The sequence below is a fragment of the Nocardioides sp. Soil805 genome (genome assembly GCF_001429625.1).
Classification (GTDB): Bacteria; Actinomycetota; Actinomycetes; order Propionibacteriales; family Nocardioidaceae; genus Nocardioides.
Map to the genome: position 1 here is coordinate 563,718 of NZ_LMSU01000002.1, position 225,767 is coordinate 789,484.

General features: G+C 72.6%; 215 protein-coding genes, 1 tRNA gene, 1 pseudogene and 1 riboswitch (2 of these 218 cut by a window edge). Of the genes and pseudogenes, 136 read left to right on the forward strand and 81 right to left on the reverse strand.

What is annotated here, in order from left to right; genetic code table 11:
• A protein-coding gene (locus ASG94_RS13220) for an ABC transporter permease (protein WP_056926908.1) crosses the window boundary here: on the forward strand, positions 1-520 show its 3' portion. Its footprint begins 242 nt before the window's first position; 520 of the gene's 762 nt are visible here — the last part of the coding sequence; the start codon falls outside the window, past its left edge; it ends in the stop codon at positions 518-520.
• Positions 521-539: 19 nt separating this feature from the next.
• Positions 540-1,307, forward strand: coding sequence for a MerR family transcriptional regulator (locus ASG94_RS13225; protein ID WP_056926909.1), 768 nt, complete (start codon positions 540-542; stop codon positions 1,305-1,307).
• 10 nt (positions 1,308-1,317) lie between these two features.
• Here the strand turns inward: ASG94_RS13225 and ASG94_RS13230 are convergent, their stop codons facing one another.
• Both ASG94_RS13230 and typA read right to left on the reverse strand, forming a co-directional pair.
• On the reverse strand, positions 1,318-1,980 hold the full coding sequence (locus ASG94_RS13230) for a hypothetical protein (RefSeq protein ID WP_056926910.1): 663 nt from the start codon (positions 1,978-1,980) through the stop codon (positions 1,318-1,320).
• Between the two features lie 7 nt (positions 1,981-1,987).
• On the reverse strand, positions 1,988-3,877 hold the full coding sequence (gene typA, locus ASG94_RS13235; RefSeq protein WP_056926911.1) for a translational GTPase TypA: 1,890 nt from the start codon (positions 3,875-3,877) through the stop codon (positions 1,988-1,990).
• Between the two features lie 170 nt (positions 3,878-4,047).
• On the opposite strand from typA, the gene ASG94_RS13240 reads away from it, so the two are divergent.
• Positions 4,048-5,364 carry a M4 family metallopeptidase gene (locus tag ASG94_RS13240; RefSeq protein ID WP_056926912.1) on the forward strand — a complete coding sequence of 439 codons (1,317 nt, stop codon included), beginning with the start codon at positions 4,048-4,050 and terminating at the stop codon, positions 5,362-5,364.
• Positions 5,365-5,697: 333 nt separating this feature from the next.
• On the opposite strand, the gene ASG94_RS13245 is transcribed toward ASG94_RS13240, so the two are convergent.
• Both ASG94_RS13245 and ASG94_RS13250 read right to left on the reverse strand, forming a co-directional pair.
• Positions 5,698-6,387, reverse strand: coding sequence for an aspartate/glutamate racemase family protein (locus ASG94_RS13245; protein WP_056926913.1), 690 nt, complete (start codon positions 6,385-6,387; stop codon positions 5,698-5,700).
• A 65-nt stretch (positions 6,388-6,452) separates the two neighbouring features.
• The gene (locus ASG94_RS13250) at positions 6,453-7,223 is read right to left on the reverse strand and encodes an SDR family NAD(P)-dependent oxidoreductase (protein WP_056926914.1); all 771 of its coding nucleotides are present in this window, start codon (positions 7,221-7,223) and stop codon (positions 6,453-6,455) included.
• Positions 7,224-7,248: 25 nt separating this feature from the next.
• Here ASG94_RS13250 and ASG94_RS13255 point away from each other — a divergent pair, with 25 nt between their 5' ends.
• From ASG94_RS13255 to ASG94_RS13270, 4 genes are all read left to right on the forward strand, one after another.
• The gene (locus ASG94_RS13255) at positions 7,249-8,145 is read left to right on the forward strand and encodes a ribonuclease HI family protein (protein WP_200958112.1); all 897 of its coding nucleotides are present in this window, start codon (positions 7,249-7,251) and stop codon (positions 8,143-8,145) included.
• A gap of 70 nt (positions 8,146-8,215) precedes the next feature.
• Complete coding sequence (locus tag ASG94_RS13260; RefSeq protein WP_056926916.1) at positions 8,216-10,780, forward strand: AMP-binding protein; 2,565 nt, start codon at positions 8,216-8,218, stop codon at positions 10,778-10,780.
• 78 nt (positions 10,781-10,858) lie between these two features.
• Positions 10,859-12,121, forward strand: a complete 1,263-nt coding sequence (mshA, locus tag ASG94_RS13265; RefSeq protein WP_442938493.1) for a D-inositol-3-phosphate glycosyltransferase — start codon at positions 10,859-10,861, stop codon at positions 12,119-12,121.
• Positions 12,118-12,630 (forward strand): YbjN domain-containing protein, encoded by a 513-nt coding sequence (locus tag ASG94_RS13270; RefSeq protein WP_200958113.1) that lies wholly within the window; start codon positions 12,118-12,120, stop codon positions 12,628-12,630. Before mshA ends, ASG94_RS13270 begins: the two co-directional genes overlap by 4 nt.
• On the opposite strand, the gene ASG94_RS13275 is transcribed toward ASG94_RS13270, so the two are convergent.
• The 3 genes from ASG94_RS13275 to ASG94_RS13285 form a co-directional block, all read right to left on the reverse strand.
• Entirely contained in the window at positions 12,627-13,532 is a 906-nt protein-coding gene (locus ASG94_RS13275; RefSeq protein WP_056926917.1) for a DMT family transporter, read from the reverse strand. The two genes, ASG94_RS13270 and ASG94_RS13275, sit on opposite strands and share 4 nt — an antisense overlap.
• A gap of 103 nt (positions 13,533-13,635) precedes the next feature.
• A complete protein-coding gene (locus ASG94_RS13280) occupies positions 13,636-14,313 on the reverse strand; it encodes a response regulator transcription factor (protein ID WP_056927271.1) in 678 nt (225 codons plus the stop codon).
• 67 nt (positions 14,314-14,380) lie between these two features.
• Positions 14,381-15,649 (reverse strand): sensor histidine kinase, encoded by a 1,269-nt coding sequence (locus ASG94_RS13285; RefSeq protein ID WP_082624171.1) that lies wholly within the window; start codon positions 15,647-15,649, stop codon positions 14,381-14,383.
• Positions 15,650-15,782: 133 nt separating this feature from the next.
• On the opposite strand from ASG94_RS13285, the gene phoU reads away from it, so the two are divergent.
• Positions 15,783-16,439, forward strand: coding sequence for a phosphate signaling complex protein PhoU (phoU, locus tag ASG94_RS13290; RefSeq protein WP_056926918.1), 657 nt, complete (start codon positions 15,783-15,785; stop codon positions 16,437-16,439).
• Between the two features lie 115 nt (positions 16,440-16,554).
• On the opposite strand, the gene ASG94_RS13295 is transcribed toward phoU, so the two are convergent.
• From ASG94_RS13295 to ASG94_RS13305, 3 genes are read right to left on the reverse strand one after another with little or no spacing between them, the layout of a single operon-like run.
• Positions 16,555-17,298 carry a phosphoglyceromutase gene (locus ASG94_RS13295; protein ID WP_056926919.1) on the reverse strand — a complete coding sequence of 248 codons (744 nt, stop codon included), beginning with the start codon at positions 17,296-17,298 and terminating at the stop codon, positions 16,555-16,557.
• 28 nt (positions 17,299-17,326) lie between these two features.
• The gene (locus ASG94_RS13300; protein ID WP_056926920.1) at positions 17,327-17,848 is read right to left on the reverse strand and encodes a hypothetical protein; all 522 of its coding nucleotides are present in this window, start codon (positions 17,846-17,848) and stop codon (positions 17,327-17,329) included.
• Positions 17,849-17,869: 21 nt separating this feature from the next.
• Positions 17,870-18,610 carry a UbiA family prenyltransferase gene (locus ASG94_RS13305; RefSeq protein WP_056926921.1) on the reverse strand — a complete coding sequence of 247 codons (741 nt, stop codon included), beginning with the start codon at positions 18,608-18,610 and terminating at the stop codon, positions 17,870-17,872.
• A gap of 215 nt (positions 18,611-18,825) precedes the next feature.
• On the opposite strand from ASG94_RS13305, the gene ASG94_RS13310 reads away from it, so the two are divergent.
• Entirely contained in the window at positions 18,826-19,311 is a 486-nt protein-coding gene (locus ASG94_RS13310) for a CarD family transcriptional regulator (protein ID WP_056926922.1), read from the forward strand.
• A 115-nt stretch (positions 19,312-19,426) separates the two neighbouring features.
• Positions 19,427-20,011 carry a 2-C-methyl-D-erythritol 4-phosphate cytidylyltransferase gene (locus tag ASG94_RS13315; RefSeq protein ID WP_235537264.1) on the forward strand — a complete coding sequence of 195 codons (585 nt, stop codon included), beginning with the start codon at positions 19,427-19,429 and terminating at the stop codon, positions 20,009-20,011.
• Between the two features lie 6 nt (positions 20,012-20,017).
• Here the strand turns inward: ASG94_RS13315 and ASG94_RS13320 are convergent, their stop codons facing one another.
• Positions 20,018-20,701, reverse strand: a complete 684-nt coding sequence (locus ASG94_RS13320) for an IspD/TarI family cytidylyltransferase (RefSeq protein ID WP_056926924.1) — start codon at positions 20,699-20,701, stop codon at positions 20,018-20,020.
• A 144-nt stretch (positions 20,702-20,845) separates the two neighbouring features.
• On the opposite strand from ASG94_RS13320, the gene ASG94_RS13325 reads away from it, so the two are divergent.
• From ASG94_RS13325 to ASG94_RS13335, 3 genes are read left to right on the forward strand one after another with little or no spacing between them, the layout of a single operon-like run.
• Entirely contained in the window at positions 20,846-22,399 is a 1,554-nt protein-coding gene (locus tag ASG94_RS13325) for an MFS transporter (protein WP_056926925.1), read from the forward strand.
• 6 nt (positions 22,400-22,405) lie between these two features.
• Positions 22,406-24,448 carry a molybdopterin oxidoreductase family protein gene (locus ASG94_RS13330; protein ID WP_056926926.1) on the forward strand — a complete coding sequence of 681 codons (2,043 nt, stop codon included), beginning with the start codon at positions 22,406-22,408 and terminating at the stop codon, positions 24,446-24,448.
• Complete coding sequence (locus ASG94_RS13335) at positions 24,445-25,863, forward strand: FAD-dependent oxidoreductase (protein WP_056927272.1); 1,419 nt, start codon at positions 24,445-24,447, stop codon at positions 25,861-25,863. Before ASG94_RS13330 ends, ASG94_RS13335 begins: the two co-directional genes overlap by 4 nt.
• Before the next feature lie 155 nt (positions 25,864-26,018).
• Here the strand turns inward: ASG94_RS13335 and ASG94_RS13340 are convergent, their stop codons facing one another.
• Both ASG94_RS13340 and soxR read right to left on the reverse strand, forming a co-directional pair.
• Complete coding sequence (locus ASG94_RS13340) at positions 26,019-27,023, reverse strand: cation diffusion facilitator family transporter (protein WP_056926927.1); 1,005 nt, start codon at positions 27,021-27,023, stop codon at positions 26,019-26,021.
• Between the two features lie 34 nt (positions 27,024-27,057).
• A complete protein-coding gene (gene soxR / locus ASG94_RS13345; protein WP_056926928.1) occupies positions 27,058-27,528 on the reverse strand; it encodes a redox-sensitive transcriptional activator SoxR in 471 nt (156 codons plus the stop codon).
• Between the two features lie 49 nt (positions 27,529-27,577).
• Between soxR and ASG94_RS13350 the strand changes: the two genes are divergently transcribed.
• The 5 genes from ASG94_RS13350 (at position 27,578) to ASG94_RS13370 (ending at position 33,534) form a co-directional block, all read left to right on the forward strand.
• Entirely contained in the window at positions 27,578-28,276 is a 699-nt protein-coding gene (locus ASG94_RS13350; RefSeq protein ID WP_056926929.1) for an SDR family NAD(P)-dependent oxidoreductase, read from the forward strand.
• Positions 28,273-29,340, forward strand: coding sequence for an S-adenosylmethionine:tRNA ribosyltransferase-isomerase (locus tag ASG94_RS13355; RefSeq protein ID WP_056926930.1), 1,068 nt, complete (start codon positions 28,273-28,275; stop codon positions 29,338-29,340). The genes ASG94_RS13350 and ASG94_RS13355 overlap by 4 nt, the downstream gene beginning before the upstream one ends.
• A 77-nt stretch (positions 29,341-29,417) precedes the next feature.
• On the forward strand, positions 29,418-32,057 hold the full coding sequence (nirB, locus tag ASG94_RS13360) for a nitrite reductase large subunit NirB (protein ID WP_056926931.1): 2,640 nt from the start codon (positions 29,418-29,420) through the stop codon (positions 32,055-32,057).
• Entirely contained in the window at positions 32,054-32,398 is a 345-nt protein-coding gene (nirD, locus tag ASG94_RS13365) for a nitrite reductase small subunit NirD (protein ID WP_056926932.1), read from the forward strand. Before nirB ends, nirD begins: the two co-directional genes overlap by 4 nt.
• Positions 32,395-33,534 (forward strand): uroporphyrinogen-III synthase, encoded by a 1,140-nt coding sequence (locus tag ASG94_RS13370; RefSeq protein WP_235537265.1) that lies wholly within the window; start codon positions 32,395-32,397, stop codon positions 33,532-33,534. The genes nirD and ASG94_RS13370 overlap by 4 nt, the downstream gene beginning before the upstream one ends.
• Before the next feature lie 200 nt (positions 33,535-33,734).
• On the opposite strand, the gene ispF is transcribed toward ASG94_RS13370, so the two are convergent.
• Positions 33,735-34,223: a 2-C-methyl-D-erythritol 2,4-cyclodiphosphate synthase gene (gene ispF / locus ASG94_RS13375; protein WP_235537288.1), complete on the reverse strand. Its 489-nt coding sequence runs from the start codon at positions 34,221-34,223 to the stop codon at positions 33,735-33,737.
• 57 nt (positions 34,224-34,280) lie between these two features.
• Between ispF and ASG94_RS13380 the strand changes: the two genes are divergently transcribed.
• Positions 34,281-35,807 carry a molybdopterin-dependent oxidoreductase gene (locus ASG94_RS13380; RefSeq protein WP_056926934.1) on the forward strand — a complete coding sequence of 509 codons (1,527 nt, stop codon included), beginning with the start codon at positions 34,281-34,283 and terminating at the stop codon, positions 35,805-35,807.
• A 48-nt stretch (positions 35,808-35,855) separates the two neighbouring features.
• On the opposite strand, the gene ASG94_RS13385 is transcribed toward ASG94_RS13380, so the two are convergent.
• Together ASG94_RS13385 and ASG94_RS13390 are read right to left on the reverse strand one after the other, a co-directional pair.
• Positions 35,856-37,091: a C39 family peptidase gene (locus ASG94_RS13385; protein WP_235537266.1), complete on the reverse strand. Its 1,236-nt coding sequence runs from the start codon at positions 37,089-37,091 to the stop codon at positions 35,856-35,858.
• Positions 37,092-37,164: 73 nt separating this feature from the next.
• Positions 37,165-38,319, reverse strand: a complete 1,155-nt coding sequence (locus tag ASG94_RS13390; protein WP_056926935.1) for a hypothetical protein — start codon at positions 38,317-38,319, stop codon at positions 37,165-37,167.
• 47 nt (positions 38,320-38,366) lie between these two features.
• On the opposite strand from ASG94_RS13390, the gene cysS reads away from it, so the two are divergent.
• The 4 genes from cysS to ASG94_RS13410 all read left to right on the forward strand — a co-directional run bounded on the left by cysS (position 38,367) and on the right by ASG94_RS13410 (position 43,818).
• Positions 38,367-39,809, forward strand: coding sequence for a cysteine--tRNA ligase (cysS, locus tag ASG94_RS13395; protein WP_056926936.1), 1,443 nt, complete (start codon positions 38,367-38,369; stop codon positions 39,807-39,809).
• Between the two features lie 2 nt (positions 39,810-39,811).
• Positions 39,812-40,765 (forward strand): 23S rRNA (guanosine(2251)-2'-O)-methyltransferase RlmB, encoded by a 954-nt coding sequence (rlmB, locus tag ASG94_RS13400; protein ID WP_056926937.1) that lies wholly within the window; start codon positions 39,812-39,814, stop codon positions 40,763-40,765.
• Positions 40,762-42,258, forward strand: a complete 1,497-nt coding sequence (locus tag ASG94_RS13405; RefSeq protein WP_235537267.1) for a metallophosphoesterase — start codon at positions 40,762-40,764, stop codon at positions 42,256-42,258. The genes rlmB and ASG94_RS13405 overlap by 4 nt, the downstream gene beginning before the upstream one ends.
• 66 nt (positions 42,259-42,324) lie before the next feature.
• Positions 42,325-43,818 (forward strand): helix-turn-helix domain-containing protein, encoded by a 1,494-nt coding sequence (locus tag ASG94_RS13410; RefSeq protein WP_156411575.1) that lies wholly within the window; start codon positions 42,325-42,327, stop codon positions 43,816-43,818.
• 4 nt (positions 43,819-43,822) lie between these two features.
• On the opposite strand, the gene ASG94_RS13415 is transcribed toward ASG94_RS13410, so the two are convergent.
• From ASG94_RS13415 to ASG94_RS13425, 3 genes are all read right to left on the reverse strand, one after another.
• The gene (locus ASG94_RS13415) at positions 43,823-45,079 is read right to left on the reverse strand and encodes a GNAT family N-acetyltransferase (protein WP_056926939.1); all 1,257 of its coding nucleotides are present in this window, start codon (positions 45,077-45,079) and stop codon (positions 43,823-43,825) included.
• Positions 45,080-45,150: 71 nt separating this feature from the next.
• A complete protein-coding gene (locus ASG94_RS13420) occupies positions 45,151-46,386 on the reverse strand; it encodes a DUF4032 domain-containing protein (RefSeq protein ID WP_056926940.1) in 1,236 nt (411 codons plus the stop codon).
• Between the two features lie 41 nt (positions 46,387-46,427).
• A complete protein-coding gene (locus tag ASG94_RS13425) occupies positions 46,428-48,269 on the reverse strand; it encodes a glycoside hydrolase family 13 protein (protein ID WP_056926941.1) in 1,842 nt (613 codons plus the stop codon).
• A gap of 56 nt (positions 48,270-48,325) precedes the next feature.
• Between ASG94_RS13425 and ASG94_RS13430 the strand changes: the two genes are divergently transcribed.
• Positions 48,326-48,398: transfer RNA gene (locus ASG94_RS13430), tRNA-Thr, on the forward strand.
• A gap of 97 nt (positions 48,399-48,495) precedes the next feature.
• On the opposite strand, the gene pdxY is transcribed toward ASG94_RS13430, so the two are convergent.
• From pdxY to ASG94_RS13460, 6 genes are all read right to left on the reverse strand, one after another.
• A complete protein-coding gene (pdxY, locus tag ASG94_RS13435; protein WP_056926942.1) occupies positions 48,496-49,347 on the reverse strand; it encodes a pyridoxal kinase PdxY in 852 nt (283 codons plus the stop codon).
• Between the two features lie 46 nt (positions 49,348-49,393).
• The gene (locus tag ASG94_RS13440) at positions 49,394-50,167 is read right to left on the reverse strand and encodes a dioxygenase family protein (RefSeq protein WP_235537268.1); all 774 of its coding nucleotides are present in this window, start codon (positions 50,165-50,167) and stop codon (positions 49,394-49,396) included.
• A gap of 103 nt (positions 50,168-50,270) precedes the next feature.
• Positions 50,271-50,960 (reverse strand): uracil-DNA glycosylase, encoded by a 690-nt coding sequence (locus tag ASG94_RS13445; RefSeq protein WP_056926943.1) that lies wholly within the window; start codon positions 50,958-50,960, stop codon positions 50,271-50,273.
• A 36-nt stretch (positions 50,961-50,996) separates the two neighbouring features.
• Positions 50,997-52,418 (reverse strand): pyridoxal phosphate-dependent decarboxylase family protein, encoded by a 1,422-nt coding sequence (locus ASG94_RS13450; RefSeq protein ID WP_056926944.1) that lies wholly within the window; start codon positions 52,416-52,418, stop codon positions 50,997-50,999.
• A complete protein-coding gene (locus tag ASG94_RS13455) occupies positions 52,415-53,761 on the reverse strand; it encodes an MFS transporter (protein ID WP_056926945.1) in 1,347 nt (448 codons plus the stop codon). The genes ASG94_RS13450 and ASG94_RS13455 overlap by 4 nt, the downstream gene beginning before the upstream one ends.
• A 32-nt stretch (positions 53,762-53,793) precedes the next feature.
• On the reverse strand, positions 53,794-55,065 hold the full coding sequence (locus tag ASG94_RS13460; protein ID WP_056926946.1) for an alpha/beta fold hydrolase: 1,272 nt from the start codon (positions 55,063-55,065) through the stop codon (positions 53,794-53,796).
• Between the two features lie 75 nt (positions 55,066-55,140).
• Between ASG94_RS13460 and ASG94_RS13465 the strand changes: the two genes are divergently transcribed.
• A complete protein-coding gene (locus ASG94_RS13465) occupies positions 55,141-56,697 on the forward strand; it encodes an FMN-binding glutamate synthase family protein (RefSeq protein ID WP_056926947.1) in 1,557 nt (518 codons plus the stop codon).
• A 53-nt stretch (positions 56,698-56,750) separates the two neighbouring features.
• On the opposite strand, the gene ASG94_RS13470 is transcribed toward ASG94_RS13465, so the two are convergent.
• Positions 56,751-58,190 (reverse strand): alpha,alpha-trehalose-phosphate synthase (UDP-forming), encoded by a 1,440-nt coding sequence (locus tag ASG94_RS13470; protein ID WP_056926948.1) that lies wholly within the window; start codon positions 58,188-58,190, stop codon positions 56,751-56,753.
• Positions 58,191-58,343: 153 nt separating this feature from the next.
• On the opposite strand from ASG94_RS13470, the gene ASG94_RS13475 reads away from it, so the two are divergent.
• From ASG94_RS13475 to ASG94_RS13500, 6 genes are all read left to right on the forward strand, one after another.
• Positions 58,344-58,652, forward strand: coding sequence for a DUF3263 domain-containing protein (locus ASG94_RS13475; RefSeq protein WP_056926949.1), 309 nt, complete (start codon positions 58,344-58,346; stop codon positions 58,650-58,652).
• An 81-nt stretch (positions 58,653-58,733) separates the two neighbouring features.
• Positions 58,734-59,210 (forward strand): LytR C-terminal domain-containing protein, encoded by a 477-nt coding sequence (locus ASG94_RS13480; RefSeq protein WP_235537269.1) that lies wholly within the window; start codon positions 58,734-58,736, stop codon positions 59,208-59,210.
• Between the two features lie 64 nt (positions 59,211-59,274).
• Positions 59,275-60,120, forward strand: coding sequence for a trehalose-phosphatase (otsB, locus tag ASG94_RS13485; protein WP_056926951.1), 846 nt, complete (start codon positions 59,275-59,277; stop codon positions 60,118-60,120).
• A 71-nt stretch (positions 60,121-60,191) separates the two neighbouring features.
• Positions 60,192-60,324, forward strand: a riboswitch (SAM riboswitch).
• Between the two features lie 10 nt (positions 60,325-60,334).
• Positions 60,335-61,624, forward strand: coding sequence for a threonine synthase (thrC, locus tag ASG94_RS13490; protein WP_056926952.1), 1,290 nt, complete (start codon positions 60,335-60,337; stop codon positions 61,622-61,624).
• 21 nt (positions 61,625-61,645) lie between these two features.
• Positions 61,646-61,921: a MoaD/ThiS family protein gene (locus ASG94_RS13495; protein WP_056926953.1), complete on the forward strand. Its 276-nt coding sequence runs from the start codon at positions 61,646-61,648 to the stop codon at positions 61,919-61,921.
• A gap of 43 nt (positions 61,922-61,964) precedes the next feature.
• The gene (locus ASG94_RS13500) at positions 61,965-62,459 is read left to right on the forward strand and encodes a DUF6174 domain-containing protein (RefSeq protein WP_156411576.1); all 495 of its coding nucleotides are present in this window, start codon (positions 61,965-61,967) and stop codon (positions 62,457-62,459) included.
• Positions 62,460-62,475: 16 nt separating this feature from the next.
• Here the strand turns inward: ASG94_RS13500 and ASG94_RS13505 are convergent, their stop codons facing one another.
• From ASG94_RS13505 to ASG94_RS13525, 5 genes are all read right to left on the reverse strand, one after another.
• Positions 62,476-62,982 carry a GDYXXLXY domain-containing protein gene (locus ASG94_RS13505; protein WP_056926955.1) on the reverse strand — a complete coding sequence of 169 codons (507 nt, stop codon included), beginning with the start codon at positions 62,980-62,982 and terminating at the stop codon, positions 62,476-62,478.
• A 3-nt stretch (positions 62,983-62,985) separates the two neighbouring features.
• A complete protein-coding gene (locus tag ASG94_RS13510) occupies positions 62,986-64,188 on the reverse strand; it encodes a DUF2157 domain-containing protein (protein WP_056926956.1) in 1,203 nt (400 codons plus the stop codon).
• A gap of 104 nt (positions 64,189-64,292) precedes the next feature.
• Positions 64,293-64,826 carry a DUF5994 family protein gene (locus ASG94_RS13515; RefSeq protein ID WP_056926957.1) on the reverse strand — a complete coding sequence of 178 codons (534 nt, stop codon included), beginning with the start codon at positions 64,824-64,826 and terminating at the stop codon, positions 64,293-64,295.
• Between the two features lie 95 nt (positions 64,827-64,921).
• Positions 64,922-66,286, reverse strand: coding sequence for a rhodanese-like domain-containing protein (locus tag ASG94_RS13520; protein WP_056926958.1), 1,365 nt, complete (start codon positions 66,284-66,286; stop codon positions 64,922-64,924).
• An 88-nt stretch (positions 66,287-66,374) separates the two neighbouring features.
• A complete protein-coding gene (locus tag ASG94_RS13525; protein ID WP_056926959.1) occupies positions 66,375-67,250 on the reverse strand; it encodes an ArgP/LysG family DNA-binding transcriptional regulator in 876 nt (291 codons plus the stop codon).
• Between the two features lie 70 nt (positions 67,251-67,320).
• Between ASG94_RS13525 and ASG94_RS13530 the strand changes: the two genes are divergently transcribed.
• From ASG94_RS13530 to ASG94_RS13595, 14 genes are all read left to right on the forward strand, one after another.
• The gene (locus ASG94_RS13530) at positions 67,321-67,929 is read left to right on the forward strand and encodes a LysE/ArgO family amino acid transporter (protein ID WP_056926960.1); all 609 of its coding nucleotides are present in this window, start codon (positions 67,321-67,323) and stop codon (positions 67,927-67,929) included.
• 38 nt (positions 67,930-67,967) lie between these two features.
• Positions 67,968-68,849 (forward strand): hypothetical protein, encoded by an 882-nt coding sequence (locus ASG94_RS13535; RefSeq protein ID WP_056926961.1) that lies wholly within the window; start codon positions 67,968-67,970, stop codon positions 68,847-68,849.
• Positions 68,846-69,706 carry an ATP-grasp domain-containing protein gene (locus tag ASG94_RS13540; RefSeq protein WP_056926962.1) on the forward strand — a complete coding sequence of 287 codons (861 nt, stop codon included), beginning with the start codon at positions 68,846-68,848 and terminating at the stop codon, positions 69,704-69,706. The genes ASG94_RS13535 and ASG94_RS13540 overlap by 4 nt, the downstream gene beginning before the upstream one ends.
• A gap of 31 nt (positions 69,707-69,737) precedes the next feature.
• Positions 69,738-70,202 (forward strand): OsmC family protein, encoded by a 465-nt coding sequence (locus ASG94_RS13545; protein WP_056926963.1) that lies wholly within the window; start codon positions 69,738-69,740, stop codon positions 70,200-70,202.
• Positions 70,203-70,396: 194 nt separating this feature from the next.
• Positions 70,397-72,031: a chaperonin GroEL gene (gene groL / locus ASG94_RS13550; RefSeq protein WP_056926964.1), complete on the forward strand. Its 1,635-nt coding sequence runs from the start codon at positions 70,397-70,399 to the stop codon at positions 72,029-72,031.
• Positions 72,032-72,189: 158 nt separating this feature from the next.
• Positions 72,190-72,582 carry a RidA family protein gene (locus ASG94_RS13555; RefSeq protein ID WP_056926965.1) on the forward strand — a complete coding sequence of 131 codons (393 nt, stop codon included), beginning with the start codon at positions 72,190-72,192 and terminating at the stop codon, positions 72,580-72,582.
• Positions 72,583-72,709: 127 nt separating this feature from the next.
• A complete protein-coding gene (locus tag ASG94_RS13560; protein ID WP_056926966.1) occupies positions 72,710-73,939 on the forward strand; it encodes an MFS transporter in 1,230 nt (409 codons plus the stop codon).
• Entirely contained in the window at positions 73,936-77,646 is a 3,711-nt protein-coding gene (locus ASG94_RS13565; protein WP_056926967.1) for a nitrate reductase subunit alpha, read from the forward strand. Before ASG94_RS13560 ends, ASG94_RS13565 begins: the two co-directional genes overlap by 4 nt.
• Positions 77,646-79,292, forward strand: a complete 1,647-nt coding sequence (gene narH, locus ASG94_RS13570; protein ID WP_056926968.1) for a nitrate reductase subunit beta — start codon at positions 77,646-77,648, stop codon at positions 79,290-79,292. Before ASG94_RS13565 ends, narH begins: the two co-directional genes overlap by 1 nt.
• Positions 79,292-79,996, forward strand: a complete 705-nt coding sequence (narJ, locus tag ASG94_RS13575; RefSeq protein ID WP_082624175.1) for a nitrate reductase molybdenum cofactor assembly chaperone — start codon at positions 79,292-79,294, stop codon at positions 79,994-79,996. The genes narH and narJ overlap by 1 nt, the downstream gene beginning before the upstream one ends.
• A gap of 49 nt (positions 79,997-80,045) precedes the next feature.
• Positions 80,046-80,777, forward strand: a complete 732-nt coding sequence (gene narI, locus ASG94_RS13580) for a respiratory nitrate reductase subunit gamma (RefSeq protein WP_056926970.1) — start codon at positions 80,046-80,048, stop codon at positions 80,775-80,777.
• A gap of 17 nt (positions 80,778-80,794) precedes the next feature.
• Positions 80,795-81,127: a cupin domain-containing protein gene (locus ASG94_RS13585; RefSeq protein ID WP_056927277.1), complete on the forward strand. Its 333-nt coding sequence runs from the start codon at positions 80,795-80,797 to the stop codon at positions 81,125-81,127.
• Positions 81,128-81,211: 84 nt separating this feature from the next.
• A complete protein-coding gene (locus ASG94_RS13590; protein ID WP_056926971.1) occupies positions 81,212-81,775 on the forward strand; it encodes a nucleotidyltransferase family protein in 564 nt (187 codons plus the stop codon).
• Positions 81,776-81,793: 18 nt separating this feature from the next.
• A complete protein-coding gene (locus tag ASG94_RS13595) occupies positions 81,794-82,717 on the forward strand; it encodes an aminoglycoside phosphotransferase family protein (protein ID WP_056926972.1) in 924 nt (307 codons plus the stop codon).
• 25 nt (positions 82,718-82,742) lie between these two features.
• Here ASG94_RS13595 and ASG94_RS13600 read toward each other — a convergent pair whose 3' ends face one another.
• On the reverse strand, positions 82,743-83,111 hold the full coding sequence (locus ASG94_RS13600) for a DUF2256 and DUF3253 domain-containing protein (RefSeq protein ID WP_082624225.1): 369 nt from the start codon (positions 83,109-83,111) through the stop codon (positions 82,743-82,745).
• A 103-nt stretch (positions 83,112-83,214) separates the two neighbouring features.
• Here ASG94_RS13600 and ASG94_RS13605 point away from each other — a divergent pair, with 103 nt between their 5' ends.
• The 5 genes from ASG94_RS13605 (at position 83,215) to ASG94_RS13625 (ending at position 88,291) form a co-directional block, all read left to right on the forward strand.
• Positions 83,215-84,096: an AAA family ATPase gene (locus ASG94_RS13605; RefSeq protein ID WP_056926973.1), complete on the forward strand. Its 882-nt coding sequence runs from the start codon at positions 83,215-83,217 to the stop codon at positions 84,094-84,096.
• Positions 84,093-85,220: a vWA domain-containing protein gene (locus ASG94_RS13610; protein ID WP_056926974.1), complete on the forward strand. Its 1,128-nt coding sequence runs from the start codon at positions 84,093-84,095 to the stop codon at positions 85,218-85,220. Before ASG94_RS13605 ends, ASG94_RS13610 begins: the two co-directional genes overlap by 4 nt.
• A complete protein-coding gene (locus ASG94_RS13615) occupies positions 85,213-86,349 on the forward strand; it encodes an XdhC family protein (protein ID WP_056926975.1) in 1,137 nt (378 codons plus the stop codon). Before ASG94_RS13610 ends, ASG94_RS13615 begins: the two co-directional genes overlap by 8 nt.
• A 95-nt stretch (positions 86,350-86,444) precedes the next feature.
• Entirely contained in the window at positions 86,445-87,677 is a 1,233-nt protein-coding gene (locus tag ASG94_RS13620; protein ID WP_056926976.1) for a hypothetical protein, read from the forward strand.
• A gap of 50 nt (positions 87,678-87,727) precedes the next feature.
• Positions 87,728-88,291 carry a hypothetical protein gene (locus ASG94_RS13625; RefSeq protein ID WP_156411577.1) on the forward strand — a complete coding sequence of 188 codons (564 nt, stop codon included), beginning with the start codon at positions 87,728-87,730 and terminating at the stop codon, positions 88,289-88,291.
• Between the two features lie 39 nt (positions 88,292-88,330).
• Here the strand turns inward: ASG94_RS13625 and ASG94_RS13630 are convergent, their stop codons facing one another.
• Positions 88,331-91,144, reverse strand: a complete 2,814-nt coding sequence (locus tag ASG94_RS13630; protein WP_082624176.1) for a LuxR family transcriptional regulator — start codon at positions 91,142-91,144, stop codon at positions 88,331-88,333.
• On the opposite strand from ASG94_RS13630, the gene ASG94_RS22000 reads away from it, so the two are divergent.
• Together ASG94_RS22000 and ASG94_RS13635 are read left to right on the forward strand one after the other, a co-directional pair.
• A complete protein-coding gene (locus ASG94_RS22000; RefSeq protein ID WP_162260819.1) occupies positions 91,135-91,308 on the forward strand; it encodes a hypothetical protein in 174 nt (57 codons plus the stop codon). The two genes, ASG94_RS13630 and ASG94_RS22000, sit on opposite strands and share 10 nt — an antisense overlap.
• Positions 91,301-91,816: a VOC family protein gene (locus tag ASG94_RS13635; protein WP_056926979.1), complete on the forward strand. Its 516-nt coding sequence runs from the start codon at positions 91,301-91,303 to the stop codon at positions 91,814-91,816. The genes ASG94_RS22000 and ASG94_RS13635 overlap by 8 nt, the downstream gene beginning before the upstream one ends.
• A 15-nt stretch (positions 91,817-91,831) precedes the next feature.
• Here ASG94_RS13635 and ASG94_RS13640 read toward each other — a convergent pair whose 3' ends face one another.
• From ASG94_RS13640 to sigK, 3 genes are all read right to left on the reverse strand, one after another.
• Complete coding sequence (locus ASG94_RS13640) at positions 91,832-92,473, reverse strand: GNAT family N-acetyltransferase (protein WP_056927279.1); 642 nt, start codon at positions 92,471-92,473, stop codon at positions 91,832-91,834.
• An 81-nt stretch (positions 92,474-92,554) separates the two neighbouring features.
• The gene (locus tag ASG94_RS13645; protein WP_056926980.1) at positions 92,555-93,805 is read right to left on the reverse strand and encodes an HNH endonuclease signature motif containing protein; all 1,251 of its coding nucleotides are present in this window, start codon (positions 93,803-93,805) and stop codon (positions 92,555-92,557) included.
• Positions 93,806-94,243: 438 nt separating this feature from the next.
• Positions 94,244-94,831 (reverse strand): ECF RNA polymerase sigma factor SigK, encoded by a 588-nt coding sequence (gene sigK / locus ASG94_RS13650; RefSeq protein WP_056926981.1) that lies wholly within the window; start codon positions 94,829-94,831, stop codon positions 94,244-94,246.
• Positions 94,832-94,933: 102 nt separating this feature from the next.
• On the opposite strand from sigK, the gene ASG94_RS13655 reads away from it, so the two are divergent.
• From ASG94_RS13655 to ASG94_RS13680, 6 genes are all read left to right on the forward strand, one after another.
• Positions 94,934-95,368 (forward strand): MarR family winged helix-turn-helix transcriptional regulator, encoded by a 435-nt coding sequence (locus ASG94_RS13655; protein WP_156411578.1) that lies wholly within the window; start codon positions 94,934-94,936, stop codon positions 95,366-95,368.
• A 109-nt stretch (positions 95,369-95,477) separates the two neighbouring features.
• Positions 95,478-95,963, forward strand: coding sequence for a (2Fe-2S)-binding protein (locus ASG94_RS13660; RefSeq protein ID WP_056926983.1), 486 nt, complete (start codon positions 95,478-95,480; stop codon positions 95,961-95,963).
• Entirely contained in the window at positions 95,960-98,455 is a 2,496-nt protein-coding gene (locus ASG94_RS13665; protein WP_056926984.1) for a xanthine dehydrogenase family protein molybdopterin-binding subunit, read from the forward strand. The genes ASG94_RS13660 and ASG94_RS13665 overlap by 4 nt, the downstream gene beginning before the upstream one ends.
• On the forward strand, positions 98,452-99,306 hold the full coding sequence (locus tag ASG94_RS13670) for an FAD binding domain-containing protein (RefSeq protein WP_056926985.1): 855 nt from the start codon (positions 98,452-98,454) through the stop codon (positions 99,304-99,306). The genes ASG94_RS13665 and ASG94_RS13670 overlap by 4 nt, the downstream gene beginning before the upstream one ends.
• Before the next feature lie 4 nt (positions 99,307-99,310).
• Complete coding sequence (locus ASG94_RS13675; protein ID WP_056927280.1) at positions 99,311-100,024, forward strand: SRPBCC family protein; 714 nt, start codon at positions 99,311-99,313, stop codon at positions 100,022-100,024.
• Between the two features lie 27 nt (positions 100,025-100,051).
• Positions 100,052-100,537, forward strand: coding sequence for a hypothetical protein (locus ASG94_RS13680; RefSeq protein ID WP_056926986.1), 486 nt, complete (start codon positions 100,052-100,054; stop codon positions 100,535-100,537).
• A gap of 18 nt (positions 100,538-100,555) precedes the next feature.
• Here the strand turns inward: ASG94_RS13680 and ASG94_RS13685 are convergent, their stop codons facing one another.
• Positions 100,556-101,170 carry an alpha-ketoglutarate-dependent dioxygenase AlkB gene (locus ASG94_RS13685; protein WP_056926987.1) on the reverse strand — a complete coding sequence of 205 codons (615 nt, stop codon included), beginning with the start codon at positions 101,168-101,170 and terminating at the stop codon, positions 100,556-100,558.
• Positions 101,171-101,307: 137 nt separating this feature from the next.
• Between ASG94_RS13685 and ASG94_RS13690 the strand changes: the two genes are divergently transcribed.
• The 3 genes from ASG94_RS13690 to ASG94_RS13700 all read left to right on the forward strand — a co-directional run bounded on the left by ASG94_RS13690 (position 101,308) and on the right by ASG94_RS13700 (position 105,382).
• A complete protein-coding gene (locus tag ASG94_RS13690) occupies positions 101,308-102,063 on the forward strand; it encodes an ABC transporter ATP-binding protein (protein WP_056926988.1) in 756 nt (251 codons plus the stop codon).
• Positions 102,063-104,597, forward strand: coding sequence for an ABC transporter permease (locus tag ASG94_RS13695; RefSeq protein ID WP_056926989.1), 2,535 nt, complete (start codon positions 102,063-102,065; stop codon positions 104,595-104,597). The genes ASG94_RS13690 and ASG94_RS13695 overlap by 1 nt, the downstream gene beginning before the upstream one ends.
• Positions 104,598-104,659: 62 nt before the next feature.
• Entirely contained in the window at positions 104,660-105,382 is a 723-nt protein-coding gene (locus tag ASG94_RS13700) for a GntR family transcriptional regulator (RefSeq protein WP_235537270.1), read from the forward strand.
• Here the strand turns inward: ASG94_RS13700 and ASG94_RS13705 are convergent.
• Positions 105,379-105,990, reverse strand: a complete 612-nt coding sequence (locus tag ASG94_RS13705) for an HD domain-containing protein (RefSeq protein WP_235537271.1) — start codon at positions 105,988-105,990, stop codon at positions 105,379-105,381. The two genes, ASG94_RS13700 and ASG94_RS13705, sit on opposite strands and share 4 nt — an antisense overlap.
• Positions 105,991-106,451: 461 nt before the next feature.
• On the opposite strand from ASG94_RS13705, the gene ASG94_RS22005 reads away from it, so the two are divergent.
• Both ASG94_RS22005 and ASG94_RS13715 read left to right on the forward strand, forming a co-directional pair.
• Positions 106,452-107,006: a GNAT family N-acetyltransferase gene (locus tag ASG94_RS22005; protein ID WP_056926990.1), complete on the forward strand. Its 555-nt coding sequence runs from the start codon at positions 106,452-106,454 to the stop codon at positions 107,004-107,006.
• Positions 107,007-107,011: 5 nt separating this feature from the next.
• Positions 107,012-107,761 (forward strand): PIG-L deacetylase family protein, encoded by a 750-nt coding sequence (locus tag ASG94_RS13715; protein WP_056926991.1) that lies wholly within the window; start codon positions 107,012-107,014, stop codon positions 107,759-107,761.
• Here ASG94_RS13715 and ASG94_RS13720 read toward each other — a convergent pair.
• Genes ASG94_RS13720 through ASG94_RS13730 form a run of 3 tightly spaced genes read right to left on the reverse strand, consistent with a single transcriptional unit; the run spans position 107,758 to position 112,271 of the window.
• Entirely contained in the window at positions 107,758-109,398 is a 1,641-nt protein-coding gene (locus tag ASG94_RS13720; protein ID WP_056926992.1) for a DNA repair helicase XPB, read from the reverse strand. The two genes, ASG94_RS13715 and ASG94_RS13720, sit on opposite strands and share 4 nt — an antisense overlap.
• A 53-nt stretch (positions 109,399-109,451) precedes the next feature.
• Positions 109,452-109,976: a CGNR zinc finger domain-containing protein gene (locus tag ASG94_RS22410; protein ID WP_056926993.1), complete on the reverse strand. Its 525-nt coding sequence runs from the start codon at positions 109,974-109,976 to the stop codon at positions 109,452-109,454.
• A 9-nt stretch (positions 109,977-109,985) separates the two neighbouring features.
• Positions 109,986-112,271: a helicase C-terminal domain-containing protein gene (locus tag ASG94_RS13730; protein ID WP_082624179.1), complete on the reverse strand. Its 2,286-nt coding sequence runs from the start codon at positions 112,269-112,271 to the stop codon at positions 109,986-109,988.
• Between the two features lie 63 nt (positions 112,272-112,334).
• Between ASG94_RS13730 and ASG94_RS13735 the strand changes: the two genes are divergently transcribed.
• Genes ASG94_RS13735 through ASG94_RS13745 form a run of 3 tightly spaced genes read left to right on the forward strand, consistent with a single transcriptional unit; the run spans position 112,335 to position 115,700 of the window.
• Positions 112,335-113,153 carry a PP2C family protein-serine/threonine phosphatase gene (locus ASG94_RS13735; protein WP_056926995.1) on the forward strand — a complete coding sequence of 273 codons (819 nt, stop codon included), beginning with the start codon at positions 112,335-112,337 and terminating at the stop codon, positions 113,151-113,153.
• On the forward strand, positions 113,150-114,457 hold the full coding sequence (locus ASG94_RS13740; protein WP_156411579.1) for an FHA domain-containing protein: 1,308 nt from the start codon (positions 113,150-113,152) through the stop codon (positions 114,455-114,457). The genes ASG94_RS13735 and ASG94_RS13740 overlap by 4 nt, the downstream gene beginning before the upstream one ends.
• A 16-nt stretch (positions 114,458-114,473) precedes the next feature.
• On the forward strand, positions 114,474-115,700 hold the full coding sequence (locus ASG94_RS13745; protein ID WP_056926997.1) for an RDD family protein: 1,227 nt from the start codon (positions 114,474-114,476) through the stop codon (positions 115,698-115,700).
• Between the two features lie 12 nt (positions 115,701-115,712).
• Here ASG94_RS13745 and ASG94_RS13750 read toward each other — a convergent pair whose 3' ends face one another.
• Complete coding sequence (locus ASG94_RS13750) at positions 115,713-117,842, reverse strand: S8 family serine peptidase (protein WP_056926998.1); 2,130 nt, start codon at positions 117,840-117,842, stop codon at positions 115,713-115,715.
• A gap of 139 nt (positions 117,843-117,981) precedes the next feature.
• Between ASG94_RS13750 and ASG94_RS13755 the strand changes: the two genes are divergently transcribed.
• A complete protein-coding gene (locus ASG94_RS13755) occupies positions 117,982-119,445 on the forward strand; it encodes an HAD hydrolase-like protein (protein WP_200958115.1) in 1,464 nt (487 codons plus the stop codon).
• Positions 119,446-119,577: 132 nt separating this feature from the next.
• Positions 119,578-119,973 (forward strand): cold-shock protein, encoded by a 396-nt coding sequence (locus tag ASG94_RS13760; RefSeq protein WP_056926999.1) that lies wholly within the window; start codon positions 119,578-119,580, stop codon positions 119,971-119,973.
• Between the two features lie 23 nt (positions 119,974-119,996).
• Here the strand turns inward: ASG94_RS13760 and ASG94_RS13765 are convergent, their stop codons facing one another.
• On the reverse strand, positions 119,997-121,397 hold the full coding sequence (locus ASG94_RS13765) for an MFS transporter (protein WP_082624180.1): 1,401 nt from the start codon (positions 121,395-121,397) through the stop codon (positions 119,997-119,999).
• Between the two features lie 101 nt (positions 121,398-121,498).
• Here ASG94_RS13765 and ASG94_RS13770 point away from each other — a divergent pair, with 101 nt between their 5' ends.
• A complete protein-coding gene (locus ASG94_RS13770) occupies positions 121,499-122,275 on the forward strand; it encodes a DUF3027 domain-containing protein (RefSeq protein WP_156411580.1) in 777 nt (258 codons plus the stop codon).
• 10 nt (positions 122,276-122,285) lie between these two features.
• Here the strand turns inward: ASG94_RS13770 and ASG94_RS13775 are convergent, their stop codons facing one another.
• Together ASG94_RS13775 and ASG94_RS13780 are read right to left on the reverse strand one after the other, a co-directional pair.
• A complete protein-coding gene (locus ASG94_RS13775) occupies positions 122,286-122,921 on the reverse strand; it encodes a class I SAM-dependent methyltransferase (RefSeq protein WP_056927000.1) in 636 nt (211 codons plus the stop codon).
• Complete coding sequence (locus ASG94_RS13780) at positions 122,918-123,202, reverse strand: DUF2530 domain-containing protein (protein WP_235537272.1); 285 nt, start codon at positions 123,200-123,202, stop codon at positions 122,918-122,920. Before ASG94_RS13780 ends, ASG94_RS13775 begins: the two co-directional genes overlap by 4 nt.
• Positions 123,203-123,272: 70 nt before the next feature.
• On the opposite strand from ASG94_RS13780, the gene ASG94_RS13785 reads away from it, so the two are divergent.
• The 9 genes and pseudogenes from ASG94_RS13785 to ASG94_RS13825 all read left to right on the forward strand — a co-directional run bounded on the left by ASG94_RS13785 (position 123,273) and on the right by ASG94_RS13825 (position 133,448).
• A complete protein-coding gene (locus ASG94_RS13785; protein WP_056927001.1) occupies positions 123,273-124,760 on the forward strand; it encodes an NCS2 family permease in 1,488 nt (495 codons plus the stop codon).
• A gap of 167 nt (positions 124,761-124,927) precedes the next feature.
• Positions 124,928-125,377 carry a MarR family winged helix-turn-helix transcriptional regulator gene (locus tag ASG94_RS13790; protein ID WP_235537273.1) on the forward strand — a complete coding sequence of 150 codons (450 nt, stop codon included), beginning with the start codon at positions 124,928-124,930 and terminating at the stop codon, positions 125,375-125,377.
• A gap of 48 nt (positions 125,378-125,425) precedes the next feature.
• Positions 125,426-126,670 (forward strand): annotated as a pseudogene (locus tag ASG94_RS13795) (MFS transporter); the annotation flags it as partial.
• 237 nt (positions 126,671-126,907) lie between these two features.
• On the forward strand, positions 126,908-127,279 hold the full coding sequence (gene rpsL / locus ASG94_RS13800) for a 30S ribosomal protein S12 (RefSeq protein ID WP_056599611.1): 372 nt from the start codon (positions 126,908-126,910) through the stop codon (positions 127,277-127,279).
• The gene (rpsG, locus tag ASG94_RS13805) at positions 127,279-127,749 is read left to right on the forward strand and encodes a 30S ribosomal protein S7 (protein ID WP_056927004.1); all 471 of its coding nucleotides are present in this window, start codon (positions 127,279-127,281) and stop codon (positions 127,747-127,749) included. The genes rpsL and rpsG overlap by 1 nt, the downstream gene beginning before the upstream one ends.
• Positions 127,750-127,829: 80 nt before the next feature.
• Positions 127,830-129,944, forward strand: coding sequence for an elongation factor G (gene fusA, locus ASG94_RS13810; RefSeq protein ID WP_056927005.1), 2,115 nt, complete (start codon positions 127,830-127,832; stop codon positions 129,942-129,944).
• A gap of 75 nt (positions 129,945-130,019) precedes the next feature.
• A complete protein-coding gene (gene tuf / locus ASG94_RS13815; protein ID WP_056927006.1) occupies positions 130,020-131,213 on the forward strand; it encodes an elongation factor Tu in 1,194 nt (397 codons plus the stop codon).
• Positions 131,214-131,333: 120 nt separating this feature from the next.
• Entirely contained in the window at positions 131,334-132,071 is a 738-nt protein-coding gene (trmB, locus tag ASG94_RS13820) for a tRNA (guanine(46)-N(7))-methyltransferase TrmB (RefSeq protein ID WP_056927007.1), read from the forward strand.
• Positions 132,072-132,143: 72 nt separating this feature from the next.
• Complete coding sequence (locus ASG94_RS13825; RefSeq protein WP_235537274.1) at positions 132,144-133,448, forward strand: MFS transporter; 1,305 nt, start codon at positions 132,144-132,146, stop codon at positions 133,446-133,448.
• Here ASG94_RS13825 and ASG94_RS13830 read toward each other — a convergent pair.
• Together ASG94_RS13830 and ASG94_RS13835 are read right to left on the reverse strand one after the other, a co-directional pair.
• Positions 133,437-133,829, reverse strand: a complete 393-nt coding sequence (locus tag ASG94_RS13830) for a hypothetical protein (RefSeq protein WP_056927008.1) — start codon at positions 133,827-133,829, stop codon at positions 133,437-133,439. The two genes, ASG94_RS13825 and ASG94_RS13830, sit on opposite strands and share 12 nt — an antisense overlap.
• A gap of 32 nt (positions 133,830-133,861) precedes the next feature.
• The gene (locus tag ASG94_RS13835) at positions 133,862-134,671 is read right to left on the reverse strand and encodes an RDD family protein (protein WP_056927288.1); all 810 of its coding nucleotides are present in this window, start codon (positions 134,669-134,671) and stop codon (positions 133,862-133,864) included.
• Between the two features lie 23 nt (positions 134,672-134,694).
• Between ASG94_RS13835 and ASG94_RS13840 the strand changes: the two genes are divergently transcribed.
• The gene (locus ASG94_RS13840) at positions 134,695-135,690 is read left to right on the forward strand and encodes a stage II sporulation protein M (RefSeq protein WP_056927009.1); all 996 of its coding nucleotides are present in this window, start codon (positions 134,695-134,697) and stop codon (positions 135,688-135,690) included.
• Positions 135,691-135,705: 15 nt separating this feature from the next.
• Here ASG94_RS13840 and ASG94_RS13845 read toward each other — a convergent pair whose 3' ends face one another.
• From ASG94_RS13845 to ASG94_RS13865, 5 genes are read right to left on the reverse strand one after another with little or no spacing between them, the layout of a single operon-like run.
• The gene (locus tag ASG94_RS13845) at positions 135,706-136,998 is read right to left on the reverse strand and encodes a DUF58 domain-containing protein (protein ID WP_056927010.1); all 1,293 of its coding nucleotides are present in this window, start codon (positions 136,996-136,998) and stop codon (positions 135,706-135,708) included.
• A 36-nt stretch (positions 136,999-137,034) separates the two neighbouring features.
• On the reverse strand, positions 137,035-138,006 hold the full coding sequence (locus ASG94_RS13850) for an AAA family ATPase (RefSeq protein ID WP_056927011.1): 972 nt from the start codon (positions 138,004-138,006) through the stop codon (positions 137,035-137,037).
• The gene (locus tag ASG94_RS13855; RefSeq protein ID WP_056927012.1) at positions 138,003-139,124 is read right to left on the reverse strand and encodes a DUF4350 domain-containing protein; all 1,122 of its coding nucleotides are present in this window, start codon (positions 139,122-139,124) and stop codon (positions 138,003-138,005) included. Before ASG94_RS13855 ends, ASG94_RS13850 begins: the two co-directional genes overlap by 4 nt.
• A complete protein-coding gene (locus ASG94_RS22010) occupies positions 139,121-139,735 on the reverse strand; it encodes a DUF4129 domain-containing protein (protein ID WP_056927013.1) in 615 nt (204 codons plus the stop codon). The genes ASG94_RS13855 and ASG94_RS22010 overlap by 4 nt, the downstream gene beginning before the upstream one ends.
• Positions 139,732-140,820, reverse strand: a complete 1,089-nt coding sequence (locus tag ASG94_RS13865) for a hypothetical protein (RefSeq protein WP_056927014.1) — start codon at positions 140,818-140,820, stop codon at positions 139,732-139,734. Before ASG94_RS13865 ends, ASG94_RS22010 begins: the two co-directional genes overlap by 4 nt.
• A gap of 71 nt (positions 140,821-140,891) precedes the next feature.
• On the opposite strand from ASG94_RS13865, the gene ASG94_RS13870 reads away from it, so the two are divergent.
• The 26 genes from ASG94_RS13870 to ASG94_RS13995 all read left to right on the forward strand — a co-directional run bounded on the left by ASG94_RS13870 (position 140,892) and on the right by ASG94_RS13995 (position 155,953).
• Complete coding sequence (locus tag ASG94_RS13870; RefSeq protein WP_056927015.1) at positions 140,892-141,704, forward strand: alpha/beta fold hydrolase; 813 nt, start codon at positions 140,892-140,894, stop codon at positions 141,702-141,704.
• A gap of 430 nt (positions 141,705-142,134) precedes the next feature.
• Positions 142,135-142,443 carry a 30S ribosomal protein S10 gene (gene rpsJ, locus ASG94_RS13875; RefSeq protein ID WP_007078637.1) on the forward strand — a complete coding sequence of 103 codons (309 nt, stop codon included), beginning with the start codon at positions 142,135-142,137 and terminating at the stop codon, positions 142,441-142,443.
• A gap of 10 nt (positions 142,444-142,453) precedes the next feature.
• Complete coding sequence (rplC, locus tag ASG94_RS13880) at positions 142,454-143,131, forward strand: 50S ribosomal protein L3 (RefSeq protein ID WP_056927016.1); 678 nt, start codon at positions 142,454-142,456, stop codon at positions 143,129-143,131.
• A gap of 2 nt (positions 143,132-143,133) precedes the next feature.
• A complete protein-coding gene (gene rplD, locus ASG94_RS13885; protein ID WP_056927017.1) occupies positions 143,134-143,766 on the forward strand; it encodes a 50S ribosomal protein L4 in 633 nt (210 codons plus the stop codon).
• Positions 143,763-144,065 (forward strand): 50S ribosomal protein L23, encoded by a 303-nt coding sequence (rplW, locus tag ASG94_RS13890; protein WP_056887115.1) that lies wholly within the window; start codon positions 143,763-143,765, stop codon positions 144,063-144,065. The genes rplD and rplW overlap by 4 nt, the downstream gene beginning before the upstream one ends.
• Positions 144,066-144,089: 24 nt before the next feature.
• The gene (gene rplB / locus ASG94_RS13895; protein WP_056927018.1) at positions 144,090-144,926 is read left to right on the forward strand and encodes a 50S ribosomal protein L2; all 837 of its coding nucleotides are present in this window, start codon (positions 144,090-144,092) and stop codon (positions 144,924-144,926) included.
• Positions 144,927-144,931: 5 nt separating this feature from the next.
• Entirely contained in the window at positions 144,932-145,213 is a 282-nt protein-coding gene (gene rpsS / locus ASG94_RS13900; RefSeq protein ID WP_056887117.1) for a 30S ribosomal protein S19, read from the forward strand.
• Positions 145,210-145,647, forward strand: a complete 438-nt coding sequence (gene rplV, locus ASG94_RS13905; RefSeq protein WP_056927019.1) for a 50S ribosomal protein L22 — start codon at positions 145,210-145,212, stop codon at positions 145,645-145,647. Before rpsS ends, rplV begins: the two co-directional genes overlap by 4 nt.
• On the forward strand, positions 145,647-146,486 hold the full coding sequence (rpsC, locus tag ASG94_RS13910; RefSeq protein WP_056927020.1) for a 30S ribosomal protein S3: 840 nt from the start codon (positions 145,647-145,649) through the stop codon (positions 146,484-146,486). Before rplV ends, rpsC begins: the two co-directional genes overlap by 1 nt.
• 5 nt (positions 146,487-146,491) lie before the next feature.
• Complete coding sequence (gene rplP, locus ASG94_RS13915; RefSeq protein WP_056927021.1) at positions 146,492-146,911, forward strand: 50S ribosomal protein L16; 420 nt, start codon at positions 146,492-146,494, stop codon at positions 146,909-146,911.
• Positions 146,911-147,159 (forward strand): 50S ribosomal protein L29, encoded by a 249-nt coding sequence (gene rpmC, locus ASG94_RS13920; protein WP_056927022.1) that lies wholly within the window; start codon positions 146,911-146,913, stop codon positions 147,157-147,159. Before rplP ends, rpmC begins: the two co-directional genes overlap by 1 nt.
• Positions 147,156-147,431, forward strand: a complete 276-nt coding sequence (gene rpsQ, locus ASG94_RS13925; protein ID WP_056927023.1) for a 30S ribosomal protein S17 — start codon at positions 147,156-147,158, stop codon at positions 147,429-147,431. The genes rpmC and rpsQ overlap by 4 nt, the downstream gene beginning before the upstream one ends.
• Before the next feature lie 118 nt (positions 147,432-147,549).
• The gene (gene rplN / locus ASG94_RS13930) at positions 147,550-147,918 is read left to right on the forward strand and encodes a 50S ribosomal protein L14 (RefSeq protein WP_056599693.1); all 369 of its coding nucleotides are present in this window, start codon (positions 147,550-147,552) and stop codon (positions 147,916-147,918) included.
• A gap of 3 nt (positions 147,919-147,921) precedes the next feature.
• Positions 147,922-148,275 (forward strand): 50S ribosomal protein L24, encoded by a 354-nt coding sequence (gene rplX / locus ASG94_RS13935; protein WP_056927024.1) that lies wholly within the window; start codon positions 147,922-147,924, stop codon positions 148,273-148,275.
• Between the two features lies 1 nt (position 148,276).
• Positions 148,277-148,846, forward strand: coding sequence for a 50S ribosomal protein L5 (gene rplE, locus ASG94_RS13940; RefSeq protein WP_056927025.1), 570 nt, complete (start codon positions 148,277-148,279; stop codon positions 148,844-148,846).
• A gap of 1 nt (position 148,847) precedes the next feature.
• Positions 148,848-149,033, forward strand: a complete 186-nt coding sequence (locus ASG94_RS13945; RefSeq protein ID WP_011757321.1) for a type Z 30S ribosomal protein S14 — start codon at positions 148,848-148,850, stop codon at positions 149,031-149,033.
• Between the two features lie 94 nt (positions 149,034-149,127).
• On the forward strand, positions 149,128-149,535 hold the full coding sequence (gene rpsH / locus ASG94_RS13950; protein WP_056927026.1) for a 30S ribosomal protein S8: 408 nt from the start codon (positions 149,128-149,130) through the stop codon (positions 149,533-149,535).
• 37 nt (positions 149,536-149,572) lie between these two features.
• A complete protein-coding gene (gene rplF, locus ASG94_RS13955) occupies positions 149,573-150,112 on the forward strand; it encodes a 50S ribosomal protein L6 (protein WP_056927027.1) in 540 nt (179 codons plus the stop codon).
• A gap of 2 nt (positions 150,113-150,114) precedes the next feature.
• On the forward strand, positions 150,115-150,498 hold the full coding sequence (gene rplR, locus ASG94_RS13960; RefSeq protein WP_056927028.1) for a 50S ribosomal protein L18: 384 nt from the start codon (positions 150,115-150,117) through the stop codon (positions 150,496-150,498).
• Between the two features lie 34 nt (positions 150,499-150,532).
• On the forward strand, positions 150,533-151,174 hold the full coding sequence (rpsE, locus tag ASG94_RS13965; protein WP_056927029.1) for a 30S ribosomal protein S5: 642 nt from the start codon (positions 150,533-150,535) through the stop codon (positions 151,172-151,174).
• A complete protein-coding gene (rpmD, locus tag ASG94_RS13970; protein ID WP_056887130.1) occupies positions 151,174-151,356 on the forward strand; it encodes a 50S ribosomal protein L30 in 183 nt (60 codons plus the stop codon). Before rpsE ends, rpmD begins: the two co-directional genes overlap by 1 nt.
• A gap of 1 nt (position 151,357) precedes the next feature.
• A complete protein-coding gene (rplO, locus tag ASG94_RS13975) occupies positions 151,358-151,798 on the forward strand; it encodes a 50S ribosomal protein L15 (protein ID WP_056927030.1) in 441 nt (146 codons plus the stop codon).
• A 201-nt stretch (positions 151,799-151,999) separates the two neighbouring features.
• On the forward strand, positions 152,000-153,295 hold the full coding sequence (gene secY / locus ASG94_RS13980; RefSeq protein WP_056927031.1) for a preprotein translocase subunit SecY: 1,296 nt from the start codon (positions 152,000-152,002) through the stop codon (positions 153,293-153,295).
• A complete protein-coding gene (locus tag ASG94_RS13985) occupies positions 153,295-153,870 on the forward strand; it encodes an adenylate kinase (protein ID WP_056927032.1) in 576 nt (191 codons plus the stop codon). Before secY ends, ASG94_RS13985 begins: the two co-directional genes overlap by 1 nt.
• Before the next feature lie 13 nt (positions 153,871-153,883).
• The gene (gene map, locus ASG94_RS13990; RefSeq protein WP_082624181.1) at positions 153,884-154,705 is read left to right on the forward strand and encodes a type I methionyl aminopeptidase; all 822 of its coding nucleotides are present in this window, start codon (positions 153,884-153,886) and stop codon (positions 154,703-154,705) included.
• Between the two features lie 222 nt (positions 154,706-154,927).
• Positions 154,928-155,953, forward strand: a complete 1,026-nt coding sequence (locus ASG94_RS13995; protein WP_056927033.1) for a TerC family protein — start codon at positions 154,928-154,930, stop codon at positions 155,951-155,953.
• Between the two features lie 42 nt (positions 155,954-155,995).
• Here the strand turns inward: ASG94_RS13995 and ASG94_RS14000 are convergent, their stop codons facing one another.
• Both ASG94_RS14000 and ASG94_RS21725 read right to left on the reverse strand, forming a co-directional pair.
• On the reverse strand, positions 155,996-157,411 hold the full coding sequence (locus ASG94_RS14000) for a serine/threonine-protein kinase (protein WP_056927034.1): 1,416 nt from the start codon (positions 157,409-157,411) through the stop codon (positions 155,996-155,998).
• Positions 157,408-158,625, reverse strand: coding sequence for an FHA domain-containing protein (locus ASG94_RS21725; RefSeq protein ID WP_156411582.1), 1,218 nt, complete (start codon positions 158,623-158,625; stop codon positions 157,408-157,410). The genes ASG94_RS14000 and ASG94_RS21725 overlap by 4 nt, the downstream gene beginning before the upstream one ends.
• Before the next feature lie 170 nt (positions 158,626-158,795).
• On the opposite strand from ASG94_RS21725, the gene ASG94_RS14010 reads away from it, so the two are divergent.
• The 11 genes from ASG94_RS14010 (at position 158,796) to rplQ (ending at position 173,814) form a co-directional block, all read left to right on the forward strand.
• Positions 158,796-165,029 (forward strand): Ig-like domain-containing protein, encoded by a 6,234-nt coding sequence (locus tag ASG94_RS14010; protein WP_056927036.1) that lies wholly within the window; start codon positions 158,796-158,798, stop codon positions 165,027-165,029.
• Positions 165,030-165,075: 46 nt separating this feature from the next.
• Entirely contained in the window at positions 165,076-166,044 is a 969-nt protein-coding gene (locus ASG94_RS14015) for an AAA family ATPase (protein ID WP_056927037.1), read from the forward strand.
• A gap of 7 nt (positions 166,045-166,051) precedes the next feature.
• Positions 166,052-167,230 (forward strand): DUF58 domain-containing protein, encoded by a 1,179-nt coding sequence (locus ASG94_RS14020; RefSeq protein WP_056927038.1) that lies wholly within the window; start codon positions 166,052-166,054, stop codon positions 167,228-167,230.
• Positions 167,227-169,584, forward strand: a complete 2,358-nt coding sequence (locus ASG94_RS14025) for a DUF3488 and transglutaminase-like domain-containing protein (protein ID WP_056927039.1) — start codon at positions 167,227-167,229, stop codon at positions 169,582-169,584. Before ASG94_RS14020 ends, ASG94_RS14025 begins: the two co-directional genes overlap by 4 nt.
• Before the next feature lie 254 nt (positions 169,585-169,838).
• On the forward strand, positions 169,839-170,060 hold the full coding sequence (infA, locus tag ASG94_RS14030) for a translation initiation factor IF-1 (RefSeq protein ID WP_056927040.1): 222 nt from the start codon (positions 169,839-169,841) through the stop codon (positions 170,058-170,060).
• A 25-nt stretch (positions 170,061-170,085) separates the two neighbouring features.
• The gene (gene rpmJ, locus ASG94_RS14035) at positions 170,086-170,199 is read left to right on the forward strand and encodes a 50S ribosomal protein L36 (protein ID WP_056927041.1); all 114 of its coding nucleotides are present in this window, start codon (positions 170,086-170,088) and stop codon (positions 170,197-170,199) included.
• 167 nt (positions 170,200-170,366) lie between these two features.
• Positions 170,367-170,741: a 30S ribosomal protein S13 gene (gene rpsM / locus ASG94_RS14040; RefSeq protein ID WP_056599771.1), complete on the forward strand. Its 375-nt coding sequence runs from the start codon at positions 170,367-170,369 to the stop codon at positions 170,739-170,741.
• Positions 170,742-170,814: 73 nt separating this feature from the next.
• The gene (rpsK, locus tag ASG94_RS14045; protein WP_056887144.1) at positions 170,815-171,210 is read left to right on the forward strand and encodes a 30S ribosomal protein S11; all 396 of its coding nucleotides are present in this window, start codon (positions 170,815-170,817) and stop codon (positions 171,208-171,210) included.
• Between the two features lie 31 nt (positions 171,211-171,241).
• The gene (gene rpsD, locus ASG94_RS14050) at positions 171,242-171,850 is read left to right on the forward strand and encodes a 30S ribosomal protein S4 (protein WP_056927042.1); all 609 of its coding nucleotides are present in this window, start codon (positions 171,242-171,244) and stop codon (positions 171,848-171,850) included.
• Between the two features lie 128 nt (positions 171,851-171,978).
• The gene (locus ASG94_RS14055) at positions 171,979-172,995 is read left to right on the forward strand and encodes a DNA-directed RNA polymerase subunit alpha (protein ID WP_056927043.1); all 1,017 of its coding nucleotides are present in this window, start codon (positions 171,979-171,981) and stop codon (positions 172,993-172,995) included.
• Between the two features lie 255 nt (positions 172,996-173,250).
• Positions 173,251-173,814, forward strand: a complete 564-nt coding sequence (gene rplQ, locus ASG94_RS14060) for a 50S ribosomal protein L17 (RefSeq protein WP_056927044.1) — start codon at positions 173,251-173,253, stop codon at positions 173,812-173,814.
• Positions 173,815-173,877: 63 nt separating this feature from the next.
• Here rplQ and ASG94_RS14065 read toward each other — a convergent pair whose 3' ends face one another.
• From ASG94_RS14065 to ASG94_RS14075, 3 genes are all read right to left on the reverse strand, one after another.
• Complete coding sequence (locus ASG94_RS14065) at positions 173,878-174,624, reverse strand: DUF2786 domain-containing protein (RefSeq protein WP_200958116.1); 747 nt, start codon at positions 174,622-174,624, stop codon at positions 173,878-173,880.
• A gap of 82 nt (positions 174,625-174,706) precedes the next feature.
• Positions 174,707-175,666 (reverse strand): ketopantoate reductase family protein, encoded by a 960-nt coding sequence (locus tag ASG94_RS14070; RefSeq protein WP_056927045.1) that lies wholly within the window; start codon positions 175,664-175,666, stop codon positions 174,707-174,709.
• Positions 175,663-176,034 (reverse strand): GntR family transcriptional regulator, encoded by a 372-nt coding sequence (locus tag ASG94_RS14075; protein ID WP_056927046.1) that lies wholly within the window; start codon positions 176,032-176,034, stop codon positions 175,663-175,665. The genes ASG94_RS14070 and ASG94_RS14075 overlap by 4 nt, the downstream gene beginning before the upstream one ends.
• A gap of 39 nt (positions 176,035-176,073) precedes the next feature.
• Here ASG94_RS14075 and ASG94_RS14080 point away from each other — a divergent pair, with 39 nt between their 5' ends.
• Positions 176,074-176,991, forward strand: coding sequence for a PfkB family carbohydrate kinase (locus ASG94_RS14080; RefSeq protein WP_056927047.1), 918 nt, complete (start codon positions 176,074-176,076; stop codon positions 176,989-176,991).
• 6 nt (positions 176,992-176,997) lie between these two features.
• On the opposite strand, the gene ASG94_RS14085 is transcribed toward ASG94_RS14080, so the two are convergent.
• From ASG94_RS14085 to ASG94_RS14100, 4 genes are all read right to left on the reverse strand, one after another.
• The gene (locus ASG94_RS14085; protein ID WP_056927048.1) at positions 176,998-177,567 is read right to left on the reverse strand and encodes a TIGR03086 family metal-binding protein; all 570 of its coding nucleotides are present in this window, start codon (positions 177,565-177,567) and stop codon (positions 176,998-177,000) included.
• A 1-nt stretch (position 177,568) separates the two neighbouring features.
• A complete protein-coding gene (locus tag ASG94_RS14090; RefSeq protein WP_056927049.1) occupies positions 177,569-178,066 on the reverse strand; it encodes an SRPBCC domain-containing protein in 498 nt (165 codons plus the stop codon).
• Positions 178,063-178,419, reverse strand: coding sequence for an ArsR/SmtB family transcription factor (locus ASG94_RS14095; RefSeq protein ID WP_056927050.1), 357 nt, complete (start codon positions 178,417-178,419; stop codon positions 178,063-178,065). The genes ASG94_RS14090 and ASG94_RS14095 overlap by 4 nt, the downstream gene beginning before the upstream one ends.
• An 86-nt stretch (positions 178,420-178,505) precedes the next feature.
• Positions 178,506-180,161, reverse strand: coding sequence for an FAD-dependent oxidoreductase (locus tag ASG94_RS14100; RefSeq protein WP_056927051.1), 1,656 nt, complete (start codon positions 180,159-180,161; stop codon positions 178,506-178,508).
• 64 nt (positions 180,162-180,225) lie between these two features.
• Between ASG94_RS14100 and truA the strand changes: the two genes are divergently transcribed.
• On the forward strand, positions 180,226-181,062 hold the full coding sequence (gene truA / locus ASG94_RS14105) for a tRNA pseudouridine(38-40) synthase TruA (RefSeq protein WP_056927052.1): 837 nt from the start codon (positions 180,226-180,228) through the stop codon (positions 181,060-181,062).
• Positions 181,055-181,654, forward strand: a complete 600-nt coding sequence (locus tag ASG94_RS14110; protein ID WP_056927053.1) for a class I SAM-dependent methyltransferase — start codon at positions 181,055-181,057, stop codon at positions 181,652-181,654. The genes truA and ASG94_RS14110 overlap by 8 nt, the downstream gene beginning before the upstream one ends.
• Positions 181,655-181,708: 54 nt before the next feature.
• Here ASG94_RS14110 and ASG94_RS14115 read toward each other — a convergent pair whose 3' ends face one another.
• Entirely contained in the window at positions 181,709-181,990 is a 282-nt protein-coding gene (locus tag ASG94_RS14115; RefSeq protein WP_056927054.1) for a hypothetical protein, read from the reverse strand.
• Positions 181,991-182,177: 187 nt separating this feature from the next.
• Between ASG94_RS14115 and ASG94_RS21730 the strand changes: the two genes are divergently transcribed.
• Together ASG94_RS21730 and ASG94_RS14120 are read left to right on the forward strand one after the other, a co-directional pair.
• A complete protein-coding gene (locus tag ASG94_RS21730; protein ID WP_156411583.1) occupies positions 182,178-182,816 on the forward strand; it encodes a hypothetical protein in 639 nt (212 codons plus the stop codon).
• Positions 182,817-183,151: 335 nt separating this feature from the next.
• Positions 183,152-183,955, forward strand: a complete 804-nt coding sequence (locus tag ASG94_RS14120) for a sensor histidine kinase (RefSeq protein WP_056927055.1) — start codon at positions 183,152-183,154, stop codon at positions 183,953-183,955.
• Between the two features lie 159 nt (positions 183,956-184,114).
• On the opposite strand, the gene ASG94_RS22415 is transcribed toward ASG94_RS14120, so the two are convergent.
• The 3 genes from ASG94_RS22415 to ASG94_RS14135 form a co-directional block, all read right to left on the reverse strand.
• Complete coding sequence (locus ASG94_RS22415) at positions 184,115-185,482, reverse strand: HNH endonuclease signature motif containing protein (protein ID WP_056927056.1); 1,368 nt, start codon at positions 185,480-185,482, stop codon at positions 184,115-184,117.
• 107 nt (positions 185,483-185,589) lie between these two features.
• Positions 185,590-186,270 (reverse strand): isochorismatase family cysteine hydrolase, encoded by a 681-nt coding sequence (locus ASG94_RS14130; protein WP_056927057.1) that lies wholly within the window; start codon positions 186,268-186,270, stop codon positions 185,590-185,592.
• A 16-nt stretch (positions 186,271-186,286) separates the two neighbouring features.
• A complete protein-coding gene (locus ASG94_RS14135; protein ID WP_082624182.1) occupies positions 186,287-187,030 on the reverse strand; it encodes a sortase domain-containing protein in 744 nt (247 codons plus the stop codon).
• Between the two features lie 62 nt (positions 187,031-187,092).
• Here ASG94_RS14135 and mgrA point away from each other — a divergent pair, with 62 nt between their 5' ends.
• Both mgrA and ASG94_RS14145 read left to right on the forward strand, forming a co-directional pair.
• Entirely contained in the window at positions 187,093-188,136 is a 1,044-nt protein-coding gene (mgrA, locus tag ASG94_RS14140) for an L-glyceraldehyde 3-phosphate reductase (protein ID WP_056927058.1), read from the forward strand.
• The gene (locus ASG94_RS14145; protein ID WP_235537275.1) at positions 188,133-189,524 is read left to right on the forward strand and encodes an FAD-dependent oxidoreductase; all 1,392 of its coding nucleotides are present in this window, start codon (positions 188,133-188,135) and stop codon (positions 189,522-189,524) included. The genes mgrA and ASG94_RS14145 overlap by 4 nt, the downstream gene beginning before the upstream one ends.
• Before the next feature lie 3 nt (positions 189,525-189,527).
• On the opposite strand, the gene ASG94_RS14150 is transcribed toward ASG94_RS14145, so the two are convergent.
• Positions 189,528-190,787, reverse strand: a complete 1,260-nt coding sequence (locus ASG94_RS14150) for an Nramp family divalent metal transporter (protein ID WP_056927059.1) — start codon at positions 190,785-190,787, stop codon at positions 189,528-189,530.
• 95 nt (positions 190,788-190,882) lie between these two features.
• Between ASG94_RS14150 and ASG94_RS14155 the strand changes: the two genes are divergently transcribed.
• Both ASG94_RS14155 and ASG94_RS14160 read left to right on the forward strand, forming a co-directional pair.
• The gene (locus tag ASG94_RS14155) at positions 190,883-192,577 is read left to right on the forward strand and encodes an ABC-F family ATP-binding cassette domain-containing protein (RefSeq protein WP_056927293.1); all 1,695 of its coding nucleotides are present in this window, start codon (positions 190,883-190,885) and stop codon (positions 192,575-192,577) included.
• A complete protein-coding gene (locus ASG94_RS14160; RefSeq protein WP_056927060.1) occupies positions 192,574-193,599 on the forward strand; it encodes a GNAT family N-acetyltransferase in 1,026 nt (341 codons plus the stop codon). Before ASG94_RS14155 ends, ASG94_RS14160 begins: the two co-directional genes overlap by 4 nt.
• Positions 193,600-193,629: 30 nt before the next feature.
• Here the strand turns inward: ASG94_RS14160 and ASG94_RS14165 are convergent, their stop codons facing one another.
• Genes ASG94_RS14165 through ASG94_RS14185 form a run of 5 tightly spaced genes read right to left on the reverse strand, consistent with a single transcriptional unit; the run spans position 193,630 to position 198,402 of the window.
• Positions 193,630-194,958 (reverse strand): ABC transporter substrate-binding protein, encoded by a 1,329-nt coding sequence (locus ASG94_RS14165; RefSeq protein WP_056927061.1) that lies wholly within the window; start codon positions 194,956-194,958, stop codon positions 193,630-193,632.
• The gene (locus tag ASG94_RS14170; protein WP_056927062.1) at positions 194,955-196,037 is read right to left on the reverse strand and encodes a branched-chain amino acid ABC transporter permease; all 1,083 of its coding nucleotides are present in this window, start codon (positions 196,035-196,037) and stop codon (positions 194,955-194,957) included. The genes ASG94_RS14165 and ASG94_RS14170 overlap by 4 nt, the downstream gene beginning before the upstream one ends.
• Entirely contained in the window at positions 196,037-196,915 is an 879-nt protein-coding gene (locus ASG94_RS14175) for a branched-chain amino acid ABC transporter permease (protein WP_056927063.1), read from the reverse strand. Before ASG94_RS14175 ends, ASG94_RS14170 begins: the two co-directional genes overlap by 1 nt.
• 21 nt (positions 196,916-196,936) lie before the next feature.
• A complete protein-coding gene (locus ASG94_RS14180; protein ID WP_056927064.1) occupies positions 196,937-197,641 on the reverse strand; it encodes an ABC transporter ATP-binding protein in 705 nt (234 codons plus the stop codon).
• The gene (locus ASG94_RS14185; RefSeq protein WP_235537276.1) at positions 197,641-198,402 is read right to left on the reverse strand and encodes an ABC transporter ATP-binding protein; all 762 of its coding nucleotides are present in this window, start codon (positions 198,400-198,402) and stop codon (positions 197,641-197,643) included. Before ASG94_RS14185 ends, ASG94_RS14180 begins: the two co-directional genes overlap by 1 nt.
• A 186-nt stretch (positions 198,403-198,588) precedes the next feature.
• Between ASG94_RS14185 and ASG94_RS14190 the strand changes: the two genes are divergently transcribed.
• Entirely contained in the window at positions 198,589-199,785 is a 1,197-nt protein-coding gene (locus tag ASG94_RS14190) for a PucR family transcriptional regulator (protein ID WP_056927066.1), read from the forward strand.
• Between the two features lie 47 nt (positions 199,786-199,832).
• On the opposite strand, the gene ASG94_RS14195 is transcribed toward ASG94_RS14190, so the two are convergent.
• The 8 genes from ASG94_RS14195 to ASG94_RS22560 form a co-directional block, all read right to left on the reverse strand.
• The gene (locus tag ASG94_RS14195) at positions 199,833-201,005 is read right to left on the reverse strand and encodes an acyl-CoA dehydrogenase family protein (protein WP_056927067.1); all 1,173 of its coding nucleotides are present in this window, start codon (positions 201,003-201,005) and stop codon (positions 199,833-199,835) included.
• Complete coding sequence (locus ASG94_RS14200; protein WP_056927068.1) at positions 201,005-202,159, reverse strand: acyl-CoA dehydrogenase family protein; 1,155 nt, start codon at positions 202,157-202,159, stop codon at positions 201,005-201,007. Before ASG94_RS14200 ends, ASG94_RS14195 begins: the two co-directional genes overlap by 1 nt.
• Position 202,160: 1 nt before the next feature.
• Positions 202,161-203,312 carry an acyl-CoA dehydrogenase family protein gene (locus ASG94_RS14205; protein WP_056927069.1) on the reverse strand — a complete coding sequence of 384 codons (1,152 nt, stop codon included), beginning with the start codon at positions 203,310-203,312 and terminating at the stop codon, positions 202,161-202,163.
• Between the two features lie 125 nt (positions 203,313-203,437).
• A complete protein-coding gene (locus ASG94_RS14210; RefSeq protein WP_082624184.1) occupies positions 203,438-204,664 on the reverse strand; it encodes a S1C family serine protease in 1,227 nt (408 codons plus the stop codon).
• A gap of 63 nt (positions 204,665-204,727) precedes the next feature.
• Positions 204,728-205,267, reverse strand: coding sequence for a GNAT family N-acetyltransferase (locus tag ASG94_RS14215; RefSeq protein ID WP_056927070.1), 540 nt, complete (start codon positions 205,265-205,267; stop codon positions 204,728-204,730).
• A gap of 44 nt (positions 205,268-205,311) precedes the next feature.
• Entirely contained in the window at positions 205,312-205,833 is a 522-nt protein-coding gene (locus ASG94_RS14220) for a SigE family RNA polymerase sigma factor (RefSeq protein ID WP_056927071.1), read from the reverse strand.
• A gap of 7 nt (positions 205,834-205,840) precedes the next feature.
• Positions 205,841-206,518, reverse strand: coding sequence for a hypothetical protein (locus tag ASG94_RS14225; RefSeq protein WP_056927072.1), 678 nt, complete (start codon positions 206,516-206,518; stop codon positions 205,841-205,843).
• Between the two features lie 126 nt (positions 206,519-206,644).
• Positions 206,645-208,966, reverse strand: coding sequence for an ATP-binding protein (locus tag ASG94_RS22560; RefSeq protein ID WP_056927073.1), 2,322 nt, complete (start codon positions 208,964-208,966; stop codon positions 206,645-206,647).
• 201 nt (positions 208,967-209,167) lie between these two features.
• Between ASG94_RS22560 and pulA the strand changes: the two genes are divergently transcribed.
• Complete coding sequence (gene pulA / locus ASG94_RS14235) at positions 209,168-214,855, forward strand: pullulanase-type alpha-1,6-glucosidase (RefSeq protein ID WP_056927074.1); 5,688 nt, start codon at positions 209,168-209,170, stop codon at positions 214,853-214,855.
• A gap of 92 nt (positions 214,856-214,947) precedes the next feature.
• Here the strand turns inward: pulA and ASG94_RS14240 are convergent, their stop codons facing one another.
• Positions 214,948-216,255, reverse strand: coding sequence for a citrate synthase (locus ASG94_RS14240; RefSeq protein WP_056927075.1), 1,308 nt, complete (start codon positions 216,253-216,255; stop codon positions 214,948-214,950).
• Positions 216,256-216,547: 292 nt separating this feature from the next.
• Here ASG94_RS14240 and rplM point away from each other — a divergent pair, with 292 nt between their 5' ends.
• The 4 genes from rplM to ASG94_RS14260 all read left to right on the forward strand — a co-directional run bounded on the left by rplM (position 216,548) and on the right by ASG94_RS14260 (position 220,080).
• Positions 216,548-216,991: a 50S ribosomal protein L13 gene (rplM, locus tag ASG94_RS14245; RefSeq protein WP_056927076.1), complete on the forward strand. Its 444-nt coding sequence runs from the start codon at positions 216,548-216,550 to the stop codon at positions 216,989-216,991.
• Positions 216,992-217,012: 21 nt separating this feature from the next.
• A complete protein-coding gene (gene rpsI, locus ASG94_RS14250; protein WP_056927077.1) occupies positions 217,013-217,519 on the forward strand; it encodes a 30S ribosomal protein S9 in 507 nt (168 codons plus the stop codon).
• A 19-nt stretch (positions 217,520-217,538) separates the two neighbouring features.
• Positions 217,539-218,888 carry a phosphoglucosamine mutase gene (gene glmM / locus ASG94_RS14255; RefSeq protein WP_056927078.1) on the forward strand — a complete coding sequence of 450 codons (1,350 nt, stop codon included), beginning with the start codon at positions 217,539-217,541 and terminating at the stop codon, positions 218,886-218,888.
• A 181-nt stretch (positions 218,889-219,069) separates the two neighbouring features.
• Complete coding sequence (locus ASG94_RS14260; protein ID WP_056927079.1) at positions 219,070-220,080, forward strand: GNAT family N-acetyltransferase; 1,011 nt, start codon at positions 219,070-219,072, stop codon at positions 220,078-220,080.
• A 13-nt stretch (positions 220,081-220,093) separates the two neighbouring features.
• Here ASG94_RS14260 and coaA read toward each other — a convergent pair whose 3' ends face one another.
• Positions 220,094-221,077, reverse strand: a complete 984-nt coding sequence (gene coaA, locus ASG94_RS14265; RefSeq protein WP_056927080.1) for a type I pantothenate kinase — start codon at positions 221,075-221,077, stop codon at positions 220,094-220,096.
• Between the two features lie 65 nt (positions 221,078-221,142).
• On the opposite strand from coaA, the gene glmS reads away from it, so the two are divergent.
• The 5 genes in view from glmS to alr are tightly spaced (at most 39 nt apart) and all read left to right on the forward strand, a layout consistent with a single transcriptional unit that may run on beyond the window.
• Complete coding sequence (gene glmS / locus ASG94_RS14270; protein WP_056927081.1) at positions 221,143-222,999, forward strand: glutamine--fructose-6-phosphate transaminase (isomerizing); 1,857 nt, start codon at positions 221,143-221,145, stop codon at positions 222,997-222,999.
• A 7-nt stretch (positions 223,000-223,006) separates the two neighbouring features.
• Positions 223,007-223,357, forward strand: coding sequence for a holo-ACP synthase (locus ASG94_RS14275; protein ID WP_056927082.1), 351 nt, complete (start codon positions 223,007-223,009; stop codon positions 223,355-223,357).
• A 34-nt stretch (positions 223,358-223,391) separates the two neighbouring features.
• On the forward strand, positions 223,392-223,688 hold the full coding sequence (locus ASG94_RS14280; protein WP_056927083.1) for a LysM peptidoglycan-binding domain-containing protein: 297 nt from the start codon (positions 223,392-223,394) through the stop codon (positions 223,686-223,688).
• Positions 223,689-223,727: 39 nt separating this feature from the next.
• The gene (locus ASG94_RS14285; RefSeq protein WP_056927084.1) at positions 223,728-225,095 is read left to right on the forward strand and encodes a bifunctional ADP-dependent NAD(P)H-hydrate dehydratase/NAD(P)H-hydrate epimerase; all 1,368 of its coding nucleotides are present in this window, start codon (positions 223,728-223,730) and stop codon (positions 225,093-225,095) included.
• A 34-nt stretch (positions 225,096-225,129) separates the two neighbouring features.
• Positions 225,130-225,767, forward strand: partial view of an alanine racemase gene (alr, locus tag ASG94_RS14290; RefSeq protein ID WP_056927085.1) — the 5' portion only. The gene runs 481 nt beyond the window's last position; only the first 638 of its 1,119 coding nucleotides appear in the window; the start codon lies at positions 225,130-225,132; the stop codon falls past the right edge of the window.

A 225,767-nucleotide genomic window follows, 5' to 3' on the forward strand; every position in this document is an offset into this window, starting at 1 on the left:
CACCGACGTCTCGGGCGGACTCTTCGAGCGCTTCCAGTCGATGCCGATCGCCCGGTCGGCGGTGCTGTGGGGCCACGTGCTGACCTCGCTGGTGGCCAACCTGGTGTCGGTCGCCCTCGTCGTGCTGGTCGCCGTGGCGATGGGCTTCCGCTCCGGTGCCGGGGTGCTCGCCTGGCTCGCGGTCCTCGGCCTCGTCGTGCTGTTCACCCTCGCACTGACCTGGCTGGCCGTCATCCCGGGACTGACGGCGCGCTCGGTCGACGGGGTGAGCGGGTTCTCCTACCCGCTGATCTTCCTGCCGTTCATCAGCTCGGCCTTCGTGCCGACGGAGGGCATGCCGGCACCCGTGGAGTGGTTCGCCGAGCACCAGCCGGTCACGTCGATCGTGGACACCATCCGCAACCTGTTCGCCGCCCAACCGGTCGGTGCCACGGGGTGGGTCGCGCTCGCCTGGTGCGTCGGCCTGCTCGTGGTCGCCCACACCCTCGCGATGGCGACCTACCGTCGCCGGACCACGTGATCGCGCGCAGACTGTGGCCATGCTGACCATCAGCCAGCTCGCGTCGTACGCCGACGTCACGGTGCGCGCGGTCCGGCACTACCACGCCAAGGGATTGCTGCCCGAGCCCGGACGGGACCATTCCGGCTACCGACGCTACGACGCCGCCGCTGTCGTGGAGCTCATCCGGATCCGCACCCTGGCCGAGGCCGGCGTGCCGCTGTCCCGGGTGCGGGAGCTCCTGGCGGCCGACGAGCAGGAGTTCGCGACGGCGGTCGAGGACATCGACCGCCGACTGCGTGCGGAGATCCGCGAACGGCAGCACCACCGGGCGCGGATCGCCCGGCTCGCGGCCGGCGACAGCCTGGCCCTCCCGCCCGAGGCGGTCGCCTACCTGGACCGGCTCCGCGGCGTCGGCGTGCCCGAGGTGATGGTGGAGGCGGAGCGCGACGCCTGGATCCTGGTGGGCGCCCAGCTGCCGGACCGGATGCCGTTCTACATGGAGATGAAGGGCCAGCAGCTCGACGACCCCTCCGTCCGGGAGCTCTACAGCGACCTCGCCGAGGTCATCGAGTGGTGCGCGGACGATCCCCGCCTGGCCGGGGTCGCCGACCGCCTGGCAGGCCAGTTCGCGCAGGTGCCGGACGAGGCCTGGGACCAGGGGGCGCTGCCGGACGACCTCGCGGCCCTGCTCGACGCGGTGTTCCTCACGTCCGTCCCGTGCGCGGCGGGGCTGCTCGCGCTCCTCGAGGAGCGCGGCTACACCGGCTGGACGAACATCCGGCGTACCAGCGCGCCGCGCGGGTGAGGCGCGGACGTCAGCTCGACGTGGCTCTCGCCCGCTCGGCCAGACGCAGCGCCGCGTGCTGCACGAGGGGCAGCTCCTCGGGGTCGCGCGCGGCCTCGTGCGGCACGGCGCCGCCCAGGAGCGCGGCCGGGGTGGTGAGCCAGGCCCACGTGCGCCACGGGTCGGCTCCCGACGCCAGCAGCGGCTCGAGGACCGCGACGAGCTCCATCCGCACCTGGCCGTGCTCGTCGAGCTGGAAGGCGGGGACGAGCGTGCGTCCCTCGTGCTGGACGAGCAGGACGCTGCGACGCTCGGCGGCCTTGTGCAGCGCGAACCGGGCAGCGTTCTCCGAGACCCCGCGCAGGCGACCGACCTCGGCGTAGTCCACCCAGCCGCCGTCGAGGAGCGCGGCCCGGACCCGGCTCTCCCGCCGCAGCCGGACCAGGGCGATCGGCACGGCATGGGCGGGGTCGTCGCCCTCCGAGCGCAGCAGCTCGTCCAGCTGCTCGAGGCGCTCCGCGGTGAGCGGCTCGCCGGTGGCGGGATCGTGCCAGCGCACCGCGCCGTCGCCGTCGCGCTCGTACGTCGGCAGCCCGGCCTCGGCCAGCTGTCCGGCGAGGCCGAGCTCCTCCAGCCACGCGGCCAGGCGTCCGGCGAGGTCGCCGGAGCCCGGGGCGGGGCTGGAGTCGCTCATCGGGTGGCTACTTCGAGGCCTTGCGGGCGCGCGAGGCGATCTTGGCGCGCTCGTTCTGGTCGAGGATGACCTTGCGGATGCGCACCGACTCCGGGGTGACCTCGACGCACTCGTCCTCGCGGCAGAACTCCAGGCACTGCTCGAGGGAGAGCTTCTTCGGCGGGATCAGCTTCTCGAAGTTGTCGGAGGTGGCGGACCGGATGTTGGTCTGCTGCTTCTCCTTGGTGATGTTGACGTCCATGTCGTCGGCGCGGGAGTTCTCGCCGACGATCATGCCCTCGTAGACCTCGGTGGTGGGGTCGACGAACATCACGCCGCGCTCCTGCAGCGACGTCATGGCGTACGCCGTGGCGGCACCCTTGCGGTCGGCCACCAGCGAGCCGTTGTTGCGGGAGCGGATCTCGCCGGCCCAGGGCTCGTAGCCCTCGGAGATGTGGTGGGCGATGCCGGTGCCGCGGGTGTCGGTGAGGAACTCGGTGCGGAAGCCGATGAGGCCGCGCGCCGGCACGAGGAACTCCATGCGGACCCAGCCGGTGCCGTGGTTGGTCATCTGCTCCATGCGGCCCTTGCGGGTGGCGAGCAGCTCGGTGATCGTGCCGAGGTACTCCTCGGGGGCGTCGATGGTCAGGCGCTCGACCGGCTCGTGCACCTTGCCGTCGACCTCCTTGGTGACCACCTGCGGCTTGCCGACGGTCAGCTCGTAGCCCTCGCGACGCATCTGCTCGACCAGGATGGCCAGCGCCAGCTCGCCGCGGCCCTGGACCTCCCACGCGTCGGGGCGCTCGGTCGGCAGGATGCGCAGCGACACGTTGCCGACGAGCTCCGAGTCGAGGCGGTCCTTGACCAGGCGTGCAGTCACCTTGCCGCCCTTGGTCCGACCGACGAGCGGCGAGGTGTTGGTGCCGATCGTCATCGAGATGGCGGGCTCGTCGACGTGGATCAGCGGCAGGGCGATCGGGTTCTCCGCGTCGGCCAGCGTCTCGCCGATGGTGATCTCCGGGATGCCGGCGACCGCGACGATGTCGCCGGGGCCCGCGGACTCGCCGGGCTTGCGCTCGAGGCCCTCGGTGACGAGCAGCTCGGTGATCTTGACGTTCTTGGACGACCCGTCGCGGCGCATCCAGGCCACGGTCTGGCCCTTCCTCAGGTTGCCCTGGCGGATGCGGAGCAGCGCGAGGCGGCCGAGGAACGGCGAGGCGTCGAGGTTGGTGACGTGCGCCTGCAGCGGCGCGCCCTCGTCGTACTCGGGGGCGGGGATGGTCTCGAGGATCGTCTTGAAGAGCGGCTCGAGGTCGGTGCCGTCGGGGATCTCGCCGTTGGCGGGCTGCTCGAGGCTGGCGATGCCGGCCTTGCCGGAGGCGTAGACGACCGGGAAGTCGAGCGCGTCCTGGCTGTGCGAGTCGTCGAGCAGGTCCATGAAGAGCTCGTAGGTCTCGTCGACGACCTCGGCGATGCGGGCGTCGCCACGGTCGGTCTTGTTGACGACCAGGATCACCGGCATGTCGGCGTTGAGCGCCTTGCGGAGCACGAAGCGGGTCTGGGGGAGCGGGCCCTCGGAGGCGTCGACGAGGAGCACGATGCCGTCGACCATGGACAGGCCGCGCTCGACCTCGCCACCGAAGTCGGCGTGGCCGGGGGTGTCGATGATGTTGATGACCATCGGCTCGCCGCCACCGGCCGGACCCGCGTAGTGGATCGCGGTGTTCTTCGCGAGGATGGTGATGCCCTTCTCGCGCTCGAGGTCGCCGGAGTCCATGACCCGATCGGCCACGCCCTCGGCCTGGTGCTCGGTGAAGGCGCCGCCCTGGCGGAGCATGGCGTCGACGAGCGTGGTCTTGCCGTGGTCGACGTGGGCGACGATCGCCACGTTGCGGAGGTCGGAGCGCTTCTGGGGCATGGAGGTACGGCGTCGCTTTCGCTGTGGTTGGCGGAGCGCGGTGTCTGCAGCGCCCGTGACCCGGAGCCGGGCCGTCGTCGAGTCTAGGGCGCCACGCCGCGCCGTGCGATTCGACGACGGTGTGAGCCCGGACCCTTTCGGCTGTCGGTCCGGTGGGGTAGTCCTGACCCATGACGACTTCTCGGGAGACCCACGCGACCTGCACCTTCGTCCCGCCCTGGCTGCTCGAACGGCTGGGGGCCGACGCCACCCTCGCCTCGGACACCACCCTCCGGACCCGGCGCGAGCAGGCGATGGCGGCGCGGGTCGCTCGTCCACGGACGCAGGCGGCGCCCGACCAGCCGGCGTGGACCGTGCACACCGCCGGCAACGCCGAGGTGCTCCCCGGTGAGCCGGTGCGCACGCCGGGCACCCCCGAGTCCGGTGACCCGGCAGTCGACGAGGCGGCCGCGGGGATCAGCGCGACCCTGGAGATGTACGCCGAGGGCCTGGGGCGCTCGTCGTACGACGACGCGGGCGCGATGGTGAGCCTCACCGTCCACTACGGCCGCGACTACGACAACGCCTTCTGGGACGGCACCCAGCTGGTCTTCGGCGACGGCGACGGGGAGATCTTCGAGCGGTTCACCAAGCCGGTCGACGTGATGGGCCACGAGTTCACCCACGCGGTCACCGAGCTCACCGCTGGCCTCGTCTACCGAGGCCAGTCCGGCGCGCTCAACGAGTCGGTCTCCGACGTCTTCGCCATCTGCCTCAAGCAGCGCCTGCTCGGCCAGGACGCCGCGTCCGGCAGCTGGCTGATCGGCGAGGAGCTCTTCCTGCCCGCCGTGCAGGCGCGAGGGCTGCGCGACATGGCCGCGCCCGGCACGGCGTACGACGACCCCCGGCTCGGCCAGGACCCGCAGCCGGCGCACATGGACGACTTCGTGGTGACGAGCGACGACAACGGCGGGGTGCACATCAACTCCGGCATCCCCAACCGCGCCTTCCACCTCGCCGCGACGGCCATCGGTGGCTCCAGCCTCGAGGGTGCCGGCCGGGTCTGGTACGCCGCGCTGACCTCCGGGGACGTCTCCCCGCGGGCCGACTTCGCGGCCTTCGCCGCGGTGACCGTGGCGGTCGCCGGCGAGCACGCCGACGCCGTGCGGAGCGCGTGGCAGCAGGTCGGCGTGGAGCCGGGGGCCGTCCCGTCCGGCACGCCGGCGCCGCAGGGCGGTGCGACCGGCCGGGTGGTCCGTGTGCGTCGCAGCGGCGGCTTCGCCGGACGGCTCACCGAGGGCGAGGTCGACCTCGAGGGCGACGACCCGCGGGCCGCGGCCGTGGCCGACCTCGCGGGCCGGGTCGACCTGGCCCGCGTGGCGCGGCGCACGCAGATGCCCGACATGTACGTCTACCGCTTCGAGATCGAGGGGACCACGGCCGAGGTCTGCGAACCGCTGCCGTCCGACCTGGCAGAGCTGGCCCGGCTCGTCCTCGAGGAGCGCTGACCGGGCACTTTCGTGCCGCTGAATGGTGCCGACCGGGCACTTTCGTGCCGCTGGGCGGCGCTGACCGGGCGTTTCCAGGCCGCCGACGGCACGACGCGCGGGCTCCCGGCCGAGGCACAAGATGGCGGCCCCTCTGGTCCACCCCCTGGATCTGTCAGGCCGCCATCTCGGACGCGCACCGAGAACGATGTGGTTTCGGTGCCACAGGCTGACACCGAATCCACACCCGAGGTCCAGTCGGCGGCTGCGAGGTGTCAGGAAGTGCCCGGTCGGCGGCTGCAAGGTGTCAGGAAGTGCCCGGTCGGCGGCTGTGAGGTGTCAGGAATCGCCCGGTCAGGCGAGCGCGCGGTCGAGCGCCGCCTGCACGTGCAGGGTCGTGCAGGGGAAGACGGGGAGCTCGGTGTCGGCCTGCCGGACGAGCAGCTCGAGCTCGGTGCAGCCGAGCAGGACGCCACCGGCGCCGGCGTCCCAGAGCTCGTCGATCAGGTCCACCACGCGGCGGCGGGTCCGGTCGACGACCCGGCCGTGCACGAGCTCGCCGTAGATCGCGTCGTTGAGCCACTCGTGGTGCCGGGCGTCCGGGACGATCACCTCGGGGCCGCCGTCACTGATGCGGCTGATGAAGAACGGGTCGTTCATGGCCACGGTGGTCCCGATGAAGGCGACCTTGTCCATCCCCGCGGCCGTGCAGGCGTCGGAGACGACGTCGGCGAGGTGGAGCAGCGGGATGTCGACCGCGTCGGCCACCTGGTCGGCGACCTTGTGGAAGGTCGTCGTGCACAGCAGCAGGAAGTCGGCGCCGGCGCGCTCGACCCCGGCGGCGGCATCGGCCAGCAGGGTGCCGATCTGGTCCCACTTCTCGTCGTCCTCGAGGTGGGTCAGCTCGGCGAAGTCGACGGTGCTCAGCACGAGCTTGGGCGAGGAGAGCCCGCCGAGTCGTTGCTGCACCCCGAGGTTGAGGTCGCGGTAGTACACCAGGCTGGATTCCCAGCTCATGCCGCCGATGAGTCCGATGGTCTGCACGGGTGCAGTCTGGCACGCCGCGCAGACCACCGAGGAGGCCTGCGGACCCGGTGGACGGGGGCGCGTCAGCGCACCCGGTGCACCTTGTGCTGCGCCGCCTGCGCTCGCGGCTTGATGACGAGCTCGTCGATGTTGACGTGGGCGGGCCGGGTGGCCACCCAGGCGATGGCGTCCGCGACGTCCTCGGCGACCAGCGGGTCGGGGACGCCGTCGTACACCGCGGCGGCGGCCTCGGCGTCGCCGCCGAAGCGGACCATGGCGAACTCCTCGGTGCGGACCATGCCGGGTGCGATCTCGCTGACCCGGATCGGCTCGCCGTTGAGCTCGAGGCGCAGCGTCTCGGTGACCACCTGGGTGGCGTGCTTGGCCGCGGTGTAGCCGCCGCCCTTCTCGTAGGCGATCCGGCCGGCGGTGGAGCCGACGTTGACGATGAGGCCGTCCCCACTGGCGCGCAGGGCAGGGAGGAGGGCCTGGGTGACGCGCACCAGCCCGAGCACGTTGACGTCGTACATCGCCCGCCACTGCTCGACGTCGGCCGACTCGACCGGGTCGGAGCCGAAGGCGCCGCCGGCGTTGTTGACCAGGACGTGCAGCGTGTCGCCGACGGCGGAGGCGAGTGCCGCCACCGAGGCGTCGTCGGTGACGTCGCAGGCCACCGCGCGGCCGCCGATCTCCTGGGCGAGGGCGTCGATGCGGTCGGTACGGCGGGCGGCGCACACCACGTCGAAGCCGGCCGCGGCCAGGGCGCGCGCGGTGGCGGCACCGATGCCGCTCGAGGCGCCCGTCACGACGGCGGTCCGGGTGCGCTGGGGGGTCGACTGGGGGGTCTCGGTCATGACGCCATGATGCAGGATGTGCGCCGTGATCATCGCGGCAGCAGACGGCTCGGCCCTCGGCAACCCCGGACCGGCGGGATGGGCGTGGTACGTCGACGACGACTGCTGGGCCTCCGGGGGCTGGGCCCGCGGCACCAACAACATGGGCGAGCTGATGGCCGTGCTCGACCTGCTCCAGCAGACGGCGCACGTCGACGACGAGCTGCACGTCTACTGCGACAGCACCTACGTCATCAACACGATCACCAAGTGGATGGCCGGCTGGAAGCGCAAGGGCTGGAAGAAGGGCGACGGCAAGCCCGTGATGAACCTCGAGCTCATCCAGGCCCTCGACGCCGCCATGCAGGGCCGCCGGGTGAAGTTCGAGTGGGTCAAGGGCCACTCCGGGCACGTCCTCAACGAGGCCGCCGACCGGCGCGCCAACGCCGCCGCCGCGGCCTACCAGGCCGGCCGGGTCGCCGACCCCGGACCCGGCTTCGCCGGCGCGTCGGGCCGCAGCGTCCCGCAGGCGGGCCCCACCGTGGTCGAGGAGGAGCCCGACCTCTTCAGCGATCTCGACGACGCCGGCAGCGACGTCAGCAACCTCTCCGACGAGGAGCAGGTGATCGCCCTGGAGCGCGCGGCCCTCACCGACGAGGTGCGCTCCGACCGTGGTGCGATGGCCGCGCTGCTGCACCCCGAGTGGCAGGAGATCGGCCAGTCCGGTCGCCTGTGGACGCGGGAGGAGCTGCTCGCCGAGATGGGGCCCCTCGGGGTCGAGATCAGCCTCGACGTCGTGTCGACCGAGCGGCTCTCGCCGGACACGATCCTGCTGCTGTGGCGCAGCATCACCGACGACGGCAGCGTGCTGCGCAGCTCACTGTGGGTGCGGACGTCGCACGGCTGGCAGCAGCGGTTCCACCAGGGCACCCGCGAGGCCTGAGCCGCGCACCGCGACGGCGGCGGGTCCCGCCAACTGGCAAAGGTAAGGCTTACCTTCTATCGTCCTCCGGGTGACCACCGCCCCCGAGGTGCGCCCGACCCCGGCGCCGCTCATCGCCCACCTCGCCTCCTTCGGTGAGCGCCGGGCCCTGGTCACCGCCGATGAGTCGGTGACCTACGCCGACCTCGCCGACCGCGTCGAGCAGGCCGCCGCGGCGTACACCGGCGGTCGCCGGCTGGTGCTCCTCACGCCCGGCAACGACATCGACTCGGTCGTCGAGTACGTCGCAGCGCTGGCCGCCGACCAGGTCGTGCTCGTCTCCTCGCCCGCGGCCGCCCCGGGCCTGCTGGAGGCCTGGACGCCCGACGTGCTGGCCGACCCGGCCGGGCGCGACTGGCGCGCGGCGGAGTCCTCGCACGCGCTCCACCCCGACCTGGCGCTGCTGCTGTCGACCAGCGGGTCGACCGGCTCGCCCAAGCTCGTGCGACTGGCCCGCGAGGGCGTGCTGGCCAACGCTGAGGCCATCGCCGAGGCGCTCGGCGTGCGGGACACCGACCTCGCGGCCACCACGCTGCCGCTGCACTACTGCTACGGCCTCTCGGTGCTCCACAGCCACCTGCTGCGCGGGGCCGGCCTGCTGCTCACCGACCTCTCCGTCGTCGACGAGTGCTTCTGGGACCTGGTCCGCACCCACGGCGTGACCACGATCCCCGGCGTGCCCCACACCTTCGAGCTGCTCGAGCGGGCCGGCTTCGCCGACCGGGACCTCCCCTCCCTGCGCGCGCTCACCCAGGCCGGCGGGCGGATGCCGCCGGAGCGGGTCCGGGCCTTCGCCGAGCTTGGCCAGCGCCGGGGCTACGACCTGTTCGTGATGTACGGCGCCACCGAGGCCACCGCCCGGATGAGCGTGCTGCGCCCCGACCTGGCCTCCGTGGCGCCCGGGTCGGTCGGCCGCCCGCTGCCCGGCACGTCGTTCAGGCTGGCGCGCGTCGAGGACGCGGACCCGGGCGTCGGGGAGCTCGTCTTCTCCGGCCCCAACGTGATGATGGGCTACGCCACCGCGCCCGCCGACCTCGCCTCCGGACGCACGGTGGAGGAGCTGCGCACCGGTGACCTGGCGCGGCAGCGTCCCGACGGCCTCTGGGAGGTCGTCGGGCGGACCAGCCGGATCGCCAAGGTCTGCGGCCTGCGGATCGACCTCGACCGGGTGGAGCGCTCGTTGGCCCGTGGCGGGGTCGTCGCGGCCGTCGCCGACGCGGGGGAGCGGATCGCCGTCGGTGTCGTCGACGGTGCCCGCCCCGTCGACCCCGACGTCGTACGCCGTGGGGCCGCCGACGCCGCCGGGCTCGCGCCCACCGGGGTCGCGGTCCTGGTGCTGCCCGACCTGCCGCGGCTGCCCAACGCCAAGGTCGACCACCGCGCGCTGGCGGCCATGGTCCGGGACCTGCCCGAGGCGCCCGCTGCAGCGACCACCCCGACCAGGGAGGTGACGGCGGTCGCCGTGGCGGACCTGCTGGGCGCGCTGCTCGGCCGTCCCGACGCCGGGCCGGGCGACTCGTTCGTCTCCCTCGGCGGCGACTCGCTGTCCTACGTCGAGGTCAGCCTGCGCCTCGAGGGACTGCTCGGGCACCTGCCTGCCGCGTGGCCGACCCTGCCCGCGGCCGCGCTCGCCGACGCCGTCCCCTCCGGCCGTCGTCGCAGGGGTGTGACCGTCGAGACCAACGTCGTGCTGCGGGCGCTGGCGATCGTGACCATCGTCGGCTCGCACGCCAACCTCTTCACGCTCCTCGGTGGCGCGCACGTGCTGCTGGCGATCGTCGGCTTCAACCTCGGCCGATTCCAGCTCGGCGACCGCTCGCGGCGGGAGCGGACCCGCGCGATCCTGCGCGGCCTGGCCCGGGTGGCGGTCCCCTCGGTGGCGGTCATCGGGATCGTCGCCGCGCTGTCGCGCGACATCACCTGGAAGCAGGCCGCGCTGATCACGGCCTTCACCGAGTGGAGCTGGTCGGAACCCCGCTGGAGCTACTGGTTCATCGAGGCGATGGTGCTGGCGGTGCTGCTGCTGGCGGGGTTGCTCGCGGTCCCCGCGGTGGACCGGGCCACGCGGCGCCACCCGTTCGGCACGCCGGTGGTGCTCTCCCTGGTGCTGCTCCCGACCCGCTACGACCTCGTCGGGATGCCCGGTGACCACGTCCACCGCGCCCACGGCGTGCTCTGGCTGCTCGTCCTGGGGTGGGCCATGTCGCAGGCTCGCACCCGCGCCCAGCGCTTGGTCGTCTCGGTCCTGGTGCTGGCCCTGGTCCCCGGCTTCTTCTCCGTCGGCGGGGTCGAGCGGCACGTCTACCTCGCCCTGGGGCTGCTCGCGCTGACGTGGGTGCCCCACGTGCGCCTGCCGGCCGCGGCGGCGTACGTCACCGGGCTCGTGGCCGCCTCGTCGCTGTGGATCTACCTGCTGCACTGGCGCGTCTACCCGTGGTTCGAGGTGCAGTGGCCGCTGCTGGCGACCCTGCTCTCGCTGGCGGTCGGCGTCGTCGCGGCGACCGTCGTACGCCGCGCGGCCGCGGCCGTCGTACGCGGTCCCGAGGCCACCGGCCGTCGGGGTGGGGTGCCCGTCCGGGAATCGCTGGCGCGCTGAGGTTGTTGTGCCCGGTTGGCGCCCCTCGTGTCGTGGTCACTCGTCGTGACCGGGCGCCCCTGACGAGAGGACGCCTGCGTGGACCGGGTCGCCATGATCAGCCTGCACACCTCGCCGCTCGACCAGCCCGGGACGGGTGACGCGGGCGGCATGAACGTCTACGTCATCGAGCTGTCACGCCGCCTCGCGCGCCAGGGCATCGCGGTCGACGTCTTCACCCGGGCCACGTCGTCGTCGCTGCCGCCGGTCGTGGAGGTCCCCGGCACGGACGGCGCGGTGCTGGTGCGCCACGTGGCGGCCGGTCCCTTCGAGGGGCTCACCAAGGGTGAGCTGCCCGGCCAGCTGTGCACCTTCGCGCGGGAGGTGCTGCGCACCGAGGCGGCCCACCCCCTCGGGCACTACGACGTCGTGCACTCGCACTACTGGCTCTCCGGCCAGGTCGGCGCGCTCGCCCGGGATCGCTGGCAGGTGCCGCTGGTGCACTCGATGCACACCATGGCCAAGGTCAAGAACGACGCCCTCGCCGAGGGCGACACCCCCGAGCCCGTCGCCCGCGTGATCGGCGAGGAGCAGGTCGTCCAGGCCGCCGACATGCTGGTCGCCAACACCGACCTCGAGGCCAAGCAGCTCATCAACCTGTACGACGCCGACCCGACCCGCGTCGAGGTCATCCACCCCGGCGTCGACCTCGACGTCTTCCGGCCGATGGACCGGGCGCAGGCCCGTCGTGACCTCGACCTCCCCGCGGACGCGGTGGTGGTGATGTTCGCCGGCCGGATCCAGCCGCTCAAGGCCCCGGACGTGCTGCTGCGCGCCGTCTCGGTGCTGCTGGACCAGGACCCCTCGCTGCGCTCGCGGCTCGTCGTCCCCGTCGTCGGCGGACCGTCCGGCAGCGGGCTCGAGCACCCCGAGTCGCTCGCCCAGCTGGCCTACGAGCTCGGCCTCGACGGCGTGGTGCGGTTCGTGCCGCCCGTGGCCCAGGAGGAGCTGGCCCGGTGGTGCGCCGCGTCCACCGCGGTCGCCGTGCCGTCGTACAACGAGTCCTTCGGGCTCGTCGCCGCCGAGGCCCAGGCGACCGGCACGCCGGTGGTGGCCGCGGCGGTCGGCGGGCTGACGACCGTCGTCGCCGACGGTCGCAGCGGGCTGCTCGTCGACGGCCACGAGCCGCGCGACTGGGCCGCTGCGCTGCGCCGGCTGATCGACGACCCCGAGCTGACGGCCCGTCTCGGCGACGGTGCGCTCGCCCAGGCGCGGGAGTTCTCCTGGGACCGCACGGCCGCCCGCACCCTCGAGGCCTACCGCACGGCGCGCACGCTGATGCGTGATGAGATGTCGGTGTGAGCGACTCCGCCATCGCCGACACCGTCCGCGGCTACCTCGACGCCAACGAGATCGAGTACGTCGAGGACCGTCCCGGGGTCTTCTCGCTGACCCTGCCGGGCGAGAAGAAGCTCCAGACGCCGGTGCGCCTCGACGTCGGCGAGCACGCGCTCGGGGTGCACGCCTTCGTGTGCCGCAACCCCGACGAGAACCACGCCCGGGTCTACCGCTGGCTCCTCGAGCGCAACCTGCGGATGTACGCCGTGGCCTTCGCCGTCGACCACACCGGCGACATCTACCTCGACGCCCGGCTGCCGCTGTCGGCCGTCAGTGACGACGAGCTCGACCGGCTCCTCGGCTCGGTGCTCACCCACGCCGACGAGTCCTTCAACGCCATCCTCGAGCTCGGCTTCGCCACCTCCATCCGCAAGGAGTGGGAGTGGCGGCTCTCCCGCGGGGAGTCGACGCGCAACCTCGAGGCCTTCCGGGGCTGGCTCGAGGCCGGGACCGACCCGGAGCCCTCCGCCTAGCGTCGCGCCGGCGTACGCCGGGTGAGCAGCACCCCGACGATCGCCATCGCCCCGCCGAGGAAGGTGAGGGCCGGCGGCACCTCGTCCAGCAGCGCCCAGGCGATGAGCGTCGTGATGGCGGGCACCAGGAAGGTCGTCAGGGAGAGCTTGCCCGCGTCGGTGTGCGTGAGCGCGAAGGCCCACGTGGTGAAGGCGATCGCCGTCGGGAAGACGCCGAGGTAGACCGTCCACCACAGGGTCGAGCCCCCCTCGGTCACGACGTCGACGAGGTCGTGGGCGAACGGCAGGCAGACCAGGGCGCCGATCACGAAGGACACGAAGACGACCTGCACGGAGGGGATGCGGCGCAGCAGCGACTTCTGGCTCAGCACGCCGACGGCGTACATCGCCGCAGCGAGCACCACGAGCAGGACGCCGACCAGGTCTCCGTCGCCGCCGCCCGAGTAGCCCCGGGCGATGATGGCGACCCCGCCGAAGCCGATGACCATGCCGATGAGCAGCCACCGGTGGAGGACCTCGCCGAAGATCCAGACCGCCAGGAACGCCACGATGATGGGGCCGATCTGGATGATCATGGCCGCCGTGCCGGCGTCGACGCGTCGCTCGCCCTCGTTGAGGGCCAGGTTGTAGACGCCGAACCACCCGATGCCGCAGGCGGCGAGCAGGATCCACTCGTGCCGGGTCGGCTGGACCCACCCGCGTCGCAGCACCAGCGGCAGGACCACCAGCGCGGCCACGAGGAGCCGCCCGGCGCCGAGCGAGCCGGGGCTGATGTCGTGCGCGACGTGGCGGATGACCACGAACGCGGAGGCCCACATGACCAGCGTGATCGCCCCCGCGGCCGCCGGGAACCAGGCCGGGTGGGTCGGCGCGAGGGGCTCGGCGTGCTGCGTACTGGTCATGAGCCAAGACTACGGACGCGCATGACAGCGGCGCGAGCGGGTTTCGGACGTCGTACGTCGAGATCCCGCCGTTGGCCTCGGGGGCCCGCGACCGAACGACCGGTCAGAGGTCGAGCTTGTAGCCGAGCCCCCGCACGGTGACGAGGTACTTCGGCTCGCTCGGGTCCGGTTCCAGCTTGGCGCGCAGCCGCTTGACGTGGACGTCGAGGGTCTTGGTGTCGCCGACGTAGTCGGAGCCCCAGACCCGGTCGATGAGCTGGCCGCGGGTGAGCACCCGACCGGGGTTGCGCAGGAACATCTCGAGGAGCTCGAACTCCTTGAGCGGCAGCCGCTGCTCGACGCCCTCGACGGTGACGACGTGGCGCTCGACGTCCATCCGGACCGGGCCGGCCTCGAGGGTGTCGGGTGCCAGGTCGGGCTCGGCGCCGCGGCGCAGGACGGCCCGGATGCGGGCGACGAGCTCGCGCGGGGAGTAGGGCTTGGTGACGTAGTCGTCGGCACCGAGCTCGAGGCCCACGACCTTGTCGACCTCGTCGTCCTTCGCGCTGACCATGATCACCGGGACGCTGGAGGTCTGGCGGATCGCCCGGCACACCTCGGTGCCCGGCAGGCCCGGCAGCATCAGGTCGAGCAGCACGATGTCGGCCCCGTTGCGCTCGAACTCGGTGAGCGCGCTGTTGCCGTCGGCGGCGATGGCCACCTCGTAGCCCTCCTTGCGGAGCATGTAGGCGAGGGCGTCGCTGTAGCTCTCTTCGTCCTCGACGACGAGTACCCGGGTCACGCGGGGTCCCCGTGGTGTCGTTCGTCGGAGGAACGGAGTGGGGGAGACGAAGAACATCGTGGGGTGCTCATCGGCGTACCTCCTGGGTGGGTTCTCCGACCGCGGGGTCGGGCTGGGGGTGGGACTGGACCGTGGGGCGGCGGGTCGCGTGGCGACCCGTGGTGTCGCGGGGGGCGACGACCGTGACCGGCGCGGTGGGACCGGCGAGCCGGGTGCTCGAGTGCGAGCTGAGGGGGAGCGTGAGGGTGAAGGTGGAGCCCTGGCCCTCGACGGACCACACGCTGACGTCCCCGCCGTGGGTGGCCGCGACGTGCTTGACGATGGACAGCCCGAGCCCGGTGCCGCCGGTGGAGCGGTGGCGTGCCGGGTCGACGCGGTAGAAGCGCTCGAAGATCCGGTCGATCTCCCGGGCCGGGATGCCGATGCCCTGGTCGACCACCGAGATCTGCGCGGTGTCGCCCATCGACTTGGTGGTCACCAGTACCCGGGACCCACCGTCGGAGTAGTGCACGGCGTTGGCGACCAGGTTGCTCACGGCGGCACCGATCTGCTCGGCCGAGCCGAAGACCTCCAGGTCGTGGTCGCCGCGGGTCACCAGGGTGATGTCCTTGGCCGCGGCGTCGATGGCGCTGTGGTCGACCGCGGCCGTCACGACGTCGTCGAGCCGCACCTGCACCGGCATCTCGAGCGGGTCGTCGCCCTGGAGGCGGGAGAGCTCGATGATCTGCTGCACCAGCCGGGACAGCCGGTCGCTCTCGTGCAGCATCCGGCGGGCGAAGCGCTGCACCGCCTCGGGGTCGTCGGCGGCGTCGTCGACCGCCTCGGCCAGCAGCCGGATAGCGCCGACGGGGGTCTTGAGCTCGTGGCTGACGTTGGCCACGAAGTCGCGGCGCACGGCCTCGACGCGGCGCTCGCGGGTGCGGTCCTCGACGAGGGCGAGCACCAGCCGCGAGCCGAGCGGGGCGACGCGGGCGACCACGGTGCGGGCCGAGGAGCGGTCACCGGCCAGCTCCATCTCGGCCTCGCGGATCTGCCCGTCGCGGCGTACGACGTGGATCAGGTCGCGCAGGTCCTCGACGAGGACCTCGTTGCCGCGCACCAGGCCGAAGGCGTACGCCGGCGCCGAGGCCTTGAGGACATGGTCCTCGGAGTCCACGACGACCGCGGAGGAGCGCAGCACCGACAGCACGGCGGCCACGCCGGGCGGCACGAGGGGCTCGTCGACGTGGGGGACGCGGCTCTGCTGGAGGTCGCTGATGTGCCAGGCGAGCACGGCGCCCCCGGCGACGATCGCGCCGATGACGGCAGCCAGTGCTGCCTGGGTCGTCGGGTCCACGCGACGATCGTACGCACGTCAGCGGCCCACGATCCGCCGCTGGACGCCCGTGCGCCAGTCCTGTGCCCACTGTTCACCACGCGTTCACCGCAGGCGTTCAGGAGGGCTCGCCGCGCCGCTTAGGCTGCGCTCCATGCGTGAGGCCTTCCATGACCAGCTCGATGCCATCTTCACCGACCTCGCAGAGATCTGCGGCCAGGTGGAGGTGGCGGTACGACGTGCGACCGAGGCGCTGCTGAGCGGCGACGCCGCCACCGCCGAGGAGGTCATCAGCGCCGACGAGGCCATCGACGCCAACCGCGAGCGCATCGAGGACAACGCCTTCGCTCTGCTCTCCCTCCAGCAGCCGGTGGCCGGGGACCTGCGGATGATCGTCTCGGCCCTGCGGATGGTCAGCGAGCTCGAGCGGATGGGCGACCTCTCGGTCCACGTGGCCAAGATCGCCCGCCTGCGGGTGCCCAACGTGGCCGTTCCCGACGAGATCCGCCCGACGCTCGAGCGGATGGCCGAGGTGGCCGAGGACATGGTCCGCCGGGTCCACGCGATCATCACCGACCGCGACGTCGAGGCCGCCATCGAGCTCGGCCGCGACGACGAGATCATGGACCAGCTGCGCCGCCGCTCCTTCGCCCAGCTGCTCGGCGACGACTGGTCGCACGGGGTCGAGGCGGCCGTCGACATCGCCCTGCTGGGGCGCTACTACGAGCGGATCGCCGACCACGCCGTCTCGGTGGCCAACCGGGTCGTCTTCGTCGTCACCGGCCAGCAGGTCAACCGCAACGACGACTGAGCGGCGTACGCCCAGGGGTCAGCCGGACCGGATCTCGGCCCGCCGTCGCGACCTCGTTCCTCGGTCGCGGGCTCGCTCGATCTCGGTGAGGTTCGTCGGCGCGAGCGCCGACGACTCACCGACCCTGGTTGGCGACCGCCGCGGCCGCGGCGGCAGCGGCCTCGGGGTCGAGGTACTCACCGCCCGGCACGGTGGGCGCCAGGGACTCGTCGAGGCGGTAGACCAGCGGCATGCCGGTGGGGATGTTGAGCCCCGCGATGTCCGCGTCGGAGATGCCGTCGAGGTGCTTGACCAGGGCCCGGAGGCTGTTGCCGTGCGCCGCGACGAGCACGGTGTGCCCGGCCTGCAGGTCGGGCACGATCTCGGCCTCCCAGTAGGGCAGGAACCGCGCGATGACGTCCTTGAGGCACTCCGTGCGCGGCATCTCGTCACCGAGGTCCGCGTAGCGCGGGTCGCCCACCTGGGAGAACTCGTCGGCGTCGTCGATGGGCGGCGGCGGGGTGTCGAACGAGCGGCGCCAGAGCATGAACTGCTCCTCGCCGTACTCCTCGAGCGTCTGCTTCTTGTCCTTGCCCTGCAGGGCGCCGTAGTGGCGCTCGTTGAGGCGCCACGAGCGCTTGACCGGGATCCAGTGCCGGTCGGCGGCGTCGAGGGAGAGGTGGGCGGTGGTGATCGCGCGCCGCTGCAGCGAGGTGTGCACGACGTCCGGGAGCAGCCCGGCCTCGACGAGCAGCTCGCCGCCGCGGACCGCCTCGGCGCGGCCCTTGTCGGTGAGGTCGACGTCGACCCACCCGGTGAAGAGGTTCTTGGCGTTCCACTCGCTCTCGCCGTGGCGGAGCAGGACCAGGGTGTACGTCATGGGTGGGTCTCCTCCGTGCGGGCGGGGCTCACTGGGTGGCGGACTCGGACTCGCTCGGCTCGTCGGCGGGAGCCGGCTCACCGTCCAGGCCCTCGAAGTTGCCGCTGTTGGGCACGACCGGGACCTCGACGTCGGCGGTCTCGCCGTTGTCGAAGGTGAGGGTGAGGGCCACGAAGTCGCCCGCCTCGAGGTCGCCGGTGACCTTCAGGTCGGCCGGCGGGTCGGCGAGGTTGACCAGGGCGCCGGGCGCGATCTCCACGGGCTCGAAGTCGGCCGCGGTCACGTCGCTGCCGTCGCCTGCCTGCAACTCGGTCAGCGAGGCGGCCTCCGTGGTGGAGTTGTTGGACAGCGACGCGATGAAGGTGCCGGACCCGGGCTCGGTGGACACGATCACGGCGCCCAGCACGTCGACGTCGCCGTCGCGGTTGTTGGCGCCGTTGGCGGGCGTGTAGTACCGGTCGGTCGCGTAGTCGAACCCGCACGACGTCAGGGCCGGCGCGGTGAGGGCCAGCGCGGCGGCGGTGAGCGCGAAGGAGCGTCGGAGCTGCATGGCGCACATGCTAGCGCCGACTCAGGTCAGGCCGACGGCCTGCCCGACCACCAGCAGGGCAACGACCACGAGCCCGGTGAACAGGCCGGCCAGGAGGAGCAGTCGCGGGGCCCCCGTGCGCAGCGCGATCCGCAGCGGGAGGTGGCGTCGGCCGTCGCGGTTGTCGGGGACGAGGCCCGGCAGGGCGCGCAGCACGTGGACCCCGACCCCGAGCAGTGCGGCCAGGACGGTCATCGTCACGGTCGGGGGCGTGTCGGTGCCCTGGCCGTTCCAGCCGCCGTACGCCAGGTAGGCCGGGTAGAGCGCGAACTGGACCGCCCACGGCAGCCAGGAGAGCACGCTGCCGCGCAGCACGCGGTTGGCGAGCAGCCCGACCCCGACGGCGAGCAGGTAGGCGGCGCCGGCGACCGTGCCGGCCGAGATCGAGAGGGGTACGACGAGCAGGGTCGCGCAGATCAGCACGAACCGCACCGTGCCGGGCTCCAGCAGTCCCTGGGCCAGGGGCTTGCGGGGGAGCTCGTGGCGCGCGTCGCCCTCCCGGTCGACGAGGTCGTTGTCCCACCCCTGGATGGCCTGGCCCACCAGCACGGTGGCGGCCACGAGCCCGATCTCGCGCAGCGGACGCCCGGCCAGGCCGGCCGCCGCCCCCATCCCCAGCGCGGTCAGGACGGCCTGCCGCGGGTGCGCGGCCTGCACCAGCAGCACCGGCAGGCTGCGGGCGAGGGAGAAGCCGCGTCGGGCGGGCGGGGCCTGGGTGGACATGGGTCGCAGTATCGACCACCGGGTCGGACCGGTGTGTCGATCGGGGGTGATTGGTCGGGTCCGTGGCGGTCCCGGCGACCCCCTCCGCAGGGGTGGGCGCACCATACGAACCAGAGTCTGTCAAGCCCGCGCAGGGGTCCTGACCTGCACAAACGATGTCGGAGGTGTCGCGGACGCGTGTTAGACTGGTCACCTAGAAAGAGGGGTACAAGTACATGACCTTCACCGTCGGCGAAACGGTTGTCTACCCGAATCACGGGGCCGCAGTCATCGAGGACATCGAGATGCGGACCATCAAGGGCGAGGACCGCCAGTACCTCGTCCTGAGGATCGTGGCCCAGCAGGACCTCGTGGTCCGCGTCCCTGCCATGAACCTCGACCTGGTCGGCGTGCGCGACGTCGTCGACAAGGAGGGCCTCGACCGCGTGTTCGACGTCCTGCGAGCCGCACACGTCGAGGAGCCGACCAACTGGTCGCGCCGCTACAAGGCCAACCTCGAGAAGCTCCACTCCGGCGACGTCATGAAGGTCGCCGAGGTCGTGCGTGACCTGTGGCGCCGCGAGCGCGACCGCGGCCTGTCGGCCGGCGAGAAGCGGATGCTGGCCAAGGCGCGCCAGATCCTCGTCTCCGAGCTGGCCCTGGCCGAGCACACCAACGAGGACAAGGCCGAGGCCATCCTCGACGAGGTCCTCGCCTCCTGAGCGGTTCCTGACACTCTGGTCGAAGCCCCCGACGCACGCTGTCGGGGGCTTCGTCGCGTCCGGGGGCGGGGAGCACGGACCGAGGGGGTGCGCGACGCCCTACGGTGGTCGCACCATGAGTGACATGACGTACGACGAGCGCGAGCTGCCGCCGGCCCTGGGCGTGGTGCTCGACGAGGACCGTGGCGCGCTGCCCTACGCCCTGATCCACGGCGAGGCCCTGGTGGCGTGCGCGGCGTGGGCGCTCGGCGGTGCCGGGGTGACGCCGGTGGACGTCGGAGTGCCGTGGTCGAGCGTGCAGACCGCCGAGGAGGCCGTCGTGCTGCACGACGCCCTGTGCCCGATGACCCCCGCCGCCTTCATCGCCCGCTGCGTCGAGCAGGCGCTCGAGCACGACGCCGTGGTGGTCGCCGTGCGCCCGGTCACCGACACCGTCAAGCACGTCGACGCCGGCGTCGTGGGCGAGACCGTGGACCGGGAGGGGCTGCTGGCCCCGTCGTCGCCGGTCGTGCTGCCACCCTCGGTGGTGGGTGCGCTGGACGACTTCCCGGGCCAGGACCTGACGGCCGTCGTCGCCGGGCTGCGCGGGAGGCACGCGATCGAGACCGTCCTGGCGCCACCCGAGGCCCGCCGGGTCACCTCCGCGGAGGAGATCGTGCTCCTCGAGGCCCTCACCGGCGAGGCCCCGACACCGTTCTAGGCGGGCTCAGGCACGCGCGGCGAGCAGCCGACCGGCGAGGACGACGTCCTCGGGGAAGGTGATCTTGACGTTGAGCGGGCTGCTCGGCACCGCCGCGACGTCGCCGTCGGCGTAGCGGGCGAAGCACGCGGCCGTGTCGGTGCCCTCGAAGCCGTCGCGCCTGGCCGCGTCGTACGCCGCGAGCAGGGGTCCGGCCCGGAAGGCCTGCGGGGTCTGCACGGTGCCCAGCGGGCCCGCGGCCGGCTCCAGCGCGGCCGTCAGGAGACCCACGACGGGCACGACGGGGATCGCGCCGCCGTGCTCGCGGGCGGCGGCGATGGTGGCGGCGAACAGCTCGCCCCCGGCCAGCGGCCGGGCGCCGTCGTGGACGGCCACGACGTCGATCCCACCCGCGTCGACCTCGCGGGCCAGCACGAGCAGGGCCGCCTCCTCCGAGGCGTGGCGGGTGACGCCGCCGGTGACCACCAGGACCTCCTGGTCCTCCAGGTACGGCGTGAGCGCCTGCGCCACCGCCTCCTGCTCGCCGTCGCGCACGACCACGACCGCGCGGCGTACGTCGTCCAGCGCGAGCGCGTCGCGCACCGACCAGGCGAGCACCGGTACGCCGGCAAGGGGGAGCAGCACCTTGTTGACGTCGGCCCCGACACGGGTGCCGGAGCCGGCGGCGAGGATCACGACGGCGGCAGGCATGGGGTGATCGTAGGCGCCCCGCGAGTCGGCGACCCGTGAGGTCGTGAGGACAAGTTGACACGTCGGTGAAACAAAGCGACCGGGTCGCGAAACCTGCGGTTCCTAGCGTCGCGGCATCCGCTCGAGAACCCCCGAGGAGCCCCCGTGTCCACCTCCACCGACACCGCCCCCACTGAAGACACCGCCGCCCCTGCCCTCGCCCCACCGCGGGGCGGGGTGACCATCGACGACTGGCGCCCCGAGGACGAGGCCTTCTGGGAGTCGGTCGGGCGACCGGTCGCGCGGCGCAACCTGGTCTGGTCGATCTTCTCCGAGCACCTCGGCTTCTCGGTGTGGCTGCTGTGGTCGGTCAGCGCCGCGATGCTGCCCAAGGTCGGCTTCGACTTCACCACCTCGCAGCTCTTCGTGCTGGTGGCGATCCCCAACCTGGTCGGCGCGCTGATCCGGCTGCCCTACACGTTCGCGGTGCCGCGCTTCGGGGGACGCACGTGGACGGTCATCAGCGCGTCCCTGCTGCTGGTGCCGACGCTGCTCTTCGCGTGGGCGGTGCAGTCGCCGCAGACGCCGTACTGGGCCTTCTGCCTGATCGCCGCGACGGCCGGGCTCGGCGGCGGCAACTTCGCCAGCTCGATGGCCAACATCAACTTCTTCTACCCGCTCCGCAAGAAGGGCACCGCGCTCGGCCTCAACGCCGCCGGGGGCAACGTCGGCGTCGCGTTCATCCAGTTCTTCCTCCCGATCGTCGTCGGCGGTGCCGGTGCCTTCGGCCTGGTCAAGGCGGGCGAGGCGCTGCACCTCGAGCGGGCCGGATACCTGTACGCCGCGCTGGCGGTCGTCGGCGCGCTGGCCGCGTGGCGGTTCATGAACAACCTCACCGGGGCGAAGTCGTCGCCGCGCGAGCAGCTCGTGGTGGTCAGGTACAAGCACACCTGGGTGATGTCGTTCCTCTACATCGGCACCTTCGGGTCCTTCATCGGCTACTCGGCCGCGATGCCGCTGCTCATCCGGATCAACTTCTGGAACCAGCCGGTCCCGGACGTGGCGGGCCTCGGCATCAACTTCGCCTACTACGCGTTCCTGGGTGCTCTCGTGGGCTCGATCGCCCGGCCCTTCGGCGGCTGGCTCGCCGACCAGTACGGCGGGGCGCGGGTGACCCTGTGGACCTTCGTCGTGATGATCCTCGGGACCCTCGCGGTGCTCCTCACGCTGACCCGTCTCACCCCGGTGCCCCCGTCGGAGGTCCCGGCCGACCCGAGCGCCTTCGTCTACTCCGAGGCCACCCGCGCGGCGGTCGACGCCAACTCCGCGATCTTCCCGTGGTTCCTGGCGGCGTTCCTGGTGGTCTTCGCGGCCAGCGGCGTCGGCAACGGCTCGACGTACCGGATGATCCCGCTCATCCTGCAGCGGCAGGCCGAGCAGACGACCACCGAGAAGACCCGCGAGGCCGACATGGCGCGCGCGACCAAGGAGTCCTCCGCCGTGATCGGCATCGCCGGTGCGGTGGGTGCCATCGGCGGGTTCCTCATCCCGCTCACCTTCGGCTCGCCGTGGGTGGGCGACCCGGTCGAGGCCGTGAAGGTGGCGTTCGGGGTGTTCACCGGGTTCTACGTCGTGTGCCTGGCGACCACGTGGTTCTTCTACACCCGGCGGACCACCGTGGCCGGCCGGGCGCCCGCGCTCGCCTCCGCGGACGTCTGAGGCCCCGTGACCTACACCCACTGCCCCTACTGCTCGCTGCAGTGCGGCATGCGGCTGACCGGGCGCCGTACGCCGCAGGTCGCCGAGTGGCCGGAGTTCCCGGTCAACCGCGGGGCGCTGTGCCGCAAGGGGTGGAGCGCGGCCGGCCTGTACGGCGGTCGCGAGCGGCTCACCACCCCGCTGGTGCGGGACCGGGCGACCGGCGAGCTCAGCCCGGTCTCGTGGGACGAGGCGCTCGACCTCGTGGCCGGCCGGCTGGTCGCGCTGCGCGCCGAGCGGGGACCCGACTCGGTCGCGGTCTTCGGCGGCGGCGGGCTCACCAACGAGAAGGCCTACCAGCTCGGCAAGCTGGCCCGGGTGGCGCTGGGCACCTCGCAGATCGACTACAACGGTCGCTGGTGCATGTCGTCGGCCGCGTCGGCCGGGCTGCGGGCCTTCGGGCTCGACCGGGGGCTGCCGTTCCCGCTGGCCGACGTCGAGCAGGCCGACGTCGTCGTGCTCGTCGGGTCCAACCTCGCCGAGACCATGCCGCCGGCCGCGCGCCACCTCGACGCGCTGCGCGCCCGCGGTGGGCGGGTCGTGGTCGTCGACCCGCGTCGTACGCCGACCGCGGAGCGCGCCGACGTCGTCGTCCAGCCCGTGCCCGGCTCGGACCTCGCGCTCGCCCTCGGCGTCCTGCACCTGCTCGTCGCCGGGGGACTGGTCGACGAGGAGTACGTCGCCGCCCGGACCACAGGCTGGGCCGACGTGCGCGAGTCGGTGGCCGGCTGGTGGCCCGAGCGGGTCGAGCGGGTCACCGGCGTGCCGGCCGACGAGGTGCGGGCGCTCGCCGACCGGCTGGGGGGTGCCCCGAAGGTGGTCGTCCTCACCGCCCGCGGGGCCGAGCAGCACAGCACCGGGTCCGACACCGTGCTGGCCTGGATCAACGTGGCGCTGGCGCTCGGGATGCCGGGGACGCCGGGGGCCGGCTACGGCTGCCTCACCGGCCAGGGCAACGGGCAGGGCGGGCGCGAGCACGGCCAGAAGGCCGACCAGCTGCCCGGCTACCGGATGATCGACGACCCGGCAGCGCGGGAGCACGTGGCCGGCGTGTGGGGCGTCGACCCGGACTCGCTGCCCGGCAAGGGGCGCTCGGCGTACGAGCTGCTCGACGCACTCGGGCAGCCGGACGGTCCGTCGGCACTGCTGGTCTTCGGCTCCAACATCGTCGTCTCCGCGCCGCGGGCCACCCACGTCACGCAGCGGCTGGAGTCGCTGGACCTGCTGGTGGTCGCGGACATGGTGCTGTCGGAGACGGCGGCCCTGGCCGACGTCGTGCTGCCGGTCACGCAGTGGGCCGAGGAGACCGGGACGATGACCAACCTCGAGGGCCGGGTGGTCCTGCGGCAGCAAGCCATCACCCCGCCCGCCGGCGTCCGCTCGGACCTCGAGGTGATCGCCGCGCTGGCGTCCCGGCTGGGCTCCGCAGGGGTCTTCTCCACCGACCCCGAGGCCGTCTTCGCCGAGCTCGGCCGCGCCTCCGCGGGCGGGAAGGCCGACTACGCCGGCATCACCTACGACCGGATCCGCGACGAGCACGGGGTCTTCTGGCCCTGCCCCGACGCCGCCCACCCGGGGACCCCGCGGATGTTCCTCGACTCCTTCGCGCACCCCGACGGGCGCGCCCGCTTCCTGGCGGTCGAGCACCGCGGACCGGCCGAGGTGCCGTGCGACGACTACCCGGTGCACCTCACGACCGGCCGGGTGCTCGCGCAGTACCAGTCCGGCGCCCAGACGCGCCGGGTGCGCGACCTGCCCGACACCGGCCCCTTCGTCGAGCTGCACCCGATGCTGGCCGGGCGGATCGGAGCCGTCGACGGTGAGCCCGTCACGGTGACCACCCGGCGCGGCACGATGACCGCGCCCGCCCGGGTGGTGGCCACCATCCGGCCCGACACCGTCTTCGTGCCCTTCCACTGGGTCGGGGCCAACCGGCTGACCAACGACGCCCTCGACCCGGCGTCGCGGATGCCCGAGTTCAAGGTGTGTGCCGCGGCGGTGAGCGCATGAGCGAGCGGCTGGTGGTCGTCGGAGGCGGGATGGCGGCCGTCCGGCTGGTCGAGGAGCTGTGCTCGCGCGGGTACGACGGCGTGGTCACCGTCCTCGCCGACGAGGACCACGCGCCGTACAACCGGATCCTGCTGTCCGCGGTCCTCGAGGGGACGCACAGCCCGGACGCGCTGACGCTGCGCTCGGCGGCGTGGTTCGCCGAGCGTGGCGTGGACCTGCGGCTCGGTGCCCGGGTGCTCGAGGTGGACCGCGGGGCCGGCGAGGTGATGCTGGTCGACGGCGAGCGGATCGGCTACGACCGGCTGGTGCTGGCCACCGGGTCGATCCCGACGCTGCCGCCGATCCGCGGGCTCGTGCGCCGCGACGGCTCCCTGCACCCGACGGTGCACGCCTTCCGCTCGCTCGCCGACTGCCGCCGCCTCGACGCCGCGATCCCCTCGTTGGTCGAGGTGCGAGCGCAGCGAGCCTCGAAACCGCGGGCCGTCGTGGTCGGTGGCGGCCTGCTCGGGCTCCAGGTCGCCCGGGCGCTCACGGTGCGCGGCGTGGCGACCGAGGTCGTGGAGGGGGCCCCGCACCTGCTGGCCTCGCAGCTCGGACCCGCCGGGGGGCGGGTGCTCGCCCGCGGCCTGCGCCGGCTGGGGACCGAGGTCTACGCGGGCTCCCGGGCGGTCGCGATGACCACCGACGGGCTGCGGCTCGACACCGGCTACGAGCTCAGCGCCGACCTCGTCGTGCTCACCGCCGGAGGGCGTCCCTCCACGGCGCTGGCCCGTCGGGCGGGGCTGATGGTGCGCCGCGGCGTGGTGGTCGACGCCGCCCTCCGGTCGGTCACCGACGGCCGCGTCCACGCGATCGGGGACTGCGCCGAGCACCGCAACCGCACGACCGGCTTCGTCCCACCCGCCTGGGAGCAGGCCGGCGTGCTGGCGGGCGTCCTGTGCGGCGAGGACGCGGCGTACGACGGCTCGCGGAGCGTGGCCCGGCTGCGCGCGACCGGCCTCGACGTGGCCGTCCTCGGCGACCCCGAGCACGCGCAGGGGGAGGTGGTGGAGATGACCAACCCCATCGCCGGGTCGCACCGGACCCTCGTCGTGCACGGCGGGCGGATCGTCGCGGCCGCGCTCGTCGGGGACCTGTCCCGGGTCGGCCTCATCACCCAGCTCTACGACCGGGGCACCGTGCTGGGCCCGGACGAGCCGGGCCAGCTGCTGCTGGGCGAGGCGGCCGCGGCACCGGTCGGCCTGCCCGACGACGCCGAGGTGTGCGCCTGTGCGGGGGTCAGTGCGGGGGCGGTCCGGGCCTGCTCGTCGTACGCCTCGTGCCGCGAGACGACGCGGGCGACCACCGGGTGCGGCGGTTGCGAGTCCGTCGTACGACGCCTGCTCGGCGAGGACGTCGCGGTCCCGGTCGGCTGAGGCACGCACGATGAAGGCAGTTCGTGCCCGGCGCCGATCGCGCGAGCGTGGGCGGCGGCCGGCGGCCGGCCAACTGCCTTCGCTGTGCGTGCCAGGAAGGGGGAGGTCGGCGTTGCTCAGGTGTTAGGAAGCGCCCGGTCGGCGTTGTCCAGGTGTCAGGGAGCGCCCGGTCGATCGGGAGCGAGGGTCTCCTCGCCCGGCGCCGACAGGGTGAGGACGGCCCGCTCGACGTGCTCGTGCTCCTCGAGCCGGGCGGTGACCGCGTGCAGCCGCCGTGCCACCGCGGGCTCCGGGTCGTCGCCGGCGAGGTCGACCGCCGCGATGAGCAGGACCTTGCCCGGCCCCACGAACTCGAGGTGCAGGAACGTCACCCGCTGCACGTCGGGGTCACCGCCGAGGGCCTCGAGCGCGGCGCCCCGCAGCTGCGGGGAGACGGCCTGCCCGACCAGGAAGTCCCGGTTGCGGCTGATGAGGAAGACCGCCACGCAGCCGAGGAGCACGCCGACGAGCACGGACCCGGCCGCGTCCCAGCGGGCGTCGCCCGTCGCCTGGTGCAGCCCGATCCCGGCCGAGGCCAGCAGGATCCCGACGAGGGCCGCCGCGTCCTCGGCGTAGACGGCGCGCAGCGTGGGGTTGGAGGTGCGCGCGAGGAAGCGCAGTGGGTGGAGACCGGCGACCCGGGCGGCGGAGCGGGTCTGTCGCCGGGCCTGCAGGAAGGAGATGCCCTCGAGGACGAAGGCGAGCGCCAGGACGGCGTACGCCCAGGTGTAGTCGACCTCCTCGCCCCCGCCGCCGCTCCAGCTGGTGATGCCGTGCCAGATCGACACGACCGCACCCGCCGTGAAGAGGCCGAAGGCCGCGAACATGGACCAGACGTAAGCCTCGCGCCCGTACCCGAGCGGGTGGGAGTCGTCGGGGTCCTTGTCCGCCCGCCGCTCGGCGACCAGGAGGAACACCTCGTTGCCGGCGTCGGACCACGAGTGGGCGGCCTCGGCGACCATCGACGCCGACCCGGTCACGACCGCCACGACCGACTTCGCCAGCGCGATGAGGACGTTGGCGCCCAGCGCGACGAGCACGGTGAGCAGGCTCTCGCTCCCGGTGGACGACGCCGTCGCCTCGGAGGCGCCGGGCGCGGGGGTCGTGCTGGACTCGGCCATGGGCACAGTCTGTCCCCCGGACCGGACAGCACCCTCAGCGACGGGTCGGGTGCGGCCTGCGGAGCGTGTCGGGGAGGAGGCCGGCGCCGGGACCGCGCTGGTCGAGGACGTCGCCGGGGTTGGAGAAGGCACAGCTGCGCAGGCTCAGGCAGCCACAGCCGATGCACCCGTCGAGGCCGCTCTTGAGCCGCTCCAGCGCTGCGATCTGGTCGTCGAGGCGCTGGCGCCAGTGGCGTGAGATGCGGTGCCAGTCGGCCTTGGTCGGGGTCCGGTTGTCGGGGAGGCGGGAGAGCTCGTCGCGGATCTCGCCGATGGTGAGGCCCACGTTGGACGCGGCGCGGATGAAGGCCAGCCGTCGCAGCACGTTGCGCTCGAACCGCCGCTGGCCGCCGGAGGAGCGGTCGGCCTCGATCAGGCCCTCCGCCTCGTAGTAGCGGATCGCCGACGCCGCGAAGCCGCTGCGGCGGGTGATCTCGCCCATCGGGAGCAGGTCGCGAGGATCCATTCGTCACACCCCTTGAACTCAAGTTCACTTCAACTTGAACCATGGTGCCATGGACACCGAAGAGCAGGCACGGGTGGCGCTGGTCACCGGAGGGACGGCGGGGCTGGGACTCGCCCTGGTCCGCGCACTGGCGGCCGAGGGCTGGCACGTCGTCACGGACGGGAGGAGTGAGGAGCGGATCACCGCGGCCGGTCTCCCGCCGGCGGTCACCGTCGTCCCCGGGGACGTCACCGACGACGAGCACCGGGCCGCGCTGGTGGCCGCCGTGGAGGAGGAGGGCCGCCTCGACCTGCTCGTGCACAACGCCAGCACGCTGGGGCCGCTGCCGATGCGCCCGCTCGCCGAGGCGACCGTCGGGGACCTCCAGCAGGTGTGGCGCACCAACGTCGGCGCACCGCTGGTGCTGACCGGGGCCCTGCTGCCGTGGCTGCGCGAGGCCGGCGGGGTGGTCCTCTCGCTGAGCTCCGACGCGGCGGTGCAGCACTACGGGACGTGGGGACTGTACGGCGCGAGCAAGGCCGCCCTGGACCACGTCACGCTCACCTACGGCGCGGAGACCGGGCTGGCGGCGTACGCCGTGGACCCCGGCGACATGCGCACCGCGATGCACCAGGACGCCTTTCCCGGCGAGGACATCTCCGATCGCCCCCTGCCGGAGACGGTGGTGCCGCGCCTGCTGCGCCTGCTGGCGGAGCGCCCGGCGTCCGGGCGCTACCGGGCGGACGAGGTCGAGGTGGGCCTCGGATGACGCTGCTGACCGAGACGCCGTCCGTCACCTTCGCAGCGTCGGACTTCGCGCCACGACCGGCCGAGGCCCGGGGGCTGGCCCGCGACGAGGTGCGGCTGTTGGTCGGGACGCCCGACGGCATCGAGCACGTGCGGTTCCGGGACCTGCCAGCGCACCTGCGCGCCGGCGACGTGCTGGTCGTCAACGACTCGGCGACCGTCGCCGGCGAGGTCGACGCGACCCTGCGCGGTGAAGCGGTCGTCCTGCACGTGGCGTCCCGCCTCGACGACGGCCAGCGGGTGGTCGAGGTGCGCTCGGCTCCCGACGCGGCCCGCGCCGTCCTCGACGCCGAGCCCGGTGACGTGGTGCACGTGGGCGGCGCGCGCCTCACCCTCGCGGCGCCCTGGCCCACGGGGGAGGCGTCGTCCCCGACAGGCCGGGGCAACCGGCTGTGGCGGGCCCGCGTCCGCGGTCCCCTCGAGGACGTCCTCGCCCGGCGCGGCCGGCCGATCGCCTACGGCTACCTCGACCGCCGCTACCCGCTGGCGGCGTACCAGACCGTCTTCGCCCGGCGTCCGGGCAGCGCGGAGATGGCCTCCGCCGGCCGACCGTTCACCGACGCGCTGGTGACCCGGCTCGTCTCCTCCGGCGTGCTGGTCGTCCCGGTCACGCTGCACACCGGGGTCTCCTCCCAGGAGGCGGGCGAGGCACCTGGTCCGGAGTGGTTCGAGGTGCCCGCGGCCACGGCACGGCTCGTCGAGGCGGCCCGCGCGGCGGGCGGACGCGTCATCGCGGTGGGCACGACGGCCACCCGGGCGATCGAGTCGGCGGTGGTCGACGGCGTCCTGACCGCGTCGAGCGGCTGGACGACGCGCGTCGTCACCCCCGGCGACCCGCCCCGGGTGGTCGACGGCCTCGTCACCGGGTGGCACGACCCGCACGCCTCCCACCTGCTGCTCGTGGAGGCGGTGGCCGGGCGCGACCTCACCCAGGCGGCGTACGACGCGGCGGTCGCCCACGGCTACCTGTGGCACGAGTTCGGTGACGCCGCGCTTCTGCTGCGTCGGCCCGCGGCGGGGCTGTGAGGGGCGTGAGTGAGGGTTTTCCTCCCCGAAACATGAGGTAACACCGACCACAACATCGCGAACCTAGCGTCGTCGACATGACGCACCTGCGATCCACCCTCGTCGTCGTCGGCCACGGGATGGTCGGCCACCGGCTCGTCCAGGCCGCCATCGAGCGCGGGTTGACCGAGACCCACGACATCGTGGTCATCGGCGCCGAGCGCCGCCCGGCGTACGACCGCGTCGCGCTCACCAGCTTCTTCGCCGCCGACAGCGCCGACGAGCTCTCCTTGCTGCCCGCGGGGGCGTACGACGACCCGCGCGTCACCCTGGTCCTCGACGCCGAGGTGACCGAGATCGACCGCGCCGGCCGCGCCGTCACCTACGTCTCCCCGGCACCCGGCAACGTCTCCGAGCCGCTCGCCAACCCGGGCCGCGTCGAGACGATCGGGTACGACGCGCTGGTGCTGGCCACGGGCGCCGCGCCGTTCGTGCCGCCGGTCGAGGGCCGCGACAAGGACGGCTGCTTCGTCTACCGCACCATCGAGGACCTCGAGGCGATCCGGGCGGCCAGCGGGTCCGCCACCAGCGGCATCGTCATCGGCGGCGGGCTCCTCGGGCTCGAGGCGGCCAATGCGCTCGTCCAGCTCGGTCTCGAGACCCACGTCGTCGAGATGGCTCCGCGGCTGATGCCCGTCCAGCTCGACGGCTCCGGCGGCGCGACGCTGGTCCGCCACATCGAGAAGCTGGGCGTCACCGTCCACACCGGGGTGCTCACCGAGGCCATCACCGGCGACGCCGCGGTGGCCGGGCTGCGGGTGCGACCGGCCGGGACCGAGGAGGGCGCGGGGACGAGCACCGTCGACGCCGGGATCGTCGTGTTCTCCGCCGGCATCCGACCGCGCGACGCCCTGGCCCGCGAGTGCGGCCTCGACGTCGCCGAGCGCGGCGGCGTGCTCGTCGACGAGCAGTGCCGCACCTCCGACCCGCACGTCTTCGCGATCGGCGAGTGCGCCGCGCCGGGCGGACGGATGTACGGCCTGGTCGCACCGGGCTACGCGATGGCCGAGGTCGTCGTCGATGCCCTGCGGGACGGTCCGGGCACGTTCACCGGAGCCGACATGTCCACCAAGCTCAAGCTGCTCGGCGTCGACGTGGCCAGCTTCGGCGACGCGTTCGCCACCACCCCCGACTCGCTCGAGCTCGTCTACTCCGACGCGGTCGCGGGGGTCTACAAGAAGCTCGTGGTCGCCGAGTCCGAGGACGGCTCCTTCCGCCTCCTCGGCGGCATCCTGGTCGGCGACGCGTCGGCGTACGGCACCCTGCGCCCGCTCGTGGCGAGCGGCATCGCGCTGCCCGCGAACCCCGAGGAGCTGATCCTCCCGGCCAGCCGCGGCGGCGTCGAGCTGGGGATGCCCGACGAGGCGCAGGTGTGCTCGTGCAACGACGTCACCAAGGCGCAGATCGTGCACGCGGTCGCCGAGGACGGGTGCGAGACCGTGGCCGACGTCAAGAGGTGCACCCGCGCCGGCAGCACCTGCGGGAGCTGCGTGCCGCTGGTCAAGAACATCGTCGAGGAGCACTTCGCCTCCGTCGGCAAGGTCGTCGACAAGGGCCTGTGCGAGCACTTCCGGCTGACCCGGCAGGAGCTCTTCGACGTGGTGGCGGTGCACGGCTACCGCCGCTTCGACGACATCGTCGAGGCGCACGGCACCGGACGCGGCTGCGACGTCTGCAAGCCCGCGATCGCCAGCATCCTGGCCAGCCAGTTCAACGGGCACGTGCTCGACGACGACACCCGCAGGCTGCAGGACACCAACGACGCCTACCTCGCCAACATCCAGCGCAACGGCACCTACTCCGTCGTCCCGCGCATCCCGGGCGGCGAGATCACGCCGGAGAAGCTCATCGTCATCGGCGAGGTCGCCCGCGACTTCAACCTCTACACCAAGATCACCGGCGGCCAGCGGATCGACCTCTTCGGCGCCCGCATGGAGGAGCTGCCCGCGATCTGGCGCCGCCTGGTGGACGCCGGCTTCGAGTCCGGGCACGCCTACGGCAAGTCGCTGCGCACGGTGAAGTCGTGCGTCGGCTCGACCTGGTGCCGCTTCGGCGTGCAGGACTCGGTGGGCCTCGCGATCGCGCTCGAGCTGCGCTACCGCGGGCTGCGCAGCCCCCACAAGCTCAAGGGCGGCGTGAGCGGCTGCGCGCGCGAGTGCGCGGAGGCGCGCAGCAAGGACTTCGGGATCATCGCCACCGAGAAGGGCTGGAACCTGTACGTCGGCGGCAACGGCGGCGCCGTACCGGCCCACGCCCGCCTGCTGGCCGGCGACCTCGACACGCACGAGCTGATCTCCTACCTGGACCGCTACCTCATGTTCTACATCCGCACCGCCGACCGGCTGCAGCGGACCGCCGGGTGGATCGACTCCCTCGAGGGTGGCCTCGACCGGGTGCGCGAGGTCGTCGTGGAGGACTCGCTGGGTCTCGGCGCGGAGCTGGAGGCCGAGATGGCCCGGCACGTCGGGTCCTACTTCGACGAGTGGAAGGCGACCCTCGAGGACCCCGACAAGCTGTCGAGGTTCGTGTCCTTCGTCAACGCCCCGGACACCCCCGACCCGGCCATCTCCTTCACCGAGGAGCGCGGCCAGATCAAGCCGGCCGAGAGCGAGGGGCCGGTCGCGCTCGGCGCCACGATCCCCGTGGGTTCCCCCGACGCGGTGGGAGCCGGTCGATGAGCTCCGAGTGGGAGCGGGTCTGTCCCGTGGACGACCTCGAGGTGGAGCGTGGCGTGACCGCGCTGGTCCACGGACAGGCGATCGCGATCTTCCGCACCCACGACGACGAGATCCACGCGCTGGGCAACTACGACCCCTTCGCGCGCGCCTCGGTGCTGGCCCGCGGCATCGTCGGCACCCGCGGCGGCGTCCCGTTCGTGGCCAGCCCGATGCACAAGCACGCCTTCGACCTGCGCACCGGCCGCTGCCTCGACGACGAGACCCACAGCGTGCCGGTGTACGACGTCGTGGTCGAGGACGGCATGGTCCTGGTCGGTCGCCGCAAGCAGGCCGTCGCGTGACGGTGGCGCCCGTACCCGACGAGGGTGGCACGCGTCCCCTGGAGGGCTATCGCATCGGGGTGACCGCCGCCCGCAAGGTCGAGGAGCAGATCGCGCTGCTGGAGCGCCGGGGCGCGCGGGTCGAGTGGGCGCCGTCGCTGTCGCAGGACCCCAACCAGGTCGACGACTCCGAGCTGCGCGCGGCCACCGAACGGCTGCTGGCCGAGCCCGTGGACATCTTCGTCGCCACCACCGGCATCGGCATGAAGACGTGGTTCGAGGCGTCGGAGGGGTGGGGGCTGCACGACGCGCTCGTCGAGGCGATCGGCGCCGCCGAGGTGCTGGCCCGCGGTCCCAAGAGCGTCGGCGCGCTGCGCCGGCGCGGGATCCGCGAGCTGTGGTCGCCGGGCTCCGAGTGCTTCGAGGACGTCCTGGCGCACCTGCGGGGACGTGACCTCGTCGGCCGGCGGATCGTCGTACAGGAGCACGGGCAGTCGCTGTCGATGGTCGCGCACGCCCTGCAGCGCCAGGGCGCCCGCGTCGAGGTGGTCACGGTCTACCGCGTCCAGGGTGCCGAGGACCCCGAGCCGATGTTCCGGATGGTCGACCTGGTCGCGGACCGGGAGCTGGACGCCCTCACCTTCACCTCCGCCCCGGCGGTGGCGGCGTTCATGGAGGCGGCCGGCGTCACCGGGCGCCGCGACGAGGTCATCGCGGCCTGCCAGGCCGACGTCATCGCGGCGTGCGTGGGCCCGGTGACGGCTGCGGCCTTCGAGATGTGGGGAGTCCCGAGCATCACGCCCGAGAGGTCGCGTCTCGCGGCCATGGTCAAGCTGCTCGAGACCGAGCTGCCGTCGCGCCGCGACGGGCTCTCGCTCGAGGTCGCCGGCCACACCCTGCTGCTGCACGGCGACCTGGTGCTCCTCGACGGGGTGGAGGTCCGCCTCTCGCCGGCCCCGCTCGCGGTCCTGCACGCCCTGGTCGTCAACCCCGGCCACGTGGTCTCCCGCTCCGAGCTGCTGGCCGGGCTGCCGAGCGGCACCGCCGGCTCCGAGCACGCGGTCGAGATGGCGGTCGCGCGGCTGCGCGCCGCCCTCGGCACCCGGGTGGTGCAGACCGTGGTGAAGCGTGGCTACCGCCTCGCGGTCGGCTCGTGACCTCGCCGTGACCTTTTCGTGACCTTCTAGCTGTGGTCCGACCGGCTGGGGTCCGACCGGTGCGGGCCAGGCCGGCTGTAACGCGCCGTCACCTCATCTCCACCCCCCACCGACGGGGTGTGGGGCGCGCGTAACGGAGCGTTACAGCGATGCGGCGGACCGGGGGGGTACGACGGCCGGGCCGGCCGGCCCGGCCGGGGTCAGTCCCGGGGTACGACGAGCGCGGTCGCGATCGCCGCGACCCCCTCGCCCCGGCCGGTGAGGCCGAGGCCGTCGGTGGTGGTGGCCGACACCGAGACCGGCGCCCCGACCGCCTCGCTGAGCGCCGTCTCGGCGTCCGCGCGCCGCGGGCCGAGCCGGGGCGCGTTGCCGACGACCTGGACCGCGACGTTGCCGATCTCGAAGCCCGCCACGCGCACCCGTCGCGCGGCCTCCGCGAGCAGGGTGGCGCCGGACGCCCCGGACCACTCGGGCTCGGAGGTCCCGAAGTGCGAGCCGAGGTCGCCGATGCCGGCTGCGGAGAAGAGGGCGTCGCACGCGGCGTGGGCGGCCACGTCCGCGTCGGAGTGGCCCTCGAGCCCGCGGGGCTCGTCGGGCCACGACAGCCCGGCGAGGTGCATCGGCACGCCGTCGACGAGTCGGTGGACGTCGGTGCCGATGCCGGTGCGCGGGATGTTCACCGGACCCATCATGCCGGGTCGCCGACCAGCGGGCGCCCGCATGGCTGCGTCCGTCAGAATGGCCGCATGCATCCCTCGTCGCGCCTGCCCTGGGCGCTTGCCGGCGTCGTGACCGGCGTGGCCGGCCTGGCGACGAGCTATGCGGTGGCGATGATGCTCACCATCCGCGAGTCACCGGTGGTGGCCGTGGCCGAGCTGGTCATCCGGCTCACCCCCGGCGCGGTCGCCGAGCGGATCATCGGGGTCGTCGGCCAGCTCGACAAGCCGCTGCTGGTGGCGGGCATCCTGGTCTTCCTGCTGGCGATGTTCACGCTCGCGGGGCTGATGGCACGTACGTCGTGGGTCCGGCCCCAGCTCGTCTGGCTCGGGCTGTCCGCGATCGGCATGGTCGCCGTCCTGGTCCAGCGCGGGGCCCAGGCCGTGGACCTCGTGCCCGTGCTCGTCGGCCTCGTCACGTGGGTCGCGCTGCTGCCCGCCCTGACGGCGCCGCTGCGGATGGGCATCGACCACCCCGAGCTGGAGTCGCGCGAGCGGCGGGTCTTCCTCATGGTGGCCGGGGTGCTCGGCGTGGCCGCGGTCGGCGTCGCGACCGCCGGGCGCGTGGTCGGTGCCGGCCGGCGCCACGTCGTGGAGAGCCGGCGGCTGCTGCGCCTGGACGAGGTCACCCCGCCGGAGCCGCCTCCTGGTGCGTCGATCGGCGTCAGGGACGTCAGTCCCTGGCAGACCCCGAACGACGACTTCTACCTGATCGACACCGCCATCTCCGTCCCGGCGGTCGAGCCCAAGGACTGGCGGCTGCGCATCCACGGGATGGTCGACCGCGAGCTGGTGCTGACGTACGACGACCTCATCGCCCGGGGCCTCACCGAGGCCTGGGTCACCCTCAACTGCGTGAGCAACGAGGTCGGCGGGGGCCTGGTCGGCAACGCCTGGTGGAGCGGGGTCCGCATCGCGGACCTGCTCGAGGAGGTCGGGGTCCGCGGGGACGCCGACTGCGTCCTGCAGACCTCCGAGGACGGCTGGACCTGCGCCACCCCGCTCACCACCCTCACCGACGAGCGCGACGCGATGCTGGCCGTCGCCATGAACGGCCGGCCGCTGCCCCTCGAGCACGGCTTCCCGGTGCGCTCGATCGTCCCCGGCCTCTACGGCTACGTCTCGGCGACCAAGTGGGTCGTCGACTTCGAGGTGACCCGCTTCGGCGACGTGGCGGCCTTCTGGACCCAGCGGGGCTGGTCCGAGCAGGGCCCGGTCAAGATCGCCTCCCGCATCGACGTCCCCCGCTCCGGCGCCGACGTCGACCCCGGACCGCTCGAGGTCGGAGGCCTGGCCTGGAAGCAGCACACCGGCATCGCGGGGGTGGAGATCGCCCTCGACGGCGGCGCCTGGGAGAGGGCCCGGCTGGCGGAGGCTCCCACCGACGACACCTGGGTGCAGTGGGCCGGCACGATCGACGCCACCCCGGGCGACCACTCGCTGCGGGTGCGGGCGATCGGTCGCGACGGCGACGTGCAGACCGGCGCCGTCGCGGACGTCGTACCCGACGGGGCGACGGGGTGGCACACCGTGGAGTTCAGCGTCCGCGACGCGTGATCCCGGCCACCCTGGGGGGCGGCGCGCAGTGGCAGGGACTGCCGGGCGTCAGCGGTTGATGACGTACGCCGTGCCGCCGCTGGCGTCGAGCCAGACGTCCTCGAGCTCGGCGCGGTCGTAGACGCGGCGCACGGCGCCGTTGCTCGCCCCGGCCGGGTCGTTGACCACCACGTCGCCGTCGGCCTCGAAGCCCACGACGACCAGGAGGTGGCCGTTGCTCGCCGAGATGGGTGCCCCGGTGAGCTGGCGGGCACCGAAGGCGACCGAGATGACCAGCGGGACGCCGGCCACGACGTAGTCCTCGGCCTCCCGCAGGTCGCGCAACCGCGTGACGTAGGCGTCGCCGCCGGCGAGCGTCGAGGCGAAGGCGGTGTTGAAGGCCCAGTTGCCGGTGCCGCCGTAGGCGTGGTCGTAGACCATCCGCGCCGTGTGGTCGACCTGCGCGTCCGCGTGCCCGGCGGTGATGTCGGGGAAGGGGCCCGGCTGGAGGCCGTAGTAGCCCAGCACCATCGCCGTGGAGGTGGGGGAGCACCAGGCCTCGCCGCCCCCGCCCCACTGCGGGTAGTGCCCGCCGTGGGTCATCTGCGAGTACGTCGGGACGTCGAGGACCGTGCCCGCCCCGGGGCCGGGTGTCGAGGTCGGCGCGTTGCCGCGGGGCGCGATCGCGCTGGCCACCGCGCCGATGCGGTCGACGCGCACGAGCGGCTTGGTGGCGGCGCTGCGGTAGAGCGTCACCCGCACCTGCCACTGGGTGACGGGGGTGGCGGCGACCCAGGTGTCGACGTTGACGCGACCGAGGTCGTCGGCCTGCGAGGCCAGCGAACGGCGGCGCACGGCCGGGTTGTCCAGCGCCCACTCCGCCATCGAGTCCCAGCTGGAGGTGCGACCGTCGGCCGTGCGCGCGCGGACGGCGACCTTGACGACGCTGTCACCGGTGGTGACGGCCTCCCACGACGGGATCAGCTCGGTGGCCCCGAAGCCGGGGGCGGCCCACGGGGAGGTCCAGCTGCCGGCCTCGTAGGCGCGGCCGTGGAGCTTTCCGGGGCGCGGCTTCTTGAGCAGCAGCGAGCCCTTCGCGGTGCGGACGCCGCGCATGGTCCCGGCCCGCCAGTCGCGACCCTTCGACCACGACGTGTGCTGGATCGCGGAGGTCGCGCGTCGCTCGGCGGCCCCGGGTGCGCCGGGGTCCGCGGACGCGGGTCCGGTCACCGGCGAGAGCGCCCCGGCGAGCAGGGCGAGCGTCGGGACGGCGAGGAGCGGGCGTCGTACCAGGGAAGGGGCCACGCGGCCACGCTAACCCCATTCGTCCCACCCGTCACAGGGTTCAGCGACGTCGTCGGCAGCCGGACCAGGGCGTTCAGCCGGTGATGTCGTCCGACACGATGCCCGCGAGGCCGCCGGAGGAGAGCCAGTCGGCCTCGAAGTCGGCGCGGGGGATGACCTGCGGGACCGCTGCGCGGGTGGGCGCGGAGGGGTCGTGCACGATCACGTCGCCGTCCGCCTCGATGCCCACGACCAGGACGGGCCTGGCCCCGGCCTGCAGCGGCACGACGACCAGGCGGCCGCGGACCAGGTGCTCCTCGAGCGCCGTCACGTCCGCGAGCCGCGTGACCCAGCTCGAGGTCAGGCCGTCGGTGCTGAGGAAGGCGGTGGCGAACGAGAACGTGTCGGAGGCCCGGGTGCCGTTGTCGTAGCCCCGGCCGGCGGCGTAGCCGATCGGACCGCGCCCGCGGGAGACCTGCGTGCCCTGGCCCTCCATCGCCATGACGAAGGCGGCGGGTGTCGCCCAGCGCTGACCAGCGCGCGTGTCCGCGACCGAGTACGACGGGACGTCCTCCGCCACCGGCCGCCCCGCGGCCCGCCCCGGCGCCGAGGTCGGAGCGGGCACGTACGGCCCGGACGCCGTGGCCACGTCGAGCCGGTAGAGGTTGGAGATGGCGCTGTCGCGGGTGCGGTCGGACATCTCCACCCGCACCTGCCACGCCGCCTGCGGGCGGGCGCCCTCGCGGACCGACCACGACCCGCCCTCCACCCGTCCGACGTCGTCGCCCTGGCCCCGCAGGGTGCGCCGGTCGCCACTGCCGGTCACGCTCCACACCGCGACGGTGTCCCACGACCCGGTACGGCCGCCCGCCGAGCGGGTGCGGACGGAGACCTCGACCCACGCCGGTCCCGAGTAGGCCTGCCACGAGGGCGTCAGCTCCGTCACCGCGCTCCGCTGCCACCGCGACGTCCAGCTGCCCACCCGGTGCGGGCGGCCCTGCAGGTTGCGCACCCGCGCCGAGTCGGCCACGACGAGGCGTTCGCCCTTGCGCTGCAGGCCGCGCAGGGTCCCCGACCTCCAGTCGGCCGCCGAGTCCCACGTGACGTGGGTGAAGGGGGCGCCGGCGACGGGAGCCGTCGACGCGGTCGGTCTCCCCGTGGCTCCCGAGGCCGCGGTCGCCGTGGTCGCGGGCACGACGCCGAGGACGGCCAGGAGCGGTGGGACGAGGAAGCGACGCAGGCGAGGCATGCGCCGACGATAGATGAGACGTGCCGGGCCACCCCTAGACTTGCCGGGTGAATCTGAGGCTCCACGACACTGCGACCCGCGAAGTCCGTGACTTCGTCCCCCTCGAGGAGGGGAAGGCGGGTATCTACGTGTGTGGGCTCACCGTGCAGTCGGAGCCGCACATCGGCCACGTCCGCTCGGCCGTCAACTTCGACGTGCTGCGCCGCTGGCTGACCGCGAGCGGCTACGACGTGCACTTCATCCGCAACGTCACCGACATCGACGACAAGATCCTGACGAAGTCGGCCGAGCAGGGCCGCCCCTGGTACAACCTCGCGTACGCCATGCACGCCGAGCTGACCCGGGCGCTGGCCAGCATCAACGTGCTGCCCCCGACCTACGAGCCGGCCGCGACCGGCACGGTCCCGGAGATGATCGAGCTCATCGAGACGCTGGTCGAGCGGGGCCACGCGTACGCCGCCGAGGACGGCTCCGGCGACGTCTACTTCGACGTGCGCTCCTGGCCGTCGTACGGCGAGCTGACCCGGCAGGGCATCGACGACATGGAGCCCGCGGGTGACGCCGACCCCCGCGGCAAGCGCGACCCACGCGACTTCGCCCTGTGGAAGGGCTGGAAGAGCTCCGAGCCCGAGTCCGCCGCCTGGCCCGCCCCGTGGGGGCGCGGTCGCCCCGGCTGGCACATCGAGTGCTCGGCGATGGCGAGCAAGTACCTCGGTCCCGCCTTCGACATCCACGGTGGCGGCGTCGACCTGCGCTTCCCGCACCACGAGAACGAGCTCGCGCAGTCCCGGGCGGCCGGCAAGCCGTTCGCGTCGTACTGGCTGCACAACGCCTGGATCACCACCGCCGGCGAGAAGATGAGCAAGTCGCTCGGCAACTCGCTGCTCGTGCCGTCCGTGCTCGAGCGGGTCCGGGGGATCGAGCTGCGGTTCTACATGGTGAGCGCGCACTACCGCTCGCACGTGGAGTTCAGCTTCGAGGCACTCGACGAGGCGGCCACGTCGTTCCAGCGGATCGAGTCGTTCCTCGAGCGCGTCCCCGCCGGGGTGGTGGGGGACGACCTGGTCGGTGGATCGGCCGGATCGCCCAGCACTTCGTCCCACACTGCGCAGCTGCCGGAGTCGTTCGTCGCCGCGATGGACGACGACCTGGGCACCCCCGCCGCCGTGGCGGTCATCCACGACACCGTCCGCGAGGGCAACCGGCTGCTGGCCGACGGGGGCGACGCGACCGGCGTCGCGGCCCAGGTGCGCGCCATGCTCGGCGTGCTCGGGCTCGACCCGGCCGACGCCGGCTGGACGGACGGCAGCGGCGCGGAGGCCGAGCAGCTGCGCAGCGCCGTCGACGTACTCATCACCGCACTGCTCGAGGACCGGGCCCAGGCGCGAGCCGACAAGGACTGGGGTCGCGCCGACGCGATCCGGGACCGGATCAAGGCCGCCGGCATCGAGATCGAAGACACGCCCTCCGGGCCGAAGTGGAGCATCTGAACATGCCAGGAAACAGCCAGCGCAAGGGCGCCATCCGCAAGTCCGGCAAGGGCCCGACGGCCGGGTCGGGCGGCCGGGTCAAGCGCGGCCTCGAGGGCAAGGGCCCCACGCCCAAGGCCAAGGACCGGCCCTACCACCAGGCGCACAAGACGGCCAAGCGCGCCGAGCGCTCCGAGTCGACCCGCCCCAAGCGGCGCACGACCAAGTCGACCGAGGCCGAGTGGGTCGCCGGGCGCAACTCCGTGGTCGAGGCGCTGCGCGCCGGCATCCCGATCACGGCGGTGTACGTCGCCGAGGGCGCCGAGCGCGACGGCCGGCTGCGCGAGGCCTTCAAGATCGCCGCGGAGCAGGGCTACTCGATGATGGAGGTGACCCGCGGGGAGCTCGACCGGATGACCGGCGGCGCCGTGCACCAGGGCCTCGCCGCCCGGCTGCCGTCCTACGAGTACGCGCACCCCGACGACCTCCTAGACCGCGCCGCCGAGCTGGGCGAGAAGCCGCTCATCGTGGCCCTCGACTCGGTCACCGACCCGCGCAACCTCGGCGCGGTGATCCGCTCGGCGGCGGGCTTCGGCGCCCACGGCGTGCTGATCCCCGAGCGCCGTGCGGCCGGCATGACCGCCTCGGCCTGGAAGACCAGCGCCGGCGCCGCGGCCCGGATCCCGGTCGCCCAGACCGTCAACCTCACCCGCCAGCTCAAGGCCTACCAGGACGCGGGCTGCATGGTGGTCGGCCTCGCCGCCGACGGTGACGTCTCGCTGCCCGACCTCGCGCTGGCCGACGGCCCGCTCGTCGTCGTGGTCGGGTCCGAGGGCAAGGGCCTGGGCCGCCTCGTGACCGAGACCTGCGACCAGCTCGTCTCGATCCCCATGGGCAACCAGCTGGAGTCGCTCAACGCCGGGGTGGCCGCCTCGGTGACGCTCTACTCGATCGCCCAGGCGCGCGCCCGGGCGTGAGCCGCACCCGGCTGCTCTCCACCGTCGCGGTGGCGGCGGGATGCCTCGTCGTCGCGGTGGTCGCCACGATCGCCCTCTTCCTCTCGGGGAGCAGGACGGTCGTGGTGGCGAGCCACGACGCGACGGTGCGCCCGACCCTCGACGGCGACGTCGTGGTCCGCACCGGGCCGCTGCTGCCCGACGTACGCCGCCGCGGTGACGGGCCGGTCGGCGTCGACGTGGTGCTCGGCAAGACCGAGGCGGGCTCGGCCGACGAGCTGATCGCCCGCTACGCCTTCATCGCCAGCCAGCCCGACGCCCAGGTGGCCAAGGTGGAGCGGGCGGTGCGCGACATCGCCGTCTCCGCCGCGGTCCGTGGTCTCGGCCTCGGCATGGTGCCGCTCGCCGTCTGGCTGCTGCTCGGCCCGCACCGCCGCGGTGAGCTCTTCCGCGGCCTGCGCACCCGGCGCGGCGCGGTCGGCGGCGTGCTGCTCCTCGCCCTCCCGCTCGCCCTGTGGCAGCCGTGGGACTCCGATGCCGACACCCAGGAGGCCGAGCAGGACTGGATCACGCTGGGCACCTTCCTCGGCGACGCCGTGCCGCTGCCCGCGGAGGCCGACGGCATCGAGGTCCGCACCGGTCCGACGACCACCGAGACCCGCCGCCTCATCGCCAGCGCGGTCAGCACCTACGACAAGAGCAAGGCGTTCTACGCCGACGCCGTCGAGGCGGCCGGCAGCCTGCCGCTGCGCGAGCCAGCGCAGGGCGAGACCGTCGCCCTGCTGGTCAGCGACCGCCACGACAACATCGGGATGGACCCGGTCGCGCGGGCGATCGGCGACGCGGCCGGCGCCACCGTGGTCCTCGACGCGGGCGACGACACCTCGACCGGCCAGCCCTGGGAGGCGTTCAGCCTCGACTCGCTGGACCGCACCTTCGGCGACCTCGACCGCTGGGCCATCGCCGGCAACCACGACAACGGCTCCTTCGTCACCCGCTACCTCGCCGACCTCGGCTGGACGACCCTCGACGGCGAGCCCGTCGAGGGTCCGGGCGGCGGCCTGGTCCTCGGCGTCGACGACCCCCGCTCCAGCGGGCTCGGCGACTGGCGCGACGAGACGGGGCTCAGCTTCACCGAGGTGGGGGAGCGCCTCGCCGACGCCGCCTGCGACTCCGAGGAGCGGATCTCCACCCTGCTCGTCCACGACGCCGACCTCGGCCGCGCGTCCCTCGCCCGCGGCTGCGTCGACCTCGTCGTCGGAGGCCACACCCACGTGCAGAGCGGCCCCGAGCCGGTCGCCGGCGAGGGAGGCCGCACCGGCTGGACCTACACCAACGGCACCACCGGCGGCGCGGCGTACGCCATCGCGGTCGGCAGCAAGCCGCGGCGCGACGCCGGCGTCAGCCTGGTGACGTACGACGAGCAGGGACGCCCCGTCGGGGTCCAGGCCGTGCGGCTCCAGACCGACGGCTCGTTCGTGGTCGGCGGCTACGCCGCTCTGACCTACGAGTGACGCGGGCCGAGCAACACACCGGCACCGTGACCCGGGTCACACCCGGGCGGGCAGACATACTGCAGCGTGGCCGGTAGCCGGATGATCACCGTGGACGACGCGACGGCGCTCGACGGCGCCGAGATCGACGTCGCCGCGAGGGTGGCGTGGCTGCTGCGGATGGCGCGCACGACCGCGGGCGGACAGCTGCGGCTCCGGGCCCTGGCCGAGCGCCTCGGGACCAGTGCGGCGCGTCTCTCGAGGCTCGAGACCGGGCAGCTGCGCGACGGCCGGGTCGTCGACGGCTACGAGACGGTCCTCGGGCTGCCGGAGGGCTCGCTGCGCGCGCCCGTGGACGTGCTGTGCCGCACCTTCCCGGCGGCGAGCCCGCACGACGCCGACCCCGGGAGCCGGATCGACGACGTCCGCGAGCTGTCCCGGCTCACCGGGACGCTGCAGGGGGACGGTCCCGTCACCGGCGGCCAGTGGCTGCGCTGGGCCCGGGCCATGGCGGCGCCGGGCAACATCGGGATGCCCGAGCAGCAGTGCCGCGAGCTGCTGGTCAGACTGGCCTCCGAGCTCGCCCGGGCCGTGTCCCACGGGTATCCCTCGCGCTACGAGGCACTCTCCCTGGTGCGGTGCAGCGCCTACGGCCACCTGGTCCTCGACGTGGCCAAGCAGGAGCTGCGGCGCCCGCACGCCCAGGGCCTCGGCGACCTGATGAGCGCCGTCGGCGAGGCCGTCACCGACGACGCCCTGGACTGGTGCCTCGACCTGCTGCTCGACGAGCGCGGGTACGCCGCGCAGTGCGGGGCGCTGGCGATCGAGAACATGGGCCAGATCGGCGAGACCGACTTCTGGGCGGCGGTCGCCCCGCGGCTCCTCGAGGCGCTGGAGAGGACGCCGGAGGGCTCGCCGCAGGAGGAGTGGGCCACCCACCTCGTCCGGCTCGTCCCGCCGCAGGTCTGGCGGGAGAACGGCCTGGTCCCCTCGCGCCCGCTGCCGCCCGCCGCCGCGTTGCCGAGGATGGGCCGCGACGCCTCGAACACCGTGTGGCACCGCTGCGTGGCCGTCGCTCAGGAGGTCGGGCACGAGACCGGGGTGGGCGAGCAGCCGATGCTCGCCCGGCTGGTGCACGACATCTGCTTCGGCCACTGGGAGACGCGCGCGGTCACGGCGTACATGCTGCTGGCTGGCGTCCCGGCGATCGCCCGGGCGGCGGGCCCGCACATGGCCGGGCTCGTCGAGGAGGCCGAGGACCCCCGGGTCCGGGCCCGCGGGGCGCGCCGCCTGCTCGGGGTGCTGCACGGTCACGACATCCCGCCGGTACGCCGCTGGCTCACCGACCCGGACCCGGGCCTGCGGGGATCCGCGCTGGCCGTCACCGGAGCAGCCGGTCGGCAGGTCGACGACGAGGTCCTGCGCGCCGGCCTCGCCGACCCGGAGACCAGCCGCCTGGCCCTCTACTCGGCGGGGATGAGCGCCCACCCCGCGCTGGCGGAGATCGCCGCCGCCGAGGACCCGGACGTGCGCAACGCTGCCCTGTGGTGGCTCGAGCACGGCGGCCGCGTGGCCGAGTGAGCGCTCAGAAGTAGTCGCGCACGTGCACCCGGCGGGCCCCGAACAGGGTGTCGAGGGTGGCGTCCGACGCGGTGTCGCCGCGCATCAGGCCCGCCGCCCGGACCGCAGCGCAGGGCTGCGCGCCTGACACCAGCAGCGCCAGTCCGCGAGGAGCCAGCACCGGCGCGGGCGCGTCCGGGGCGTCCGGCGTGCCCGGTCCGGCCGGTCCGGCCGGTCCGGCCGGGACGCAGGTCGAGACCCCGTCGGCGGTGGTGAGCAGCCAGCGGCCGTTGGCGGTGCCCAGCAGGTCGCCCTCGACGACGAGCTCCACGCGGGCGTCCAGCGGGCCCAGGCGGAGCCCGGAGAGGGCGCCGGCCACGTCGTGCACGCGGAGCATGTAGGGGACCTGCTTGGTGACGGTCCACTCCGCGAAGGGCAGCGCGAGCCGCACCGGGTCGTCCCCGGAGGTGCCGAGCCGGACCCGGCCGGTGACCGAGGCGTGGCTGCCGAGCATCGCCCACAGGGACCGGGTGGCGCCGGAGTGCAGCGAGACCAGGTCGTCGACCGTGATGGTCGCGCTGTCGTCGTACCCGGTGCCGCGGTGCCAGCTCGCGAAGCCGACCACCTCGCCGGCGGCGAACCCGTCGACGGGCTCGGTCGTCACGGCGAGCGTGACGGCAGTGAAGGAGGAGAGCACCTCCGCGGCCTCGGTGGGGAAGGACGGGCCGGTGCGGGTGAGCGGCCCGTTGTGGGCGGCGGCCCAGGTCGCGTACACGCGGCGTACGTCGTCCAGGTCGGCCGCCGTCGCGCGGCGCAGCTTCACCGCCGGGTCGGGCGAGACGCGGGAGAGGCGGGCGGTCGCGAGCTCGACCTCGAGGAGCCCGGTGACGACCTCGTAGCCGTAGCGCCGGTAGATCCCGGGGGCGGTCGGGTAGAGCGTGGAGAGCACCTCGCCGCGCTCGCGCAGCCCCTCGTCGAGCACCTGCGCCATCAGGGCGTCCAGCAGCCCCGAGCCGCGGTGCTCGGCGGCGACCGCGACACCGGCGATGCCGCACGTCGGCACCTGGCGGCCGTGCCACCAGGAGTGGTACTCGCGGCCCATCACCCGGGCCACGAGGCGGTCGTCGGCGAAGGTGCCCCAGGAGTGCCGTCCCGGCAGCGGCCAGGTCTCCGGCGCGGGCGGGGTGAACCCGGCGGGCAGGTCGCCGAAGGCCTCGGCGCTCAGGGTGATCGAGGCGGCGATGTCGTCGGGGCCGATGGGGCGTGGACCGGAGGTCGTCATGCGAGGAGGGTAGGTCCGGGCAACCCCACCGTGGGCGAGGACGTCGTGGTGACGGAGGTCGTCCCGGTCGGCTAGGGGATCGACTCGTCCTCGACGGGATCGGTCTCCGCGGCGATGAGCTCGTCGGGCTTCTTCGTGAGGACGTTGTCGATGTAGTCGCGGGCGGTCTCGAAGATGCCGATCTCGTGGCCGGCGCGCTCCGAGAGGTACCACCGGTGCACCAGGATCTCGTGGTAGATCTCGGCCGGCTCGAGCTTGCCGCGTGCCTCGCGGGGGACCATCTCCATGATCGGCTCGTAGATCTGGGTCATCCAGCGACCGGCCACCAGGTGGCGGTCCTCGCGGCCGAGGTCGTAGTGGGCGGTGAAGGACGCCAGGTCGTTGAGCAGCCGCCGGGCCTGGTTGTCCTCGACGTTCATGCCGGTGAGGGACTGGAGCTCACGACGGTGGTGGCCGAGCTCGACGACCTTGGGCTGGATGCGTACCCGGTCGCCGTCGAAGTCCGTGACGATGTCGAGCTCGTCGACGTCGAAGCCCATGTCGTTGAGCCGCTCGATGCGGCTCTCGATGCGCCACATCTCGTCGGCGGTGAACTCCTCCTCGCTGGTGAGCTCGCCCCAGAGGTTGTCGTACTGCTCGCGCAGCCGGGTGATGACCGCGAAGTTGTCGAACTCCTCGCTCACCGTGCCGCTGGCCTGGAGGTCCATCAGCTCCGCGAAGATGTTCTCGGTGCCGACGGTGAGGTCGTGCTCGCGCATCCGGTCGCTCACGTCGTGGTGCAGCTCGCCGGTCTCGGCGTCCACGAGGTACGCCGCGAAGTCGCCCGCCGCGCGCCGGAACAGCACGTTGGAGAGCGAGACGTCGCCCCAGTAGAAGCCGGACAGGTGCAACCGGACGAGCAGCACGACGATCGCGTCGATGAGGCTGGGCAGGTTGTCGGCCGTCATGCCGTGCGAGAACAGGCTGCGGTAGGGCAGCGAGAAGCGCAGGTGCTCGGTCATCAGCGCCGCGGGGAGCTCCTCGCCCTGCTCGTCCACCCGGCCGGCGACCACGCCCTGCGGCATCACGGCCGGGAGGCCCTCGCGCTGGAGGTCCCGCAGCAGGCGGTACTCGCGGAAGGCGATGTCCTCCTGGGTCTCCTTGACCGCGTAGGTGCGCGACCCGAGGCGGACGATGCGGACGACGTGGCGGCTCAGGCCGCGCGGCAGCGGGACGACGTACTCGTCGGTCCACTCCTCCAGGGGTGTCGACCACGGCAGCTTCACGATCGCCGGGTCGGGACGACTCGCCACGATGCGCAGGGCCATGGAGGGCAACCTACTCCTGACGGAGCCCCGGTCGCCGGTGCTCAGTCGTCGAGCAGCCAGACGTCCAGCCGGGCCGTGTCCGAGGCGGGTACGACGAGCACGCCGCCGGCCGCCGCGGCGTCGGCGCCGCCGGGCTCGGTGCCCAGGAGGTGGGTCCCCCGGGCGGCGCCCGGCAGCGTGAACGACTCGCCGCCCGCGCGGCGGGCCACCACCAGCAGGCGCTGGTCGGCGAGCTCGCGGACGTAGGCGATGGTGTCGTCGTCGACGTGGGCCCAGCGCAGCGCGCCGCGGCGCAGGGCGGCGTACGAGCGTCGTACCCGGGCGAGGTCGGAGTAGGCCGCCAACGTCGCGGTGTCCCACTCCTCGCGCCGGTGCCAGGGCATGGTGCGCCGCGCGTCCTCGCCGTTGACGCCCTCGAGGCCGATCTCGTCGCCGGCGAAGACCATGGGCACGCCGGGCAGCGTGAACTGCAGGCCGGCCGCGACCCGGTGCACCTGCGGTGACCCGACGAGGGTGCGGATCCGCGCGGAGTCGTGGGAGCCCAGGATGTTCCACGACTGGCTCGTCGCCCGCCAGCCGAAGGCCGCGTGCCAGGCACGGAAGGTGTCCACGACGGCACCGCCGTCGCGCCGGGGCACCTGCACCGGCCGGCCGAAGGCGCGGGCGGGGGACGCGGGGTCGCGCAGCCACGACCAGACCGGCCAGGAGAAGCCGGAGTAGTTCATCGTGCCGTGCCAGCCGTCGCCGTCGATGTCGCCGGAGGCGTCGTGGTTGTGCTCGCCGATGACGAGCGGGTCCTCGCGCAGCTCCTCGGCCGTGCGCCGCGCGGCGCGAGCCACCTCGTGGGCCACGTCCAGGGCGCCGAGCCGCCCGGTCATGTTGGCCACGTCGATGCGCCAGCCGTCGACGTCGTACGGCGGTCGCAGCCAGCGCCCGACCACCGAGTCGGGGCCCTCGACCATGGCGGCGCGGAGCTCGGGGTCGCCGTGGTTGACCTTGGGCAGGGTGGTGTGGCCCATCCAGCTCGCGTAGGAGCCGTCGGACTCGAAGTAGTAGTAGGACCGGGTCGGGGCGGTCGGGTCCGCCGAGGCCTGGGTGAACCACTCGTGGGTGTCGCCGGTGTGGTTGGTGGTGAGGTCGCCCAGGATCCGCCAGCCGCGGGCGTGCACGGCGCTCGAGAGCCGCTCGTAGGCGTCGTCGCCGCCGAGCAGCGGGTCGACGTGGTCGAAGGTGGTCGCGTTGTAGCGGTGGTTGCTCTCGCCGGGGAAGACCGGGGTCGTGTAGACGATGTCGGCGCCCACCTCCGCCACGTGGTCGAGGTGCTCGGTGAGGCCGTCGAGGTCGCCCCCGAAGAGCTGGAGGGGGGTGTGCGGGTCGCGGCCCTCGAAGACCACCTCGTCGTCCCAGCCGGCGGCCACCGCCCACGGGGGAGTGGGGCGGTTCGCGGCGGCGGCCGAGCGTGCGAAGCGGTCGGGGAACACCTGGTAGACGACCCCGTCGCGGCCCCAGTCCGGCGCCGCGGCGTAGGCGCTGAGGACGTGGTCGGTGGCGTCCGGCACGTCGATGGCGACGAGCCCGGCCGCGGTGAGCCACTCCTGCTCCCCGTGCCCGTCCGCCCCGTCGCGCACCAGCAGGAAGCGGTAGTGGGTGACCGGGTTGTGCACCGGCAGTGCGCCCGACCACCAGGTCACCTCGCCCTCGGTGGTGGGGGTCATCGGGTGGTAGACGGGCTCGGCGTCGTACGTCGTCCGCAGCCACACCGCCTCGACGGGGTCGGCCGCGCTGGTCCGCACCCGGACGGTCACCATGTCGCCGAGGCGGGGCGACTCGTCGGACACGAAGAGCGGGGAGCCGTCGTGGTGCGGCTGGTCGAGCAGGGACATGCCCGCATTCTCGCAGCAGTCCTCCGTCTAGGATTGCCCGCGCTGCCTCACAGCACGCCGGTGTAGCTCAGTTGGTAGAGCGCCTCTCTTGTAAAGAGGATGTCGCGGGTTCGACTCCTGTCACCGGCTCCGCCGCGCCCCGGTGCGTCCCGCTGCGGGCCGGAGTGTGGGCGATCGCGGTCATCTGTCGACTGCCGACGCCCACGGTCCCCGATCGTCAGGTGCGTCAGCGGACCTGCGTGACCTCGAACTGCATCTGTGGGCGCGCGAAGGCGTCCTGGGCCGCGATGAGCCGCAGCTCGCGCTCGCCGGAGTCGAGGGTGGCCTGGAGGAGGTCGAAGACCGAGCTCACCGTCGCGGCCAGCGCCTGCGCGGGCGAGCCGGTGGTGTGCAGGTGCGCGGTGAAGAGGGCGGCCGTGACGTCGCCGGAGCCGTTGGCCTTCATCGGCAGCCGCGGGGTCTGCACGATCCACGCCCCCTCACCGGTGACCGCCATCATCTCGATGGTGTCGGCCGGGGCGTCCGGGCGCGCGACGCTGGTGACCAGGACGGTCGAGGGGCCCATCGCCATCGCCCGGTCCGCGGAGTCGAGCGTCTCCTCGAGGGTGCGCGGCTCGGTGCCGGTGAGGAAGCCGAGCTCGAACTGGTTGGGCGTGATCACGTCGGCCACCGGGACCACCCGCTCGCGGATGATCGGCGGGATGGCCGGGTCGACGAAGCAGCCCGACGTCGCGTTGCCCATCACGGGGTCGCAGGTGTACGTCGCCGCGGGGTTGGCCGCCTTGACGCGCGCGACGGCGTCGAGGATGACGTCCGCGATGCCCGAGCCCCCCTGGTAGCCGGAGAGCACCGCGTCGACCTGGCCGAGGACGCCGCGGTCCTCGATGCCGGTGATCACCTCGGCGACGTCGGTGGGAGGGAGCAGCGGCCCGCGCCACGCGCCGTACCCGGTGTGGTTGGAGAAGACGACGGTGGAGACCGGCCACACCTCGTGCCCGAGCCGCTGGAGCGGGAAGACCGCTGCGGAGTTGCCGACGTGGCCGTAGGCGACCGAGGACTGGATCGAGAGGACCTTCATCCGACCGAGACTAGTGATGCGGCGCTCGTCGGCGGAAACCCGCGGCTCAGGCGACCTGGAGCGACCGCTTGGACAGGCCCATCCAGTAGCCGTCGATGACCTGGATTCCCGGCTCGTCCGGCGTCGTCGCGGCACCGAGGGTGACGAAGAGCGGGGTGTAGTGCTCGACGGTCGGGTGGGCGTAGGGCATGCCGGGCGCCCTCGAGGTGTACGCCGCCAGCTCGTCGACGTCGCCGCGGGCGAGGGCGTCGGCGGCCCAGAGGTCGAAGTCGACCGACCAGCCCGGTGCGGTCGCGTCGAGGCGCCAGTCGTTGAGGAACGGCAGGCCGTGGGTGAGGAAGCCGGAGCCGATGATGAGCACCCCCTCGTCGCGCAGCGGCCGTAGCCGCTCGCCGAGCTTCATGAGGCGCACCGGGTCGTGGGTGGGCAGCGACATCTGCAGGACCGGGATGTCGGCCTCGGGGTACATGATCCGCAGCGGCACCCAGGCACCGTGGTCGAGCCCGCGCTCGGCGTGCTGGTGGACCGGCTCGGCGGGCGGCATGAGGCCGGCGATGCGGCGCGCCAGCGCGGTGGCGTCGGGCGTCTCGTAGGTCATCCGGTAGTACTTCGCGTCGAAGCCGCCGAAGTCGTAGACGAGCGGCGCTCCGCTGGCGGACAGGCTCACCGGGGCCGACTCCCAGTGGGCGCTGACGATGAGGATCGCCGTCGGGCGCGGGAGGTCGGCGGCCCACGCGGCGAGCTGGCCCGACCAGGTCGGGTCGTCGAGCAGCGGGGGAGCGCCGTGGCCGATGTAGAGGGCGGGCATCCGGGTCGTCATGTCATCCATAGTAGTTCAACCTTCAAGTAGTTGCATCCCATGTCGGGTAGTCCGTGACGTTCGGACCTCGATCGTGGCCCCGGGAGGGTCCGTTCGTCACGGACTACCCCGCGAGGCGCCAGTCCACCGGCGTGCCGCCCTGCTCCTCGAGCAGCCGGTCGACCCGGGAGAACGGTCGGGACCCGAAGAAGCCGCGGGACGCCGACAGGGGTGACGGGTGGGCCGACTCGACCCCCGGGATGTCTCCCAGCATCGGCTTCAGAGACTGCGCGTCGCGACCCCACAGGATCGCCGCGCACGGCCCGCCCCGCGCGGCGAGCACGCGGATCGCCCGCTCGGTGACCTCCTCCCAGCCACGGCCGCGGTGCGAGGCGGCCTGGCCCGGGGCGACGGTGAGGACCCGGTTGAGCAGCATGACGCCCTGGTCGGCCCACGCGGTGAGGTCGCCGTGGGACGCACGTGGGATCCCGAGGTCCGCCTCGAGCTCGGTGTAGATGTTGGCCAGCGACCGCGGCACGGGTCGCACGTCGGGGGCCACCGCGAACGACAGCCCGATCGGGTGGCCCGGCGTCGGGTAGGGGTCCTGCCCGACGACCAGCACCCGCACGTCGGCCAGCGGGCGCTGGAAGGCCCGCAGCACGTGGTCGCCGTCCGGGAGGTAGCCGCGCCCCGCGGCGATCTCCTCGCGCAGGAAACGCCCCATCGCCTCGATCCGTGGCTCCACCGGGGCCAGGGCCTCGGCCCAGTCGGTCGCCATGCGTCCGGAGTCCACCAGTGCCTGCAACGTGCTCATCCCGGCGACGCTAGCGGGTCGACCCGACGCGCGCGATCAGCGCACCGGCCGCGACAACCGGTCCAGGAAGGCCACCAGCAGCGCCTCGCGCATCGCCGGGGACGCCACGTCGAGCATCGCGTTGACCTCGGCCATCCGCTCCGGGAGCGCGAGCGACCCGTCGGCCGACTCGCCCACCAGCCCGGACGCGGCCAGCAGGCCGTCGAAGTCGTCGTCGCCCAGCGTCGCGGGGTCCAGCGACTCGATGAAGGCCACGACCCCGGCGTCGACGGCCACCGGCCCGGCGGCCTGCGCCGCGGTGACCGAGTCGCGCAGCGCCGTCGTGAAGTCGTCGAGCCCGGCGAGGGTCGCGGCGCTCACCGAGAGGTGCACGCTGGCGGGCTGCCCGGCGTACGACAGCTGCGGCTGGACGTACCAGCCCCGCGCGACCATCTCGTCGGTGAGCGTGAACGGGTCGCACGACCCGTCGGTGGCGAGCGCGACGAGCGTCGACTCGGGGGGTACGACGACGCGCAGCGCGGGCACGCCCTCGACGGCGGCGACGATCCGGTCGACGGCCTCGAAGACCTGGCCGGCGAGCCGGAGGTAGCCCGCGTCGCCGATCGCGGTGACCACCGCCCAGGTCCCGGCGATCGGCCCGCCGGAGCGGGTGGACTGGGTCGTCTGGTTGAGCATCGTGTAGCCCGGCCACGCGGCCGAGGCGAAGAACTGCGGCTTGCGCAGCGCGGCGTCGCGGTGGAGCAGGATCGAGGTGCCCTTGGGGGCGTAGGCGTACTTGTGGGTGTCGACGCTGATCGAGGTGACGCCCTCGACCGCGAACGTCCAGGGCGTCACCGCGCGCCCCAGCCGGGCGGCGTACGGCAGGACCCACCCGCCGATGCAGGCGTCGACGTGGCACCGCACGCCGGCCGCCGCTGCCGCTGCCGCGATCTCGGTGACCGGGTCCACCACGCCGTGGGCGTACGACGGCGCGCTGGCCGCCACGAGCACCGTGCGGTCGTCGATCGCGGCGGCCATCGCGGCCGCGTCGGCGCGGAAGTCCGCGCCGACCGGCACCAGCACCGCCTCGACGCCGAAGTAGTGCGCCGCCTTGTGGAACGCCGCGTGCGCGGTCGCGGGCAGCACCATCGACGGTCGCTCGACCTCGGGGCGTGCGTCGCGAGCGCCCTGCACCGCGAGCAGGATCGACTCGGTCCCGCCGGACGTCACCGTGCCGACGGCCGAGGCCGGGGCGTCGAGCAGCCCGCAGGCGACGCCGACGAGCTCGTTCTCCATCTGCAGCAGGCTGGGGAAGGCGGTCGGGTCGAGGGCGTTGGAGCCGGCGTACGCCGCCACCGCCTCGCGCCCGATCCGGTCCACCTCGGGGTCGCCGCCGTCGTAGACGTAGGCGAGGGTGCGACCGCCGTGGACGGGCAGGTCGGCCGCCTGCATCGCGTGCATCCGGTCCAGGGGATTCATCTCGTGGCCTCCGTGGTCGCGCGGGCGACGGCGTCCGCGTCGAGGGTGTAGCGCCGCAGCCACAGCAGGCTGAGCAGGGTCAGGGCGGCGGGCAGCAGCGAGAACCCGAGGGTGATCGCGGTGACCGCCGAGTCGGGCTGGGCGACGTCGCCGCCCTCGGAGGAGACGTAGCCGCCGAGGGCGAGCACGACCGCGAAGACGGCCGGCCCGAGCGCGAGCCCGAGGGTCTCGCCCGCGGTCCAGACGCCGGTGTAGACGCCGGCCCGGTTCTCGCCGGTCCGCGCGGCGTCGGTCGCGGCGGCATCCGGCAGCATCGCCATCGGGAAGACCTGGCAGCCGGCGTAGCCGACGCCCACCAGGCCGGTGGCCGCGAACGTCACCGCGGCCGGGGCGTAGGGCGCGAGCACCGCCAGGGCGGCGCCGGTGGCCAGCACCAGCGAGGACACGACGTAGCCGCGCTGCTTGCCGACGCGGGCGCCGTACCGCGCCCAGAGCGGGGTGAGCACCAGGGCGGGGCCGACGAAGCAGACGAACAGGATCGACGAGGCGCCCGTCCGCCCCAGCACGTCGGTGGCGAGGTAGTCGACGCCGGCGAGCATGCAGCCGGTGGCCAGCGCCTGGAGGACGAAGGTGGTCAGCAGCAGCCGAAAGTCGCGGGCGGTGGCCACGATCCGCAGCTGCTCGCGCAACGAGCCGGCCCCGGCGGCGACCGCGCCGATCGGCGCGCGCCGCGTCCCGACGTACGCGCACACGACGCCCACGCCGATGAGGACCGCCATCGCCACGCCCATCACCCGGTAGCCGTCCCGGCCGCCGACGGCGTCGCGGATCACCGGCGCGGTGGCCCCGGCCAGCATGATCGTGAAGGCCAGGATCGCCACGCGGGCGGTCATCAGCCGGGTCCGCTCGTCGTACGACGACGTGATCTCGGCCGGCATCGCGACGTACGGCACCTGGAAGAAGGCGTACGCCGTCGCGGCCAGCACGAAGAAGACCAGCACCCACCCGGCCTCGAGCACCTGCGAGCCCAGGTCGGGCGCGGCGAAGATCAGCGCGAACGCGCCCGCGAGCATCACCCCGGCCCGGAGCAGCCACGGCCGGCGCGGGCCCGCCGGGTCGACGGTGCGGTCGCTGACCCGCCCGGCGATCGGGTTGAGCAGCACGTCCCACGCCTTGGGCGCGAAGACGACGAGGCCGGCCCACAGGGCCGCGATGCCCAGCGTGTCGGTGAGGTAGGGCAGCAGCATCAGGCCCGGCACGGTGCCGAACGCGCCGGTGGCCACCGAGCCCGACCCGTAGCCCCAGCGCACGCTGCGCGGCAGGGTGCCGCCGGTCTCGTCCATGACGTGACTCTAGGGGTCCCCGCGAGCGCCCCTCAGCCGCCGAGCGAGCGCGACCCGGCCGAGCCGTAGCGGCGCGTCGGGTTGGCGCCGATGGCGTCGGGGGACGGGGTCACCTTGGGGGCCGCTCTGCGGGTGGTGGTCTTCCGGACGGCCGGCGGCTTCCTGGGCGCCGCACCCGTCTTCTTCGTGGCCTTCGCGGCAGCCTTCCTCGTCGTACGACGCGCGGGCGCGGGGTCGTCGGTGGACCACTGCTCGATCCACTCGTCCAGCACCCGCCAGGTGGAGCCGCGGGCGGCGCGGCCGGTCAGCATGCCCAGGTGCCCGCCCGGGACGATCTCGAAGCGCACCTCGCGCGAGCCGCTGAGCAGGGGGACGACGGGTCGCACGGCGGCCACCGGTGCGATGCCGTCGCCCGCGCCGCCGAAGACCAGCACCGGGGCGGTGATCGCCGACAGCTCGATGGTGCGGTCGCCGAGCTCCATCGCGCCGCGGGACAGCGAGTTGCCCTTGACGAAGCGGTGGTAGAGCTGGCCGAAGGTCCGGCCCGGGTAGGCGATCATGTTGGCCATGAAGCGGTCGACCGCCTCGAGCTGGGCGAGGTAGTCGGTGTCGTCGAGGTGCGTCAGGACCACCACCGGCTTGGTGACGACCTTCTGGACCGACGCGGCCGTGAAGACCCAGTTGACGAGGGGCTGCGGGACCCCGCCGAGCGCGCGGTAGGTGCGGGTGAGCAGCCCGCGGCCGTCGGTGAGGTTGAGCAGGGGGCGCACCGGTGCGACGAGCGGCACCTTCTTGACGTCGACGGGGGAGCCGAGGACCGTCAGGGACGCGATGGGCAGCTCGGGCTGGTCGGCCGCGGTGAGCATCGCGAAGATGCCGCCCAGGCTCCAGCCGACCACGTGCACCGGGCGACCCCCGGCGTGCTCGGACACCTCGCGGATCGCCTGGGGGAGGACGTCGTCGATCCAGTGCTCCATCCCGAGGTTGCGGTTGCGGAAGGAGACCTGGCCGTACTCCACGAGGTAGGTCCGGCGGCCGAGGGAGACGAAGTGCTCCACGAGCGAGCAGCCGCGCCGCAGGTCGTAGCAGAGCGCGGGGGCGGCCAGCGGCGTCACCAGCAGCACCGGGTCGCCCGACTCGTGCACGGCGGTGGGCCGGTAGTGGTAGACCTCCCGCAGCTCTCCGTCGTCGATCAGCGTGCGCGGCATCGGTCGCAGGTCGGCGAGCCCGCCGTACAGCACCTTGTGGGCGACGTTGCCCGCCGCCGCGACCAGCTGGTCGGGCTTCGGTGGGAGGAGGTCCATGGGGCTGAAGATACGCCGACGCACCACGCCCCTGCGGAGGTTGCCTGCGACCCGGTACGGCGCTAGACCTGTCCCATGAAGTGGAGCCTCGCCGCCCTCGGGGCTGCCGCCGTCGCCGGCACCGTCGCCCACGACGTGACCCAGCGCCGGCACGCGATCATCCGGAACTTCCCGGTGGTGGGGCACCTGCGGTTCTTCCTCGAGCGCTTCGGGCCCGAGCTGCGGCAGTACATCGTCACCAGCAACGACGAGGAGCGGCCCTTCAGCCGCGACCAGCGCTCCTGGATCTACGCCAGCTCCAAGCTGGAGAACAACTACTTCGGGTTCGGCACCGACAACGACATGGAGAACGTCGAGGGCTACCCGATCATCAAGCACCGCACCTTCATGGGGCCGGGCGCGGCGACGATGCCCCACGCCGACGACGAGATCACCCTGCCCAGCGCCAAGGTGATGGGCGCGGCGCGAGGTCGCAGGCACGCCTTCCGCCCCGCGTCGGTGGTCAACATCTCGGGGATGAGCTTCGGCTCGCTCTCCGGCAAGGCGGTCGAGTCGCTCAACAAGGGCGCCGCCCTGGCCGGCTGCCTGCAGAACACCGGCGAGGGCGCGCTGTCGCCGTACCACCGCAACGGCGGCGACGTCGTCTTCCAGATCGGCACCAGCTACTTCGGATGCCGCGACGAGCGGGGCCGCTTCGAGCTCTCCCGCCTCGTCGACCTGGTGCAGTCGGCGCCCGTGCGCGCCATCGAGATCAAGCTCTCCCAGGGCGCCAAGCCCGGCCTGGGCGGCATGCTGCCGGGGGAGAAGGTCAGCGCCGAGATCGCCGAGATCCGCGGAATCCCGGAGGGCAAGGACTGCGCCTCACCGAGCCGCCACGAGGTCTTCGACGACGTCGACTCGATGCTCGACTTCGTGGAGACGGTCGCCGACGCCACGGGCCTGCCCGTCGGCATCAAGTCCGCGGTCGGCAACATGACGCTGTGGGACCAGCTGGTCGAGGCGATGGCCGCCGGCGGGCGGGGGGTCGACTTCGTCAACATCGACGGCGGCGAGGGTGGCACCGGTGCGGCGCCGATGATCTTCGCGGACTCGGTGGCCTACCCGTTCCGGATCGCCTTCAGCGAGGTCTACCGCCGCTTCGCCGCCGCCGGGCTCACCGACGACGTCACCTTCATCGGTGCCGGCAAGCTCGGCATCCCGGAGAACGCCGTCGTCGCCTTCGCGCTCGGCGCCGACATGGTCAACGTCGGCCGCGAGGCGATGATGGCCATCGGCTGCATCCAGGCGCAGAAGTGCCACACCGACCACTGCCCGGTCGGGATCGCGACCCAGAACCCGCGCTACACGTTCGGCCTCGACGTCGAGCTCAAGAGCGTCCGCGCGGCCAACTACGTCCGCTCGCTGCGCCGCGACCTGCTCAAGGTGTCCGAGGCCGTGGGCGTCGTCCACCCCGGCCTGATCACCCCCTGGGACGTCGACATCCTCACCGGCCAGCGCTCGAGCGAGAAGCTCCACGACGTCTACGGCTACGAGGACGACTGGGGCGCGGTGGGTCCCCGCCTGCGCACCGCGATCGAGGAGATCATGGTCGCGCAGGGCGAGTCCCCGCTGCCGCACCCCACCACCCGCTGAGCCCGGGCACGCCGACACCGGCGCGGCGGCGGCGCCGCGCGGCCCACTCAAGGTCAGGTACGACGGGCGGGCCGCACGCTCTTGTCGTGCTCCTGGCGCCCGCTGGCGAGCTCGTCGAGGAACGAGCCGGCCCAGGCCGAGACGTCGTGCTCGACGACCGTCTTGCGCATGGCCCGCATCCGGCGGGTGGTCTCCTTGGGCTCGGCGTGGAACGCGTCGAGCAGGGCCTGCTTGATGCCGTTGATGTCGTAGGGGTTGACCAGCCAGGCCTGCCGCAGCTCGTCGGCCGCACCCGCGAACTCCGAGAGCACCAGGGCGCCGTCGGAGTCGTAGCGGCACGCGACGTACTCCTTGGCGACGAGGTTCATGCCGTCGCGGAAGGGCGTGACGACCATGATGTCGGCGGCGCGGTAGAGCGCGGCCATCTCCTCGCGCGGGTAGGACGAGTGCAGGTAGGAGATCGCCGGCTTGCCGATCTCGCCCAGGTCGCCGTTGAGCCGCCCGACCAGCCGGTCGATGTCGTCGCGCAGGATGCGGTACTGCTCGACCCGCTCGCGCGACGGGGTCGCCACCTGCACGAAGACCGCGTCCTCGACGTCGAGCTCGCCCGCGGCGATCAGCTCGCCGAACGCGCGCAACCGGGCCACGATGCCCTTGGTGTAGTCGAGGCGGTCGATGCCGAGGAAGATCTTGCGCGGGTTGCCCAGGGCCTCGCGGATCTCCTTGGCACGCTCCTGCACGCCCTCGGAGCGGGCGAGCTCCTCGAACCCGGCGGTGTCGATCGAGATGGGGAAGGCGGCGGCCTTCACGGTGCGCCCGTCGGGCAGGTAGATCAGGTCGCGGTGGGTCTTGTGCCCGACCCGCCGGCGGACCAGGCGCACGAAGTTGCCGGCACCGCCGGAGAGCTGGAAGCCGATGAGGTCGGCCCCGAGGAGTCCCTCGAGGATCTGGCGGCGCCACGGCAGCTGGCTGAAGAGCTCGGCCGGGGGGAAGGGGATGTGCAGGTAGAAGCCGATGCGCACGTCGGGTCGCAGGTCGCGCAGCATCTGCGGGACGAGCTGGAGCTGGTAGTCCTGCACCCAGACCGTCGCACCCTCGGCGGCGACCGCGGCGCTCTTCTCGGCGAAGCGCCGGTTGACCGCGACGTAGGAGTCCCACCACTCGCGGTGGAACTCCGGCTTGGCGACCAGGTCGTGGTAGAGCGGCCACAGGGTCCCGTTGGAGAAGCCCTCGTAGAACTCCTCGATCTCCTGCGCGCTCAGGTGGACCGGCACCAGCTGGAGGCCGTCCTCCACGAAGGGCTCGAGGTCGTCGTCGGGGGATCCCGGCCAGCCGATCCAGGCGCCGTCGTTGGCCCGCATCACCGGCTCGAGGGCGGTCACGAGGCCGCCCGGGGAGCGCCGCCAGCTGAAGCTGCCGTCGGGGTTGGTCACGCGGTCGACGGGGAGCCTGTTGGCGACGATCACGAGGTCGGCGCGGCCTGGAGTGGTCACGTGCCTCACCCTAGCGAGCCGCGCAGCACCCCTCCGGGGGGTCGATACTGCACGCCGGCCACAGTTGCCCCCGCGACTCGCCGTAGTCGAATGACATCGCTGTCGTTCGTCGCCTAGAGTGGGCCCACCGCAGTCCTTCGAAGGGGAGACGACATGGCCGACGCCGTCCAGCAGTCCGGCGCGCACGAGCCGGGTCACGAGCCGAACGCACCGGGCCTGACCCAGCGCGACAGCGACATCCTCGAGTTCGAGCGGCACTGGTGGAAGTACGCCGGCGCCAAGGAGCAGGCGGTCCGCGAGAAGTTCGACATGTCCTCGACGCGCTACTACCAGGTGCTCAACGCCCTCATCGACCGTCCCGAGGCGCTCGAGGCCGACCCGCTGCTGGTCCGCCGCCTGCGCCGCCTGCGGGCCTCCCGCCAGCGTCAGCGCTCCGCCCGTCGCCTCGGTTTCGAGCTCTGATCGACGATGACCGCCTCTTCCCCGACCCGGTCCCCTCGGTCCACCCGCCCTTCTACCCGCCTGCGTCGTGACGAGCGCGGCGTGGCCTTCCCCTCGCCCGTGGTGATGCTCAGCATCATCGCCGTGGCGATGGCCGGCTTCGCCTTCGTCGCCACCTCCGACCAGGAGCCCACGGAGAAGCGCATCACCACCACGGCGGCCCCCGCCACGCCGACCCCCGCCGCGGTCGCTCCCACGACGCCCGTGCCGACCACGCCGACGAAGAAGCCCAAGCCGCAGGTCAAGCGCGGCGAGGTCTACGTCGAGGTCTACAACAACTCCGGCATCAAGGGGCTTGCGGCCGGCACGGCGGCCAAGGCCACCCAGGTCGGCTGGCAGGTCGTCGGCGAGGACAACTGGCAGGGCCTCATCCCGGCCTCGACGGTCTACTACCCGGCCCGCCTCCAGGCCGCCGCCAAGCTGCTGGCCCTCGACCTCGGCATCCAGCGCACCGCACCCGCGGTCGAGCCGATGCGGATGGACCGGCTCACCGTCATCCTGACCGCCGACGCGGCCTGATCCGCCACCCCCAGGGGCCGGTCGGGTTGTCCCCGCCCGCCCGGGACGTGGTTGGCTGAGGATCATGGAGTTCACCTCCCCCGAAGCGCGTGCCCGGTACGACGCCCTGGTGGCCGCCGCCGACGAGGTCGTCGTCGGCCTCGACTTCGACGGCGTGCTGTCCCCGATCGTGGACGAGCCGAGCGAGGCCCACATCCACCCGGACGCACCCGAGGTGCTGGTCGCCCTCAGCGACGTGGTGCGCGCCATCGCGGTCGTCACCGGCCGCCCGGCCCGCCAGGCGCTGGCCCTCGGCGGGCTCGACGAGGTGGGCGACGCGATCGGCGACCACGGCAAGCAGCTCTTCCTGTTCGGCCAGTACGGCAACGAGCGCTGGTCCTCGACCAGCCGCCGGGTGATCTCGCCCCGACCGCCGCACGGCCTGTCCACCTTCGAGCGCGAGCTTCCCGGGCTGCTGCGCCGGGCCGACGCGGTGGGCGCGCACGTGGAGGAGAAGGGGCTGGCGGTGGCGGTGCACACCCGCCGGCTCGACGACGCGGCCGGCGCCTTCGAGCGCCTCCTGCCGCCGATGCGCGAGCTCGCCGCCCGGCACGGGCTCATCGTGGAGCCGGGCCGCAACGTCATCGAGGTGCGCTCGGACGGCATGCACAAGGGCAACGCCGTGGAGACGCTGGTGCGCGAGCAGTCGGCCGGGGGCTTCCTCTTCGCCGGCGACGACCTCGGTGACGTCGAGGCGTTCGAGGCCGTCGCCGCGCTGCGCGAGCAGGGACTGCCGACGCTGCTGGTGGCCGCCGCGTCCGACGAGCAGTCCGCCCTGGTGCCGCTCGCCGACGTCGTCGTACCCGGCCCGGACGGGGTGCTCGCCCTGCTGCGCCGGCTGACCGCGGACGCGGCCGCGGTCGCCCTCTAAGTCGCGCCTCCAGGGCCCTCCAGCATGTGGACTCGATGTGCGCATGCTGAGACGGCCTGTCTAACCTAGAGACCTCATCACGAGGGACTGAGGGAACGGCCCGACGACGTCCCGGCAACCGCCGCGAACCTCCTGCCACCACGGCAGTCGCGGAAACGGTGCCAATTCCGTCCCGGTGCGAAAGCCGCCCGGGGTAGATGAGAAGGAGGACGTCATGACTGCTGTCGCGGACAACACCGCCACCACGACCACCACCAGCGCCCACACGCTGCGCGAGGGGGCCTTCGGCAACGCCCGGGCCCTCGCCTGTCGCGAGTGCGGCCACGAGGTCGAGCTCGGTCCGTTCTACGCCTGTCCGGAGTGCTTCGGCCCGCTGGAGGTCTCCTACGACTTCCCGGTCGTCACCCGGGAGGAGATCGCCGCCGGGCCGCGCAACATCTGGCGCTACAAGGCGCTGCTGCCGGTGCCCGACGACATCGAGCAGAGCAAGAACACCGAGCCCGGCTTCACCCGGCTGCTCAAGGCCCACAACCTCGGTCGCGAGCTGGGCATCGACAACCTGTGGGTCAAGGACGACTCGACCAACCCCACCAACTCCTTCAAGGACCGCGTCGTCGCCTGCGCGCTCAGCGCGGCCATCGAGCTCGACGCCAAGGTCTTCGCCTGCCCCTCGACCGGCAACCTGGCCAACGCCGTCGCCGCGGCGGGTGCCCGCGCCGGGATCAAGACGGTGGTGTTCATCCCGAGCAACCTCGAGAAGCCCAAGCAGGTCAACTCGGCCGTCTACACCGACAACCTGGTCGCGGTGAACGGCAACTACGACGACGTCAACAAGCTCGCCTCGGAGATCGCCGGCGAGGAGGAGGGCTGGGCGTTCGTCAACGTCAACGTGCGGCCCTTCTACGCCGAGGGCTCCAAGACGCTGGGCTACGAGATCGCCGAGCAGCTCGGCTGGCGGCTCCCCGAGCAGGTCGTCATCCCCGTCGCCTCCGGCTCCCAGCTGACCAAGGTGCACAAGGCCTTCCAGGAGCTGATCTCCCTCGGCCTCGTCGAGGACACGCCCTACAAGGTGTACGGCGCCCAGGCGACCGGCTGCTCGCCGGTCTCGGTGGCCTACAAGGCCGGCGTCGACGCGATCCGCCCGGTCAAGCCCGACACCATCGCCAAGAGCCTCGCGATCGGCAACCCGGCCGACGGGATCTACGTGCTCGACATCTGCCGCGAGACCGGCGGCGCCGTCGAGGACATCAGCGACGACGAGGTGCGGCAGGGGATCCTGCTCCTGGCCCGTACCGAGGGGATCTTCACCGAGACCGCCGGCGGCACCACGGTGGGCGTGCTGAAGAAGCTCGTCGAGACCGGCCAGCTCGACCCGACGCTCGAGACCGTCGTCATCAACACCGGCATGGGGCTCAAGACCCTCGACGCGGTCTCCGACCACGTCGGCCCCCGCGCCACCATCGACCCGTCGTACGGTGCCTTCACGGCCGCCGGCATCGTCTGATCCGTCCAGGAGGATCCACCCGTGAGCGTTTCCGTCCGCATCCCCACCATCCTGCGCACCTACACCGGCGGCGAGTCCGAGGTCAGTGCCTCGGGCGCGACCCTGGCCGAGGTGCTCGACGACCTCGACGCCCACTACACGGGCATCAAGGGGCGCATCCTCGACGAGGCGGGCGCCCTGCGCCGGTTCGTCAACGTGTACGTCGGCAACGACGACGTCCGCTTCCTGGAGAACCTCGACACCGCCACGCCGGACGGCACGCAGGTCTCGGTCATCCCGGCCGTCGCGGGCGGCTGAGCGGAACCGTCCCCGGGGTGGGGCGCGTCGGAGCACCATGACCGTGACCACACGAGGCCTGGCCACCGGCGGCGCCGCCGTGCTGCTGGGCACCGCCCTGACGCTGACCCCCGCGACGGCCCGAGCGGCCTCCGACGCCGAGCCGGTGCCGATCCCGGTGGAGCCGTTCGTGCCGCGCACCGGTGACGACGCCCAGCTCGTCCGGGCGTGGGAGCGGTGGCAGTCGCGCGGCATCGAGGAGTACGTGACCAGGGTGAGCCTGTCCTGCTTCTGTGCACCCCGCCCGGCGCTGCGGACCGAGGTGCACGCCGACGACACCCAGCTGGTGACCACGATCGAGGAGGACCCGCAGGTCCGTCGGGTCAAGGGCTACGGCGCCGACCGGCTGTTCCGGATGCTGCGCCGGGCCTACGCCGAGGCCGAGTCGGTGGAGGTGGAGTGGACGAGGCGGGGCCTCCCGCGGGAGGTCGCGGTCGACCACGTCGGCGGAGCCGTGGACGACGAGGTGACCTACCGGATCCGGTTCGCGGCCCGCTGACTCGCGGCCCCGGGCGTCAGTCCGCGCGGACGTCCATCAGCGCGGCGTGGCCGAGCGAGTCGATCCGCACCTCGGCGAGGGCGCCGTCACGCAGCACGTCCTGCATCTCGGCGGCCTCGTCCTGCGGCAGGAACCAGCTCTCGATGCCGCACCGCACCTGCCAGCCCGAGTCGTCGCAGGCCAGGTACGGACCCGAGTCCGGCCGCTCCCGGAGCCAGTCCTGTGCCACGCTGTGGCCGTCCTCCTCGGCGAGAGTGACATAGACCGGGCCTCTCCTGCCGTCGTCCATCACACCGCCGTTCGTGCCATCGATCGACTCGACGGCCGAGGAGCCGCCGAGACGCAGGTCCGGATAGGCGAGGGTGACGTAAGCGCCGCGGAACGGGTCGATGGGGTCGACCGCCTCGACCCGGAACGTGTAGTCCTCGCCGGTGGTGCGCGCGGAGATCTGCGGGGCGACGGCGACGGCGACCAGCACGGCCTGGGCGGTGGCCACGAGGCCGACGGTGAGGACGCGGTTCATGGCTCACGCTCCTTCGAGGTTGGCGGAGATACCGCGGCGGGCGCGGTCGAAGAGGAACCCGGTTCCGAGGAAGACCAGGCCGAGGACGACGAACAGCCAGGCGCCCTGGATGATCGCGGCGAAGACCGCGAAGCTCTGGAAGGTCGTGAAGACCACCAGCGCCATCATGGCGATGACTGTCAGCACGGGGGTGTCGCGCAGGGTGCCGAGGGCCGCGAGGCCGACGGCCACCACGACGTACGCCGCGACGCCGACGGCCGCGTGCGCCCAGTCGTCGAGGCCCACCGACGACGTGTCGGTCCCGGTGTCCCACAGCACCATGAGCACGGAGAAGGCGAGGACGCCGAGAGCGCCGAGCGGCTCCCAGCGGGCGTTCCCCCGGGCGAGGACCAGGGCCGCGGTGGCCGCGACTCCCGCGGCCGCCAGCTCGAGGACCAGCCAGGTGTTCCACTCGAAGCCGTCGGTGGTCGTGTAGGGGACGGCCGCGACGAAGAGCGCCGCCATCGCGAGCGCGCAGCCGAGGGTGCGCCACGCCGCGGCGAAGAGGTCGAGGCCGCGGTCGTGCACGACGGCCAGCGAGACGGCCAGCACCGACGCCGTACCCAGCGCCAGCACCACGCCGGCTCCGTTGCCGGAGTCGGCCAGCGGCTGCCAGGTCCACCAGACCATGCCGGTGGCGATGCCGACCAGCAGGGGCACCAGCGAGCGGGTGGCGTAGGCGTGCAGGAGGGTGCCGGCGGACCACAGCCCGAGCAGCAGCGGCTCGTAGGCCGGCACCTGCATCGACTGCGCGGCCTGGAAGATCGTGGCGCCGAAGGTCAGCGCCGCCAGCAGTCGCACCGCGCCCAGCACGCCGGTGCTGAGCCGCGGGCCGACCAGCTCGCCGCCGACGAGGAAGGCCAGCCAGAAGGCGGCCACGACGGCGAAGCGCAGCAGCGGCGGCAGCTGGTCCAGGTTGGCCGCGACCAGCCAGATGAGGCCGACGCCGACGAAGAGCGCCCCGAGCGCGAGCAGGAGGCGACCGAGCGAGAAGCGCCGGGTCTCCCGCACGGTGCGGTAGCGGGCGGAGATGGCGGCGGCCTGGTCGGCGCCGATGATGCCGGCGGCCTGCCAGTCGGCGAGCTCGCGGTGCAGCCAGCCGAGCTGGACCGCGGTCGCGTCACGCGTCCGGTCGTGGGGGTCCCGCTGCGGGGTCGAGGTGGTCATGTCGCCAGCATGACGGCGTCGACGCGGTCGCACATGAGTACGAGGTCCCAGTCCGGTGGTCACTTCGGGCCACGGCCGGGCGTCCCGGCGCGTGGTCCTCCGCGCTAGCGGCCGGCAGGACGAGGCGACGACGCCGCGGCTGCGCCACCCCAGCCCGCCGTGCCGTCATCGCGCCACCGGTCGCGGGGGTCGACGTCGTCCTCGTCGGTCACGGCTCGCAGGAGGTCGCCGGCCGAGTGGGCGTTGCCGGGCGTGGCGGCGGCGAGGAGCGCCTCCTCGCCGTCCGCGTCGTTGAAGCCCGGCGGGACCACGAGGAGGCGCAGCGTGGACCGGTCGGTGGTCAGGTCGACGTGGTGCTCGTGGTCGTGGGTCCGGGACACGACCACCACGGTGCGGTCTCCCACCAGGATCCGGTCCACGTCGCCGTCCCAGTCGGGTCCGGAGCACTGCACGCGGAGGATCGGACCGAGGTGGGCCGGCAGCTGCTCGGCGAGGTCGGCGACCTCGATGGCGAGGTCGCGACTGCGGGGCCACCAGCCCCCGTCGAGCTGACCGGGCCTGCCGTCGACCAGGCGCAGCCGGAGGGGACCGCCGGCAGCGGCGGGGGTGGCGGGGAGGGGCGATGGGGGCGTCGACATGGCGACCGCCTTCTCGACCCTGGCCGGACTCCGGCGGAGGCGGTGGACGGGTCGTCACCACCGACCCTACGGCCCCGGCCCGGTCCGGGCGCCCGTCAGGCGGCCGGACGGCCCGCCACGGTGGGCAGCCCGGTCGAGGCGACCTCGTCCCAGTCGTCGGTGACGAGCACGACGTCGCGTCCGTGACGGGCGAGCAGGCTGGCGGCGATGGCGGCCCGGAAGCCGCTCCTGCAGTGCACCCAGACCTGGCCGGACGGGAGGCGCGGGATCGCCGCGTCGAGGTCGTGCAGCGGGACGTGGAGCGAGTCGGGGAGGTGGCAGGCGCGGTACTCGGCGTCGAGGCGCACGTCGAGGGTGACCTTGTCGGCGTCGCGAGGTCCGACGGAGCGGGCGTAGGTCGCCCAGTCCGCCACGCGGTAGTCCGTGCTGTCGGCCCACCGCGTGACCGGGCCCAGCCGGTGGGTCGCCCGGACCGTGACCCCGATCTGCGCGAGGTCGTGCACGCCGGCGGCGAGGTCGTCGGGGGAGTCGCTGACCAGCACGACGTCGGCGCCCCACGGCACCAGCCACCCGGCGTACGTCGCGAACTGCGGGCAGTCCTCGATGTTGACCGACCCGGTGAGGTGGGCGCGGGCGAAGTCGTGGCGTCGTCGCAGGTCGATGACCCACGAGCCGCCGCGGACGGCCTCGTGCACCGCGTCCTCGTCGACCTCGCTGGGCGGCAGGTCCGGTGTCGCGCCGGCGCCGGCCCGGTTGAGCGAGGCCATGTGGCGGTAGTAGCGGGGGACCGGGCCGAAACCGGCGACCAGGTCCTCGACGTACGCGTTGCGAGGCGTCCAGAGCACGGGGTTGGCGACGCGCTCGTCCCCGATCGTGCCGTGGACGCTGCCCTCGGGCGTCGAGGCCGCGCAGAAGCTGCCGAACCCGTGGGTCGGGTGCAGGCCGACGACGTCGTCGAGGGCGCCGAGCTGGCGGGCGCTCTCCCACTGGGCCCGCCCCATCATCCGGCTCAGCAGCGGGTCGACGAGGTCCGTGCGGCCGACGGTGCCGTGCAGCAGGCTGCCGCCGGAGAACACCGTGCGGGCGCCGGACTCGGGGTCGGTCACCAGGAACGACTGGTGGTGCAGGGTGTGGCCCGGCGTGGAGAGCACCTGGACGACCAGGTCGCCGACGCCGAGGATGTCGCCGCCCCGCACGCCGGTGCGGTCGACGTGCACGCGCTCGTCGGCGGAGAGCCAGTACTCCGCTCCGTGTCGACGGGCCAGGCCCGGGGCGCCCGAGACGTAGTCGTTGTGCACGTGGGTGTCGGCCACGGCGGCGATGCGGACGCCGGCCTCCTCTGCCGCCAGCTCGAGCGGGCGGACGTCCCGCGGCGGGTCCACGACCAGGGCGTGGTGCCCGTCGTGGACCAGGTGTGCGCGGTTCCCGAGCTCCGGGACCTCGACGACGACGACCTCCATGACGCTCCCCCTGCTCCTCAAAGTCAACTAACTCACTCATATTAAACCAGAGAGGGTCATGGTGGGTGGAGGCGTGCGGGGTGTCGCCTCAGCGTCGGCGCGGGCGCACGAGGTGGGTCCGCGCCGTGGCGACGACGGCCTCGGTCAGCGCGGCCAGCGGGGCGGACGCGATCCGCCAGTGCTGCCAGTGGAGCGGCACGTCGAGGTGTCGTCCGCCCGCGACCTCGACGAGGGCGCCGCTGTCGAGGTGCTCCGCGGCGAGCAGCTCGGGGATCGCGCCCCAGCCGAGGCCGGCCCGGATCGCGGCCAGGTAGCCGTCGCCGGCGCTCACCGTGTGGACCGTGCCGGTGATGGCGCGACTGGTCGCCCGCGACACGAGCTGTGCCGGGATCTCGTCGGTGGCGTGGAACCTCGCCCGGGGGGCCGCGGCCAGGCTGCGGGTGTCGGTGATCCCCAGGCCCGGTGCCGCGACGGCGCGGTAGCGCAGGGACCCGAGCGGCACCGACCGGCAGCCTTGGACGGGTTCGCCGGCCGTGGTGACCGCCCCCATCACCGCCCCGGCCCGCAGCAGGGCCGCGGTGTGGTTCTCGTCGTCGACCCGGACGTCGTACGCCGTCCCGGTCCCGGCGCCGGCCACCCGCAGCGCCTCCACGAACCACGTCGACACCGAGTCGGCGTTGGCGGCGATCGACAAGGTGGCGTGGCTCTCGCGCTGGTGCAGCACGGCCTCGGTGTCGGCCTCGAGCTCGGCGACCTGGCGGGCGAGCCGGACGAGGTGCTCGCCGGCGCTCGTCGCCGTGCACGGGCGGGTGCGACGCACGAGCACGGCGCCGGCGACGTTCTCCAGGGAGCGGACGCGCTGGGACACCGCTGAGGGCGTCAGGTGCAGCGCGCGAGCGGCCGACTCGAAGGATCCGGACTCGACGACAGCGGCGAGGGCAGCCAGCTGGGCACGGTCGTACATGAAGCCATGCTAAGCAATGCCGCATTTCTTTCGCTGGACTGCATCTGGATCCCCCACCTACGGTCGTGACGTGCTCACCACCGTCCTGGCCGGCCTCCTCGCCGGCCTCTCCCTGATCGTCGCCATCGGGGCGCAGAACGCCTTCGTGCTCCGGCAGGGGATCCGCCGCGAGCACGTAGGCGCGGTGGCACTGCTGTGCTCGTGCGCAGATGCGGCCCTGATCCTCGCCGGCGTGACCGGCATCGGGACGATCGTGGAGCGGGCGCCGGTCGTGCTCGACGTCGTGCGGTGGGCGGGGGCGGCGTTCCTGATGGCCTACGCCGTGCTGGCGCTGCGGCGCGCTGTGCGTCCCGGCGAGCTGCACGCCGCGACCGGCGGGGCGCGGGTCGGGCTGCGACCGGTGCTCACCACCGCGGCGGCACTGACCTTCCTCAACCCGCACGTCTACCTCGACACGGTGCTGCTGCTCGGGTCGCTCGCCAACCAGCACGGCGACGACGGGCGCTGGGCCTTCGCGCTGGGGGCGGTGCTCGGCAGCTTCCTGTGGTTCTTCGGCCTGGCGTACGGCGCGCGACGGCTCGCGCCGCTCTTCGCCCGGCCCTCCGCCTGGCGGGTCCTCGACGGGCTCATCGCCGTGATCATGGCGGCCATCGCGCTGTCCCTCGTGCTGGGCGGCTGAGTGTCGGTCGGCCCTACGCCGGTCGTTAGGGTGCCGTCGTGGTCTCCCTCTCCCCGCGCCGGCTCGTCTCCGCCGCGCGTCGCCGCGTCCGCCCGCCCGCAGCCGAGCCCGTCGTACCGTCCGCGGAGCCGACTCCCGAGCAGCGTCGCCGCGAGCGGCGCCGGCGCCTGCGCGCGATGAGCCTCACCGAGCTGGCCGAGGAGTTCGGCACCGACAAGTGGGGCGTCCATCGCTACACCCCGCACTACCAGCGGCACCTGGAGCACCTGAGGCGCCGCGAGTTCACCCTGCTGGAGATCGGCGTGGGCGGGTACACGCGGCGCAAGCGCAGCGGCGCCTCCCTGAAGATGTGGCGCTGGTTCTTCCCGCGGGCGACCATCGTGGGACTGGACATCGAGGACAAGTCGTTCATCGACCAGGGTCCGATCGTGACCTACCGCGGCGACCAGACCGATCCCGACGTCTTCCGCCGGATCTTCGAGGAGCGGGGCGTGCCGATGGTCGTCGTCGACGACGGCAGCCACGTGCCGGCCCACGTCCGCGAGACGTTCGCGATCGTCTTCCCGCTGCTCCCCGACGGGGCGATCTACTGCATCGAGGACACCCAGACGTCCTACTGGCCCGCCTGGGGCGGCCAGCTCGACCCCCGCGCCCGCGGCACGTCGATGGACATGGTCAAGGACCTCGTCGACGGCCTCAACCACGAGGAGCTCCTCGTCGAGGGCTACGAGCCGAGCTACACCGACACCCACGTGCGAGCCGTGCACTGCTACCACAACCTCGTGGTCATCGAGAAGGGCGAGAACCGGGAGGGGACCAATCGCGACGCCAGCGCAGGCCACTTCCACGGCACGTCCCCGGACCCGGCCGCGCCGGGTGGGTCCGACCCGTCCGGTGCGACGTCGGGGGTGACCTCGTGACGGTGCTGCTGGCGACGTACGACGGGATGCCCGACGGGGAGCCGGGTGCCCCGGCACTCGATGCCGCCCTCGCCGAGCGCGGCATCGACGCCCGCTGGGCGGTCTGGGACGACCCGTCGGTCGACTGGGACGGTGCCGACCTCGTCGTGGTCCGGTCCACCTGGGACTACGCCACGCGCGCCGAGGAGTTCCTCGCCTGGACCCGGTCGCTCGACCAGTCGCGCCTCCTCAACGGCGCCGACGTCTTCGCGTGGAACCACGACAAGGCCTACCTCGTCGACCTCGGGCCGCTGCCCGTCGTCCCCACCCGGCTCGCGTCGTCGCAGGCGGAGTACGCCGCCGCGATCGAGGAGTTCGGGACCGTGGTGGTCAAGCCCCGCGTCAGCGCCGGAGGAGCGGGGCTCATCGTCGTGTCCGACCCGCTCGACTCCCGCCTCGGCCAGACGCTCCGCAGCCACCCGTCGTACCCACCCGTCGGCGGACCGTGGATCGCGCAGCCGCTGATCGCGTCGGTGCGCACCCGGGGAGAGGTGTCGCTCTTCCTCCTCGGGGGCCGGGTGATCTCCCAGGTCGACAAGCTGCCCGCCGGCGACGAGGTCCGCGTGCACGAGGAGTTCGGCGGGGCCTCGCGGCCGGTGCCGATCGATCCGGCGATCGCCGAGTTCGCCGCGACGGTCGACGCCTGGCTGGCCGCGCGCTTCGGGCGCCCGCTCGACTACGTGCGCGTCGACCTCCTCCAGCACGAGGACGAGTGGGTCGTCTCCGAGCTCGAGCTGATCGAGCCCGGCCTCTACCTCGACGTGCTGCCCGACAACGCCGGGCCCTTCGCCGACCTCGTCGCGGCCCGGCTCGGCTGAGTCGGTCGGCCGGCGCTGGCAGGCTGGGCGCATGGACCACACCTACGAGCTCGACCTGGAGTGGCGCGGCAACCGCGGCACCGGGACCAGCGGCTACCGCGACTACGCGCGCGACGTGGTGTTGCGGGCCTCCGGGAAGCCGGAGCTCGAGGGCTCGGCCGACCCGACCTTCCGCGGCGACGCGTCCCGGTGGAACCCCGAGGAGCTGCTCGTGGCGGCACTGGCCCAGTGCCACCTGCTGTCCTACCTGCACATGGCGGTCACCCACGGCGTCGTCGTCACGGCGTACGCCGACTCGCCCGTCGGGACGATGGCGCAGCAGGGGATCGGCGGACACTTCACCCGGGTCCTGCTCCGACCGGTGGTCACGGTGGCCGAGGCGTCGCAGGTCGAGACCGCCCGCCGCATCCACCGCGAGGCGGGCGAGGCGTGCTTCATCGCGTCCTCGGTCAACTTCCCGGTCGACCACGAGCCGACCATCCGCGTCGCCGGCTGAGGCGTTTGCACTCGCCGGGGTCGAGTGCTAAACATGACGCTGGCACTCTCATCAGGAGAGTGACAACTCGGCATCGGTGACGCTGAGGCTCGCGCGTCGACGGGTATGGTCCGTCGGGCCGTGCGGGTCGTCCGTCGCGGGCAGCCCACCGACGCCACACACCACAGACTCATTCCGAAGGAAATCGCTGAGTTATGGCCAAGCTGATTGCTTTCAACGAGGAAGCCCGCCGCGGCCTCGAGCGGGGTATGAACACCCTCGCCGACGCGGTCAAGGTGACCCTGGGCCCCAAGGGCCGCAACGTCGTGCTGGAGAAGAAGTGGGGCGCCCCCACGATCACCAACGACGGTGTCTCGATCGCCAAGGAGATCGAGCTCGAGGACCCCTACGAGAAGATCGGCGCCGAGCTGGTCAAGGAGGTCGCCAAGAAGACCGACGACGTCGCCGGTGACGGCACGACGACGGCCACCGTCCTGGCCCAGGCCATGGTCCGCGAGGGCCTGCGCAACGTCGCGGCCGGCGCCAACCCGATGGGCCTCAAGCGCGGCATCGAGGCTGCGGTCACCGCGGTCTCCGAGCAGCTGCTCTCCATGGCCAAGGAGGTCGAGACCCGCGAGCAGATCGCGGCCACGGCCACCATCTCCGCCGGTGGCGACACCACCGTCGGTGACGCCATCGCCGAGGCGATGGACAAGGTCGGCAAGGAAGGCGTCATCACCGTCGAGGAGTCGAACACCTTCGGCATCGACCTCGAGCTGACCGAGGGCATGCGCTTCGACAAGGGCTACATCTCGGCCTACTTCGCCACCGACCTCGAGCGCATGGAGGCGGTGCTGGAGGACCCCTACATCCTCATCGCCAACTCCAAGATCTCCACGGTCAAGGACCTCCTCCCGCTGCTGGAGAAGGTCATGCAGTCCGGCAAGCCGCTGCTGATCATCGCCGAGGACACCGACGGCGAGGCGCTGTCGACCCTGGTCGTCAACAAGATCAAGGGCACCTTCAAGTCCGTGGCCGTCAAGGCCCCCGGCTTCGGTGACCGCCGCAAGGCCATGCTCCAGGACATCGCCATCCTCACCGGTGGCCAGGTCATCTCCGAGGAGGTCGGCCTCAAGCTCGAGTCGGCCGGCATCGAGCTCCTCGGCCAGGCCCGCAAGGTCGTCATCACCAAGGACGAGACCACCATCGTCGAGGGCGCCGGCGACCAGGGCCAGATCGAGGGCCGGGTCAACCAGATCCGTGCCGAGATCGAGAAGTCGGACTCCGACTACGACCGCGAGAAGCTGCAGGAGCGCCTGGCCAAGCTGGCCGGCGGTGTCGCGGTGATCAAGGTCGGCGCGGCCACCGAGGTCGAGCTCAAGGAGCGCAAGCACCGCATCGAGGACGCCGTCCGCAACGCCAAGGCTGCGGTCGAGGAGGGCATCGTCGCCGGCGGCGGCGTCGCGCTCGTCCAGGCCGGCACCGAGGCCTTCGTCAAGCTCGACCTGTCGGGTGACGAGGCCACCGGCGCCAACATCGTCAAGGTCGCCATCGAGGCCCCGCTCAAGCAGATCGCGATCAACGCCGGTCTCGAGGGTGGCGTCGTCTCGGAGAAGGTGCGCAACCTGACCCCGGGCCACGGCCTCAACGCGGCCACCGGCGAGTACGTCGACATGATCGCCGAGGGCATCATCGACCCCGCCAAGGTGACCCGCTCCGCCCTGCAGAACGCCGCCTCCATCGCGGCGCTCTTCCTCACCACCGAGGCCGTCGTGGCCGACAAGCCGGAGAAGGCTCCGGCCATGCCCGGCGGTGGCGACATGGGCGGCATGGGCGGCATGGACTTCTGAGCGAAAGCGAAGAAGCGAGGACTCAGTTGAGTCCAGCTCCCACCGCTCCACCAGCTCCACCAGCAAGGCCCTCACCTCCGGGTGGGGGCCTTGCTCCGTCTCCGGAGCCACCCGCAAACCACGTGCCGGTCCGGCGGGACCGGTGGCACAGTGCCGCCATGAGCCCCGTCGAGCTGCTCCGGTCCTCGTCCCTGTCGGACTCCGTGCCCTACGCCTACGCGTCCCGGGTCGGGGAGCTCGTCCTCACCGCCGGCGCCTGCCCGCTCGACGACGCGGGTGAGGTCGTGGCGCCGGGCGACGTGACGGCCCAGGCCACCCGGGTGATGGCCAACCTCGTCACCGCCCTGGCCGACGCCGGGTGCCGGCTCGAGGACGTCGCCCGGACCACGGTGTACGTCGCCTCCTCCGACCGCGCCGACCTGGTGGCCGCCTGGGAGGTCGTGCGTGCCGCGTTCGGCGACCACGACGCCCCCAGCACCCTGCTCGGGGTCGCGCTGCTCGGCTACCCCGACCAGCTCGTCGAGGTCGAGGCGATCGCTGCCCGTCGGTGACGTCGGCGCGCGGTGCTGGTCGCCGCGGCGGGCGGGACGAAAGGCCCTGTCTCGCGACCGCCCCGGTGCTCGATGGTGGACACCGGGGCGCACCAGGCGCTAGTCATGGACCACGGGGAGGCGCCAGATGGGCTCACGACGCGGCACGGGCACGACGCGGGACACAGGCGGTCCCTGGCTGATGCTGACCGTGGCCACGCTGGGGTTCGCCGTGAACTTCTGGGCGTGGGCGCTCATCAGCCCGCTCGGCCCGATGTTCCGCAAGACCGGGGCGCTGGGCGACCTGTCCGAGTCTGACGTCGCCCTGCTCGTGGCGGTCCCGGTCATCGTCGGGTCCCTGGGCCGGATCGTCGTCGGCGCACTGACCGACCGCTACGGCGGCCGGGTGATGTTCCCTCTGGTCTCCGCGGCCACGGTCGTCCCGGTGCTCTTCATCGGGTTCGTGGCCATCGACTCCTACACCCTGCTGCTCGTCGGCGGGTTCTTCCTCGGGATCGGCGGCACCGCCTTCGCCGTGGGTGTCCCGTTCGTCAACGCGTGGTTCCCGCCGGAGCGGCGCGGGCTGGCGATCGGCATCTTCGGGGCGGGCATGGGAGGCACGGCCATCAGCGCCCTCACCACGGTCAAGCTCTTCGAGCGGGGCGAGACGCTGCCGTTCGTCCTCACCGCGGCCGTGCTCGCGACGTACGCCGTCGTGGCCTGGGTGCTGCTGCGCGACGCCCCGGGTCGGGTGGTCCCGACGACGAGCCTGGGGTCGCGCCTGGCCGCCAACAGCCGGCTGCCGATCACCTGGCAGGCCTGCATCCTGTACGCCGTCGCGTTCGGCGGCTACGTCGCGTTCTCGGTCTACCTCCCGGCGTACCTCATCAACGCCCACGGACTGACGCCGGCCGACGCCGCCAACCGGATGGCCGGCTTCGTGGTCGTGGCGGTCGTGTGCCGTCCCCTCGGCGGGGCGGTGTCCGACCGGATCGGCCCCATCCCGGTGCTGGCCGCGGTCTACGGCCTGGTGACGCTGTGCGCGGCCGTGGCGGCCGGCACCCCTCCGCTGGCCGGCCTCGGCACCGTCGCGTTCCTGGCCGTGGCCGCGGCCCTCGGCGCCGGCAGCGGGGCCGTCTTCGCCCTGATCGCCCGGGTGACGGAGCCGGCGCGCGTCGGCGGGGTGACCGGGCTCGTCGGCGCGGCCGGAGGGCTCGGCGGGTTCGTGCCCCCGCTGCTCATGGGCTACGTCTACGGCCAGACCGACTCCTACGCCATCGGCCTATGGCTGCTGGCGATCACCGCCGCGCTGACGCTGGCGATGACGCTCACCGTCGTGCGCAGGACCGCCCAGGCACGCGAAGGAGTCGCCGCATGACGCCCACCGGGATGGACGGAGCACTCAGCGAGGCCCTCGTCGGCAGTCGGCGCTTCTTCACCAAGGCCGAGGTCAGCGATGACCTGCGCTCGATGGTCAGGAAGGGCGGGCGTGAGGGCGACGCGTTCTACCGCGACCGCTGGAGCCACGACAAGGTGGTCCGCTCGACGCACGGGGTCAACTGCACCGGCTCCTGCTCGTGGAAGGTCTACGTGAAGGACGGGATCATCACGTGGGAGGCGCAGCAGACCGACTACCCCTCGACCGGCCCCGACAAGCCCGAGTACGAGCCCCGCGGCTGCCCGCGCGGTGCGGCGTTCAGCTGGTACACCTACAGCCCGACGCGGGTGCGCTACCCCTACGTGCGCGGCGTGCTCCTGGAGCTGTTCCGTGCCGCGAAGCAGAGGTACGGCGACCCCGTGGTCGCCTGGGGCTCGATCGTCCAGGACGAGGAGCAGGCCCGGCTCTACAAGAAGGCGCGCGGCAAGGGCGGCCTGGTCCGGGCGAGCTGGGACGAGGTGGCGGAGATCGTCGCCGCCGCGCACGTCTACACGGTCAAGCGTTGGGGCCCCGACCGGATCGCCGGCTTCTCGCCGATCCCGGCGATGTCGCCGGTCTCCTATGCCTCGGGGTCGCGCTTCCTCGAGCTCATCGGCGCCCCGATGCTGTCCTTCTACGACTGGTACGCCGACCTCCCCAACGCGTCACCGCAGATGTTCGGCGACCAGACCGACGTGCCCGAGTCCGGGGACTGGTGGGACGCCGGCTACCTGATCATGTGGGGCTCCAACGTCCCGATGACCCGCACCCCGGACGCGCACTGGATGACCGAGGCGCGCTACCGCGGCCAGAAGGTCGTCGCGGTCGCGCCCGACTACGCGGAGAACGTGAAGTTCGCCGACGAGTGGGTGACGACCGCCCCCGGGACCGACGGCGCGCTCGCCATGGCGATGGGCCACGTGGTCCTCAAGGAGTTCTTCGTCGACCAGGACGTGCCGTTCTTCACCGACTACACCAAGCAGTACACCGACCTGCCGCACCTGATCTGCCTCGAGCCCACGGCGGACGGGGTCTACCGTCCCGGCAAGTACCTGGTCGCGGGAGACATCGACCACCCGGAGGGCGGCACCGAGAACGCGATGTGGAAGCCGGCCGTCATCGACGCCGGCACCGGCGAGGTCCGCATCCCGCAGGGCGCCATCGGCCACCGCTTCGGGGACGAGGGACTGGGCCGGTGGAACCTCGAGCTCGGCGACATCGACCCGGCGCTCACCATGTACGCCGACCACGAGGGCGGGACCCGCGAGGCCGTCGAGGTCGAGCTGCCGCGCTTCGACGACCCCGGCGGCAAGGTCCGCCGCCACCGGCGCGGCGTACCGGTCGCCCGGGTCGGGGACCGGTTGGTGACCACGGTCCTGGACCTGATGCTCGCCCAGTACGGCGTGGCCCGCGACGGCCTGCCAGGGGAGTGGCCGACGGGCTACGGCGACCCCACCGACCCCGCGACCCCCGCCTGGCAGGAGACCCACACCGGCGTCCCCGCCGCCCAGGTGGAGCGGCTGGCGCGCGAGTGGGCCCAGAACGCGATCGACACCGAGGGCCGCGGCATGATCCTGATGGGGGCCGGGGTCAACCACTGGTTCCACTCCGACCAGATCTACCGCGCCATGCTCGTGCTGACCACGATCACCGGCTGCCAGGGACGCAACGGCGGCGGCTGGGCGCACTACGTGGGCCAGGAGAAGATCCGCCCGATCATGGGCTTCCAGCACATGGCCTTCGCGCTGGACTGGCACCGCCCGCCGCGGCACATGAACCAGACGGCGTACTGGTACGTCAACACCAGCCAGTACCGCTACGACACCTTCAGCGCCGACGACCTCGACTCCGGCACCGGCGTCTTCGCCGGGAGGACCGTGATGGACCTGCTGGCGCAGTCGGTGCGGCTGGGCTGGACCCCCAGCTACCCGACGTTCGACCGCAGCTCGCTGACGCTGGCCGACGACGCGGAGGCCGCGGGCATGGAGGCGCCGGCGTACGTCGCCTCCGAGCTCAAGGCAGGCAGGTTGGCGTTCGCGGTGGAGGACCCGGAGGCGGAGGACAACCACCCGCGGATCCTGTCGCTGTGGCGCTCCAACCTGCTCGGCTCCTCGGCCAAGGGCAACGAGTACTTCCTGCGCCACCTGCTCGGCACCGACAGCGCGGCGACCGCGGTGGAGGCGCCGCCCGGGATGCGGCCCCAGGACGTCGCGTGGCCCGACAAGGCGGCCGAGGGACGCCTGGACCTGCTCACCACGATCGACTTCCGGATGACCAGCAGCACGATCCTCAGCGACGTCGTCCTGCCGGCCGCCACCTGGTACGAGAAGCACGACCTGTCGACGACCGACATGCACCCCTTCATCCACTCGTTCAACCCCGCGATCGCCCCGCCGTGGCAGACGAAGTCGGACTGGGACACCTGGAAGGTCATCGCCGAGAAGTTCTCCGAGCTCGCGGTCACCCATCTCGGCACGCGCAGGGACGTGGTGGCCAAGCCTTTGTGGCACGACACACCCGAGGCGATGGCGAGCGAGCACGGCGTGGTCAGGGACTGGAAGCTCGGCCCGGACCACCCGGACGGGTGCGACCCGGTGCCCGGGAGGACGATGCCCGTCATCGCGGTCGTCGAGCGCGACTACACCCAGGTCTTCGAGAAGATGACCTCCATCGGCCCGCTGCTGGAGAAGGCCGGCATGCTGACCAAGGGCGTCGCGTACGACGTGAAGCGCGAGGTCGACGTCCTTCGCTCCCGCAACGGCGTCGTCCACGGCGGCGCCGGCGACGGGCAGCCGAGGGTCGAGACCGACGTGCAGATGGCGGACGCCATGCTGCACCTGGCCGGGGTGTCCAACGGGCACCTCTCGACCCAAGGCTTCCGGTTCCTCGAAAAACGCACCGGCACCGAGCTGGCCGACCTCGCCGCCGAGCACCAGGGCAAGCAGATCACCTTCGCCGACACCCAGGTCGCCCCCGTCCCGGTGATCACCTCGCCCGAGTGGTCGGGCTCCGAGTCCGGCGGACGCCGCTACGCGCCGTTCACGATCAACATCGAGCGGCACAAGCCGTTCCACACCCTCACCGGCCGTCAGCAGTTCTACGTCGACCACGACTGGTTCCTGGGGATGGGCGAGATGCTGCCGGTCTACCGACCACCCCTCGACATGACCGCGCTGTTCGGGGAGTCGCCGATCGGCGAGCAGAACGAGCTCGGCGTCTCCGTGCGCTACCTGACGCCCCACAACAAGTGGTCGATCCACAGCGAGTACCAGGACAACCTCTTCATGCTCTCGCTCTCGCGGGGCGGCCAGTCGGTGTGGATGTCCGACCGCGACGCGGCCAAGGTCGGGATCAGGGACAACGACTGGATCGAGATGGTCAACCGCAACGGCGTCGTCGCCGCCCGCGCCATCGTCAGCCACCGGATGCCCGAGGGCACGGTCTACATGCACCACGCCCAGGACCGGCTCATCGACGTCCCGCTCACCGAGCGTGACGGCAAGCGCGGCGGCATCCACAACAGCCTCACCCGGATCCTGATGAAGCCCAACCACATGGTCGGCGGCTACGCCCAGCTGGCCTACTTCTTCAACTACATCGGCCCGATCGGCAACAACCGCGACGAGGTCACCATGATCCGCAGGCGGACCGCGAAGGTGGAGTACTGATGAAGGTCATGGCGCAGATGGCGATGGTCATGAACCTCGACAAGTGCATCGGGTGCCACACCTGCTCGGTCACGTGCAAGCAGGCCTGGACCAACCGCTCCGGCACCGAGTACGTCTGGTTCAACAACGTCGAGACGCGACCGGGCCTTGGCTACCCGCGGACCTACGAGGACCAGGACGAGTGGGAGGGCGGCTGGGTGCGCAAGCCCAACGGCCGGATCGCGCTGCGCTCCGGCGGCCGGCTCAAGAAGCTGCTCACGATCTTCTCCAACCCCAGGCTCCCGTCCATCCAGGACTACTACGAGCCGTGGACCTACGACTACGAGACGCTGCTCAGCTCGCCGCAGTCCGACACGTTCCCCGTCGCCCGGCCCAGGAGCCTCATCACCGGCAAGGACATGAATGTCGAGTGGTCGGCCAACTGGGACGACGACCTCGGCGGCAGCCACGAGCACGCCGCCCGCGACGTGATGCTGCGGGGCATCGAGGACAAGGTGAAGCTCGAGTTCGAGCAGACCTTCATGTTCTACCTGCCCCGCATCTGCGAGCACTGCCTCAACCCCTCGTGCGCTGCCTCCTGCCCGTCCGGCGCGATCTACAAGCGCCAGGAGGACGGCATCGTCCTCGTCGACCAGGACCGGTGCCGCGGCTGGCGCATGTGCGTCTCGGGCTGCCCGTACAAGAAGGTCTACTTCAACCACAAGACCGGCAAGGCCGAGAAGTGCACGTTCTGCTACCCGCGCATCGAGGTCGGCATCCCGACCGTGTGCGCGGAGACCTGCGTGGGCCGGCTGCGCTACATCGGCCTGGTCCTCTACGACGCCGACAAGGTGCTCGAGGCCGCGTCCGTGGAGGACGAGCACGACCTGTACGCCGCCCAGCGCGGCTGCTTCCTGGACCCCGAGGAACCCACCGTCCAGCAAGCGGCGCAGCAGGCCGGCATCCCGCGCGACTGGATCGAGGCGGCGCGCAGGTCGCCGGTGTGGGCGCTGATCAACCGCTACGAGGTGGCGCTGCCCCTGCACCCGGAGTACCGCACGATGCCGATGGTCTGGTACATCCCGCCCCTCTCGCCGGTCGTCGACGTCGTCCGGGACACCGGGGAGGACGCGGAGGACCGCGGCAACCTCTTCGCCGCGATCGACACGCTCCGGATCCCCGTCGAGTACCTCGCCAACCTGTTCACCGCCGGGGACACCGCGCCCGTGGACGCCGTGCTCAAGAAGCTCGCGGCGATGCGCTCCTACATGCGCGACATCAACCTGGGACGCGACCCGGACGACTCCATCCCCGCGGCCGTCGGCATGTCGGGGGAGGACATGTACGAGATGTTCCGGCTGCTCGCGATCGCCAAGTACGACGAGCGCTACGTGATCCCGTCCGCGCACGCGGAGCAGGCGCACGCCCTCGAGGAGCTCGCCACCGACTGCCCGGTGGCCGACCGGGGCGGCGGCCAGCAGGACCTCTTCGGCGAGGGGTCGGGCTACCCGACGCCGGTCGCGGTGGAGAACTTCCGGATGCTCCAGGACCGGCAGACGTCCGACACGCTCGCCTCGCCCGGCGACAAGGCGTCGCGGGTCAACCTGCTCAACTGGGACGGCAAGGGTGCACCCGACGGACTCTTCCCGCCGCGAGGTGGACGCTGATGTTCGGGCGAGGTCGCCGCCCGCGCCCGGCAGACGCCCCGCCCGTGTGGGCGGCCTGCGCGGCCCTGCTGGACTACCCGACCGCCGGACTTGTCGCAGCCCTCGACCGGGTCGAGGCGTTGGTGCCCGGCGACGAGCACCTCGCCCCGCTCATCGCCCACCTCCGTACCGGCGACCTGGGCCGCCGGCAGGAGGAGTACGTCGCGACCTTCGACCACACCCGCAAGTGCGCGCTCTACCTGACCTACTTCGCGTACGGCGACACCCGTCGCCGGGGACGGGCGCTCGTGGAGTTCAAGGAGGCCTACCGCGCCTCCGGCGTGGAGTGGGACGACGGGACCGGCGAGCTGCCCGACCACCTCTGCGCCGTCCTCCAGCTCGGTGCGACCGTCGACGCGGACGCCGCCTGGGCGTTGTTCAACGCCCACCGGGCGGGCATCGAGATGCTGCGGCTCGCGCTGACCGGGTGGCGCAACGACGACGGCAGCACCGGCTCGCCGTGGCTGGGTGCGCTGCTCGCCCTCTGCGCGACGCTGCCGACCCTGCAGGGCGACGAGGCGGACGCCGTACGCCGTCTCGTCGAGCAGGGTCCACCGGCCGAGGCGGTCGGGCTCGAGGGGTACGGCGCCGGCGCCGACCCGGCGCTGTCCGGCACGCCGGCGCTCATCGCCCCCGCCACCATCCCCGTGGGAGCCCCGCGATGAACCACCCCACGCCAATGCTCGCTTCGCTCGCATCGCCGCGGGGACCCCGATGAGCACCTTCCTGTGGGTGATCGTGCCCTACCTGTGCCTGGCGGTCTTCGTCGTCGGGCACCTGTGGCGCTACCGCTACGACAAGTTCGGGTGGACCACCCGGTCCTCCCAGCTCTACGAGGACCGGCTGCTGCGGCTCGGCTCGCCGCTGTTCCACTTCGGCATGCTCGGGGTCGTCGGCGGCCACGTCATCGGCCTGCTGGTGCCGCGTTCGTGGACCGCCGCGATCGGGATCGACGACCACCTGTACCACTACGTCGCGGTGCTCGGAGGTCTCGTCGCGGGCGTGATGGCGCTGGTGGGCATGACGATCCTGATCTACCGGCGGCGCACCGTCGGGCCGGTGTTCTCGGCCACCACGAGGATGGACAAGGTGATGTACGCCTTCCTCGGCGCCGCCATCGTGCTGGGCATGTGGAACACGGTCGCGGGCTCCGTCTTCAGCCTCGGCGGGGAGTACAACTACCGGGAGGGGGTGTCGGTCTGGTACCGCTCGTTCCTGGCCTTCCAGCCCGACGCCGAGCTGATGGCCGACGCGCCGATCGGCTTCCAGCTCCACGCGCTGGTGGCCTTCGGCCTCTTCGCGCTGTGGCCGTTCACCCGGCTCGTGCACGTCTTCAGCGCGCCGGTCGGCTACCTGACCCGGCCCTACATCGTCTACCGCAGCCGCGACGACGCCCAGCCCGGGAGCCGCGTCCCGCGGCGCGGCTGGGACAAGGTCGGCTCATGACCACCGAGGAGTCCCCGATGAGATCCACGTCGCTCACCCGCCTGGCCGAGGACCAGCTCGACAAGGCTCGCGCCGCCAGCAGCGGCCGGGCCGCCGTCACGGTGCACGGCGGCCACGAGCACGACCTGCGGCAGACGCTCATCGCGCTGGCCGCCGGACACACCCTGGGGGAGCACGACGCCCCGGGCGAGGCGACCCTCCAGGTGCTCGTGGGCACGGTGCGGCTCACCGCCGGTGACGAGGTCTGGGAGGGGACGGCCGGGGACCACGTGGTGATCCCGCCGCGGCGCCACGACCTGCACGCGGCGACGGACGCGGCGGTGCTGCTCACCGTCGCGACCCGCGCCTGAGCGACCCGTCGGTGTGGCTCCGGGGTCAGCGGGTGGCACCGAAGCCACACACAAGGGGCCCACGGGTCCGTCTACCGTGAGCGCATGACGACCGCCGGGCTCCTCCTCGCCGCCGGCGCCGGCCGCCGGATGGGCACCCCCAAGGCCCTCGTGCACGACCCCGACGGCACGTCCTGGCTGCGTCGGTCGGTCCGGGTGCTCCTCGACGGCGGCTGCGGGCCGGTCCACGTGGTGCTCGGTGCGGGGGCCGAGGACGCCCGGGTGCTGGTCGCGGACCTGCCGGTCGAGGTCGTCGTCGCCGACGACTGGGACTCCGGGATGGGAGCCAGCCTGCGTGCCGGGCTGCTCGCGGTGGCCGACGCCTCCGGCGGGTCCGACACCGTGCTCGTCTCCCTGGTCGACCTCCCCGACGTGGGGGCGTCCGTGGTGGCCCGGGTGCTCGCGGCCGGCACCGGGCCCGCGGCGCTCGCGCGGGCGTCGTACGACGGGGAGCCGGGGCACCCGGTCCTGCTCGGGGCAGACCACCTCGCACCCCTGGTGGCGACGCTGCACGGCGACGTCGGGGCGAAGCCCTACCTCGCCGGGCACGACGTGACCCTGGTCGAGTGCGGGGACCTCGCGACCGGTCGGGACCGGGACACCCGGTGAGCGCCCGGTGAGCCCCCGATGACTGCCCCGCGGCTCCAGCCGCTGACCCGCGCCAAGCTCGCCGGCCAGGGGGACGCCGGCGCCGCCTGGCACCGGGGTCTCCCGGACCGGCTGCTGGCCCTCGAGGACCGCTGGGGCGTCCGCATGGGCGGCCCGCTGCCCGGCGGCAGCGCGTCGTACGTCTGCCGGGCGACCACCCCCGGCGGCGACGAGCGCGTGGTGAAGGTCGGGGTGCCGGGCCACGACCTCGTCGCCGAGGCGCGGGTGCTCCGCGCCGCCGCGGGCCGCGGCTACGCGCTGCTGCACCGCCACGACCCCGAGCACGACGCCGTGCTGCTCGAGGCCCTCGGGCCGGCGCTGGCGCAGACGCCCGGCCGGCCGGAGCGTGCGATCGGCCTGCTGGCCGACACCCTGCGCGAGGCGTGGCGGCTGCCCATCGACGCGGTGCCCCCGGGCGAGGACAAGGCGGTCTCGCTCCGTGCGCTGGTGACCGAGCTCGACGAACGGCTCGGGCGGCCCACCGACAGTCGGGTGCTGCGGACCGCCCTCGACCACGCGGACGCCCTCGCCGGGCACGACCCGGCGAGCGCCGTCGTCCTCCACGGGGACGCCCACCCGGGCAACGCGCTGCCGGTCCTCTCGCCGCGGGAGGGTGCCCCGGCGGGGTACGTGTTCGTGGACCCGGACGGCTTCCGAGGCGACCCGGCGTACGACGCGGGGGTGGTCCTGCGCGACTGGTGCTCGCACCTGACCGGGCCGGACGCCCGGACGCGCCTCGAGGGATGGTGCGACCTGGTCGCCGAGCGGACCGGCACCGATCCCGGACGCGTGTGGGCGTGGGCGTTCCTCGAGCGGGTGTCGACGGGGCTCTACGTGACGTCGTTCGGCGCCGAGCGGGTGGGGCGGCCGTTCCTCGCGACCGCCGAGCACCTGCTCGGGTAGACGACGGGCTCGGCGGCGACGGGGCTCAGCGGCGACGGATGCGGAACTCCCCGCGCGCCGTCGAGGGGTCGACCGCCCGGCCCCCCTGGACGATCTCGACCTCCCCGGCCGCGGCCAGCCTCCGGGCGGCCCGCCGAGCGGGCTCGACGAGCTCGCGCCAGTCGTCGCCGCCGACCGCGCGGGCGGCGTCCGAGGCGGCGATGCCGGTCGCCCGGCTGCTGCGGGCGAGCAGGTCAGCGACGGCCGCCTCGAGCGCCTCGTCCTGCGGTGAGGTGCGTCGACGACGGCAGGCCGCGGAGCAGTAGCGCACCGAGTCCCAGTCGCGCTCCCACTTCTTGCGCCACTCGATGGTGCGCCCGCACGACGCGCAGGTCCTGGGCTCCGGGGTGCTCACCCGGGCCAGTGTGCCGGGCGCTCCCACGCCGCCGGCGTCGATGCCGCGTCACGGATGCCGGACGCCAACGTCCGACCAACGTCCGGGTCGTAGCCTGACCGACATGGACACCGGCCTTGGCTCTGCCCCCGACGTCGCCGCGCGGCTCGGGGCCATCGGCTACCTCGCCGACGAGGAGCTCGCCACCATCGTCTTCCTCGCCGCCCGGATGCAGCGCCCGCTGCTGCTGGAGGGCGAGCCCGGCACCGGCAAGACCGCGCTCGCGGAGGCGCTGGCCGCCACGCTGGACCTCCCGCTCGTCCGGCTCCAGTGCTACGAGGGCATCGACGCCACCCAGGCGCTCTACGACTGGGACTTCCCACGCCAGATCCTGCACCTGCGCGCCCTCGAGGCCGCCGGCGCCGGCAGCAGCGCGGAGGACGCCGAGAAGAGCCTGTACGACGAGCGCTTCCTGCTCGCCCGCCCGGTCCTGGCCGCGCTGCAGCAGGCCCCCGCCGTGCTCCTGATCGACGAGGTCGACCGCGCGGACGACGAGTTCGAGGCGTTCCTGCTCGAGGTGCTCTCGACCTGGCAGGTCACCATCCCCGAGCTCGGCACCGTGACGGCGTCCACGCCGCCCTTCGTCGTGCTCACCTCCAACCGGACCCGCGAGCTGCACGACGCCCTCAAGCGGCGCTGCCTCTACCACTGGATCGACCACCCGGGCCTGGAGCGCGAGGTCGACATCGTGCGCTCACGGGCGCCCGAGGTGTCCGACACCCTGGCCCGCCAGGTCGTCACCGTGGTCCAGCAGCTGCGCGAGCGCGACGACCTGCTCAAGCCGCCGGGGGTCGCGGAGACGCTCGACTGGGCGCGGGCGCTGCACCACCTCGGCACCACCGACTTGGACCTCGCGACCGCCGCGGCGACCCTGGGCGCGCTCGTGAAGTACCGCGAGGACGGCGAGCGGGTCCGCCAGGCGCTGGACCGGATGCTCGCGTCGTGACGTCCACCCCGCCTGTCGCTGCACCCGACGACGCGGTGCCGCTCCTGCTCGGCTTCACCCGGGCGCTGCGGGCGGCGGGCGTGCCGGTGACCCAGGACCGGTCCCACGGCTTCCTCGAGGCCACCGCGCTCGTCGGGCTCGAGGACCGTCGCGCCACCTACTGGGCCGGCCGCGCCACGCTGTGCGCCGGGCCGGACGACCTGGCCCGCTACGACCAGGTCTTCGAGGCGTGGTTCGACCCGCGCGGCGAGCTCCCGCGTCGCCGGACGAGCGACGAGCTGGCCGTGCCGCCCGCGGACGCGCTGCCCAGCATCGACGCCCCCGGCGAGGGGGAGTCCGCCGACGAGGAGGTGCTCCGTGCGGCGGCCACCACCTCCGACGTGCTGCGCCACCGCGACGTGGCCACGATGGACGCCGCGGAGAAGCAGCGGCTCGCCGCGATGTTCGCGAGCCTGCGGCCCACCGCGCCCACGCGGCGTACCGCCCGGCACCAGGCGTGGCACCGCGGGCGCATCGACGCCCAGCGCACCCTGCGCGACTCGCTGCGCCGGATGGGCGAGCCCGGCGACCTCGCGTGGCGGCGACGCCGCGTCCGGCCCCGCCGCGTGGTGCTGCTGGTCGACGTCAGCGGGTCGATGAGCGGGTACGCCGACGCGTTGCTGCGCCTGTCCCACCGCTTCGTGAGCGCCCAGCCGCGGGTCGAGGTCTTCACCCTCGGCACCCGCCTCACCCACGTGACCCGAGCGCTGCACCACCGCGACCCGGACCGGGCGCTGGTCGCCGCGGGCGAGGCCGTCCCCGACTGGTCGGGGGGCACCCGGCTCGGCGAGACGCTGCGGGTCTTCCTCGACCGCTGGGGCCAGCGCGGGATGGCCCGCGGCTCGGTCGTGGTGGTCTTCAGCGACGGGTGGGAGCGCGGCGACGCGGCCCTGCTCGGCGAGCAGATGGCCCGCCTGCACCGGATCGCCCACCGCGTCGTCTGGGTCAACCCGCACCGCGGCAAGGCCGGCTACGAGCCGGTGCAGGGCGGCATCTCGGCCGCCCTCCCGCACTGCGACGACTTCGTGGCCGGCCACTCGCTGGCGGCCTTCGCCGAGCTCGTGGAGGTGGTCGGTCGTGCGTGACGTCCTGGGCGAGCTGATGGCGTGGTGGGAGGCCGGCGAGACCGTCGGCGTCGGCACCGTGGTGGCGACCTTCAGCTCGGCTCCCCGCCCCGCGGGAGCCTCGATGCTGGTGGGCCCGGACGGGACCGCCGTGGGGTCGGTGTCGGGCGGCTGCGTCGAGGGCGCGGTCTACGAGCTCGGCCAGTCGGTCGTCGAGTCCGGCGCGCCGGTCCTCGAGCGGTACGGCGTGTCCGACGACGACGCCTTCGCCGTCGGCCTCACGTGCGGCGGCATCCTGGACGTGTACGTCGAGAAGGTCTCGCGCGACACCTTCCCCGAGCTCGGCGCCATCGCGGTCGACATCGAGGCGGGACGCCCGGTGGCGCTGGCCACCGTGATCGACCACCCCGATCCGGCCTGGCTGGGCCGGCGGATGGTGGTCCGCCCCGACCGCGACGCCGAGGGCTCGCTCGGCTCACCGCGGGCCGACGACGCGGTCCACGACGACGCCCTCGGCCTGCTGGCGGCCGGCAGCAACGCCACCCTCACCTACGGTCCCGACGGCGAGCGCCGGGGTGAGGGGATGCGTGTCTTCGTCTGGGGCTTCGCGCCCAAGCCGCGCATGCTCGTCTTCGGCGCCATCGACTTCGCCGCGGCCGTGGCGCGCGTCGGCTCCTTCCTCGGCTACCACGTCACCGTGTGCGACGCGCGGCCCGTCTTCGCGACCACCAGCCGCTTCCCCGAGGCCGACGAGGTCGTCGTCGACTGGCCGCACCGCTACCTCGACGCCGAGGTCGCGGCCGGACACGTCGACCGTCGCACGGTGCTGTGCGTGCTGACCCACGACCCCAAGTTCGACGTCCCGCTGCTGGAGGTGGCCCTGCGGCTGCCCGAGGTGGCCTACGTCGGCGCGATGGGCTCGCGGCGCACGCACGACGACCGGATGCAGCGGCTGCGCGACGCGGGACTGACCGACGAGGAGCTCGACCGGCTCAGCAGCCCGATCGGCCTCGACCTGGGCGCGCGCACCCCGGAGGAGACCGCCGTGTCCATCGCCGCCGAGATCGTCGCGCGGCAGTGGGGTGGCACCGGTCACCGCCTCGCCACCTCCAGCGGACGCATCCACCAGGACCCGCACGTCCCCCGCTGACCAGACCGCCGATCCGCACGGCTGACGCGCTCAGGTCCGCCGCGCTACGGTGACCAGCGTCACACCCGAACAGCGCAGCACACGTGTGGGGGACCATGAGCTCTGACCGCGACCTCCGGGACCGGCGGCTCGAGGCCGTGCAGGCGTGGACCTCCTTCGTGGAGCTCGGGGACGAGGCGGGCGACCGGGTGCGACCCGAGATCCGCGACAGCTGGCAGCTGTCCAACGGCGCCGTCACGCCCCACCTGACCGAGGCGCCGCTGGCCGACGAGTCGGACACCGCGGCCTTCTGGCGCAACTCGCCGCTGCAGACCGCGGTCGAGCGCGTCGAGGCCGAGCTGCGGCGCACCGCCGAGGACGGCGATCTGGTCATCGCGGTCACCGACCCGGAGACGCGCATCCTGTGGACCTACGGCGGGCGGGTCATGCGGCGCAAGGCCGAGACCGTCAACTTCGTGCCCGGCGGCCGGTGGGACGAGCGCAGCGTCGGCACCAACGCACTGGCCATCGCCAGCCGCACCGGCGACCCGTCGATGGTGTTCAGCGCCGAGCACTACGCCTCGATCGTGCACAACTGGGTGTGCTGGGCCGCGCCCGTGCACGACCCGGTCAGCGGCGAGCAGCTCGGCGTCATCGACCTCTCGACCACGTGGGACCGCACCCACCCCATCGGGCTCGCGACCGCCCGCGTCATGGCCCGCCTCATCGAGACGGCGATGCCGACCGGACGGCGGACCGGCCTCACCCCCGTCGCGCCCGCCGAGCCCGGCCTCACCCTGTCGCTGCTCGGCACCGCCGAGGCGTGGCTGGACGGACGCCGGCTGCTGCTCAACCGGCGCCAGACCGAGATCCTGGCGCTGCTCGCCATGCACCCCCAGGGGCTGTCCCTCGAGCACCTGCACTCCCTCCTGTACGGCGACTCCGCCGTCACCACCTCGACGCTCAAGGCCGAGGTCTCCCACCTGCGCTCCGCCCTCGGCGGCCAGCTGGCCTCGCGTCCCTACCGGTTGACCCTGCCGGTCGCCACCGACATCGACGAGGTGCAGGTGCTGCTGCGGCGAGGTGACGTGCGCGGTGCCGTGGCGGCGTACGGCGGCGACCTGCTCCCGGGCACCAACGCCCCGGCCCTCGTGGAGATGGGGGACTTCCTCGCGGTGAGCATGCGCGAGGCGCTGCTGGCCCACCCGGACCCCGAGGCCGTGCTGCGCTACAGCGAGCTGGCGCCGTACGACACGCACGTCGTCGAGGTCTGCCTGGACCGGCTCGGGCTCAGCGACCACCCCGCCAAGCCGCTGCTCCGCGGTCGGCTCGCCGTCGCCGAGCGCTGACAGGCGCTGCTCGACAGGCCCCTTGACAGGCCCCTTGATAGGAAGTGCTCATGCGTCTGCCCGTCCCCGGACCCCGTGACCTCCTCGCCGCCCTCGAGAGGGGCGCGGACCAGGTGGACGCGCTCCTCGGGGCCGTGCCCCGGGTCCTGGCCCTGCTCGACCAGGCTGAGGTGCTGCTCGTGCGGGCGTCGTCGGCCGTCGACCAGGTCGAGGCGGTGACCATGGACGCAGCCGGTGTCTCGGCTCGCGCCGGCGGGGTCGTGGACCGCGCCGAGGTGCTGGTCGCGCGTTCCGACGGACTCGTCGCGCGGCTGGCCACGTTGCTCGACCTCCTGGAGGCGCCGCTCACCACGCTGCAGCCCACCCTCCAGACGCTGGCCGACACCACGCACCCCGAGGAGGTCGCGGCGCTGGTGCAGCTCATCGACCACCTGCCCGAGCTGACCGAGCGGGTCGAGCGCGACGTGCTGCCGGTGATGACCACCCTGGGCACCGTGGCCCCCGACCTGCACGACCTGCTCGACGTCTCGCGTGAGCTCAACGAGATGTTGGGCAAGCTCCCCGGGCTCGGGCGGATCAAGCGCCGGGTCGAGGAGGAGCAGGCAGCGGAGTAGGCCCCCGTGCTCGGGCCACGCCGGCGACCCGAGCGGCGCTCACGGTGACGCTGCCCGGCGGGCGAGCGCCGCCGCGAGCTCGGTGCGCGAGCGGTAGCCGCGCTTGCGGTAGACACTGCTGAGGTGCCGCTCGATCGTCTTGGGGCTCAGGAAGAGCGCGGCCCCGATCTCGCGGTTGGAGAGGCCCTGCGCCGCGAGCAGCGCCACCCGGGTCTCCTGAGAGGTCAGGGGTGCATCGCCGGGGGTCGACCTGCGACGGGCCGTGGCCCCGGTGGCCGCCAGCTCCCGCCCGGCGAGGTCGGACCAGTGGTCGAGATCCATCGAGGAGAACGCGCGAGCCGCGGCGTCGAGCTGCTCGCGGGCGTCGATCCGCTGCCCGGTCCGCCGCAACCGACCGCCGTAGGCGAGACGTGTCCGCGCCTCCTCGAAGGGGTCGGCCGCCCGCGTGTGGGCCGCGAGCGCGGCTTCGAACGCGCTGCGGGCCTCGTCCTCGTCGGCTGCGCTCCAGCCTTCGCACCGGTGCAGCAGGGCGAGGGACAGCGCGGGCGCCGACGCCGGCGTCGCGGCGGCGTAGCGCGTGGTGAGCGCCCGGGCGTCGTCCGCCCTCCCGAGACCGGTGTAGGCCTCCACCAGGAGCGGTGCGATCCCGAGCGGCTCACCCGACGACCCCACGCCGCCGTCGACCTCGATGCGTGCCTCGAGCAGCTCGACGGTCTCCTCGAGGTCGCCGCGGCAGAGGGCGCAGAACGCCGCCGTCAGGGCCTGGTGCGCTGCGGCGGTCGTCGTGCCCGCCCGGTCGGTGAGCGTCCTGGCCCGGGCCAGCGAGGCGCGGGCGTCGTCGTGCAGGCCCCGGGCGGCCTGCTGCCAGGCGAGCATCTCCTCGGCGACCGAGGCGTCCGCGGCGTACCCCAGGTGCGCGGCGAGCTCGGCCGCCTCCCCCGCGTCCGCGAAGGCGCCGGCGTGGTCGCCGAGCCACGCCCGGCCCGAGGCACGGATGGCCAGGAGGGGCACGAGCACGCCGACGGCACCCTGTCGGCGCAGCTCCTCCAGGCGGGGTGAGCCCACCGCCACCGCGTCGTCCAGCTGCCCGGTGAACCCGCACGAGAGGGCCATGAGCAGGAGAGCCCGGGCGTCGTGCCGCAGGGCGGGATGGTTCGCCAGCCGTCGTACGTCGGCGAGCCGGGCCACGCCGGCGACCGGGTCCCCGGTGAGGACGAGGGCGACGCCGCCGGTGAAGGCGGCGAGCAGCTGCTGCTCGGGGTCCGCGAGCTCGGCGACCGCGTCGATGCGCCGGGCGCACTCCACCAACCCCGCGACGTCGTTGAGGCGGAAGCGGGCCGCCGCCAGCTCGGTCAACACCCGGACGAGGAGCGGGCCGTCGAGGAGGCGGGAGGCGGCGTCCAGGTGCTCGACCGACCGGGGGACCGACCCGGCGTACTGCTCCAGCATCCCGAGCGTGAAGAGCGCCTCGCCGCGGGCGCGGTCGGGTGCGTCCTGGGCCAGCACCCGGGCCACCAGGCGCCGGACGCGCGTGACGTCCCCGGCCACGAAGGCGTCGTGGGCCGCACCGGCCAGCCGTCGGGCCGCCACGTCGCGGTCGTCGGTGAGCGTCGCGGCGCGCTCCAGTGCCACGGAGGCCGCGGCGTACCCGAGCCGGTCCCGGTCCGCCACCGCCAGCCGCTCCAGGTCGTCGGCCACCCGGGCGTCGGCGCCGATCGTGGACTCGGCGCGGTGCCAGGTGCGGGCCCGGTCGCCCTCGGGCAACGCGTCGGCCAGCGCTCGGTGGGCCTCGCGCCGCTCCTCTGGTGTGGCGAGCTCCAGCACGGTGCTGCGCAGGAGGGGGTGGCGGAACGCGGGCTGACCGCCCTCGAGAACCAGCACGCCGCGCTCGCGTGCCTCGTCCAGGGAGGGTGCGACCATGACGTCGGTACCGGCGGTCGACGTGCCCGACAGGGCCAGGAGAAGCACAGTCCGCCGGGCGGCGGGAGACAGGAGCACCACCGAGGCTGCGTGCCACGTCCGCATCCGCTCGCCGGCCGGCAGCACGTCGGGGAGCGCGGCCGTTCCCAGGAGCTGGGCGGCGTCCAACCGGCGCGACACCTCGAGCAGGGCGAGGGGGTTGCCGGACGTCTCGGCGACCAGCCGTGCGCGGACCCCCGCGGAGGTGGCGCGCGGGAGCAGCGCGGCGGCGGCGGTGGCGGTGAGGCCGCCCAGGGACAGGACGGGTACGTCGTGCACGAGCCCCGACGGGATGGCGCCGGCACGACCGGCCAGCACGAAGGCCACGGCGTCGGGTCCGAGCCTGCGGGCAGCGAACAGAACGGCCACCGACGACTCCTCGTCGAGCCACTGCAGGTCGTCGACCACCACCAGGACGGGCTGCCGCTCGGCGGCGGCGGCGAGCAGGGAGAGGGTCGCCGCGCCGACCAGGAAGCGATCCGCCGAACCAGCCCGCGGCGACCAGCCGAGCGCGGCCCGCAGCGCCCCGGCCTGTGCCTCCGGCACCTCGGGCATCAGGTGGCGCAGCGGGTGCAGCAGCTCGAGCAGCCCTGCGTGGGCCAGGTGGGACTCCGCCTCGATCCCGGTCGCCGCGAGGTGGATGAAGCCGCTCGCGCGCGACCGGGCCGCGCCGAGCAGTGTCGTCTTTCCGGCTCCGGGGTCGCCCTCGATGAGAAGCGCGGCACTCCCGTGGTCCGCGGTGTCCGACAGGAGGGCGTCGATCCGGGCCAGCTCCGCGTCTCTCCCGACCACCGCGGGGGTCGGGTTGAGGGATTCGCCGGACGCGACCGGACCGCTCCCGGTGCGACCTTCGACCGGTGAGCCGTCGTCCTGAGGAGGCCCTGGTGCAGTCATCGACCTTGATCCTAGAGATGCTCGGCCGGTCGCTCCGGCACCCCGGATGGGCCTACGTCAACGGCTGGCAGCATCCGCCGCTGCTGGGCCCGCGCGTGGTGCGCACGTCCGAGGGCGTACGACGTGACGCGTCCGCCACGGGGGAGGACGGTCGCCGTGCCTGACGCTGCGGCGACCGTGCCCACCCGCCCGGACTTCTCCGGCCTCGTCGACCACGTGGGCCTGACCGTCACCGACCTCGACCGCAGCGAGGCCTTCTACACCTCCGTCCTCGGCCTGCTCCGCCTCGCTGACTTCGGCCATGCGCGGGTCCTCGTCCACCGGCCGACGTCGTTCATGCTCGCGCTCGTGAGGCACGAAGGCGCAGACGGAGCGCCCTTCACCGAGCTGAACACGGGGCTCGACCACGTCGGGTTCGCCGTCGGCAGCCGCGACGAGCTGGTTGCGTGGCAGCACCGGCTGGAGGAGCTCGGGGTCGAGCACACCCCGGTCCGGGACATGGAGTTCGGCCACCATCTCAACTTCCGGGACCCCGACCACATCGCGCTGGAGCTGAGCGCCTCCAACGACATCGCCCTGGCGTGGCTCGCCGAGCTCCGGGACCGGGAGATCCCGCGCGCGGAGATCGACGCACGGCTGGGGGACTACCTGGAGTCGCTGTCGGTGCCGTGACTCCGGGCTCCTCGGCTACACACCGAACATCGAGCGGGCGGCGTCGAGGCCCACGATCGTGGCGACGGGCCGCTCGCGGGAACTCCACCGCTTGCTGGTGAGGCGCAGCCGGTCCGAGACCAGCACCTCGTCGCCGCGGGCGTCGCGTGAGATGCCGTCGGGCTCGTAGCCCAGCCTGCGGGAGACGCCCTGCGACGCGTGGTTGTCCTGGAAGACCTCGCTGACGGCCGCCTCGGCCCCGAGGTGGTCGAAGGCGAGGGTGAGCACCCCGGCCCGGGCCTCCGTGCCGAACCCCTGACCGTGGTGGGGGAGCCCGAGCCACGACGACGTCGTCACCTCGCGTACGACGGGAAACTCCTGCGCCCGCAGCGTGACGCGGCCGATCGGCCGGTCCTCGAGGAAGATCCCGAGGCCGAGTGCCCAGGACCGGACCTCCCAGTCGCCCAACGCGCCCCAGTGCTGCTGGAGGACGAAGTGCGCCCGGTCCTCGGCGCTGCCCTCCGTCCACGGCGTGAGGAACGGTCGTTCGTGCGGTGTGTGGACCCCGTCGGCCGCGACCCGTGCCAGCTCGGCGACCTCCTCGTCGCGGGGGAGCCGGAGCCGGAGGCGTGGCGTCTCGATGGTGAGTCCGAACAGGGGCCAGGCGTCCGCGAGCACGGCGGCACCCTTCCACGAGGTGCACACGCCACGCCACGCATTTCCGGCGGTTACCCGACCGGGCAACGGTGGCCACCTCGTCTATCTGCGGCGGTGGAAGCGGAGGTCGCCGTTGGGAAGGCGGTCGTGGAGGTAGCGGTCGTCGTGGGCTCGATGGTGGTGGTGGGAGCAGAGCAGGAGCCCGTCGGCGAGGTCGGTCCTCCCGCTCTTCGACCACGGGATGAGGTGGTGGGCCTCGCACCAAGCGGCAGGGATGTCGCATCCCTCGGCGCGGCAGCCGCCGTCGCGGAGGCCCATGGCCTCGCGCTGCGCGTTGTCGTAGAGCCGTTTGGCGCGGCCGAGGTCGAGGACCTGGGACTTCCCGCCCAGGACCGCGGGGACGAGCTTGGCCGTGCAGGCGAGACGGCGGACCTCTCCGGCGGTGATCCGGCCGCCGGTGCTGGTGGTCGCGACCCCGAGGCCGGTCATCAGCGAGTCGAGGTCCATCGTGATGACCACCGTGGTCGCCGTGCCGCCGTGGATCGGGAGCCGGGTGGGGTCGAGGTGCTCGAGGAGGTCGCAGAACGCGTGCCCGAGGCGGGCCGAGTACGGAGCCGCGCTTCGGTCGTCCGCGCCGCCGGCGCCCTGGTCGCTCTTGCCGCCGGCGTTCTTGCGGGGGTTGGTCCACGCATGGAGGTAGGTGAGCAGTCGGCCCGCGGTGGCGTCGGGGACCCGGATCCGGATCGTGGTGGTCCCGTCGCCGTGGGAGCTGGTCGTCAGCGACGTGGTCCTGCGGGCGTGCCGCTCATCGTCCTCGAGCTTCTTGCGTTCGTGCTCCTCACCCACCTCGGGGGCGACGACGTCGAGGATCCGACTCCCGAGGACCCGCAGCTCGTGAGGCGCGAACGTCGCGGCGTGCTCGACCAGCACCCGCTCCGCACAGGCCACGATGTCGGAGGGGGTGTCGTCGGGCAGGTCGTCCAACGCCCGGGCGATCACGTCGGCCTGCGCGGTCGACACCTCACCCGATCCGTGGCCGTCCGCCACGAGAGTCCACCGGTGCTCGAGCGCACGAGCGAGGCGCAGGTCCCGCCGGGCCGGACCCCGGTCGACCCGCGCCGTGCGGGCGAACCACGCCGCGACGTCCCGATCGCCCGACTCCGCCGCCACCTCGTCGGCCACCGCCATCAACCGCAGCCGGGTCGACGCGACCCGCGACCCCAAGCGCGCCAGATCCACCAGCGCCTGCGCCTTCTCGGCCGGCGAGAGGTACATCAGCTCGACCCGGCCCACCTTGTCCAGCGCGGCTGAGATCGCTTCGCCACACTCCTGGACCAGGTGTCCGGTCGTCATGTCAGCCCCCCGCTGATCACCCGCTGCGCGACCCCTCCGAGCGGGATCGACTGCACGCAGTCAGCTTAGTCGAACACCTGTTCGAGTCGCATACCCACAATCGGGGACATCCCTGCACGGCGAGAAACCAACGGGTGCCGCGGCGCGAGTTCTCGCCGTACCTAGGCCGGGAAGGGGGGCGTGCTGGATGTGCCAGGAAGTGCCCGCTCGGCGCCTCGCAGGCGCCAGGAATCGCCCGCGCGGCGCCCCGTCCGCGACAACAACTACCCGTTCGACCACTCCCAAGCGCATGCAACTGCCCGCTCGGCACCTCCCAAGCGTCAGAAAGTGCCCGGTCGGCATGTTCCAGCGGCCAGAAAGTGCCCGGTCGGCATGTTCCAGCGGCCAGAAAGTGCCCGGTCGGCGTGTCCCGGCGGTCAGGAAGGGGGAGGTCGGCGACTACGCCGGCTCGGCGACCGGGACGGCGAGCCGGTCGCGGAGCCGGGCGAGGCCGTCGCGGATCCGGGTCTTGGTCGTCCCGAGCGGCGCGCACATCAGCTGCGCGACCTCGGCGTGGGTGCGACCCCCGTAGTAGGCGAGCTCGATCGCCTCGCGCTGGACGGGGGTCAGGGAGGCCAGGGCGCCCCGGACCGTCCGCGCCTTCTCGTTGGAGTGCGCCACCTCGAAGGCGTCGTCCGGCGAGCGCTCGGTGCTCCGGTCGTCCCAGGTCGCGTCGCGTCTCCGCCCGGCTTCGCTCGAGCGCACCCGGTCGACGGCCCGGCGGTGCGCGACGGTCATCGTCCACGCCAGGGCGCTGCCGCGGGCCGGGTCGTAGCGCGAGCCGCTGCGCCAGAGCTCCAGCAGCACCTCCTGGGTGACCTCCTCGGCCTGGTGCGGGTCGCGCAGGACGCGCAGGGCGAGGCCGTGCACCCGCGGCGCCACGGCGTCGTACAGCTCGACGAAGGCCGCGGAGTCGCCGCGACCGACGGCGACCAGCACCAGGTCGAGAGGTGCCGTCCCGGCGGTGGGGTGGGTGGCGCGTGGCATGGGGGTCCTCGGGGTCGTGGGGGTCGACGTGAGGGCCGACGAGCGCCTTGTGCACAAGCAGATTGGGCTCAAGGTAGCGCACCCCGTGCGAGGATGGGCGCCATGGCGGACACCGACACCCCGGCGCTGTCGGAGCAGCTGTGCTTCGACCTGTACGCCGCGTCGCGCGCCGTCACGGCGGCGTACCGTCCGGCGCTCTCCCCGTTGGGCCTCACCTACCCGCAGTACCTCGTGCTGATCGTCCTGTGGGAGGAGGGGGACTGCACCGTCCGCCACCTGTCCGACGCCCTGCGTCTGGACCACGGCACCCTCACGCCGCTGCTGCGGCGCATGGAGCTCGCCGGGCTGGTCGCCCGGCGCCGCGACAACGCCGACGAGCGCTTCGTGGTCGTCTCCCTCACCGACAAGGGCGACGACCTGCGCCAGCACGCGACCCGGATCCACTGCGACATGAAGGCAGCGCTGGGCCTCGACGAGCAGCAGTTCTCCGCGCTCCAGTCGACGCTGCGGCTGCTCACCGACCGCGTCAGCCACTGACGCTCCGACGACCCGGTCGGCGTGGGGGAGCGCTCCAACCATTCGCCAACCCTGCACACCTAGCGTGACGGGCATCACAGCCCGTCACCTACGTGAAGGCAGGAACTCGATGGCCAGGATCGAACTCACCGTCGACGGAGGCAAGGTCTCCGACGACGTCGAGCCCCGCATGCTGCTCGTGCAGTACCTCCGCGAGAAGCTCGGCAAGACCGGCACCGTGATCGGGTGCGACACCAGCAACTGCGGAGCCTGCACGGTCCACCTCGACGGGCGCAGCGTGAAGAGCTGCAACGTGCTCGCGGTCCAGGCCAGCGGGCACGAGGTGACCACGATCGAGGGCCTCGCCGACACCCACGAGGGCGGCGACCTGCACCCGGTGCAGGAGGCGTTCCGCGAGTGCCACGGCCTCCAGTGCGGCTTCTGCACGCCGGGGATGATCATGCAGGCCGTCGACCTGCTCGCCGAGAACCCGACGCCCACCGAGGCCGAGGTCCGCGAGGGCATGGAGGGCAACCTCTGTCGCTGCACCGGCTACCACAACATCGTCAAGAGCGTCCTGCACGCCTCGTCCACCACCGCGGGAGGTGCCCGGTGACCGCCGTCGAGGACCGCCCGGACACCGACGCCTCCTCCGCCAAGGAGATCGGCCGCGACCGCCGCCGCAAGGAGGACCAGCGCCTCATCACCGGCCGCACCCGCTGGACCGACAACATCGCCCTCCCGGGCATGCTGCACCTCGCGATGGTCCGCAGCCCGTTCGCGCACGCCAAGATCGTCTCGATCGACACCGAGGCCGCGAAGGCCGCCGACAACGTCGTGACCGTGCTGACCGGCGCCGACCTCGGCGAGGCGCAGGGCGTGTGCATCAACGCCTGGGCGATCACCACCGAGCAGGTCACCCCGACCCACGTGCCGATGCCCACCGACCGGGTCGCCTTCGCCGGTGAGACCGTGGCCGTGGTGGTGGCCCGCACGATGGCCGCCGCCCGCGACGCCGCCGAGCTGGTCGACGTCGAGTACGACGAGCTGCCGGCCGCCCTGGACCTGAAGAAGTCCGCTGCGGACGAGGTCCTCGCCCACCCCGACCTCGGCACCAACAAGTCCGCGTTCTGGAAGTTCGACTCCGAGGAGGCCGGCACCGGCGGCAACGTCGACCAGGCCATCGAGAAGGCCCGCGGCGACGGCATCGTCATCGAGCGCGAGTACCGCCAGCAGCGCCTCATCCCGGCGTTCATGGAACCCCGCTCGACCGTCGTCGACCCGACGGGCGAGCAGATCACCATGTGGTCGGCGACCCAGATCCCGCACATCCTCCGCTTCGCCCTCGCGGCGACGACCGGCGTGCCGGAGTCCAAGATCCGGGTCATCGCGCCCGACGTGGGCGGCGGCTTCGGCGGCAAGCTCCAGCAGACGCCGGAGGAGATGATCACGTTCGCGGTCGCCCGCCGGCTCGGCAAGCCGGTGAAGTACACCGAGACCCGCTCGGAGTCGCTGATGACCGCCCACCACGGGCGCGACCAGTGGCAGAAGCTCACCCTCTCGGCGGAGAAGGACGGCACGGTCACCGGCCTCAAGGTCGAGCTCACCGCCGACCTCGGCGCCTACGTCTCGCTCGTCGGCGGTGGCGTGCCGGTGCTCGGGGCGTTCATGTTCAACGCGATCTACAAGTTCCCGGCCTACCAGTTCAACTGCCAGACGGTCCTCACCAACAAGACCTGGACCGACGCCTACCGCGGCGCCGGGCGACCCGAGGCGACGTACGCCATCGAGCGGCTGATGGACGAGCTCGCCGCCGAGGTGGGCGTCGACCCGCTCGTCGTGCGCGAGAAGAACTGGATCACCCACGAGGAGTTCCCGTTCACCACCGTCGCCGGCCTGGAGTACGACACCGGCAACTACGAGGCCGCGACCGAGAAGGCCAAGGCCAGCTTCGGCTACGACGAGCTGCGCGCCGAGCAGCAGCGGCGCAGGGAGGCCGGTGACCGCGTCCAGCTGGGCATCGGGGTCTCGACCTTCACCGAGATGTGCGGGCTCGCGCCCAGCCGGGTGCTCGGCAGCCTCAACTACGGCGCCGGTGGCTGGGAGTACGCCAGCGTGCGGATGCTCGCGACCGGCAAGGTGGAGATCACCACCGGCACGTCGGCCCACGGCCAGGGCCACGAGACGGCGTTCAGCCAGATCGTCGCCGACCGGCTCGGGGTGGCGTTCGAGGACGTCGAGATCCTGCACGGCGACACCCAGATCTCGCACCGCGGGCTCGACACCTACGGCTCGCGCTCGCTGGTCGTCGGCGGCGAGGCGCTCGTCCGGGCGGCCGACAAGGTCATCGAGAAGGCCAAGCCGATCGCGGCCCACCTGCTCGAGGCCTCGGTCGACGACATCGAGTTCAGTGCGGGTCGCTTCGGCGTCCGGGGCACCGACCAGGGCCTGGCCATGGCCGAGATCGCGATGGCCGCCTTCGCGGCGCACAACCTGCCCGACGGCGTGGAGCCCAGCCTCGACAGCGACGCGACGTACGACCCGGTCAACTTCAACTACCCCCACGGCACTCACCTGTGCGCGATGGAGGTGGACACCGAGACCGGCGGCGTGCTGATGCGCAAGTACACCTGCGTCGACGACATCGGCACCGTCATCAACCCGATGATCGTGGAGGGCCAGGTGCACGGCGGGCTCGCCCAGGGCATCGCCCAGGCGCTCTGGGAGGAGGCGGTGTACGACGACTCCGGGACGCTCGTGTCCGGCTCCTTCGTCGACTACCTGCTGCCCACCTCGGCCGACACGATCAGCTTCGACGTGCAGCACAACTCGACGGCCTCGACCACCAACACGCTCGGCACCAAGGGCGTCGGCGAGGCCGGCACCATCGCCTCGACCCCGGCCGTGGTCAACGCGGTCGTCGACGCGGTCCGGCACCTCGGGATCAACGACATCCAGATGCCCTGCACCCCCGAGCGCGTCTGGCGGGCCATCCACGACGTCCGGGGCAGTGGCACCACGGACACCGAGGGCGCGGCGATGCCGCACTTCGACGAGTCCACCGGCATGCAGGGCACCACCGACCGCACGGACGGAGCGAACCAGTGATCCCCACCCAGTTCGAGTACCTCGCGCCCACGAGCGTCGACGAGGCCCTCGCGGCCCTCGCCGAGCACGGGGACGAGGCCAAGGTGATCGCGGGCGGCCAGAGCCTGCTGCCGGTGCTGCGGATGCGGCTCAACGCCCCCGAGGTGGTCATCGACCTCGGCGGCATCGAGGCGCTGCGCGGTGTCCGCGAGGACGGCGACGCGCTGGTCATCGGGGCGATGACCACGCACCACGCCGTGCTCCACGACGCGCTGGTCGGGGAGCACGCCGCCCTGCTGGTCAAGGCCGAGCACCAGCTCGCCGACGCCCAGATCCGGCACCGCGGCACGATCGGCGGCGCCCTGGCGCACGCCGATCCGGCCGGCGACCTGGGGGCTCCGGCGCTCGCGCTGGGCGCCGAGTTCGTCATCGCCGGCCCGGGCGGCACCCGGACGGTGCCCGCCGACGAGTTCTTCGTCGACCTCTTCGAGACCGCGATCGCCGAGGGCGAGCTGCTGACCGAGATCCGGGTCCCCAAGCACACCGGCTGGGGCGCGCACTACGAGAAGTTCGTGCGCGTCGCCCACCAGTGGCCGATCGTCGCGGTCGCCGCGGCCGTGCGCGTCGAGGGCGGCACGATCGCGGAGGCCCGCGTGGGCCTGACCAACATGGGATCCACGCCGCTGCGCGCCCGGTCCGTGGAGGAGGCCCTGGTCGGCCAGCCCGCCACCGAGGACGCCGTGGCGTCCGCCGCCGCCCGTGCCGCGGAGGGCACCAACCCGCCCTCCGACCTCAACGGCGCGGCCGACTACCGCACCCACCTGGCCCAGGTCCTCACCCGGCGTGCCGTGCTCGCCGCCGCGGGGGCGTGAGCGGATGGAGCTGACGCACCGCTTCACCGTGCCGACCGGGGTCGAGGAGACCTGGGCGCACTTCGAGGACATCGCCTCCGTGGCGGAGTGCTTCCCGGGCGCCCAGGTGACCTCGGCCGACGGCGACACCTTCGCCGGCACGGTCAAGGTCAAGCTGGGCCCGATCGCGCTCGTCTACACCGGCAGCGGCACCTTCGTGGAGAAGGACGAGGAGGCCAAACGGTTCGTCGTCGACGCCAAGGGCAAGGACAAGCGGGGCAACGGCACGGCGGGCGCCCACGTCACGGTCACCATGGCCGACGCGGGCGGCTCGACGGACGTGTCGGTGCAGACCGACCTGGCCATCACCGGCAAGCCGGCCCAGTTCGGTCGCGGCGTGATGCAGGACGTCTCCGACAAGCTGCTGGGGCAGTTCGTCGACTGCCTCGAGCAGCGCCTGACCGGTCCCGGCGAGGAGCCGGCCGCGGACGTCGTACCCGGTCCCGCCGCAGCGGCAGCCGCCGCCGACGTACCTCCGGCCGCGGAGTCGGAACCCCTGACCGCTCCGCGGCCGGTTCCACCACGCCCGGCGCCCGCCGCGCCCCGGCCGGCGCCGCCGCAGGCCGAGGCCCTCGACCTCGGCAGCGCCGTCCTGCCGGTGCTGGCGCGGGCCTACTGGAAGCAGGGGCTGGGCGTGCTCGTCGTCCTGGCCCTCCTCTGGAGGCTGCTGCGTCGGTGACCTTGGGGAGTGTGGGAACCTGACGCCATGAGGACGATCCGGGGCACCGCAGGGCTGGCCGCGACCGTGCTGACGGGCGCGCTCCTCCTCGCCGGGTGCGGCCAGGGCGTCGACGGACCCGACCCCTCGACCGAGGTCACCCCGGTCACCTCGGACGGGGGCAGCGTGACCTCGCTCGAGGCGGCCCCCACGGGGGAGGGCGTGCGGTGCGCCGTGCCCAGCGTCGAGTCCCTCCGCGCGCAGGACACCGCCTTCGAGGGCACCGTCACCGAGGTCGGCGACGGGACCGCGACCCTCGACGTGGACCGGTGGTACGCCGGGGACGAGGAGACCGACCAGGTGCGGGTCTCCAGCTCCAGCCGCGAGATCGTCGACCTCCTCCTCGCCGTGGACTTCCAGGAGGGCGGCACCTACCTCGTGAGCGCCACCGACGGCGAGGTCAGCCTCTGCGGGCTCAGCGCCGCCAAGGACGAGCTGCTCTCCGGCCTGTACGACGAGGCCTTCGCCGGCTGAGCAGCCGCCGGGCCGGCGTCAGAAGACGTTGAGAGGGCGGAACTGGACCGACATCCGGGGGCCTGCCGAGGCCACCTTGGGCACGGCGTGCTCCCAGGTGCGCTGGCAGGAGCCGCCCATCACCACCAGGTCGCCGTGGCCCATCGTCACCGCGATCGACTCGCCGCCGCCGCACGGTCGCAGGGCCAGGCGGCGCGGGTCGCCGAGGGAGACGATGGCGACCATCGTGTCCTGGGTGCGACCGCGGCCGATCGTGTCGCCGTGCCACGCCACCGAGTCCTGGCCGTCGCGGTAGTAGCAGCAGCCGGCCGTCACGAACCGCTCGTGCAGCTCGGGCAGGTAGTGCTCGCTGAGCGCCTCGCGGGCCTCGACCAGCACGGGGTGCGGCAGCTGCTCGCCCACGCCGTAGGTGTGCACCAGCCGCGGCACGTCGACCACGCGGTCGTACATCTGGCGCCGCTCTGCCCGCCAGGGCACGGCCTCGACCATGGCGGCCATGACGTCGTCGGGGGCGAGGAGGAAGTTGCGCTGCACGTCGATCCACGCGCCGTGGGCCAGCGCCCGGCGCTCGGGGGCCGGCGGCGAGACGGACGGCACCTCGGCCGTGTCGAAGAGCGTCGACTGGAAGTCCACGCCACGACGGTACACCACGGATCGAACACGCGTTCGGACGCGCGCTGACGAACGGGCCCGGCTCGGGGTCGGGATCGGGGGCGCGTCGGGGTGATGCCCGGTGGCCGCGGCTTGGAGCCGTGCGGGATCGTTTCCCCATGACGACCACCGGGGATCGACCCGTCGCCGCGCGGGTGCGCCACCTCACCAAGACCTACGGCAGCGGCGACGCGATGGTGCGGGCGCTCGACGACGTCAGCCTCGACCTCGTCGAGGGCGAGTTCACCGCGATCATGGGGCCCAGCGGGTCGGGCAAGTCCACGCTGATGCACTGCTGCGCCGCGCTCGACACCGCCACCTCGGGCGAGGTCTGGATCGGGGAGCACGAGCTCGGCGGGCTCAAGGACAAGCAGCTCACCCGGCTGCGCCGCGACGAGGTCGGCTTCGTGTTCCAGAGCTTCAACCTCGTCCCCACCCTGACCGCGGAGGAGAACATCCTGCTGCCCCAGTCCATCGCCCGGCGCAAGCCGGACCGGGAGTGGTACGACTCGGTCATCGACACCGTCGGCATCCGGAACCGCCTCGGCCACCGCCCCAACCAGCTCTCCGGCGGCCAGCAGCAGCGCGTCGCCGTCGCCCGCGCGCTGGCCGGGCGGCCGCGGATCGTCTTCGCCGACGAGCCGACCGGCAACCTCGACTCGCAGTCGGGGGCCGAGGTGCTCGACCTGCTCCGGCGCAGCGCGGGGGACCACGGCCAGACCATCGTGATGGTCACCCACGACCCGGTGGCGGCGTCGTACACCGATCGTGTGGTCTTCCTGGCCGACGGCCGCATCGTCGACGAGCTGCGTGATCCCGACCGCGAGCGCGTGCTCGAGGTGATGGCCACCATGAGCGTCGCGGTGGCCGACTGATGGTCCGCACCGCGCTCAAGAGCCTGCTGGGCCGCAAGGTGCGGCTCCTCATGAGCACCTTCGCGATCGTGCTCGGCGTCGCCTTCGTCGTCGGCACCCTCGTCTTCAGCGACACCCTCAGCCGCAGCTTCACCGCGCTGATGGCCTCCACCGTCGGCGACGTCGTCGTCCGGCCGGCCGGCACGTCGGGGGAGTCCGAGCCCAGCGCCCGCACCGTCGACTCCTCGCTGGTCGACCGCCTCGAGGGCGTCCGGGGCGCGGCCCGCGTCGACGGCAACGTGACCGCCTTCGGCGTCTTCGTGGTCGGGGAGGACGACAAGGTCGTCGGCGGCCAGGGCCCGCCGTCCGTCGGCGCCAACTGGAACGACGCGCCTGCCGGTCACGACCTCGAGGGGCTGGCGATCATCGGCGGCCGGGAGCCCGAGAGGGCCGGCGAGGTGGTGCTCGACTCCGTCACCGCCGGCGAGGGCGGCTACACGATCGGCGAGGAGGTCCACCTCGTCACCAGCGGCAAGCAGGCGGTCCTGCGCCCGACCCTGGTCGGCGTCGCGGGCTTCCCCGCGGGCGGCTCGCTCAACGGCTCCACGCTGGCCGCCTTCGACACCCGTACGGCGCAGCGGCTGCTGCTCGACGGGAAGGACGCCTTCACCGACATCTGGGTGACCGCGGAGCCGGGCACCAGCCAGGGGGAGCTCGCCTCCTCGGTCCGCGAGCGGCTGCCCGACGGCGTCGAGGCCGTGACCGGCGACGAGGCGGCGGACGAGGCGGCGTCCGCGCTCCAGGAGGCGATCGGCTTCCTGACCACCTTCCTGCTGATCTTCGCCGGCATCTCGCTGGTCGTCGGCGGCTTCCTGATCGTCAACACCTTCTCGATCCTGGTCGCCCAGCGCAGCCGCGAGCTGGCGCTGCTGCGCGCCCTCGGCGCCAGCAAGCACCAGGTCACCCGGATGGTGATGGTCGAGGCCTTCGTCCTCGGTGCGATCGGTTCCACCATCGGTCTGGGGCTCGGCATCCTGCTGGCGATGGCGATCCGCACGCTCTTCGGTCGCTTCGGCCTCGACCTGTCCGGCCAGTCGCTGATCATCGCGCCCCGCACGGTCCTGGCGGCGTACGCCGTCGGCATCGTGGTCACCATGGCCGCCGCGTGGCTGCCCGCCCACCGCACGGGTCGCATCGCGCCGATCCAGGCGATGCGCGACGACGTGGCCATGCCCGAGTCGTCGCTGCGGCGCCGGCTGGTCGCCGGTGTGGTGATGATGCTCGCCGGCGGCGCGGCGCTGGCCGCCGGGCTCGCGGACGCGGTGCCGCACCCCGGCTGGTTCGTCGGCGGCGGGATCCTGGCGATCCTCCTCGGCGTCGCCTCGGCCAGCCCGGTCATCAGCCACCCGTTCCTGGCCGCGGCCTCGTGGGTCTACACCCGGCTCTTCGGGACCGTGGGACAGCTGGCCGGCGAGAACAGCCTGCGCAACCCGCGTCGTACGACGGCCACCTCCTCCGCGCTGATGATCGGGCTCTCGCTGGCCTGCACGATGGCCATCGTGGGCGCCTCGGCCAAGGCCAGCGTCGACCAGACGATCGAGGAGAACTTCGTCGGCGACTACGTCGTCAGCTCGCTGTTCGGCCAGCCGTTCTCCCCGCGCATCGCGCGTGACATGGGCCGGGTCGAGGGGGTGGAGCACGTCTGGGCGCAGCGGTTCGCGCTCACCGGCTCGGGGCCGGACTCGCAGGGGATCGGGGCCCTCGACCCGGTCGCCTTCGAGCAGGGTATCGACCTCACGATGGTCGCCGGCTCCGCGGGCGCGCTGCGCGACGGGACGGTCATCGTCGAGGAGCAGTACGCCGACGAGGAGGGGCTGTCGGTCGGGGACACCTACGACGTCGACCTCGCGGACGGGCCGCGGGAGCTGGAGGTGGTCGGCATCTACGCCGAGAACCCGATCCTGCTGTTCCCGGCCGTCACGACCCCGCAGACCCTCATCGACGCCGGCTACCGCGACTCCGACAACTTCCTCATCATCGACACCGACGGGTCGAGTCCCGTGCAGGACGAGCTGGAGGCGGTGGTCGCCGACCAGCCCATCGTGACGGTCAAGGACCAGCAGGCCTTCGCCGCCGAGCAGCGGGGGCCGATCGACCAGCTGGTGCTGATGATCTTCGCGCTGCTGGGCCTGGCGCTGCTCATCGCGGTGCTCGGGATCGTCAACACCCTGGCGCTGTCGATCATCGAGCGCACCCGCGAGGTCGGCCTGCTGCGGGCCATCGGTGTCAGCCGTGCGCAGCTGCGCCGGATGGTGACCCTGGAGTCGGTGGTCATCGCGGTCCTCGGCGCGGTGCTCGGCGTGGTGATGGGCATCGGGTTCGGTGTGGCGCTCATGCACGCCCTGCGCGACGAGGGGCTCGAGGTCATCGACGTGCCGGTCGGCCAGCTCGCGATGTTCCTCGCCGCGTCGCTCGTCATTGGGGTGCTCGCGGCCGTCCTGCCGGCGCGCCGAGCGGCCCGGCTGGACGTGCTCCGGGCGATCAGCACCGACTGACCTTTACCATCCCCTTGGTCAAAACCTCACCCCGACCCTCCGGCGGGTCTACCCTTGGGCCCGTGGACACCGTGGACGTCAGGCCTGCTGAGCGCAGCCTCAAGCACGTGCAGGTGCGCGAGTACGTCCGAGACCTCCTCGCCGCTGCCGAGCCCGGCACCGCCGCGCCCTCCGAGCGCGAGCTGGTCGCCCAGTTCGGTGTCGCCCGGATGACCGTCCGCCAGGCCCTCGACGCCCTGGTAGGCGAGGGCCTGCTGGAGCGGGTCCCCGGCCGCGGCACCTTCGTCGCCCAGCCCCGCCACCGTGCCGGCCAGCTGACCTCCTACACCGAGGACATCAAGCGCCGCGGCATGCTGCCGGAGTCGCAGACCCTGCTCGCCCGCCGCGAGCAGGCCGGCCCCGGCGTGGCCCGCGCGCTGTCCATCACCCCGGGCGACGCGGTCATCCACTGGAAGCGGCTGCGTCGCGCCGACCAGCAGGTCGTGTGCATCGAGGACGCCTACCTCAACGAGGTCCTGCTCCCGGGCTTCCTGCAGAGCGGCATGCCCACCAGCCTGTACGACGCCCTCGAGGCGCGCGGCCTGCGACCCACCTGGGCCGAGGACTCCATCTGCGCCGACGCCGCCGAGGCGGAGGAGGCGGGCCTGCTCGAGCTGTCGGCCGGCGCCCCGGTGCTGCGCCACTCGCGTCGCGCCCTGCTCGCCGACAAGCCGGTCGAGGTCTCGCGCACCGTCTACCGGCCCGACCGCTTCACCGTCTACGTGCAGCTCGGCGGGGACTCCTAGGCCTCGAGCCGCTCGATCTCCGCCGTCGCGTTGGCCCGCGCCGGCGGCTCCCACAGCCGCGCCCCGGCGTCCGTGGCGAAGAGCCGCGGACCCTCCAGCAGGTCCCGGAGCACGGCCGCCCGGCCGGCCGCGAAGTCGGCGTCGGGCACCTGCGCGTACTCGCGCCGCACCCCTGCCGCGTAGTCGGCGTAGCGGCCCGGCCCGGCCGCCAGGATCGCCAGGTCCGCGTCGCTGAGCACGCAGCCGTTGCGGTCGTCGGGGAACGGCCGGTGGTGCTCGGTCATCCGCACCAGGCGGGCGACCTCCGCGGCGGGTGGTTCCGGGAGAGCGCGCTCGGCCCACTGCGCCGAGCGCTCCTCGGCGTCCGGGAGGGCGTCGTACACGGCGTCGTGGAACCACGCCGCCAGCACCACCGGCACCCGGTCGAAGCGCTCGCCGGCCCGGTCCAGGTCGTCGATGCGGTCCAGCACCTCGGTGAGGTGCGTGAGGTCGTGGTACCCGTCGCGGTCCCACGCCGCCAGCAGCGCGTCGCGCACGTCGTGGAGCGCCGGGATCGGCCAGCGGGCGGCGAGGTCGGGCAGGCCGGGCGGGTCGGGCAGGTCGGGCACCCTCCCGACCCTAGCCCCGCCGAGAGGGCACTTCCGTGCACCTCACACCTGCCGACCGGGCGCTTCCGTGCACCTCACACCTGCCGACCGGGCACTTCCGTGCACCTCACACCTGCCGACCGGGCGCTTTCGTGCAGGTCAGACGTGCCGACCAGGCACTTCCGTGCGCGTGGGCATCTGGCCGCGCCGCCGTCCGTGGGTCTTCACCTGGAGCTGCCTTCGGCACAGCGTCGCCGAACCGAAGTGCAGGGAAGCGCCCGGTCGCCGTACCGAAGTGCAAGGAAGTGCCCGCTCGGCGCCTCCGAGGTGCACGGAAGTGCCCGCTCGGCACCTTCCAGGTGCAAGGAAGTGCACGGAAGTGCCCGCTCGGCGCCTCCGAGGTGCACCAAAGTGCCCGCTCGGCGCCTCCGAGGTGCACGGAAGTGCCCGGTCGACGTGAGGGGTCGTGCGAGGATCATCGAGTGGCGGCAGACCCTCCATCGGCCTGGATCACGACCGAGCGCCTGCGCCTGCGTCGACCGGTGGCCGGCGATGCCCGCCGGTACTTCGAGATCCACTCCGATCCGAGGACCTTCCACCACCTGCCGTCCGCGGCGATGCGGGACGAGTCGGAGGCCTCGGCGCGCCTGGACACGTGGCGGCGCCACTGGGACGAGCACGGATTCGGGTACGCCGTCGTCGAGACCACCGCCGACGCCGCCGTGGTGGGCTTCGCCGGTCTCTGCCACGTGCGGCTGGCCGATCACGACGTGCTCAACCTCTACTACCGGTTCGACCCGGCCCACTGGGGCCGAGGGCTCGCCACGGAGGCGGGACGAGCCGTCGTCGACGAGCTGGTACGACGGCTCCCCGGCCACCCGGTCGTCGCCCGCATCGCGCGGAACAACCCGTCGTCGATCCGGGTCGCCGAGCGGCTGGGCATGCAACGGGACGGGCTGCAGGACCCCGACGACCCGGTACCCCACTGGATCTACACCACAAGCCCCCTCGAGGGTCGGCACCCGGGAGCGACGTGAGCGGGATGGGACAGAGCGTGCTCGCCGTCTTCGCCCACCCCGACGACGAGTCCCTGTCGGCGGGTGGGCTCCTGGCCCGCCACGCCGCGGAGGGCGCGACGACCACCGTGCTCACGGCCACCTGGGCCGCCGGCACGACCCGGACGCGGGAGCTCGCCGAGGCGACCAGCGTGCTGGGCGCGGGCGAGCCGCGGCTCCTCGGGTACGCCGACGCCCGGGCGCCCGGGTCCGCGCCCGGCCGGGAGCGCCTCCTCGACGCCCCGATGGACGAGATCGTGGCCAGCATCGTGGCGCACGTCCGCGAGCTGAGGCCGCAGCTCGTCGTCACCCACGACGCGTACGGCGGAGCCACCGGCCACCCGGACCACGTCCGCACCCACGACGGCACCGTCAGGGCAGTGCAGGAGGCGGGTGACGCGCGGCAGCACCCGGACGGAGGCCCGCCCTGGACGCCGTGCGCCCTGCTCCTGGCCACCCACCCCCACTCGGCGCGGCAGCTGCTGGCCGACTCCATCGGCGCCCGCAAGGCGCTGCACACCACCGCCGACGACCAGGCCGAGCGCGTGGACGTGACCCCGTGGCTCGACCAGAAGGTGGCCGCGATCCTCTCCCACCGGGCGGAGGTCGAGCGAGGTGCGCTGCCGGGCCAGGTGGCCGCGATGACCGCGGACCGGCGCCGGTCCCTGCTGGGCACCGAGTGGTACGTCCGGACCCGGCTGGCCGGGCCCGACAGCACCCGGCACGAACGCCCCTAGACCGGCAGGTCGTCGCTGTCGACGATCCGGTAGGCGTATCCCTGCTCGGCCAGGAACCGCTGCCGGTTCTGCGCGAAGTCCGCGTCCACGGTGTCGCGCGAGACGATCGTGTAGAAGTGCGCGGTCTTGCCCTCCGCCTTGGGTCGCAGCAGCCGCCCGAGCCGCTGCGCCTCCTCCTGGCGCGAGCCGAACGACCCGCTCACCTGGATCGCCACCTCCGCGGAGGGCAGGTCGATGGAGAAGTTGGCCACCTTGCTCACCACGAGCAGCGAGATCTCGCCCGAGCGAAACGCGTCGAAGAGCCGCTGGCGCTCCTTGACCGGCGTCTCGCCCTTGATGACGGGGGCGTCGAGCATCTCGCCGAGCTCGTCGAGCTGGTCGATGTACTGCCCGATCACCAGCGTGGGCTGGGTGGAGTGCTGGTCGACGAGCTGGCGCACGACGTCGACCTTGCGGTGGGTGCACGCCGCCAGCCGGTAGCGCTCCTCCGGCTCGGCGGTGGCGTAGGCCAGGCGCTGCCCCTCCGGCAGCGTCACCCGCACCTCCACGCAGTCGGCCGGCGCGATCCAGCCCTGCGCCTCGATGTCCTTCCACGGGGCGTCGTACCGCTTGGGCCCGATGAGCGAGAAGACCTCGCCCTCGCGGCCGTCCTCGCGGACCAGCGTCGCGGTCAGCCCGATGCGGCGTCGCGCCTGGAGGTCGGCGGTCATCCGGAAGATCGGCGCCGGCAGCAGGTGCACCTCGTCGTAGACGACCAGGCCCCAGTCGCGGGCGTCGAGCAGCTCGAGGTGCGTGTAGACGCCCTTCCGGCGGGTGGTGAGGACCTGGTACGTCGCGATGGTCACCGGCCGCACCTCCTTGACGGACCCGCTGTACTCGCCGATCTCGTCGGCGGTCAGCGTGGTGCGCTTGATGAGCTCGTCCTTCCACTGCCGCGCACTCACCGTGTTGGTCACCAGGATCAACGTCGTGGCCTGCGCCTGGGCCATCGCGGCCGCCCCGACGATCGTCTTGCCGGCACCGCAGGGGAGCACGACCACGCCGGAGCCGCCGTGCCAGAAGGACTCGGCGGCCTCGCGCTGGTAGGTGCGCAGCTCCCAGCCGTCCTCGTCGAGGGAGATCGCGTGCGCCTCGCCGTCGACGTACCCCGCGAAGTCCTCCGCCGGCCAGCCGAGCTTGAGCAGCGCCTGCTTGAGGTTGCCGCGCTCGCTGGGGTGCACGGCCACCGAGTCGTCGTCGAGCCGGTTGCCGATCATGCCGGCGACCTTCTTGGCGCGCAGCACCTCCTCGAGCACCGGGCGGTCGTTGCTGCTGAGCACGAGGCCGTGCACGGGGTGCTTCTCGAGCCGGAGCCGGCCGTAGCGCGCCATCGTCTCGGCGACGTCCACGAGCAGCGCGTGCGGGACGGCGTACCGGCTGTACTCCAGCAGCGCGTCGACCACCTGCTCGGCGTCGTGCCCCGCGGCACGGGCGTTCCACAGGCCGAGCGGCGTCAGCCGGTAGGTGTGCACGTGCTCGGGCGAGCGCTCGAGCTCGGCGAAGGGGGCGATCGCCTTGCGGCAGTCGGCCGCTCGCTCGTGGTCGATCTCCAGCAGCAGCGTCTTGTCGCTCTGCACGATCAGGGGGCCGTCGTTCACCGGCCCAGCCTACGGAGCACCGCAACGCGGGCCCGGGCGGCGTACGTCGTGCGTCAGCTCGCGGCGGCCTTCTGGCGGGCGCGGTACGCCGCGACGTTGGCCCGCGAGGAGCACCGGTCCGAGCAGTAGCGCCGGGACTGGTTGGGCGAGGTGTCGACGAAGACGTTGGTGCAGGGGCTGGCGTGGCAGACCCCGAGCCGGGTGGCGCCGACGTCGCAGACCAGCGTGGCCAGGCCCATCAGCGACTCCCCGATGAGCAGCTCGGCGACCGAGGCGGACCGGTTGGCGACATGCATGTGCAGGTGCGCGGGGTCGTGGTCGCTGATCATCGGCGTGACCGGGTGCCGGGCGAGCAGGTCGTTGAGGCGCGAGACCACCAGCGGCACCTGCTCCTCCTCCGACGCCTCGAAGACCGGGCGCAGCTCGGCCTGGAACTCCTGGAGGTCGCGGACGTCGCCGGCGGTGACCGACGGGTGCAGCCAGCTGCGGTCGGCCAGGTGCGCCAGGAGCGCGTCGGGGTCGGCGAGGTCGGCGTTGAGCAGCGATGCCGACGCCTCGGCGTACCTGATGAAGTCCACGTCACCAGCCTACGGACGGGCCGGGAGCGGGGCGACGGACGTGATCCGGTGCACGGCGAAGGCGCGCAGGTCGTCGGCGCGGTGGTCGTGGGCGGTGAGGCTGCCGCCCTCGAGGCGCACCGGGTCCACGACCCGGTCCGAGCGCGCGCCGTGGTTGTCGACGTAGCCGATGACCACCGTGCTGCCGGCCTCGATGGCCTCGCGCAGGGCGGTGAGCGCGCCCGTCGGCGTGGTGGTCAGCGTCGGTGTGTCGGGACGGGACGCGGTGGCCCGGTCGCCGCTGCGGATCGCGGTCACCACCGCGGCGACCCCTGCGTGCGTGCGGGCGATCGCGGCACCGCGGCTGCGGCCGGCACGCGGGCGCCGGGCCCGGAGCAGGTCGCGCCGGGCGACGCGCACCGTCCCGTCCGGCGCCTCGACCACCGGGGCGGCGCCGAGCTCGCGGAGGCGGGGGAGGAGGACGTCGACCGGGATGGTGCTGATGAGGACGGTGGGCGCGATGCGGCGCAGGGCGAGGGAGCCCGCCTTGGGGTGGTGCAGCAGTTCGGTGAGCGCGCTCTCGTCGTCGGCCCGCAGGAAGGACTCCGCCTGGCCGACGCGGACCGTGCCGAAGGTGCGGGACACGTCGTCGACGAGGTAGGTCAAGGGCTGGGGGACCGGGGTGCGCGACACCGACCCGACGAAGTCGTGCACCTCCAGGGCCGTCCAGCCGGCGTCGAAGGCACGGCGTACGGAGCCGGGCGTGAAGCGGTAGACCGTCGCCCCGCCCCGCGACTCGACGTCGGCGACCAGGTGCAGCGTCCGGGCCAGCTCGGCCTCCAGCGGTCCGGGGGCCACCGCGGTCAGGTCGGCCTGGAGCAGCACGTGGTCGACCGGCTGCGGCAGGTGCGGCGTGATGGCCGCGACGGCGGCGTCGTGGTCTCCGGCGAGCACGGCCCGGCCGGCCCCCGAGAGCGCGCCGGCGCCGGTGAGCCCGAGGGCGGCGGCCTCGGTGACGGCCGCCGCGACCAGGTCGCGGTGCACGGACGGGCGCCGCGGGCGCCGCCACGCGACCCGCTGGACCAGCGACGGGACCCCGGTCCCGGTGGCGAGCGCCGCGCCGGCGGGCAGCGCGGCGAGCTCCTCCAGCGCCAGGCGGCGCGCCTCGGGGGCCATCTGGCTGGACAGGTCCGGGGCCAGGGCGTTCCAGGTGCGGCCGGCGGGGTCGCGGGTGCCGATGAGGGACGCGACCCGGGTGGTGTCGAGCCAGGCCAGCACCAGGGCGGCCCAGCGCTCGGCGACCGACCCGGCGGACCAGGCGTCGAAGGCGTCGGTCGGCAGCCAGACGGAGTCGCCGTCCTCGTCGACGCCCTCCGTGAGCAGCCCGGCCGTCGAGGCGAGCTCCACGAGCAGGCCGGCCTCGGGCTCGTCGACCTGCAGGTCGCGGGCGGTGGCCTTGAGGTCGCGGACGGCCAGCCCGCCGCCGCGCAGGACGCCGGGTGGCTCGAGCCCCCAGTGGTCCAGCACCAGCTCCACGCGGCGTACGGACTCGAACGCCGCCCCCGCCGCACTGCGCTCGACCAGGGACGGGTCGCGGTCGGTGGTGGCCACCTCGGGCACCTCGTCGCGCGGGGTGCGGGTGGTGCGGCCACCACGGAGCGCGAGGCCGACCTCGCCGGGCAGGACGAGGGTGCCGCCGTCGCGGGGGAGGAGCAGCCGGTGGGCGATGAGCTCCTCGACGGGGGTCGCGGCGTCGGCCGGGGAGACCGTACGCCGCGCGGTGCCGGTGGTGCCCTCGCCGCCGTGGGCGTCGACGTGCTCGAGCAGCGCGCGAGCCGCCGGCGACAGCGCCTCGATCCGCGTGGTGACGGCGGCGGGGTCCGTCGGGTCGGGCGACATCGGCCTCAGGCCGCTGACCCCGGCGCTCTCGTCGCCGCGCAGCGCGTCGGCCACCCCGCTCAGCGGACGAAGCCCGCCCGGTGACTCCCAGACGAGCGCCAGGTCCACCAGCCGGGTGACCGCGGCGCCCGCCGCGGACGGGTCGGCGTGCACCAGCGAGACAAGTTCGTCCGAAGTGGTTTGACCTGCAACCACGAGGGCATCAAGCACCGAGAGCTCGAGCCGGGTGAGGCCGTCGAGCGCGCGGATGACTGAGCTGCGAGTTGCTGCCCGTGAGGCCAGCTGGGCGGAATCGTGAGGTGCGGGAGTGGCGAGATCGGGTCGGTCCGCGAGCAGGCGAGCGAGCCGCTCGTCCGGCCAGCCGCGCAGCTGGTCCGCGAGCGTGCGTGGGGGCGCCGCCGGCTGTGTCCTCGACATCCCTTCTACGCTACTCGCCGAGCCCACCCCGGGGCTCATCGTCGAAGAGCGCGAGGACAGGGCATGAAGCCGGTCGATCTGCACCACGGAGCCGCCACCGACGTGGGTCACGTGCGCTCGGTCAACGAGGACTCGTTCCTCGTCGCACCCCCGGTCTTCGTCGTGGCCGACGGCATGGGCGGGCACGCCGGCGGTGACGTGGCCAGCCAGATCGTCGTCGAGGAGTTCGCGCGCCTGGTCGAGCAGGGCTACGACCCGAGCCGCGGCGCCGAGCACGTCTCCGACACCATCGCCCGCTCGCAGGCCCGCATCGTCGAGTACGGCGAGGGGCAGCGCGCCGACCACCCCCGCTGGCACGCGGGCACCACCGCCGTCGTGGCGGTGCTCGTCGACGACCAGGGCACCACCAAGTGGCTGCTGGCCAACCTCGGCGACTCGCGCATCTACCGCTTCCTCGACGGCCGCCTCGACCAGGTGAGCGTGGACCACTCGGTCGTCCAGGAGCTGGTCGACGCCGGCCAGATCACCGCCGAGGAGGCCACCGTGCACCCCGAGCGGCACGTGATCACCCGTGCCCTGGGCAGCCCGGAGGGCGTGCACCCCGACTTCTTCCTGCTCCCGCTCCCCGCGGTCGAGCGGCTCATGCTGTGCAGCGACGGCATCTCCGGGATGATCCCCGACTCCGCGATCGCCGCCATCCTCGACTCGGTCCCCGACCCGCGGGACGCGGCCGACGCGCTGGTGCGGGCTGCGCTCGATGCCGGGGGCCGCGACAACGCCACCGCCATCGTCATCGATGTGGTGGGATTGGTGCACGACGATTCATACGACTCCGAGCGACAGCGCGCGAGTCTCGAAGACAAGTTGGGGGCCCGTCCGTGAGTGAGTCCGTAGGTCATCGTCGACAGCTGTCCGCCGGAGGCTGGTACGCCGTCCTGGGTGACCGGGTCACGCTCCTCCTGCCGGGCGACGAGCGGCCCCGCGTGGCCGGGCTGTGGGAGCTGGTCGACGCCGGCGCCGACTTCGACGAGGTGCTCGACGGCCTGCTCGCCGGCGGGATCCGGACGCTCACGGGCTTCGTGCTCGTCGGGCACGGCGACAGCACCCGGGTCCTGGTCCGCGGCGGCGCGACGGTGACCCTCTCCACCGACGAGGGCGACACCGAGGTGTCGGGGGCCGGCGAGACCATGTGGGCCGACCGCACGCTCACCGGCGTCACCGGCGGCACCGCTGTCGTGGAGGACGCGGGTGCGCACGACCTCGCCCTCACCTCCGGCATCGCGCGGGTCGGGTCGCTGGCCTTCGGCGACGTGCCGGCGGTCGACGGGGCCGCCGCGGTCGCCCCGAGCACCGCCGGGACCGGTGCCCCGGACCCCGCGACCCACGGCTCGCCCACGGCCGGCGTCGACCCGGTCGACCTCCCCGAGGCCGGTCCCGAGACGGGTCCCGACACCGACCCCTGGCCCGGGCCGGACGCCGGCGACGCCATCGCGGGCCGCCCCGGGCCGACCGACCAGGCGACCGATGAGACGGCCGACGCGCCGACCGACGCGCCGCCGCAGGCCGACGACGAGCCGGTCGCGGACGTCGTACCCATCGAGGCCGCGACCTCCGGCGGGCCGGACGCGCGGGAGCCCCTCACGTTCGGTGCCCCCGACGACCACGACCCCACGCCGACCGGCGAGCAGCCTGCCGTCCTCGACCCCGTCGAGCCGGAGGGCCGCAGCGGCGGGGAGGACGACCACGACGGCCAGACGACCGTCGGCCCGGCCACCGAGGCGTTCGTGCGGCCCGGGACCCCTGGGCAGGAGCTGGCGCCGTCGGTGGTCTCGCGCCCGGTCGCCAAGCTGGCCTTCTCCACCGGCGAGGTCGTCGACGTGGACCGCACGATCATCGTCGGCCGCGCGCCCGAGGCGCGCCGCTTCGCCTCGAGCGACCAGCCCTTCCTGGTCACCGTCGCCAGCCCCCACCACGAGATCTCCTCGACCCACCTCGAGATCCGGCCCGGCGCCGGGGCCGACCACGGCAGCGCCGTGGTCACCGACCTCGGCTCCACCAACGGCACCGTCCTGGTCCAGCCGGGACTCCCGCCGGAGGACCTGCAGGCCGGCATCGCCGTGTCGCTGATCCCCGGAGCGATCCTCGACCTCGGCGACGGCGTCACCATCCAGACCACGAACCCCTGACGCAGGACCCCCTCACGTGACGCAGCAGCAGGCCGCAGCCCCGGCCACCACCTACCCGGTCGCCGAGCTCGAGCGACGGTTCTACGCCTTCGCCGTCGACCGGGCGGTCACCTGGGGCCTCTACGCCGTCGTCGGCGTGGGCGCCTGGCTGGCGCTGGGCGACGAGCCCTTGGTCATCGCCGGGATCGTCGCCGGTGCGATGGTGCTGGGCTGGCTGGTGCTCGCCGTGATGACGGGGGTCTCCGGCAACACCCCGGGCAAGTCCGCGCTCGGCCTGCGGGTGGTGCACCACGGCACGGGTACGCCGATCGGGGTCGGACCGGCGCTGGTGCGCTCCCTCGTCCTCGCCGCCGCGTCCCTGCCGACCTTCGGGATCGGGCTCGCCACGCTCGCCTGGACCGCGGTCGAGGACCGTGGCCGCCAGCGTCGTGGCTGGCACGACCACCTGGCCTCCTCCGTCGTGGTCGACGTCCGGCCCGTGGAGGAGATCACCGAGCTCGTCGACGACAGCCCCCGCCACGTCGTCAACCTCACCGCGATGCGCCTGATCCCGGCCCCGGCCGTGGAGCCCCCGGTCTTCCAGGCACCGCCACCGCTGACCCGTCCCGCGCCCGAGGCGCGACCGCAGCAGGGGCCCCCCGCGCCGGCGTACCCCACGCCCGACGTGCCGGCCTTCCTGCCCCCGCAGCAGCCGTCCCCGCAGGCCGCGCCGCCGCAGGCGCCCCAGCCGGCCCCGCCGGCCCAGCCGCTCCAGCCGCTCCAGCCGCCGGTCCAGCACCAGCCGCCCGCACAGCGCCCCCCGCACCCCGCACCCGCACCCGGTCACGCGGGTGGGCAGCCCGGTGACGACTCCGGCCGCACCGTGGTGCGCCCGCGCCGTGACGGGGCGGGCGCCGCGCAGCCGGCCGGGCCGCGCTGGCGGGTGCGCTTCGACGACGGCCACTCCTTCGTCGTCGAGGGCCTCGTCCTGGTCGGCCGTCGCCCCGAGCCGCGTTCGGGGGAGCCCGTGTGGCACCTGGTGCCGCTGACCTCGGCCGACATGTCCGTCTCCAAGACGCACGCCCAGTTCGCGCCCGCCCCGGACGGCGCGCTCGTGGTCATGGACCGGGGCTCGACCAACGGCTCGACGCTGACCCGCAAGGGCGTCTCGCGTCAGCTCTCCCCGGGCAAGCCCGCCACCCTGGTCGACGGCGACACCGTCGCGTTCGGCGACCGCTCCATGGAGGTACGCCGCGAGGCGTGAGGTCCGACGACCTCAGCGGGTGATGGCCACCGGGATCCGGGTGACCGAGCCGCGGGCCCCGCGCCAGCGGATCCACCCGTCGTCGACCCGCCCCGGCGCGGCCGGCCCGGTCACGGCGATCCGGAAGGTCGCGGTCTCGCCCGGGCCCAGCCGGACGGCCAGCGGGGTCACCCGCACCCGGTGCCGGGCGAAGCCGAGGGCCTGCGCCGAGAAGTACTCCGCGCGGGTGCCGAGGTTGGTCACGCGCCGGGTCACGGTGCCGTTGCCGCGGACCAGCACCGAGGACAGGTTGAGGTCCGCCCACGAGCCGGTGTCGAGCGCCTCGCGGTAGCCGGAGGTGGCGACCGGCAGCGCGAGGCGGGCACCGGTCACGTCGGCGCCGGCACGGCCGGCGCCCTGGCGCAGGACCGGGTCCGAGCCGAGCGGGGCCGCGGTGGTGGCCAGCACGGAGCGCACGACCGGGGCCGGCCAGTCGTGGCGCGAGCGCAGCAGGGCGGCGGCACCGCTCACCCGGGCGGTGGCGGCCGAGGTACCGCTGAAGAGCGCCCAGCCGCGGTCGCCGGGGACCGCGCCGAGGACGCCGTCGCCGACCGCGACGACGTCGGGCTTCACGGCGCTGGCCCGGGGGTCGCCGGAGGGCGACCAAGCCGCCGTGCGGCCCGCCGCCGGCGACGGCGCGACGCCGGACATCCGGACGGTGGTGCGGTCGTGGGTGCGGATCCAGCGCAGGAGGCGGGCCGCGTCGGGTGCGGCCAGCTGCACGGTGGGGACCGCGTGGAAGTCGTCGACGACGGGGCCCGGACGCACGTTGCCGAGCACCATGGCGACGCCGTCGGCCCGCGCCACGGCGTCGGACTTGTCGATGCGGCCGATCCCGCCGCGCTCGCAGAAGACGGCCCTGCCGGCCGTGCGGGCGGCGTCGAGGGTGCCGGGCCGGCACTGTGCGGCGTCGCGACGGCGTACGCCGGGGGCGGCCACGTCGGCGCCCAGCACGAGCCGGGTGGGCCCGGAGGTGCGTCGTGACCGGCTGGCCCCGGTCAGCGTGGGGCCGCCGGCGACCGAGACCCGGCCCTGCCAGACGCTCCCCAGGGAGGCGCCGACCGTGGTCACCCACGGGCTGTCGTGCGCGGCGTACTGCCGGCGGCCGTCGTTGCCCGCCGCTGCGACGACGACGACGTCGGCCTCCGCGGCACCGAGCAGCGCGCGCTCGACGGTGTCGGTGCCGGGCGGCCCGGCGACCGACAGGTTGAGCACGTCGACCCCGTCGGCGGTCGCGCGGTCGATGGCCGAGACGAGGTCGGCCGTCGCGCAGCCGTCGTCACCCGGGTCGGGGGCGCCCCAGCACGCCTTGTAGGCGGCGATGCGGGCCTGCGGGGCGATGCCGCCGTACTGCCCCACGGTGCGGCCCTGCATGCGCACGCTCACCCCGGCGTTGCCGGCCGCGACCGACGCGACCTGGGTGCCGTGGCCGATCGCGTCCCGCGGGGAGAGGTGCTCGGAGGCCCGGATCCGGTCCTGGCCGAAGCCGGCCACCCACCAGCCGGACGCCACCACCTTGCGGCTGCAGGTCCCGGAGGACCACTCCTCGCCGACCTCGCAGGTCCCGTCGAAGTCCTCCGGCGCGCGCCCGAGTCCGGGGAGCGCGGCGAAGAGCGGCGACTCGGGCGCGAGGCCGGAGTCGATGACGCCGATGACCGCCCCGGCGCCGCCGCGAGAGCGGGGCTGGCCGACCTGGCCCGAGGCCAGCGCGGTCCCGCGTCGGCCGGTCAGGGCGCGCACGGTGTTGGCCTCGACGGAGGCGACCTCGGGGTCGGCCTGCACCGCAGCCACTTGCTCGGGGGTGAGCTCGGCGGCGAAGCCGTTCAGCGCCGTGGTCCACCGGTAGGTCGTCATCGGGCTGCCCACCTGGGCCAGCACCGCGTCCTGGCGGGCGAGCAGGTCGGCGGGGCCGCGACCGCCGGCGGACGTGCCGGGACCGGTGAGCGTGACCAGCTGCAGCGCCGGGACTCCGGTGTCGTCGGCGCGTGCCGGGGCGTCCAGCGCCGCCGGGCCGAGCCCGGCCGCCACCGTCGCCAGGACCGCGAGGACCGTCGCGCGGCGCAGGCCGGCGCGGCGCGCGGGGTGTCGGCGGTGGAGGGGCACGGCGGGTTCCGGATCCAGGAGTGGTGAGCGGGCAGGAGCTGCCCATCATGACGCGAGCCGCCCATCGTGTCAGGCGGTTGGAGGGGTTTCAATGCAGGCGTGCTCGGGGCGCCCCGGGACGCGCCGTACGCTGGCGCCCATGACGTCCCCGACCCCCCAGCCGGTCCCCGGTCCGGTGGTGGGCTTCGACCTCGACATGACCCTGATCGACACGGTCCCGGGCTTCGCCGCGACCCTGGTCGCGCTGTCGGAGGAGCTCGGCGTTCACCTGCCCGTCGCGGACCTGACCTCGCGGCTGGGCCCGCCGCTCGACGCGATGCTCGCCCCCCACCTCGCGCCGGAGGCCGTGGCGCCGGCGATCGCCCGGTTCCGCGAGCTGTACGCCGACCACTCGATCGTCCCGGTCCCCGCCTTCCCGGGCGCGCACGAGTCGCTCGCCGCCGTACGCCGCCACCGGGGCCGCACGCTGCTCGTCACCGGCAAGTTCACCCCCAACGCCCACCGCCACGTCGACCACCTCGCCCTCGACGTGGACCTCGTCGCCGGCGAGGTGTGGGGCGTCGGCAAGGCCGACGTGCTGCGCGAGGAGGGCGCCTCGATCTACGTCGGCGACCACGTGCACGACGTGGAGGGCGCGCTCGCGGCGGGGGTCGTGAGCGTCTCGGTGCTCACCGGTGGCTGCACCCGCGAGGAGCTCCTGGCCGCGGGCACGCACGCGGTGCTGGACTCGCTGGAGGACTTCCCCGCGTGGCTCGACGACCACCTGCTCGACCGGCGACTCGCCGCGCTGGAGGCCCGCCTGCGTGAGCTCGGCTCGGTGGTCGTCGCCTTCAGCGGAGGGGCGGACAGCGCCCTCCTGCTCGCGGCCGCAGTCCGGACGCTCGGCACCGAGCGGGTCGTGGCCGCCACCGGCTACTCCGACTCCCTGCCCGCGGTCGAGCGCGATCCCGGCCGCGACTTCGTGGCCTCGCTGGGGGTGCCGCTGCTGACTCCCCGGACGCACGAGATGGAGCGCGAGGGCTACCGCGCCAACTCCGGCGAGCGCTGCTATTTCTGCAAGGCCGAGCTCATCGAGACCCTGCGACCGCTGGCCGACGAGCACGGCATCGCCCACGTGGCGACCGGCACCAACGCCGACGACGCCGTCGCCGGCTTCCGTCCCGGCATCCGGGCCGCGGCCGAGCGCGGTGCGGTGACGCCGCTGCTGGACGCGGGGCTCACCAAGGACGACGTACGCCGCGCCTCGCGCCGCTGGGGGCTGCCCACCTGGGACAAGCCCGCCGCCGCCTGCCTCTCCTCCCGGGTCGCCTACGGCATCGAGGTGACCCCCCACCGGCTGGCGCGCGTCGAGCGCGCCGAGGCCGCGGTCCGCGCGGCACTCGCCGCGCACGGTCTCGAGAGCCGCGACCTGCGGGTCCGGGACCTGGGGGAGCGCGGGAGCGTCGAGCTCGTCCGTGACCTGGTGTCCGGTCCCGTCGCCGCCGGAACGCCCGGGGAGGCGTCGGTCCTGGCCGCCGTCCGCGGCGCGGGCTTCGCCGAGGCCGTCGTCGACCCCTGCGGCTTCCGCTCCGGGTCGCTCAACGAGGCCCTCGTCGCGGACTAGCACCTGCCCGGAATTGCCGAGTCCGTTGGCGGGTTGTCGAAGGGCACACATAGTCTGTGCGCGCTCGGGGCCGACGGCCCCGGCCCCACCGTCCCGCCGAGAGGCGGCCGCACGAAGGAAGAGGTCACGGCCGTGCCCAGTGGCAAGGTGAAGTGGTTCGACGCCGACAAGGGCTTCGGGTTCCTGTCCCAGGACGGTGGACCGGACGTCTACGTGCACTCCGACGCCCTCCCGGAGGGGGTCGCGACGCTCAAGGCCGGCACGCGGGTCGAGTTCGGCATCGCCCAGGGCCGTCGCGGCGACCAGGCGCTCCAGGTGCGCGTCCTCGACGCCCCCGCCTCGGTGACCCGCAACCAGCGCAGCGCGCAGCGCAAGGACCCCGAGACGATGGTCGGCATCGTCGAGGACCTCATCCGCCTCCTGGACGGTGTCGGCGAGACCTACCGCCACGGGCGCCACCCCGAGGCGCGTACGGCGAAGCCCACCGCCAAGCTGCTGCGGGCGCTGGCCGACGAGCTCGAGCTCTGAGCCGACCCGGGACGTCCTGACCGCTACGCGCGACCGGTCGTCGTGGCGACCCGTGCCGGGCGCGTGAGGAGCACGAAGGTCCCCCAGGCCACCAGCACGCCGCACGCGATGCCCAGTCCCAGCCGTGGCATCAGGGGCATGGCGATGCCGATGAAGCCGCCGGTGACCCACGCCAGCTGCAGGCTGGTGTCCGAGCGGGCGAAGGCGCTGGCCTGGACCCGCTCGGGCACGTCGCGCTGGATCGTGGAGTCGAGCGAGAGCTTGGCCAGCGACTGGGCGAGCCCGGCCGTGACGCCCAGCAGCACGAGCGGAAGCAGGCCGTAGAAGAGCGCCGCCACCAGGACCGCCGCGACGTCGGCCACCAGGGCCAGCACCACGGTCAGCGCGGGGTCGATGCGCCGCAGCATCGAGCCCAGGGCGATGCCGAGGGTGTTGCCGAGGCCGGCGGCACCGATGACCAGGCCGAGCAGCACCTCCGGGCTCCAGTCGCCGATCGGGTGGTCGCGCAGCAGGAAGGCCATGAACATGGTGAGGAAGCCGGTGAGCCACCGGGGTCCGCAGTTGGCCTTGAGGGCGAAGGCCACCGCGGCGGGCATCCGGCGCCGTGACCGGGTCCGGGGGCCGGCGCTGGGGCCGGGCATGAGGACGAGCTGCTCCTCGCCGGCACTGGAGTCGACGCGCTCGGGCAGGCGGATCGCCCAGACGGTGGCCAGCACGAAGAGCACGAAGCCGTAGCGCAGGGACCACTCCGGCCCGGCCGTCGAGGCGAGGATCGCGATCGGCGCGGAGATCGCCGCACCGACGACGCCGGCCAGCGACACCCGGGCGTTGGCCTTGACGAGCGTGAGGGCGGGCGGGAGCAGGCGCGGGACCGCCGCGGCCCGCGTCACGCCGTACGCCTTGGACGCGACGAGCACGCCGAGCGCGGCCGGGAAGAGCCACTCCGAGTCGGTGGCCACCGCCGTCGCCAGCGCCCAGCACAGGAACGCGCGCAGGGCCATCGTGGAGCCGATGGCCCACCGGCGGCCGTGGCTGAACCGGTCGAGGAACGGGCCGATCAGCGGGGCGACGATCGCGAAGGGCAGCATCGTGAGGCCGAGGAAGAGCGCGACCTGGCCGCGTGCCTCCCCGGTCGGGACCTGGAAGAACAGCGTGCCGGCGAGCGAGATGGCCACCGCCGCGTCGCCCGCGGCGTTGAAGGCGTGCAGCTCGATGAGGCGCGAGAGGCCGGAGTCGCCGGCCCCCTCCGCCCGGGTGGCACGCCGGGCCTGCTGGACGGTGTAGCGACCGGCACGACCGGTCACCCGGCCGGCGCCGGCGAAGCCGCGGCCCACCCCCCGCCCGGCCGCCCGCACGCCGTGGCCGGTGGCGGCGCGACGCGGGCGCTCGGTCCCGTCGGGTGGGGTCGGGTGGCCGTCGCTCATGGGACCAATCCTGCCGTGCGCATGGTCCGCAGGTGTGCAGCAGGGACCCCGGTGGGCACGTCGGGGAGACAGGAGCCGTGGTGGTTTGTCATGATGCGCCGGTGATCGCCCTCGCCGAGACCTCGCCCGACGCCACCCTGGCCGCGGCCGCCGACCTCGCACGTGCCATCGTCCTCGAGCTCGCCGACGCCACCGACGTGGGGAAGCACCTCGGCTGCGAGGCCGAGGGGGAGCGGATCGCCAGCCACCTCTTCGCCTGCACCAGCCCGGGGTACGCCGGCTGGCGCTGGTCGGTCACCCTGACCCGGTCCGCGGACAGCACCGACGCGACCGTCAACGAGGTCGTCCTCATCCCCGGCACCGAGGCGATCGTGGCTCCGCCGTGGGTCCCCTACACCGAGCGGCTCCAGCCCGGCGACCTCTCGCCCGGCGACCTGCTCCCGGTGGCCGACGAGGACCCGCGACTGGTCCCCACGTACTCCTTCGGCGACGACCCGCTGGACGCCGACGCCAAGGCCCAGGTGCGCCAGGTCGCGCAGGACCTCGGCCTCGGCCGGGTCCGCACGCTCTCCCCGGAGGGCCTCGACATGGCGGCCGAGCGCTGGTACTCCGGTGACGGCGGTCCCGAGTCGCCGCTCGCCAAGAGCGCACCCGACTCGTGCTGGTCGTGCGGCTTCCTGGTGCGCGTGGCCGGTCACCTGTCCGGCACCTTCGGGGTGTGCGCCAACGGCAACGCCAACGACGACGGGCGCATCGTGTCCCTCGACCACGGCTGCGGTGCCCACTCCGAGGTCAAGCTGGCCCGCAAGCAGCAGCCGATCCCGGTGCCCGACCACGTCTTCGACACCCTCACCGACGACGAGTTCGACTCCCTCTGAGGTCCACCGCTCAGCGCAGCGGGTGCCCGTACGACGTCGTGGTGGCCGGGGCGTCGTCGCGCGACAGCAGCCACACGGCGTACGCCGGCGACGGCGGGTGCAGCTCGTAGGAGCCGAAGCACGCGTCCACCCGCAACCCGCTCGCGACGGCGTCGGCGGTGAACTCCTCGTGCGGGTAGTCCCGAGCCGTGGCCGGGCCGTCGACCGGGTGGAACCCGACGAGCACGCGCCCGGTCGGGGCCAGCAGGGACCGCAACCGCGCCAGGACGGCACGTTCGGTGTCCTCGGCCAGGAAGACCATGACGTTGCCCACCGCCACGGCGAGGTCGAAACCGCCGTCGAGGGAGGCGGTCAGGATGTCGGCGTGCTGCACCGCGAGGTCGGGGTAGGTGGCGCGCGACTGGGCGACGAGGGCGGCGTCCGGCTCGACCGCGACGACGTCGTGGCCGCGGGCGACCAGGGCCGCCGCGACCCGACCCATGCCGGAACCGACGTCGAGGATCCGCGCGCCCCGGCCGACCAGCGAGTCGACCAGCCGGGCCTCGCCCTCGACGTCCTCGCCGTCGGCGACGAGCCGGGCGAACTTCTCGGCGTACCCGCGGTTGGCCTCGCCGGCCAGGTCCCACCGGGTGCGGGGCTGCGTCACGCGTCGTCCTGCGCGGAACGGGCCTTGCGGCGACGGCGGACGTACTCCAGCCCGCACAGGCCCAGGCCGAAGCCCGCCAGGCAGGTCCACAGCCACCACGTGCGTCCGGTGTCCGCGAGGGTGCCGTAGAACGGCAGGAGCCCGATGAAGGCGAGCAGCCACAGCCCGACGCCGACCTCGACGGTGCGGACGCCGTCGACGTCGAGGGGCGCCACGTCGGCCACGATGTAGGTGCGGTTGCCGATCTCGTGCTGGGTCGGCTGCTCGTCCCTGAAGTCCACGCCGCCACGCTAGTCGCTCGTCCCGGACGCCGAAACACCGCCGCAACGGACTTCTGCCACACTTCCGCCCGTGACTGACAAGACCCAGACCGCGCAGCGGTCCCCCCGGACGTCGGGCCTCGACGGCTACTTCAGGATCAGCGAGCGCGGTTCCACCGTGTCCCAGGAGGTGCGCGGCGGCGTCGTCACCTTCCTGACGATGGCCTACATCATCGTGCTGAACCCGCTCATCCTCGGCTTCGTGCCGGACTCCACCGGCGCCTTCCTCGGCGGCGGGACCGAGCCCGGCAGCGGCATCCCGGCGATCGCCGCGGGCACGGCCCTGGTCGCCGGCCTGCTGACGATCCTGATGGGCGGTGTCGCCAACTTCCCGCTCGCCCTCGCGACCGGGCTGGGCCTCAACGCCTTCGTCGCCAACTCCATCGCCCGGCAGTCCACGTGGGGCGACGCGATGGGGCTGGTGGTGCTGGAGGGCATCGTCATCCTCGTGCTGGTGCTCACCGGCTTCCGCAAGGCCGTCTTCCACGCGGTGCCGCAGCAGCTGAAGGTCGCGATCTCGGTCGGGATCGGCCTGTTCATCGCCCTGATCGGCTTCGTGGACGCCCGCTTCATCACCCGGATCCCGGACGCCTTCCAGACCACGGTGCCCGTCCAGCTGGGCGCCGACGGCCACCTCGTCGGCTGGCCGGTGCTCGTCTTCTGCTTCGGCCTGGCCCTGATGGTTGCCCTGTGGGTCCGCCAGGTCCGCGGTGCGATCCTCATCTCGATCCTGGCCACCACCGTCCTGGCGGTCGTCGTCGAGGCGATCGGCGACATCGGCGCCGCGTCAGCGGACAACCCGGGCGGCTGGTCGCTGAGCGTCCCGACGCTCAGCGGCGACGTCGTGGGCCTGCCGTCGTTCGACACCCTGGGCGAGTTCGACCTCTTCGGCGCGTTCGGCAGCGCCGGCACCGGCTTCCTCGCCGCGCTGCTGCTGGTCTTCTCGCTGCTGCTGGCCGACTTCTTCGACACGATGGGCACGATGACCGCGATCGGCGCCGAGGCCGGCCTCAACGACGAGGAGGGGACGCCGCCGCACGCGCAGCGCATCCTGGTCGTCGACTCGGTGGCCGCCATCGCCGGCGGCGCCGCGGGCGTCTCGTCGAACACGTCCTACATCGAGTCGGCCTCGGGGGTGGGGGAGGGGGCGCGCACCGGCCTCGCCTCGATCGTCACCGGCGTGCTCTTCCTGCTCGCGACGTTCTTCACGCCCCTGGTCTCGGCCATCCCGTCCGAGGCGGCCGTCCCGGCCCTGGTGCTGGTCGGCTTCCTGATGATGCAGCAGGTCACCGAGATCGACTGGCGCGACGTCGAGCTGGCCATCCCCGCCTTCCTCACCGTGGTGCTCATGCCGTTCACCTACTCGATCAGCGTGGGCATCGGCGCCGGCTTCGTCGCGTTCGTCCTCATCAAGGTCGTCGTCGGCAAGGCGCGCGAGGTGCACCCGCTCATGTGGGTCGTGGCCGCCCTCTTCGTCGTCTACTTCGCCTACACCCCGATCAACGGCTGGCTCTCCTGACACGTCCCCGAACACCCCGCTCACCCGACGGGTCCGGCCACGACTTCGTGGCCGGACCCGTCTGTTCGTGGCCTCTGCAACGCCCCCAATGAGCAGGAACCCCCACCTCGGCGGGGATTCCAACCTTGACGGAATACTTAGCAGAGGTAATGAGTTACGCTAACGACATGCCGACCACCGAAGCCGTTGCCCGCACCGACGCGGGGCTCGCCGCCGAGCTCCGCCTCGGCGTGATGCGCCTGCGTCGGAGACTCGCCAGCGAGCGACACCCCGACAACGACCTGAGCCTGGGCCAGATGGCCGTGCTCGGTCTGCTCTTCCGTCGGGGCGACCAGACGGTCGGCGAGCTGGCCCGGCTCGAGCACGTGCAGCCGCCGTCGATGACGCGCACCGTGACCTGCCTCGAGGGCGACGGGCTCGTCGTACGACGCCCGCACGAGACCGACGGCCGCGTGGTGATCGTGTCGCTCACCGACCGAGGCCGCGCCGTCGTCCTGGCCGACCGCTCGCGCCGTGACGCGTGGCTGGCAGTCCGCCTCACCCACCTGACCCCCGACGAGCGCGACGTCCTGCGCCGCGCCGCCCCCCTCCTCGACCGCCTCTCGCAGGCCGACTGACCCGAAGGAGTCACCACGAGTCCTCGATTCCGTTCCCTCGCCAACCCCAACTACCGCCTGTACGCCGCCGGCGGCGTCGTCTCCAACACCGGCACCTGGATGCAGCGGGTCGCCCAGGACTGGCTGGTCCTGCAGCTCACCGCCAACAGCGGCGCCGCCCTCGGCATCACGACGGGACTCCAGTTCCTGCCGTTCCTGCTCATCGCGCCCTTCGCCGGGCTGGTCGCCGACCGGATGCCCAAGCTGCGGCTCCTCCAGCTGACCAACTTGGGCATGGCGCTGCCGGCGGCCGTCCTCGGCCTGCTCGCGGTCACCGGGACCGCCGAGATCTGGCACGTCTACGTCCTGGCCTTCGTGCTCGGCACGGCGTCCGCCTTCGACGCACCCGCGCGCCAGTCCTTCGTCTCCGAGATCGTCGAGCCCGACGACCTCACCAACGCCGTGGGCCTCAACTCCGCGAGCTTCAACGCCGCCCGCCTGGTCGGCCCGGCCGCCGCCGGCATGATGATCGCCGCCTTCGGCGGGGGAGTGGTCGCGACCGGCTGGGTGATCCTCATCAACGCCGTCTCGTACGTCGCCCCGGTCCTGGCCCTGCGCGGCATGGACGCCAGCGCGCTCGACAGCCCGGTGCCGGGCAACCGCGGACCCGGCGCGATCCGCGAGGGCGTGGCCTACGTCCGGGCCCGTCCCGACCTGCTGCTCATCCTGGCCATCGTCTTCAGCGCGGGCACCTTCGGGCTCAACTTCCAGATGACCTCGGCGCTGATGGCCACCGAGGTGTTCGGCAAGGGCCCCACGGAGTACGGCCTGCTGGGCACCTTCCTCGCGGTCGGGTCGTTGACCGGCGCCCTGGTCGCCGCTGGTCGCACCCGGGTGCGGCACCGGCTGGTGATCGGCGCCGGGCTGGTGTTCGGCGCCGTGGTCACCATCGCCGGCCTGATGCCGTCGTACCTCACCTACGCCCTGGTCACCCCGCTCATCGGCCTCAGCGCGCTCACCCTCATCACCAGCGCCAACGCCTACATGCAGCTCAACACCGAGCCGGGGATGCGAGGGCGGGTGATGGCGCTCTACATGATGATCTTCATGGGCGGAACGCCCGCGGGTGCGCCGGTGATCGGCTGGATCGGCGAGACCTTCGGCGCCCGGTGGACCCTGGTGCTGGGCGGCCTGCTCACCATCGCGGGCGTCGGCCTCGCGACCCTGGTCTTCGCGCGTGCGAAGGGCGTCTCCGTGATGCCCCACCGCACCCCCGTCCTGGCCGAGCCGGCGGCCGGCCCGGCGAGCGGCTGAGGGGCCGGTCGGGGCCCGCTCCGGCGTTTTGACCGGCCTTGGGGCGGCCGGTAGATTGACTCCTCGTGTTTGGCCTGCGCTCAGGCCTGTCCAGAACCGGACGGGTCGGGCGCCCATCCACGACAGCGCACAGCACGTCGTGCGCCGGGCACCACCGCTCCTGAGCGGCAGTTCCCGACCATCACCGCCTCGGCAGGTCGCCGTTGCGAGAGATACACCAAGAAAGGGAACCACTCGGTGCCCACCATCAATCAGCTGGTCCGCAAGGGCCGCCAGGACAAGGTGTCCAAGTCCAAGACGCCTGCCCTGAAGGGATCCCCGCAGCGCCGCGGCGTCTGCACCCGGGTCTACACGACCACCCCCAAGAAGCCGAACTCCGCCCTGCGCAAGGTCGCCCGCGTGCGCCTGTCCAGCGGCGTCGAGGTCACGGCGTACATCCCGGGCGTCGGCCACAACCTGCAGGAGCACTCGATCGTGCTCGTGCGCGGCGGCCGTGTGAAGGACCTTCCCGGTGTCCGCTACAAGATCATCCGCGGCACGCTCGACACCCAGGGTGTCAAGAACCGCAAGCAGGCCCGCAGCCGCTACGGCGCGAAGAAGGAGAAGTAATGCCTCGCAAGGGTCCCGCTCCCAAGCGCCCTCTCGTCGTCGACCCGGTCTACGGCTCGCAGATCGTCACGCAGCTGGTCAGCAAGGTCCTCCAGGACGGCAAGAAGCAGGTCGCGCAGCGCATCGTCTACACGGCCCTCGAGGGCTGCCGTGAGAAGACCGGCACCGACCCCGTCGTCACGCTCAAGCGCGCGCTCGACAACGTCAAGCCGGCCATCGAGGTCAAGTCCCGCCGTGTCGGTGGCGCGACCTACCAGGTCCCGATCGAGGTCAAGCCCAACCGCAGCACGACGCTGGCGCTGCGCTGGCTCGTCGGCTACGCCGCCGACCGTCGCGAGAAGACCATGTCCGAGCGACTGATGAACGAGATCCTCGACGCGTCCAACGGCCTCGGTGCCGCTGTGAAGAAGCGTGAGGACACCCACAAGATGGCCGAGTCCAACAAGGCCTTCGCCCACTACCGCTGGTGACGCCGGTGGGGCTCGTCGCCACCGCGACGGGCCCCGCCGCACACCGCCCCACCTACTTTCCGAGGGACTGAGACCCAACAGTGGCTGTCGACATCACCACCGACCTCAACAAGGTCCGCAACATCGGCATCATGGCGCACATCGACGCCGGCAAGACCACCACGACCGAGCGCATCCTCTTCTACACCGGTATCTCCTACAAGATCGGTGAGGTCCACGACGGCGCAGCCACGATGGACTGGATGGAGCAGGAGCAGGAGCGTGGCATCACGATCACCTCTGCTGCGACCACCTGCTGGTGGAAGAACCACCAGATCAACATCATCGACACCCCCGGCCACGTGGACTTCACGGCCGAGGTCGAGCGCTCGCTGCGCGTCCTCGACGGCGCCGTCGCGGTGTTCGACGGTGTCGCCGGCGTCGAGCCGCAGACGATGACGGTGTGGCGCCAGGCCAACAAGTACTCGGTCCCCCGCATGTGCTTCGTCAACAAGCTCGACCGCACGGGCGCGGACTTCTTCCGCTGCGTCGACATGATGGTCGAGCGCCTCAACTCCACCCCGCTGGTCCTCCAGCTCCCGATCGGTGCCGAGTCCGACTTCCTCGGTGTCATCGACCTGGTCGGCATGCGTGCCCTCACCTGGCGCGGCGAGACCACGATGGGCGAGGACTACGAGGTCGAGGAGATCCCGGCCGAGCTCGCCGAGCAGGCCGCGGAGTACCGCGAGAAGCTCATCGAGACGCTGGCCGAGGCCGACGACGAGATCATGGAGAAGTACCTCGAGGGTGAGGAGAACTTCACCGTCGAGGAGCTCGAGGCGGCCATCCGTCGCGCCACCCTGGCCGACAAGCTCAACCCGGTCCTGTGCGGCACCGCGTTCAAGAACAAGGGCGTGCAGCCCCTGCTCGACGCCGTCGTGAAGTTCCTGCCCTCGCCCCTCGACATCGACGGCATCCAGGGCCACTCGCCCAAGGACGAGGACGAGGTCATCGTCCGCCAGCCGTCCGACGACGAGCCCTTCTCCGGCCTGGCCTACAAGATCGCCTCCGACCCGCACCTCGGCAAGCTGATCTACGTCCGCGTCTACTCCGGCAAGCTCGAGGCCGGCGCGTCCGTGATCAACTCGGTCAACGGTCGCAAGGAGCGGATCGGCAAGGTCTACCAGATGCACGCCAACAAGCGTGAGGAGATCGCGTCGGTCGGCGCCGGCCAGATCGTGGCCGTCATGGGCCTCAAGGACACCAAGACCGGTCACACGCTCTCCGACCCCCAGCACCAGGTCGTGCTCGAGTCGATGACGTTCCCGGCCCCGGTGATCGAGGTCGCCATCGAGCCCAAGACCAAGAGCGACCAGGAGAAGCTGGGCACCGCGATCCAGCGCCTCTCCGACGAGGACCCCACCTTCACGGTCAAGGCCGACGAGGAGACGGGCCAGACGATCATCGCCGGCATGGGCGAGCTCCACCTGGAGATCCTCGTCGACCGGATGAAGCGCGAGTTCCGCGTCGAGGCGACCGTCGGCAAGCCGCAGGTGGCCTACCGCGAGACGATCCGCAACAAGGTCGAGAAGCACTCCTACACCCACAAGAAGCAGACGGGTGGCTCCGGTCAGTTCGCCAAGGTCGTCATCGACCTCGAGCCGAACATCGACCCGGAGACCGGCACCGGCGCCGGCTACGAGTTCGTCAACTCGGTCTCCGGTGGTCGTGTCCCCAAGGAGTACATCCCCTCGGTCGACCAGGGCGGCCAGGAGGCCATGGAGTTCGGCGTGCTCGCCGGCTACCCGATGGTCGACGTGAAGTTCACGCTCCAGGACGGCGCCTACCACGACGTCGACTCCTCGGAGCTGGCGTTCAAGATCGCCGGCAACCAGGCGTTCAAGGAGGCCGCCCGCAGGGCCAAGCCGGTCCTGCTGGAGCCGATGTTCGCCGTCGAGGTCACCACGCCCGAGGGCTTCCTCGGCACCGTGATCGGCGACATCAACTCCCGCCGTGGCCAGATCCAGGCCCAGGAGGAGCGTCACGGGGACATGGTGGTCAACGCCCTTGTGCCCCTCTCCGAGATGTTCGGGTACGTTGGCGACCTGAGGTCCAAGACCTCCGGCCAGGCGTCGTACTCGATGGAGTTCGACTCGTACGCCGAGGTTCCCTCGAACATCGCCGAGGAGATCGTCAAGAAGGTCCGCGGCGAGTAGTCGCCCGGGCCCCCGGCCCTGCACCACCCGTTCCACACCCACGTTTCAGTACCAACCCAACCAGGAGGAGCCCCAGTGGCTAAGGCGAAGTTCGAGCGGACCAAGCCGCACGTCAACATCGGCACGATCGGTCACATCGACCACGGCAAGACGACGCTGACCGCGGCGATCACCAAGGTGTTGCACGACAAGTACCCGAACCTGAACGAGGCCTCGGCCTTCGACCAGATCGACAAGGCTCCCGAGGAGCGTCAGCGCGGCATCACGATCTCGATCGCGCACGTCGAGTACCAGACCGAGGTGCGTCACTACGCGCACGTCGACTGCCCGGGTCACGCGGACTACATCAAGAACATGATCACCGGTGCCGCTCAGATGGACGGCGCGATCCTGGTGGTCGCCGCCACCGACGGCCCCATGCCGCAGACGCGTGAGCACGTGCTGCTCGCCCGCCAGGTCGGCGTGCCCGCCCTGGTCGTCGCGCTCAACAAGTGCGACATGGTCGACGACGAGGAGCTCATCGAGCTCGTCGAGATGGAGGTGCGCGAGCTCCTCTCCGAGTACGAGTTCCCGGGCGACGACATCCCCGTGGTCCGCGTTGCTGCCTTCCCGGCGCTCCAGGGCGACGAGAAGTGGGGCGACTCGATCGCCGAGCTCATGCAGGCCGTGGACGACTACATCCCGACCCCGGAGCGCGAGACCGACAAGCCCTTCCTCATGCCCGTCGAGGACGTCTTCACGATCACCGGTCGTGGCACCGTCATCACCGGTCGCATCGAGCGCGGCATCGTCAAGGTCAACGAGGAGGTCGAGATCATCGGCATCCGCGAGGGCTCGCAGAAGTCGACGGTCACCGGCGTCGAGATGTTCCGCAAGCTGCTCGACGAGGGCCAGGCCGGCGAGAACGTCGGTCTCCTCCTCCGTGGCACCAAGCGCGAGGACGTCGAGCGCGGCATGGTCGTCATCAAGCCGGGCACCACGACGCCTCACACGAACTTCGAGGCCTCGGTCTACATCCTGAGCAAGGACGAGGGCGGCCGCCACACGCCGTTCTTCAACAACTACCGCCCGCAGTTCTACTTCCGTACGACGGACGTGACCGGCGTCGTGACCCTCCCCGAGGGCACCGAGATGGTCATGCCGGGTGACAACACCGAGATGTCGGTCGAGCTCATCCAGCCCATCGCGATGGACGAGGGCCTGCGGTTCGCGATTCGTGAGGGTGGCCGCACCGTCGGCGCCGGCCGGGTCGTCAAGATCACCAAGTGATCTGATTCCCAGCGCTTCACCAGCGAGGCCCCACTCCTGCGGGAGTGGGGCCTCGCTGCGTCTGCGGGGTCCGGTCACCCGGGTCGCTGGCGGCGCCGGCGGGGCTGGGATGATGGGGGCGTGTCCGAGTCGCCCCAGGAGCCCGTGCGCCCCGCCCGTCCCCACCACAAGCTCACCGACGAGGGTCGGCGCATGCGCGAGGTGCTCACCTACTCGCGGCGCGGCAGCCGCTTCACCCCGCGTCAGGCCGAGGGGTGGGCGGCCCACCAGGCCGACTGGGTGATCCCGGACGAGGCCGTCGACCGACCCGACTTCGACCTGCTGTCGTGGTGGCCGGACCGCGACGCCCCGCTCGTGGTGGAGATCGGCTCGGGGATCGGGGAGGCCACCGCCGTGCTGGCCGCCGCCCGCCCGCACGTCAACGTCCTCGCCTTCGAGGTGTGGCGTCCCGGCATCGCCGACAGCCTGTGGCGGGTGGCCGAGGCGGGCGCCGACAACGTGCGCTTCTGCGGCGTCGACGCGGTGTGGTCGCTCGAGCACCTGCTCGGCCCCGCGAGCATCAGCGAGCTGTGGACGTTCTTCCCCGACCCGTGGCACAAGACCAAGCACCACAAGCGCCGCCTCGTGAGCCCGGCGCACGCGGCCCTGGTCGCCAGCCGGCTCGCGCCGGGCGCGCGCTGGCGGCTGGCCACCGACTGGGCCGAGTACGCGCAGCAGATGGTCGAGGTCCTCGACGCCGAGCCGCTGCTGTCGGGAGGGCGCGTCGAGCGCTGGGCCGAGCGGCCGCTGACCCGCTTCGAGCGCAAGGGCCTCGACAAGCACCGCGACATCACCGACCTCACCTACACCCGCACCTGAGTCGGCGCGAGAGCGACGGTCCTCGGCCGGACATCGAGGGTGCCCCCGCCCCTCCCGGCCTAGGGTTCAGCGGTGACCACCACCGCCACCCGGACCGAGCCGCGGATCCACCGGGCCTGGTGGGTCGCCGCCATCACCATGGCCGCGCTGGTCGCGGCGGCCGGCTTCCGGTCCTCGACCGGCGCCCTGCTGGTGCCCCTCGAGGAGGAGTTCGGCTGGTCGCGGGCGACGACGAGCGGGGCGGTGAGCCTCAACCTCATCGTCTACGGGCTGACCGCGCCCTTCGCCGCGGCGCTGATGGAGCGCTTCGGCGTACGCCGCGTGGTCGCCGCCGCCCTCACCCTGGTGGCGCTCGGCTCCGGGCTGACCCTGGTCATGACCAGCCCGTGGCAGCTGTGGCTGCTGTGGGGCTTCGCGGTCGGGACCGGCGCCGGCGCGCTGGCCCTGGTCTTCGGCGCGATCGTCGCCAACCGCTGGTTCGTGCGCCACCGCGGCCTGGTCATCGGGGTCTTCTCGGCGGCAAGCTCGACGGGACAGCTGGTCTTCCTGCCCGCGATCGCGCGGCTCGCGGAGGGTCCCGGCTGGCGCTGGGCCGCGGGCCTGGTCACCGTCTTCGCGCTGGCCCTGGTGCCGCTGGTGCTGTGGCTGCTCCGGGACCGTCCCTCCGACGTCGGCACCACGGCGTACGGGGCTGCTCCCGTCAGCGGGGTGGAGCCCGCCCCGGTGCCGCGGCGTGACCCCGACGTGGGAGCCGCCACCGTGGCGGTGCGCACCCTGCGCGAGGCCTCCTCGAGCCGCACCTTCTGGATCCTCTTCGGCACGTTCTGGATCTGCGGGTGGTCCACGAACGGCCTGATCGGCACCCACTTCATCCCGGCCGCGCACGACCACGGCATGCCGGCCACGACCAGCGCTTCCCTATTGGCTCTGATCGGCATCTTCGACATCGCCGGAACGATCGGCAGCGGGTGGCTGACCGACCGCGTCGACTCGCGCTACCTGCTGTGCGGCTACTACTTCTTCCGCGGTCTCTCCCTGCTCGCCGTGCCGTGGCTGCTGGGGCCGCACGTCGAGCCCAGCCTGTTCGTCTTCATCCTTTTCTACGGCCTCGACTGGGTGGCCACCGTCCCTCCGACCGTCGCGCTGTGCCGCCAGCACTTCGGCGCCGAGCGGGCGGCGGTCGTCTTCGGCTGGGTCTTCGCCGCGCACATGGTCGGAGCCGGGGTCGCGGCCAGCTTCGCGGGCTGGGTCCGCGAGTGGCGGGGTGACTACTTCGGGGCCTGGCTGACGGCGGGGGTGCTGTGCGTCCTCGCGGCCGCGGCGTGCCTGGTGGTCCCGCGGGTGCCCGTCGGCGCCGCCGAGCCCTCAGCGCGGTGAGCTGACCGGCACGCCGGCCTGCTCGAGGGACCACTCGGTGCGCATCCGCTCCGCCTCCCGCTCGGGGCCGGGAGGAACGGCGCTCAGCCGGTCGGGCAGCGCCAGCGTCCGACAGGCCTCGGCGAGCACGTCGTCGTACGCCGCGAGCGTGGCGTCGCGCCGGACCTTGCTGGCGCCCGGCACCGGGGCGAGCACCTCGGCGCGGATGCGGTGCAGGTCGGCGACGACGCGCTCGAGGGGGCGGTTGGTGGGCTGGGGCGCCCGGTGTCGGGTGCGGTGGCGCTGCACGAGACGGCCCAGGGAGGCGGCGTGCAGCGCTCCTCCCACCACGAGGCCGAGCATCGCCGTGCACGCGACGACGGCCGCCAGGCCGATCACCATGGTCCTCACGGTACGCCGGGGCCCGGCACGTGTCACCGGCGTGGGGTGAGCCGCTCCCGCAGTGCCGCGTCGCGTCGCAGCCGAGCGAGGTCGCGCTCGCGGCGCGAGGAGATGACGGCGGCGAGGTAGTCGTGGGGCGGAGTGCCCGGAGGAGGGGGTGGGGCGACGTAGGTCGCCACCTGCTCCGCGAGGCGCAGCCCGAGCTCGTCACGGTGCCCGGGGTCGAGGGTGGCCTGGCGCCCGAGGTACTGGCGCACGGCGAGGGCCAGCCCCGTCGGCAGGGCTGCCATGTCGGCGGTGCGCGCCCACGCCGTCAGTCCCGGCGGCATGGTGGCCGGCGCGGGGAGCTGCAGGCGGACCCGGCTGCGGACGACGTAGGTGCCGGCGGCGTAGTCACCCAGCCGCTTGCCCTTGGCCGAGAGCATCGCGGCGAAGAAGGCGGGCGCCCCGGCGAACGCGTAGATCTCCACGAACCCGATGAGGGACCGCACGAACGCGTGCTGGGCGCTGATCGGGCCGGCGTCGTCACGGACCGTGCGCAGCCCCATCGCCAGCTTGCCGAGCGAGCGACCACCCGTGAGCGTCTCCACCGTCGTCGGCAGCACCAGGAAGACCGCGATGAGGGTGCCGATGACGGCCACGTGGGCCAGCGCCGCGTCGGACCGTCCGGTGGCGGTGCCGAGCACGAAGGCGGTGGCCACCAGGACGAGGACCGTCAGGAGCACGTCGACGAGGCCGGACGCCATCCTGGCGCCGAGGCTCGCCGGGGGGAGGTCGAGCGCGACCGCCTCGCCGGTGACGTGGTCGTCGGCGGTGACACTGGCGAAGGTCGGATCGGACATCGCGGCCAGCATAGGGTGGCGCCGTGGACCTCGACGCCTACGTGCTGACGCACTCGGCCGACTGGCGGCGGCTGGACGAGCTCGCCGGGCGACGCCGACTCAGCGGCGCGGAGAGCGACGAGCTCGTCGAGCTCTACCAGCGGGTCGCGACCCACCTGTCGGTCGTGCGCACCTCGGCCCCCGACGCCGGGCTCATCGCCCACCTGTCCTCGGTGCTGGCCCGGGCCCGCCACCGCACCGTCGGCACCCGGGCCACCACGTGGCGCGGCGTCCGTGACTTCTTCGTCCTGCGCTTCCCGGCCGCGCTGTACCGGTTGCGCTGGTGGTGGCTGGGCACGCTCGCCGCCAACGTCGCGGTGGCGGGCGTGATGATGTGGTGGCTGCTCGGCAACCCCGCGGTCGAGCAGTCCCTGCTCACCCCGGCCGAGGTGGACCAGCTGGTGCGCAACGACTTCGAGGGCTACTACAGCGAGTACGCCGCCTCGCACTTCGCCGCCCAGGTGTGGATCAACAACGCGTGGGTGTCCGCGCTGTGCATCGCGCTCGGGATCCTCGGGCTCCCGGTCGTCTGGCTGCTCCTCCAGAACGTCGCCAACCTGGCCATCATCGGCTCGATCATGACCCGCCACGACCATGCCGGCCACTTCTGGGGGCTGATCCTGCCCCACGGGCTGCTCGAGCTCACCGCCGTCTTCGTGGCCGGCGGGGTGGGGCTGCGCCTCTTCTGGTCGTGGATCGAGCCCGGGCGGCTGACCCGCGCGCAGTCCCTGGCCCGGGAGGGTCGCACCGCCGGGACGATCGCCCTCGGTCTCGTCGCCGTCCTCGCCCTGAGCGGGGTCATCGAGGCGTTCGTGACGCCGTCGCCGCTGCCGACGGCGGCGCGGGTGGCCATCGGCGTGCTCGCCGAGCTGGCCTTCGTGGCCTACGTGTTCGTGCTGGGCCGCAACGCCGCGCTCCGCGGCCACACGGGGGACGTCGACGCCGCACTGCTCGAGGACCGGGTCGCGACGCGCGCCTGAGGGGCGAGCCCCGGCTCAGAGCAGGCCGCGGGCCTTGAGGTCGAGGTAGTGGTCGGCCAGGGCCGGGGGCAGGCGCTCGGCGTCGGCGTCGAGCACGTCGACCCCGAGGGTGCGCAGCATCCGCGCGGTGCGCTCGCGCTCGTCGAGGACCCGGGACGCCGCCGCCGCGGCGTACACCTCGTCGAGGGAGCTGCGTGCCCCGACGAGGTCCGCGAGCGCCGGGTCCTTGACCGACGCGACGACCACCCGGTGGCGCCGCACGAGCGTGGGAAGCACGGGCAGCAGGCCCTCCTGCACCGACGCCGGCTCGAGGGGGGTCAGGAGCACCACCAGGGCGCGCTGACGGCCGAGCCGGGTGACCTCGCCGGCCAGGCCCGACCAGTCGGCCTCGGCGATGACCGGCTCGAGGTCGGCCATCGCCTCCTGCAGGCGCGCGGCCACGTCGCGGGCGCCGGCGGCGCGGAAACGCGCCCGCACGGTGCGGTCGCCGGCGACCACGTCGACCCGGTCGCCCGCCCGGGCCGCCAGCGCGGCGAGCAGGAGCGCGGCGTCCATCGCGGAGTCGAGGCGCGGGACGTCCCCGACGCGGGCCGCCGACACCCGGGACGTGTCGAGGACCAGCACCACCCGGCGGTCCCGCTCGGGCTGCCAGGTGCGCACGACGACCGAGCGGCTCCGGGCGCTCGCCCGCCAGTCGATCGAGCGGACGTCGTCGCCGCGGACGTACTCGCGCAGCGAGTCGAACTCGGTGCCCTGGCCGCGGACCCGCACGGCGGCACGCCCGTCGAGCTCGCGCAGGCGCGCCAGCCGCGAGGGCAGGTGCTTGCGTGAGTCGAAGGCCGGCAGGGACCGGACGGTCCCGGGGACGTCCAGGGTGGCCTGGCGACAGGCCAGCCCGAGCGGTCCCGGCAGCCGCACGGTCACGCCGACGGCGCGCAGGTCGCCCCGCCGCCCGGGCAGCAGGGGAGTGGTGAGCACCGCGCGGGAGCCGGGTCGCAGCAGCAGGCGGTGCCGGTCGCCGGTCGCGCCGGCGCTGGGCTGCCAGGCGTCGCGGACCACCCCCCGGACGGTACGGCGCCCGGTCGCGGTGATCGTGAGGCGCGAGGTCGCGGGGGTCCCCATCCGGACGGTGCCCGGGGGGCGACGGCTGATCGCGAGTGCGGCGGGCCGCGGCGCGACCATCCAGTCGAGCGTCGTGAGCGCGGCGACGAGCAGCAGCCACATCCACACGGTGCCCATGACCGGACGCAGCACGACGGGCAGCACGCCGGCGAGCAGCAGGAGGGGGACGCGCGAGGTGATCGTCATCAGGAGGTCAGCGCCGGGCCGTGATCGGGAGGGGGCTCACCGGGGGACCGGGACCGAGCCGACGGCGGAGGCGAGGACGGCGCTGACGTCGACACCCTCGAGCTCGGCCTCCGGCCGCAGGCCGAGGCGGTGTGCCAGCGTGGAGTGGGCCAGGGCCTTGACGTCGTCGGGGGTGACGAAGTCGCGACCGGTCAGCCAGGCCCAGGCCCGTGCCGCCCGCAGGAGGGCGGTGGCCCCGCGCGGGGAGACGCCCAGCGACAGCGAGGGCGACTCGCGCGTGGCCCGGGCGATGTCGACGACGTACCCGGTGACCTCGGGGGAGACCTGCACCGCCCGCACGGCGGCCTGCCCGGCGGCGATGTCGGCCGGCCCGGCGACCGCGGTCACCCCGGCGGCCGCGACGTCGCGGGGGTCGAACCCGGCGGCGTGGCGACGCAGGATCTCCAGCTCGGCCTCCCGCTCCGGCACGGGGAGCACCAGCTTGAGGAGGAACCGGTCGAGCTGCGCCTCGGGCAGCGGGTAGGTGCCCTCGTACTCGACCGGGTTCTGGGTGGCGGCGACGAGGAAGGGCGAGGGGAGCGGACGGGAGACCCCGTCGACGGAGACCCGCCCCTCCTCCATCGCCTCGAGCAGCGCGGACTGCGTCTTGGGAGGCGTCCGGTTGATCTCGTCGGCGAGCAGCAGCTGGGTGAAGAGGGGACCCTCGCGGAACGAGAGCTCCCCGTCGCGCCCCTCGATGACCATCGAGCCGGTGATGTCGCCGGGCATCAGGTCGGGGGTGAACTGCACCCGCTTGGTGCCCACGTCCAGCGCCTCGGCCAGGGTGCGCACGAGCAGGGTCTTGGCCACGCCCGGCACGCCCTCGAGCAGCACGTGCCCGCCGCAGAGCAGCGCCACGAGCAGGCCCGAGACGGCTGCGTCCTGCCCGACCACCGCCTTGGCGACCTCGCTGCGCACGGCGGCCAGCCGGGCGCGGGCCTCCTCGGCTCCGGTGGGTCCTGCGGTCATGTGGCACGTACCTCTCTGTCGAGCGCGGCCAGGGAGTCGGCCAGGCGGATGAGCTCTTCGTCGGTGCGGGGTGGGGGAGCGGAGTCGTCGAGCAGCGCGGCCACCTCGTCGCCGGGTCTGGCCACGGCGCGGGCCACGTCCCGCACCAGGGTGTCGCCGTCGTCGGTGGGCAGGCGGAGGTGGGCGGCCGCCGCGGCCCGGCTGTGCCGCCGCAGCGCCCGCGCGGCATGGGCCCGGTCGTCGGCGTCGCGGTAGAGACGCCCGCGGGCGTGGGTCGTCTCCAGCGCCCGCACGGTCACGGGGAGGGGCTCGGTGGCGAGCGGGCCGAGGCGCCGTCCGCGCCACCACACCACGGCCACCATCGCCAGCCCGGCCATCCACACTGCCGGCACCAGCCACGGCGGCAGCAGGGTGCGCAGGCTGACGCCGTCGTCCGCGGCCAGGTCGGCGAGGTCGGGGACGTACCAGACGAGCCGGTCGCCGCGGCCCAGCAGCCGCAGCGCGACCGTGGCGTTGTCCGCGCGCAGGACCTGGTCGTTCTCCAGGATCCCGGGGGCCCCGAGGAGCAGCAGGCCGTCGTCGGCCGAGGCCAGCCACCAGCCGTCCCGACCGCCGAAGCACCCGGTGGTGGTGGGCCAGTCGGTCGCCCGGTCGACGTCGACCGCGAGGCCGCGCAGGGCGTCGTCGAGCGCAGCGTCGGTGCAGCCGGCGCCGCGCGGTGCGTCCGGGACGCTGCCGACCCCGTCGACCTCCACGCCCAGGGCCTCGACCGCGCCCGGGCCCGGGTCGGCGACCACGACCGTGGCCGACCCGGCGTGCGCCAGCAGGCGCCGCGCGGTGCTGCGCCCGAGGTTGTCCGGCGAGGTGACCAGGACCGTGGTGCCCGCGTCGACGGCGGTGTCCTCGAGCGCGCTCGCGGAGCGGGCCACCTCCACGTCCACGCCCTCGTCGGCGAGCACCCGGGCCACCGCGCGGGCACCCGTCCCGCCCGGGTTGTCGGGGTCGTGGATCGCTGACGTGCCGGGCGCGGTGCCGAGCAGCACCGCGGTGGCGAGCGCGACGAGCGTGCCTGCGCCGATGAGCGCGGCCGTGCGGTGGCGCTCCCACAGGCCCCTCACGAGGCACCGGCCAGCGCGTCGTCGAGGGCCAGCACGGACCTGGCCTGCTCCGCGGTGGCCGCGCGGTCGCCGTACAGGACCAGGTCGAAGAGCCGCGCGCCCTCGTCCACCTCCGGCTCGCGTCCCGGGTGCAGCACCCGCAGCGCCAGACCCAGCTCGTGCGCGGTGGCGCCGGGGGCGTCGTCGAGCAGTCCCCGCTCGACCTGGCGCACGGCCAGGGCCCGGAAGCCGTCGACCAGCGCCGTGCCGTGGTCGCCGGAGGAGTACGCCGCGTCGGCCCGCGCGCGCCACTGGTCGGCGCTCAGCGACCCGTCCGGCACCGCGACCTGCGTGTGGCCGCGGACCGCCCGGGTCGCCCGGGTGCGGGTCGCCAGCCAGAGCAGGGCCAGGACGAGGAGCAGGCCGACCAGCATCGCGAAGAACGTCGTGAGGGGAGGGGCCGACGACGCGGCGTCGATGGTGCGCCCGATGGCACGTCGTACGGCCTCGACCAGGCGCCCCAGGAGGTCGTCCTCGCGGTAGGCCGGCCGCAGGAGCTCGCGGCGCAGCAGCGAGCGCCCCTCGTCCGGCGTGGGGACGAGGGGCGGCTCCGCAGGCCACCGCAGGATCACGCGCCGAGGATCCCGGCCTGCCGCATGAGCGTGATGTCGTGGCCCTCGGCGCGCATGCGCAGGTCGAGGTACTGCAGGGCGGTCACCGACGTGGTGAAGGGGGCGACGAAGGCAGCGGTCACCACGGACGCGACCGCCTGGCTGACGACGAGGACCAGCACGCCGGCCTCGCTCGGCACCCCGCCCAGCAGCGCTCCCTGTGCGAGGAAGCTGAGCGGCATGGCGAGGGCGGTGCCTGCGGCCTGAGCGATGACCACGGTGAGCAGGGCGATGCCGAAGGTGCGCCAGAACGCGCCCCGGGTGAGGCGGAAGCCGCGGCCGATGGCGCCGAGGACGCCGACCGGCTCGAGCATGAGGGCGGGGACCGGGAGGTAGTAGACGCGCACCCAGAACCACACGAGCACGGCGAGGAAGACCGGGACGCTGACGACGCCGTAGAGCACCGGTTGCCGCCAGTCGTCGGCCGTCGCGACGACGGGGATCCAGGTGAGGCCGTACACCACGAGGCCCAGCACGAGGGCCAGCCCGAGCACGACCGTGAGCCCGACGAGCCGCCAGCGCTTGCCCCGGGTGGCCCCCCAGGCCTGCTCGAGGCTGAGCCGGCGGCCGATGGCCGCGGCCGCCACGACGTGGGCGATCATCCCGCCGACGAGGATCAGCCCGACGGCCTGGAGCACCGATCCCAGCCCGAGCGAGCCCATCGAGCCGAGCACGCCGGAGACGTCGCCGCCCAGCTCGCCGGAGTCGTCCACCGACAGGGAGAGGTCGAGCGCGAGGGTCAGGACGGCCGTGACCACGACCGGGATGGCCATCGCCACGGACGCGACGAGCACGGCCGAGCCGACCGTCGCGGTGGGGTTGAAGCGGATGATCCGGAAGGCCGCGTCGTAGATGTCCGACAGCGTCAGCGGGCGGAGCGGGATCGCGCCGGGCTTGTGCGCGGCGCCGAGCATGCCGGGCGCAGGGCCGCCGGCCCGCGGAGCGTGGGTGGGGCTCGGGTACGACGGGTACGGCGGCGGCGTGCCGCCACCCGGCGGTGGCGGCTGCGGCCCGGTGGGTCCGGGCGGCGGGAACTGCTCGGTCATCGGACCCCCGTCTCGTGAGTGGCCCAATCCTGTCAGGTCACGACACGGCCCGTCCGGCGTACTCTCCGCCCATGCGCCCGACCCGACGCCTGCCGACCCTCGCGGTGGTGCTGCTCGCGGTGCTCCTGGCCGGCTGCGCCGGCGCCCCGGGAGAGCAGGCGCAGGAGCAGCCGGGGACCGCGGTCTCGCCCCCCGACCCCACCGCCGCGCTGCGGGACGCGTGCCTCAGCGCCATCCCGGAGGACGCCGACCTCACCGCACTGACCCTCGAGGGCGCCACCGACGGGACCATCGTGGGCGGCGTCGTCGGGCCCGCCCGCCCCGAGACGGTGGCCGTGCTGCTGCCCCAGATCACCGGCCTGTGCGGGTGGGGGCGCTTCGCCACCGCCCTGGCCGCCGACGCCGCGGTGACCTCGATCCTGCTGGACCCGTGCGGCTACGGGGACTCCGAGTGCAGCGACGCCGGCGAGGCCGACCCCCTCAACGAGATCGCCCCGGCGGTCCGTCACGCCCGCGACGTGCTGGGGGCGCGCCGCGTCGTCCTGGTCGGTACGTCGATGGGTGGCTCGCTCACGGTCCTCGCCGCGGCAGCGGGCGCCGACGTCGACGGGTGGGTGGACGTGAGTGGGCCGCCGCGCTGGGGGGAGACCGACCTGGCCTCCGTGGCCGCCGACCTCCCGTCCGAGGGGATGGTCGTCATGGCACGCAGCGACGGCGACTCCGCCTACCGCCAGGCCCGGGCCCTGGCCCGCGCCTCCGGCGCCAGGTTCGTCGACGGGGGATCGGGCCACGGGTGGGAGCTGTTGAGTCGCCCCCTGTCCGGGCGGACCACGCGCGTGGGGTCGCTCGTGCAGGCCTTCGTGGTCGGTGGCCCCGGCGCCTGAGGACCCCGTCCGGGACGTCCCGGCCGACGGCGGTCGGTCCGATTTGGCGCCCCTGCGGATCTCTGCCAAGATATCCAGGTTGCTCCGGCGGGTCCCACCAGACCATCTGCGCGGATGCGGCACCACATTGATCACTGAATCGCGTCTCCCGGATCGACCTCAGTGCTCTGCGTGCGCCGCACCGGCTCGGTCATCTGGCGGGGACGCGATCAGCCCGACGAACCGGTCGGGTGCCACCTGGAACACCATCGAGACTCGCGTCTCGTGTCGCTTGGAACATGAGCGACACGCCCGACCGCGGGGGTCGGCGGAGGGGTGGTGGAGAGACAGGCGGTGCGGCTTCACCCGACGAGGCCGTGTCGTGAATACAGGACCAGAACGCGGTACCTCCCTGGCGGGGGTACGAGATCGATAAGGACGAGAGAGACCTATGGCGGGACAGAAGATCCGCATCAGGCTCAAGGCCTATGACCACGAGGTGATCGACACCTCGGCGCGCAAGATCGTGGACACCGTCACCCGCACGGGTGCGAAGGTCGCCGGCCCGGTGCCGCTGCCGACCGAGAAGAACGTGTTCTGCGTCATCCGCTCGCCCCACAAGTACAAGGACTCCCGCGAGCACTTCGAGATGCGCACCCACAAGCGCCTCATCGACATCATCGACCCCACGCCGAAGACGGTCGACTCGCTCATGCGCCTCGACCTGCCTGCCGGTGTCGACATCGAGATCAAGCTCTGAGGTATCTGCGATGACCGGAACTTTTGAACGCAATGTCAAGGGACTGCTGGGCACCAAGCTCGGCATGACCCAGCTCTGGGACGAGAACAACATCGTCGTCCCCGTGACCGTGATCGCTGCTGCGACCAACGTCGTGACGCAGGTCCGCTCGCCCGAGACCGATGGCTACAACGCCATCCAGGTCTCCTACGGCGAGATCGAGGCCCGCAAGGTCAACAAGCCTGAGGCCGGCCACTTCGGCAAGGCCGGGGTGACCCCGCGTCGTCACGTCGTGGAGATCCGCACCAGCGACGCCGCGTCGTACTCCGTCGGACAGGAGCTCTCTCCCGAGCTCTTCACCGCCGGCGACGAGATCGACGTGACCGGCACCAGCAAGGGCAAGGGCTTCGCCGGAACCATGAAGCGTCACGGCTTCTCCGGCGTCGGCGCTTCCCACGGTGCCCACCGCAACCACCGCAAGCCGGGCTCGATCGGTGCCTGCGCCACGCCGGGCCGTGTCTTCAAGGGCACGCGCATGTCGGGGCGCATGGGTAACGACACCGTCACCACCCAGAACGTCACGGTCCACGCCGTCGACGCCGAGAAGGGCCTGATCCTGCTCAAGGGCGCCGTTCCCGGCCCGCGCGGTGGCCTCGTGGTCATCCGCTCGGCTGCCAAGAGCTCCGTCGACTCTGGCAAGGAGGCCTGATTATGGCTGTCAAGACCGTCAAGGTTGACTTCCCCGCCGACATCTTCGGCGTCGAGGTCAACGTCCCGCTGATCCACCAGGTCGTCGTGGCCCAGCAGGCCGCGGCCCGCCAGGGCACGCACAGCACCAAGCGTCGTGGGGAGGTGCGCGGTGGTGGCCGCAAGCCCTACAAGCAGAAGGGCACCGGCCGCGCCCGTCAGGGCTCGACCCGCGCTCCCCAGTTCGCCGGTGGTGGCATCGTGCACGGCCCCAAGCCGCGTGACTACGACCAGCGCACCCCCAAGAAGATGAAGGCCGCCGCCCTGCGCGGTGCCCTCTCGGACCGGGCCCGCAACGGTCGCATCCACGTCGTGGACGGCCTGGTCTCCGGTGACAAGCCGTCGACCAAGCTCGCGCTCACCTCGCTGGCCACGCTCAGCGACCGGGTGCGCTTCCTCGTGGTGCTCGAGCGCTCCGACGCGCTGACCTGGCTCTCGCTGCGCAACGCGCAGCAGGTGCACATCGTCGCCGTCGACCAGCTCAACACCTACGACGTGCTGGCCTCCGACGACGTCGTCTTCACGCAGGGCGCCTACGACGCCTTCGTGAACGGCACCGCCGCGAGCAGCACCACGGCCAAGGAGGACGACAAGTGAGCACCCTGCACAAGGACCACCGCGACATCCTGATCGCGCCGGTCGTCTCCGAGAAGAGCTACGGGCTCCTCGACGCCAACAAGTACACCTTCATCGTCCGCCCGGACGCCAACAAGACCGAGATCAAGATCGCGGTCGAGAAGGTCTTCAACGTCAAGGTGACCTCGGTCAACACGATCAACCGCCAGGGCAAGACCCGCCGTACCCGCACCGGGCTCGGCAAGCGCGCCAACACCAAGCGCGCCATCGTCAGCCTGGCTGAGGGTCACCGCATCGACATCTTCGGCCAGGTCGGCTGACCGCCGGAATAGGACTGATCACACATGGCAATCCGCAAGTACAAGCCGACCACCCCGGGCCGTCGTGGCTCCTCGGTGGCCGACTTCGTCGAGATCACCCGGACCACGCCGGAGAAGTCGCTGACGCGTCCGCTGCCCAAGAAGGGCGGCCGCAACAACCAGGGCCGGATCACCACCCGGCACCAGGGTGGCGGTCACAAGCGGGCCTACCGCATCATCGACTTCCGTCGCTACGACAAGGACGGCGTGCCGGCCAAGGTCGCTCACATCGAGTACGACCCCAACCGCACCGCGCGCATCGCGCTGCTGCACTACGCCGACGGCGAGAAGCGCTACATCGTGGCGCCGAAGGACCTGTCGCAGGGCACCGCGGTCGAGTCGGGCCCCAACGCCGACATCAAGCCGGGCAACAACCTCCCGCTGCGCAACATCCCCGTCGGTACGACGATCCACTGCGTGGAGCTGCGTCCCGGCGGCGGCGCGAAGATCGCCCGCTCGGCCGGCAACTCCGCCCAGCTCGTCGCCCGTGAGGGCAGCCGCGCCACGCTCCGCATGCCCTCGGGCGAGATGCGGTACGTCGACGTCCGCTGCCGCGCCACGGTGGGCGAGGTCGGCAACGCCGAGCAGTCCAACATCAACTGGGGCAAGGCCGGCCGCATGCGCTGGAAGGGCAAGCGCCCGACCGTCCGCGGTGTCGTCATGAACCCGGTCGACCACCCGCACGGTGGTGGTGAGGGCAAGACGTCCGGTGGTCGCCACCCGGTGTCGCCCTGGGGACAGCCGGAGGGCCGCACGCGCAAGCGCAAGGCCTCCGACTCCCAGATCATTCGTCGTCGCAAGTCCGGCAAGGGTAGGAAGTAACCGACATGCCTCGCAGCCTGAAGAAGGGCCCCTTCATCGACGACCACCTTCAGAAGAAGGTGGACGCCGAGAACGCGAAGGGCAGCCACAACGTCATCAAGACCTGGTCGCGCCGGTCGATGATCGTGCCCGACATGATCGGCCACACCATCGCCGTGCACGACGGTCGCAAGCACGTTCCCGTGTTCGTCACCGACTCGATGGTCGGTCACAAGCTCGGTGAGTTCGCACCGACCCGCACCTACAAGGGTCACGTCAAGGAAGACCGGAAGGGGAAGCGTCGATGAGTGTCACCGAGCGCCAGCGCACCAGCGCCCGCCGCGAGACCCTGCTGGGTGACCAGCCGGGTGCCTTCGCGGCCGCCCGCTACGTGCGCATCACCCCCATGAAGGCTCGCCGTGTCGTCGACATGGTCCGCGGTCTTCCCGTCGACGAGGCCCTGGCCCTGCTGCAGTTCGCGCCGCAGGCCGCCTCCGAGACCGTCTACAAGGTGCTGGAGAGCGCCGTCGCCAACGCGACGACCACCGAGGGCCTCGCCACCGACGACCTGGTCGTCTCGGTCGCGATGGTCGACGAGGGTCCGACCATGAAGCGCTGGCGTCCGCGTGCGCAGGGTCGAGCGACCCGCATCAACAAGCGCACCAGCCACATCACCCTCGCGGTGCAGCCGGCCGAGGTCGTCGCTGCCAAGTCCGTGAAGAAGAATGGAAGGGGTGCCTGATGGGCCAGAAGATCAACCCGAACGGGTTCCGTCTCGGCATCTCGACCGACCACAAGAGCCGTTGGTACGCCGACAAGCTCTACAAGTCGTACGTCGGCGAGGACGTCGCCATCCGCAAGCTGCTCTCCAAGGGCATGGAGCGGGCCGGCATCTCCAAGGTGGAGATCGAGCGCACCCGTGACCGCGTGCGCGTCGACATCCACACCGCGCGTCCCGGCATCGTCATCGGTCGCCGCGGCGCCGAGGCCGACCGCATCCGTGGCGAGCTCGAGAAGCTGACCGGTAAGCAGGTCCAGCTGAACATCCTCGAGGTCAAGCAGCCCGAGGTCGACGCCCAGCTCGTCGCCCAGGGTGTCGCCGAGCAGCTCGCCGGTCGCGTGCAGTTCCGTCGCGCGATGCGCAAGGCCATGCAGACCTCGATGCGCTCCGGTGCCAAGGGCATCCGGATCCAGTGCTCGGGTCGTCTCAACGGCGCCGAGATGTCGCGCACGGAGTTCTACCGCGAGGGCCGCGTCCCGCTGCACACGCTGCGTGCCGACATCGACTACGGCTTCTACGAGGCCAAGACGACCTTCGGCCGCATCGGCGTGAAGGTCTGGATCTACAAGGGCGAGGTCGCCGGCACCCGGGCCGAGCGCCAGGCGCAGGCAGCTGCCCGCGCCGGTGCGCCGGGCCGCGGCGGCAGCAACCGTCCCGCCCGTGGCGGAGAGCGCCCGAGCCGTGGCTCGCGCGCCGACCGTCCCACCCGCAGCGACCGTCCCGACGCTCCCGCGACCGAGGCTCCGGCCGAGGCGACCGCGGGCGCCGGCGAGGCTGCCTCCACCGGACAGGAGAGCTGACCACCATGCTGATGCCCCGTCGTGTCAAGCACCGCAAGCAGCACCACCCCAAGCGGACCGGTGCGGCCAAGGGTGGCACGAAGCTCGCCTTCGGCGACTTCGGCATCCAGGCGATCGAGGGTCACTACGTCACGAACCGTCAGATCGAGTCGGCTCGTATCGCCATGACCCGTCACATCAAGCGTGGCGGCAAGGTGTGGATCAACATCTACCCCGACCGCCCGCTGACCAAGAAGCCTGCCGAGACCCGCATGGGTTCCGGTAAGGGTTCCCCCGAGTGGTGGGTTGCCAACGTCAAGCCCGGCCGCGTCATGTTCGAGCTCTCCGGTGTCGACGAGGTGACTGCTCGTGAGGCCATGCGCCGCGCGATGCACAAGCTCCCGATGAAGTGCCGGTTCGTGTCCCGCGAAGCAGGTGAATTCTGATGGCAACAAGCAAGCTGAACGCCCACGAGCTCGACGAGCTCAACCCCGTCGACCTCGAGGACAAGCTGCGGGAGGCCAAGGAAGAGCTGTTCAACCTCCGCTTCCAGGCGGCCACCGGCCAGCTCGAGAGCCACGGCCGGCTCCGCACGGTCAAGAAGGACATCGCCCGGATCTACACCGTGGTGCGCGAGCGCGAGCTCGGCATCCGCGCCACCCCGGGCACGAGCACTGAAGAGGCAAGCGCATGAGCGAGACCACCGAGAGCACCCCGCGCAACTCGCGCAAGGTCCGCGAGGGCCTGGTCGTGAGCGACAAGATGGACAAGACCATCGTCGTCACCGTCGAGGACCGCGTGAAGCACGCCCTCTACGGCAAGGTGCTGCGCAAGACGTCGCGCCTCAAGGCCCACGACGAGGAGAACCAGTGCGGCGTCGGCGACCGGGTCCTGATCATGGAGACCCGTCCGCTGTCGGCCACCAAGCGCTGGCGCCTGGTCGAGGTCCTCGAGAAGGCCAAGTGACCTGAGGCCGTCGGCCCCCGGGCCGCCGGGCCTCGAGCTCAATCTTCCACACATCAGTTCGGCCAGGCTCGCTCCCCGCTGAGGGGGCGAGAACCAGCTCGACAACCAGGAGAAATCAATGATCCAGCAGGAGTCGCGACTCAAGGTCGCCGACAACACCGGTGCGAAGGAGATCCTGTGCATCCGTGTTCTCGGTGGCTCGGGCCGTCGCTACGCCGGCATCGGTGACGTCATCGTCGCCACCGTCAAGGACGCGATCCCCGGTGGCAACGTCAAGAAGGGCGACGTCGTCAAGGCCGTGGTCGTGCGCACCGTCAAGGAGCGCCGCCGTGCCGACGGTTCCTACATCCGCTTCGACGAGAACGCCGCCGTCATCCTCAAGAACGACGGTGAGCCCCGCGGGACTCGCATCTTCGGCCCCGTCGGTCGCGAGCTGCGCGAGAAGCGCTTCATGAAGATCATCTCGCTCGCCCCGGAGGTGTTGTGAGAGATGGGTAAGAACAGCATGAACATCAAGAAGGGCGACACCGTCAAGGTCATCGCCGGCAAGGACAAGGGCGCCCAGGGCAAGGTCATCACGGTGCTCCGCGAGGAGCAGCGGGTGATCGTCGAGGGTGTCAACCGCGTCAAGCGCCACACCAAGGCGGTCCAGGGCGGCAACACCGGCGGGATCATCACCGCCGAGGCGCCGATCCACGTCAGCAACGTGATGCTGGTCGAGGGTGACGACGTCACCCGCGTCGGCTTCCGTCGCGACGAGGTGACCAAGCGTCGCCCCGACGGCTCGACGTACTCCGCGGAGCGCTCCGTGCGCATCTCGCGCAAGACCGGGAAGGAGATCTGAGATGAGCGAGACCACCACCGAGAAGGTCGCCCCGCGTCTCAAGACCCGCTACCGCGAGGAGATCATCCCCGCGCTGCAGTCCGAGTTCGACATCAAGAACATCATGCAGGTCCCCGGTCTCACCAAGATCGTGGTCAACATGGGTGTCGGCGAGGCCGCGCGTGACTCCAAGCTGATCGAGGGCGCCATCCGCGACCTCACCGCGATCACCGGTCAGAAGCCGTCGGTCACGAAGGCCCGCAAGTCCATCGCGCAGTTCAAGCTGCGCGAGGGCATGCCGATCGGCGCGCACGTCACGCTGCGCGGCGACCGCATGTGGGAGTTCCTCGACCGCCTGCTCTCGCTGGCGCTGCCCCGCATCCGCGACTTCCGTGGGCTCTCGCCCAAGCAGTTCGACGGCCGCGGCAACTACACCTTCGGTCTCACCGAGCAGGTCATGTTCCACGAGATCGACCAGGACAAGATCGACCGGTCGCGCGGCATGGACATCACCGTCGTCACCACCGCGACCACCGACGACGAGGGTCGCGCGCTGCTGAAGCAGCTCGGCTTCCCCTTCAAGGAGAACTGACATGGCAAAGACTGCGCTCAAGGTCAAGGCCGCCCGCAAGCCCAAGTTCGCGGTGCGCGGCTACACCCGCTGCCAGCGCTGCGGTCGTCCCAAGGCGGTCTACCGCAAGTTCGGCCTGTGCCGCATCTGCCTGCGGGAGATGGCGCACCGGGGCGAGCTGCCCGGCGTGACCAAGTCCTCTTGGTGACCTGTCCTCCTTCCTCACCCCTTCTAAAACGATCGCTGCAGGTCGCGCCTGAGATGCAGGCGCGAAACCACGGTGGAGAAAGGGCCTCACGGCCATGACGATGACTGACCCGATCGCAGACATGCTCACGCGTCTGCGCAACGCCAACCAGGCGTTCCACGACGAGGTGTCGATGCCTTACAGCAAGATGAAGGCCGGCCTCGCCGAGATCCTCCAGCAGGAGGGCTACATCACGTCGTTCGACGTCAAGGAGCCTTCCGAGGGCGAGGTCGGCAAGACGCTGACCGTCACCCTCAAGTACGGCCGCAACCGCGAGCGTTCCATCGCTGGCGTGCGCCGCATCAGCAAGCCCGGTCTCCGGGTCTACGCCAAGCACACGGGTCTTCCCAAGGTGCTCGGCGGACTCGGCGTGGCGATCATCTCGACCAGCCAGGGCCTGCTCACCGACCGTCAGGCGAACCAGAAGGGCGTGGGCGGCGAAGTCCTCGCCTACGTCTGGTGACCCCGGACCTCTGAGACCAAGAAGGAGATAGAGAAGCATGTCGCGCATTGGCAAGCTCCCCATCACGGTCCCGTCCGGTGTCGACGTCGCGATCGACGACGCGCTGGTGACCGTCAAGGGCCCCAAGGGCACGCTGAGCCACACCGTGGCCCAGCCCATCACCGTGGCCAACGAGGACGGCGTCCTCCAGGTGACCCGACCCAACGACGAGCGTGAGAGCCGTTCGCTCCACGGTCTGACCCGCACCCTGATCAACAACATGGTCGTGGGTGTCACCGAGGGCTACGAGAAGAAGCTCGAGATCGTGGGCGTGGGTTACCGCGTGCTGCCCAAGGGCCCCACGCAGCTCGAGTTCCAGCTCGGCTACAGCCACCCGATCGTGTTCGACGCCCCCGAGGGAATCACGTTCACCACCGAGGGCCCGACCAAGCTCGGCGTCGTCGGTATCGACAAGCAGCTGGTCGGTGAGGTCGCGGCCAAGATCCGCAAGCTGCGCAAGCCGGAGCCCTACAAGGGCAAGGGCGTCCGTTACTCCGGCGAGCACATCCGCCGCAAGGTCGGAAAGGCTGGTAAGTGACCATGGCGATCTCGCTGTCCAACAACAAGCACACCGCCGCACGCGTCAAGTCGCGCCTGCGTCGTCAGGTCCGGGGTCGCAAGCGCGTCTCCGGCACCGCCGAGCGCCCGCGCCTGGTCGTCACCAAGTCGGCCAAGCACCTCACGGTGCAGGTCGTCGACGACCTGCAGGGTGCGACGCTCGCCTACGCCTCCACCATGGAGGCCGACGTGCGCGCCACCGAGGGTGACAAGACCGCCAAGGCCAAGAAGGTCGGCGAGCTGGTTGCCGAGCGTGCCAAGGCCCAGGGTGTCGGTTCGGTCGTCTTCGACCGCGCCGGCAACAAGTACCACGGTCGCATCGCGGCCCTCGCCGACGCCGCCCGTGAGGGCGGACTGTCGTTCTGATCGCCGAACCAGTTTTTCGAAAGAGGAGAATCTCATGAGCGGAGCCCAGCGCGGACAGCGTGGTGGCGAGCGCCAGGGCAACGACCGTCGCGGACGCGACAACGGTCGGGGCCAGGGTGCTGAGAAGACCGCCTACATCGAGCGCGTCGTTGCGATCAACCGAGTCGCCAAGGTCGTGAAGGGTGGACGTCGCTTCAGCTTCACCGCCCTCGTGATCGTGGGCGACGGCGACGGTCTGGTCGGCGTCGGCTACGGCAAGGCTAAGGAAGTTCCTGCGGCGATCGCCAAGGGTGTCGAGGAGGCCAAGAAGCACTTCTTCAAGGTCCCCCGCATCCAGGGCACCATCCCGCACCCGGTCCAGGGCGAGAAGGCAGCGGGCGTCGTCCTGCTGCGCCCCGCGTCCCCCGGTACCGGTGTCATCGCCGGTGGCCCGGTGCGCGCGGTGCTCGAGTGCGCCGGCATCCACGACGTGCTGAGCAAGTCGCTCGGCTCGTCGAACCAGATCAACATCGTGCACGCGACCGTCGAGGCGCTGCGGATGCTGGAGGAGCCCGAGGCCGTGGCGGCTCGCCGTGGCAAGCGGGTCGAGGACGTCACCCCGGCTGCGATCCTGAAGGCCCGCGAGGCCGGTCGCGAGGAGGCTGCTGCGGCAGCCGCTGCGGGGGTGTCCTCCTGATGGCACAGCTCAAGGTCCAGCAGAAGCGCGGACTGGTCGGCCTCAAGGCCAACCAGCGCGAGACGCTGCGCTCGCTCGGTCTCAAGCGGATCGGCGACGTGGTCGTCAAGGAAGACCGCCCGGAGATCCGGGGCATGGTCAACACAGTCCGTCACCTCGTGACGGTCGAGGAGGTCGACTGACATGACGCTCAAGCTGCACCACCTCCGGCCGGCTCCCGGCTCCAAGACCGCCAAGACCCGTGTGGGTCGCGGTGAGGGCTCCAAGGGCAAGACCTCCGGTCGCGGTACCAAGGGCACCAAGGCCCGCTACCAGGTCCCCGTCGCCTTCGAGGGTGGCCAGATGCCGATCCACATGCGTCTGCCCAAGCTCAAGGGCTTCAAGAACCCCTTCAAGGTCGAGTTCCAGGTCGTCAACCTCGACAAGCTGAACGAGCTCTTCCCGCAGGGTGGGGCCGTCTCGGTCGAGGACCTGGTCACCAAGGGCGCGGTCCGCAAGGGCCAGCCCGTCAAGGTGCTCGGCCAGGGCGACATCTCGGTGGCCGTGCAGGTCTCCGCCGATGCGTTCTCGGGCTCCGCCAAGGAGAAGATCGAGGCTGCGGGCGGCACCACCACGGTGGTCTGAGGCCCGTCCTCGACACATTGACGAACACAGGCCCGGCCTGGCAGTGGGAACTGTCGGGCCGGGCCTCATCGTTCACCGGGGTACGACCTCGACAGGCGACTGTTAGGCTTCCCCGGGCCTCCACGCAGGTGTGTGGGGGCGTAGTCCGCCGAGACGGGGACCAGACCTTGTCACGGCACCAGTAACCGAAAGGCCTATCCTGTGCTAGGCGCGTTCGCCAACGCTTTCCGCACGCCGGACCTGCGGCGCAAGCTGCTGTTCGTCCTGCTGATCGTCACGATCTTCCGGCTCGGCTCCCAGGTGCCGACCCCGGGCGTCAACGTCGCCAACGTGCAGGCGTGCCTCAGTGACGTGGAGTCCAACGGCCTCTACCAGCTCGTCAACCTGTTCTCCGGTGGCGCGCTGCTCCAGCTGACGATCTTCGCGCTGGGGATCATGCCCTACATCACCGCCAGCATCATCCTGCAGCTGCTCGTCGTGGTGATCCCACGGCTCGAGGCGCTGAAGAAGGAGGGCCAGGCGGGCCAGACGAAGATCACCCAGTACACCCGCTACCTCACGCTCGGCCTCGCGCTCCTGCAGGCCACCGGCATCGTCGCGCTCGCCCGGTCGGGCAACCTGCTGCAGGGCTGCAGCCGCGACCTGCTGCACAGCGACGGCACCGCGACGTTCCTCACGATGGTGCTGACCATGACGGCCGGCACCGCGGTCATCATGTGGCTCGGCGAGCTCATCACCGACCGCGGCATCGGCAACGGCATGTCGATCCTCATCTTCACCCAGGTCGTCGCGACCTTCCCGGGCTCGCTCTGGCAGGTCCAGCAGACCCAGGGCTGGTGGGTCTTCGGCATCGTGATGGTCATCGGCCTCGTCCTGGTCGCCGCGGTGATCTTCATCGAGCAGGCGCAGCGACGCATCCCGGTGCAGTACGCGCGCCGCATGGTGGGGCGCAAGATGTTCGGCGGCTCCTCGACGTACATCCCGCTCAAGGTCAACCAGGCCGGCATCATCCCGGTGATCTTCGCGTCGTCGCTGCTCTACCTGCCGGCGATGGCCGTGCAGTTCAACCAGACGAGCAGCTCTCCGGTGATCTCCTGGATCAACCGCTACCTCGTGGGCGGCGACCACCCGCTCTACATGGCGATCTACTTCGGCCTCATCATCTTCTTCACGTACTTCTACGTCTCGATCACCTTCAACCCCACGGAGGTCGCTGACAACATGAAGAAGTACGGCGGCTTCATCCCCGGGATCCGGGCGGGCAAGCCGACCGAGGACTACCTGTCCTACGTCCTGTCCCGCATCACGTTCCCCGGAGCGCTCTACCTCGGCATCATCTCCCTGGTGCCCCTGATCGCCTTCGCCCTGATCAACGCCAACCAGAACTTCCCGTTCGGCGGCACCTCGATCCTCATCATGGTCGGGGTCGCGCTGGACACGGTGAAGCAGATCGAGAGCCAGCTCCAGCAGCGCAACTACGAAGGGTTCCTGCGTTAATGAGGCTGATCATCATGGGCCCGCCCGGGGCCGGCAAGGGCACCCAGGCCAAGTTCATCGCCGAGCACTTCGGGATCCCGGCGATCTCCACCGGGGACATCTTCCGCGCCAACGTCTCGCGCGGCACCGAGCTCGGTGTCGAGGCCAAGCGCTACATGGACGCGGGGGAGTACGTCCCGGACGAGGTCACCAACCTGATGGTGCGCAACCGCATCGACGAGCCCGACGCGGAGCCCGGCTTCATGCTGGACGGCTACCCGCGCACCCTCGCGCAGGTCGAGGAGCTCGACGGGATGATCAAGCACACCGGCCACGCCCTCGACGCGGTCGTCGTCCTGACGGTCGACCAGGAGGAGGTCGTGCAGCGGCTCCTCCAGCGCGCCGAGACCGAGGGCCGCGCCGACGACACCGCCGACGTCATCCGACGCCGCCAGGAGATCTACGGCGAGGAGACGGCCCCGCTCATCGAGGTGTACCGGGACCGCGGCCTGCTCATCGAGGTCGACGGCCTCGGTGAGGTCGACGAGGTCACCCGCCGCATCTTCGACGCGCTCGACGTCGTACCCCAGAGCTGAGACAGGGCCCGGGGTGTTCGCCAACCGGGGCCTGGAGATCAAGACCCCGGCCCAGATCGACCAGATGAGGGTCAGCGGCCTGCTCGTGGGCCGCACCCTCGAGCTGCTGCGCGACGCCGCGCGCCCGGGCGTCACGACGGGGGACCTCGACCGGCTGGCCGAGACCCACATCCGCGACCACGGCGGCATCCCGTCGTTCAAGGGCTACAGCCACCCGCCGTTCCCGGCCACCATCTGCGCGTCGGTCAACGACGAGGTCGTCCACGGCATCCCGGGCGACCGGGTGCTGCAGGACGGGGACGTGGTGTCCATCGACTGCGGGGCCATCGTCGACGGCTGGCACGGCGACGCCGCGATCACCGTGCCGATCGGCGACGTGGCCGCCGAGACCCTCGAGCTGCTGCGGGTCACCGAGGAGTCCCTCTGGCGCGGTCTGGCCGCCGCCCACCTCGGCGGGCGGGTCAGCGACATCGGCCACGCGATCGAGGGCTACGTGCGCACCCAGGGTCACTACGGGATCCTCGAGGACTACACCGGCCACGGCATCGGCACCGAGATGCACATGGCGCCCAACGTCCCCAACTACGGCAAGCGCGGCAAGGGACCGACCCTCGTCGAGGGCCTGGCCCTCGCGGTCGAGCCGATGGTGACGCTGGGCAGCAAGGAGACGGACCTGCTCGAGGACGAGTGGACGGTCGCCACCGTGGACGGGTCGATGGCCGCCCACTTCGAGCACACCTTCACCCTCACCCCGGCAGGGGCGTGGGTGCTCACCGCCGTGGACGGCGGTGCGGCCCGGCTCGCGGAGCTCGGCGCGGCGTACGGCGGCCGCTGAGCGGTCGGTTCGACCGGGGCGCTCGCACCATGACAGACTGAGCCCCACCAGGAGGGGAGTATTCCCCCGCGGTGGTGTCGTCAGTACGGCGCGAGTCCTAGCTCGCTCCCGGTGCCATCGGCCCCGGCGGCCACGGCTGCGGAGCGGAAGAGACCTCCGGCTTGACCGCCCGGCGCGGTGCCGGTGCCGTACACCCCCCTACCCCTCCTGAGGAGCAACCTCGTGGACGTACCCACCTGGGTCTGGATCGCCACCTTCGCGGTGACCGTCGTCATCTTCACCTTCGACCTGGCCGTCGTCGGTCGGCGCCCGCACGAGCCGAGCATGAAGGAGTGTGCGACGTACCTGTCGGTCTACGTCGGCCTCGCGCTGATCTTCGGCCTGGGGGTCTGGTACACCTCCGGCGGGACGTTCGCGCTGGAGTTCTACTCAGGCTGGCTGGTGGAGTACTCGCTGTCGATCGACAACCTGTTCATCTTCATCATCATCATGAGCAAGTTCGCGGTGCCGCGTGAGCTGCAGCAGTACGCGCTGATGGTCGGCATCGTGATGGCGCTCGTGATGCGGGCGATCTTCATCTTCGTCGGCGCCGCGGCCATCAACAACTTCAGCTGGGTGTTCTACCTGTTCGGCCTGTTCCTGATCTACACCGCCGTCAAGCTGGCCAAGGAGGGTGCGGAGGACGAGGACGACGAGTTCGAGGAGAACCGCCTCGTCGAGTGGGTCGAGAAGCGCTTCCCGGCCACCAAGGAGTGGCACGGCCGGAGCATCTTCACCCACGAGGACGGCAAGCGCCTGATCACGCCGCTGTTCATCGTGATCATCACCCTCGGCACCACCGACCTGCTCTTCGCCCTGGACTCGATCCCGGCGATCTTCGGCATCACCAAGGAGCCCTACCTGGTGCTCACGGCCAACATCTTCGCGCTGATGGGCCTGCGCCAGCTGTACTTCCTCATCGGCGGCCTGCTCCAGCGCCTGATCTACCTGTCCTACGGACTCGCGTTCCTGCTGGCCTTCATCGGCGTCAAGCTGATCCTGCACGCGATGCACGAGAACGAGCTGCCCTTCATCAACGGCGGCGAGCACATCTCGTGGGCGCCCGACATCCCGATCTGGCTCTCGCTGGTGGTGATCGTCGCCACCCTCGCGGTGACCGCGGTGGTCTCGCTGTGGGCGTCGAGCCGGATGTCCGCGGCGGAGCAGGACGCCTCGACCGGCCCCCGCCGCGACTGGGAAGACGGCTGACCCGGGTCACGGACCCGTCGTCCTGACTGCGTGCCCGTCGGCTCAGCCGGCGGGCACGCACTCGTTGCTGGCGGGGGACTCGGCGCCGCCGCGCACGAGGCGCACCTCGACGCAGACCTCGTCGGGGCTGCGCACCAGCACCTGGTTGCGCTCGGTGCGCTGCACGTCGCCGGAGTCCAGGCGCTGCCAGACCCACGTGTCACCCGGCTCGACCTCGTCGCGCGTCTGCCAGCGGAAGACGACGCCGGCTGCCGTGCGGGTGCCGGTGATCGAGGGAGCGGACGTGAGGCCGTGGGGGAGCAGGTCCGAGGGGGTGGTCTCCGAGGGCGTGGTCGGGGTCCCGGCCTCCGGGTCGTCGGGGCGCTCGCCGCCCTGCATCAGCAGCGCGGCGACGGCGACGGCGACGGTGACGACGCCGGCCACGGCCCATACGACGGCCCCGACTCCGCGGGGTCGCTCGTCCTCGGCAGCCTGCTCCTCGGCCTGCGCCGAGGCGATGCGGCGGGGACCCGAGGCGGAGATGACGGTGACGGCCTTCATGACCGTCCGGTCCTCCTCGGGCTCCGGCGCCACGGCACGGACCGTGGAGTCCGGGCGGTCGCCCTCGACCGCCACGGCGGTGCGCGACCACCCGGCGGCGGACTCGATCTGCTGGAGGCTGCGGGCGAGCTCGAGGGCGCTCTGGGGCCGGTGCGCCGGCTGCTTGGCCAGGCACTGCTGCAGCAGCCGGTCCAGGGCCGGCGGCACGTCGGAGCGCTGCGTCGCCGGGGGAGCGGCGTGCAGGATGCGGGCGCTCAGGGCGCGGGTGGAGTTGTCGCCCGACGGGATGGAGAACGGCGAGCGGCCCACGAGGAGGTGCCAGATCGTCGCGCCGAGGGAGTAGACGTCGGAGGCCACCGAGCCGTTGGACCGGCCGTCGAGCAGCTCGGGCGGCGACCAGGGGTAGGAGATCCGGACGTCGCTCTCGCCCTCGATGTCGGCCATGTGGCCCGCGATCCCGAAGTCGGTCAGCGCCGGCTCGTGGTACGTCGTGACCAGCACGTTGCTCGGCTTGATGTCGCGGTGCAGGATGCCGGAGCGGTGCGCGGTCTCGATCGCGCTGGCGAGCTTGATGCCGGTCGCGACCGCGTCGACCACCGGCATCGGGTTGGACCGCACCCGGATCCCGAGGTCCGGCGGCGGGCAGTAGCGCATCACGAGGTAGGGGCGGCCGCCGTCCTGGGTCACGCCGGCGGTGATCACCGAGACGATGTAGGGGTGGTCGGCGAGCCGGGCCATGGCGTTGGCCTCGGCGGTGAAGAGCTGCTTCTCGCGGTCGTTGAGGGGTACGTCGGGGCGCACGACCTTGACGGCGACGCGCTGCCGCGGCCACTGCTGCTCGTAGAGGAAGACGTCGGCGAACCCGCCGCTCCCGAGATGCTCGACGAACTGGAACCCCGGGATGACCGGGGCGCTCACCGCTCGCCCACCGCGCCGGCCGCAGGTCCGGACTCGAAGCGCACCTCGTAGACCTCCGCGAGGTCGAGCGACGCGCCGGGCTCCAGCACGTAGGCCTCGTGGGCGCGCATGCGTTCGGGTTCGCGTCCGGGCATGGTGAGCATCGTGCCACCCCGGGAGTCGAGGTCGCGGGCGAGCACCTGCCAGCCGTCGAGCTCGATGTGCAGGTGCATCCGCGACACGAAGGTGTGGTCGGAGGGCAGGTGCACGAGGTGCGGCCAGTCGCCGGCCCCCTCGACGGGGGCCGGCTTGCGGCCCAGCACGACGCCGCGGTCCAGCGGGACCACCTCGCCGGTGGGCAGGCGCAGTCCGCCCAGCGGGGGACGGTCCACGCGTCGCGGCTCCTGGGGTGCGACGCGCTGGCGGCACACCCGGCACGAGGGCTGGGACGGTGACGTGAGATGTCCCTGGGGGCAGCTGACCGCGAGCACCGTCTCGGTCGTCCCGTGGCGCAGGTGCGGGGCCGGGGCCGGCCGGTGGACGGTCGCCCCGTCGTGGTCGTCGGGGCCGTCGGGGCCGGGGGACGGCTCGGCGTCCTGCGCGGGGTGGATCGTGGTGTGACCCCCCTGCAGGATGCGCTCCATGAACGCGGGGTCGGGCTCGGTCGTGTCGGGCAGGGACCCGGTGTCCTCGGCGGCGCGGACCGGCTCGACGGGACGCCGTGGCCGCGCCGGCGGCGGTCCCTCGGGTCCCTTCGCGGCGAGGATCGCCTCGGGGATCCCGTCGATCATCCCGGGCGCCGGGGCCGGAGCGGGTGCGGCCGCGGACGGCGCGGGCGCGGTCCGGTGGGCCAGCGGGCGGATCTCGGCCCGGGACGCGGCGACCACTCCCGCCACGAGACGCCGGGTGGGCAGGAGCTCCCCGGGGTCCGCCCCGCCGTCGAGGGACAGGATGCGGTCGCCGCCCAGCACCCGCACGTGGCCACGGCCACGGGAGACGCTCGAGGACCCGCCGGAGGACAGGTCGACCACGGCCAGCGCCGGGGGGTCGCCCTCGAAGGCCTTCTCGAGGACGGCGATGACCTCCTCGGTGACCGACCCGGTGACCGGGTGGGTCTGCGTGAGAAGCGCCCACACCTGCTCGAGCACCTCGTCGTCGCGCGGATCGGCGACCAGGACCCAGTGGTCGCCGGCTCCCAGCAGGACACCGTCCCCTGCGGCGTACCTGGTCTCCACGACCACGAGCCTCTCCTCACTCGCCAGTGCCCCGCTGACTAGTCCGATAGTGTCATCCCTCGGGGCCCCAGCGTGCCACTCCTGCTCAACTTGTCGGCTGCGCGTGCTGTACCTAGGCTCCATCCTGCGCCGTCGGGGGACGGACACACACACCGCGGTAGGGGATGCCAGTGGCTCGGGTCGGCTTCATGCGACGGCACCGCACGGCCATCGCGTCCAACGCCGCGCTCGCGGTGGCGGCCGGTGCCGTGCTCGCCTACGCGGTGTCCGCCGACGGCTACCAGGCGCACGAGGCCGAGCTCAACGACGGCGGTATCTGGGTCGTCAACAGCAAGGACGGCCTGTTCGGCCGGATCAACAAGCCGATCAACCAGCTCGACAGCGTCGTCTTCGCCGATCGCAGCGACCTGCCCCTCGACATCGTCCAGGACGGCGCCGCGGTGCTGGCGGTCGACGAGCGGGCCAGCACCGCCCAGCTGATCAACCCCGTCACCTCCGAGCTCGAACCCACCGGCCGCATCTCGGTGCCCTCGGCGGGTGACCTCCAGCTGGCCGGCGGCACCCTCGCGGCCGTGGACGCCGAGACCGGCGGCTACTGGGCCGCCCGGGTCGACACGCTGACCGGCAGGTCGCTGGTGACCGAGGTCGACCGCCAGTCCGACCCCGTCGACGAGGTCGGCGAGGGCGCCGCCCTGGCGGTCAGCCAGGCGGGCACCGTGGTCGTGACCTCGCCGACCGACGGCACCGTCACCTACCTGGTCCCGAGCGAGACGAAGTTCGCCGAGCCGCGCACCGAGGACCTCCCCGGGTCCGCGGGTGAGCCCTCCGCGGTGACGACCGTCGGCGACACCGTCGTCACCCTCGACGCGGACCACGGGGTGCTCGCCGTGCTCGGCGGGGCCACGGCCAGCGTCCCCGAGGGCAGCGTGCTCCAGCAGCCCGGTCCGGACGCGGACACCGTCCTGGTCGCCGACCGCGGCAGCCTGACCAGCGTCGACCTGACCTCCGGCGACACGACCGTGGTCGCGGAGGGAGTCAACGGGCAACCCGCCGAGCCCGTCCGCCTCGGCGCCTGCCAGTACGCCGCGTGGTCCGGCGGTGCGGGCACCGTGGCGGTCCGCTGCGGCGACGACGAGCCCACCATCACGACCCTCGGCGGCAAGGGCCGCTCCCTCGCCTTCCGGGTCAACCGGGGCCAGATCGTGCTCAACGACGGCACCACGGGGACCGTGTGGGAGGTCGACGACCTCGAGCCCCAGAAGATCGACAACTGGAACGCGTTCACCGCCTCCAAGGAGGTCGAGGACGAGGACGAGGAGAACGAGGAGCAGAGCGACGGCGACCGGCGCCCGCCCAAGGCCGAGCCGGACCGGTACGGCGCGCGCCCGGGTCGCACGACCGTGCTGCACCCCCTGGACAACGACTCCGCTCCCGAGGGGCGCCTGCTGAGCATCGTCGAGGTCGAGGACCCTGCGGGGGACGCCCGGGCCGAGATCAGCCCCGACGGGCAGACGATCGTGCTCTCGATGCCCGAGCGCGCCCGCAGCACCTCCTTCGAGTACTACATCGACGACGGCCGCGACACCGCTGCGCACGCCAGCGTGACCGTCTCCGTCCGGGAGGGTGCCGACAACCAGGCCCCCGAGCCCCGCAACGGCTACAAGCCCCGCACCTGGCGGGTTCCCGCCGGGGGTGCCCTGTCGGTGCCCGTGCTGGCCGACTGGCGCGACGACGCGGACGGCGACACCGTCGTGCTCGACTCCGCGACCGCGATCGGCGGCGAGCAGTCGGGGGCCGTGGCCCGCACCACCTCCGACGGCCGGGTGCGCCTCACCGCCCCCCGCGAGGGCGGCGAGCCCGTGCAGGTGGCCTACTCCGTCACCGACGGGCGCTCGGCCCCGGTCCGGCGCACCATGACCTTCCAGGTCCAGGGCAAGCTCGACCAGGAGTCCTTCCCGGCGACCGCCGAGCCCGACGTGGTGCGCGGTGAGGTGGGCCAGCCGATCAAGATCAGGCCCCTGCTCAACGACCTGCCCGGTTCGGACCCCGCCTCGCCCAACGCCGAGCTGGCCCTCGGCGGCAAGCTCCCGGGCCAGGCGGGCGCCACGATCCGCACCGACACCGAGAACGGCATCATCACCTTCACCGGCGACCGGGCCGGGACGTTCTTCCTGGACTACGACGCGGCGTACGGCAACGCACCGCTCGACGGCAGCACGATCCGCGTCGACGTGCAGCCGGCCCGCGGCGACCGTGCCCCGATCGCGATGCCCGACACGCTCACGGTCTACGGCCAGTCGGCCGCCATCGTCGACGTGCTCGCCAACGACCTCGACCCCGCCGGTGGCCTCCTGGCCGTGCAGCGGGCGGTGGCCGACGACCCCGACCAGCTCGACGTCGCGATCATCGACGGTCGCTGGCTGCGCATCTCCGCGCGCCAGGGCTCGCTCTCGCCCAACCCGCAGCTGGTGTCCTACACGATCAGCAACGGCACGCTGTCCGGTGTCACGGGTGAGGTCTCGGTGAGCCTGCGCCCCGTGCCCGCCGACAACTCACCCGTCACGGCCGGCGACCGGGTGACCGTGCGCGCGGGCACCTCCGTGACCGCGCCCGTCCTCGACAACGACCTGTCGCCCTCGGGCGACCGGCTCTCCCTGGTCGGGGACGTCGTGGAGGACTCCCCGGGCGAGCTCGAGGTGATCGGTCCGCTCGACCTGAAGGGCGACGTGGGGCGGGCCTTCGTCGCCGGCCGCACCGTCCGCTACGTCGCCCCGGTCGGCCTCGCGGAGCGCGACACGTTCCAGGTGCCCTACATCGCCGTCAACACGACCGGGGAGACCTCGCCGGGGCGGCTCCTCGTCACCGTGATCCCCGCGGACGCACCCAACACCGCCCCCGAGCCGCCGACCCTGGAGTCGCGGGTCGTCTCCGGTGACAAGGTCAAGGTCCGGCTGCCGGGCAGCGGCGTCGACCCCGACGGCGACCCCGTGACCATCGCGGGCATCACGTCCGCGCCGCGCAAGGGCCGCCTGGTGTCGTTCGGCGGCAACTACCTGGAGTACCAGGCATACCCGCGCACGTCCGGCACCGACGAGTTCGCCTACTCGGTGGTGGACACCCAGGGCGGGTTCGCGACGGGCACCGTGCGCATCGTCGTCGTACCCCAGGAGGAGCCGCAGAACCCCCTGGCCGTCAACGACCAGCTCACGGTCCAGCCGGGGCGCACCGCGACCTTCGACCCGTTGTCCAACGACTACGTCGCTCCCGGCGACGACGTGCGCATCGAGCTCGTGGACCCACCGGAGGGCGTCGAGCTCGACCCCGAGACCAGCCTGGTCACCGTCCCGGCCCCGGAGCGCGTCGACGCCCCGGCGGTGTCGGTCGTCTACGCGATCACCAACGGCCTCGCGAGCTCGCGAGCGGTCATCAAGCTCGAGACCGCCGCCGACATCAACAACCCCCCGGTCGTGTACGACGCGTTCGGACGCGCCGAGGACAGCGAGAGCGTCACGGTCGGGGTGCTCGAGGGTGCCTACGACCCGGACGGCTCGAGCGAGGACCTCACCGTCGCGGAGGTGCTCGGCGACCCCGCGGTGGCGCGGATCGACGGGGACCGGATCAAGGCCAACCGCGCCGCCGCTCCGCAGGTCGTCCCCTTCCGGGTCGAGGACGGCGACGGCGCGTCCGCCACGGCGTCGCTCTACGTGCCGTCGACCGGCACCGGCGTCCCCTACGTCAAGCCCGGCGCGCGGATCGAGCTCGACCGTGGGGGCGACTACAGGGGCAAGCTCGACGACTTCATCGCCAACCCGTCGGGGGGCTCGCTGCGCCTGACCGGGAAGCGCGCCGTGAGCGCCTCACCGGCGAACCTGACGCCGGAGGCGGACGGCGAGCGCGGCTTCACGATCTCCTCCGACGCCGACTACCGGGGTCCGGGCGCCCTGCTGCTCGAGATCACCACCGCCACCGACCCGAGCGGCAACGAGGACCCGCAGGACCCCACCGACGGCTACACCGCACTGCTCTCGGTCCCGGTGCAGGTCGGTGACGACACCCCGGAGCTGACGTGCCCGGAGTCGACCATCCCGATCTCGGCCGGTCAGGTCTACGACCTCGACATCGCCTCCCTGTGCAACGTCTGGACCCTGGACCCCGCGGCCGCGGCCGGGCTCGACTACCAGGGCGCCTTCACGCAGGCCGTCGACGGGGTGTCGGTGAGCGGCAACGGCAGCCCCGTGCTGCGCGTCAGCGCCGCGGAGGACGCCACCGAGGGCGGCACGGCCGTCCTGTCGATCACCGCCGGGGACAGCAACGCCGAGGAGATCCGCTTCCAGCTCGACGACGCCCCGCCGCCCTCGCTGCTGCCGATCCCGGTCGACGACCTCGAGGCCGGGCAGTCGCGCACCCTCGACCTCGCGCCGTACCTCGAGCCGGGCGTCTCCCGGCCCGACCCGACCGTGGTCTCCATCGAGCCCGTCGACGGTGCCGGGGTCAGCGCGAGCCGCAGTGGTTCGTCGGTGACGCTCAAGGCGGGACCGGACGCCCAGGGGACCTCGACCTTCCGGGTCGTGATGAGCGACGTCGCCGACTCCGACAGCCCGCAGCGCACCGCCGAGGGCCGCATCCAGTTCGCGGTGCGGGGCACCCCCGGCGCCCCGGGACCGCCGCGGCCCTACCCGGCCCTGCAGTCCAACAAGATCTCCATGGGATGGACGCCCCCCAGCGACGACGGCGGCTCTCCCATCACCGGCTACGAGGTCCAGGAGCTGCGCAACAACAAGACGATCATCTGCCGGACCAACGAGTGCGACTTCGGCGGGCTCGAGAACGACAGGGCCTACCGGTTCAAGGTCCGGGCCATCAACAAGATCGGGCGTGGCGACTGGAGCCCCGTCTCCAAGTCGGCCTTCGCCGACACCCAGCCGGGTCGTGTGGACGACATCCGCATGACGGGCCGCGGCGACCACACCATCACCGTCGCCTGGAAGCCGCCCACCACCCGGACGTCCAAGGTCGTCAGCTACACGGTCTCGTGGCAGGGGGCCCAGCCCCAGACGGTGCCGGGCAGCCAGACCTCGTTGACGGTCGGCGGGCTGGACAACAACACGCAGTACTCGTTCACCATCAAGGCGCTCAACAAGGTCGACTACTCGGCGCCGCGCACCTCCGACCCCTTCCAGCCGTTGGGCACGCCGGCACCTCCCGGCGCGCCGGCCCTGGCCGACCTCGAGACCGGGGTGGCGCAGACGTCGGTGCGCCTCACCTGGCCCTCGACCCTGCCGGAGGGGCCGGGACCCACGCTCTACACCGCCTACTACGCCACCGCCGCCGGGACGCAGCCCGTCCCGGGGTGCGCACGCATCCAGGCGACCACCTGCATCCACTCCGGCATCGCCTACGACGGCACCACCTACTCCTACTCGGTGCGCGCGCACAACATCGAGAAGACGTCGGGACCCAGCCAGCCCTCGGCCTACCAGGCGGTGGGCAGGCCCGCCAACTGGGGCTCCTGGACCGTCGCCCCGACCGGGGCCGACCAGCAGGTCCGCGTGGACGCCGTGGCCCCGGACCCGCGCGGCAAGACGGCGCGCGCCGCGATCCTCGTCGGGGGAGTGGTCGCCTGGGAGGGCAACGTGGCCGCCGGCCAGGCCATCTCCCAGGTCGTGTCCACCCAGGGCAACGGGACGCCGTACCAGGTGCAGCTGCGCCTGTGCAACGAGTTCGCGGCGCAGCGCGGGTGCAGCACCTCGGACACCAAGACGGTGCAGAGCTACGGGCCGCTGCGCTCGGAGCACCTCGGAAATCCTGCGGTCACCTCGGTCTCGGGCAAGTCGATCGGCTTCTCGGTCTCCGGCAGCGGCAACGGGCGACCCGTCCGGCTGTCGGTCTCCGTCGTGGGCCCCGGCAACCGCGTCTACCTCCAGACGACCCGCGACCTGGGGGCGACGCCGTTCAGCGAGGACTTCAGCGTCGCCACGGACACGTTCGAGGAGGACGTGAACATCTACGCCAAGATCGTGGACCCCGGCCTGGCGCGCGGTGAGGTCAACACCGGTACCAAGGCCACGTCCGGGACCGCGCCGCCTCCGGCGATCTCGTTGTCGCGCAGTGCGTGCAGCGACGACAGCGCCTCCGGGCTCCCGTCGTGCGGCGGCAGCTTCCTCGGCGGTCAGTGCAAGGGCGCGACCTGCGGGTTCCTCGTCATCACCACCAACGACATGAACCGGGCCTACCGCTGCAACATCTCCAACTCCCTGCGGCCCCTGCAGGGCTACACGCGCGACTTCGGCTCCAACGGCTCGAACAAGACCGACATCGTGTACGACGCCGGCTTCGTCACGGCGACGTGCGACGAGACCAGCGGCAACAGGGAAGCCGGCACCACCACGTGGGAGTGGAAATGATGCGCCGACCCCTCACCCTCCGACCCCCCATCACCCGAGGAGCACGATGACGATCTCGCACGAGCAGGCCGACTGGTTCAAGGAGACCTTCGACCAGCTGACCGACAACATGGAGAAGGCCGTGCTGGGCAAGCGCCACGTGGTGCGCCTGGCGCTGACCTGCCTGCTCTCCGAGGGCCACATCCTGCTCGAGGACTTCCCCGGGACCGGCAAGACGATGCTGGCCCGCGCGCTGGCCAACACGGTCCAGGGCAGCCACGCCCGCATCCAGTTCACCCCCGACCTGCTGCCGTCGGACGTCACCGGGGTGACCGTCTACGACCAGCACAAGGGGACCTTCGACTTCCACCCCGGCCCGATCTTCCACACGATCGTGCTGGCGGACGAGATCAACCGGGCCTCGCCGAAGACCCAGTCGGCCCTGCTCGAGGTGATGGAGGAGAGCCGCGTCACCATCGACGGCGTCGCCCACTCGGTCGGCAAGCCGTTCCTCGTCATCGCCACCCAGAACCCGATCGAGCAGGCCGGTACCTACCGGCTCCCCGAGGCCCAGCTGGACCGGTTCCTGATGAAGACCTCGATGGGCTACCCCGACCGGGCCGCGACGGTGGAGCTGCTGGTCAACGCCGCCGTGCGCGACCGGGCCTCGCTGGTCACCCCGGTGATCACCGCGGCGACGATCTCGCAGATGAGCGGTCTCGCCGACCAGGTGTACGTCGACCCGGCCGTGATCGGCTACGTCGCCGAGCTCGCCGAGGAGTCCCGTCGCCAGCCGCACGTCAAGCTCGGCCTGTCGCCCCGCGGCTGCCTGGCCTTCATCCGGGTCGCCAAGACCTGGGCGGCGGCCGACGCCCGCGACCACGTCGTGCCCGACGACATCAAGGAGCTCGCCGAGCCGGTGCTCTCGCACCGCCTCCTCCTCGACGCCGAGGCGCAGTTCAGCGGGGTGAGCGTGCAGACCGTCATCGGTCGCCTGCTCGACGCCGTCTCGCCCCCCACGGACCGGGTGGCCTGAGCGGACGATGGAGCGCGTCAAGGAGCTGCTGACGATCGTCCGCCCCACGGGCTGGCTGGTCCTCGGCATCGGAGCGGGGGCGGCGTACGTCGCTGCCCTCGCGGGCTGGAGGGAGATGGCCGTGCTGGCGGCCGCCTGCCTGCTGCTGCTCGCGCTCGCCGCGCCCTTCCTGCTCGGTCGCACCTCGGTCGACGTCGACCTCCGGCTCGAGCCCGAGCGCGTCGCCGCCGGTGACTCGGTCGCGGCCGGTGTCCTGGTGCGCAACGTCGCGTCCGGACGGCTGCTGCCGACCACGCTCGAGGTGCCGGTGGGCTCCTCGACCCACCGCTACGGCATCGGGTCGTTGCCGGCCGGGGGAGTGCACGAGGAGTCGTTCACCATCCGCACCGAGCGCCGCGGCGTCATCCGGGTCGGGCCGGCCACCACCCGTCGCGGCGACCCGATCGGCATCTTCTCCCGCGACATGGTCTGGACGCCGGTGCGCGAGGTGCTCGTGCGCCCGCCGATGGTGCCTCTGGACTCGCTGGGCGCCGGGCTGCTGCGCGACCTCGAGGGCGTCTCCACCGACGCGGTCTCCCAGAGCGACCTGGCCTTCCACGCCCTGCGCGAGTACGTCCCGGGTGACGACCTGCGACACATCCACTGGCGCTCCTCGGCCAAGGTGATGGCCTCGACGGGGGAGTCCTCCCTGCTGGTGCGCCAGTACCTCGACACCCGTCGCAGCCACGCCGCCCTCGTCGTCGACGACCAGCGTGGCTCCTGGAGCAACGACGAGGTCTTCGAGGAGGCGATGTCGGTGGCGGCGTCGATCGCGGTCCGCGCCGTGCTCGACGAGTTCGACGTCTCCTTCGTGTGCGGCGAGACCGCGTCGACGGGCTCGGACGGGCACCTGGCGCTCGACGCGGTCTGCCGGGCCGACTTCGGCGACACCGGCATCGTGGCCGCCAGCCGGCGCGCGACCGCGGTGGCCCCCGACTGCAGCCTGCTCTTCCTCGTGGGCGGCCGGGACACCTCCTTCACCGACATGCTGCGGGGCTCGGCCGCCTTCCCGCCCGAGGTACGTCGCTTCGCCGTGGTGCTCGACCCCGAGGGCACCAGTCGGGTCACCGAGACCGGTGGCCTGCCGGTCCTGCACCTCGCCGCCAAGGAAGACCTCGGCGGCCTGCTCCTCTGGAGCCTTCGATGAGCCACGTCGACACCCGGACGCGCACGCGTCCCAGCCACCTCGTCCCCGACGGCCACGCCGTCGTGGACCTGGTGTTCGTGCTGCTGCTCACCGGCGTCGCGCTCAGCGGCCTGGCCACGTCGTTCACCGGGTGGTCGTTCCTGGTCATCGGCATGCTGGGTGCGGTCATCGCGGTCGGCGTGACCCACCTGTGCCGCGCGGTCGGCTGGCCGCTCGTCGCCCCCGTGCTCATCCTCACGGTCGTGTTCTTCCTGCTCGGCGGCCCGTTGTGCCTGCGGTCGGTGGGGGACACCGCCTTCGTCCCGGGAGGGCCGACGCTCTCCAAGCTCGTCGACCAGGCGATCTTCGGGTGGAAGGACCTGCTCACCACCCTGCCGCCCGTGGACGGCGACGGCCCCCTGCTCGTGCTGCCCTGGCTGCTCGGCATCGTCGCCGGCGTCCTGGGCACGACGCTGTCGCACGTGCACCTGCGGCGGTCGTGGCTGACGGCGCTGCTGCCGGTGCTGGGGCTGACCGCCGTGCTGGCCGCCGTGATCCTCCTCGGGGTCCGCCACCCGCAGTCCCTCGCCGTGCAGGGGTCGGTCTTCGCCGCGCTCGCCCTGGGCTGGCTCGCGCTGCGCTCGCGCCGGGCCTCGGCCACGGTGCACGGCGGCACCTCCGGCTGGGGGCGGTTGCTGGTCGGAGCCGGGCTGGTCGCGCTCGCGTCGGCGCTCGCCGTACCCGCCTCGGCGTTGGTCATGGGCGACGACGACGGCGAGCGCGCGGTGGTGCGCAACTGGGTGGAGCCGCCGTTCGACATCGGCCGTTACCCCTCGCCCCTGGCGGGCTTCCGCAAGTACGTCGACCTGCTCGGCAGGGACGACCGGGCCAACGTCTACGACCGCACCCTGTTCACCGTCGACGGCGCCCCCGTCGGGACCCGCGTGCGCATCGCGACCATGGACCACTACGACGGCATGGTGTGGGGAGCCACCGACGACGCGCTGCCCGAGCCGGCCTCCGACTCCTTCCAGCGGGTGTCGTCGACGATCGACAACCCGGTCGACGGCGATCGCGTGGAGGCCACCGTCACCATCGGCGAGGGGTACGACGCCCCGTGGCTGCCGACCATCGGTGCCCTCCAGTCCCTGGACTTCCGCACCGGGGACCCCGACGGCAAGGCGGAGGTGTTCCGCTACAACCTCGCCACCTCGACGGCCGTGGTCCCCACCGGGTTGCACGAGGGGGACACCTACTCCTTCAGCGCCGTGGTGCCCGACGACTCGCTCGACGCGACCACGGTCGCCTCGAGCGCGGCGGTGCCGCCGCCCGACGGCACGGCGTTCCTCAAGACGCCCGCCGCCCAGTGGACGGGCAGGGCGACCACGCCGATGGAGCGGGTCTACGCGATCGCCGAGCACCTGCGGACCGAGGGCAAGTACTCCGACGGCGTGCGCAAGTCCGAGCAGGTCTACCACCCCGGCCACAGCATCCAGCGGTTGTCCGACGGCTTCGTCCAGGCCCAGCAGCTGGTGGGCAACGACGAGCAGTACGCCGCGCTGATGGCGCTCCTCGCGGGCGAGGTCGGGGTGCCCGCGCGGGTCGTGCTCGGCGCCGAGGTGCCCGAGGGCGGCGTCGTCACCGGCAAGGACGTCTCGGCGTGGGTCGAGCTCCGGGCCGCGGACGGGTCGTGGCGGACCCTGCCGACCGAGGCCTTCATGTCCGACGAGCCGCCCGCCGACCAGCTGCCCGAGACCAACACCCCGATGACCGGGACCGTCGTGCCGCCGCCCGCGCCCATCCCGCCCCCGTCGGACGCCGGGGACCAGAGCGACGCGGACCTCAAGGAGCGCAAGGCGGACAAGAAGGACGCCGACGACGAGGACGAGGAGTCCGTCGTCGACCGTCTGCCCGGCTGGATCGTCGCCGTCGCGACGTACGTCGGCGGTCCCCTGCTCGCGGTCCTGCTCGTCGTCGCCTCCATCATCGGCCTCAAGCTGCTGCGCCGACGACGCCGCCGGACCGCGGCCAGCGTCTCGGCACGCTTCGTGGGAGCCTGGCGCGAGCTCGTCGACCACGCCCGCGACCTCGGACAGCCGGTTCCCCTGGGACCGACCGTCACCCGTCGCGAGCAATCCGGTTCGATCGGGACCGAGCAGGCGCCCTCCCTGGCCCGCCGGGCGGACGGCTTCGTCTTCGGTCCGGCCACCCCCGACCCCGAGGCGGCCGCGACCTTCTGGGAGACTGTCGATGCCGAGCGCCGTTCGATGTCGCAGTCCGTGGGCCGCCGTCAGCGCCTGCTCGCCGCCGTCAACCTGCGGTCGCTGCGCCCGACCGGGCCCCGCGTGCGTGGGATGCGGTCCCGCCCGCGCTGATTGGTCTTTTCGGAGAGCGCGAGACTAAACTGGCGTGTCGGCCCAACGTGGGTTGTGTTTCGTGGTGCCTCGCGGCTGCCGGAAGCGCCTCGACCGCTCGCAGGAGTGGTTCGTGTCGTGCCCGGGTTGAGGTCCACGGAGACGCCGTACGAGGTCCACCGGTCCTGAAGGACCGGAGGTTCGCGGGCCGGCCCCGCCACCAGTGTGGCGTGGTGCAACAACGGTAGACATTCGACCAACAGATTGTGGAGGACATGCCGAAGAAAGAAGGCGTGATCGAACTCGAGGGCTCCGTCGTGGAGGCCCTCCCGAATGCCATGTTCCGGGTCGAGCTGACCAACGGACACAAGGTGCTCGCCCACATCAGCGGCAAGATGCGTCAGCACTACATCCGGATCCTCCCCGAGGACCGCGTGGTGGTGGAGCTGTCCCCCTACGACCTGACCCGCGGTCGGATCGTCTACCGCTACAAGTGACCAGCCGATCCGAAAGGTCCTTCTGATGAAGGTCAAGCCCAGCGTCAAGCCGATGTGCGACAAGTGCAAGGTCATCCGTCGTCACGGCCGCGTCATGGTCATCTGCGAGAACCCGCGCCACAAGCAGCGGCAAGGCTGAGCTGACGCTCAGCCCGCAGCACCCGACGTACAACTGAAACACCCCACAACGTGATCGCTAGCCCGGCACCAGCCGGGCGAAGACACCTCCGGAGCAGTGGCCGGAGCCCGCAGGAGCGGGATGCGACACGACCGAAACCACTGTGAGCAACAGACAAGGAAAGCCACATGGCACGCCTCGTTGGTGTTGACCTCCCGCGCGACAAGCGCATCGAGATCGCACTCACCTACATCTACGGCATCGGCCGTACCCGCGCCCAGCAGCTGCTCGCCGCCACCGGGGTCGACCCGAACGCGCGAGTGCACACGCTCGGCGACGAGGAGCTGGTCAAGCTCCGCGACGAGATCGAAGCCAACTTCAAGATCGAGGGTGACCTCCGTCGCGAGGTCCAGGCAGACATCCGCCGCAAGATCGAGATCGGCAGCTACCAGGGTCGCCGCCACCGCATGGGCCTCCCGGTCCGCGGTCAGCGCACCAAGACCAACGCGCGCACCCGCAAGGGTCCCAAGCGCACTGTCGCCGGCAAGAAGAAGGCGAAGTGACCCGGCGCTGACGCGCTGAGTCCCGCCCCTTCACTCGAAGCTTCCAGACCAGAACCTCACAGGAGATCACTGAATGCCTCCCAAGAGCCGCGCGACCAAGGTCCGCCGCAAGGAGAAGAAGAACGTCGCTCAGGGCGAAGCCCACATCAAGAGCACGTTCAACAACACCATCGTCACCATCACCGACCCCACCGGGGCGGTCATCTCGTGGGCCTCTGCCGGCACCGTCGGCTTCAAGGGCTCGCGCAAGTCGACGCCGTTCGCCGCGCAGATGGCAGCCGAGGCTGCGGGTCGTCGGGCGATGGAGCACGGGATGAAGAAGATCGACGTCTTCGTGAAGGGCCCGGGCTCGGGCCGCGAGACGGCGATCCGTTCGCTGGGTGCCATCGGCCTCGAGGTCGGCACCATCCAGGACGTCACCCCCACGCCCCACAACGGATGCCGGCCGCCCAAGCGCCGCCGCGTCTGACCCGACACCCGAGAAAGAGAGACTTCCTGCCATGGCCCGTTACACCGGCCCGATCACCCGCAAGTCGCGCCGCCTCGGTGTCGACCTCGTCGGCGGCGACGCTGCCTTCGAGAAGCGTCCCTACCCTCCCGGCATGCACGGCCGCCGGCGCATCAAGGAGAGCGAGTACCTCCTCCAGCTGCAGGAGAAGCAGAAGGCCCGCTTCACCTACGGCGTGATGGAGAAGCAGTTCCTCCGCTACTACAAGGAAGCCAACCGTCGCCAGGGCAAGACCGGTGACAACCTGCTCCAGCTCCTCGAGTGCCGCCTCGACAACGTGGTCTACCGCGCCGGGTTCGCCCGCACGCGTCGCCACGCCCGTCAGCTCGTCGTGCACGGCCACTTCCTCGTCAACGGCCACAAGGTCGACATCCCGTCGTTCCAGGTGTCGGCCCACGACATCATCGACGTCCGTGAGAAGTCGCTGGAGATGACGCCGTTCATCGTAGCCCGCGAGACCCACGGCGAGCGCCACGTTCCCGCCTGGATGGAGGCCATCCCCACCCGGATGCGCATCCTGGTCCACCAGGTGCCGACCCGCGCGCAGATCGACGTGCCGGTCACCGAGCAGCTGATCGTCGAGTACTACTCCAAGAAGTAATCGCCCGGGGGCTCCGCCCCCGTGCACCCCCGCTGGGGTCGTGCCTCAGGCCCCAGCGGTTCATCACTTCCTCTCTCGCACAGTTCGGGCCCGTCAAATGGTGGGTGGGTCCGGAAAGGAAAGAATCAGTGCTTATCGCTCAGCGCCCGACCCTGTCGGAAGAGTCCGTCGACGAGTTCCGTTCGCGGTTCGTCATCGAGCCGCTGGAGCCGGGCTTCGGCTACACGCTCGGCAACTCGCTGCGCCGTACCCTCCTGTCCTCCATCCCCGGGGCATCCGTCACCAGCATCAAGATCGACTCGGTGCTGCACGAGTTCTCCACGATCGAGGGTGTCACCGAGGACGTCACCGAGGTGATCCTCAACCTCAAGGGCCTCGTCGTCTCCTCGGAGCACGACGAGCCGGTCGTCATGTACCTGCGCAAGTCCGGTGCCGGTGACGTCACCGCCGCCGACATCACGCCGCCGGCCGGCGTCGAGGTCCACAACCCCGACCTGAAGATCGCCACGCTGTCCGACAAGGGCAAGCTGGACGTCGAGCTCGTCGTCGAGCGTGGCCGCGGCTACGTCTCGGCCGTGCAGAACAAGGGCGCGGACAACGAGATCGGCCGCATCCCGGTCGACTCGATCTACAGCCCGGTCCTCAAGGTCACCTACAAGGTCGAGGCCACCCGTGTCGAGCAGCGCACGGACTTCGACAAGCTCGTGATCGACGTCGAGACCAAGCCGTCGATGCGTCCCCGTGACGCCATCGCCTCGGCCGGCAAGACGCTGGTCGAGCTCTTCGGACTCGCCCGCGAGCTCAACGTCGAGGCCGAGGGCATCGACATCGGCCCGTCGCCCGTCGACGAGCAGCTCGCCGCCGACCTCGCCCTCCCGGTCGAGGACCTGCAGCTGACGGTCCGGTCCTACAACTGCCTCAAGCGCGAGGGCATCCACACCGTGGGTGAGCTCATCAGCCGCTCGGAGCAGGACCTGCTCGACATCCGCAACTTCGGTGCGAAGTCGATCGACGAGGTCAAGGCCAAGCTGGTCGAGATGGGTCTGTCCCTCAAGGACAGCGCGCCCGGCTTCGACCCGCACGCTGCCCTGGCGGCGTACGGCGACGACGACGACGACGCCTTCGTCGAGGACGAGCAGTACTAATTGAATGGTGCGAGCGTGTTCGCCTTCGGCGCCCACGCTGCCGCACCAATTGAATGGCGCGAGCGGGTCGCCTCCGGCGACCCGCTGCCGCGCCGCGGTTGATGTTGACTGGGGTTTGCGGTTGCGTGGCGTCTTACCGGCGCCACGCTGCCGCACCGCAGTCGAGAGTGATCGTGTTGACATCCAAACCGTTCGCCGGTCCCGGCGGACGTCTACCCCGGTACCTGACACGGCCGGAGAGAAGCGAGAACTGACATGCCCAAGCCCAAGAAGGGCAAGCGCCTCGGCGGTAGCCCCGCCCACCAGCGCCTGATCCTCGCCAACCTGGCGACCGCCCTGTTCGAGCACGGCCGGATCACCACCACCGAGACCAAGGCGCGCATGCTGCGTCCGGTCGCGGAGAAGCTGATCACCAAGGCCAAGCGGGGAGACCTGCACAACCGTCGCGAGGTCCTCAAGACCATCCGCGACAAGTCGGTCGTGCACACCCTCTTCACCGAGATCGCGCCGACGTTCGCCGAGCGTCCGGGCGGCTACACCCGTATCACCAAGATCGGTCCGCGCAAGGGCGACAACGCCCCCATGGCGGTCATCGAGCTGGTGACCGAGGCGTACAGCCCCAAGGCTGCCTCGACCAAGAAGACGCAGGCCGCCGCTCCGGCTCCGGCCGCTGCGGAGGAGGAGGCTCCCGCCGAGGAGACCACCGACACCGAGGCGACCGAGGCCACCGAGGCCCCGGCCGAGGAGACCACCGAGTCCGAGGCTCCGGCCGAGGACGAGGCGACCGAGGCTCCGGCCGAGGACGACAGCACCAAGTGAGCTGACTGCTCCCTCGACGGCCCGTCACCCCTCCGGGGTGGCGGGCCTTCGTGCGTCCGGGGCTCAACCGCCGGGCAGCGAGCGTCGGCCACCGCCCAGCCGGCCGTCACCGAGGTCGGCGCGCTGGCCGGCGCTCCAGCCGTCCTGGGCACCGGTGCCGGACAGCCGCCGTGGCGTGCCCTGCTGGAGGTGGGGATAGGCGTCGTCGCGAGCCGCCTCGACCGCGTGCGAGCGGTCGGCGAGGACGAGCGCGCTGGAGGTGCCGCGACGAGCGAACCGGTCGCCGGCCCGCTCGGCGGCGGCCTCCTCCAGGCGCACGAGTCGTCGGCCGATCGACGCGGTGTAGCCGGCGAGCCAGCTGCGCCGGAACGCGGCCGGGTGGTCGTAGGAGGGCACCGGGGTCCGCGCGAGGGAGTGCAGGGCCTGGACGAGCAGGCTGGTGAAGAGGATCTCCACCCGCTGGAGGTCGGAGCGGTGGCCGAAGAGGTGCAGGGACAGCTCCTTCTCGCCGTCGGGGTAGCGCGTGCGGCGTACGCCACGACACCCCAGTGCCGAGGCGACCGTGCCCAGCAGGTCGGCCTTGTCCGCGGCGTACGGCTTGTCGACGACGATGACGAGGTCGCCGACCACGTCGAGGGACGGGTCGGCGAGGGCGAGCAGCGCCCGGTCGATGCCGTGCGCCGCCATCAGGGCGGCGGCCTTGGCCGTGTAGGTCTCGGCCTCGGCGGAGGTGGCGGCGGGGTCCTCCGCCTTGGCCAGCAGCTTGCGCACCCGCGCGAGCATCGGCGAGGTGTCGTCGGCGTGGTCCATGTCAGCGGCTCCCGGGGTCAGTGGTGGTGCCGGTGGAGACTGGCACGGGGCACCGACACCGCGTGCCCGTCGTACACAGCCCTCATCGCAGCGTCGCCAGGACGTCGGCGGCGGGCAGGCTGCGTGGCTCGCCGCCGGCCAGGGTCAGTCGACGGGTGGCGGCCACCACGGCCTCGCAGGCCGGCGTCGGGACGCCGTGCAGCCGCCCCAGGAGCACGACCTCGCCCGCCAGGTAGTCGACCTCGGTGTCACCGGTCCCGCGGCGCAGGCTCTGCCACGTCGAGCCGCCGGCCGGCGCCAGGCCCTCGCGGCGGCTCAGCAGGTCGCCGCGGCGCTGCCGGTCGTCCTCGGCCGTGGTCACCGTCAGCCCGGCGGCGGCCAGCACACGCTCGCCCTCCAGTCGCGCGAGCTCGGCCAGCTCGTCGGCCGCGGTGCCGGGCGCGAACGAGGCGTCGACGCCGTTGCCGACGTTCATCAGGAGCTTGCGACGCTTCCAGGCCATCACGTCGTCGCGCTCGACCGACTCGAAGCCCGCAGCGCGGAGGTCGGCGGCGATCGCGGCCGTGCGGCGGTCGGTGCCGCCGGGGATGCGGCCCACGTCGAGGATGCCGGGCACGGGGTGGCACTTCGCGACGACCAGCCCCGGCTCGAGGTGGGTGGACGGCAGCATCACGCACACGGCGTACGTCGCGGCGAAGCGGCGCAGGGCCTCGACCTCCGTCGCGACCCCGTTGGTGGCGCAGACGACCGGGGTGCCTGGCGGTGCGTGGGCGGCGAGGTCGTCGAGGGCGGCGGCGGCCTGGTGCGACTTCACGGCGAGCAGGACGACGGTGTCGTCGGTCCACTCCACGCCGGCGGCGGTGTCGGTGGCCGGTGCCACGATCCGGTGCATGCCGTCACCGGTGTCCAGTCGCAGCCCACCCCCGCGGATGGCGTCCAGGTGCGCACCGCGGGCCACCAGCGTGGTGGCCCGGCCGGCGAGGTGCAGGTGTCCGCCGACGACGCCACCGACCGCCCCGGCCCCGAGGACGACCCACCTCACCGGGACCAGCCCTGCTCGAGGAGGCGGGTGGCCTCGGCCAGCGTGAGACCCGCCCGGCGTGCCTCGAGGGCCAGCGACTCGGCCGCGTCGCGGACCGCACTCGGTGTCGCGACGGTGCCGGTCACGCGGGTGCCGCGCCGTCCCTCGGTGGCCACCAGGCCGTCGGCCTCCAGCTCCTTGTAGACCCGGGCGACGGTGTTGACGGCCAGTCCGAGCTCCTCGGCGAGGGCGCGCACCGTCGGCAACCGGGAGCCCGCCGGGAGCCGGCCGTCCGTGATCCGAGCGGCCACCTGCACCCGGACCTGCTCGTACGGCGGGGTGGCTGACTGCGGGTCGAGGGGATCGAGGTCGATCCGGGCGAGCTCCATGGGCGCCAGCCTAGGTGCGGAGGTGGTAGAACCACGGGCATGGAGCAGGTAGCCCTGGTGGTCGGTGAGGCACTCGTCGACGTGGTCCGTGGACGGGACGGCAGCGAGCGCGACCACGCGGGCGGGAGCTCGGCCAACGCGGCAGTGGCGATGAGCCGGCTCGGTCGCGCCGTGTGGTTCGCCAGCGCCTGGGCCGACGACGCCCACGGGAGCCTGCTCGCCACCCACCTGGCCGACAACGACGTGCGCCTGGCGGTCGACCCGGTCGTGCTCGCCCGCACGGCCACCGCCGTCGCGACGCTGGCCGAGGACGGGTCGGCCAGCTACGAGTTCGACATCGAGTGGCGGGTGCCGCCGGTCGCGCTGCCGGAGCACGTCGAGCCGGTGGTCGTCGTCTACGGCTCCATCGGAGCCGCCCTGAGCCCCGGCGCCGACGAGGTCGCCGCGCTGGTCGCGGCGGCGCGGGGGAGCGCGCTGACGGTCTTCGACGTCAACGCGCGCCCGGCGATCACCGGCACCGGCGAGGACGTGGTCGCCCGGGCCGAGGAGATGGCGCGGCTCGCGGACGTGGTCAAGGCCAGCGACGAGGACCTCGAGGCGCTGTGGCCGGGGCGGACCCATCGCGAGGTGGCCGACCACCTGGTCGGCGCCGGGGCCGGGGCACTGGTGGTGACCCTCGGCGGGGCCGGGGTCCGGTGGTACGGCCGGGACGACGACGCCGAGGTGGCCGCTCCGCGCGTCGAGGTGGCGGACACGATCGGCGCCGGCGACACGGTGACCGCCGCGGTGGTCCACGCCCTGTGGGACCTGGGCGTCGTCGGTCCGTCGGCCCGCGCGCGCCTGGGAGCCCTGGCGGCGGACGACTGGTCGGCGGTGCTCGCCTTCGCCGCCCGTGCGGCCGCGGTGACCGTCAGCCGCCCGGGCGGGGACCCGCCGCACCGCCACGAGCTGGACTGACGCCGCTCAGCCGGCAGGCGGGGACCAGGCCGGGTCGCGGCCGATGAAGCCCACGAGCCGGTCCACGACGGGTGCGTCGGGGGCTACCGGCACCGGCGCGCCGTACTGGCCAGAGGTGCGCAGCACCTCCTCCATCTGCTCGAGCCCGCCGAGCAGCGTGGCCGCGAAGTCCTCGTCGAGGACCAGGTCCTGGCCGGTGGCGCGGGCCAGGTCCCAGCTGTGCATGAAGACGTCCGCGGTGTAGAAGCGGTCGACCGCGTCGGCGAGGCGGTGCGTGCCGGCGTAGGGGTGGGTGAAGGACTCCTCGCCCCGCTCCTCGAGGACGACCTGGACGGCGGCGGCGTGGTGGTCCCATGCCGCCGCGGGGTCCTCGGCAACCGAGGGGCCAGCGGGCAGGACCACGCCCCCGGCCGAGAGGAAGGCCGGGAACCACTCCACGAGGTGGTCGACGACGTCGCGGGCGACCCAGCCGTCCACGGGAGCGGGTGCCTGCCAGTCGTCGGCCTCGCGGACGAGCGCGCCGAAGGTCGCGGCCACCTCGCGGTGGCGCGCGGCCGGCGTCTCCGGCAGGGCCATCTCAGGCGGCTCCCTCGGCGAGCAGGGCGTCGAGCTTGCGGTAGCCGTCGTGGATCCCGACCTCCATGCCGCTGGCCAGCATCTGGTCGCGGCCCTCGAAGGAGTCGCACAGCGAGAAGGCGTGCAGGCGGGTCGTCCCGTCGCCGAGGTCCTCGAAGGTCAGCGTCTCGAGGGCGATCGCCTCCGGCATGCCCTCCCAGGTGAAGGTCTGCACGAGCCGGTCCTCGCCGACGTGGGGGAAGGTGCCGCGGAAGGCGTACTCCTCGCCGTCACGCTCGGCGACGTAGCGGTAGGAGCCGAGGGTCCGGCAGTCCCAGTGGTCGATGCGGGTGGTCAGCGAGGACGGGCCGATCCAGCGGCGGAACAGGTCCGGGTCCGTGTGCGCCCGCATCAGCTGGGCGGGGGTGGCGGCGAAGTCGCGCCAGATGTGGACCGCGGGAACGGTCGGGTCGGCCTCGATCGCGGCCTCGGCGTAGCGGGTGTCGTGGGTGGTGGTCATGACGCGGTTCCTTCCTCTGCGGTGGGGTCCCCGGTCTCCGAGAGGGAGTCCAGGACGGCGTCGAGGCGCGCGAAGCGCTCCTCGGCCTGTCGGCGGTAGCGCTCGATCCACTTCGTCATCAGGTCGAACACCTCGGCTTCCAGGTGCACCGGTCGGCGCTGGGCCTCCCGGCTGCGGCTCACCAGGCCGGCCTCCTCGAGCACCTTGAGGTGCTTGGAGACCGCCTGGAGGCTCACGTCGTACGGCGCGGCGAGGTCGCCGACCGTCGCATCGGCGACGGCGAGACGGGCGACCAGGTCGCGCCGGGTGGGGTCTGCGAGGGCGGCGAAGGCCCGGGAGAGCTGGTCGGCCATGGCCGTCCCCTTTTTCAACTGGATGGTTGAACAAAGGTAGGCCGACCCGTCCTGCCTTGTCAACCATCCGGTTGAACTAGCCTGCGTCAGGCCAGCCAGTCGTGCACGAGCGACACCACCGACGCGCCCTCGCCCGACGCCGAGGCGACCCGCTTCATCGACCCCGCCCGGATGTCGCCGGCGGCGAAGATGCCCGGCACCGTCGTGGCCAGGTTGGCCGGCGGCAGCCCGTCGCGCCACGCCGCGGTGGGGACGTCGCGGCCGGTCAGCACGAAGCCGCGGTCGTCGCGGGCCACCTCGTCGGGCAGCCACTCGCACTGGGGGTCGGCGCCGAGCAGCAGGAACAGGCCCCGGACCTCGCGACGGTGCCGCTCGCCGGAGTGCACGTCCTCGACGTCCACCCACTCCAGTCGGCCGTCCCCGCCGCCGTCGACGACCCGGGCGCTGCCGAGGACCTCGATGCGCGGGTTGTAGCCGATCTCGCTGATCAGGTAGTGCGACATCGTCGCGGACAGGTCGGGACGGCGGACCATGATGGTCACGGAGCGGGCGAACCGGGCGAGGTGCACGGCGGCCTGTCCGGCGCTGTTGCCGCCGCCGACCACGATGACGTCGGCCCCCTCCATCTCCCGCGAGGCGGTCATCGCGGCGCCGTAGTGGACGCCGTACCCGACGAGGTTGTCGAGGGACTCGATGCCGATGCGCCGGTAGGTGACGCCGGTGGAGATGAGCACGGCGCGGGCGTGCACGTCGCCGCCCTCGGTGCGCACGACGTGCGGACGCCCGTCGGTGCCGGGCTCGAGGGAGACCACGGGCCAGCCGGTGAAGAAGCGGGTGCCGAAGCGGATGGCCTGGTTGCGGGCACGCTGGGCGAGACGCATCCCGGAGATCCCGCGGGGGAAGCCGAGGTAGTTGCGGATCATCGAGCTGGTGCCGGCCTGGCCGCCGATCGCCTCTCCCTCGACCGTCACCGTGGACAGGCCCTCGCTGGCGCCGTACACGCTGGCCGCGAGCCCTGCGGGCCCGGCGCCGATCACCACGAGGTCGACCACCTGGTCGACCTCGATGTCGTCGGGGCGTCCGTAGAGGGTGACCGCGAGGTCGCGGGTGGTGGTGGGCACGAACGGGGCCGTCGACGTGAACGCCTCGACGAGCGGCCACCGGTCGTCGTCCCCGACGCGACGCGAGACCACGTCGCGGCCCTCCTCGCTGTCGGGGTGGAAGACGCCGCACGGCAGGCCCACCCGCTCCAGGTAGTCGCGCAGCTGGAGGGTCAGCACGTCCTGCTCGGGGGTGACGATGCGGACCGAGACGACCTCCGGCACGGCGACGGTGGCGGCCCAGTCGTTGAGGAGGTCGATGACCGAGCTGTGGAACTCCTCGTCGCGCACGCCGCGCGGCATCAGCAGGAAGGCGTCGTACTTGCCGGTCGCCTGTCCGGGACGCAGCAGCTCGGCGTCGCGGCGGAAGTTCTCGAAGTGGGCGACCACGATGCGCCGGGCGGTGGGGACGGTCTGCCGGATCTTGGCGAGGGCCGGGTAGAGCTCCATGTCGGGCAGCTCCGACTCGAGGACGAAGAGGGCGACCTGCCCGCCGGCGTCGAGGACGTCGAGCGCCTGGTGCTTGCCGTCGGTGGCGCTCGCGGCGAGGCGCACGTCGTACTCGCGGGCGTAACGGGAGAACTGCTCCTCCAGGACGGCGAGGTGCGTGCCGGAGACGAGGATGATGGCGGGGTTGCTCACGAGTCGAGTATGGCCGCTCGGGGTGAGCGCGGAAGGGCCTGCGAGGGCCACCTAAGATCGTCGGGTGCGCATCCGGCTCGACGTGTCCTACGACGGGACGGACTTCAAGGGCTGGGCGACCCAACCGTCCCTGCGCACCGTGCAGGGCACGCTCGAGGAGGCCCTGGCCACGGCGTTCCGCGTCCCGGCCGTGCGGGTCGTGTGCGCGGGGCGCACCGACACCGGCGTGCACGCCCGCGGCCAGGTCGTGCACCTCGACGTCTCGCCCGAGGACCTGCAGCGGGCGGCGGGACGCGCGGAGCAGCCGCCCCTGGAGGCGCTGGTACGCCGCGTCAACGGCCTGCTGCCCGCCGACGTGCGGGTAGGCCGCGGGGTCGAGGCGCCGGAGGGGTTCGACGCACGCTTCTCCGCGAGCTGGCGGCGCTACGCCTACCGGGTGGCCGACTCCCCGGAGCTGGTCGACCCGCTGCTGCGCGCGCACGTGCTGGCCTGGCCGCGGTCGCTGGACCTCGACGCCATGAACGCGGCGGCGTCCAGCCTGGTGGGGCTGCGCGACTTCGGGTCGTTCTGCAAGCGCCGCGAGGGAGCGACCACCGTCCGGACCCTGATGGAGCTCTCGTGGAGCCGCGACGAGACCGGGGTCGCCGTCGCCCGGGTGGTGGCCGACGCCTTCTGCCACAGCATGGTCCGCTCGCTGGTCGGCTGCCTGCTCGCCGTGGGGGACGGACGCAAGCCGCCGGAGTGGGCGGCCGAGATCATGGCCGCGCGTCGCCGCGACCCCGCACTGACCGTCGTACACGCCCACGGCCTGACGCTGGAGGAGGTCGGCTACCCGGAGGGCGCCGAGCTCGCGGCGCAGGCCGATCGGGCCCGCAACACCAGGGAGGCCGTCGATGGCTGAGGACCACTACTTCTCCGCGGACCCCACCGCGCCGTTCGAGCGGGAGACGTTCACGGCGTCCGTGTGGGGCCACGAGCTGGAGCTGACGAGCGGTGCGGGGGTGTTCAGCCGGGGGCACCTCGACCACGCGACGGCCGTGCTCCTGCGGGAGGTCGAGCCGCCGGTCGCGGGTCGGTTCCTGGACCTGGGCTGCGGGTACGGCGTGATCGGGCTGGCCATCGCCAAGGCCGTGCCGCTGTCTTCGGTGATCGGCCTCGAGGTCAACGAGCGCGCGATCCTGCTCGCCAACGAGAACGCCAAGGCGCTCGGGGTGAGTGGCCACTTCGTCGCCTGCCGCGCCGCGGACGTGCCGAGCGACATGCAGTTCGACGAGATCTGGTCCAACCCGCCGATCCGGATCGGCAAGGAAGCGCTGCACGAGCTGCTGCTGACCTGGCTGCCGCGGCTCGCGCCGGGTGGCCGGGCCGTGATGGTGGTCGGCAAGAACCTCGGCGCCGACTCGCTCCAGCGCTGGCTGGGGGAGCAGGGCTACCCGACGACGCGGCTCGCGTCCGCCAAGGGCTTCCGGGTGCTGGAGACCCGGCGGGGCTGAGACCCGCGCCGGACGCCCGTCGTGCGGGCGCCCGGCGTCGGGGTCACTGGTCGGTCAGGACTCGATCTGCTCGATGATCGCGTCGACGTCGGTGTCGGAGAACAGCGGCAGGATCACCATCGTCCACTCCGACCGCTTGTCGTCGAGGGCGCTCGCGAGGTCCCACGCGGCCTGGGCGCCCATGGGGCCGAGACGGACGACGTCGCCGGCCTCGTCGTCGTCGAAGTCGGTGTCGACCTCGACCATCCAGGTGTCCGACCAGTCGGTCGCGAAGTCCTCGAACGAGGCGTCCTTGTCGTCGGGGGTGTCCTCGGCGACGGGGAAGATGAGGCCCATGTGAGTTCCGTTCGTGTCGGGTGGCGCGGACGGGTTCATCGTGGCACGTCGGCGCAACCAGCCCGTACGCCGCGGGTGCGTGCGGCGGATAAAGCGATCGCGAGACTCTTCAAAGCGTTCGTTGGTCGTCGGTTGGCCAGTTCAGGTTAAGGATGCGGCTTCGCTCCCGCGGCCATAGGCTCCCTCCATGTGGAGAAGAGCCCCCGTTCCAGGCGAACCGGACATCGAGCAGGTGCGAAGGAAGTCGCGGATCCTTGTCATCGACGATCAAGCGTTCCCAGCTCAGCGAAGCTTTACGCGCGACGGGTATCACTTTGAACGGTGGCCAGCGATCCGAAACATGACGCAGTTAACGGACGGTGATTGGGACGTTATTCTGCTTGATATTCAGGGGGTTGGCCTTGTTGAAAGTCCGGACCTTCAGGGCCTCGGAATTCTGAAACACATTAAGAAGGCAAACCCGGCGCAAGCGGTGATTATTTACTCTGCCCAGCCTCAGGCGGTGTCCTCCACTGAATACTTAACGCTGGCCGACGCCGTCTTCGATAAGGGCATGAGCTATCTCGAATATAAGGAAAAGGTCGATGAACTACTAGTGCGTCATGCGACGCCAGGTTACTTCATTGCCGCCATGAATCGAGAACTAGGCGAAAGTGCTGCGCTAGCACCTCGCGCTGTGCCACTAGCCCTCCGTGGGTTTAGGAAAGGCAATGCGGACGGTTTGCGTCGCTACTTAAGTTCCTCGTTGACTGATCAAGAGAAGGCTGAGCTCATTACGCATGTTATTACCATCGGCATCCGAGTGGTCGGTGCGGTGTCATCGTGACAATTGGCCCATGGCCCCTGTTCCCCTATCCAACGATCACGTCCAGTGGAGTAACAGACGGATCGCTGTTTCCGGTTCACGCGGACTGTCAATACTGCCCTACTCGCGAGTGCGTTAAAGACGATGGAGCGCCCGTCGGCATTTCAAAGCAATGCCGTTTCGGGCTCACCTACGCACGTGTCGATGACAACCGCGTCGTTGCCGGCGTTGTCACGTCAGACCTTCCTGCCACCACTCAGAGGGCGCGCAAACGGATTCGACGGGAACCGCAGCGACATGTGCGTGCAGCAACCCTAAGGTCCTCCATCGAGGCCGCACGCAGGCTCGGGGTCGGCGTGGTTGACGACATGGAGGCCGCGCGGCAAGAAGCATTTGCGAGATTGGAGACCGATCCTGAGTTCCTTCGTTCGCTAGCGGAACAGCTGCGCCAGGACTTTGCTGACAACTTGAATCAAAGTCACGACTTCCTGCAGTTAGTCAAGTTGGTTCGTGGTCATGCGGAGTCCCTGTTGCATGACCGATACCCCGACCTGCCCCCGTCGGAGGCGGCGGACAAGTTGCCGACCGAAGGGGCGATCTACTACTCGACGGAACTGATGCTGTTGAAGATGGATTCGATGGTCTTTCTCAACGAGATCAACATTGTTCATGGAAGTGAACGTCGATTCAAGGTTCATTCCTTCTTCCTCAAGTACCTCAGGATATACGACTGGCAGGCAAGGGAAAAGGATCTGCGCGTTCGTCTCGAAGGGACTTGCCACTCCTCCGTCTTTTACAATGATAAGGCGATTGGGGCGGTCTTCCAAGGACTTCTAGACAATCTGGTGAAGTATTCGCCACCAAGTTCTTCGGCTGCCGTAACTTTCAACGAACTTGAGGACCACATCTCGATAACCTTCACGTCCCTCGGCCCGCGCATCGAGCAACATGAACGACAACAGATCTTCCTTCCTAAATATCGCGCAAAAGCGGCGAGAGCTATTGAGATGACGGGTCTCGGCGTTGGGCTAGCCGCGGCAAAGCAGATTTCGGACGCGTTAGATCTGGAGCTTCAAGTCGAGCAGGACGACACCGAGGATGGGCGCTTCCCTGGCCGCTTCCGAACCACTTTTAACGTCCGGCTCCAGCGGGCGCAGTGACTAATGGCTGCTAGTCGCCTTCCAGACGGATAGGGAACGTCTGGGGAACCCGCGATCGGCACAGAGAGAGCGGGGCCACGGGTCACACATGCCGAGATGGCATCCGGATACGCCTGCGGCCCCGCCGGTGTCGCGTGGGCGGGGTCCGGGGCGTGGTGGTCAGAGGTCCGGCGGGTGCGAGGTGCCGGGTTCGGGCCAGGCGCGTCCGGTGGCTCGGCTGCCGGTGTAGTCGCGCAGGTAGGTGAAGCCAAAGGGGCTGGTCCAGGTGAAGACGCCCGGCTCGGTCATCTCGTAGCGCCATCGGCCGTGGGTCTTCAACCGATGGTGCCGCCGGCACAGCGCAGCGAGGTTGTCGGTGGACGTCAGTCCGCCGCGCTCGGGGTGGTCGTGGTCGTACGGGATCACGTGGTCGAGGTCGCATCGCCTCGCGTTGCGTCCGCACCACGGGAACACACACGTCCCGTCGCGGACGATCACGTGCTCACGGATCTTCTCTGTGGGCTCGTAGCCCTTGCACTCGAGGCGGTCCCGGAGGTCGATGACGGGCTTGACGACGACCTGGGCATCGGGGCGTCCGCACCAGGCGCGGATCTGCTCGACCGACAGCACTCGCTGGCCGGCCTGCTCGACCCGTGCCACCAGCTCCTTGCCGGTGCTGTTGGTCGTCTTGTCGTGGTGGGTGATGGCGTCGGCCGACAGGTGGGCGTGGAGCACGACCTGGGTGACGGGTGCCGAGGCTCGCTGCGCCGGCACCTCACTCACCGGGGAGTCCTCGTCGAACCCGATGCTGAGCTGGTGTCGAGCGAGGTCGCCGAGCGCGGTCGCGCGCCTGCCGTCGACGGTGTCGGTCGACCCAAGACGTGCCAGGTGCTCGGCGCCGGACTTCACCGCGGCGGCCAGGGCGAGCGCGTCGGGGATCTCCAGGCTCGCCTCCAGTCCCATGGTCCCGTCGTACGACGCCTGCTCGGTGTCGAAGGTGACGTGCCGCTTGTCTGCGCTCTTCTCGAGCGCGTCAGCAACCTGGTCGGGCATGAACCGCACCCTCGCCTCGTCCACCACACGCCCCAGCTGCGCGGGCGTCAGCCGGGACGCGCACCAGAAAACCTGCTCGTCCACGAACGTCGCCGCTTCCAGGGTCAGGTCGATGGTGGTGTCCGCGATCAGCCGGGCCCGCCACCCGGCAACCAGGCCCGCCTGCACGGCACCCCAGAGCTGGGGCAGGCGGTAGGCCAGCTCCACGCACTGGGACAGGAAGTGGCCGGCGCTGTCGTTGGTGCGACCGAGCATCGTCGCGAACTCCGGGACGCAGAACTCGTCGATCGCCGGGGATCCCTCACCTGCGAACGTCTTGGGCGAGGTGAAGCAGGCTTCGGCGAACTCCGGGTCCGCCAGGTGCAGGTCTGCCCAGTGCACGCCGAGACGCATCATCTCCACGTCCTCCGCCGCGGCCCGTTCGCGGGAGGCTCGGACCGCGCGCAGCAGCGCGGCCGGAGTCTCCGGCAGCGCGGGTGCGGCGGTCTTGGTCATGGCTCAAGCCAAGCAGGGACCACCGACAATCAGACGGCGAAAACAGCCGGATGGACCGGCATGTGGACACGACTTTCGAGGACTTCCAGGACGCCGGGAGCAAGCGCTCAACGACGCCCGGCGCGGATGAGGTCGACGACCTCGGCGGTGGGGCGCACGTCGCCGTACGAGCGGTGGACGACGTGCAACGTGGCGTTGTGGTCGCGGTCGCGCGTCGCGGCGCAGGCATCGGCGACGAGGATGACCCGGAGGTCGAGAGTCGCCGCGTCGCGGACGCTCGCCTCGACACAGACGTTGGTGACCGTGCCCGTCACGACGACGGTGTCGACGCCACGCGCGGCGAGGAGGGCGGGCAGGTCGCTGCTCCCGGGGAAGAAGGCGCTGTACGCCGTCTTCTCGGCGACGACGTCCCCGTCGGCGACCGCGAGCTCCGGCCACAGGCGCTCGGCCGGGGTGCCGGGACCTCCGGACCGTGCGTAGCGCTCGGCGATCTCCTCTCCCCGGTGCTCGCGGTCGCGGGGGGTGGGCTCGCGATAGCCGGGCACGACCCACGCCACCGTGCCCCCGGCGGAGCGCAGCTCCTCGGCGAGGAGGTTGACCTGCGGAATGATGCCGCGGCAGTACGCCGACTCCTCCACGAAGAACGGCACGACGTCGATGACGACCAGCGCGGTGCGCGTCGGGTCCAGGGTCTCGAAGGCGTGGCGACGACCTCGGCGCTCCTCGAGGCGCAGGTACTCGCGCTCCTCGATGTGCCAGTCGTGGAAGGCGACGTCGGTGCTGGTCATGGGCGGAGGGTAGGCGTCACGCGGGTCGCGAGGCGACGAGCACGCCGATCTTGTCGATCCGGTGCTCGGGGTTGTCGAACTCGTCGGCCCAGTAGTTGCCGGCCGCGTGGTCCTCGAGGGTGGCGCAGGTCGAGAGCGTGATCATCGCCCGCCTGGCCTCGACGCCGGGTCGCCCGGGGACCGGGGCACGCTGCGCCGCCAGGGAGTCCTCGGAGCGGAACGACGTCCAGCGGGTGCGGCGTACCTCGTAGACGTGCACCGTGTCGCCCACCCGCACGAGGACGCGGCTCCCGCGGGGCAGCGACGGCAGGTAGCGGAAGGGCTGGGTCGAGGACAGTCGGTGGCCGGTGACGATGTGGTTGCCCACCTCCCCGGCCGCGACCCCACCGCCGGGACCGCGGGGTGAGGCGAGCGAGCCGTCGTTCTGGAGGGCGGTGCCCGCCGCGTCGTCGGGCGACCCGCGGTAGTGCACCACCGGGAAGTCCCGCAGCCCGAGCCGCGGCACGGTGAGGAAGGCCCGGCGCGGCTCCGGCCGCGGGGTGGCCGTCGAGGGCGAGGGAGTCGACGGCGCGGGCGTGGTCGGCAGCGACGACGGGGACGGGGTGCCGGACGGGGTGGACGACGAGGCGGACGGCGAGGCGGGAGCGGGCGCGGTGCGGGGCTCCGGGCCACCCCGGGGAGCGGCCGACGGGGACGAGCACCCGGACGCCACCAGGGCGCCGCCGAGCGCGAGCCCGACCACCCGTCGTACGCCTGCCATCCCCCCACGCTAGGAGCGGCGCACAAGCCGGGCGGCGTGATCGCACCTGCAAGAGTGGGCGCATGACGTACGAGGCAGCCGAAGACCGCTACGACTCGATGGACTACCGCCCCACCGGCAGGAGCGGGCTCAAGCTCCCCGCCCTGAGCCTGGGGCTGTGGCAGAACTTCGGGACCGACCGTCCCGAGGAGACGCAGCGGGCCATCCTGCGCCGCGCCTTCGACCGCGGTGTCACGCACTTCGACCTGGCCAACAACTATGGCCCGCCCTACGGCCGCGCCGAGGAGAACGTCGGACGCTACCTGCGCGACGACTTCGCGTCCCACCGCGACGAGCTCGTCATCTCGACCAAGGCCGGCTGGGACATGTGGCCGGGCCCGTACGGCCAGGGGGGCGGGAGCCGCAAGTACGTCCTGGCCAGCCTCGACCAGTCGCTGGCGCGGCTGGGCCTGGACTACGTCGACATCTTCTACAGCCACCGCTTCGACCCCGAGACGCCCGTCGAGGAGACGATGATGGCGCTCGACACGGCCGTCCGCAGCGGCCGCGCGCTGTACGCCGGCATCTCGTCGTACTCCGCCGAGCGGACGCACGAGGCGGCGACGATCGCCCGCGAGCTCGGCACCCCGCTCCTCATCCACCAGCCCTCGTACTCGATGCTCAACCGCTGGATCGAGACCCCCGCCAACGGCGGTCGCAGCCTGCTCGACGAGCTCGAGGAGCAGGGGATGGGCTGCATCGTCTTCACCGCGCTCGCCCAGGGGCTGCTCACCGACCGCTACCTGCACGGCGTCCCGGAGGACAGCCGTGCCGCGCGCGACGACAGCACGCTGGCCGGTCTCGAGGACGACGTGCTCGACCGCGTCCGCGCCCTCAACGAGATCGCGCAGCAGCGCGGCCAGAAGCTGGCCCAGCTCGCCCTCCAGTGGGCACTGCGCGACCGGCGCGTCACCAGCGCCGTGATCGGGGCGAGCAGCGTCGAGCAGCTCGACACCAACCTCGACGCGCTCGACGGGCCGCCGCTGACCGACGACGAGCTGGCCGCCATCGACCGGCACGCCGTCGACTCGGGCGTCAACCTCTGGGCGAAGCAGACCGAGGAGTGAGCCCGGCACCACGACGGGTCGTGGTGGTCGGCGCCGACGCCGCCGGCATGTCGGCCGCCCACCAGGCCCTGCGCACGGCACGGCGGACCGGCGACGAGCTCGCCATCACGGTCCTCGACCGCGGCACCCACACGTCGTACTCCGCCTGCGGCATCCCCTACTGGATGGCCGGCGAGGTGGGCTCGGTTGACGAGCTCGTGGCCCGGACCGCCGAGCAGCACCGCGCGGCCGGCATCGACCTGCGGCTCGGGACCGAGGTGGTCGCGGCCGACGTCGCCGCGCGCACGGTGACCACGGCCGCCGGCGAGACCCTGGAGTACGACGAGCTGGTGGTGGCCACCGGGGCCCCGGCGATCGTGCCCGACTGGGCGCTGCGGCCCGACGGCACGCCGTACGACATGGTCGGGCCCGTCAAGACCCTCGACGACGGTGCCGCCTGGCTGGACCGCTTCGACGCCGCCGGCGACGGTGCGCACGTGGTGGTGGTCGGGGCCGGCTACATCGGCGTCGAGGTCGCCGAGGCGGCCCTGCGCCGTGGCCTCGGCGTGACCGTGGTGACCCGCGGGCGCGGGCTCGCGCTGCTCGAGGACGAGATGTCCGAGCGGGTGGCCGTGGCGCTGTGCGACGCCGGCGCCGAGGTCGTGCTCGGTGTCGAGGTGACCGGCCTCGACGTGGCGCAGGACGGAGCGGGGGCCGAGCGGGTGACCGGGGTGCGCTGGGAGGGGGACCAGCGCGACGCCGACCTCGTCGTGCTCGCCATCGGGGTCCGGCCCGGCACGGACTTCCTCACCGGCTCGGGGCTGGAGACCGCCGACAACGGCGCCCTGCGCCCGGACCCGCACGGCCGCGTCGCCGACGGGGTGTGGGCGGCGGGCGACTGCTGCGAGGTGCGCCGTCGCATCGACGACCGGTGGGTCTTCCGGCCCCTCGGCACGCACGCCACCAAGCACGGGCGCGCCCTCGGGGACAGCCTCGCCGGGGGAGAGCTGGCCTTCCAGGGGATCGTGGACACCTCGATCACCCGCTTCGCCGCGGGCGGGCAGTACCTTGAGATCGCGCGCACCGGCCTGGGTCGCGCGGAGGCCGAGGAGGCCGGCCACGACCCCGTGACGCTGGTGACCGAGGGGACCACCGCCACCGGCTACATGCCCGAGGCCGACCCGATCGCGGTGTGGGTGATGGCCGACCGGGACACCCGGCGGCTGCTCGGCGTCCAGGTGGTCGGCGGCCACGGTGCCGGCAAGCGCGTCGACACCGCCGCCGCCGTCCTGTGGGCGCAGGGCACGGTCGACGACCTGGCGTGGATGGACCTGGCCTACGCCCCGCCGTTCTCGTCGACGTGGGACGTCCTGCAGATCGCGGCCCGCCGGGTCGCCGAACGGATCTGAGGGCTAGACCCCGGCGACGGCCTTGCGCACCTCGTTGACGCACAGCGCCACGAAGGCCAGCGCGATGATCGTCATCAGCACGTTGGAGTGCAGCTTGTTGCGCCACTCGACGGGCGTGCGGTCGGTGTTGAGCAGCCACAGCAGGGTGACGGCGAGGAAGGGCATGAAGAACGCGCCCAGCACGCCGTACGCCAGGATCAGCCAGACCGGCTTGCCGAGGAAGAGCATCGCCATCGGCGGGAAGGTCAGCCACAGGATGTAGGCCTTGTACCACTTGCCGCCGGCGCGGGCGTCGGCGTCGTCGCTGTGACCGCCGCGCACGTTGGTCATGAAGTCGGCGAACATCAGCGAGACGCCGTTCCACACGCCGACCAGCGACGACATGGCGGCGGCCCAGAAGCCGATCAGGAAGACCTTGCCGGCCCACTGGCCGTAGCGGTCCTGGAGCACCACCGCGAGGTCGACCAGGCCGGCGTCGCCCTGCTCGATGGCGACGCTGGTGGAGTAGAGGAGCTCGGCACCGACGATGAGGGTGGCGAGCACGAAGATGCCGGTCACGACGTAGGCGACGGTGTTGTCGATGCGCATGACCCGCATGTACGCCGGGGTGGACCAGCCCTTCTCACGCAGCCAGTAGCCGTACGCCGCGAGGGTGATGGTGCCGCCGACGCCACCGGCGAGGGCCAGGGTGTTGACCAGCCCGCCGTCGGGGATGCGCGGGGCCAGCCCGGTGAGCAGCTCGGGGATGTTGGGCGTGGCCAGCAGCGCGGCGCCCACCATGGTGACGAACATCAGCCCGACCAGGGCCGCCAGCACCTTCTCGAAGGTGCTGTAGCGACCGGTCCACACGAGCGCGAGCCCGATCAGCCCGGAGATGATGCCCCACCACGTCACCGAGAGGACGCCGGTGAGCCCGGCGAGCGCGAGCCCGGTGCCGGCCATGGCGGCGGCGCCGTACACGAAGCCCCAGATCACGATGTACGGCGCGAAGTACCACGTCGTCCAGATGCCCAGCGAGCGCCAGCCCTCGAAGATCGTGCGCCCGGTGGACAGCGAGTAGCGGCCCGCGCCCTCGACCAGGACGATCTTCATCAGGCACCCGACGACCACGCACCACAGCAGTGTGTAGCCGAACTTCTGCCCGGCGATCAGGGTGGCGACGAGGTCGGCCGCACCGACGCCGGTGGCGGCGACGACGAGGCCCGGACCGATGACGCGCCACTTCGGGACGGTGGTCGTGGTCTGCTGGTTCTGGACGGACATGGGCCCACCCTAGGGTGGTCCAGACCACTCGCGACACGCCGCCCGCCGGATTTAACGCGTGGCTCCGCGCCCACGCGTCACGGACAATGGCCGACGTGGGACATGTGGATGTGTCGGGAGTGCGCTACGAGCTGCCCGACGGACGAGTGCTTCTGGACGATGTGGGCTTCCGGGTCGGCGACGGTGCGAAGGTCGCCCTGGTGGGTGCCAACGGCGCCGGCAAGACGACGCTGCTTCGGATCGTGACGGGCGACCTCGTCCCGCACGCCGGGGCGGTCACCCGCTCCGGCGGGCTCGGGGTGATGCGCCAGTTCGTCGGCCACGGCGGGATGGACGAGACGGTCGCCGACCTGCTGCTCAGCGTCGCGCCGCCCCGGGTGCAGGCCGCCGCGCGGGCGGTCGACGAGTGCGAGCTCGCGCTCATGGACACCGACGACGAGGCGACGCAGATGCGCTACGCCGAGGCGCTGGGCGAGTACGCCGACGCCGGCGGCTACGACCTCGAGGTCACGTGGGACACGTGCACCGTGGCCTCGATGGGGATGCCCTACGACCGGGCCCGGCACCGCTCGCTGTCCACCCTGTCCGGGGGCGAGCAGAAGCGGCTGGTCCTGGAGTACCTCCTGCGCGGTCCCGACGAGGTGCTGCTGCTCGACGAGCCGGACAACTACCTCGACGTGCCCGGCAAGATCTGGCTCGAGCAGCGCATCCGCGAGTCGGGCAAGACCATCCTGTTCATCAGCCACGACCGCGAGCTGCTGGCCAACACCGCGACCCGGATCGTCACCGTCGAGCTCGGTGCCGCCGGCAACACGGTCTGGACCCACCCCGGCGGCTTCGCGAGCTACCACGCGGCCCGCGAGGACCGGTTCCTGCGCTTCGAGGAGCTGCGCCGGCGCTGGGACGAGGAGCACGCGAAGATCAAGGCGCTGGTGCTGCGGCTCAAGATCAAGTCCGAGTACAACGACGGCATGTCCTCGCAGTACCGCGCCGCCCAGACGCGGCTGCGCAAGTTCGAGGAGGCCGGCCCGCCGACCGAGCAGCCCCGCGAGCAGCAGGTCAGCATGCGGCTCAAGGGCGGGCGCACCGGCAAGCGTGCCGTCGTGTGCACCGACCTCGAGCTGACCGGCCTGATGAAGCCCTTCGACCTCGAGGTCTGGTACGGCGAGCGGGTCGCGGTCCTCGGCTCCAACGGCTCGGGCAAGTCGCACTTCCTGCGGCTGCTCGCGGCCGGCGGCAGCGACCCCGACGTCGAGCACCGCCCGGTGGGGGAGCCGCCCGCCCCGGTGCCGCACACCGGGTCGGCCAAGCTGGGGGCCCGGGTCCGCCCGGGCTGGTTCGTGCAGACCCACGACCACCCCGAGCTGCGCGGCCGGACCCTCCTGGAGATCCTGCACCGCGGTGACGGGCAGCCCGCCGGGCAGGGCCGCGCCGGCATGGGTCGCGAGCAGGCGAGCCGGGTGCTGGACCGCTACGAGCTCGCCCACGCGGGCGAGCAGACCTTCGAGTCGCTGTCCGGCGGTCAGCAGGCGCGCTTCCAGATCCTGCTGCTGGAGCTGAGCGGGGCGACGCTGCTGCTGCTCGACGAGCCCACCGACAACCTCGACGTGCAGAGTGCCGAGGCCCTGGAGAGCGGCCTGGAGGCCTTCGACGGCACCGTGCTCGCGGTCACCCACGACCGGTGGTTCGCCCGCGGCTTCGACCGGTTCCTCGTCTACGGCGCCGACGGCGAGGTCTACGAGTCCGACGGACCCGTCTGGGACGAGGGCCGGGTGGCCCGGGTCCGATGAGCGACCTCGACGTCCGGGAGCTCGATCCCGACGACGACGCGGCGTTCGGCGCGTGGCATCACGTGTACGAGGTCGCCGAGCGGCACGAGCTCGGCGACGTCGCGACGACGTGGCAGCTCGAGGAGGTCCGGGCCGCGATGCGCGACGGCGGGTCCCACTCCTGGAGCGGCGGCTGGTGCGGCGTCGTCGACGGCGAGACCGTCGCGGCCGGTTGGATGCGGACCCCGCTGCTCGACAACCCCGAGCTGGCCGAGATGACGGTGCACGTGCTGCCCGCGCACCGGCGTCGCGGCCACGGCTCGACGGTCCTCGCGCACCTCGAGTCGGTCGCCCGCGAGCGGGGTCGCCGGGTCCTCAACGGCCTCGCGTCCTGGCCGTACGACGCGGGGTCCGACGGGGCGGGCGCGTCCGGGCCGGGCTTCGCCGCCGCGCGCGGCTGGATGCTCGCGCTCTCGGAGGTCCAGCGCGAGCTGCACCTTCCCGTGCCCGCGGGACTCCTCGACCGCCTGGCGCGCGACGCGGCGCGCGCGCACTCGTCGTACACGCTGCGGTCGTGGGCGGGGCCGGTGCCCGACGACCTGCTCGCCGGCTGGGCCGAGGTGACCTCGAGCCTGGCGACCGAGGCGCCGACCGGGGACCTCGACCTGGAGCCGGAGGTCGTCAGCCCCGACGTGGTGCGCGAGCGCGAGACGACGATCGCGAAGCAGGGGCGCACGAAGTACAACACCGTGGCCCTCGACGCGGACGGCGTCGTGGTCGCCTACACCGACCTCGCCACCACGGTCCACGAGCCGGGGAGGGCCTACCAGTGGGGGACCCTCGTCCGGGGAGAGCACCGCGGCCACCGGCTCGGGGTCGCGGTGAAGGTCGCCAACCTGCGCCTGCTGCAGGACGAGCGGCCCGACGTGCGCCGGCTGACGACCTACAACGCCGAGGTCAACGCGCACATGATCGGTGTCAACGAGGCGCTCGGCTTCGTGCCGGTGGCCCGGCTCGGGGACTTCCAGAAGCGCCTGGGGTGAGGCGCCGGGTGTCCCCGAGCCGGGTCCGCCTCAGCTGGTCGGGACGCCGTTCTCCGGCGGGGCGTCGTCGGCCGACCCGGAGTCGTCGGTGGTGATCTCGGCGTCGCCGATGTCGGTCACCAGCACGTCGGTCAGCGGCTTGCCCTTGCCGCCCTCGAGCTCGAGGATCCGCATCCCGGAGATGCCCATGTGGCTGTCCGCGCTGTAGCGGAACGGTGCGAGCTGGGGACCGTCCCAGTCCGTGCCGCCCTCCTCGACGGCCTCGACGAGGCCCTCGCGGGTGAGGTCCTCGCCGGCGGCGTCGAGCGCCTGGACGAAGGCGTAGGCCTGCGACATGCCGTAGATGCGGTAGTTGGTCAGCTCGCCGTCCTCTCCGTGCTCGTCCCACACCTTCTGCCAGAGCTGGACCCACGGGTCCTCGGGGTTGTCGACGCCGGGGATGTACTCGGTCGTCATCACGCCGTCCAGCGCCGTGGAGTCGCCGTCGACGGCGCCCTCGGAGAAGCGCTCCAGCAGCGAGCCGACCAGCGCCGGGTCGGAGCCGATGTTGGCGTAGAACCACTGCGGCTTGTAGCCCGTCTTGAGCGCCACCAGCTGGCTGAGCGCGGTGTAGGACGGGGTGTTGAACGCCAGGACCAGGTCGGCCTTCTTGGCCTGGAGGCCCGAGACCTGCGGCGCCACGTCGGTGTTGCCGGAGGTGTAGCGCTCGACCGCGACGATCTGGTCGTCGACGTACTGGCGCACGCCCTTCTCGGCGTCCTCGCCGAGGTCGTCGTCCTGGAGGAAGAGGCCGACCTTGGCGTCGGGCATGTTCTCGGCGACCCACTGGCCGATGATCTTGCCCTCCGACTCGTAGTCGGGCTGCCAGCCGAAGGTCATCGGCCGGTTCTCCACGTCGTCGCCCCACTGCAGCGAGCCCGAGGACACCATCATCTGCGGGACGCCCTCGTCGTTGAGGTAGTCGGCGACCGACGCCTGGGTGGGCGTGCCGAGCGAGCCGACGGTGGCGAACACCTCGTCCTTGAGGACGAGCTCGTTGGTCACGGTGCTGGTGGTGGTGGGGTTGTAGCCGTCGTCCTTGACGATGTAGTCGATCTGGCGGCCGTGGACCCCGCCCTGCTCGTTGACGTAGTCGAAGTAGGCCTGGGCGCCGGTCGGGATCTCGGAGTAGCCCGGGGCGGCGACGCCGGTCAGCGGGAACGTGCCGCCGATCGTCACCGTGTCGTCGGTGACGCCCGGGGTGTCCGCGGCGGCCTCGCCGTCGGAGCTGTCGCGTCCGCCCGCCCCGCACGCCGTGAGGGCGAGGGTCGCGGCGAGGGTGGCGACCAAGGGGCCGCCACCCCGGATGTGTCTCGTCATGATGCTGTTCCCTTCGTGGTGGTGGGTGAGGTCGTACGACGGGTGGTCGCCGAGCGCTGCACGGCGCCGCGCAGCGAGCCGACGATGCCCGCGGGGGCGAGGAGGATGACGGCGACCATCACGAGCCCGTAGACGAGCGGGGCCAGCTCCGCGGCCTGGATGTCGCTGAGTCCCGCGCTGCGGCCGACGTCGGTGACGACGCTCGGCAGGAAGGTGAGCAGCGCGGCGCCGATGAGGGCCCCGGCGAGGCTGCCCAGCCCTCCGAGCACGATCGCGGCGAGCAGGGTGAGGCTGAGGGTCAGGGTGAAGGCGCTGGGGGCGGCGAGCTTGACCGTGAAGGCCAGGATCGCGCCCGCCGCGCCCGCCGCGGCGGCGCTCACCATGAAGGCGGAGACGCGGGCGCGCCCGAGGTCGATGCCGGCCAGCTCCGCGGAGACCTCGTCGTCGCGCACGGCCCGCCAACGCCGGCCGGTGCGTCCGGCGCTGAGGTTGGCGAGCAGCACGAAGACGACGATCAGCGTCAGCCACCCGACGTACGCCGTGTAGCGGGAGCGGGAGAGGTCCTGGCCGGTCACGAAGAACGCCAGGTCGAGCACCCACACCGGGATGTCGGGCATCACCACGCGCAGGCCCTGCTCCCCGCCGAGGGTCTCCTTGAAGTAGAGCGCGATGCCCGGCACCGCCACCGCCAGGGCCAGCGTCGCGCCGGCCAGGTAGGGGCCGTGCAGGCGGGCGGCCGCCAGCCCGACCGCCGCACCGACGACGAGGGTGACGGCCACCGCGGCGAGGATGACCAGGCTCAGCGGCAGCGACGAGTCGCTGTCGGGCAGCAGCAGCGCGGAGGTGTAGGCGCCGATGGCCATCAGGGCGCCGTGGCCCAGCGAGAGCTGGCCGTTGGTGCCGGTGAGCACGGTCAGTCCGCCGGCGGCGATGCCGAGGTAGGCCATCGAGGCGAGCTGGGTGTTGCGGTAGTCGGAGATGCTCTCGACCACGACGACCACGACGAGGAGGCCGACGAGGGCGAGGAAGAGGTGCCGGGCGAGCACGTTGCGGCGCACGGCGGTGATCCGGTCGCGCATCAGACCCTCCGCTCCGCGGCCTGGGCGAAGAGGCCGCCGGGCTTGAGCGTGAGGACGAGCATCAGGATCACCAGGGCCGCGAGGGCGACGAGCTGGCTGCCGACGTACCCGCTCACGAAGCTCAGCGAGAGGCCCAGGATCAGGCCGCCGACGACCGCGCCCAGCGGGCTGTCGAGGCCGCCGAGCACGGCGGCGACGAAGCCGAAGACCACCACCGAGTCCATGTACGACGGGTGCACCAGGCTGCCGCCGGCGATCAGCAGGCCGGCGAGGGAGCCGACCAGGGACGCCAGCGCCCAGCCGAGGGTGAGCATGGCGCCGACCTTGACCCCGAGCAGCCGGGCGACCTCGGAGTTGAAGGCCGACGCACGCATCCTCAGTCCCACGTCGGTGAAGCGGAACAGCGCCACCAGCAGGCCCATGACCACCAGCACCGACACGATGGTGAAGATGCCGAAGCCGTTGAGGGCGATGGTGGTGCTCCCGACGGTCAGCCCCTCGAGGCCGAAGGGCGCGGGGAAGGACCGGTAGCGGTTGCCGAAGACGACGGCCGCGAGCCCGTGCAGGACGATGAAGAGCCCGAGGGTGAGGATCACCGCGTTGATCTCGGCCTTCCCCTCGACGGGCCGGATGACCACCCGCTCGAGCACGGCGCCGAGCACCAGGCCGGAGACCAGGGCGGCGACGAAGCCGAGCCAGTAGGAGTGGCCGGCGTCGATGACGACCAGGGCGACGAAGGTGGTGAGCATCGCCATCGGGGCCTGGGCGAAGTTGACGATCCGGGTCGAGCGCCAGATCAGCACCAGCGCGAGGGCGAAGGCGGCGTAGACCATGCCCAGCGTCAGGCCGCTGAGGGCGGTGTTGAGGAACTGCTGCACAGGGGGGCTCCTGGTGGGGGGTCAGAATCCGAGGTAGGCGTGGCGGAGCTGGTCGTCGCCGGCCAGCTCGTCGGCGGGGGCGTCGGCCACCACGCGGCCGAGGTTGAGCACGACGCCGTGGTCGGCGACGGACAGGGCGCTGCGGGCGTTCTGCTCGACGAGCAGCACGCTGAGTCCCTCCTCGCGGACGAGGGTGCGGACGAGGCCGAAGATCTGCGCGACGATCCGGGGCGCCAGCCCGAGCGAGGGCTCGTCGAGCAGCAGCATCGTCGGCCGCGCCATCAGGGCCCGGCCGATCACGAGCATCTGCCGCTCACCGCCCGACAGGGTGCTGGCCAGGGCGGCGCTGCGATCGCCCAGCACGGGGAAGAGGTCGTAGATGCGCGTGAGGTCGGCCGCGGACACCCGGCCGCCGCGACCGAGGCCGCCGAGGCGGAGGTTCTCCTCGACGGTGAGCTCGGTGATGACGCCGCGCCCCTCCGGGACGTGGGCCAGGCCGAGCCGGGGCATCTTCTCCGCAGCCACCGACTCCAGGCGGGTCCCGCCGAGGTCGATGGTCCCGCTGCTGGCCCGGTGCAGGCCCGAGACGGTCCGCAGCAGGGTGGTCTTGCCCGCGCCGTTGGCCCCGAGGACGGCGGTGATCTCGCCCTCGCGGGCGGTCAGGGAGACGTCCTCCAGCGCGGTGACCGGGCCGTAGCCGGCGGTGAGGGAGCTGAGGGTGAGCATCAGTGCACGTCCTCCCCGAGGTAGGCGGCCAGCACCGCGGGGTCGTGGCGGACCTCGTCGGGGGTGCCGTGGGCGATGACGCGGCCGAAGTCGAGGACGGTGATCTCGTCGCAGACCCTCATCACCAGGTCCATGTGGTGCTCGACGAGGAGCACCGACATCTGCTCGGTGAGCGTCCGCACGAGGTCGCCGAGCTCCTCCATCTCCGCGGCGGAGAGCCCGCTGGCGGGCTCGTCGAGGAGCAGCAGGTCCGGCTCGGACACCAGGGCCCGGGCCAGGGCCACCCGCTTGCGGATGGGGTAGGGCAGGCTCGGCGGGTAGCGGTCGGCGTACGCCGCGACGCCGAGGTCCTCGAGCGCCGAGCGCGCCCGGTCGCGCAGCGCCCGCTCGTCGGCGCCGGCCCGGGGGAGGGCGAGCAGCCCGCCGAGGAAGCCGGAGCGGGCGTGATGGTCCGCGCCGACCATGACGTTGTCGAGCACCGTCATCCGGTCGAAGAGACCGAGCCCCTGGAGCGTGCGGGCCATCCCGAGGCGGGGCAGGTCGCGCGGTCGCAGGCCCTCGACCCGCTCCCCGCGTCGTACGACGTCGCCGCTGTCGGGCTGCACGAAGCCGCAGGCGACGTTGAACAGGGTGGTCTTACCGGCACCGTTGGGGCCGATGACGCCGTGCACCTGGCGGGGGCCGACGGTGAGGCCGACGTCCTGGAGGGCGGTGAGCCCACCGAAGGTCACGGTGATGCCGCTGAGCTGGAGTTCGGTCACGAGCGCGTCTGACCTCCGGGTCCGAGATGTGATGCGCACCACTCTCGCCATCCCGGGCGGCGAACACATTGGGCGCGGCGCACAAGATCCGTCCCGGAAACCTCCGTCGCGCTGGCGCACTGTGTGCGGGGAGTGACACGGTGGCGTCGTGTCCCGGGGCAGCGAGAGCATCAGCGAGGGTGCGGCGTGAGCGCCGTGCGGTGGACCGACCCGGAGCCCGATGCCGTGGCCCGGGCCTGGCGCCTGGTGCTGCACCGCGCCGACGAGATCGCCGACGTCATCTCCTCACGGCTGCTGGCCAGGGACGTCGACGCCTACCGCACGATCAGCCCGCACCTGCCCGACGACGTCCGGCACAGCTGTCGCGAGCACATCCGGCGCGGCCTGCAGAACCTGTCGGGAGTCAGCACCGACACCGCCACCGCGGTGGAGCTGTGGCGCGAGACCGGTCGGCGACGGGCCCGCCAGGGCGTCCCGCTGGAGCTGGTCCTCAACGCCTACACGATGGGCGCGCGGGTCCTGTGGGAGGCACTGACCGAGACGGCCACGCGACACGAGCACGTGCCCGACGCCGACCTGCTCGGCGCGGCCCGCGGGGTCTGGGCCAACCTCGACGTGCAGAACGCCGTCCTCATCGAGGCCTACCACCGTGAGCGGGCCCGGGTGCAGCGCCGCGACCAGCAGCGCCAGCAGACGGTCCTCGACGGCCTCGTCGACGGCCGCGGCGGTGACCCGTCCTTCGCCGTCGGGGCGCGGGCCGCCCTGGGCGTCGGCACCGACCACGCTGTGTCCTGCGTCGTGGTGCTGGCCGACGGCGAGGGCGCCGACGCGGTCGGTCCGGTCGAGGACCGGCTGGACCGGCATGGCCTCGTCTCGCACTGGCACGTCCGCTCGGGCGTGGCCTACGGGCTGGTGTCCGGCGCGCTGCCGGACGAGGCGGTCCTGGTGGGCCTGCTCGCCCCGGTGGCCACCGGTCGTACGGCGGTCGCCGGCAGCAGCGGGGGCCTCGCGGGCTTCGGCACGGCCTTCCAGCTGGCGCTACGGGCCGCCGAGACGCTGACGCCGGGCGACTGCGACGCGGTCGGCGTGACCGACCGGCTGCCCGAGGTCCTGCTCGCCGGGGACTCGCACGTCACGCCGCTGCTGATGGCCGAGGCCTTCGGCGACCTGCTCGACCACCCCCAGGCCGAGACCCTCCTGGCGACCCTGCGCACCCTGCTCGCGCACGACGGGTCGCCGACCCATGCGGCCGAGGAGCTCTACTGCCACCGCAACACGGTGATCTATCGGATGAAGCAGATCGAGCGCCTCACCGGCCGGCACCTCGCCGACCCACGCGACAAGATGCTGCTGTGGCTGGCGGTCACCGCGCACGCAGCCTGAGCACCGCGCACGCGGCGCGAGCACCGCGCACGCGGCGCGAGCGCCGGTCACACGAAGGCGCTGATGCCCGTCTCCGCCCGACCGATGAGCAGCTTCTGGATCTGCGAGGTGCCCTCGTAGAGCGTCATCACCCGGGCGTCGCGCAGGTACTTCGCCGCCGGGTAGTCGTCGACGTACCCCGCACCGCCGTGCACCTGGATGGCGTTGTTGGCGGCGCGGACGGCGGCCTCGGAGGCGAAGAGCTTGGCCTTCGACGCCGCGGTGCCGAAGGGCTCGCCCCGGTCGACGAGGTCGGCGCAACGCCACACGAGCAGCCGCGCGGCGTCGGCGTCGACGGAGATGTCGGCCAGCATGTCCTGCACCAGCTGGAACGACGCGATGGGCCTGCCGAACTGGGTGCGGGTGGTGGCGTACTCCACGGCCGTCTCCAGGCAGCCCTGCACGATGCCGACGCAGCCGGCGGCCACGGCGAGCCGGCCCTTGTCGAGGGTGCTCATGGCGATCTTGAAGCCCTTGCCGACCTCGCCGAGGACGGCCGAGGCCGGGACGCGCACGTCGGTGAGGAAGAGCTCGGCGGTGGCCTGGCCGCGCAGCCCGAGCTTGCCCTTGATCTCACGGGCTTCGAAGCCGGGGGTGTCGGTCGGGACGAGGAAGGCCGTCACGCCGCGCGGTCCGTCGTCGCTGGTGCGGGCGAAGACGAGGGCCACGTCGGCCCAGGTGCCGTTGGTGATGAACAGCTTCTGGCCGTTGAGCACCCAGTCAGCCGCTTGTCCTGAGCCTGTCGAAGGGTCGCGGGTGGCCCGCGAGGTGAGGTTGCCGGCGTCGGAGCCGGTGTCGGGCTCGGTGAGGCCGAAGCAGCCCAGCTTGCTCGCCGTGGCCAGCTGGGGGAGCCACTCCTGCTTCTGCTCCTCGGAGCCGAAGAAGAGGATCGACTTGCCGACCAGGCCGCTGCTCACCGACACGATCCCGCGTAGTGCCGAGTCGGCCCGGCCGAGCTCCTCCATGGCCAGCGCGTAGGTGACGTAGTCGCCGCCCAGCCCGCCGTACTCCTCGGGGATGGTCAGGCCGAAGAAGCCGATCTCGGCCATCTTGGGCACGATCGCGAGGTCGACCGCCTCGTCGCGGTCCCATTGCGTGCGGTGCGGGACCGCCTCCTTGTCCAGGAAGCTGCGCGCGAGGTCACGGAAGGCCTGCTGCTCGTCGGAGAGGGAGAGGTCCATCAGCCCAACGCCTCCAGGGTGTCGTGGTCGGTGACGCCCGCGGCCAGGGCGCCGAGGTGGTGGTCGCCGTCGCCGAAGAGGTGGTCCAGCACCGTGAGGTGGGCGGTAGCGGTGCCCACGGAGTACTCCGCGGTCATCGCGATGCCGCCGTGCAGCTGGATGGCCTCCTGGCCGATGTGCCGCGAGGCCCGGCTGGTCTGCAACGCGCACCGGGCGGCCGCGTCCCGCAGGGCGTCGCGGTCACCGGACGCGATGGTCATCGTCGCCCAGTCGACGACGCTGTGGGTCAGCTCGAGCGAGACGTACATGTCCGCGGCGCGGAAGGTCAGCGCCTGGAAGGTGTTGAGCGTGACGCCGAACTGCTTGCGGCTCGTCAGGTACGACGTCGTGGCCGCGAGCTGGGCCTGCATCACGCCGAGCGCCTGGTTGGCGGCCATCACCCGGGTGAGGTCGAGCATCGTGGCGATCGTCGCCGACCGGTCGGTGCCGGCGTCGCCGAGCGGCACGGCGGGCGTCGCGTCGAGGACGAGCCGGGCGGCGCGCCCCCCGTCGTACGTCGGGTAGCCGGTGCGCTCCGCGGTGTCGCCGTCGCTCGTGAAGTCGACGAGGAACAGGCCGGTGCCGCCGTCGGGCAGGGTGGCGGTGACCACGACCTGGTCGGCGCGGGCGCCGTGCAGGACCGGGTCCTTGGCACCGGTGAGGGTCCAGCCCTCCCCGTCCCGGGTGGCCGTGGTCCCGGGGGCGTCGATGGCCCAGCGCGGGCCGTCGGGCTCGTCGTGGGCGACGGCGAGCACCCGCTCGCCCGCCGCGACGGCCCCGAGGACCTCGGCGCGCTGCTCGGCGGTGCCCGCGGCCGACACCAGCCCACCGGCCAGCACCACCCCGGTCAGGTAGGGCTCGGGGGCCAGCACCCGGCCGAGCTCGCGGCACACGATGCCGATCTCGACCGGACCGGCGCCGACGCCACCGTCGCTCTCGGCGAACGGCAGGCCCAGGACGCCCATCTCGGCCAGGCGGGCCCACAGGTCCTCGTCGAAGCCGGGGTCCTGCGCGGTCGTCCGGCGGCGGACCTCGTAGTCGCCGTACTGCTTGGTGAGGAGGCCGCGCACGGCCTCGCGCAAGGCCTGCTGCTCGTCGTCGTAGGTGAAGTCCATGTCAGAGTCCCAGGATCGTGCGGGCGATGATCTGGCGCTGGATCTCGTTGGACCCGCCGTAGATCGACGCCTTGCGGAGGTTGAGGTAGGTGGGGGCGCTGCGGCGGGCCCAGCCCGCGAGCGGGGAGTCGTCGTCGGCGCCGGAGGCGATCGAGGCCGGCCCCGCCAGGTCGACGGCCAGCTCGCTGACGGCCTGCTGCAGCTCGGTGCCCTTGAGCTTGAGCACCGACGAGGCCGGGTGCGGCTCGCCGCCGGCGGAGTGCGCCACCACGCGCAGGGCCGTGAGCTCGAGGGCGAGCAGCTCGTTCTCGATCTCGACGATGCGGGCCCGGACGTAGGGATCGTCGAGCCGGTCGCCGGCGTTGGCCTTGAGGGTCGCGAGCGCCCGCTTGGTGAGGCCCACCGGGGCCACGCCGACGCGCTCGTTGCCGAGCAGGAACTTGGCGATCGTCCAGCCGCCGTTGAGGTCGCCGACGAGCATGTCGCCGGGGACCCGGACGTCGGTGAACCAGACCTCGTTGACCTCGTGGCCACCGTCGATGAGCTCGATGGGGCGCACCTCGACGCCCGGCAGCGTCATGTCGATGAGCAGCATCGAGATACCGGCCTGCTTCTTCACGTCGGGGTCGGTCCGCACGAGGGTGAAGATCCAGTCGCCGTACTGGCCCAGGGTCGTCCAGGTCTTCTGCCCGTTGACCACCCAGTCGTCGCCGTCGCGGACGGCGGTGGTGCGCAGGCTGGCCAGGTCCGAGCCCGCGTCGGGCTCGGAGAAGCCCTGCGACCACCAGATGTCGAGATTGGCCGTGGCGGGGAGGAAGCGCTCCTTCTGCTCCTGGGTGCCGAACTGCGCCAGCACCGGACCGATCATGGAGGCGTTGAACGCCAGCGGGATCGGCACACCGGCGCTCTGCATCTCCTCGTGCCACAGGTGTCGCTGCAGGTCGCTCCACCCGCGCCCGCCCCACTCCTCGGGCCAGTGCGGGACGGCCAGCCCGGCCTTGTTGAGCACCTGCTGGCTCTCCACGATCTGCTCACGGGTGAGGTGGCGACCCTCCAGCACCGTGTCGCGGATCTCCTGGGGGAACTCGGTGGTGAAGAACGTGCGCATCTCCTCGCGGAACGCGGCGTCCTCGGCGGACAGCTCGAGCTGCATGGGACTCCTCTGGGTCGTCGCCGGGTGGGGCGCTCCCCATCATGGCGCGGACCGCCACAGGAGGCGATGTGCGCAGCGCCCAGTGCCCCGGGGGCGGGGGCCCCCGGGGCACTGGGCCGGTCGGCTCAGCTCGTGGCGGCGTCCGAGTCGAGCGCGAGCGTGGCACTCTGCTCCTGGCCGCCGCTGGTCCAGGTGACCTCGACCTTGTCGCCGGGCCGGTAGGACCGGATGGTGGCGACCAGCGAGTCGGCGTCGGTGATGGCGTGGTCCTCGACCCGGGTGATGACGTCGCCGGCCTCCAGGCCCGCCTCGCCTGCGGTCGAGCCGTCGCTGACCTCCTTCACCAGGGCCCCGGTGGCACCCTCGGCGGCCGTGCCGGAGTCGCCGACCTGGATCCCGAGGCGCGCGTGCGTGGGGGTGTCGCCGGCGATCATCTGGTCGACGATCGGCATCACCTCGTCGATGGGGATGGCGAAGCCGAGGCCGATCGAGCCGCCCTGCTCGCTGGTGCTCTGCGACGCCGTGCGGATCGAGGAGTTGATGCCCACCACGGCGCCGGTCATGTCGACCAGCGGGCCACCGGAGTTGCCGGGGTTGATGGCCGCGTCGGTCTGGATGGCGGGGTACGTCGTGGAGTTGCCCTGGCTGTCCGTGCCGACGTTGACGGGGCGGTCCAGCGCGCTCACGATGCCGCTGGTGACGGTGGAGTCGAGGCCGAAGGGCGCGCCGAAGGCGACCACGTCCTGTCCCACGTCGAGGTTGGCCGACTTGCCGATGGTCGCGGGGGTGAGGTCGCTGACGCCGTCGGCCTTGATCACGGCGGTGTCGGTGAGCGGGTCGGTGCCGAGGACCTCGGCGGGCGCGCTGGTCCCGTCGGCGAAGTAGACCCGGACCGTGCCGCCGCCGCCCGCAGCGACCTCGACGACGTGGTTGTTGGTGAGGATCGTGCCGTCGGCGCTCAGGATGATGCCCGAGCCCGAGCCCTCACCCTGCTGACCGGCCACGCGGATCGTCACCACGGACGGCAGGACGGCCGTGGCGACCGCCTCGACCGAGCCGTCGGCCGCGGGGCTGTCGCCCTGGTCCACGACGGGGGTCGTGGCCGTCGCCGTCGCCGTGGACGACGTGCTGGAGCCCTGGGTCTGGTCCCACAGGGCCGCCCCGCCGAAGCCGGCGCCGCCGCCCACGAGCAGGGTGGTGGCCAGCACTCCGGCCACCAGGCCACCGCGCCGACGGCGCGGCGGTGCCGGGGGCGCCGGCGGGGCCTGCTGGTACGGGTTGGTCCCGTAGGCCTGCGTGCCGTACGGGTGGGACGTCGGGTCCTGGGGCGGGGGCGGGGGCACGGTGCTCATGTCCCGAGTGTGTGCCGCCACCCTGTGTGCCGGCTGAGAGCCCGCTGGGAAGGTGCCGAGACCTCAGCGGGGCAGGTCGGGCAGGGCCAGCCACTCGGCCCAGGGCAGGTCGCGACCGACGTACCGGGGTCGTCGCAGGGGCCACGCCGCGGCGATCCAGCGCGGCACCAGGTCGTCGAGGGCCGCCTCGAGGTCGGTGCCCACGCACTCGTCGACGACCCACCACGAGATCTCCGCGTCCGCGCCCACCTGCTGTGCCGACTGCTTCTGGGGAGGGTCGATGTAGACGCAGCCCAGCAGCGCTGTCTCGTCGGTGTCGAGCAGGGCGTAGTTGAAGGACTCGTGGGTGAGCATCTCGGCGGCGTGCCGGGCGAGGTCCTCCCGGTCCTGCTCGCGCGTCATGCCGGCGGGCGGCCACCCCCAGGCGTCGCCGTAGATCCGCCACAGGCGCTCGCGGGAGCCCATGACGGCCACCATGTCCAGGTCGACGTCCTCGGCCCGGATGGGGCGCAGGTGGTGTCCCAGCCCGACCTCGACGTGGGTGGGGTGCTCGAAGGACGGGGGCAGCCACGGCGTGGGCGGCGGGACGGCTGGCTGGGACACGGGTCGGCCTCTCTCGGGTGCGTGCGCTGGGCTCGGGCGCGGGCTCAGCCGGCGACCGCGAGGTCGTCGCGGGCCAGCATGGCCCGCAACCGGGCCAGCGCGTGGTGGGTGTTGGACTTGACGGTGCCGGACGAGCAGCCCAGGGCCGCGGCCGTCTCGGCGACGGAGAGGCCCTCGTAGAACCTCAGGGCGATGGTGCTGCGCTGGCGGGGCGGCAGGGCCGCGACGAGGTGCCACAGCTCGCCCGCCCGGCTCGCCGGCACCGAGGTCCCGAGCCCACCCCCCGTGGGCTCGGGAACCTCGCTGCGCACCGACTCGTGGCGGTACGACGGTTGCCGGCACCAGCTGATGTGCTGGTTCAGCATCGCCCGGCGCACGTAGGAGTCGGCGGCCCCCGGGTCCCTGATCGCGGCCCAGTGCGGCAGCACGCGCAGCAGGGCACCCTGGAGCACGTCCTCGGCCCGGTGCGGGTCCCCGGTGATGGCCGTGGCCGCCCGCAGCAGGGCGGGCCGGCGCACCGCCACCCAGGTGGCGAACGACGGGTCGTCCGCGACCGCGGCGTCCATGGCGACGTCAGCGTCCCCGGCGGGAGGCGAGCAGGCCCACCGCGGTGACCGTGAGCCACACCGGACCCACCATCCCGGCCATGTACTGCAGCGGGCTGACGGCCAGCAGGAGCAGGAGGGCCCCCAGTCCGTAGCCCAGCAGTCCGAGCCAGCGGGCGTAGCCGCCGGCGCGCGCGGCCATTCCCAGGGCGACCGCCGTCAGGCCGGCCGTGCCCCACAACCAGGGGATCGTCCCGAGCCAGTGGCCGAAGAACACGCCCACCTCCGGCACCAGCTGGTCACCCTCGGCGAGGCCGAACACGAACTCGGTGGTGAGCCCCGAGCCCAGCAGCTGCGCCGCGGAGACGAGGAGCAGCCCGGACAGGGCGACCGTCGGCAGGGTGCTGCCGGTCGGGAGGCGACCGGCCATGTCGCGGTGCAGGCCCGCGGCGAAGACCACCAGGAGCAGCGCCGAGACCATGGTGGCGACGTGGAAGACGAGGATGGGGGTGGTCATCTCGGCCAGCCGTGCGGCGATGGCCGGGGCGTCCCCCGCGATGTCGGGCTCGTAGACGGCCCCGGTGCCCATGCTGGCGGCGATGGAGGCGACGCCGGCCAGGCCGGCGCCCACACCCGCGAGGAGCCAGCGGCGTCCGGTCGGGGTGGTGGTGCCCGGCGTCGTACCGGGCTCGAGGGTGGTGGTCACGGCGTCTCCTAGACGGTGGACGGGCGACCGGTCGGCCGCGGCACCACTCTCGGAGCAGCGGGCGTCACGGCGCCACGCACAGCCGCAGGTGTACGGGTGGTGTGCGGGTGGGTGTCGGGGACGCGCTCAGGTGGGGCGGTCGTCGCCGAGCGCCAGGCGGGCGGCGGCGTCGGGCGCCAGCGCCCGGCCGGCGTCGAGGGCGTCGTCGTACCGGTCGGCCCCGAGCCGGTGCCGCGCCTGCTCGGCCGCGGCCGCCACCGCGTCCGGGTCGGGGCGGTAGTAGCCGTAGCCGCGGGAGCCGATCCCCTCGCGGATCGCCTGGGCTGCGCCGAGGAGGAGCGGGACGCGCGAGACCGTGCCCTCGGCGGCCTCGATGACGGCCAGCGCGTCGAGCAGGTAGGCGAGGTTGGCCTGGTCGCCGGTCTCCACCGACAGGCGCAGGCCCTCGTCGAGATGTCCCCGGGCGCGGGCGTGCCGGCCGCGGGAGAGCTCGACCTGGCACAGGTTGTAGAGCGCGATGTACGACGCCAGCCGGTCGCCGCGGCGCCGGGCCGAGGCGAGCCCGTCCTCCACGCGGCGCACGGCCTCGTCGGGATCGCCGCGCAGCAGGGCCACGGTCCCGAGCCAGATGTGGGCCAGGGCCCACGTCCACTCGGACTCCGCGCCGCCCTCGGCGGCCAGCACGAGGGCCGCCTCGAAGCGGTGCTGCGCGGTGGCCAGGTCGCCGCGCGCCAGGGCCGCCAGCCCGACCCCCGCGACCGAGTTGGAGTCGATCACCGGATCGCCCACCGAGTGCGCATGGGCGTCCTGCCACCAGTGCAGGGCCGCGTCGACGTCGTCCGCCGCGAAGCACATGGTCGCCGCCGCCAGGGCGGCTCGTGAGTGCACCGCGTCGTCCATCCGACCCTGGGCGAGCGCGGCCTCCGACAGCCGTCGACCGTGGCCCTGGAGGCCACGCAGCCACCAGTAGAGCCACAGCGCCCACGCCATCCGGGCGGCTCCCTCCACGTCGCCGGCGGCCAGCATCCGCTCGGCCGCCGCGGAGAGGTTGGGGTGCTCGGGGTCGATGCGGGCCAGCGCCGCCACCTGGCCCCCGTCGCGGTACCGCGGCCCGGTGGCCTCGGCCAGCGCGAGGTAGTGGGCCGCGTGCGCCGCCGTGGCCGCCTCCCACTCGCCCTCCTCCCGGAGCAGCGACCGGGCGTACTGCGCCACGGGCTCCAGCATCCGGAACCGCGGTGTGCCGGCCACGCTCGTCACCAGCGAGTGCTCGACCAGCGACTCGAGCCTGGGCACGGGTGACCCGACCGGGTCGCCCGTGCGGGCGACGACCGCCTCCAGGTCCTCGAGCGTGAAGCCCCCGACGAAGACGCCGAGCAGCCGGAGGAGCCGCTGCTCGTCCGCCCCCAGCAGCCCGTGGCTCCAGTCGAGGGTGGCGCGCATCGTCCGCTGCCGGGCGGGCAGGTCCCGCGCCCCGCCGTCCAGGGCGCCGTCCAGCCGGGCGAGCAGCGCGGGCGGGTCCAGGAGCCGGGCGCGGGCGGCGGCCAGCTCCAGGGCCAGGGGCAGCCCCGCCAGGCGCACGCACGTCGCCGCCACCGCCTCGTGGTCGCCGGGGGCTCTGCCCCAGCCGGGACTGACGGCACCGGCACGCTCGAGCAGGAGCCGGGCCGCGGGGGAGTCGGGGACCGGGGTGCTGGCGGAGGGCAGCGCCAGCGGCTCGACGGCGACCTCGGTCTCGCCACGCACCCGCAGCGGGGCACGGCTCGTGGTGAGCACCGTGAGGTCGGGGACGGCCTCGATGAGCGCGGCCACGTCCGGAGCCGCGTCGAGGAGGTGCTCGAGGTTGTCGAGCACCAGCAGCAGGTGCTGGCCGCGGAGCCGCTCGACCAGGTCATCGGTGAGGGAGCGTCCGGCCCCGCGCGTCGCGTCCACCGCGTCGGCGATCGCGGGCAGCACCGCGGAGGCCTCGAGCAGCGGGGCCAGCTCCACGAGCGTCACCCCGTCGGCGTAGCGGTCGCGGACCCGCTCAGCGACGGCGATCGCGAGCCGCGACTTGCCCACGCCGCCCGGGCCGCTGAGGGTGACCAGGCGGTGCGCGGCGAGCAGGCGGGCTGCGCGTATTACGTCGTCCTCGCGACCCAGCAGCTGCGTCGGCGGCACGGGCAGGTCGCGCGGTCGGGTCGTGGCCGCGTCCGCCGCGGTGCGCACCGAGCGGGCCCGGGGCGGCACCGCCGCGATCAGCCGGGAGCGGCCCGTGTCGTCGAGCCCCAGTGCCTCGGCCAGGGCGCGCACGGTGTGCGGGTAGGGCCGGGTGCGGGTGCCGCGCTCGAGGGCGCTGATCGCGTGGGGGCTCAGGCCGGCCCGTCTGGCCAGCTCCTCCTGCGAGAGCCCGGCGCCCTCGCGCAGGGCGCGCAGCACGGCCGCCAGCGAGCCCGCGTCGTCTCCCGCCACAGTCCCCTCCCCGGTCCGGCAGGACGCGAGTGTAGTGACGCGGACGCCTCCGCGGACCCCCTCCGGGGTGAAGGTCCTGCAAGATCGGCACGCCGCTGAGCGCGTCGTCCGTGAAAGATCTTGCAGGGCTTGCAAGATGACGGCACCAGTCCCTAACGTGACGCCCGCCACATCCACCGCACGACCTTCTCGGGAGTCCCAGTGCGCACCCCCCTCGCGGCCGTCCTCGGCCTGCTCGTCTCCGGCTCCGCCCTCGCGGTCGTGCCGTCCCCCGCCCTCGCCGACCACACCCCTGCGCCGGAACGGGTCACCCTCGTCGGCGACCTCCAGTCCGAGCTCGGCTGCGCCGACGACTGGGCCCCCGCGTGCGACGCCACGCGCCTCGAGCCCGTCGCGGGCACGACGTCGTACTCGCTCGACGTCGAGGTGCCCGCCGGCACCTACGCGTTCAAGGTCGCCCTCGGCGGCGGGTGGGAGGAGTCGTACGGCGCCGACGGCGGCGCGGCGAACGTCCCGCTCGTCCTCCAGCACGACGCGACCCTGGTCTTCTCCTACGACCACGCGTCGCACCGCGTCTCCGTGGCGCCGGCCGAGCAGCCGACCGCCGAGGTGACCGACGCCGACGAGGCGATGGCCGGCACGTCGCTGCGCACGCCGCTGACGCGGGAGCGCTTCTACTTCGTGATGGCCGACCGGTTCGCCAACGGCGACCCCTCCAACGACACCGGCGGGCTCACCGGCGGGCCGATCGAGACGGGCCTCGACCCGGCCGCCAAGGGCTTCTTCCACGGCGGCGACATCGCCGGGCTCTCGGACCGCCTCGACTACATCGAGGGGATGGGCACCACCGCCATCTGGCTGACCCCGAGCTTCAAGAACCGCCCCGTCCAGGGCGCGGGCGACCAGGCGAGCGCCGGCTACCACGGCTACTGGGTCACCGACTTCACCCGCATCGACCCGCACTTCGGCACGAACGCCGAGCTCGAGGCCTTCATCGACGAGGCCCACGCGCGCGGCATCAAGGTCTTCTTCGACATCATCACCAACCACACCGCCGACGTCATCGACTACACCGAGGACGGTGCCAACACCTACGTCGGCAAGGAGGCGGCTCCCTACCGCGACGCCGCGGGCGAGGAGTTCGACGACCGCGCGTACGCCGGTGGCGAGACCTTCCCCGAGCTCGACGCCGCCACGTCGTTCCCCTACACCCCGGTCTTCCGCTCCGAGGCCGACAGAGGCGTCAAGGTGCCGGCCTGGCTCAACGACCCCACCAACTACCACAACCGCGGCGACTCGACCTTCGCCGGCGAGTCCTCGACGTACGGCGACTTCGTCGGCCTCGACGACCTCTTCACAGAGCAGCCGGACGTGGTCGACGGGATGGTCGACGTCTACAAGACCTGGGTCGACTTCGGCATCGACGGCTTCCGCATCGACACCGTCAAGCACGTCAACATGGAGTTCTGGCAGGAGTTCGCCCCCGCGATGCGGACCGAGGCGAAGCGCGTGGGCAACGACGACTTCTTCGCGTTCGGCGAGGTCTACGACTCCAACCCGGCGTACCTGTCGAGCTTCACCACCGAGGGCCGCCTCGACGCCACCCTCGACTTCGGCTTCCAGGGCGCGGGCACCGGCTTCGCCAAGGGCGCCGCGACCACCAAGCTGCGTGACTTCTACGCCGGCGACGACCACTACACCGACACCGACTCCAACGCGTACTCGCTGCCGACCTTCCTCGGCAACCACGACATGGGGCGCATCGGCAGCTTCCTGGCCGGCACCGACCAGGTGCTCGAGCGGGACCGCCTCGCGCACGCCCTGATGTACCTCACCCGCGGGCAGCCGGTCGTCTACTACGGCGACGAGCAGGGCTTCACCGGCGACGGCGGCGACCAGGACGCGCGACAGGACATGTTCCCCAGCCGGGTCGCGAGCTACAACGACGACGACCTCATCGGCACCGACGCGACGACCGCCGAGGCCAACTTCGACACGAGCCACCCGCTCTACACCACGATCCGCGACCTGGCCCGGCTCCGGGAGACCCACCCCGCCCTCGCCGACGGCGCCCAGCTGCACCGCTACGCCTCCGACGGCCCCGGCGTCTTCGCCTTCAGCCGCATCGACGCCGAGGAGGACCGCGAGCACGTGGTGGCCCTCAACAACGCGACCACCGCCAAGACCGTCACGTTCGGCACCGAGATGCGCCGGGGCACCTTCACCCAGCTCTGGCCGGCGGGCCGGTCCTCGCTGCGCAGCGACGCCGAGGGCCGCGTGACCGTGACCGTCCCGCCGCTGTCCGCGGTGGTGTGGCGCGCGAACGGCACCCTGGCGAAGCGCAAGGAGGCTCCCGCCGTGCACTTCGAGGAGCCGTCCGCGGGCGGGGTCGTCGGCGGCCGGGCGCCGCTCGAGGTCGCGGTCCCCGACGGCGGCTTCAACGAGGTCACCCTCGCCTGGCGCCCGGTCGGCGGCGGCGAGTGGACCCCGCTCGGCACGGACGACAACGCGCCGTACCGCGTCTTCCACGACGTCTCCGCCCTGGCCGAGGGCACCCTGGTCGAGTACCGCGCGGTGCTGCGCGACAGCTCGGACAACCTCTCGGTGACCTCGACGTACGCCACCGTCGGCGACCCGGCCGCCGAGCCGGCCCCCGGCGGCGGAGGCAGCACCGGCCCGGTCACCCAGCCGACCTCCGTGTCCGTCCCCGGCAGCCTCGACTCCGAGATGGGGTGCCCGGGGGACTGGATGCCCGCGTGCGAGCAGGCGCAGATGTCGCTGGACGCGAACGACCTGGTCTGGCGGAAGACCGCGTCCCTCCCGGCCGGCAGCTACGCCTACAAGGCCGCCATCGACGGCTCGTGGGACGAGAACTACGGGGCCGGCGGCGCACCCGGGGGAGCCGACATCCCCCTGACGCTCGACGCGCCGCGGGACGTGACCTTCTACTACGACCACGCGACGCACTGGATCACCAGTGACGCCCAGGGCCCGATCATCACCCTGGCCGGCAGCATGCAGTCCGAGCTCGGCTGCGCCGACGACTGGTCGCCGGCCTGCATGCGCGGGTGGCTGCAGGACCCCGACGGCGACGGCACCTACACCTTCGCCACCACCGCGCTCCCGGCCGGCAGCTACGCGACCAAGGTCGCCCACGGCCTGTCGTGGACCGAGAACTACGGTGCTGACGGTGCCCGCGACGGTGCCGACATCGCCTTCGACGTCCCCGCGGCAGGAGTGGAAGTGGTCTTCTCGTACGACGCGGCCAGCCACCGGCTGAGCGTCAGCTCCCGCGCCGCCGGCGCCACGCCGGACCTCGCCGTCGCCAAGGCCCAGTGGGTGCGCGACGACCTCGTCGCCTGGGACGTCCCCGATGCCGCCTCGCGCCGCTACCGCCTTCACTGGTCCACGGCCGGCGACCTGGCGGTCGACGCCGAGGCCGTCACCGGCGGTTCCAGCGTGCCGCTGCGGCTCGACCCGGCCGGGCTGCCCGCCGACGTGCTGGCCGACTTCCCGCAGCTCGAGGGCTACGAGGCGTTCCGGCTGGACCGCACCGCCGTCCGGCAGGTGCGCGAGATCCTGACCGGCCAGCTGGCCGTGGCGTCGTACGACACCGGCGGTGCGCTGCACGACGCCACCGGCGTCCAGGTCCCCGGCGTGCTCGACGACGTATACGCCGCCGCGGCCGACCGCGCGCTGGGAGTCACCTGGCGCGGCCCCCGCCCGACGCTGTCGCTGTGGGCGCCGACCGCCCAGTCCGTCGCCGCCGTGGTGGGCGGACAGCTGGCGCCGATGGCGCGACAGGCCGACGGCACCTGGACGGTCACCGGACCGGCCGCGTGGAAGGGGGCGGCGTACACCTACCAGGTCACGGTCTGGGCGCCCGCCGCCCAGCAGGTCGTCACCAACCGGGTGACCGACCCCTACTCGGTGGCCCTGACGACCAACTCCGCGCAGTCCCTGGTCGTCGACCTCACGGACCCGGCGCTCGCGCCGGCTGGCTGGTCGCGCACCGCGGCCCCGCGGATCGCCCAGCCCGAGGACCGCAACGTCTACGAGCTGCACGTGCGTGACTTCTCCATCGGCGACGAGACCGTGCCGGCGGGGGAGCGGGGCACCTACCTCGCCTTCACCCACGACGACACCGCCGGCATGCGCCACCTGCGCGGGCTGGCCGACGCGGGGCTCAACACCGTGCACCTGCTCCCGGCCTTCGACATCGCCACCATCGAGGAGCGACGCTCCGCCCAGGCGGTCCCGGCGTGCGACCTCGAGGCGATGGCCCCGGACTCCACCGAGCAGCAGGCGTGCATCGACGCGGTCCGCGGCAAGGACGGCTTCAACTGGGGCTACGACCCGCTGCACTACACGACCCCGGAGGGCTCCTACGCCACCGATCCCGAAGGCACGCGCCGCACCGTCGAGTTCCGCCGGATGGTGCAGGGCCTCAACGGTGCCGGGCTCCAGGTCGTCATGGACGTCGTCTACAACCACACGGCGGCGAGCGGCCAGGCGGCCACGTCGGTCCTCGACCGCGTCGTCCCCGGCTACTACCAGCGCCTCGACGCCAAGGGTGCGGTCGAGACCTCCACGTGCTGCTCCAACACCGCCACCGAGCACCGGATGATGGAGAAGCTGATGATCGACTCCGTGCTCACCTGGGCGCGCGAGTACAAGGTCAACGGGTTCCGCTTCGACCTGATGGGCCACCACAGCCTGGAGAACATGCAGCACCTCCGGGCCGCGCTCGACCGGCTCACCGTGCGCCGCGACGGCGTCGACGGCCGGTCGGTCTACCTGTACGGCGAGGGGTGGAACTTCGGTGAGGTCGCCGACGACGCCCGCTTCGTGCAGGCCACCCAGCGCAACCTGGCCGGGACCGGGATCGGCTCCTTCAGCGACCGGCTCCGCGACGCCGTGCGCGGCGGCGGCCCGTTCGACGAGGACCCGCGGGTCCAGGGCTTCGGCTCCGGCCTCCTCACCGACTCCAACGGGGCGGCGGCCAACGGCACTCCCGCGGAGCAGCGCACCCGGCTCCTGCACCTGGAGGACCTGGTCAAGCTGGGCCTGGCCGGCAACCTGCGCGACTTCTCGTTCCGCAGCTCGACCGGCGACACGGTGAGGGGTGAGGACGTCGACTACAACGGCCAACCGGCCGGGTACGCCGCCGACCCCAGCGAGACCGTCACCTACGTCGACGCCCACGACAACGAGACGCTCTTCGACTCCCTCGCGTTCAAGCTGCCGCAGGGCACCTCGATGGCCGACCGGGTCCGGATGAACACCGTCTCCCTGTCCACCGTCGCGCTGTCCCAGGGGGTGGTGTTCTGGCACGCCGGCACCGACCTGCTCCGCTCCAAGAGCCTGGACCGCAACTCCTACGACTCGGGCGACTGGTTCAACCGCGTCGACTGGTCGAGGCGCGAGAACACCTTCGGCTCGGGGCTGCCGCTGGAGGAGGACAACGCCGCCAAGTGGGACTTCATGCGCCCGCTCCTGGCCGACCCGGCACTGGAGCCCGGACCGGAGGCGATGGACGCCGCGCACGCCGCCGCCCTCGACCTGCTGCGGCTGCGCACGTCCTCGCCGCTCTTCCGCCTCGGCAGCGCCGCCGCGATCCAGGACAAGGTGTCCTTCCTCGACGCCGAGCCCGGTGTCGTCGCGATGCTCATCGACGACACCGTGGGCGCCGACGCGGACGCCGACCGCGACGGGGTGCTGGTGGTCTTCAACGCGACGCCCTCGGCCACCACGGTCTCGGGTGCCGGCACCGGGTGGGCCCTCCACGACGTGCAGGCCTCCGGCGCGGACGAGGTCGTCAAGGGAGCCACGGTGGCCGCGGACGCGGTGACCGTCCCGGCCCGCACGACGGCGGTCTTCGAACGCTGAGGGCGACCCCGCGCGGTCGCACCACGACGCACGACGCCCCCGACAGGAGACCTGTCGGGGGCGTCGTACGTGACGGGTGCGTCAGCGGACGATCACGCCCAGCGCTCGGAGGCGGGGGCGAAGGTCAGCCGGCGGTCGCCGGTGTAGATCTGCTTGGGGCGCGCGATCTTCTGGTCCTTGTCCTGGACCAGCTCGAGCCACTGCGCGAGCCAGCCGGGGGTGCGGCCGATCGCGAAGAGGACCGTGAACATCTCCGGCGGGAACTGGAACGCCTCGTAGATGAGGCCGGAGTAGAAGTCGACGTTGGGGTAGAGCTTGCGCTTGACGAAGTACTCGTCCTCGAGCGCGATCTTCTCCAGCTCCTTGGCGATGTCCAGCAGCGGGTTGGTGCCGGTCACCTCGAAGACGTCCTCGGCGGACTTCTTGATGATCTTGGCGCGCGGGTCGTAGTTCTTGTAGACCCGGTGGCCGAAGCCCATCAGCTTCTCGTTGCCGTCCTTGACCCCCGCGATGAACGCCGGGATGTTCTCCTTCGACCCGATGCGCCGCAGCATCCGGAGCACGGCCTCGTTGGCGCCACCGTGGAGCGGGCCGAACAGGGCGCCCACGCCGGCCGCCACGGCCGAGTAGGGGTCGACCTGCGTCGAGCCCACCGAGCGGACCGCGTTGGTGGAGGCGTTCTGCTCGTGGTCGGCGTGCAGGATGAAGAGCACGTCGAGGGCCTTCACCAGGCGCTCGTCGGCCTCGAACTTCTTCTCGCTCATCTTGAAGAGCATCGAGAGGAAGTTGGCCGTGTAGCCCAGGTCGTTGTCCGGGTAGACGAACGGCTTGCCCTGCGCGTGCCGGAAGGACCAGGCGCCGAGGGTGGGCATCTTGGCGATCATGCGCACGATCTGCATGTGCCGGTTGTCCGCGTCGGTGATGTTGCGCGCGTCCGGGTAGAACGTCGACAGCGCACCGGTGGAGGCCATCAGCATGCCCATCGGGTGGGCGTCGTAGCGGAAGCCCTCCATGAAGGACTTCACGTTCTCGTGGACGAACGTGTGGTAGGTGATCTCGTGCACCCACGCGTCGTACTCCGCCTTGGTGGGCAGCGCGCCGTGGATGAGGAGGTAGGCCACCTCGAGGAAGTTGGACTTCTCCGCCAGCTGCTCGATCGGGTAGCCGCGGTACTCGAGGATGCCCTGGTCGCCGTCGATGTAGGTCACCGCGCTGCGACACGACGCCGTGTTGACGAAGCCGGGGTCGTAGGTGGCCAGACCGGGCTGGTCGTCGCCGACCTTGATCTGCCCGAGGTCCTTGGCGGCAATGGTCCCGTCGGTGATCGGGATCTCGTAGTCCTGGCCGGTGCGGTTGTCGCGTACGGTCAGGGTGTCTTTGCCGGAAGCTTCGTTGCTCACGTCGGCTCCTTGCTGGGGGGTTCGTGGGATTCCCGCCCAACCTAGCCGCGACCTCGCCGGGGGTGCTAACCCGCCCGCTCGGCGGTGGACAACGCCGTTCCGCGTTTTGACCCCCCTCCTACGGGCGCCGTAGTCTTGCTGGTCGCGACTCCTGCCGCGCTCGGGTCCCCGCACGGGACCGAGGGTGCAGACCTGGATGAAGAGAAACCAGGCAGTGTTCGTCAGAAGCCGCCGCAGCACACCGGGTGGGACACCTCCCTCCCGGACCTACGAACGAGAACGGGATACAGCCGTGCGCACGTACAGCCCCAAGCCCGCTGACATCCAGCGTGAGTGGCTCGTCATCGACGCCACCGACGTGGTCCTGGGACGCCTCGCCGTCCAGACCGCCAACCTCCTCCGCGGCAAGCACAAGCCGACCTTCGCCCCGCACATGGACATGGGTGACTTCGTCATCATCGTCAACGCGGACAAGGTCGCCCTCTCCGGCAACAAGAAGGTCACCAAGCTGGCCTACCGCCACTCGGGCTACCCGGGCGGCCTGTCCGCCACGCCCTTCGGCGAGCTGCTGGAGAAGGACGCCCGCAAGGCCATCGAGAAGGCTGTCTGGGGCATGCTCCCCAAGAACAAGCTCGGCCGCCAGGTGCTGAAGAAGCTCAAGGTGTACGCCGGCCCGAACCACCCCCACGCGGCCCAGCAGGCCATCCCGTTCGAGATCTCCCAGGTCTCCCAGTAATCCCGATCGAGGACTCACTCAATGACTGACAACATCGAGAGCACCGAGGTCGAGGAGACCTTCGAGACCAACGCCGAGGGCGTTGCCTACAGCTCCGAGAGCTCCCCGTCCGCCGACACCCCCGCCCGCCCGGCGACCATCGCGCCCGCCGGCGCCACCGGTCGTCGCAAGGAGGCCGTCGCCCGCGTCCGGATCGTTCCGGGCACCGGCGAGATCACGGTCAACGGCCGTTCGCTCGACAGCTACTTCCCCAACAAGCTGCACCAGCAGATCGTGAACGAGCCGTTCACCAGCCTGCAGCTCGAGGGTCGCTTCGACGTGATCGCCCGCATCCACGGTGGCGGCATCGCGGGCCAGGCCGGCGCCCTGCGCCTCGGCATCGCCCGCTCGCTCAACGCCGTGGACGTCGAGGCCAACCGCGCCACGCTCAAGAAGGCCGGGCTGCTCACGCGTGACGCCCGCGCCGTCGAGCGCAAGAAGGCCGGTCTCAAGAAGGCCCGCAAGGCCTCGCAGTTCAGCAAGCGCTGATCGGCTGACGTCGAGCACCATGACTCGACTCTTCGGCACGGACGGGGTCCGGGGCCTGGCGAACGCCTCCTTGACGGCGGAGCTGGCCCTGGACCTGTCCGTGGCCGCTGCCCATGTCCTGGCCGACCGCGGAGAGTTCGCGGGGCACCGTCCCCGCGCCGTGGTGGGTCGGGACACGCGCATCTCCGGACAGTTCCTCGAGGCGGCCGTGGTCGCCGGGCTCGCCTCCGCGGGCGTCGACGTGCTGCTGCTCGGCGTCCTGCCGACGCCCGGGGTGGCGCACCTGACCGACACGCTCGGCGCCGACCTCGGCGTCATGCTGTCGGCCTCGCACAACCCGATGCCCGACAACGGCATCAAGTTCCTCGCCCGCGGCGGGCACAAGCTCGACGACGCGATCGAGGTCGCCATCGAGCGCCGGATGCGCGAGGAGTGGCGACGCCCCACCGGCGGCGACGTCGGTCGGGTCACGACGTACGACGCCGCCGTCACCGACTACGCCGCCCACCTGGTCGCCGCGACCCGCCGGCCCCTGGCCGGGCTGAAGGTCGTCCTCGACTGCGCGGAGGGCGCGGCCCACGAGGTCGGCCCGCTGGCGCTGCGTGACGCCGGTGCCGAGGTGATCGCGATCCACGCGTCCCCCGACGGCCTCAACATCAACGACAACTGCGGCTCGACCCACCTCGGCTCCCTCCAGCGGGCGGTCGTCGAGCACGGCGCCGACGCGGGCTTCGGCCTCGACGGCGACTCCGACCGCTGCCTGGCCGTCGACCACGAGGGCAACGTCGTCGACGGCGACCAGATCCTCGCCGTCCTCGCCCTGGCCCTGCGGGACGAGGGCCGGCTCGCCAAGGACACCGTCGTGGCGACGGTGATGAGCAACCTCGGCTTCGTGCAGGCGCTGCGCGGCGCTGGCATCGGCGTACGCCAGACCAAGGTCGGCGACCGCTACGTCCTCGAGGCGATGAAGGTCTCGGGCTACTCGCTGGGCGGTGAGCAGTCCGGCCACGTGATCCTCTCCGACCACGCCACCACCGGCGACGGCATCCTGACCGCCCTCAAGGTGCTGGAGCGGATGGCCGCCACCGGGCGGTCGCTGCAGGAGCTGGCGGGTGTGATGGTCCGCCTGCCGCAGGTGCTGGTCAACGTCCCCGACGTCGACAAGGCCCGCACGGACGACGACGCGGTGCTCGCCGCCGCGGTCGCCGAGGAGGAGGCCGCGCTGGGCGACACCGGCCGGATCCTGCTGCGCCCCTCCGGCACCGAGGCGCTCGTGCGCGTGATGGTGGAGGCGCCGTCGCTCGAGACGGCCCACTCCGTCGCCCACCGCCTCGCCGACGTGGTCAAGCGCCAGCTCGCCCTCGACTGACGGCCCGGCGCCGCGGGCCGCGGGCCCGTCGAGCTCGCCGCCGCTGAAGTCCCACGCACCTGCGCGGAAGTCCGGGCTCGTGGGCACGTCTGGTCCTGCACTTCCACGCACGTGTTCGGAAGTCCACGCCGCTGGCGATATCCGGGTGCTCCGGCTCCGGGACTCGCCTAGGGTCGCGGCCGTGACCCTCGAGATCCGCGCCGTCGACCCGCACGACGAGATCGGGCTGCGGGCCTGGTGGGAGGTCGGCCACGCGGCCACGCGGGAGCGGCCGGGCACACCCTTCCCGGCCTGGGAGGTCAGCCGCACGGCCCTGCCCGCGGCCAACCCCGAGCGGGACACCACGCTGGTCGGCGCCTTCGACGGTGACGCGATGGTGGGAGCGGCGCTCGTCCTGGCCCCGCTGAAGGAGAACCTGCACACCTGCGGCTTCGACCTCTACGTGCTGCCCGCCCGGCGCCGGGCGGGGGTCGGCTCGCTGCTTCTCGCCGACGTCGAGGCGCGGGCATCGGCGCTCGGCCGCACCACGCTGCAGTGCGAGGCCTACGTCCCACCGGGACGGACGGGACCGGCCGAGCAGTTCGCGCTCGCCCGGGGGTACGCCGTCGCCAGCCGGGAGGGCTTCAAGGAGCTGGCCCTGGACGAGTACGCCGCACGGCGCACGACGCTCCTGGCCGACGTCGGGTCACGCGCCGACGACCACCGCATCGTCGTGTTCGACACGGTCTGCCCCAAGGAGCACGTCGAGTCCTTCGGCCGGCTGCTGGGGATGCTCATCTCCGAGATCCCGCTCGGCGCCCTCGACCTCGAGGACTCCGAGTGGACGCCGGAGCGGCTGCGCGCCGCCGAGGAGCGGCTCGTGTCGATCGGGCGGCACGTGCTCACCGCACTGGCGATCGCCCCCGACGGGTCGGTCGCCGGCTCCAGCGACGTCCGCGTCAACGACGCCGACCCGACCCACGGGCAGGTCGGGATCACGCTCGTGGACCCCGCCCACCGGGGCCGCCGGCTGGGGCTCGCCCTCAAGATCGCCACCCACGACCTCGTCCGCGCGACGTACCCGCAGTGCGTGTCAGTCGACACCTGCAACGCCGAGGTCAACACGCACATGAACGCGGTGAACGAGGCGCTGGGCTACCGCAGCATCGAGACCCTGCTGGAGCTGCAGAAGGTCCAGCCGGCGCGAGGTTGACGCGCGGTCCGGTTCAGAGCTTGCGCAGGCGCACGTACCGCACGGAGTGGTCGGAGTCCTTGCGCAGCACCAGGGTGGCGCGGGCGCGGGTGGGAGCGACGTTCTCGACGAGGTTGGGGCCGTTGATGGCGTCCCAGATGCGGCCGGCCTCGGCGCGGGCCTCGGTCTCGGAGAGCATGGCGTACTTGCGGAAGTAGGAGAGCGGGTCCTGGAACGCCGTCTCGCGCAGCCGCAGGAACCGCTCGACGTACCAGCGCTTGATGTCGCCGACGGCCGCGTCGACGTAGACCGAGAAGTCGAAGAAGTCGCTGACGGCCAGGCCGGCCTTGCCGTCGTCGCGGACCCGCGCGGGCTGCAGGACGTTGAGGCCCTCGATGATCACCACGTCGGGGCGCTTGACCACGACCTTCTCGCCGGGGACCACGTCGTAGACGAGGTGGGAGTAGATCGGCGCCTCGACCTCGTCCTTGCCGGACTTGATGTCCACGACGAAGCGCATCAGCGCCTTGCGGTCGTAGGACTCGGGGAAGCCCTTGCGGTGCAGGATGCCGCGCCGCTCGAGCTCGGCGTTGGGGTAGAGGAAGCCGTCGGTGGTGACCAGCGCGACGTTGGGGTGCTCGGGCCAGTGGGCGAGCATCTGCTGCAGCACGCGGGCGGTCGTCGACTTGCCGACGGCCACCGACCCGGCCAGCCCGATCACGAACGGCGTGCGCGGCGGCTGCTGGCGGTGGAGGAACTCCTCCTGCTCGCGGTGCAGGCGACCGGCCGAGGCGACGTACAGCGAGAGCAGGCGCGACAGCGGTAGGTAGACCTGCTCCACCTCGTGGAGGTCCAGCGCGTCGCCGAGGCCTCGGAGCCGGGCCACCTCAGCGGGGGAGAGGGGGTTCTCGGTCTCCTGGGCGAGCGCCGCCCACGCGGCCCGTTCGAGCTCGACGTAGGGAGAGGTCTCGTTGGCACCGGGGAGACCCTCCCGCTCAGCGGCACCGGCGGCGGACATGCGCAGGATTGTTGCACCGGCGTCGGGCCACGGGGGGACCGGCACGCTTGCGTAGACTCCCGCCCATGTGCGGAATCGTGGGCTACGTCGGTGACAAGCAGGCGCAGGGCGTCGTGATCGAGGGCCTGCGACGGCTGGAGTACCGGGGCTACGACTCCGCCGGCATCGCGCTCGTGGACACCGCCGAGGGTGAGGGCCGGATCGCCTCCGACAAGCGCGCCGGCAAGCTGGCCAACCTCGAGAAGGCCATCGACGAGAGGCCGCTGCCGGCCTCGACGACCGGCATCGGCCACACCCGCTGGGCCACCCACGGCGCGCCGAACGACGAGAACGCGCACCCGCACCTGGGCCGGGACCGCCGCGTCGCGGTCGTGCACAACGGCATCATCGAGAACTTCGCGTCGCTGCGCTCCGAGCTCGAGGCGGCGGGCCACGAGATGCTCTCGCAGACCGACACCGAGATCGCCGCGCACCTGCTCGAGCTCGAGGTGCAGGGCGGTGCCGACCTCACCACGGCCATGCAGAGCGTCTGCCGGCGCCTCGAGGGCGCCTTCACGCTGGTCGCGGTCGACGGGCAGGACCCCTCGCGCGTCGTGGCCGCCCGCCGCAACTCGCCGCTGGTGGTGGGCGTCGGCGAGGGGGAGAACTTCATCGGCTCCGACGTGGCCGCCTTCATCGAGCACACCCGCGAGGCCATGGAGCTCGGCCAGGACCAGGTCGTGACCATCACCCGCGAGGGCGTCGAGGTCACCGGCTTCGACGGCTCCCCGGCCGAGGGGCAGCGCTACCACGTCGACTGGGACCTGTCGGCCGCCGAGAAGGACGGCTACGACTGGTTCATGCGCAAGGAGATCTTCGAGCAGCCCCGCGCGGTCGCCGACGCGATGCTGGGCCGCCACGACGGCAGCGGCCGCCTCCAGCTCGACGAGGTGCGCCTGTCCGAGGACGAGCTGCGCACGGTGGACAAGATCATCATCGTCGGCTGCGGCACCGCCAACTACGCCGGGCTCGTCGCCAAGTACGCCATCGAGCACTGGACCCGGATCCCCTGCGAGGTGGAGCTCGCGCACGAGTTCCGCTACCGCGACCCGATCCTGACCCGCGACACCCTCGTGGTCGCCATGAGCCAGTCGGGGGAGACCGCCGACACGCTGATGGCCATCCGGCACGCCCGCGAGCAGGGCTCACGCGTGCTGGCCATCTGCAACACCAACGGCTCGACGATCCCCCGCGAGTCCGACGCGGTGATCTACACGCACGCCGGCCCGGAGATCGGCGTCGCGTCGACCAAGGGCTTCCTGACCCAGCTCATCGCCTGCTACCTCCTGGGGCTCTACCTCGCGCAGGTGCGGGGGATGAAGTTCGGCGACGAGATCTCGCAGATCCTCGACGAGCTCGCGCGGATGCCCGAGCACGTCCAGACCATGCTGGACCGTTCCGAGGACATCTACGCCCTGGCCGCCCAGCACGCCGAGACCCGCTCGGTGCTCTTCCTGGGCCGCCACGCGGGCTTCCCGATCGCCCTCGAGGGGGCGCTCAAGCTCAAGGAGCTGGCCTACATCCACGCGGAGGGCTTCGCCGCCGGCGAGCTCAAGCACGGTCCGATCGCCCTCATCGAGGACGGTCTGCCGGTCTTCTGCATCGTGCCTCCCCGCGGTCGCGACGAGCTGCACCAGAAGATGGTCAGCGCGATCCAGGAGATCCGGGCCCGCGGCGCGCACACCATCGTGCTGGCCGAGGAGGGCGACGAGTCGATCACGCCGTACGCCGACGTCCTGATCCGCCTGCCCAAGGTCCCCACCCTGCTCCAGCCGGTCGTGTCCGTCGTGCCCCTCCAGCTCTTCGCGTGCGAGCTCGCGACGCGGATGGGCCACGACGTGGACCAGCCGCGCAACCTCGCCAAGTCCGTCACGGTCGAATGACCACCGCATGATCGTCGGCGTCGGCATCGACGTGGTCGACCTCGACCGCTTCGAGGAGTCCCTGCAGCGCACCCCGGCCCTGCGCGCCCGGTTGTTCACGCCGGCCGAGGCGTCGCGGCCGCACGCGTCGCTGGCCGCCCGCTTCGCGGCCAAGGAAGCCATCGCCAAGGCGCTCGGGGCGCCGGTGGGCATGGCCTGGCACGACGCCGAGATCGTCTCGGAGGAGACCGGCCGGCCGCGCTTCGAGATCCGCGGGACGGTGCTCGCTCAGGCCGAGGCCCTCGGCGTCCGGCACGTCCACGTCTCGCTCTCGCACGATGCCGGGATCGCCTCGGCCGTGGTGGTCCTGGAGGGCTGAGGGGTCCCTCTGGCCGCTGGGCTAGGTTGACGTCATGGGCTTCCTGGACTCCGTCAAGAACGCGCTCAAGGGTGCTGTCACCGCCCCGCCGAGGACCGCGGCGCCGGAGCCCACCGGGGCCGTCGGGTCGCCGGAGCCCCCGGCCACGACGGAGCCGGGATCCGGCCCGCCGGCGCCGGTCTTCACGACGTACACCATCCTCACCGGAGACACGCTCGCCGACATCGGCGCCCGGCACGGGGTGACGCGCGACGAGCTCGCCCGCGTCAACGACATCGACGAGCCCGACCTGATCTTCCCGGGCCAGGAGCTCCGCATCCCGGTGGGCTGACCGCGCCGGCCGGTCCGCACCAGCCGCTAGCGTGGCGGCATGCGCCGTGCCCACACCGTCTCCCAGGTGCGTGACGCCGAGGCCGACCTCATGCGGACGCTGCCCGAGGGCACCCTCATGCAGCGCGCCGCCTCCGGTCTCGCCCACGCCGTCCTCGACCTGCTCGGCGGCGGCTACGGCCACCGGGTCCTGCTGCTGGTCGGCTCGGGGGACAACGGCGGTGACGCGCTGTACGCCGGGTGCGCGCTGCTGCGGCGCGGCGCCCGGGTCGAGGCGCTGCTGCTCGGCAGCAACCACCACGAGGAGGGACTGGTGGCCCTCCGGGCGGCCGGCGGGGGAGTGGTCGACGACGTCGCCGACGCGCACCGGCCCGACGTCGTGGTCGACGGCATCGTCGGCATCGGGGGTCGTGGCGGCCTGCGGCCCGCGGCGGTGGCCGCGTTGGACGCCGTCGCGGGGGTCCCCGTCGTGGCGGTCGACGTGCCCTCCGGCGTCGGCGTCGACACCGGCGAGCTCGAGGGACCGCACGTGGTCGCCGACCTCACCGTCACCTTCGGCACCCACAAGGTGGCCCACCTCGTCGGGCCCGCCGCCGGGGCGTGCGGCGTGGTGCACCTGGTCGAGCTGGGACTGGATCTGCCGACCGCCGCCGTCGAGGCGCTCCAGGCCGCCGACGTCGCCGCGCTGGTGCCCCGGCCGGCGCCGGACGACCACAAGTACTCCCGCGGCGTCGTCGGCGTCCGCGCCGGCTCCGACACCTACCCCGGGGCCGCGCTGCTGTGCGTCGCGGGCGCGGGCAGCGGACTGGTCGGCATGGTCCGCTACGTCGGCAGCGCGGCCGACCAGGTGCGGGCCTCGCACCCGGAGGTCGTCGGCGACGGCCGGGTGCAGGCCTGGGTCGTGGGCCCGGGTGGCGGCGACGAGGCCGAGGTGCAGCTGGCGGCGGCGCTCGCGGACGGCGTGCCCGTGCTCGTCGACGCCGACGGGCTGGCGCACGTGCGTCCCGGGCAGGCGGCGGTGCTCACCCCGCACGCCGGTGAGCTCGCCCGGATGCTGGGGATCGACCGGGAGACCGTCGAGGCCCGGCCGCTGGCCCACGCCCGCCTCGCTGCCGAGCGGTACGACGCCGTGCTGCTGCTGAAGGGCCGCCACACCCTCGTCGTGGCCCCCGACGGCCGGACCCGGGTCACCACCACCGGCCTGCCCTGGCTGGCCACGGCCGGCGCGGGCGACGTCCTGTCGGGGCTGATCGGCGCCCTGCTCGCCGCCGGTCTCGCTCCGTGGGACGCCGCCTCGGTCGGCTCGTGGCTCCACGGAGCCGCGGCCACGCTGGCGTCGGGCGGCGGACCGCTGGTCGCGGGGGACGTCGCCGCCGCTCTCCCGGCGGTGGTGCGGTCCCTCCGGTGACCCGTGCGGGCTGACGGATGGAAGAATCGCCGACATGCCCGCCCGTGCCGAGATCGTCGTCGACCTCGCGGCGATCCGTCACAACGTGCGCCGGCTCCGCGAGGTGGTGGGCCCGGACGTGGCGATGATGGCCGTGGTCAAGGCCGACGGCTACGGCCACGGGATGGTCCCCGTGGCCCGCGCCGCACGTGAGGCCGGCGCCGGGTGGCTGGGCGTCGCGACCATCGACGAGGCCCTGGCGCTGCGCGACGCCGGCGACACCGGGCGGGTGCTGTGCTGGCTCACCGTCCCCGGTGAGGACTACGCCGCCGCGGCGGCCGCGGACCTCGACGTCACGGCGTACTCCGTGGCCGCGCTCGAGGAGATGGTCGCCGCCGGCGTCGCCCGCGTGCAGCTCAAGGTCGACACCGGCCTCTCCCGCGGGGGCGCGGCCCGTGCCGACTGGCCGGCCCTCTTCGCCCGGGCCGCCGCGCTCGAGGAGGAGGGACGGACGCGGATCACCGGCGTCTGGTCGCACCTGGCCGCGAGCGACGATCCCGACCACCCCGCCAACGCCGCGCAGGAGGACGCCTTCCGCGACGCGCTCGCCCTGGCCGCGGAGGCGGGCCTGCGCCCCGAGGTGCGCCATCTCGCCAACTCCGCGGCGGCCGTCCTGCGGCCCGGCGCTCGCTA

What these genes read in the sequence shown, in the direction of transcription:
- ASG94_RS13505 (WP_056926955.1), bottom strand. Translation starts at nt 62,982, where the DNA reads ATGAACCGCGTCCTCACCGTCGGCCTCGTGGCCACCGCCCAGGCCGTG.
- rpsD (WP_056927042.1), top strand. Translation starts at nt 171,242, where the DNA reads ATGGCCCGTTACACCGGCCCGATCACCCGCAAGTCGCGCCGCCTCGGT.
- rplV (WP_056927019.1), top strand. Translation starts at nt 145,210, where the DNA reads ATGAGTGTCACCGAGCGCCAGCGCACCAGCGCCCGCCGCGAGACCCTG.
- rplC (WP_056927016.1), top strand. Translation starts at nt 142,454, where the DNA reads ATGACCGGAACTTTTGAACGCAATGTCAAGGGACTGCTGGGCACCAAG.
- ASG94_RS13465 (WP_056926947.1), top strand. Translation starts at nt 55,141, where the DNA reads ATGAAGTGGAGCCTCGCCGCCCTCGGGGCTGCCGCCGTCGCCGGCACC.
- rplN (WP_056599693.1), top strand. Translation starts at nt 147,550, where the DNA reads ATGATCCAGCAGGAGTCGCGACTCAAGGTCGCCGACAACACCGGTGCG.
- ASG94_RS13755 (WP_200958115.1), top strand. Translation starts at nt 117,982, where the DNA reads ATGACGTCCCCGACCCCCCAGCCGGTCCCCGGTCCGGTGGTGGGCTTC.
- rlmB (WP_056926937.1), top strand. Translation starts at nt 39,812, where the DNA reads ATGCCAGGAAACAGCCAGCGCAAGGGCGCCATCCGCAAGTCCGGCAAG.
- infA (WP_056927040.1), top strand. Translation starts at nt 169,839, where the DNA reads ATGCCGAAGAAAGAAGGCGTGATCGAACTCGAGGGCTCCGTCGTGGAG.
- rpmD (WP_056887130.1), top strand. Translation starts at nt 151,174, where the DNA reads ATGGCACAGCTCAAGGTCCAGCAGAAGCGCGGACTGGTCGGCCTCAAG.
- ASG94_RS14090 (WP_056927049.1), bottom strand. Translation starts at nt 178,066, where the DNA reads ATGACCACCACCCACGACACCCGCTACGCCGAGGCCGCGATCGAGGCC.
- sigK (WP_056926981.1), bottom strand. Translation starts at nt 94,831, where the DNA reads ATGCCACGCGCCACCCACCCCACCGCCGGGACGGCACCTCTCGACCTG.
- thrC (WP_056926952.1), top strand. Translation starts at nt 60,335, where the DNA reads ATGACTGCTGTCGCGGACAACACCGCCACCACGACCACCACCAGCGCC.
- ASG94_RS14085 (WP_056927048.1), bottom strand. Translation starts at nt 177,567, where the DNA reads ATGGCCCTGCCGGAGACGCCGGCCGCGCGCCACCGCGAGGTGGCCGCG.
- glmS (WP_056927081.1), top strand. Translation starts at nt 221,143, where the DNA reads ATGTGCGGAATCGTGGGCTACGTCGGTGACAAGCAGGCGCAGGGCGTC.
- otsB (WP_056926951.1), top strand. Translation starts at nt 59,275, where the DNA reads ATGGAGTTCACCTCCCCCGAAGCGCGTGCCCGGTACGACGCCCTGGTG.
- rpsH (WP_056927026.1), top strand. Translation starts at nt 149,128, where the DNA reads ATGACGATGACTGACCCGATCGCAGACATGCTCACGCGTCTGCGCAAC.
- ASG94_RS13985 (WP_056927032.1), top strand. Translation starts at nt 153,295, where the DNA reads ATGAGGCTGATCATCATGGGCCCGCCCGGGGCCGGCAAGGGCACCCAG.
- phoU (WP_056926918.1), top strand. Translation starts at nt 15,783, where the DNA reads ATGCGTGAGGCCTTCCATGACCAGCTCGATGCCATCTTCACCGACCTC.
- rpsK (WP_056887144.1), top strand. Translation starts at nt 170,815, where the DNA reads ATGCCTCCCAAGAGCCGCGCGACCAAGGTCCGCCGCAAGGAGAAGAAG.
- rplO (WP_056927030.1), top strand. Translation starts at nt 151,358, where the DNA reads ATGACGCTCAAGCTGCACCACCTCCGGCCGGCTCCCGGCTCCAAGACC.
- narI (WP_056926970.1), top strand. Translation starts at nt 80,046, where the DNA reads ATGAGCACCTTCCTGTGGGTGATCGTGCCCTACCTGTGCCTGGCGGTC.
- ASG94_RS13460 (WP_056926946.1), bottom strand. Translation starts at nt 55,065, where the DNA reads ATGGACCTCCTCCCACCGAAGCCCGACCAGCTGGTCGCGGCGGCGGGC.
- ASG94_RS14020 (WP_056927038.1), top strand. Translation starts at nt 166,052, where the DNA reads ATGGAGCGCGTCAAGGAGCTGCTGACGATCGTCCGCCCCACGGGCTGG.
- typA (WP_056926911.1), bottom strand. Translation starts at nt 3,877, where the DNA reads ATGCCCCAGAAGCGCTCCGACCTCCGCAACGTGGCGATCGTCGCCCAC.
- ASG94_RS14095 (WP_056927050.1), bottom strand. Translation starts at nt 178,419, where the DNA reads ATGGCCGACCAGCTCTCCCGGGCCTTCGCCGCCCTCGCAGACCCCACC.
- ASG94_RS14285 (WP_056927084.1), top strand. Translation starts at nt 223,728, where the DNA reads ATGCGCCGTGCCCACACCGTCTCCCAGGTGCGTGACGCCGAGGCCGAC.
- rplB (WP_056927018.1), top strand. Translation starts at nt 144,090, where the DNA reads ATGGCAATCCGCAAGTACAAGCCGACCACCCCGGGCCGTCGTGGCTCC.
- ASG94_RS13560 (WP_056926966.1), top strand. Translation starts at nt 72,710, where the DNA reads ATGGGCTCACGACGCGGCACGGGCACGACGCGGGACACAGGCGGTCCC.
- ASG94_RS13230 (WP_056926910.1), bottom strand. Translation starts at nt 1,980, where the DNA reads ATGAGCGACTCCAGCCCCGCCCCGGGCTCCGGCGACCTCGCCGGACGC.
- ASG94_RS13735 (WP_056926995.1), top strand. Translation starts at nt 112,335, where the DNA reads ATGAAGCCGGTCGATCTGCACCACGGAGCCGCCACCGACGTGGGTCAC.
- ASG94_RS13680 (WP_056926986.1), top strand. Translation starts at nt 100,052, where the DNA reads ATGAGGACGATCCGGGGCACCGCAGGGCTGGCCGCGACCGTGCTGACG.
- ASG94_RS14130 (WP_056927057.1), bottom strand. Translation starts at nt 186,270, where the DNA reads ATGACCAGCACCGACGTCGCCTTCCACGACTGGCACATCGAGGAGCGC.
- ASG94_RS13510 (WP_056926956.1), bottom strand. Translation starts at nt 64,188, where the DNA reads ATGACCACCTCGACCCCGCAGCGGGACCCCCACGACCGGACGCGTGAC.
- ASG94_RS13240 (WP_056926912.1), top strand. Translation starts at nt 4,048, where the DNA reads ATGACGACTTCTCGGGAGACCCACGCGACCTGCACCTTCGTCCCGCCC.
- rpsI (WP_056927077.1), top strand. Translation starts at nt 217,013, where the DNA reads ATGACTGACAACATCGAGAGCACCGAGGTCGAGGAGACCTTCGAGACC.
- ASG94_RS14115 (WP_056927054.1), bottom strand. Translation starts at nt 181,990, where the DNA reads ATGGGCCTCATCTTCCCCGTCGCCGAGGACACCCCCGACGACAAGGAC.
- ASG94_RS13355 (WP_056926930.1), top strand. Translation starts at nt 28,273, where the DNA reads ATGACGCTGCTGACCGAGACGCCGTCCGTCACCTTCGCAGCGTCGGAC.
- ASG94_RS14075 (WP_056927046.1), bottom strand. Translation starts at nt 176,034, where the DNA reads ATGGAGCTCGCCCGGATCGACCTCGATCCCCTCGACCCGCAGTCAGCC.
- ASG94_RS13835 (WP_056927288.1), bottom strand. Translation starts at nt 134,671, where the DNA reads ATGTCCGATCCGACCTTCGCCAGTGTCACCGCCGACGACCACGTCACC.
- ASG94_RS13585 (WP_056927277.1), top strand. Translation starts at nt 80,795, where the DNA reads ATGAGATCCACGTCGCTCACCCGCCTGGCCGAGGACCAGCTCGACAAG.
- ASG94_RS13440 (WP_235537268.1), bottom strand. Translation starts at nt 50,167, where the DNA reads ATGACGACCCGGATGCCCGCCCTCTACATCGGCCACGGCGCTCCCCCG.
- ASG94_RS13455 (WP_056926945.1), bottom strand. Translation starts at nt 53,761, where the DNA reads ATGGACGAGACCGGCGGCACCCTGCCGCGCAGCGTGCGCTGGGGCTAC.
- nirD (WP_056926932.1), top strand. Translation starts at nt 32,054, where the DNA reads ATGAGCTCCGAGTGGGAGCGGGTCTGTCCCGTGGACGACCTCGAGGTG.
- ASG94_RS13310 (WP_056926922.1), top strand. Translation starts at nt 18,826, where the DNA reads ATGACCTTCACCGTCGGCGAAACGGTTGTCTACCCGAATCACGGGGCC.
- ASG94_RS13765 (WP_082624180.1), bottom strand. Translation starts at nt 121,397, where the DNA reads ATGAGCGACGGCCACCCGACCCCACCCGACGGGACCGAGCGCCCGCGT.
- ASG94_RS13295 (WP_056926919.1), bottom strand. Translation starts at nt 17,298, where the DNA reads ATGACGTACACCCTGGTCCTGCTCCGCCACGGCGAGAGCGAGTGGAAC.
- ASG94_RS13625 (WP_156411577.1), top strand. Translation starts at nt 87,728, where the DNA reads ATGCGTCTGCCCGTCCCCGGACCCCGTGACCTCCTCGCCGCCCTCGAG.
- ASG94_RS13415 (WP_056926939.1), bottom strand. Translation starts at nt 45,079, where the DNA reads ATGACGACCTCCGGTCCACGCCCCATCGGCCCCGACGACATCGCCGCC.
- mgrA (WP_056927058.1), top strand. Translation starts at nt 187,093, where the DNA reads ATGACGTACGAGGCAGCCGAAGACCGCTACGACTCGATGGACTACCGC.
- ASG94_RS13790 (WP_235537273.1), top strand. Translation starts at nt 124,928, where the DNA reads ATGCCGACCACCGAAGCCGTTGCCCGCACCGACGCGGGGCTCGCCGCC.
- ASG94_RS14210 (WP_082624184.1), bottom strand. Translation starts at nt 204,664, where the DNA reads ATGAGCACCGTGCCCCCGCCCCCGCCCCAGGACCCGACGTCCCACCCG.
- glmM (WP_056927078.1), top strand. Translation starts at nt 217,539, where the DNA reads ATGACTCGACTCTTCGGCACGGACGGGGTCCGGGGCCTGGCGAACGCC.
- ASG94_RS14135 (WP_082624182.1), bottom strand. Translation starts at nt 187,030, where the DNA reads ATGGCAGGCGTACGACGGGTGGTCGGGCTCGCGCTCGGCGGCGCCCTG.
- ASG94_RS13675 (WP_056927280.1), top strand. Translation starts at nt 99,311, where the DNA reads ATGGAGCTGACGCACCGCTTCACCGTGCCGACCGGGGTCGAGGAGACC.
- nirB (WP_056926931.1), top strand. Translation starts at nt 29,418, where the DNA reads ATGACGCACCTGCGATCCACCCTCGTCGTCGTCGGCCACGGGATGGTC.
- ASG94_RS13525 (WP_056926959.1), bottom strand. Translation starts at nt 67,250, where the DNA reads ATGTACGACCGTGCCCAGCTGGCTGCCCTCGCCGCTGTCGTCGAGTCC.
- rpsG (WP_056927004.1), top strand. Translation starts at nt 127,279, where the DNA reads ATGCCTCGCAAGGGTCCCGCTCCCAAGCGCCCTCTCGTCGTCGACCCG.
- rpsC (WP_056927020.1), top strand. Translation starts at nt 145,647, where the DNA reads ATGGGCCAGAAGATCAACCCGAACGGGTTCCGTCTCGGCATCTCGACC.
- rpsE (WP_056927029.1), top strand. Translation starts at nt 150,533, where the DNA reads ATGAGCGGAGCCCAGCGCGGACAGCGTGGTGGCGAGCGCCAGGGCAAC.
- soxR (WP_056926928.1), bottom strand. Translation starts at nt 27,528, where the DNA reads ATGGATCCTCGCGACCTGCTCCCGATGGGCGAGATCACCCGCCGCAGC.
- groL (WP_056926964.1), top strand. Translation starts at nt 70,397, where the DNA reads ATGGCCAAGCTGATTGCTTTCAACGAGGAAGCCCGCCGCGGCCTCGAG.
- ASG94_RS13335 (WP_056927272.1), top strand. Translation starts at nt 24,445, where the DNA reads ATGAGCGAGCGGCTGGTGGTCGTCGGAGGCGGGATGGCGGCCGTCCGG.
- ASG94_RS13380 (WP_056926934.1), top strand. Translation starts at nt 34,281, where the DNA reads ATGCATCCCTCGTCGCGCCTGCCCTGGGCGCTTGCCGGCGTCGTGACC.
- ASG94_RS14110 (WP_056927053.1), top strand. Translation starts at nt 181,055, where the DNA reads ATGGCTGAGGACCACTACTTCTCCGCGGACCCCACCGCGCCGTTCGAG.
- ASG94_RS13515 (WP_056926957.1), bottom strand. Translation starts at nt 64,826, where the DNA reads ATGTCGACGCCCCCATCGCCCCTCCCCGCCACCCCCGCCGCTGCCGGC.
- ASG94_RS13250 (WP_056926914.1), bottom strand. Translation starts at nt 7,223, where the DNA reads ATGACCGAGACCCCCCAGTCGACCCCCCAGCGCACCCGGACCGCCGTC.
- ASG94_RS14150 (WP_056927059.1), bottom strand. Translation starts at nt 190,787, where the DNA reads ATGTCCGTCCAGAACCAGCAGACCACGACCACCGTCCCGAAGTGGCGC.
- rplD (WP_056927017.1), top strand. Translation starts at nt 143,134, where the DNA reads ATGGCTGTCAAGACCGTCAAGGTTGACTTCCCCGCCGACATCTTCGGC.
- ASG94_RS13445 (WP_056926943.1), bottom strand. Translation starts at nt 50,960, where the DNA reads ATGAGCACGTTGCAGGCACTGGTGGACTCCGGACGCATGGCGACCGAC.
- ASG94_RS14170 (WP_056927062.1), bottom strand. Translation starts at nt 196,037, where the DNA reads ATGCGCGACCGGATCACCGCCGTGCGCCGCAACGTGCTCGCCCGGCAC.
- ASG94_RS14200 (WP_056927068.1), bottom strand. Translation starts at nt 202,159, where the DNA reads ATGGACTTCACCTACGACGACGAGCAGCAGGCCTTGCGCGAGGCCGTG.
- ASG94_RS13545 (WP_056926963.1), top strand. Translation starts at nt 69,738, where the DNA reads ATGGACCACACCTACGAGCTCGACCTGGAGTGGCGCGGCAACCGCGGC.
- ASG94_RS13275 (WP_056926917.1), bottom strand. Translation starts at nt 13,532, where the DNA reads ATGACCAGTACGCAGCACGCCGAGCCCCTCGCGCCGACCCACCCGGCC.
- rpmJ (WP_056927041.1), top strand. Translation starts at nt 170,086, where the DNA reads ATGAAGGTCAAGCCCAGCGTCAAGCCGATGTGCGACAAGTGCAAGGTC.
- ASG94_RS13660 (WP_056926983.1), top strand. Translation starts at nt 95,478, where the DNA reads ATGGCCAGGATCGAACTCACCGTCGACGGAGGCAAGGTCTCCGACGAC.
- ASG94_RS13865 (WP_056927014.1), bottom strand. Translation starts at nt 140,820, where the DNA reads ATGACCGAGCAGTTCCCGCCGCCCGGACCCACCGGGCCGCAGCCGCCA.
- ASG94_RS14205 (WP_056927069.1), bottom strand. Translation starts at nt 203,312, where the DNA reads ATGCAGCTCGAGCTGTCCGCCGAGGACGCCGCGTTCCGCGAGGAGATG.
- rplR (WP_056927028.1), top strand. Translation starts at nt 150,115, where the DNA reads ATGGCGATCTCGCTGTCCAACAACAAGCACACCGCCGCACGCGTCAAG.
- ASG94_RS13300 (WP_056926920.1), bottom strand. Translation starts at nt 17,848, where the DNA reads ATGCAGCTCCGACGCTCCTTCGCGCTCACCGCCGCCGCGCTGGCCCTC.
- ASG94_RS14195 (WP_056927067.1), bottom strand. Translation starts at nt 201,005, where the DNA reads ATGGACCTCTCCCTCTCCGACGAGCAGCAGGCCTTCCGTGACCTCGCG.
- ASG94_RS13630 (WP_082624176.1), bottom strand. Translation starts at nt 91,144, where the DNA reads ATGACTGCACCAGGGCCTCCTCAGGACGACGGCTCACCGGTCGAAGGT.
- ASG94_RS14180 (WP_056927064.1), bottom strand. Translation starts at nt 197,641, where the DNA reads ATGCTCACCCTCAGCTCCCTCACCGCCGGCTACGGCCCGGTCACCGCG.
- rplE (WP_056927025.1), top strand. Translation starts at nt 148,277, where the DNA reads ATGAGCGAGACCACCACCGAGAAGGTCGCCCCGCGTCTCAAGACCCGC.
- ASG94_RS13425 (WP_056926941.1), bottom strand. Translation starts at nt 48,269, where the DNA reads ATGTCCCTGCTCGACCAGCCGCACCACGACGGCTCCCCGCTCTTCGTG.
- rplP (WP_056927021.1), top strand. Translation starts at nt 146,492, where the DNA reads ATGCTGATGCCCCGTCGTGTCAAGCACCGCAAGCAGCACCACCCCAAG.
- ASG94_RS13555 (WP_056926965.1), top strand. Translation starts at nt 72,190, where the DNA reads ATGAGCCCCGTCGAGCTGCTCCGGTCCTCGTCCCTGTCGGACTCCGTG.
- ASG94_RS13605 (WP_056926973.1), top strand. Translation starts at nt 83,215, where the DNA reads ATGGACACCGGCCTTGGCTCTGCCCCCGACGTCGCCGCGCGGCTCGGG.
- ASG94_RS13870 (WP_056927015.1), top strand. Translation starts at nt 140,892, where the DNA reads ATGCGCCCGACCCGACGCCTGCCGACCCTCGCGGTGGTGCTGCTCGCG.
- rpsQ (WP_056927023.1), top strand. Translation starts at nt 147,156, where the DNA reads ATGAGCGAGACCACCGAGAGCACCCCGCGCAACTCGCGCAAGGTCCGC.
- ASG94_RS13645 (WP_056926980.1), bottom strand. Translation starts at nt 93,805, where the DNA reads ATGACGACCGGACACCTGGTCCAGGAGTGTGGCGAAGCGATCTCAGCC.
- ASG94_RS14275 (WP_056927082.1), top strand. Translation starts at nt 223,007, where the DNA reads ATGATCGTCGGCGTCGGCATCGACGTGGTCGACCTCGACCGCTTCGAG.
- ASG94_RS14015 (WP_056927037.1), top strand. Translation starts at nt 165,076, where the DNA reads ATGACGATCTCGCACGAGCAGGCCGACTGGTTCAAGGAGACCTTCGAC.
- ASG94_RS13595 (WP_056926972.1), top strand. Translation starts at nt 81,794, where the DNA reads ATGACTGCCCCGCGGCTCCAGCCGCTGACCCGCGCCAAGCTCGCCGGC.
- ASG94_RS13715 (WP_056926991.1), top strand. Translation starts at nt 107,012, where the DNA reads ATGGGACAGAGCGTGCTCGCCGTCTTCGCCCACCCCGACGACGAGTCC.
- narH (WP_056926968.1), top strand. Translation starts at nt 77,646, where the DNA reads ATGAAGGTCATGGCGCAGATGGCGATGGTCATGAACCTCGACAAGTGC.
- ASG94_RS13565 (WP_056926967.1), top strand. Translation starts at nt 73,936, where the DNA reads ATGACGCCCACCGGGATGGACGGAGCACTCAGCGAGGCCCTCGTCGGC.
- ASG94_RS13830 (WP_056927008.1), bottom strand. Translation starts at nt 133,829, where the DNA reads ATGGTGATCGGCCTGGCGGCCGTCGTCGCGTGCACGGCGATGCTCGGC.
- ASG94_RS13420 (WP_056926940.1), bottom strand. Translation starts at nt 46,386, where the DNA reads ATGGCCCTGCGCATCGTGGCGAGTCGTCCCGACCCGGCGATCGTGAAG.
- ASG94_RS13475 (WP_056926949.1), top strand. Translation starts at nt 58,344, where the DNA reads ATGGCCGACGCCGTCCAGCAGTCCGGCGCGCACGAGCCGGGTCACGAG.
- ASG94_RS13320 (WP_056926924.1), bottom strand. Translation starts at nt 20,701, where the DNA reads ATGCCTGCCGCCGTCGTGATCCTCGCCGCCGGCTCCGGCACCCGTGTC.
- ASG94_RS14160 (WP_056927060.1), top strand. Translation starts at nt 192,574, where the DNA reads ATGAGCGACCTCGACGTCCGGGAGCTCGATCCCGACGACGACGCGGCG.
- ASG94_RS21730 (WP_156411583.1), top strand. Translation starts at nt 182,178, where the DNA reads ATGTGGAGAAGAGCCCCCGTTCCAGGCGAACCGGACATCGAGCAGGTG.
- ASG94_RS13350 (WP_056926929.1), top strand. Translation starts at nt 27,578, where the DNA reads ATGGACACCGAAGAGCAGGCACGGGTGGCGCTGGTCACCGGAGGGACG.
- pdxY (WP_056926942.1), bottom strand. Translation starts at nt 49,347, where the DNA reads ATGAAGGTCCTCTCGATCCAGTCCTCGGTCGCCTACGGCCACGTCGGC.
- rplX (WP_056927024.1), top strand. Translation starts at nt 147,922, where the DNA reads ATGGGTAAGAACAGCATGAACATCAAGAAGGGCGACACCGTCAAGGTC.
- ASG94_RS13620 (WP_056926976.1), top strand. Translation starts at nt 86,445, where the DNA reads ATGAGCTCTGACCGCGACCTCCGGGACCGGCGGCTCGAGGCCGTGCAG.
- ASG94_RS13845 (WP_056927010.1), bottom strand. Translation starts at nt 136,998, where the DNA reads ATGACGATCACCTCGCGCGTCCCCCTCCTGCTGCTCGCCGGCGTGCTG.
- ASG94_RS14220 (WP_056927071.1), bottom strand. Translation starts at nt 205,833, where the DNA reads ATGGACGCCGCGGTCGCGGACGACCCGTCGTTCGCCACCTGGGTGGCG.
- ASG94_RS13305 (WP_056926921.1), bottom strand. Translation starts at nt 18,610, where the DNA reads ATGTCCACCCAGGCCCCGCCCGCCCGACGCGGCTTCTCCCTCGCCCGC.
- ispF (WP_235537288.1), bottom strand. Translation starts at nt 34,223, where the DNA reads ATGGGTCCGGTGAACATCCCGCGCACCGGCATCGGCACCGACGTCCAC.
- rpmC (WP_056927022.1), top strand. Translation starts at nt 146,911, where the DNA reads ATGGCAACAAGCAAGCTGAACGCCCACGAGCTCGACGAGCTCAACCCC.
- coaA (WP_056927080.1), bottom strand. Translation starts at nt 221,077, where the DNA reads ATGTCCGCCGCCGGTGCCGCTGAGCGGGAGGGTCTCCCCGGTGCCAAC.
- narJ (WP_082624175.1), top strand. Translation starts at nt 79,292, where the DNA reads ATGTTCGGGCGAGGTCGCCGCCCGCGCCCGGCAGACGCCCCGCCCGTG.
- ASG94_RS13340 (WP_056926927.1), bottom strand. Translation starts at nt 27,023, where the DNA reads ATGGCCGAGTCCAGCACGACCCCCGCGCCCGGCGCCTCCGAGGCGACG.
- ASG94_RS13730 (WP_082624179.1), bottom strand. Translation starts at nt 112,271, where the DNA reads ATGTCGAGGACACAGCCGGCGGCGCCCCCACGCACGCTCGCGGACCAG.
- ASG94_RS14280 (WP_056927083.1), top strand. Translation starts at nt 223,392, where the DNA reads ATGGGCTTCCTGGACTCCGTCAAGAACGCGCTCAAGGGTGCTGTCACC.
- ASG94_RS13945 (WP_011757321.1), top strand. Translation starts at nt 148,848, where the DNA reads ATGGCAAAGACTGCGCTCAAGGTCAAGGCCGCCCGCAAGCCCAAGTTC.
- ASG94_RS14165 (WP_056927061.1), bottom strand. Translation starts at nt 194,958, where the DNA reads ATGACGAGACACATCCGGGGTGGCGGCCCCTTGGTCGCCACCCTCGCC.
- ASG94_RS14025 (WP_056927039.1), top strand. Translation starts at nt 167,227, where the DNA reads ATGAGCCACGTCGACACCCGGACGCGCACGCGTCCCAGCCACCTCGTC.
- ASG94_RS22415 (WP_056927056.1), bottom strand. Translation starts at nt 185,482, where the DNA reads ATGACCAAGACCGCCGCACCCGCGCTGCCGGAGACTCCGGCCGCGCTG.
- rpsS (WP_056887117.1), top strand. Translation starts at nt 144,932, where the DNA reads ATGCCTCGCAGCCTGAAGAAGGGCCCCTTCATCGACGACCACCTTCAG.
- ASG94_RS13520 (WP_056926958.1), bottom strand. Translation starts at nt 66,286, where the DNA reads ATGGAGGTCGTCGTCGTCGAGGTCCCGGAGCTCGGGAACCGCGCACAC.
- ASG94_RS14080 (WP_056927047.1), top strand. Translation starts at nt 176,074, where the DNA reads ATGGAGCAGGTAGCCCTGGTGGTCGGTGAGGCACTCGTCGACGTGGTC.
- ASG94_RS13655 (WP_156411578.1), top strand. Translation starts at nt 94,934, where the DNA reads ATGGCGGACACCGACACCCCGGCGCTGTCGGAGCAGCTGTGCTTCGAC.
- rpsM (WP_056599771.1), top strand. Translation starts at nt 170,367, where the DNA reads ATGGCACGCCTCGTTGGTGTTGACCTCCCGCGCGACAAGCGCATCGAG.
- rplQ (WP_056927044.1), top strand. Translation starts at nt 173,251, where the DNA reads ATGCCCAAGCCCAAGAAGGGCAAGCGCCTCGGCGGTAGCCCCGCCCAC.
- rplF (WP_056927027.1), top strand. Translation starts at nt 149,573, where the DNA reads ATGTCGCGCATTGGCAAGCTCCCCATCACGGTCCCGTCCGGTGTCGAC.
- ASG94_RS13315 (WP_235537264.1), top strand. Translation starts at nt 19,427, where the DNA reads ATGAGTGACATGACGTACGACGAGCGCGAGCTGCCGCCGGCCCTGGGC.
- ASG94_RS13390 (WP_056926935.1), bottom strand. Translation starts at nt 38,319, where the DNA reads ATGCCTCGCCTGCGTCGCTTCCTCGTCCCACCGCTCCTGGCCGTCCTC.
- ASG94_RS13450 (WP_056926944.1), bottom strand. Translation starts at nt 52,418, where the DNA reads ATGAATCCCCTGGACCGGATGCACGCGATGCAGGCGGCCGACCTGCCC.
- ASG94_RS13695 (WP_056926989.1), top strand. Translation starts at nt 102,063, where the DNA reads ATGGTCCGCACCGCGCTCAAGAGCCTGCTGGGCCGCAAGGTGCGGCTC.
- ASG94_RS13690 (WP_056926988.1), top strand. Translation starts at nt 101,308, where the DNA reads ATGACGACCACCGGGGATCGACCCGTCGCCGCGCGGGTGCGCCACCTC.
- ASG94_RS13225 (WP_056926909.1), top strand. Translation starts at nt 540, where the DNA reads ATGCTGACCATCAGCCAGCTCGCGTCGTACGCCGACGTCACGGTGCGC.
- ASG94_RS13850 (WP_056927011.1), bottom strand. Translation starts at nt 138,006, where the DNA reads ATGACCGCAGGACCCACCGGAGCCGAGGAGGCCCGCGCCCGGCTGGCC.
- rpsJ (WP_007078637.1), top strand. Translation starts at nt 142,135, where the DNA reads ATGGCGGGACAGAAGATCCGCATCAGGCTCAAGGCCTATGACCACGAG.
- ASG94_RS13590 (WP_056926971.1), top strand. Translation starts at nt 81,212, where the DNA reads ATGACGACCGCCGGGCTCCTCCTCGCCGCCGGCGCCGGCCGCCGGATG.
- ASG94_RS14065 (WP_200958116.1), bottom strand. Translation starts at nt 174,624, where the DNA reads ATGGACCACGCCGACGACACCTCGCCGATGCTCGCGCGGGTGCGCAAG.